The sequence below is a fragment of the Nitrosomonas sp. GH22 genome, assembly GCF_009833115.1.
Taxonomy (GTDB): Bacteria; Pseudomonadota; Gammaproteobacteria; order Burkholderiales; family Nitrosomonadaceae; genus Nitrosomonas; species Nitrosomonas eutropha.
Window position 1 is genome coordinate 1 of sequence record NZ_QRCA01000009.1, and the last position, 230,686, is coordinate 230,686.

Genomic DNA, 230,686 nt, shown 5'->3' on the forward strand with positions numbered 1-230,686 from the left:
TTAGTGAACGTTTGGCTGCGGAAGGCATTCAGATCAAGGTGCCGGCGCTATGGCATCAACTGAACAAATGGGGTTGAGTTTTAAAAAAAACCCTGCACGCCAGCGAGCAATCGCGCACAGACGTACGTCAGGCACGAACTGAGTGGGCCCGCGAGCAGCAGCATTGGGATTGCCGTCACCTAGTCTTTCTGGATGAGACGGCAACGGCCACCAACATGACGCGATAGCGGGGTCGCGCGTCGCGCGGCCAGCGCTGTGTGGCTTCGGTGCCCCACGGCCACTGGAAGAGCACCACCTTCATTGCGGGACTGCGTCACGATGCGATCACCGCTCCGTTAGTGCTCGACGGCCCAATGAACGGGGCCGCGTTTCTCGCCTATATTCAAACCTGCCTGTGCCCCACGCTGCAGCCAGGTGACATTGTGGTGGCCGACAACCTGTCTTGTCACAAGGTTCCAGGCGTCCGCGCAGCCATTGAAGCGGCAGGTGCCACGCTGCTCTACTTACCACCGTATTCACCTGATCTGAATCCAATCGAGAAAATGTTCTCCAAACTCAAGGCCCTATTACGCAAAGCCGCCAAACGAACCATGGATGCCTTATGGGCGCAGATCGGCAAAGTGTTGGATCTGTTCACTCCGGAGGAGTGTGCCAACTACTTCGCTTCATGTGGATATGTAAACAAATAAGTCAAAAATGCTCTAGCATACTGCGACCCACGATCCGAATGCACGATCAGGCCAGGCGGTGGCCGGCGTAGCCAGATCGCCATTCGTAATGCATCACAAACCAGTGTTGCTTTCATTCTTGAACTCATGCTCCAACCCACCACCTTCCTGGAAAACAAATCAATGACCACCGCCAGATACAACCAGCCTTCCCGGGTCCAAATGCAGGTAATGTCACCAACGTAGATTTGATTGGGGGCTGCAACATCAAATTGCCGATTCAGCCTATTCTCAAATATCGGTTGTTTGTGATTACTGTTAGTTGTGACCTTGTACTTTTTCCGGTGCCTCACTTGCACATCTGCTTCTTGCATCAGGCTTCGAGCCTTCCTGCGACCAACCGGATAACCCCGTGCATTCAGCGCTTTTCCGATTCTGCGACTGCCGTAGCTATGATGACTGGATTTTGCTATCTCCCGTACTGCTCCAAGTATTTCTATATGGCACGGGTCGGTAGAACAATTGTCAGCACAACGAACGTAATCATAGTAGGCACTGCGGCTTACACCCATGAGTCGGCACATCAAGCCGACCGGATAGGTCTTTTTCCTTTGGGTGATAAACGAATATTTCACTTCGTTTCTTTCGCGAAAAAGACCGCCGCTTCCTTTAAGATGCGTTTCTCCATTTCCAGCCGCTTGATCTGGATCTTGAGCTTTCTAATTTCCTCCTGCTCCGGTGTTAGCTTCCCATTGCCTCGGAATGCCTGACCCGTATTATCTGCCTGATATTCTCTGATCCATCTCCTCAGCATATTGGCATTGATTCCCAGGCTTCGGGATACTTCCGATGGTGTGTGGTCCTGATCCAATACCAGACTGATGGCATCTAGTTTGAACTCTTTTGTGTACTGCTTTCTCGTTTCCATTGCTTCCTCCAGTTAAGGTTATTTTCTCTTAACTGGACTGTCCGGTTTATTAAACCATGTCATTGAAATTGAACTCAAAATGCTCACATACTTCAAGTATGCTTCGCTTTCTTGTTCAATTTTGCCTTGCCTTGCATTGCATCCCTTGATCGGGATCTTGATCAGGTTCTAAGACTACAGTATGTTGATCGTCTCAATTCCGATTCTGATTCCGGCTAATCTGAATTTTTTCCTGTGTAATTTCCTGGATGCTGGCGGTGCCGGTCAGTGCCATGGTCAGTTCCAGTTCATCTCGCAGCAGTCGAATGATGTGCGCCACGCCAAGGGCACCTGCTGTGGCCAGTCCCCAGATGTAGGGGCGGCCAACCATGACTGCATCTGCGCCCAAGGCGAGTGCCTTGTAAATATCCCGTCCATTACGAATGCCGCTGTCAAACAGTACTTTCCCTCGGCCAGAAATGGCGCTGATGATTGGCGGCAGGCAGGCAAGGCTTGCTGGTGTGTCATCCAGGACACGTCCTCCGTGGTTGGAAACCACCAGCCCGTCACATCCCAGGTTGATCACTTTTTCGGCATCCTCCGAGTGCAGGATACCTTTGACTAGCAGTGGTAGCGAGGTTTGGTCCCGCAACCAGGCGAGATCCTCCCAACGTGGGGCTTGCGCCATCCAGCCGTTGAATACTTGGCTTTGTTGCGGTAGCAACCCAGGAAAGGGAGCGGGAAGATCCAGATTTATCGGTTGGATGGTCGTCGGCAGCTGGATGGTTGCCTGTTTAACCGGGGCATCTACCGTAAACATGATGGCGTTGTAACCTGCTGCAATGGTTCGTTGCAGTAATTTTAGTGTTCGTTCACGATTTTCCTGCCAGTACAGCTGAAACCATAAGGGTTGTCCGGCTGCGCTGATAATATCTTCCAGCGTTTGGCTCGCCAGGCTGCTGACACATAACTGCCCTTCCTGCGCACTGGCTGCCATGGCGCTAGCCGATTCCCCATGTGGGTGATAGAGTTGTTGATACGCTAATGGTGCCAGAATGACGGGATGGGCAAGCGTCTGCCCAAACAGGGTGATTTTCGTATGACCGCTACGTACATCGGACAGCGGCCGTGGAATGAGGTGAATGGAGTCAAATGCATGAGGGTTAGCTTGCAAGCTGACATTATTAGCGCTGCCTTCCTCCAGATAACGCCAGATTTCAGGTGGCAGGCGTTCTTTGGCATAAGGGAGGTAATCGGACGGGCTGTGTATGCCTTCCGGGACAGTTGAGAGTTTAGGTAACAGCTCATTCATTTTAAAAGTGCTGACTTATTTTGTCATCATGCGGTCATCAGGTTGCGGTGATTCGCCCATCGTTGCGAAAATCCACAGGATTGAAGCAATCCAGTTAGCGTATTATTTTTCAACTCTCCGCCCACTGCCGCAGCAGGTTATGGTAGGTGCCCGTCAGGCTGACAACAGCTTCAGTTTCGCCTATATTCTGGCGCAATTGCAGCAATGCCATATCCATTTCATATAGCAGGCGGCGTTGATTAGGATCGCGCACCATACTTTGGATGAACATGAAACAGGCGATCCGTTCTCCGTGTGTTACTGGCGTTACCTGATGAACAGAAGAAGAAGGGTATATCACTATACTTCCCGCCTGCAGTTTCACGCTTTGTTGACCAAAGGTATCGTTAATGACCAATTCACCACCATCGTAGGTTTGTGGGTTGGACAGGAACAGGGTGGCGGATACATCCGCGCGCACGTAGCCGACGCCATCTGGCAACATACGCATGGCATTGTCCACGTGAAAGCCATAATGATTGGTTTTTCCGCTGTAGCGGTTGAAAAATGGCGGCATGATTTTCTTTGGCAGAGTTGCCGTGAAGAACAGGGCATTACGGTTCAACGCCCCTAATACCAGTCCGCGCAGCGCTGCCATTTGCGGGGAATCTTCCGGCAGTTGCTGATTGTTTTTGACTTTGGCCGCCTGGGTGCCGGCGGTTACCAGGCCGCTCACCCAGGCAGATTCAGCTAACAGACTGCTTGCTGCTGCGAGCTCCTCTTCAGTTAGTACATTGTCGATCGTCAGCAGCACTTGATTATATTTTCGGTTAGGACTAAATCAGAATTTGTATTCGGCTGTCATGATAACTCTGCGACGCTGGCCAGGGATAGTAAATGGACCGTTGTCATAGATGGCATCATAATAGGTTGTGTTGAACACGTTCTGTACATTCAGCCGCATAGCCCATTTCGGTTGTTCATAGGCCACCATCGCATCCCAGCGCATGTAGGCAGGTGCAGTGTTCGGATGGAACTTGGTTTCACCTGGCAAGGTAGGGATTGGGCCGGCGCCACTTGGATTGTAACCGTAACGCTTGCCTTTGACCTCGACACCGCCGCCTATTTTCCAGCCATAAGGCAGCCTGTAAGTGGTCCACAGGTTAAATGTGTAGGGCGGGGTGTTGCGCGGACGTTTGCCTTTATATTCCGGGTTGGCTGAAGTCAGAACACCTGTTGTGGCGTTGACGTTTTCAGCAACTTCCAGAATCTCCGGATCCATCAGAGCAAGCCCGGAGAATACTTCCCAGTTGGGTGTAATACGGCCTGCCAGTTCCAGTTCAATGCCGTTTGTACGGCGCTTTTTGGTAAGAATTGCCGCAGTGGATTCCAGATCGGTATTACGCTCCCATTTTTTTTCTGCATGATAGAGTGCTGTACGCAATGCGAGGTCACCATCAAACAGTAGCCATTTGGCGCCAATTTCTTTGACATTACTGCGTTCCGGTGGCAGAGGTTGAACGGTGAGTTGATACAAATCGGCTGTCGGGCTGAATGAGCTGCTGGACGCCATATAAAGATGGGATTGATCGGAAAAGTGGTAGGACAGTGCTGCGCGTGTACTCCATTGACCATAATTCAGCTTGGGAGAGGTCGCGCTGGAATATGTTGCCCGCATTTCATCGCGTCTTCCTCCCAGTGTGAGTTTCCATTTGGGGATAAATTCAACCGTATCCTGTACATATACTGCGTAAGTATCGGAATTAAATTCGACTGGAATTCCTGCTGAGTTGGCTTTGTAAGGCCGGAACAGAGGCGGATTGGCTGACGTGGTTCCACTGAAGTTTTGTAGAGAATGACGGAAGCTGTCTTCATTGAGATATTCCCCGCCCAGCAGGAAATCGTGATTCATACCAAACAAATGGAATCGATGGTTATAGTCTGTCTGTACCGTTATGGTTTTGTAATTCATGGTGCGGGTTGGGCCGCCATTACACGATGTGGGTGTGTTACATACCTTGCCTTCGGCATTGGGGGCAATAGTCAGGCTGGGGGTACGTGCCCAGTAACTGCGTTCATAGTCCGCATAACGTACCTGCGTGCGCCATTCACTGGCAGGCGAGAAATGATGGGTAAAGGTGGCGGTTGAGATATTAACTGTACCTTTGTCAAAATTACTGTTGGTACCCCAGTAATATTTCACTGGAAATTTTTCTTGTGGTTTGCGTGTTGTGCTGTCGAAGTTCACACCGTAATCCGGCTTGTCATCTACTGTGGTGTAGATATGGCTCAGAATAAGTTCGTTGTCGGTGTTAAGCCCGATCCCCAAGCTGGCGGCGACCCCGTCCCGTTCCAGTGTCGGTCTGTCATTGGCTGCCGGGTTTTTACGCCAGCCGCCATCAAACCGTTTCATTCCATTGAAGCGGAAGGCGATGGTGTCAGTAATCTGTTTGTTGAAATCACCGGTCATCTCGTAGTAACCGTACATGCCCACACTACCGGTAATTTTCCCCCTGTCTCCCAGATGCGGCACTTTGCTGACCTAGTTGATAACACCACCGGCCTGACCACGCCCAAACATCATTGCTCCGGCACCACGCAGTACATCGATTTGTTCCAGATAGAAAGTTTCACGATTGTACTGCGCCGTATCGCGAATGCCATCCAGATAAATATCACCAAAGGTATAGAAGCCACGCAACATCATATTGTCGCCAGAACGTCCACCCTCGGCAGCGTTGAAAGTCAGGCCGGCAACATTGCGCAGCGCATCCTTGAGCGAGCTGACTTGTTGGTCTTCCATCAACTGGTTGGTGACGGTCGTCACCGCCTGAGGGATGTCGTGCGGATCCTGCAACGTTTTGCCGACACGGGTGGTGGTGGCACGGTACCCGTCTTTTTCAGCTTCGGCACCTGCTTCTACCTTGATGGTAGGGAGAACAGGCGTTTTTTTGGGGTAATCATCTCCTTCTGCTGCAAAAGCGCTGATTGACAGCCCGCCGGCCATCAGGGCAGCGCCGAGGGGGAGTAATGTTTTGGGTGGTTGTGGCATTTAATTTCCTTCTAACAAGATTATTGGCTGGCTTGCAGCTGGTAGTTGAAAAATACAAATAAGGATTGTTCGTGTTCAGGAGTTAACTCTTGACTACAGTAATTAGGTTGATCCCGGAGTGAGGATGATAGACATGCGCGCGTTATCAACTGCTTGAATGCGCATTCTTCAAAGCAGTTGGCCTATGTGTGCGTAATGTGTAAATCAAATATTCTTTATTATTTAATTTTTAATGAGAATAATTATAATTAATGTTAACGTTAGTATCAATATTTTTATGCTTTATGGGAACTATTTGAAATTGATACCTTGCCAGATGGGGAAAAATACGTGATTAAGGCGGGTAGAGAGTGGCAGATAAGAAGTGAATCCCAGATATTTCACTAGGAAAGGCAGATGATAGAGATCTGAATGTGAGTCGAGCGGAAAGCACCATACTACTTTTCCGCATTTGTAAACATCAGCAAACCTTGACTGCAAACCACGAACAAAGTGTGGCAAGCAGTGGAATAAAGCAATTCGGAATAATATTGATGGAATGTGCGAGACTACTTATACGCCTGTTGCGGTCAGGTACTTTCACAGCGGTTATTCCTTAATTGTTTCGCTCTAGAATATTGGCAACATCTATTCCAGACGAAAATTCAGGTATAAGAAGATAGTGGTTGAATCATTGAAATAGAGATAGTCTGATAAAAACGGATATTCTTTCTGGGTACAATGATTAAAACCGGGATGTTGCCAGGTTCGTTTTGATGCAGAAAAATCGATTTATTTAAGGCTGATTAATGTTACTGAAGATAGCTTTGCTTTTTCCTGGCATGATTTTGACTTTCTGGGTTAGTGCTATATGTGGAGGGGGGGCCAGCCTGATTCTGATCCCGCTGCTTAGCTTGTTTCTTCCTGCTTCGCTGGTCCCTTTTTCGCTGACGCTGGGTACATTTGCCAGTGCAGCATCACGTATCGTTGTTTTCAGAAAACACGTCAATACCCGGATATTTCTCTGGTTTATTCCATTTGCCATTCCAGCGGTGCTTCTGGGGGCGTGGTTGATCAAGTTTATTAATCCCCTATATCTTCAATTTGGGGTGGCTTTTTTTCTCTTGTTTAATATTCCACAGCTATTTCAGTCAGGGCAAGAACTGCAAAAAGGTGAAAAACCTTACCCCAATTATATACTGGCTCTGGTTGGCTTCCTTTGTGGCTTTGTTTCAGGAGTGATTGGGGCGGTAGGGTTACTTTTTAATCGCTTTTATTTGAGATATGGATTAAGCAAGGAAGAAATTATCGCAACCCGGGCTGCCAATGAGGTATACCTGCATGTGATAAAACTGGTTGTTTATACTTCACTTGATCTGTATTCGGAAGCAGCCTTGAGTTTGGGGCTGCTGATAGCGCTGGCAGCTATCGTATCTTCTTTTTCCATAAAGTTTATCTTGCCTCTAATCAGCAATTTTGTTTTTAGAAAAGTTGGATATGGAGTAATGGTGGCCTCGGGTTTTGTCATGTTGTTCAGTACATCGTCACATGTTATCGAGCAAGATAATCTGCACTTTCTTTCACAAAGTAGAGGGTATGAAAACGAGATTGCGATTTCATGGCGTAGCAGTCATTTTGTACTCGAATATGACGCCAAGGATGGTGAGTTTGGAATTGAATGGCCAGTTGGTTATGAGGATTTGCCTCAGGATCTGAAGCGATATTTTGATGAATTGAAGGATCAATATGACAAAATACTGCTTGAAAAAGTTTTCAAGTTCAAAGGAGTATCAAGCTATGAATTTTACTGCTATAAGAACGGTGCACTTACCAGGATGGATTTTAAATCTGTTCTGACAGCGAGCTGAAATACGGTTAGCAAGTGATGTGGCAATATGGCATCAAAATTTTTATTACGGTTGTTCTGGTTGTTGCTGTTTCCGAGATCAGTCGGCGCAGCTCGTTTTGGGGTGCAATTGTTGCGTCCTTGCCGATCACTTCTCTGCTTGCGTTTATATGGCTCTACACTGGCACTGGCGATATTGAAGTCGTGGTGAAGCTCTCATACAGCATTTTCTGGCTTGTCCTGGCATCATTACCGTTGTTCCTCGTGTTGCCCGCCCTGCTCAGACACGACATCATGTTCTGGCCTGCGCTTGCAATTGCGTGTGGTGTTACGGTCGTCGTATACCTCAGTTTGATCTGGGTACTGGGGCGTTTTAATGTGCGGCTGTAATATTTGCTATACGCCACTTCACTCAAGATACTGTCCGGCCAGGTAGATGCTGGCCGGATTTTATTTGACTCGATTATTTTTGTTCGCCACTGGGTTTTTGGGAAGCTTTCTGTGAAGCGCGGACCGCTTCCAGATTTTTGATGGCTTCTTCATTTCCTTGTTCGGCAGCTTTTTCAAACCATTCGACTGCTTTATTGGTGTTTTGCTCGACGCCTTCCCCCAACAGGTAAATAACACCAAGATTATTTTGTGCGTCAATATTTCCTTGTTCGGCAGCTTTAGTGAATAGCTCTACGGCCTTGGTTTTGTCCTGAGGAACGCCTTCACCAGTGAAATACAGCAACCCGAGGTTAAATTGTGCGTCAGCATGACCTTGCTCTGCTGCCCGGTAGAACCACCCTGCCGCAGCTTCTGGATCTTTACTCAAGGGGTTTCCCTGGGCGTCGTGTGAAACGGCTTCTCCTGAAAAATACATGGAACCCAGGCCATTTTGTGCTTCTGCATCACCAGCTTCTGCTTTCTTACGCAGATTCAGAAAGCGCTGCTCAGGAGTCAGTCCGTCATCCAGTGTTGGCATGATTTTTTTCTTCAGTTCGTCTTGCTCTTTTTCTGACAAACCTTCTTTCAGGAATGATGGAAGTTCGCCGGCGGTGGTGGATTCACCCATTAATGTAACTTCCGCTTCATTGGCTGCTGTTTTTTCGGTGGAGCTCTTGTTCCCACAGCCGGCGGCCAACAAGAGTACTGCCAAAAGAACTGCGATAGTTTTCATGCTGTTTTCCTTTTTTCTGATTTATTGGATAAAGATCAACCGGATAGCTCCGGTGTTGTTGCATTGGCTGGTTTCATGTATTTCGTTGATTGGTAATAAATCAGTTCAATCTTCAATGATGGCAAACATGCGCCGGTATTCCTTGATTGCATAGCGATCGGTCATGCCGGCAATATAGTCGGCGATTATCTGATGCCCATGGTCGCGAAATTTGTGCTGGTATTTGGGAGGCAATAATGCAGGTTCAGCCGCAAATGCTGAAAACAGCTTTTCAACGATATGGTGTGCTTTATTGCTCATGCGCATCACCTGATAATGTTTATAGAGATTTTTATGCAGAAAACGTTTCAGCTCCTGTTGCTGTTGCCTGATCGTATCACTGAAACCGACCAGGGTCGGCATTTCTCGCACGTTGTCCGGGCTGTTCGGGTTGGCCGCTTCAATGTGGACTTTGCTTTGTGTCGTCAGGTCAGTTGCTAAAGTATTGATCATGCCACGTACAGTTTCATGAACCAGACGTCGTCCGGCAATATCCGGGTAGTGTTGCTTTACCTGATGCAAATGCCGAGCGAATATTTCGATTTCTTCCAGTTGTGCCTGTGTAATGAGGCCGGAACGCACCCCGTCATCTACGTCATGATTGTTGTAGGCGATTTCGTCTGCCAGGTTAGCCAGCTGTGCTTCCAGTGATGCACTACGGCCATGCAGGAAACGTTCACCCAATTCTCCCAGTGCTTGGGCCTTGGATTTCGTGGCTCTTTTCAGAATTCCTTCGCGGGTCTCAAAACATAAATTTAATCCATCAAATCGGGCATAACGTTCTTCCAGTACATCTACTACCCGGAGTGACTGCAGGTTGTGTTCGAATCCACCATGGGCTTTCATGCAGTTATCCAGGGCATCCTGCCCGGCATGGCCAAACGGAGTGTGGCCCAGATCATGTGCCAGTGAGATGGCTTCCACCAGCTCTTCGTTGAGTTGTAAGTTGCGTGCGATGGAGCGGCCGATCTGGGCAACTTCTAAACTGTGCGTCAGGCGCGTGCGGAACAGGTCGCCTTCATGGTTGACGAATACTTGGGTCTTGTATTCCAGCCGCCGGAATGCGGTGGAATGAATGACACGATCCCGATCGCGCTGAAACTGGCTGCGCCCGGTCGGCGGATCTTCATGGATGCGGCGACCACGCGAGTTGGTATCGGATACGGCGTAGGGGGGCAGATTATTACGCATTGGCAACACAGGCTGACAATGTTTCAAGCAGCAGCAGAGTGGGAACAGTGTTGTCCAGTGAAGCCTTGCCGATCCGATCCAGCAGGATGAAACGGATTGCGCCGTCCTTCACTTTTTTATCAAGTTGCATTGATTCCAGGTAGCGTTCAGGTGCGATACGTGGGCCTTTTACTGGCAACCCGGCACTTTCAAACAAGCATTGGATACGATCGGTATCCTGTGAGGTGATACGTTGCAGGCGCTTGGAGAGATCGGCCGCCATGAGGGTGCCGGCAGCAACGGCTTCACCATGCAGCCATGCGCCATAGCCCATAGCGTTTTCGATAGCATGGCCAAATGTATGCCCAAGATTGAGCAGTGCACGCACACCGCTTTCACGTTCATCCAGCGAAACAATTTCTGCCTTGATTTCGCAGCTGCGGCGGATGGCATAATTCATCGTTTCAGGATCACGCGCCAGCAGCTGCTGCATGTGACGCTCCAGCCAATCGAAGAAATCTGCATCATGGATCAGTCCGTATTTGATGACTTCTGCAATCCCGGCACGTAATTCTCTGTCTGGCAGGGTGGTGAGCGTGGTGGAGTCGGCTAAAACCAGGCGTGGCTGGTAAAAAGCGCCGATCATGTTTTTACCCAGGGGATGATTAATGCCGGTTTTTCCACCTACGGATGAATCCACCTGGGCGAGCAGCGTGGTGGGAATCTGGATAAAGGGTACGCCACGCAAATAGCTGGCAGCTGCAAAACCGGTCAGATCACCGACTACCCCGCCTCCGAGTGCGATCAGCGGTGTCTTGCGTTCACAGCGATGTTCCAGCAGCGCATCGAAAATCAGATTCAGGGTTTCCCAGTTTTTATATTGCTCACCGTCCGGCAGGATGACCGCAAAGGTTTCTACCTGGTGTTCAGCCAGCGCGCTGCGCAGTTTTTCCAGATAAAGCGGCGCGATGGTGGTGTTGGTAACAATTGCAGCTTTCTTGCCGGGCAGATGAGGGAGCAACAGGTCAATCCTGGTGAGCAGCTCCTGTCCGATATGGATGGTGTAACTGCGATTTTCCGGGAGAGTATCAAGTGCGACTTCAACTGATTCCATGGCATTCATCTGGTGCTCTTCAAAGGTTGGTTTGCCTGGTATAAAATTAATCTGCTGTTATTTCGGCTGTTTAACGGAGGGATGATTTTTCAGCTCAGCGCCGGTTGATTCCTGATTGAGCTGATGCAATCTCTGCAGCAGTTTCTGTACGAAGGCGCGGGCGCTTTGTTTGCCGCTGTCCATGATGATGTGTGCTGTTTCACGATACAGCGGGTCGCGTTGTGTAAACAGCCCGGCCAGCTTGGCATGTGCATTTCCTGTTTGCAGCAGTGGACGGTTTTTATCCTGATGCGTACGGCGACGTAACTCGGAGACAGGTGCGCATAGATAAATCACAGTGCCGTGTTGCCGCAATAAAGTGCGATTATCTGGATATAATATTGCACCACCTCCTGTCGCCAGGACGATATTCTGCTGCTGGACGACTTCCCGCAGCACTTCGCTTTCACGTTTGCGAAACCCGGCCTCTCCCTCTATTTCGAAGATCACGGGGATCCCCACTCCTGTACGTTGCTGGATTTCATGATCGACATCGATGAAAGTTTTGCCGACAAGATTGGCCAGCAATTTTCCAACCGTTGTTTTACCAGCGCCCATCATCCCGATCAGAATGATGTTGCCCGGTATCAACTCGGCATCAGAATTTTTTGTGGTTGGGGTTTTACTGCGTTGCATAATGCAATTGTACTGTAAATCCACAGCCATCCTGCGAGTTCCCCTAGTGTGGATCCTGATTTAATGGAATAAAAATACAGCAAAAATAGAATTAACCGCCAGTTTATAAAAACCTGGCAACAAATGCTTTCTCGACATTTCCGGTGAGTGGGATTTTAACGCGATAGCCGCTGCCGGGAGCAACGCTGACAGTGTTGCCGTCAAGATCCTGCATGTATTCGAGCTGGATGATACGATTACCGGAGGGATGAATGATTTCCAGGCGATCGCCGATTTGAAAGCGATTTTTGACCAGGATTTCGGCCATACCGGAAGCAGCATCGACCTGTTCGATATCTCCGACATACTGGCTGCGGGAGGATTCGGAGTGGCCACGCAGGTAGTTCTGGGTTTCCTCGCTGTGATGACGCTGATAGAAGCCATCGGTATAGCCGCGATTGGCCAGCCCTTCCAGCTGACCCAGCAAGGCGGGATCAAAGGGGCGCTGGTGGGTGGCGTCGTCAATTGCCTGACGATAAACCTGTGCAGTGCGCGCAACGTAATAGGTTGATTTGGTACGCCCTTCAATTTTGAGCGAATCAATGCCAATCTCGGCTAGGCGTGCGACATGCTCAACTGCGCGCAAATCTTTTGAATTCATGATGTAGGTACCATGTTCGTCTTCCATGACGGGCATCAGTTGTCCCGGCCGTTTGCCTTCTTCAATCAGGTAAACCTGATCGGCGTTAGGGTGGCGTTGCGTGGGAACATTGTCAAAGGGAGAAGATTGCGATGACAACAGCGCTTCATTGAAGTCGAAGTCAATTTTTTGCAGTGGCTCGATGTCTCCACTGGCATTTTCTGTGGCAGGCTTTACCTTGTAGTCCCAGCGACAAGAGTTGGTGCAGGTACCCTGGTTGGGATCGCGATGATTGAAATAACCGGACAGCAGGCATCTACCAGAATAGGCAATGCATAAGGCGCCATGCACAAATACTTCCAGTTCCATATCCGGACAGAGTTCGCGAATTTCGGTAATTTCCTCCAGCGACAGTTCACGCGATAGGATCACGCGCGGCAGACCAAGCGATTGCCAGAATTTGACGGCGGCGTAATTGACGGTATTGGCTTGGACAGACAGATGAATCGGGACATCCGGCCATTTTTCCCGGACCAGCATGATCAGACCCGGGTCGGCCATGATCAGCGCATCGGGTTGCAACTCAATGACCGATTCCATATCGCGCAGATAGGTTTTGACCTTGGCGTTATGCGGCATCAGATTACTGGCCACAAAAAACTTTTTGCCAAGCTGACGCGCTTCGGTAATCCCGGCACGCAGTTGTGGCAGTGTGAATTCGTTATTGCGGGCACGCAGTGAATAGCGTGGCTGGCCGGCGTAGACTGCATCTGCGCCGAAGGCATAGGCAGCACGCATTTTTTCCAGGGAGCCGGCGGGCAGGAGTAATTCGGGGGCTTTCAGCATGATGTAAAATGAGGTGATGTGTCAGCAATAATTTCCGCCGCACTGATTATCCGGTTTTTCAAAATTTCACTTGGTTTTTATTGTATCACCATGCTGATTAACCCTGTTTTTGTTCATTTGCGGTTGCACAGTGAATATTCCGTTGTAGACGGTATTGTGCGGATTGAAGAAGCGGTTGCCAAAGCGCGCGATACTGGTATGCCGGCGCTGGCGCTGACTGATCTGTCTAACCTTTTCGGATTGGTCAAGTTTTATCAGCATGCCTGCAAGGCTGGAATCAAGCCGATTGCCGGATGTGATGTCTGGATCAGTAATGAGAATGATGCGGACCGGCCGTTTCGCTTGCTGCTGTTGTGCCAGTCATTTTCCGGTTATTTGCTGCTGAGCCGTCTGTTGTCGCGCGCCTATCGGGAGAACATGCAGCGTGGTCGTGCGGAACTGAAGAAAGACTGGTTTCGGGAGGGAGCCGGGACAGAAGGATTGATTGCCCTGTCCGGAGGGGAGCAGGGCGAAGTGGAGCGATTGTTGCTGGCGGATCCAGACGCCGCAACAACAGCTGCTCAGGAATGGGCAGCGTTATTCCCTGAAAGGTTTTATCTGGAAATTCAGCGCTGTGGCCGGCCTGATGAGGAAGTAACAAATCATGCCATGCTGGAGCTGGTTTCTGGTCTAAAACTACCTGTGGTAGCAACGCATCCGGTGCAGTTTATGCAGCCGGAAGATTTCAGAGCGCATGAGGCACGGGTGTGTATCGCACAGGGTTATGTGCTGGGAGATCGCCGACGCCCCCGGGAGTTTACCGAGCAGCAGTATTTCAAGACAGCGGCAGAAATGAGTGAGCTGTTTGGTGATGTGCCGGAAGCACTGGCCAATAGCGTGGAAATTGCCCGTCGCTGTTCACTGATGCTGGAATTGGGAGTCAACCGGCTGCCGGATTTTCCAACCCCGGCGGGAATTAGTGTTGAGCAGTATTTGCGTGATCGGGCGCAAGCAGGGCTGGTTGTACGGATGACACAGCTGTTTCCGGAAGCAGCGCAGCGTGATGAAAAATATCCGGCTTATCAGGCACGGCTGGATTTTGAAGTGGAAACTATCATTCAGATGGGGTTTGCCGGTTACTTCCTGATTGTGTCTGACTTTATCAGCTGGGCGAAGCAGCACGATGTACCGGTCGGACCGGGGCGTGGTTCCGGAGCGGGCTCGCTGGTGGCCTATTCGCTGGATATTACTGATCTGGATCCGCTGCGTTACGACTTGCTGTTTGAGCGTTTCCTCAATCCAGAGCGGGTTTCCATGCCGGATTTTGATATTGATTTCTGTCAGGATCGGCGTGAGCAGGTTATTGAATATGTGCGTGATCGTTACGGTGCAGAGAGCGTGGCGCAGATCGCAACGTTCGGCACAATGGCGGCCAAGGCAGTGGTGCGTGATGTCGGTCGCGTGCTCGATCTGCCTTACAATTTTGTCGATCAACTAGCCAAGCTGGTGCCATTCGAGTTGGGTATGACCCTGCACAAGGCGCGTGAAATTGAGCCATTACTTAATCAACGTGCAGAAGCGGAAGAAGATGTGCGCAATCTGCTGGAACTGGCCGAGCGTCTGGAGGGATTGACGCGCAACGTGGGAATGCATGCCGGGGGGGTATTGATTGCTCCAGGGAAAATAACCGATTTTTGCCCGGTTTACTGTGCTGATTCGGGGGATGCGGTCGTCAGCCAGTATGATAAGGATGATGTCGAGAAAATTGGGCTGGTAAAATTCGACTTCCTCGGGCTGCGGACATTAACCATTCTCGATCGGGCGGTTGCTGATATCCGACAGTACCAGTTGGCTTCATTGGGTGGGAAAGATGCTGGTGAGCAATCTGTGGAAGAAAATCGCTTTTCACTGGGCGATATTTCCCTTGAGGATGCAGCAACTTTTGCATTAATGGCAAAAGGCAACACCGTCGGAATTTTTCAGTTTGAATCACGCGGCATGAAAGATCTGCTGCAGAAGGCGAAACCGGACCGCTTTGAAGATCTGATTGCGCTGGTGGCGCTTTATCGGCCGGGACCGATGGATCTAATTCCCGATTTCATCGAGCGTAAACATGGCAAACGGGTGGAGTATCTGGATCCTCGCTTGCAGCCAATTCTCGGGCCGACTTACGGCATCATGATTTATCAGGAACAGGTGATGCAGATTGCCCAGGTGATTGGCGGTTACAGTCTGGGCGGAGCTGATTTACTGCGGCGCGCCATGGGTAAAAAGAAAGTGGAGGAAATGGCGCAGCAGCGCGCGGTTTTTGTTGAAGGCGCTATCAGAAATGGCATGATGGAAGCAGATGCCGTAACGTTGTTCAGTCTGATGGAAAAATTCGCCGGCTACGGCTTTAATAAATCCCACGCGGCAGCGTATGCGCTGATTGCTTACCAGACTGCCTATCTCAAGGCACATTATCCTGCAGAATTCATGGCAGCCTGTATGTCATCGGATATGGATGACACTGACAAGGTGAATGTGTTTTATGAGGATTGTAAGCTGAACGGTATTGCCATTCTGCCGCCGGATATTAATCAGTCTGCCTATTATTTTGTTCCGGTTGATCGCAAAACTATCCGCTATGGGTTGGGTGCTATCAAGGGAACGGGGGAGGCGGCTATTTCGGCAATCGTGCGGGCACGGGAGCAGGGAATAGCATTTACCGGCCTGTTCGATTTCTGTCAACGAGTTGATCGGCGTATTGTTAATCGCCGTACCATTGAGGCGCTGATCCGCGCAGGGGCATTTGATACGGTTGAAGCTAATCGTGCTGCACTTATGGCATCTGTCGGGATGGCACTCGAATACGCAGAACATTGCAGCCTGACTGCCAGCCAGGTCAGTCTGTTTGATGACAATGCTGATCTATTGCAGCAGCCGGTTATAACGGAGATCGCACAATGGCCGGAGAAAGAAAAGCTGCAGTATGAAAAAATGTCATTGGGGTTTTATCTGAGTGGTCATCCGTATGACAGTTATGCCAAAGAACTAAGCCGTTTTATCCCGGCGCGCCTTGGACGGATTGCTCCCGGGCGTGAGCCGCAGCTGATTGCCGGTGTGATCTACGCGATCCGGACACAAATGTCCCGGCGTGGGAAGATGGCGATTGTTACACTGGATGATGGTATGGCGAGAGTTGAACTCGTGGTTTACAGTGATTTGCTAAGTACGAATTCGCAGTTTTTGAAGGCGGATCAGCTGCTGGTGGTAAGCGCTGTGGTCAGCCATGGTAATGGAGAAAATGCTGAAAAACGTATTGTGGCAAAAGAGGTTTTTGATTACGCGACTGCTCGCTCAATGCATGCCAGAAAACTGAGAATCGTGATTGATAGCCCGGTGCTTCTCACTCCCGCGCAACTCAAGGAATTATTGACTGCATATCTTCCAGGAAGTAGTGTGCATAATGTGCTGCCTTCAGCAGTTTGTCCGGTGTCAATTGATTTTCGCAATGAGGGGGCCGGATGTGAAATTGACTTGAGCAGTCGCTGGCGTGTTCATTTGCATGAAAGGCTGATCGAGGCGCTTATGGATAGTCTTGGTCATGACAAGGTGGAGGTGATTTACTGATAACCGGTCTGCCTCAGGTTCCGTGAATGTACTCCACATAAACCCATAACATCATGATTGCAAACAATGTCAGAGATAGTATGACGCGTGCGGTGAGCGCCTTGACCATCCGCGTGCTGTTACCCTTGTCTTTGATCATGTAATACACTGCAGAGCCGAGGGTATACAGAATGGATAGTAAAAGCAGGATGGCGAGTATTTTCAAGGATTCTCCCGGTGGATAATGATGGTATTAGTAAACCATTTTAATATTCCTTGTTGTCATTTGAAAACTTCAGCTGACAACATTAAAAATCATGATTCGAATAACCGATCGGTTGTTCACACTTTTTATTGTAACTGATAACAGTTGGCCGTGAATCTTCCTGATACAGAATCTCCAGCAGCCATTTTTCTGATGGGGCCTACTGCCAGCGGTAAGTCTGGCTTGGCAATAGAAATCGCACGTCACTTCCCGGTAGAAGTTGTTAGTGTTGATTCAGCGCAGGTTTACCGGTATATGGATATCGGCAGCGCCAAGCCGGACAAATCGATTCAGATAGAAATCCCGCATCATTTGATTAATTTGATTAACCCTGATGAAAGTTATTCTGCTGCGCAATTCAGGGAGGATGCCTTGTCTGTCATGCATGGGATTACAGCACGCGGCAGAATACCGCTGTTAGTTGGCGGTACCATGCTTTATTTCAAGGTGTTGCAACAAGGATTGGCCACACTGCCTGCAGCTGATGAGGCTGTGCGCAAGGAGCTGGAACAATCAGCCCGCGAACAAGGATGGCCTGCTATGCATACTGTTCTGAGTCGGCTTGATCCTGTCATAGCAGAACGCATCAAACCGAATGACAGTCAGCGTATTCAGCGCGCACTGGAAGTCTGTTATCTGACTGGCAGACCTATGTCAGCAGTGCTGAAACAACAGCAGAGCCGTGATTTTCCATATCGTGTTTTTAATATCGCTCTACTTCCGGGTGATCGCAGCGTTTTACATGCTCGCATCAGTCAGCGGTTTGACAAAATGCTGGAAATAGGGTTGGTGGATGAAGTACGTATGATCCGTGATCAATTCCAGGTGACCGCTGATATGCCTGCAATGCGTTGCGTCGGATATCGTCAGGTATATATGTATCTGGAGAATGAAATCAGCTTGGCTGAAATGCGGGAGAGGGGTGTTTTTGCAACCAGACAGCTGGCCAAGCGCCAATTAACCTGGCTGAGAGCAATGAATGAACTGCATGGCTTTGACTGCCTGGCTAATCAGTTAGCCCAACAGATTATCGGCTTTATACAGAAGCAGCGTATCTTTGCCTGAGCAGTGTTTCAGCAGTGGTGGTTGTCTGTTTTGTGCCTGCAACTGGAATGATGTTTGCATCCCGCAGCTACAACGCTACACCCACGTCGGAATTGTATAGTCTGATTTATCAATCACACAACGATATCAAGGAAGAATACGCAGGGATTGCGCAATAGAACAAGATTGATCTTCCACCCGGCATGCTGGACAGATTATATGAATATTGATGACGCCAGGATTTGTTGATGGCGTCCCCAAGGGGATTCGAACCCCTGTACCCACCGTGAAAGGGTGGTGTCCTAGGCCTCTAGACGATGGGGACCAGTATTGCGGATAAAGTAAAAAGCTGGTGGAGATAAGCGGGATCGAACCGCTGACCTCTTGCATGCCATGCAAGCGCTCTCCCAGCTGAGCTATACCCCCGGTTAAGACAAGTCGGCAATTATACTGATCGCCCTATTTATTGTAAAGCTGCCTGTTGGAATTGCTAATTTTCATATGGTCCTGTATTCAGTTAGGATTGAAGATTGCTCCCCAGTTCCGTGTTCTTTTAATAATTTTGGCTGCGCGGCTTGATGCCCAATGTTTTAATTTTCCGGTAAAGATGAGTACGTTCCAAGCCTGCGCGCTCAGCAACACGGGTCATGTTGCCGTTTTCCTGTTCGATCAGTTTCTCAAAATAATTCTTTTCGAAAATATCCCGTGCTTCGCGCAGCGATATGTTGAGCGGAATATCTGAAACAACAGACACGGCTTCGCGTGAGGAGAATGCCAGGGCCTGTTGTACAGCATCGACAGAGATCTCATCATCCGCACAGGTTAGCGCCAGTGAATGCACGATACTTGTCAGTTGTGCAAGATTGCCTGGCCAGTCATAATTACGCAGTGCATTAAGTGTAGCTGTACTGAAATGCATGAGAGGTACTTCTCCTGATTCAATCCAGCTTGAAAGCAATTGGTTGGCTATTTCCGGCACATCTTCGCGGTGAGCACGCAAGGGAGGGATGGTGATACAGAGATTGCTCAGTATTTCAAACAGTTTTGGGTGATAGGCTCCCTGCGCCGTCAACTCTGCCAGAGAGCGTGTTGTTGCACAAACCAGTCGTACCCCATATTGCTCCAGCTTGCCGAGCAGCAGTAACAAGCCTTTCTGTTCCAGTTTGCTGAGATCTCCAACTTCTCCGAGGAAAAGTAATCCGCCTTTTGCCTGTTCCAATTGTGCCAAAGGGCTTTCTGCAAGGAATGAACAGGATTCCGGAGCAACCCAGGCCGTGTTAGGACGATGCAGGAATCGTGCGCAGTGTTCCACGCCAACCCCCGGCTCGCCGGTTAACAAGACGGGAATTTTAAGGTTTTCCACTTGCTCTAGTTTTTTTCGCAGCTCCGTGATTAGTCCGCTGTGTCCCAAATGTGACAGGGAAAGAGCCGGCGAAGATTTATGTTGTCTGCCGCCGCGCATGACCTGCCCGACCGTATTGAGTAATTTCTGCAGTGGAATTGGTTTTTCCAGATAACCAACTGCACCGACACGGGTTGCTTCTACTGCTGTATCAATTGTGCCGTGGCCAGACATCATGACGACCGGCATGGTCAGGAGGCCGTTATTCGCCCAATCTTTCAGCAGTGTGATGCCGTCTGTATCCGGCATCCAGATATCCAGCAATACCAGATCGGGGCGTGTCTGGTTGCGATAGTTTCTCGCCTGTTCTGCATTTTCCGCGAGTGCAACGCTGTAACCTTCATCCCCCAGTATCTCGGATAATAATTCGCGTATCCCCAGCTCATCATCCACAACGAGAATAGTGTTATTGGCCATGTGATCCTTATCCTTTCATGTGACTGGGGTACGAGAATTTGTTTCTGCGGGCGGTATCCATCCCTGTTTACGCTTGTTATGGTGCAGATTCAGATTCAGATTCAGATTTGATTCCAGCCTTCTGGTCGGGTGTTGTCCCGGAGCTCTGTTGTTAAGAGTTTTCGATTTTGTAAATGGCGATGGACTGCTTTGGGCAGAGCAGTTATCTCTATATTGTGCCTTGCATGTTTTGCCTGTGCAAAATTTTGTGAAAATGCCAACTGATTTACTTTGCAATCTGCAATTGGATCACTGAGCATCTCAGGCATGAGCTGCCTCAGATGAAACATGCGAACTGTTGTGGAGGAATGCAGGCAGAATGATTGAAACCTGTGCACCATGCGGCTGAATATTTTGTATTTTGACAGTGCCACCGTGCTCATCCACAATTTTTTTGACAATCGGCAACCCGAGCCCGGTACCTCTTGGTTTGGTGGTGACATAGGGCTCAAATACATGTGTTTTGACCTGCTCCGGGAATCCTTTGCCATTATCAGTCACACTCAGCTCGATTCCGTTATTAACGGATCTGGTCCGCACAGTAATAGCAGCTTCTTTTATATTGGCCAGTGCATCTTGCGCGTTCTGCAGCAAGTTGTGAATGACTTGACGCAACCTCGCCGGATCTCCTCTGACAGGGGCAAGCTCTCCTGCTAGTTCTATCGTGATTGGCGGCAGTGGTGATTCGTTTTCTGTGTTGTCAGTCGTCTGATAAAGCGCCAGAATCTCCCGTACCAGCCGGTTGATATCTACCTGGTATAACTCGGGTTCAGGTACTCGTGCGTATTCCCGGAATTCGTTCACCATTTTTTTCAGGGCTTCAACCTGATTCACGATTGTTTCTGTAGAACGCTTCAGAATTCTGGCATCTGGCTCGTCGAGTTTGCTGATCAGCTTATGCTGCAAACGCTCAGCGGATAACTGGATCGGCGTAAGTGGATTTTTAATCTCATGCGCCAGGCGTCGTGCTACTTCTCCCCATGCTACGGTACGCTGGACTTGTAACAGGCTGGTGATGTCGTCGAATACCACAACACCGCCACCGGATGCCTGGGGTAGGCGAGAGCCTCGCAGAAGCAGCACCTGCTCCTTATCTGCATTGAAGTGCAATACTTGTCTTTGCCATTCACCAACCTCTTCAGAATCAAAGCCGCTTCTTATTTCCCCGGCCAATAACCGCAATCCCGCTTCCTGTTTGGCGCATTCTTCTATGGTTAATCCCTCGAAATTGGTCAGCGGAATTTGCAGTATTTGCTCTGCACTCTGATTGACTGCACGTATTCTCAATACTTTATCAAAGACGATAACACCTGATGACAGATTGGCCAGAATATTTTCGAGATAGGCACGTGCATTTTCAATTTCCTGTTGATGCTGCTGTGCGATGGTGCGTGCGGCCTCCAGTTGTTCAGTCATGAGATTGAATGATTCAGTCAAGATACCGAATTCATCGGTACTGTGAATCTGGTGTCGCCGGCTGAAATCACCCTGAGCTACGGCGCGTGTTCCTTCTGCCAATGACCCCAGTGGCGCGCTTAATTTTTCGCTGATCAGAAATGCACCGGCCAGTGCGGAAAACAGAGCAAGCAACAAGGCCAGGGTCAATGTTACGCTGTACAGCCGAGTCAATCCCTGACGAGACAGCATTAATTCCTGATAATCACTAAAGCCAGCCTGAACGATTTCCGCGTTGTGTGCGATGGATTGCGGCACCCGTTGCAGTACCTGTAGTACTCGGATATCTTCGTTGGCGCTTAGTATGTTGACTGGAACAAGTACTCGCAGATACAGCGTGTTATTCGCGAGTGTTTCGACCGCACTGTAATCCCTCTGCATCCGGATGCGCCGCATCGCTTCTGTATTGGGGATTTCGGGAAACAATACGGTATCATCCAAACCGGTAAAGGCGATGACCTTTCCATCCTGGTTGAACAGGGTAGCTTCCTGTATTTGTGATTGAATTAGAAGCTGATTCAAAACGGTCAAAGGAAATGATGACGGTTCAGCCAGATCAATTGCGGCGGCCCGCGCCTTTTTCTGCAATTCCTCCAGCAGGTTATCCAGTATCGTTTGCCCCAGCGTTAGTCCACCTTCCAGTGCGCGATCCACTTTGACATCAAACCAGGATTCAATACTTTTTCCCAGAAACTGTACTGAAATACCATACACCAGCGCGCCGGGCAGAATGGCCATCAGGGAAAAAACCATCAGAAGCCGCAGTGCCAACTTTGAACCGAATACACCAGTCTTGAGTCTGCGCCGTAATCGTCCGAGTAGAAATCCAACGATTCCAATCAAGAGCAGCAGAAAAATTACGATGCTGACAATCAGCCAGCGGTAATGGCGTTCAAAAAATTCGGTATTGGCTCCGGCTGAGGCCAGCAGGAATAGCATAATGGTACTTAATCCTGCGACAACGAAAATAACGTATTTCATAAACGGGCTCTAACGATAATCAGATTCGTTGTCAGCTTCAGGGGTAGGCGGAAATGTAACCTGCCAGATTTTTTTTTCAGAAATGAGATTCCAGTCCTGAGTATCAAGCCATTCCAGTTGAAACGGTTTAGATAGCCGTGAGACATCCAGCCATACCTGCAGAACTGCGGTGTAAGTGGTGTCCGGGAGGAGTGGGGTGTGTTCCCTGATCAAAAGATCTGGCTGATGTCCCAAAGCCTGTAATGCAGCTTTTAGTGTTGGAAAATTTTGTGACTGGCCGCGTTGAACCAGGCGATATTGCCTGGTTAGTGCCTGATAGCTGAGCGTGGTTCTTTCTTTATAGCGAGCGACTTCTTCATTCAGCCAATACCAGCGTGGTTTCATAATCAAAAGCCGGGTGACGAAATAAAGATCGACCCCCTTTTTCAGGGCTTGCTTCATCGTTTTGCTCAAACCAATGTCAGCCTGGACATCGATATAAAAGCGTTTGCCTGATTCTTTAAGCTGGAAAGACTCTATTTCTATATGTCCTTTGGCGGCAAGTGTGGTTGATGAAAACAGCACGATTAACAATAAAACGATACTGAGCCAGGGACTCCTTATGTCAGCGTGCATGTCAGTTTTTTTGGAGCAAGGCATAAAAAAAGCCATCATGGTGCGGTCCCGGCAGCAGCTGGCCGTTGTTAATTTCTTCGTGGGAGCAGGGTAATCTGCTGGCATCCTGATGGATTGACAGGAATTTTTCAGTAATCAGGTTATTTTCTTCATTGAATACGGAGCAGGTGGCATACAGCAGTTTTCCTCCATGCCGCAGTAATGGCCACAGTTCATTCAATATGGTTGTCTGAATTTGTGCGAAGTTATCTGTGTCACCTGGTCTTCTGAGCCATTTGATATCCGGGTGGCGGTTGACCACGCCTGAAGCAGAACACGGGACATCAGCCAGGATTCGATCATACAATTGGCCATTCCACCATTGCGACGGATTCATTGCATCGCCACAAATCAACTGATAATCAGTTATTTGCAGGCGAGAGAAATTTTCTGTCAACCTGGTAAGCCGATCTTCATATTTATCCAGCACCGTCAATTTGATATTTTCAGTTAACTCAGCCAGATGGGTGCTTTTTCCGCCTGGTGCGGCACAGGCATCCAGCACACGCATCCCTGCTTTGACATCCAGCAGGGGGGCGGCAAATTGTGCGCCCGCGTCCTGTACAGTCACCAGTCCTTCGGAAAACCCGGGTAATTTCTCCACAGAGACCGGCCTGATAAGTTGCAGGGCACTGCCCCCCAACCATTCGGAGCCAATCCCCTGAGCATCCAGCATTGCCTGATAATGATTAACCGAGGTGCGTAACGAATTAATGCGTAAAATCATAGCAGGGTGCTCATTGCCTGCGAGCAGAATGGCTTTATAGTCCTGCGGATATTGCTGACGCAGTTTGTCAATCCACCATTGCGGATAGGAATAGCGGGCGACTTCATTGCTCTTGATTTGATCAAGCAATAAAGTGCGCTGCCGCATGAAATTACGTAACACAGCGTTGATCAATCCCGATGCGGCAGGATTGCGTGTGATTTTGCGGGAAGATGACACGGCGTGATCGACAATGGCATGTGCCGGGGCTTTGCTGTAACAAAGCTGGTAGAGTGCGATTGCCAACAGGTAATGAAGTGATTTGTCTTGTGCCGGTTTATTTAATAATTGATGAAGGATGGTGTCAAGCTGACCATAATGGCGGAGCGTGCCATAGGCAATGTCCTGAATGGCGCCGCGTTGTTGGGGCGTAAGCCGGGAATTGATCTGCCAGATGTTACGCAATACTTCGTTCAGATTGGCGCCTGCAAAAACCTCCCCGATTGCCTGTATGGCCAGTAATTGAATTTCAATCATTTTCAAGAAAAATCACAGGTGACCCTGTGTGGTTTTTTGGAAATGTTCTCCAGGTTGTAGAGGGTGTCCGGCAAGGAATTGCGCAGCAGTCAGTTTTTTTCCACCTGCTTTTTGCAGAATGTTGATGGATAAAGCATCTCGTCCGCATGCCACGATTATCCCGTTATGGTCAGCAGCAATAATCTCACCGGCCTGACGGGTGTCGCTGCGATTGATGATATTGGCCTGCCATAGTTTGATCATGCTGCCATGCAGGCTGGTAAATGCGCCGGGATACGGGTTAAATGTCCGGATCATCCGGTCAATATGGGTGGAATCACGTGTCCAATCGATCTCGGCCTCGGATTTTCTGATTTTTGCTGCATAACAGGCGCTTGCATTATCCTGTAACGTGGGAGTTAGTTTGTCCTGATCCAGCAATGTCAGGGTTTCCACAATACATTTACCACCCAGATCAGCCAGCTTGTCGTGCAAGGTGGCGGCAGTGTCATGTGGTTCTATGAGAAATGCGCGTTTTAGCAGAACTGCTCCGGTATCCAGCCCTTGATCCATTTGCATGATGGAAATACCGGTTTCTGCATCACCCTCCAAAAGAGCGCGTTGAATAGGGGCGGCGCCACGCCAGCGTGGCAGCAGGGAGGCGTGGATGTTGATGCAACCGTGACGCGGGATACGCAATACCGCTTCCGGTAATATTAGTCCGTAGGCTGCGACAATCATTACGTCAGGCTTGAGTGTTTCAAGTTGTGTTTGTATATCCGGTGACTTTAATGTTTCTGGTTGTAATAGTGGAATGTTGTATTGCTGCGCCAGTATCTTAACCGGACTTGCCTGTAGTTTCATGCCGCGTCCAGCCGGTCGATCCGGTTGGGTCAGGACCAGGAGGATATCGAATCCTGATTTTTGTACTGCCTCCAGGGCTTTCGCCGCAAAAACGGGAGTGCCTGCGAAGATGATTTTCATGCGTGACCGTGCTCGCTGGATCAATGTGAGTTACCGGAATATGAGCGCTGGTTGGTATCTGGTCAGGCAATTTGTTTACGCGCCTGTTTTTTTAGCTTGCTCAGAATACGGGATTGCTTGAAAGGTGATAGATATTCGACAAATACCTTCCCGATAAGATGATCCATTTCATGCTGAATACAAACCGCCAGCAATCCGGTTGCATCCATTTCAAATGATTTTCCATCAATATCAGTTGCCCGGACAGTAATCTGTTCGGCGCGAGAAACTTTGTCAAAAATACCGGGTACGGAAAGACAGCCTTCCTGTGTTTCCGATTTTCCTGTGCTGGCGATAATTTCCGGATTGATTAAAACCAGCAGTTCGTCACGAGTTTCGGAGGTATCAATTACGACGACTCGCTTATGAACATCCACTTGGGTGGCTGCCAGGCCAACACCGGCAGCGGCATACATGGTTTCGGCCATATTGCTGGCCAGGATGCGTATTTCCCGAGTGACTGATGGTACGACGGCTGCAATTTTATGCAATCGTTCATCGGGATATCGAAGTATGTTCAGAATTGCCATAACAAATTTGCATAGTTCAAATACTGGAGTTTTGGGGAAGGTTCTATCATTGTGCACTGGTCAATTTTTATGATCAATCCGGTGCTCTGTCCAGTCTGGTGATTTTGTGGTTCGTCCGGAACAAACAAAATAACTTTACTTTTCCGGGTACCTTGATGGAGATGAAGAACCCTTATGCGTACTTTGACAATTATATCTGCGATTTTGTTTATCAACCTGTTTTCCGGGTTGTCTTCTGCGGCTGGTGAAACCAGATTGCGAGAGAATGCACCTGAGCATTACCAGGTTGTTCCCGGTGATACGCTCTGGGGCATTGCTTCCCGGTTTCTCAGAGAGCCGTGGCGCTGGCCTGAAATCTGGCGGATGAACCGTGAGCAGATCAGGAATCCGCATCGGATTTATCCAGGAGATGTCATCATTGTGGAAAATACTTTGTATGGCAGCCGCCTGAGAATGGCAAGTGAAAAAGGTACCGTCCGGCTTTCTCCCGGGATTCGCGTTGAGAAGTCAGCGGTGCGGGCCATTCCTGGTATTCCTGCTGAGAAAATAGAACCTTTTCTAAGTCAACCACTGGTAATCGAAAAGGGTAGATTGGATGGAGCCCCTGTTATTTTAGGAGCAAGTGATGATCGGGTGATTCTGAGCACCGGTGACAAAATTTATATACGTGATCTGCCCGTTGATCAGGGTGTAATCTGGCAGGTATTTCGTGACGGGAAGGCATTAACTGATCCTGATCGCGATAATCGCATCCTGGGTTATGAAGCAGTTTATCTGGGGACTGTTGAAATTACTGATTTTGCAGCTATCAGTACCGCAATAATTTCCCGTTCGGTACAGGAAATTCTGAAAGGCGATCGTCTGCTTCCGCTTTCATCGGCAAAAATAGATAATTACTTGCCGCATGCCCCTGATTTTTCCGTGGTCGGTCGAATCATTTCAGTTTATGGTGGAGTGAATGAAATTGGCGAGAATATGATTGTTACGCTTAATCTGGGGAGCAACAGTGGAATTGAACCGGGGCATGTATTGGCTGTTTATCACGAGAACAATATTCGGTCGCATGAGGGAAAGCAGATTGGTTTGCCTGATGAGCGGGTGGGTTTAGCGATGGTTTTCCGTGTATTTGATACAGTTTCCTATGCGCTGATTATGCAGAGTACCCGGTCAATCAAGGTGGTGGATGTTGTAAAAACACCCTGACAAGGTGGTGCAAAGTTACTATACTCGCCCGCGTGTTAATTTTTGTAGTACAGCTTTTCAGTTGTTTAAAGTTGTTATCGGGATGAGTTCTTTTTTCTATGCAGATTGACCGGGATATTGAATCTTGGCTGCGCCTTGGCCTGACAGAGGGTGTAGGGAGTGGAAGCTTGCGCCGATTGCTGGTCGCTTTTGGCGATCCAGCTGAGGTGCTTGCTGCAAATCAGCGTGCGCTTGAAGGTGTCGTAAAAAAAACAGTTGCCACCAGTATTTTTCAGCGCAAAGTGGATGAGGATAAGTTTGCCAAAACGATTGAATGGCTGCAAGACCCGCTTAATTCACTGATTACGTTAGCAGATCCGGATTATCCAGGACTTCTGCTCAATATTCCTGATCCCCCTCCAATCCTGTATTTTAAAGGCCAGCGGAAATTTCTGGCGCGACCGGCCCTGGCAATAGTCGGCAGTCGCAATGCAACGCCACAGGGATTTGCAAATGCCGATGCTTTTGCCGAGGCTGCCAGTAACGCAGGATTCTGTGTGATCAGTGGTCTGGCGCAAGGTATTGATACAGCGGCCCATCAGGGCGGGCTGCGCGGTGCGTCTTCCAGCATGGCTATTATTGGCACCGGACTTGATCTGGTCTATCCCTCCAAGAATCGTGAACTTGCTCATAAACTGGCAGATGAGGGTGCTCTGATTTCCGAGTTTCCCTTGGGGGTGCCCGCCATGAGCAAAAATTTTCCGCGCAGAAATCGTATCATCAGCGGTATGTGTCATGCATGTTTAGTTGTGGAAGCTACGTTGTATAGTGGGTCACTCATTACTGCCAGGCTGGCGCTGGAGCAAGGGCGTGATGTGATGGCCATACCCGGTTCTATCCATTCTCCTTTGTCAAAAGGCTGCCATGCGTTGATTAAACAGGGCGCGAAACTGGTTGAGAATATCCAGGATATTCTGGATGAATTGAATCATCAGCCGATACAACAAATTGAAGCTGCTCCGGCTAATCATAATGAAACGGGTGGATTGGTAAATGCAAGTGGTGATTGTATTGATGATACCGGGCTACTAATATATTTTGACTATGATTCCATCGATATTGATACGCTTTGCACACGCAGTGGCTTGACGGTTGAGGCGGTATCCGCCATGCTACTGATCTTGGAATTGGAAGGTAAGATTGGTAGTCTTCCTGGAGGAAGATACCAACGTGTTCGTTGATTCATTGAGTGTTTGGTAGTAATTCGTTACCCTGTTTAAGGTGTCTTGTAGTAATTTTAATTTGAGGTTGCAGGGTGGGCTATGTTCGATATTCTTGTTTACTTGTTTGAAAATTACTTCGATACCGGAAACTATCCGGATTCTGCTACGTTGACCCGGAAATTAACCATGGCGGGCTTTGATGACGAAGAAATTACGCTGGCACTTGACTGGTTGTCCGAATTTTCTCATCACGATACGGAGGGTTATCTGGCTGGGCTGGCTGAAAGCAATTCAATGCGCCATTTTACAAAAGAAGAGATGGAGATTATTGATACGGAAGGACGCGGATTCATTTTCTTTCTTGAACAGGCTGGTGTCATTAATCCGCTGCAACGTGAATTGTTAATCGATCGGGTCATCCGCATGGATGGTGATACTTCCAGCGTGGAAAAGATAAAACTGGTGGTGCTGTTTGATCTTTGGATCCAGAATCAGCTGGCCGACAGCAATACCATCGAAAAATTATTTGTAGTCAGTGATTCCCACCAGCGGCACTAATGCCTTGCAGATACTCTTTCCATCCAACCCGTTCATGACCGGCAGCCAGGAGACCGGATGATTTGATCGGCTGACGTAGCCCGTGTGTCAGTTGTTCATTGTGTCTATAGCAGTTTATAAGTACCTTATGAGTAAAAAACTAATCATCGCCGAGAAACCTTCTGTTGCTAATGATATAGCGCGTGTCCTGGGCGGATTTACCAAGCAGGGTGACTATTTCGAGAGTGATGAATATGTCTTGTCCTCCGCAATCGGGCATTTGCTGGAATTAATTGTCCCGGAGGAATATGAGGTTAAGCGAGGGAAATGGAGTTTTGATCATTTACCCGTTATTCCTCCACGCTTTGATCTTGCTCCGATCGAGAAAACCATGGATCGCCTCAAGCTGTTGAGCAAGCTGATCAAGCGCAAAGATGTTGATGTGTTAATTAATGCATGCGATGCAGGACGTGAAGGTGAACTGATTTTTCGTTATATCGTGCGTCATACTGGCAGCAAAAAACCGATTAAACGTTTGTGGTTGCAATCTATGACACCCGTGGCCATACGGGAAGCTTTTACAAATCTGCTGGAAGATAGCGAAGTGCAGCCTTTGGCAGATGCGGCCGTTAGCCGTTCTGAAGCGGATTGGCTAGTAGGTATTAATGGCACGCGTGTCATGACTGCATTCAACTCGCAGGAAGGCGGATTTCATAAAACGACAGTCGGGCGTGTGCAAACGCCTACACTGGCCATACTGGTTGAACGAGAAGAGGCGATCAAGAAGTTTGTGGCCAGGGACTATTGGGAGATTCATGCTGTTTTTCAGGCAGAAAATGGTTCCTATAAAGCAAAATGGTTTGATGAAAGCTTTAGCAAGCGTAAGGATGAATCTGAATCCAGGGCGGATCGGATTTGGGATCATGCCAGAGCTGAAGCGATTCGGGATAAATGCGATGGGCGAACCGGGATTGTTTCCGAAGAAAGCAAACCGACCAGGGAGAACTGTCCTTTACTATACGATCTGACCAGTCTGCAACGGGAGGCCAATAGCCGTTTTGGTTTTTCTGCCAAAACGACGTTAGGACTTGCTCAGGCTTTGTATGAGAAACATAAGGTGCTAACTTATCCTCGTACTGATTCGCGTGCACTTCCTGAAGATTATTCGGAAACAGTCAAGGATACGCTGCAGGCGCTGAAAGAATCACATTATGATCAGTTTGCCAGTCAGATTTTAAAATCTGACTGGGTAAAACCGAACAAACGGATTTTCAATAATGCAAAGGTTTCAGACCACTTCGCAATTATCCCTACAGCGCTGGTTCCAAAAAAACTCAATGAGGCGGAAGAGAAGCTCTACGACCTGGTGACCAAACGGTTTCTGGCAATTTTCTACCCGGCAGCCGAGTTTTTGGTTACAACCCGCATTACTAGGGTGGAAGATGAGCCTTTTAAAACGGAAGGTAAGGTTTTGGTGCATGCTGGCTGGCAGACTGTTTATGGCAAGGTGGAATCTGTCCGGGGGCAGGAAGAAGAGTCAGTGCTGGTGGCAGTGACACCGGGCGAAACGGTTCTAGCCCAGGAAGTAACTGCAGTTGCCAATCAAACGCATCCCCCTGCCAGATATAACGAATCCACGTTGTTATCCGCGATGGAGGGTGCCGGAAAACTGGTGGAAGATGAAGAGTTGCGTGCAGCCATGAGTACTAAAGGGTTAGGTACACCCGCTACACGTGCTGCCATCATAGAAGGCCTGATTCATGAAAATTATGTTGAGCGTTCAGGGAGGGAGTTGCAACCGACAGCCAAAGCATTCTCGTTAGTGACTTTGTTGCGGGGAATCAAGGTTTCCGAGCTGATTTCACCCGAGTTGACCGGAGACTGGGAATTCAAGTTGCGTCAAATTGAGCAGGGCCAGCTTAAGCGTGATGTCTTCATGGAGAAGATTGCTACGATGACTCGTCATATCGTCGAGCAAGCTAAAAATCATCGAGGTAAGACTATCAGCGGAGATTTTGCAACCCTCCAGGTACCTTGTCCTAAATGCAGTGGCGTAATAAAGGAAACCTATAAAAAATTTCAATGTCAGCAATGTGATTTTGCATTGTGGAAGATTCTGGCAGGGCGGCAGTTCGAGGTGAATGAAATGGAAACGCTGATTTCCACCCGCGAGGTTGGTCCTTTGTCAGGCTTTCGCAGCAAGATGGGACGTGCATTCAACGCCCTTGTCAGGTTGACAGATGATCATGAAATGAAGTTTGATTTTGGCAACGAAGCCACCCAAACAGAAGAGGAAGTTGATTTTTCGGCACAGCAAGTGCTTGGAAAATGTCCTCAGTGTGGACATTCTGTATATGAACACAAATTATTTTATGTTTGTGAAAAGGCGGTAGGGCCAAGCCCTTCCTGCAGTTTCAGAACTGGAAAAATTATTCTGAATCGCGCTATCGATACGGAACAGGTGATCAAACTGCTTCAGACGGGCAGAACCGATTTGCTGACAGGATTTATTTCCAAGAAAGGGCGGCCTTTTTCTGCTTACCTAGTTGTAGGGCCGGAAGGCAAGATCGGATTTGAGTTTGAGCAGAAAAAAGTGAAGAGCAAGCGTGCTGACGCTGTTCCGGAAACCGGTAAAGCAGCTTCTTGATCTGACCGGTAGATACCTTTCGTTTTTTTGTGTTCCCGGAACAGACGTCAGATCAGCCATATATATAAATAATATAGCGAACGATGCCTGAAACAGCGGTGATAAGGATGGACAGGCTGCCTACCAGCGCAAGTCCTTCGACTACGAAGAAAGATAGCGCGTGTCCCAGGCTCCTGTATTCTATTTCTCCCGATTCATTGCGGTGCCGGTCTTTGCGAATTTTAACCCAATAGAGAACCATAAAGGCAATCGGAAGGGCCAGTATCGAATAAAGCAAGTTGGCTATCGGTGCAGTATCTTCCATCAGTTAACCTCGTTGAATATGAATAAAGTTATTATAAGAATAAGGGTTGTATTGTATTTGATCTGAGGTGGCTTTAGTAGAGTCGGTTGCGTTAATGTTTCGGTGACAGATGTAAATTGTTAATTTACAGATAGGTTCATTCAGTAAGGATTATCGGTACAAAAAATATCCGGGGCTTAAAGTGGGTATAAATTCGGCTGGATAATCTAAAAACAGAATTACCACTTTAATGTACATTTGCCTAATTTGAAGATGATTCACGAAGCTGGATCAATTATTGTTGAACAAATGAAAAGAAATCATTATGTTTTGATTGATTCCTGCCTTTTACTGGCAGAAGGTCGCTAGCTTATGGAATGGCTTGATCTTCCTCTGGTTCGTTGTGCAGCAGGTAAGGTACGTTTGCCGGGTTCGAAAAGTATTTCTAACCGTGTTCTTCTGTTGTCTGCACTTGCTGAAGGCACTACAACGATCAGTAATCTGCTCGAATCCGATGATACCGGGCGGATGTTGGATGCTCTGAAGATGCTTGGGGTAGCTGTTACTCGCACTGATGAAGGTCAATATCTGATAACGGGGTGCAGTGGGAGATTTTCTGTAAAGGAAGCTGATCTGTTTCTGGGCAATGCCGGAACAGCCTTTCGCCCGTTAACTGCGGTACTGTCATTGATGCATGGTCATTATCATCTTTCAGGTGTGCCACGCATGCATGAGCGGCCGATTGGCGATTTAGTGGATGCGTTACGTCAAGTTGGGGCTGTAATTACCTATCTTGAGCGAGAGCATTTTCCCCCATTGGAGATCCATCCGGCTGCAATCCACCCAGCTGATATTCTTATCAATGGAAATATTTCCAGTCAGTTTCTCAGTGGATTGCTGATGGCGTTGCCTCTGGCTGGTGAACCAGCAACCATCATTGTCAACGGTACACTTATCTCACAACCCTACGTAACACTCACCATTGCGCAAATGGCCTATTTTGGCGTGCAGGTTGAACGGGAATCCTGGCTGCGTTTTATCGTGCCAGGGAATCAGATTTATCACAGCCCGGGAAAGATCGTTGTTGAAGGGGATGCGTCGTCTGCTTCCTATTTTCTTGCTGCCGGAGCTATAGCAGGTGGCCCGGTGCGTGTTGATGGCGTAGGACGCGATAGCTGTCAGGGAGATATCCGCTTTGTTGAAGCGCTGGAAGCGATGGGAGCTTGCATCAAAATGGGGAGTGACTGGATAGAATCCAGTGCCCCAGGCTACAGATCTGACGGCAAGGTTTTAAAGGCGATTGATTTTGATTGTAATCATATCCCTGATGCTGCTATGACACTGGCTACGACCGCATTGTTTGCGCAAGGGACGACTACGCTCAGGAATATAGCGAGTTGGCGGGTCAAGGAAACAGACCGGATCACTGCGATGTCAACAGAACTTCGCAAGCTGGGTGCTCAAGTGGAATCTGGCGATGATTTTCTGCGGATCACGCCGCCGGACGGCCCTTTGGTGGCCAATACTGTGATTGATACCTACGATGATCACCGGATGGCGATGTGCTTTTCCCTGATATCCTTGGGTACACCGGTGCGCATCAATGACCCACATTGTGTAGCTAAAACTTTCCCGGATTATTTTGAAAAATTCACAGCCATTACACACCAATAATTTCCAGAAGTGTATTGAACCCAAATTTCACAAGCAACAATTTAAATACCGGAAGTATCTTGCTTGGATCGAGTGAACCATGAAAAATCAATATGTTCCGGTAATTACACTGGATGGCCCTTCCGCATCAGGGAAAGGTACAATCGCCCGTCTTGTATCACAGGCGCTCGGGTTTCATTACCTTGATAGCGGTGCACTTTATCGTCTGGTGGCGCTGGCTGCCATGAAGCGCGGTGTAGATGCCGGTGATGAGCAAGGAGTGGTTGGTATTGCCCGAAGTCTGGATGTGTCTTTTGCAGATTCATCAATCCGGCTGGACGGGATAGATGTAAGTGATGAGATCCGTGCAGAAGCATGCGGAGAGTATGCTTCTAAAATCGCACAATATTCTGCGCTCAGAGTGGAACTGCTGGAGCGTCAGCGGGATTTCCGTAAACTACCGGGCTTGGTGGCTGACGGACGCGACATGGGATCAGTCATTTTTCCTGACGCCACTTTGAAAATTTATCTTACTGCCAATGAAGAAGAGCGCGCGCGTCGGCGTCATAAGCAGTTGATGGAGAAGGGAATAAATGCTAGTATCGCGCATCTTGTCCTGGCTCTTCGCGAGCGTGATGAGCGTGACAGCAAGCGTGTTGCGTCGCCACTGCAACAGTGTGAAGATACATGTTTGCTGGATACAACTGGCCTCAATATAGATCAGGTTGTCGGCAAGGTATTGGGTATGTATGCTGACTCCGGTAGTATTGAGTGACTTTGGAATTTAAGTTTTTCAGTTGTTATTTTTATTAACCAACCAACCTGTCCCCTTTTGTTTTTTAGAGGGGAATTGTTTACGATCGGGTATTTTTTAAATGACTATTGCAACCAGTGTAGCGGATTCTACAGAAAGCTTTGCCGAACTTTTCAATGAGAGCCTTTCGCATAAGGAAATGCGTGTGGGTGAAGTAATTACTGCTGAAATTATTCGTGTTGATTACAACTTTGTTGTGGTTAATGCAGGGCTTAAATCCGAGAGCTATATCCCGATTGAAGAATTCAAGAATGACAGGGGCGAGGTTGAGGCTCATGAGGGCGACTTTGTCAGTGTTGCTATTGAAGCGCTTGAAAATGGTTACGGTGAAAGCCGATTGTCGAGAGATAAGGCAAAGCGCCTGAATGCTTGGTATGAGCTGGAAGATGCCATGGAAAAAGGCACAATTGTTACCGGCATGGTTAACGGAAAAGTAAAAGGCGGGTTAACAGCCACAATCAATGGTATTCGTGCTTTTCTGCCAGGTTCCCTGGTGGATATCCGTCCGGTTAAAGACATGACACCTTATGAAAACAAGGAAATGGAATTCAAGGTGATCAAGCTTGATCGCAAGCGTAATAACGTGGTTGTATCCAGGCGTGCGGTGCTGGAAGAGACTCAAGGAGCAGACCGGGATGAGTTGCTGGCCAGTTTGCAGGAGGGGGCGGTTGTCCAAGGGATTGTCAAGAACATTACGGACTACGGTGCATTTGTCGATCTGGGTGGTATTGATGGATTGTTGCACATTACCGATCTTGCCTGGCGCCGTGTCAAACATCCAACTGAAGTTATCAATGTTGGCGATGAAGTTTCTGCCAAAATCCTGAAATTTGATCAGGAAAAAAATCGTGTGTCCCTGGGACTGAAACAGCTCACGGAGGATCCGTGGATTGGCCTTTCCAGGCGTTATCCTCAAGGTACGCGCATGTTCGGCAAAGTTACCAATATGACTGATTATGGTGCCTTTGTTGAAATTGAACAGGGTATCGAAGGCTTGGTGCATGTCTCGGAAATGGACTGGACCAACAAGAATGTTTATCCGTCCAAAATTGTGCAGCTGGGTGACGAAGTCGAAGTCATGATTCTTGAGATTGATGAAGATCGTCGGCGTATTTCACTGGGCATGAAACAGTGTAAACCTAATCCTTGGGAAGAATTTTCACTGAGTCATGAAAAAGGCAACAAAGTTACTGGTCAAATTAAATCTATTACAGATTTCGGTTTATTCATCGGGTTGCCAGGGAATATTGATGGTTTGGTACATCTGTCCGATCTTTCCTGGATTCAGACAGGTGAAAAAGCAATCAGTGAATTTAGAAAAGGTGATGAGGTGGAAGCTGTAGTGTTGTCCATCGATGTAGAAAAAGAGCGTATTTCTTTGGGTATCAAACAGTTGGAAGGTGATCCCTTTAATATTTATGTCGCTTCGCATGATAAAGGCAGCCTTGTCAAGGGTACCGTGAAATCTGTGGATGCCAAGGGTGCCGTTATTGCACTGACGGATGATGTAGAGGGTTATTTGCGCGCTTCTGAATTTTCTCGTGACAAGATCGAAGATATTCGTACTCGTGTTAACGAAGGGGATGAGCTTGAGGCCGCGATTATTAATATTGATCGTAAGAGCCGAAGTATCAGTTTGTCAGTTAAAGCCAGGATCCAGGAGGAAGAAGATAAAGCGATCAGATCGCTGGCTCCATCTCCAGCCAGTGCGGGTACTACTAATCTGGGTGCATTACTTAAAGCCAAGATTGATAGTAAATCTTCAGAAGAATAAAAGCTGGCCATGACGAAATCCGAACTGATTTCCAAGCTGGCGGAACGCTTTCCTCAGCTGCTGGCAAAGGATGCAGAATTAGTCGTCAAGATTATTCTGGATGCAATGGCGAAAAGCCTTGCCAGAGGGGAACGTATCGAGATTCGTGGATTTGGCAGTTTCGATCTAAATTACAGGCCTTCACGTGTCGGGCGCAACCCTAAATCAGGTGAAAAGGTTCATGTGCCGGAGAAATATGTTCCTCACTTCAAGGCAGGTAAAAAAATGCGAGAACTGATTGATTCCAGCCATAAACAGCATAACCTGCTTGATCAGGCTACAGGCTAGAAATCCGTGTCTCTTGAAAATAACGTTGCACCAGAAGAAAGCGTGTCTCATTTCTTTCCGATTTTTGTTGCGTAAATCTACAATATGCTCGGAAATCAGTGAATTACTGATCACGCTTTCCTGCGTGATTACTTGGAATAGGCAGGTGTTCCGAGTATGTTGCAATCAGATAAATAAGTGAGAGAGCGGCTTTAGGTTGATTTTATGGGTATTTCCGGGAACACTAATCGGAGTTGCTACAGGGTCTTTATGACCTCGTGTCTTCCTTTGTTTTACTTTTCTGAGTTGAATCAGAAGAAATGCACATATTTATGACCCTTGTACGCCTGATTGTTTTTTTGTTTCTACTCAGTGTTGCTGTCAAGAATTCCGAGAGGGTGACAATACACTATTATCTTGGAATGGAATGGGAAGTCCCTGTAGTAGTCGTGCTTTTCCTCTGTTTCGCAGCAGGTGCCCTATTCGGGTATTTATCCTGTCTCATTAAAAAAATCCGTAGGAAACCCTGATATTACTGGCTGTATGAATGATTCGCGTATTATCGTCGCACTGGATTTTTCTGACCAAGGCACGGCGTTGAATTTTGCAGCCACGCTGGATAGCAGACTTTGTCGGATTAAGGTTGGGAAAGAACTTTTTACCTTGGCAGGTCCACAGCTGATCGAGAAATTGATGCGACTGGGCTTTGATGTTTTTCTTGATTTGAAATTTCACGATATTCCGAACACTGTTGCGGCGGCCTGTAGTGTTGCGTCTAGTTTGGGTGTATGGATGATCAATGTACATGCGCTGGGAGGAAGCAAAATGTTGCTTGCTGCCCGGCAGGCGTTGGATGGAAAGAGAACCAGACTCATCGCTGTAACCTTGCTTACCAGTATGAATCATGATGACTTAAGTGAGCTAGGCATATCTGGCTCGCCGGAAATTATCGTGCAGCGACTGGCTCTGCTTGCACAGCGCTGTGGTTTGGATGGTGTGGTTTGCTCGGCGCTGGAAGCAGCCAGTCTGAGAGAGAAGGCAGGTAAGGATTTCTGGCTGATAACTCCCGGTATTCGATCATCAAATGATAATAGGGATGATCAGGCAAGGATTGCGACGCCGACTATGGCAATACGGAACGGGGCTAGCTACCTTGTTATAGGCAGGCCGATTACCCGGTCACCAGATCCGCTTAAAGCGCTTCAGCGATTTAATGACGAGATTGTTTCGGCTTTATAATTCAGTAATTTGTACTTCCGGCAGCTTTCTGGAAGATATTGAAAAAACCTTTCTAAGTGCCCAATCCTGACTGGCCAGAAGGCTGGTGATTAAAACGGTTGCTTTGACGCTCCTGCGAGAAATTTTTACCTGTACCCCAGCAGTAAAATTACGCTTGTTATTAATTTTATTTAAAGTAAGTACAGCCATACCTATTGCCCACAGACAGAAGCGGCGTATCCCTGTTTCATGCGATGGGATCAGGCGGGTGTAGATCATCGCGTTGTGCAGATGTGATTTTGCAATACCAATCAGGGTACCCAGTCCATCATGAAAACCTTGCGCGCAACGGCCTGGTTGTAAATTATCGAGATCAAACCCTTCTTCCAGAAAAATATCTCTTGGTAACCAGCATGCCCCTCGTTTTCTGTCTTCCCAGATATCTTTCAGAATATTGGTCATCTGTAATCCCTGACCAAAAGATACAGCCAGTTTCATCAGGGTCGATTTATGTTGATTGATTTCTGGGGAGTAATCACAGAATAATTCAGTCAGCATTTCACCAACCACACCGGCAACGTGGTAGCAATAAAGATCCATCTCGGCCAGGTTTTCAAGGCCTGCCAAAGATTCTTTTTCCTGATATGCGGCCATTCCTTGCCCCATGATACGAATACAGCGTTCCAGCGCCTGGCGCTGCACAGAATTGAAGCTGTGTGTCATTCGTATGACGGCAGGGGTATTCTTGATGAGATCATGCTCTGCTGGAATAGTGTGTTCTGAAAGTAGAGGGTACAGGGCTTGTGCAAAAATTTCAGCTTCGATGCTACCGCTGACGACCTCGGTGAACATTCCAGCCAGTTCGCGTGTTTGCTCCAATGTGAGGGCGCTATCATCCTCAACTGTATCGACAATGCGACATAACAGATAGGCATTTCCTATCACTGCACGCAATGCTGGCGGCAATTGAGGAATAGTGAGCGCGAAAGTGCGTGATACGCCTTGTAGAATGAATTCCTGGTAGCGCGCATCGTCGAGTGTGGTGATATCCGACATAATTGGAGTTATGTGCGGGTTTCAGGTTGGTATCTTTTCCAGAGCATATAGATCTTCTATTGTTTCACGTGCACGAATGAGATGTACTGAGCTGCCGTCCACCATGACTTCAACTGCACGTGGGCGGGTATTGTAATTTGAGCTCATACTCATACCATACGCGCCTGCAGACATAACGGCCAATAAATCATTACTTTCCAGAGTCAGGTTACGGTCATGGCCGAGAAAATCGCCTGTCTCGCAAACAGGTCCGACGATCTGGTAAATTTTTGTCTCTCCTGTACGCTTGGCGATTGGTAATATTGAATGATAGGCCTGATACAGAGCTGGCCTCAACATGTCGTTCATTGCAGCATCAACAATTGCGAAATTGCGGTGTGGTGCGTGTTTGAGATAATGCACTCGGGTCAGCAGTAGTCCGGCGTTCCCTACCATTGAACGTCCGGGCTCGATAAGCAATTGCTGCGGATAATTTTCTGTAGCCGCGCATAATGCCTTGACATACTCCTCTATCGTGGGAGGGATTTCCAGATCATAACGAACTCCTAGTCCTCCACCAAGATCCAGGTGCTCAATGGAAATACCTGTTGCTTGTAATCGTGCCAGCAAATCCAGCATTTTATGGGCTGCTTCAATGAATGGCGCAATTTCAGTCAATTGCGAGCCAATATGACAATCTAGCCCTGAGACACGGATGTAGGGGAGCTGTTGCGCTATTGCGTATATCCGTTCAGCCTCTGCAGCCGGGATACCAAACTTGTTTTCCTTCATTCCTGTGGAAATGTAAGGGTGAGTGTTAGCATCCACATCCGGGTTGACGCGCAGACTGACTGGCGCGATCTTTCCCATTTGTCCGGCAATTTCATTCAATGCGATCAGTTCCATTTCTGATTCAACATTGAAACAGAAAATATTGGCCGCCAGTGCTATACGAATTTCCTCAAATGTTTTGCCTACTCCAGAGAAAACCGTTTTTTGCAGATCGCCTCCTGCTTTCAATACTCGCTGCAATTCCCCGCCAGAGACGATATCAAAGCCGCTGCCCAAGCGGGCAAGCAGGTTCAATACAGCAAGATTTGAATTGGCTTTTACTGCGTAGCAGATCAGATGGTTTCTCTGACCGAAGGCGCGATCAAAGCTTTGGTAAGCCGTGCGGATTGCCGCACTTGAGTAAACATAGCAAGGGGTGCCAAACTCAGCTGCAATTGCTGTCAGTGGAATTTCTTCTGCAAAAAGCTGGTGGTTTCGATAATTAAATGAGCTGAAATGGCTCATGACTTTTCCTGCTTATTGTTTTTAACGGGTTGATCCTGTGGGAGATAAAGTGAACTTTTATAGCCACAGGCAGACAGGAGCAACTGTAATAAAAGAATCAGACCAAGTATGCGCATCATTGATTAGCCAAAGATACTGTATTCATTATTGACGAATGTCGGATAACCACTGTACCAGCTCATTCAACAAGTTGTCACTTACCTGAATAAAGGCTGTAACTGCACCCGCTGCATCCGCTGTTTGAGTTTCTTGCCTTCCCAGAAAGTGCTGGTGTGCAATTGGCAAGCGTGAGGTTGGTTCATACAGAGAAGCACGTAGTTGAACAACAACCTGGCTATTACCCGGTGTATTAAAAATCTGGGTGAACTCACCCAGATCAATTTTTAACAGATAGTTTACAGGCGTATCGTCTTTATGGTGTCTATCAATGTTTCCAGTCGCAAAATACTGCCTGAAGCGCTCGGTCAACAGTTCTGCTGGTGGTGCATTCCAGCGACTGTCAGCATAGGTATAGATGCGGGCAGGATCATGGTAGGCAAGCCGGTAATGGATTGATTGAGTATCCAGCCAGACGGGTGCGGCGATATCTATAATCTGAATAGTCGCTTGAGAGGACAGGGAAGATCCGAGTGTGATAGCAGATGGCGGGCCAAGATCGTAAACTGAGACGGAGGATGGTGCTTTGGGTGTCAAGGTACACCCTGTCAACAAAATAGCCAGAAGGGCAATAGAAACTTTCGTCATCATTTTATCGGCTGTGGTGGCGTGAATCCTGGTTCGCCAGGGCCAGGCAAGGCGGGTGGTTTGCCAAATACCAGGCTTTGTGGATGTGCTTCCAGCAAATTTAGTAATTGATTCAGTTTGCGCGTACTTTGCGTGACAGCCTGGCCAGTTTCATTCAGGCTATCCAGGGTGTGAGCCATCTCCAGCGATCCTTGGGTCAGGTTGTCTATTAATCCTTGCTGCTGATTCAGTTTTTGTAGTACCTGGCTGGTATTTTCCATGACCTGACGAGTTTGCCTGAATGTCGACGTGAATTCGCCAGTCAACTGCGGCAAAGCTTGCAAACCATTCTGGAGCTCTTCTGTCAATTTGTCATAATGCTGAACTGTCTGTTCCAAGTGGCTTAAAATCTTGCCAATATGCGCCTGATTTTTTTTATTAAGCAGATTGTTTATCTGCTTAATTACTGTGTTTGAATTCTTGAGGATTTCTTCCAGAGAGTCGGAAAGGGTTTTGATAAGTGAAGATCTCAGGAAAATATGTGCCTCGTTTTCCAGATAACCGGCTCCTGCTTCAGAGACATCATCATTCAGTTCGACGTAAGTCAATCCGGTGATACCCTGGCTGGCCAGCTGTGCGTAGATATTTTTGGGAAGCGTAACGTGACTGCTGACAGCGATACGGACGATGATGTTGCGTATATTTTCCTTATCAAAGTAAATTTCTTCGACTTTCCCAATATTTACTCCACGGTAACGAACGGATGCTTCCGGATTCAATCCGGATACAGAGCCACCAGCAGAAATCAGAAAATAATGATTGTGATTAATATTGTCACGACTAAGCCATTTGACCGCCATGACCGCCGCTACTCCCAGGAGGAGTACGAACAGACCGGCAGCAAATGCGTGTGCTCGGTTCTCCATCAGGTTCTCCTGTGATTAACTCAAATTACTTGGGCAACTCGCGGTTCTCGGCAAGAAGCTGTTCGGTCAGATGGGGGGTGATAATTTGCAGAAGCTGGGAGAAGATTTTGGGATTGCCTGCAACGATCTGCCCACTTTGCATGTAATGTCCGTTCCCTTCCAAATCACCAACCATACCTCCTGCTTCGAGAATAAGCAGACATCCGGCTGCAATGTCCCACGGCGCCAACCCGGTTTCCCAGAAGCCATCGTAACGTCCGGCGGCAACGTAAGCGAGATCCAGTGCCGCAGAGCCCGGGCGGCGAATGCCGGCTGTTTTGGGAATCATGTCTCTGAACATGGCCAGATAGGCATCCATATGTGTGAAATCTCTAAACGGGAATCCAGTGCCGATCAGGCATTCGCCTAACTGTGCTCGTTTGCCAACACGAATACGATGATCATTGAGAAAGGCACCGCTGCCGCGCGTGGCAGTAAATAATTCATCGCTTACCGGATCGTAGATGACAGCTTGTGACAAAATTCCACGGTGTAACAACGCGATCGAGACGCAGTATTTTGGAAATCCGTGCAGGAAATTGGTGGTGCCGTCCAATGGATCAATTATCCACTGATATTCCGATTTGTTTGCATTCCCGCTGGCACCGCTTTCTTCTGCTAGAATCGAATGATCAGGGTATGCATCCAGCAATATTTTGATAATGGCATCTTCAGCAGCTTTGTCCACTTCGCTGACAAAATCGCTGTGAGCTTTGCGCGAAACAGTCAGCCGATCCAAATCCATTGAGGCACGATTGATGATGTTGCCGGCCCGGCGAGCTGCCTTAACTGCGATGGTAAGCGTGGGATGCATGGTAAAAAATTTACTTTAGAAACAAATGACTGGAAAACCGCTATTCTAATATGAATCCTGCCTCGCCGCTCGATAATGTCCGGATTGTGTTGAGCCATACCAGCCATCCGGGCAATATCGGTGCAACGGCCCGTGCCATGAAAACCATGGGGCTGAACAAGCTTTACCTGATCAACCCGAAATCCTTTCCGGATAGTGAGGCGGATGCCCGCGCCTCCAATGCACGCGACATACTTGACACGGCGCACGTCTGCAGTAACCTGGAGGAGGCGCTGGGGGATACTTTTCTGGCTGCTGCCCTGACTGCTCGCCGGCGTGATTTGCCGCACCCGACCTGTAATGCCAGGCAGGCAGCCATTGAGCTGATCCGGCATGCACAGCATCATCCGGTAGCGTTGCTGTTTGGCCGGGAAAGTGCCGGATTGACCGCAGCGGAAATCAGTCATTGCCAGGTAACGGTGCAGATTCCGGCTAACCCTGATTGTTCTTCGCTTAACCTGGCAGCTGCGGTACAAGTTATGGCTTATGAGCTGCGCATGGTACTTGAAGAAGATGCTGCTGCGCATTATTTTGCATCCCGATTGCCGGATGCCGCCAGCCTGCATGAAATTGAAGGATTACACTATCACCTGGAACGGGTCATGATCCACAGTGGATTTATGGATCCTGACCAACCCAAACACCTCATGCGCCGGATACGTCGTTTGTTTGCACGTACCCGGCTGGAAAAGGAAGAGGTGAATCTTTTGCGTGGTCTGCTGACTGCGGTCGATCCGCATAATTCATCCAAAAGCTGATTTTCTCCGGGCGCTCAGCCTATTCTGGCTGATGTTCCTAAAGCCACGCTGTTTCCTGGCTCTGTTTTTGGTGATTCGGTTGATTAATTCGGAGCAACGGTTGTTTTAAATGATTGACGTTCTGCCAGTTTATTAGCCAACCGAACGAGATTGGGGTAAGTATCACGCCATTTGATCTCGGCGAAACGAGCATCCAGATAACCGAATGCACAGCCGAGTGCGATGTCAGCCAAGGTCATGGATGCTCCTTCGCACCATGCTTGATCACCCAGATCCGATGAAGCTGCCTGCAGCCCCTGGTCAATTTTCTTTTGCTGACGTTCTATCCATTCCTGGCTTTGCTGTGATTCAGGGCGTTTCCGTTCAAGATAAATTGCCACGCAGGCGTCGATGATCCCGTCAGCAAGCACTTCCCAGCGCTTGACGCGCAGTCGTTCAGGTCCGGAAGCCGGAATCAGCCGGGTGGAACTGGCGCTGTCCTGGTCATCCAGATATTCAACAATCACACGTGAATCAAACAGGATAAAGCCGTCATCCATAATCAGAGCCGGTACCTTACCCAGCGGATTAACCTGGGCAACCTTGGTGTCAGGGCTGAACGGAGGATCATTGGTAAATTCATAGTCGATGCTTTTTTCAACAAGCATGATGCGTACCTTGCGTACATACGGGCTGGTCAGTGATCCAATAAGCTGCATTTCATTGTCCTTTTTGTTTTTGGAATATTGATTATGTCATTTTATCCCAGCCGGAGAGATGATGGCGAGCTGTGATAAAATGCGCGCTCCCGCACCGTGAATGACCGAATTCAAACAATCATTTAAGTATTAATTGATGGATATCCCGACACTTCTCTCACTTTCTCCATTAGATGGCCGATACCAGCAGAAGGTGGCAGCCTTGCGTCCCTTCTTCAGCGAATATGCATTAATCCGCCACCGGATTCATGTGGAAATTGAGTGGTTTAAAGCAGTAGCGAATATCCCGGTCTTGACCGGTGTTTCATCGCTGTCAGCTAGCGTAATTGCACAGTTGAATCAGCTTTCGGAGAATTTTTCCATTGCCGATGCAGAAGCTGTCAAAGCTATCGAAGCGCGCACCAATCATGATGTAAAGGCGGTAGAGTACTGGCTGAAGGAAAAACTGGCTGGAGATCAGGAAATTGTGGCGCTCTCCGAGTTTATTCATTTTGCCTGCACTTCAGAAGATATCAACAACCTGTCACACGGTCTGATGCTCAAACATAGTCGGGATCAGGTCATGCTCCCCGCGCTTGATGACATCATTAAACAACTCACAACGCTTGCCAGGGAATTGGCTGATGTTCCCATGCTTGCCCGTACGCATGGACAGGCAGCCACGCCGACTACCATGGGTAAGGAAATGGCCAATTTTGTCTACCGGTTGCGTCAGGGGCGTGAGTGTCTTGCCGCTATCACCATTTCCGGTAAAATCAATGGAGCGGTGGGTAATTACAATGCCCACATGATTGCCCTTCCAGAATTCGACTGGGAAACGTTTGCTCGTTCCTTTGTCGAGAAGCTCGGCATCACCTTTAATCCCTATACGATCCAAATCGAACCGCATGACACCATGGCCGAGCTGTTCGATGCCTACGCTCGCATCAATACGATCCTGCTTGATCTGAACCGTGACATCTGGGGCTACGTTTCACTGGGTTACTTTCGGCAGAAAACCAAAGCAGATGAGGTTGGCTCTTCCACCATGCCGCATAAGGTCAACCCAATTGATTTTGAAAATTCGGAAGGCAATCTGGGTATCGCCAATGCCTTGCTCAGGCATTTGAGTGAAAAATTACCGATCTCACGCTGGCAGCGTGATCTTACCGACTCGACCGTGCTGCGCAATATGGGGGTGGCGCTTGGTCATACGTTACTGGCCTATGACTCATGTCTTAAGGGGCTTGGAAAGCTGCAAGCAGATCCAATGCGTTTATCGGAGGATTTGCAGCATGCCTGGGAAGTTCTGGCCGAACCGATTCAAACCGTGATGCGTCGTTATGGAATAGTCAACCCGTATGAACAGCTCAAGGCTTTAACGCGCGGGAAAACGGGAATCGACCGCAGCACACTTCAACAGTTTATCGAACAACTTGATATTCCCGTGGCTGAAAGAGAACGCCTACTGCAGCTTACTCCTGCAAGTTACATTGGTCTGGCAGCGCACCTGGCAAAAAATATTAGCAACTGATCCCAGGAAGCTGATCTTCCCCGCCGCCAATCTTTACCCATTGAAACCGAGTACAGCTCCAATGATTTTTTTGTGATTTGGGGTTGAAAAGGGAAATATTGACCCCAATATCACCGGCACCGTTATAGGAGGAATCTATGCAAGAGCCACATAACCAGGAACCTATCGAAGAACAGAAACTGTCGGAAATGGAGGATACTCTGGAAAAACAGCATTCCGGTGCATCAACGGAAAATACAGAAAGAGCCGAGGAGGGTGTTGTTATTCCAGATCTTGAGCAACAGCTGAAAGAAGCAGAGATAAGAGCAGCCGAGCATCATGATGCCTGGTTGCGTGCCAAGGCAGAAACCGAGAATATCCGCAAACGCGCGCAAACAGATATTGCCAATGCACATAAGTATGCTATTGATAATTTTGCCACCCAGTTGCTGGCCGTGATGGATAGTCTGGATGCTGCGCTGGCTGTGGAAAATTCCACCATTGAGAGTTTGAAAGATGGTGTGGAGCTTACGCGCAAGCAGCTTGCAGCAGTCTTTGAAAAATTCAACATTCATACCATCAATCCACAAGGAGAAAAGTTCGACCCACACCAGCATGAAGCCATGTGCACAGTGGAATCGGATATACCTCCCAACACAGTTACACAAGTCATGCAAAAGGGGTATGTATTACATGAGCGGGTAATCCGGCCTGCCATGGTTGCTGTTTCCAAGGCAAAGAGCACTTGAGATTTTCAGGAAGACCCTTATTTCATGTTGGTAGGATAAATTTCAACTTTTAAAGGACATACTATGGCAAAAATAATTGGCATTGATCTTGGAACGACCAACTCATGCGTTGCCGTCATGGAAAACAACAAACCTAAGGTCATCGAGAATGCTGAAGGTACAAGAACGACTCCGTCGATTGTGGCTTATGCAGAAGACAATGAAGTTCTGGTGGGCGCATCGGCCAAACGTCAGGCGGTTACTAATCCGGAAAATACTCTGTTTGCCATCAAGCGACTGATTGGCCGCAAGTTCGATGAAGAAGTAGTGCAAAAGGATATCAGTGTTACACCATACAAGATTGTGCGCGCTGATAACAACGATGCGTGGATAGAAGTGCGCGGCAGGAAAATTGCTCCACCAGAGGTTTCTGCACAAGTGTTGATGAAGATGAAAAAAACAGCCGAGGATTATCTGGGTGAATCGGTTACGGAGGCGGTTATCACTGTTCCGGCATATTTCAATGATTCTCAGCGGCAGGCCACCAAGGATGCAGGGCGTATTGCGGGACTGGAAGTCAAGCGAATCATTAATGAGCCAACTGCAGCAGCGCTTGCATTCGGGATGGACAAGAAGGAAGGTGATCGCAAAATTGCGGTATATGATCTGGGAGGGGGTACGTTTGATATTTCAATCATTGAAATCGCAGAAATAGAAGGTGAACATCAGTTTGAAGTACTGGCGACCAATGGCGATACTTTTTTGGGAGGAGAGGACTTTGACTCCAGTGTGATCAGTTATCTGGTAGAAGAGTTCAGGAAAGAGAGTGGAATTGATCTGAAAAAAGACATGCTGGCACTGCAGCGGCTCAAGGATGCGGCAGAAAAAGCTAAGATCGAGTTGTCTTCCAGTCAGCAGACGGAAGTAAATCTGCCATACATTACAGCAGATGCTTCGGGTCCCAAACATCTGGCAGTCAAGATTACACGAGCCAAACTGGAAAGTCTGGTTGAAGAGCTGATCGAACGCACCGCAGGTCCTTGCCGGACTGCGCTTAAAGATGCGGGGTTGTCTGTGTCTGACATTGATGACGTGATTCTGGTTGGCGGTCAGACTCGCATGCCGAAAGTTCAGGATAAGGTTAAGGAAATTTTTGGAAAAGAGCCGCGTAAGGACGTCAATCCTGACGAGGCGGTTGCAATTGGCGCCGCGATTCAAGGCGGAGTATTGCAGGGAGACGTCAAGGATGTGCTGCTGTTGGATGTTACGCCGCTATCATTAGGAATCGAGACACTGGGTGGTGTCATGACCAAGCTGATCCAGAAAAACACCACTATTCCGACCAAGGCCCAGCAAATATTTTCAACAGCGGAGGATAGCCAGACAGCGGTTACCATCCATGTGCTTCAGGGTGAACGGGAAATGGCATCTGGCAATAAAAGTCTGGGTCAGTTTAACCTGACTGATATTCCGCCGGCACAGCGCGGAATGCCGCAGATTGAGGTGACTTTTGATATTGATGCCAATGGAATCTTGCATGTCTCGGCCAAAGATAAGGCAACTGGCAAAGAGAACAAGATCAAGATCCAGGCAAGCTCCGGGTTATCCGAGGATGAAATCCAGAAAATGGTAAAAGACGCCGAGACACATGCGGAAGAGGACAAGAAGGCGTTGGAGCTGGTTAACAGCCGTAATCAGTGTGACGCCATGATTCATTCAGTTAAAAAATCATTGACTGAATATGGCGACAAGCTGGAGGCGGATGAAAAATCCAAAATTGAGGCAGCCTTGAAAGATGCCGAGGAAGCGCTCAAGTCTGGGGACAAAGAGGCAATTGATGCGAAAACACAGGTATTGACCGAAGCCTCACACAAGCTGGCCGAAAAAATGTATGCCCAGGAACAGGCACAAGCCGGTCAGCAGGCAGGTCCGGGTGCCGGATCAGCCTCTGCTGGTCAATCCGGAGAAAAGCCGGTTGAAGGCGAGGTTGTTGATGCTGAGTTCGAGGAAGTCAAGGATAAAAAATGATTTTCCGCAGGGCTGATGCAAAGTTCACATAGCAGTAACTCGTACTGAAAATATACGCAGAGAAAAGAGGAAATGACTATTTTCTCTGACCTCTGCGTTTTATATCCCTTATTACAATGGACCTTTTATCAAATTGCTGGAGTAATCGGCACAACGATGTCTGGATGATTTCTACCAGCAGGAATTTTTTATGAGTCAACGTGATTATTATGAAGTACTCGGTGTCGGCCGGGATGCGGATGAGAGCGAGCTGAAGAAGGTATATCGGAAGCTGGCAATGAAATACCATCCTGACCGGAATGCGGGTGATGCGAAGGCGGAAGAACGATTCAAGGAAATCAAGGAAGCCTATGAGGTGCTGTCTGATTCCAACAAACGTGCTGCTTACGATCAGTTTGGTCATGCCGGCCTGAATGGCGGAGTGGGCGGAGCGGGAGCGCAGGGATTCAGTGACGCTTTCAGTGATATTTTCAGTGATCTGTTTGGCATGCGCGGAGGTGGACGCTCTAGTGTCCATCGTGGCGCTGATCTGCGCTATAACCTGGAGATTACACTGGAACAGGCGGCGCGTGGTACAGAAACCAAAATACGTATTCCCAGGCAGGAAGCCTGTGATACCTGCCATGGCAGCGGTGCAAAACCGGGGACATCTCCCAAAACCTGCCCAACTTGTAACGGACATGGCCAGGTTCGTATGCAACAGGGTTTTTTTTCGATTCAGCAAACCTGCTCACATTGTCATGGCAGCGGCAAGATTGTTTCCGATCCTTGCACGGATTGCCAGGGAGCAGGGCGAGTCAAGCGTCATAAAACCCTGTCTGTCAGAATTCCGGCTGGTGTAGATGAGGGCGACAGTATACGCTTGACTGGGGAAGGAGAGGCTGGTGCAAGCGGCGGGTTGGCAGGTGATCTGTATGTGGTCATTCATCTGGCCAGCCACCCTGTTTTTCAGAGAGAGGGAAACCACTTGCATTGCGAGATACCAATCAGTTTTACCGTGGCGGCATTGGGGGGGGAAATCGAAGTGCCCACGCTTGATGGTCATGCTCGCATCAAGGTACCAACTGGAACCCAGACCGGTAAGATTTTCCGTTTGCGCAGCAAGGGAATTACCGGTGTACGTAATCAGTCAACAGGCGATCTGCTGTGCCATGTTGCAGTGGAAACACCAGTTAATCTGACTCCGCGCCAGAAGGAATTGCTCGAAGAATTCGAGTCTATCAGCCAGAAAGATGGCTCATTGCATCATCCACGTGCAAAATCCTGGATGGAGAAAGCACGCGAGTTCTTCACTGAGTGAAGCCAACTTAACGATAATCAGCGGTGGATATTTCCGTAAACCTTAATCTGCCGCTGATTACCAAGTTACCTGAAGGGCGTCTCTGAAAATCCAGTAGCTATTCTGTCTTTTTCGCTTGATCGATGGCTGCCTTTTCTGTGCTTTCTGGTTGCAAATGTACATCCATCTGCGGGAATGCAATTTCGATTCCTTCTTCTGAGAAATGTTGGTTGATTAACACATGCAGCTCATGCATCAATTTCATTCTGTCTGACAATTGTCCGGCAAATACCCACAATTCAAAGTTCAGAGAACTAGCACCAAATCCCAAGAGTAATGCGGCCGGTTCTGGATCGCGTAATACCAACGGATGATCATGTGCAATTTTCAGTAACAGTGCACGCGCCTTATCACAATCCGAGCGGTAGGCAATCCCTACCGGAATTATTATGCGCGTAGTCGGATCACTCAACGTCCAGTTAGTGAACTGTTGCGTGATGAATATCTTGTTGGGCACGATGACTTCTTTGCGATCACCGTCGATCAAGGTTGTTGCACGAATGTGAATCTTGCTGACAGTACCGCTGATATTGTTTAATGTAATCACATCTCCGATTCTGATGGGGCGTTCAAACAACAGAATCAGACCGGAAACAAAATTGGCAAATACTTCCTGCAGGCCGAAGCCCAATCCGACGCTCAGTGCAGCGACCAGCCACTGAATGTTTGACCACTGCATCCCCAGTTTCTGAAGAGTTACCATCAACCCAATGATCACGATTGTGTATCGGAGCAAGGTGGTCATGGCATATCCCGTACCACGGTCGAGCGATAAATGTCGCAACACCAACAGTTCAAGTGTGCCGGGCAGGTTATGCGCAGCAATCATGACAAGGCTCAGAATAACGATTGCAGCCAGTAATGTTTTTAATGTAATGGGTTGTAGAATAACTTCACTATCGATTTCCACCGATGTACGCCAGATCGTGATCTTCTCCAAAAAACTGAGTGCGGGCAGTACATCGATCCAGATAAAGCCAAGTCCGGTAATCAGCAATGCCCAAATGCTGATTTTCAGCACAGTGGCGGACTGCTTGCTGATCGTTTTGACATCAATGTAGTTGTCATCGAGTATATCCGCTTCACTTTTGCCTGATGCTGAACGTTGGGCCTGTATCTCCTCCCGTTTCTCGATTGCACGTTCGAATGCGATTCTGCGCTGGATGATTAACAGGCTGCGAAAACTTACAAAAAAGGTCAACGTGCAGAATATGATCCAGCTGATCGACTGGAATATGAGCAGGTATTGATAAATGGCAGCAAAATAGTAACCAATGGCTGCCATGATGATCATGCCGATTTGTAACACGAACAGGAGCGTCATCCAGAATCTGGGGTTGAGCATCAGATAGAATGATTCACCCTGATAAAGCGCCTTGCCGGAACGTGTGATGGCTATCCATCCCGAAGCGAACACTGCGAGTACCAGGCACAGCAGGATGAAAGTCAGCCGGCCAAAGCCATTGCGGACGAGATCATCGTCTAGCGCGTCAGTGAAGGCGATGATGATGCACAATAACGCTATGACAGGTGCAAAGCGTCTGGTATCCCGGTGCATTTTATCGACCAATTTTTCGGAACATCTGAATTGACCGATCAGTAAGCCTTCCGGGTGAAACAGCAACAATATGAACGACCAGATAAAAGCGGCAATTGCAGCTACATGTAGGCTTACCGAGAATGCATGGCCGATTTCTGTATTGGTACCATGATGCAGAATCACCGATGACAACTGAAAAGGCAGGTAAACCAACCCCGATATCAGCAGTGTAGCCAATAGCATCCCTACGGGATATAACAGCCTGTCTTGATTGACCTTTCCCCGCAAACTGTTTCCGATACGTGCCCAGGAAAGGTAAACAGGCCAGTATGTGTACCGGAAGATGGTAATTATCAGCGCAAATATCGCATAAACGATCAGGATATTTTTCCATGTTGCATTGATTACTTTCTCGGTTGCTGCCTGTGTTTTACTTGAGGTTAACCAAGTGATGGCATCCTGAATATCCTGTACGACATCTAGAGAAATGGGTTCTGCGCTGCGTGTCACCAGCAGATTCTCTTTCAGTAACAGCTTGTGCTGACCAATTTTCTCGATAAGCTGTTGTTGAATGGTAAGAAGGAGTTGCAGTTCCTTGATATAACCGTGCAGTACCTGGGAAAACTGGTCGATTATCTGCTCGCGGGATTGTTTCAGTTCATGAAACGCATCAGTGAGCTGCTGGTAAGCAGGGGTGTTGTCTGCCGGTATTTCTTCCCCGTTCATAATCTGCTTGAAATAGCCATGCTCGTTCAGCATTTGCAATTTTTCCTGCTCGAGCTGGAATAGCTCCAACCTGGCACTGTTCAAGTCTTTTTCGGTTTGTGTGATAGCCGGCTCGACCATGATTTCCTTGAATTGCTTTCTGACTTCCGTTCCCAGAGCAGTATCCTCCACCTTGAGTTCGAGCCGTTGTTGTAGCGCCGCATAACTTCGTGTGATGAGAGTAAGACGCTTTTCACTACCAGTTTTCTGGTTGATTAACCGGGTTGAAAGTTCGGCATAGCTGCTGAGCTTTTTGGCCAGTGACTGATTATCCAAGGCATATTTCTCTAGTCCCGGATACTGCCACGTTTTTTCGACCAGCAATTGCTGGGATTTTTCGACCACTTGTTCAGTTTCGGCACGCTTTTTCCGATTGATTTCTTCAGCGAGTAACTCGGTTTTCTGCTCTAACGCCTGAATTTTGGGCTGCAGGGAGAGTTTTTCCTGAAGCGTGGTGATTTCTATGGCATTGGGCAATACCAGCGCTTCCAATTCCAGCATGCGCGTTTTGTCAGTCAGCGCTTGTAATTGTGCTTCACGATAGTTTTCCAGCGCAGTAAGTATCTTTTTGTCTGTCGTTTTGTGGGTTTCAGAAGAATCTTCTGTCAGTTCTGCCCGTAAAGTGTTGATGGATGCCAGCTCTTCCCGTACGGTGACTGCACGTTGCCGCAGCTTGGAGATCTCAGCCATCAGCTTCTGTTGCTGGTTTTGCAGATCGGATAAGTCAGCCTGTGCTGCAATATGGCGTTGCTCTAGTTCTTCCGGCGGCAATTTGGCCAGCTTGTCCGGCGTAGTGATAGCGATTCCTGGCGGTACCTGGCTCTTTTTTAGATTCTCCAGCTGTTTTGGATACTGTTCCAGTTGCCGGGAATAATTGGCAGTCTTTTTCAGATATTCCTGATGATCAAGCAATACCTGTTGATGGTTATTATAAATTTCGCGCAACCGCTTCTTTTGTGGCGTTTCCTCACCATTGTCCGATATGCTGAGTTTTGTTTGAATCGCCTGGAGTTCTTCATCCAGCTCGCTGGCATAGACGTATCCAATACCTGTCATGATCAGTAATAAGAAAACCGTAATGTGAAGCAATCTGTTCATGTATTAATCGTAATGAAGGAAATCTGTCGAACCGATTTTTATCGGCTGCTGAGGTCTGTGCTGGTTCTTTATCAGCCAGATGAATGACTTATGCTACCAGTTTTTTCTGGTGTGGAATTCCGGGTATCTCATAACGATAGTTATCAGGCCCGGAAAATATCAAGCTGGCCCAGAGAGTTGCAGGATAATTTTCCAGGCTCCTGAATACGCGCTTCCTGCGAAATGATGCCTGATAGATAGCTTTCAGCAGGAATTAATTGATAAGCCTTTTGGGTAGGTTTCCGCCGCTTCCCCATGTATTGACATGAAGCTGCATGCCGATCAGTACAACACTTGTTACCACGACAGGAGCAATGAAGAGGCGTTTAATGTTGATAGATAAGTTTTCCCAGATTGTGATCATTCTTTCCCTCCTTATCCTCGGATTTACGTGGTTGCCAAGAAATCAAAAAAACATGAATTTATTTGGAGCTGCGTAAAATATCGGCAGCGGCCAGCTTGCCGACATGTGCAATCTCGCTATTACCGGTCACCATGGCCGCTACAATTGTCCCATCGATCAACAGATTCAGTTTTTCCGTGACCATTTCAGGATCACGTGCACCGTTTTCTGCCACCATTGCTACGAGTCTGGCAGTAATTTTTTCTCTGTGATCATTGGCGATTTCCTGTATCCAGCTGTTACATTTTTCATGCTCGGCGACGGCGTTGATAAATACACAGCCGTAAAAAATTTCGCTATCGAACCAGTCCTGCATTAAATCGAACAAGGCCAGAACGCGCTCATCTGGTGGACAGGTCATTTGCGGGAGATCGCAGTCGAACCAGTGGAACCATATACTGGCCTCCGCCTCAAATACGGCCTTGAGCAGATTCTCCTTCGATCCATAGTGGGTATAGAGGCTACGCCGGGATACACCGGATTCTTCGATAATCCTGGCAATCCCCGTTGCGTGAATACCCACCTGGCAGAACAGACGTCGTGCTGTCTGCAGGATTCTTTCCTCGACAGAGATTTTTTTGGGCATTGTTTTTAGATTAACCAGTGCTTTATCAGGTAGTAGGGAAAGGCGGGAAGATTCCTGTTAATTTTCCTGCCTTGTACCGAGTTGTTGACTGAGTTTTCGGGCAATTTTGTCGGCCTCCAGCCGGATTTCATTTAACTGGCCGCTGAGTGGATTGACCTGCCCAATAAAATACAGGCGTGGTGCATCCGGAAACTCCTGATCACCTGCAATTTTGGCTCGGCCTTTTTCATCAGTAATGCCAGATATTTGAATGAGCTCAGGGAAGCCGGTGCGGAATCCGGTCCCTGCAACGATGATATCCGGTTGCAGAGTCGTAGTACCCGGATTGGTATTTTGTGCTGTTGGAATGGCGCTTAGAACTTCTACTGTTCCACCCGATATTTTCTGAATCGGCCCGACAATTTTGATGCGACCGGCACGGATATCGTCCACGAAAGGCCGATAAAGAATTGGTACGACATTATTGATGGCGTACTGCTTTAACGTTGACATGGTGGGAGAGGGAAGCCCGTAAGCGGACAGATCACCAATCATGGTGTGCCGCAAGAAACTCAGCACACTATCCGCCAGTGAATTCGGCAGTTGCCTTAACACTATTCCAAGCCCGACAAAAGGAATACCCAAAATACTCTTGGGCAGAAGTTGTGGCGGTGTTCTGACGGACATAATGACTGAACTGGCGTATTCCGCCAACCGACTGGCAATTTCGGCGGATGAATTGCCGCTACCAACCACCAACACATGCTTGTCTGCATATTCCTGTGCATTTTTGAATTGCGAGGAATGAATGATTTTTCCGGCAAAAGTATTCTTGCCTTCCCATTCAGGAATAACCGGAATGCGATTGGTACCTGTTGCAATAACTACGGCGCGAGATTCAAATTGCTGGTTATCGATACTGGTAATCTGCCAGATATCGCGTTCATGGTCGTAGCGTATTTTTTCAATCTCGATGCTGGTCTGTACCGTAAAACCGCCACGTTCAGGCATGTTCTCAAGCAGTGCTACCACTTCATCACGTGAAGGCCAGCCACCGGCTGACAAGGGAAATTTGTTACCCGGCAATGCAGAACAGAAACGGCCCGTATTCAGGCGTAGCCCGTCGTAATGATTCCGCCAGACATCACCGACAGCAGGCGTGCGTTCCAGCACCAGCGGGGTGAAGCCTGCTTTGGTCAGTTCATGTGCGGCTGACAGACCGGCCGGACCGGCGCCCACTATGGCTACATCATGGATATCACTGGTATTCATCTGTTTTCTCCTTTCGGTTTCAATCAGAACTGCCTCATAGATACATGGTTCGTGGCATGCTTTACTTCGGCTGGTGATGAATTTCGATATTGACCGGTACCGGACGCATGATGGTATCGGGTATCGGCGCAGTTTGCTTCAGCTTCTCTAGTAGTGCGAGTACTTTTTCTTGTGGTGCATCGGTTTGAATTTCCACGACTACGTTGATGTCCTCAAATCCCGGGTTGCCTGCCTCAACTGCATAAGCCACGCCAAAATTGACGCGCCCCGAAACATGTAATCGCAATGACTCCACGTTGATACGGGCAGCAGATAATCCACCGATATAAGAGGCAGCCAGGCAGTGACCGACAGCAGTCAGCAACAGATCCTGCGGAGAGATGCCCGTGCCTTCGCCACCGTAACGCAGAGGTTCATCGCCGATAATCGTCTGGCCATCGGTAACATTTGCAGTGGTATGGTAGCCGCTATCCCAGACAACCGTTGCCTGGTATTTGGGTTTGGCCATATCACCGCTGCGATCTTCACTGATCTGTTTTTGTATGACAAAAGATTGTTCAATATTGATTCCATTGATAATATTTTTAGTATCCGGGGCACTCATTGTTAACCTCCTGATATGAGCTATTGCTATAAGTAGACCATTCGTTCTCTTTCGAGCCGATAATATACCGGGAAGAATGAAATGGCAAGGTTGGGGTGATCTACTTACTCTGTCATTGTGAAAATCCATGGGATTGAAGCAATCCAGTAATGAGCAAGTTGCGAACCCTAACAGGGGAAGCTTATGAAGAAAGAGAGATCAAGCAATGTCCACTACCAAAGTCAGACAATCTTTGAACGGCATAGATGTTACGCGGCTGGCACCATTACAAAATCCAGAACCGACCTCCTGCTGCTTTCGTGCAACCAGTATAGTACCCGGCTCGGCGGAGGGCGTTCACGGACAGCGATTTAAGGTTTCTGGGGAGCCGGGCGAGAAGATACTTCCCGTATCCAGCCTTTCTATTGGGATGGTGATGAACCATCGGCATTATTGGGTACCAATCACGGGCCTAATGCGGTAGAAGCAGTGTTACACAGTTTGGCCTCGGGTCTGGGCTGCACGCGTTGCTTATAATGCTGCAGCGCGTGGTATATCAATCCAAAACCTTAAAGTTTGATCCGGAGAGCTTGATAGACACATTTCTCGGTTTTTCTGATGAAATCAGGCCTGGTTATAGCTAAATTCAGGTGACTTATCGGATAAGAACCTGTTCCAAGTTGTTTTACGGATGTTCCAACTCTGATGAGAGAGACGTTGACATGTACTGAAGACACGCAAAAATACCCTTTAGTTCATCAGGCTCTTGCTCACCACCTCGTAAACATCCTTGCTTAATTCACGTTGCGACAATGATTCCAGCGCTTTTCGCATTAATATGGCGTGCTCGTCAATAAACTGATGCCAATGTGTTAATGGTGTCAACAAGCGAGCAGCCATTTGCGGGTTGCGTTGATCAATGTCGGCGATCTGGTCAGCCAGGAATTGGTAGGCTTTACCGGAGCGATCATGAAAACTGGCAAAGTTTTGATTGGCAAAAGCAGCGATCACGGCACGCAATTTATTCGGGTTGCGGGCATCAAACGCTGTGTGGTTTAAGAGCTCGTGTACTACCTGTAATACATTACCCCAAGGCCGTGTGACCTGTACCTGGAACCACATATTGACGACCAGTGTTTCGTGCTGCCATTGCTGGTAAAAAGCCTGCAGCGCTTCCTGTGCGATTGATCCGGCGTGTTCAGCATGCACCAGTGCTCGCAAGGCAGCAAATTGATCGGTCATGTTGTTTACCTGGGTAAATTGCTGCTGCGCCAGATTGCGGTAGCGCGCATCATTAATATGCAGCAAATAAGCCAGTGCACGGTTACATAAACTGCGTGCTGCCATCGCTGGTGCGAATAATCCTTGTATCTTGTCCTGCAAAGTCTGATAACAACCCAGCAGTTCTGGCTGTAACTGTATGGCAAGCTGTTGCTGTAATTGCGTTCTGGCCTGGCTGATCGCTGTCGGGTTGGCTTTATCGTACAGGCTGGCCAGATACTGCTCGCTGGGTAAGTCCAGCATGCAGGCCAATAAAGCCACATCCATGGATACATGGTCAGCCAGCAATTGTTTGAGTGTATCCACCAGCATAATTTGTTCTGCATGGTTATCCTTGCCGTCGATAGCGTTGCACAACGCTATGCGCATCAGGCTTTGCATGGCATCCCAGCGACAAAAGCCATCGCTATCCAGCAGAATCAATTGCTGCAATTGTGCTAACTGATAAGCATAGAAAATCTTCACTGGTGCTGAAAAGCCACGTAATAAAGATGGTACCGGGTTCTCAGCTACCTGTTCAAAGATGATGGTTTGCTGATCCTGATAAATATCCAGTACAGTTTCTGTGCCTTTGTTCTGTCCATCAATCACCAAAGCAAGCGCACCCTTGCTACCATAAAGCGCGATTTTGAGGGGAATGTGCAGCGCTTGCTTTTCTGTTTGTCCGGGTGTTGCGGGCGTATGCTGGCGGACGGTCAGGCTGTATTGCTGGCGAGCAGCATCGTAGCTGTCGCTGATATGCAGTTGCGGGGTGCCGGCTTGTGAATACCACAGACAAAACTGGCGCAAATCCTTGCCGGATACTGCTTCCATACACTGGACAAAATCATCGCAGGTGACTGCCTGGCCATCGAAGCGGCTGAAATACAAATCAGTAGCACGACGATACTGTTCCGGCCCCAGGATATTGGCCAGCATGCGCACTACTTCAGCACCTTTTTCATAAATTGTTACGGTATAGAAATTGGATATTTCTATATAGGAATCCGGCCGTACCGGGTGTGCCATCGGGCCGGCATCTTCAACAAACTGCACGCTGCGTATCACATTGGCATCTTCGATGCGCTTGACTGCACGGCTGTTCATGTCCGCTGAAAATTCAGAATCACGATAAACGGTTAAGCCTTCTTTCAGGCTTAACTGAAACCAGTCGCGGCAAGTGATCCGGTTGCCGGACCAGTTATGAAAATATTCGTGACCAATTACTCTTTCCACACGCTGGAATGCCGCATCGGTGGTGCTGGCCGGGTGAGCCAATACGCAGGAAGTGTTGAATATATTCAGCCCCTTATTTTCCATTGCCCCCATATTAAAATCATCTACGGCGACAATCATAAAACGATCCAGATCATATTCCCGGCCATAGGTTTGCTCATCCCAGCGCATGGCTTTTTTTAATGACCGCATGGCAAAGTAGCATTTATCGCTGTCTTTTGCTTCAGTATAGATTTGCAGCAAAACCTGACGGCCTGACTGGGTAGAAAAGTGATCTTCCAGGCAGACTAAATTACCTGCAACCAGCGCAAACAGATAGCTGGGTTTCTTGAAAGGATCGTGCCAGTGTACGATGCGCTTGCCAGCGTGCACTGTATCAGACAGGCAGTTGCCGTTGGAAAGCATAGTCGAAAAAGTACCTTCCTCAGCAATGATGACTGTTTCAAATTCGCTCATAACATCCGGGCGATCCAGATAGTAGGTAATCTTGCGGAAACCCTCGGCTTCGCATTGTGTGCAATACATGCCGCTAGAGCGATACAGCCCTTCCAATGCAGTGTTTTTCTCGGGATAGATACGTGTTTTGCACTGTAGGACAAAGCGTTCAGGCACGTTGTGAACGGTCATGTTTTGCGGGGTGATCTGGTAATCCCCGACACCAAGTGGGCGTTCATCAATTGCCAGAGAAAGTAATTCCAGTTGCTCGCCGTGTAGAACCAGGTGATCGGCGTGAGTGCTGTGCGGGTTGCGGACAATGGTCAGCTGACTATTGACATCGGTATAGCCTTCATGCAACTTGAAGGTCAGATGGGTTTTTTCAATTAGAAATTCAGGTGCGCGGTAATCAGCAAGGTAGGTAACAGTGGTGGTAGACATGATCAGCCATGAGAAAAATAGTTCTAAACAGGTATTAACCCACTTCAGCCTTCTGATTTCAAGTTACGCAGATCAATCCGGCACAAACTTCAGGACATTGCCGTTGATGCAGTAGCGTTTATGACTGGGGGGAGGGCCGTCATTGAATACATGGCCGAGATGAATGCCAGAGCTGGCACTGCGCACTTCAATCCGCTGCATATAGCCGGAGTTGTCTTTGTGATAGGTGACAGATCCTTCAGCCGGTTCAAAGAAACTGGGCCAGCCGGTTCCGCTGTTAAATTTGGTCTGGCTACGAAACAGCGTGACACCAGTGATCGGGTCAACAAACCTGCCCGGACGTTTCTCGTCCAGATTGGAGCCGGTGAAAGCGCGCTCGGTCCCCTGCTCGAAAGCAATTTTCTGTTGTTCCGGTGTCAATAATTGAAACCCAAGCCACTGCCAGAATTTTTCCTTTTCTCCGTTGTAACCAGTATAACGCGCCACCTCCTTGCCTTTGCTGAACAACACCATTGTGGGAGACGCAAATAAGGGTTTGTCCAGTACCCAATCGGTAGGCGGGTTGGCATTCATTGTCACGATCATGGGAACGTCTGCCTGCCAGTGGTCGAGGATATCCTGTTTGAATTGTACGCAAAATTCGCAGTTTTCTGATTCAAACACCACCAGTTGCCGATCAAAGTTTAAATCCTTGCTGTCAAGCAGCTGTACGGAAGGGGCGGCTGAAGTTGTGGTTGTATCTTTTGTATGATCTGCAGCAGGGTATTTCACACCTATGCCGCCCAAGCCACAGTAGCCATCCGGATTTTTCTTCAAATAATTTTGATGGTATTCTTCCGCGGTGATGTAGTTTTTGAGAGGCAGGATTTCAGTCGTAATCTGGCCATATCCAGCTGCTGTCAGCGCTTGCTGGTAGGTATCACGTGTGGCCAGCGCGAGGGTTTTTTGATCCTCATCGTGATAGTAGATAGCGCTACGATAATTACTGCCGATGTCATTCCCTTGGCGATCACCCTGAGTGGGATTATGACTTTCCCAGAATTTTGCCAGCACGCTTTCCAATGATACTTGTTCAGGAGCAAACGTCACTTTAACTACTTCGGCATGATTGCGTCCGGCAGCTCTGCCGATACGCAACGCGCGTTCAAAATTCAGAATATCCTCATAACCTACACCGGCGTGGTCACCACCTGCATAGCCGCTTTCCACATCAACCACCCCGGGCAGCTCTCCCATGCGCTTCTCGGCACCCCAGAAACAACCCATGCCCAGAACAATATAATTTGATTTTGAATCAGTAGTTTGATTTGAGTTTACAGAGCTGGGTGTCACGATTTTCTCCATTGCAAAGACAGTTATAACCATTGTTATTATCAAGATAATTAATGCAGCAATAATTGTTTTCATTTTTAGTGTGCTTTAACAAATATATTTTTCAGACATCCTGGAGTATCGCAAGTTCTCGTTTTATCAGGTTGTCATGATAAGTTCATACTTGCCGAAGCGTTATTCCTGTTGCCGTGAAGCGACAGAAATATTTGATATGCCTGTGATTCCAGAGCCATTTCTTATATTATCGAGCCGGTCAATTTTGATAGTTCTATGGATGTGGCATAACAAGTGACGATTTGCCAGGGTAATTTGCTCAATTGAGTAATCAACAATAATGCGTGTTCTTTATATCTCATGCAGTCAAAGTGATGTTGATAGCGTACAACGTGCATTAGTGCAGGAGGCAGCCGGGATTAAGTTGGCTACGGTGACGAATGTGCAGGATGCGCTGGCGCTCTTGCCCGCTGGTCCGGAACGAACTGCTGATTTCGATGTACTGCTGGTCGATTATTGTTTGCCGGGGATGGATGGTCTTGAATTTATCAGGTTGTTGCGCAAAGAGCGCAAACTGGACATTCCTGTTGTGCTGATGACCGGCCAGGACACCGATGCGGCAACTGCACTGGCACAATGTCCGGAGGTGGAAGGTTATCTGATCAAGCATAAAAACTATCTCTCCGGGATTCTTGCAACATTAGAGAAGGCGCAGTGGCTGGCCGAGTTGACGCGTGAGCGAGTCAATACAAAACGGGCAAATTTGCGCCTCTCCCATTTGCTGGCAGCTAGCCCGGTGATTCTGTACAACCTGCATTTTACAGAGGATTTGCCGCGACTTGTCTGGGTTAGTGAGAACGTTGAACAGGTACTTGGCTATACCCCGGAAGAAGCATGTATTCCTGACTGGTGGATTTCACATTTATACCCGGATGACCGGGATCAGGCAGTGGCGCGCCAGTCAATTCTGATATCCGAGGGGCAACTGGTGCATGATTACCGTTTTTATCATCGAGACGGGCGGATCGTCTGGTTGCTGGATCAATTGCAGCTAATTCGGGATGCCGGTGACCGACCATATGAAGTTGTCGGTACCTGTCTGGATATCAGTGAACGAAAACGAACTGAACTGATCCGGCAAGCGCAGCAGTCAGCATTGGATCTGATTGTTACCAACCAGTCGCTTCCAGTAATTTTGAGTGATATCGCGAAGCATCTCGAAGCGATCAATCCCGACATGCTGGTTTCCATTTTGTTGCTGGATAAGCAAACAAAGCGCCTGAAGCTGGGAGCCGCACCCAGTTTGCCGGATGATTACAATGCGGCAGTCAACGGCCAGGAGATTGGTGAAGGGGTAGGCTCCTGTGGTACGGCTGCCTTCCGGGGTGAAACGGTCATCGTGTCTGATATTGATCATCATCCGTACTGGCAGCATTTTCTGGATTTGACACGCAAGGCCAATCTTCATGCTTGCTGGTCCCTGCCGTTCAAGGATGAGCACAATGATGTGCTGGGTATTTTTGCCATCTATCATCATATCGCGTGTGAACCATCGCCAAAGGATCTGGAACTGATCCGGGAATTTGCGTCCTTTACGGCGCTGGCCGTGCAAAAGGTTCGGGCAACAGAAGCTTTGCGACTTTCTGCCACGGTATTTGCATCCATCCGTGAAGGGGTCGTGATTACAGATCTGGAGCCACGTATCGTTGCAGTCAATCGGGCATACATGAGGATAACTGGCTACAGTGAGGAACAGGTGCTGGGCAAGAATCCCAAGATTATCAAATCAGGTCTCCACGACAAGACGTTTTACCAGGCAATGTGGGCTACCTTGAAGGCAACAGGGCACTGGAGTGGAGAGGTCTGGAATCGTCGCAAAAATGGTGAGATCTATCCACAATGGCTGACGATCAATGCGGTATGTATCGATTCATCCTGTTGTGATGAAAGCAATTCCTGTAATTATGTTGGTGTATTTACCGATATTTCTCAAATAAAACAATCTGAAGCACAACTGGCACAACTGGCGCATTACGATCCGTTGACTGGTTTGCCCAACCGGCTGTTGGCACAGTCACAGCTGCATCAAGCCATAGAGCGGGCGCAACGACATGGCCGGCTGGTTGGTGTGCTCTATATCGATCTTGATCGTTTCAAAAATGTTAACGATAGTCTGGGCCATCCAGTCGGAGATGAGCTGCTGATCAAACTGGCCGAGCGCATGAAGAAGCGGGTACGTGAAGAAGATACACTGGCACGCCTGGGCGGGGATGAATTTTTGCTGGTGCTGGAAGATGTCCGTGATCTGGGTGATCCAGCATTTGTTGCGCAAAGCCTGATCAATCTGCTTACTTCTCCGTTTGTGCTGCCTAGCGGGCATGAGATCTTTATTAATGCCAGTATCGGCATCAGTCTGTTCCCAGAGGATGCGAGCAATGCGACTGAGTTGATTCAGCATTCTGATATGGCTATGTATCAGGCAAAAAAAGAGGGCCGCAATACCTATCGTTATCATACGGAAGCTTTGAGCGTTGCGGCGAATGAGCGGCTGATTATGGAAAATCGTTTGCGTTATGCCCTCTCGGCCGAGGAACTTATCTTGCATTATCAGCCGTTAGTAGATGCACGTACCGGTTATGTGGTTGGGGTAGAAGCATTGGTGCGCTGGCAGCCGCCAGGAAAAGCCATGGTGCCACCAGGAAAATTTATACCCATTGCAGAAGAAACGGGCCTGATCGTGCCGCTGGGAGAATGGGTGTTACGCACCGCCTGCAAGCAGGCTCGTGCCTGGATTGATGCTGGTTTGTCCCCACTTGTTATGGCGGTTAACTTGTCGGTACGGCAATTCCAGTCAGAAAATCTGGTCGGCATGGTGCAGCGGATACTGGAAGAAACGCAGCTTCCGGCTGATTACCTGGAACTTGAATTGACCGAGAGCATGTTCATGGAGCATGTGGAACAGTCGATTGAAACGTTGAATAAGTTGAAGACGCTTGGAGTTCACCTGGCGATTGATGATTTTGGTACGGGTTATTCATCATTGATTTATCTGAAGCGCTTTCCCATCGACAAGCTGAAAATTGATCAACGTTTTGTGCGCGATCTGGCGGATGATCACAATGATCGTGAAATTGCTGCAACGATTATCGCCATGGCGCGCGGGCTAAAGCTGGGTGTCCTGGCAGAAGGTATTGAATCAGAGCAGCAACTGGCTTTCCTGCGCCAGCAGGACTGTGATTATTATCAAGGATATCTGTTTCACCGGCCGGTACCGGCAATAGAACTAGAAGCCTGGTTGCGTGAGCATTCAGTGCCCAATAGATAGGCGTTACCGTAAATCTGGTTTTTCCGATATCCTCCGTACTTTCTGCAATGAAAGCAGATGAAGGATACGGAATCCTGATTCCTCAATGGAATGGAGGTGCGCCACAAGTGCCGCTGCACATCAAGTTCACCAGAGGGTATTTCTTGTCATTGGCCACCAGCCGGTTAACCCAGTCTTTCAAGTAAATGTCGCCAGCACTTTTTTCAGTGTAGAAAACACCCGGGGCAAATGCATCCAGTAATCCAACGTGATAGGTTCCTGCGCTGATATAGTACTTCGAGTTGTTGTTGATCAGCGCATTGGCATTCAACGTGGCCAGCATTCTTAAATGCCACTCAACAGTGGTTACAGGTCCCACATCCGGCCACTGATTGGGATCATTAATTCCCTGATCTGTTTTTCTCATGATATTGAGAAATAACGTTTGAACGCCATCCCAGGCAGTCGTGATGTATGCAAACTTGCTTTTTGTGAAATGGCGCTCAATGCCAGTTGCCAGATTGGTGAAAAAATTAAGGGAATTATAGTTGCTAATCTGGCTGATGCCTGGTACCCAGGTTGCGAGCGTGTGTTCAGTGCCCCATGGGCCATCAGGTTTGAAAACTGTGCCTAGAAAATTATTGGTAAGGACTCCTGTCCCTGCGTCGGAGAGGAGTGATATTTTCGTGCTGCCCGGATAAATGCTATGTATCCGGGGAAAATTCATTAAGGCAGCGTAAGCGCCTGCACTGGACCCTGATACCAGCACTTGCTTGGTATTCGATCGATCCGGTCTTTGTTTTAACCATTCACGCACGGCCATGAAGTTGTCAAAACCGCGGTGATGCACTATCACGGGACTTCCTCCACCAATAATCCCTAAAGGATCGATGTAAAATTCATCTTTGGAGCCGATATGTATATCGCCTGTACAATAAGGAATAAAAACCATGTTCCAATCTTTTAATGGATTATCTGCGCGCGTGTAATCCATTATTCCGCCCGCTCCTTCAGGGCTGTTTTCAGCCGCAAGTGAAGGATTATAGGCAGGCCGGGTTGTTGGGGTGACCGGGGTAGTCAGCGAAGTCAGACAGGTTGCACCATTCCAGCAGGCACCCCCACCATTAAAATAAATGAGCGTTTGCGGTTTGGTGCCTTTCCGGTAGTAAAAATGAAACTGCTCCTGTGGATCAGTTGGATCACTGAATGCACAACCAGGTTGAATATCTTTATAGTTACCGTCATCATCCAGAATGGTTTGTGCGGACACTTTCACTTCTTCCCACCCTGCCGCATACACTCCCGGAAAAAAGAAAAGCAGTAATACAGAAATTAAGGTAATTCGATTGTATTTCAACATCTTACCCTCCCTACTTTATTTAAGGTGAACTTGTTATTTATATTCTTCTTCACGACCATCACCTGTATGGCTGCTAGTATTCATAGTAATACAAAGTCATAAATTCCGGAAAGATATGATAGATCATGAGCCTATTATTCTTCATCCCTGATTGGTATACAGAGAGAGTTCCAATCACGGATCATTCTCACAAGCATATGGAAAATTGTGCAAGGCTAGCGTATCCGCAATAACGAATATGGATTTATTCTGGAGTTCCTTTAAGATTGCCTGCATGTTATCCGGCCAACAGCCGACACTCCAGTTTATTTTGAAAGAGGAAAATGTAATGAAGCGAGAAACACTTGCTATTCATGGTGGTTTTGCCGGTGATCCACAGACGCATTCGGTCGCTGTTCCTATTTATCAGACTACCAGCTACTATTTTGACGATACCCAGCATGGGGCAGATCTGTTTGATCTCAAGGTGCAAGGGAATATCTACACGCGCATCATGAACCCGACTACTGCTGTGCTGGAAGAAAGAGTGGCATTACTGGAAGGGGGAGTGGGGGCGCTGGCGCTGGCTTCCGGCATGGCTGCTATTACGGCCTGTGTACAGACGCTGGCCAGGGCGGGCGATAACATCATCTCCACTAGTCAGGTTTATGGTGGAACCTATAATTTCTTTTGTCATACACTGCCCAATCAGGGAATTGAAGTGCGCATGGTGGATGGTCGTAATCCGGCTGCTTTTGCGGATGCGATCGATGACAAGACCAGGATGGTTTTTTGTGAATCGATTGGCAACCCGGCCGGTAATGTGGTGGACATTGCTGCATTGGCTGAAGCGGCACACACGGCGGGTGTGCCGCTGGTCGTGGATAACACTGTGGCTTCCCCGGTATTGTGCCGTCCTTTTGAGCATGGCGCCGATATTGTTGTCCATGCGCTGACTAAATACATGGGTGGCCACGGTACCAGCATTGGCGGAATCATTGTGGATTCCGGCAAATTTCCCTGGAAAGACAGTCCGCGTTTTCCACAATTCAACAAGCCTGATCCCAGCTATCACGGCGTGGTATATGTGGATGCATTTGGCCCGGCTGCGTTTATTGGTCGTGCGCGCGTTGTTCCGTTGCGCAACATGGGTGCGGCTATTTCTCCCTTTAATTCCTTCCTGATTCTGCAAGGAATTGAAACGCTACCACTGAGAATGGAGCGCCACTGTTTCAATGCTTTGGAGATTGCACGCTACTTGAAAGCACACCCAAAAGTTGGCTGGGTTAATTTTGCCGGTCTTGAAGACAGCCGTGACTATGTTTTGGCACAAAAATACATGGATGGCGGTATTCCATCATCAATTCTAAGCTTTGGTATTAAAGGTGGGCGTGATGCCTGTGCTCGCTTTATGGACAAGCTCGGGTTGATTAAACGACTGGTAAATATCGGAGACGCCAAAACGCTGGCCTGCCACCCGGCTACCACGACTCACCGCCAACTTAATGATGAAGAGCTGGCCAAAGCTGGTGTCAGTATCGATTTGGTACGTTTGTGCGTCGGCATTGAGCATATTGATGATCTGATTGCCGATATAGACCAGGCCTTTCAGGAAGTGTGAGTATTTGTTTTTGTTGTATTACGTTGCTCGTCTGAAAGTGCGCTACGCAAGGTTTTGCTGGTGTCATCGGCTGGTGGGGTTCTGGCCGGTTTTATACGTGGGGCAGTAAACCCCGCTAATACAATGTAGAGCGCAAACAGGAAGGCAATACTCCAGGTTGATGCAGCTACTGTCAGTAATATTTCCCGGTAGCTGCTAAAATCTGCCACCATACGTGTGATCGCGGCGATTGACATGAATCCGGTCATGACCACGATAAACGTGATGCGTGAAGGATATTGTTTGATGTGCAGCAGCGTGACACGCACGATAACGTTTGTTGCCAGCGTACCCAGTGCGCCGACGGTAATGGCGTGCACGGCGGTGCTGAAATGGCTGCCGCCATTCAGTTTTGTCCACCCCAGCAGGATCAGGCCCAGTGCCAACCAGCCGTAGCCCAGCCCGAGACAGAGCAGATCCGGGCGTGCCCGACAGTGCCATAATTGCCAGCGGAACAGGCGGATGCCTGCCAGCATTCCGCTGCTGATCAGCAGAACACCGGAAAGTGACGCTGCAATAGGGGCCAGAATGTATGCAGCGGCAATGGTAAGAATCAACCCGGCTTCGATATTGGGCTGCACTCTCGCAGTCAGCTCCATGCCTTGGCGATAGAATTCCCCCGCAGCAGCGGGTGCCAGCATACGGCCGCCGATAAATAACATCAGCAACGCGAACAATTGTAGGCTTTCATTGATTAAATAACGATGCAGCAGATATGCATCAAGCCGCCCGGCCAGCAGGATTACGGTTGTGAGGGCGCAGATTAAACCGAGCAAAGGAACAAGTGAGCGGTTACGCCATTTTTTAGCAGCCCACAGGCGGGGAAGCAACTGTCGAGCGAGCAGGATAGCAAACAGCGCGTTGAATGCCAAAGTTGGCCAGGCGAAGGGAGCAATCAGGTCAGCAACTCTTGCCAGCAGCCAGAAGCCCAGAAACCAGACCAGCCGCCGGGCGGGCATGGGACCCAATAAGTAGCCGGCAATCAGTGCCGGAGCCAGGCCGAACAACATTTCAAACGCATGCCCTGCTGGCGTGACTAGTATGACCGGTCCGTAACCATACCTGGCCAGTATGGTTAGCGGGATGATTAATATCGCATGCAGGCACGCTGCCGTAAAAAACCACTGATGAGCGTATGCCTTGGTTTCTCCTGGGAAAAACCGTGAGAATAGATTTCCTGATTGTGCACTATTCATTTTTATATTGGCTGGCTGCTGCAAGCCGGTTTGCAGAAAATAGAATACGGCAAAAGGAAGAGGTGCCTGTGTTGTGGAGAGGTGATGGATTGGCTGTGTTTCAGTCGTTATGTGTTCGCGCTTGAGTGATTCGGCTGCCGGGAGGCACACTGCGTGTCAGCCAGACATTGCCACCAATGGTGGAGCCTTTGCCGATAGTAATACGCCCCAGAATAGTCGCTCCCGCATAAATGACAACATCATCTTCAACAATAGGGTGGCGGTCGATTCCCTTTACCAGCGAACCGTGTTCATCTACCTGAAAACTTTTTGCACCGAGAGTCACCGCCTGGTACAAGCGCACGTTGTTGCCAATGACCGTGGTTTCACCAATAACGACGCCGGTGCCATGGTCAATAAAGAAGCTTCCGCCGATTTGTGCACCCGGATGGATTTCTATGCCAGTTTGTGAATGAGCGATTTCAGAAATCATACGTGCGATCAGTGGGGTTCCCAACTGATATAGTTCATGCGCCAGCCGATGCCAGGTAATGGCGGCAACGCCGGGATAGCATACCAGCACTTCATCGATCCCGCGGGCAGCCGGATCACCTTCATAGGCAGCGAGCACATCATCATCGAGCAGTCGACGGATTACGGGCAGCCGTTTGGCGAACGTTTGGGTGATTTCCGTTGCTTGTGCGTAAGTTTCCTGATCGAGTTCTTCGGTTCCTGAATTGAAGTGCAGTTCGTGCTGAATCTGGATCAGCAAGGCGCGTAACGTTGAATTCAGGATATGGCCAACATAATGATCAACGCCTTCCACCGCCAGATCGGATGGGCCGAGGCGGTTAGGGAATAATGCTGTTCGCAGACCTTCAATAATTCCGGCCAACACTTTGCGGGAAGGCAGCCGGGGCGGTCTGAGATGTCCTTGTCGGTTGATCAGTGCAGTGGTGCGTACATCCCGTAATTCAGCTACCACGTCGTTGATCTGCAAGTGTGTGCTTTTCAACAGTAAATCACCTGCCCCATTGATATCTGTCACAATACCTCTCCGTTTCTTATTGTGGACACTTCTAAAAATTGGCTCTTCAGGCGATCGTGGCGTTGTATGCCTTGCCGCCTTGCCTGTTTATTGGGTATGTTTCGTTGTTGCGCTCTGTGTGCTTTTATCTTGTACTACCGGATTTTTAGGGGTGTCCTTATGATCAAAGGACATCCCTGAATTAATAGCCGAGAATTGATACCCGGAATAAACCTGCTAGTAATATCTGGATGAACCTGACCCGTTGGCAGCAGAGCTGGAGAAACAGGAGGTCTATTGTACCTGCCCGCATTACTTTTTCTACCATGAGATTTCTGGCTTTTTTATGAGCCTGTGTTTCAATGGGGTTACATGTTTTAATGATCTTGTCATCATTATGTGTCAGGAGGAAAGCAACTGATGGATCAATATCTATTATATGGCGACATTGGTGGAACCAAGACCTTGTTGCGCTCTGTTGTGATCAAGAATGAGGAAGTTGAGCTTCATTATGAGCATCGTTACGATAGTCGTCAGTACGGTGATTTTGACAGTATTCTGGAAGATTTCTTAAAGCAATCTGACTGTCAGCCGGTTGCTGTCTGTTTGGCAGTCGCCGGGCCGATTGTTGATCAACAGGTGCACCTGACCAATTTGCCCTGGACAATCAATGCCTCCGCCCTTGCGGAAAAATTTTCAATTTCTGCTGTGAAAATTGTCAATGATTTTGAGGGGATGGCAGCTTCTATCGAAGTACTGCCGCAGGATGATCTGGTTATGCTGCAAGCCGGGGAACCTTCTTCTTCTGCGATGCGTGTTGTACTGGGGGCGGGTACCGGGATGGGAGTTGCTTGGTTGATCAAGCGTGGACGATACTACGAACCGCTTGCCACCGAAGCAGGTCATGTTGATTTTGCACCGACCAGCGCCATTCAGATTGAATTGCTCAGATATCTGATGACAAAGTATCAGAGGGTTTCAATTGAACGATTGCTTTCTGGTCAGGGATTGACTCACATTTTTAATTTTTTGCAAGCTGATGCGGCGGCTGGCGCTCACTTGAAAAGTATTGAACTGGATGCTGATGATGGCGCAACCGTTACTCGGCTGGCTTTCGAGCACCAATACCCGATTGCTCTAAAAGCGCTTGATCTGTTTGCCGAGATTTATGGTGCTTATGCAGGCAATCTGGCGCTGACAGGGTTATGCCGGGGTGGCGTCTATATTGCAGGCGGCATCGCGCCGCGCATTATCCAAATTTTGCAACAACCCGGTTTTATCCAGGCATTCTGCAACAAAGGGCGATACAGTGAACTGGTGCGCGAGATTCCGGTTTATGTGGTGATGAATCCGAAAGCTGGTTTGCTGGGTGCCGGGTTGCTCGCACAGCGCATGCTGCATCAGTCAACGATATCTCTTGCGGAATAACTGGGATCGGCTGAATGAGTAGTTATGAAAGCCTGATCGCAACACTGGCCTTGACCATGGGGAGTTCCTGGGCAAGCGGGATAAATCTGTATGCTGCGTTGCTGATACTCGGCCTGGGCGGCGTCACTGGCAATATTGCTTTGCCGCATGAACTGGCAGTACTGGAAAATCCCTTTATTATCGGGGCGGCAGGTACCATGTATCTTGTTCAATTTTTTGCTGACAAGATACCGGGTGTGGATAGCATTTCAGATGCTCTGCATACCTTCGTGCGTATCCCGGCGGGTGCCATGCTGGCAGCAGGGGCAGTGGGGGATGTTTCTCCCGCCTTGGAAATTGCAGCGGGCATACTCGGTGGCGGTGCAGCGACAACCAGCCATGCTGCCAAAACCGGCACACGTCTGATGATCAACACCTCGCCCGAACCCGTATCTAACTGGACTGCCTCGATCAGTGAAGATTTAATAGTGATTGGTGGGCTGTGGACAGCCCTAAATCATCCGATATTGTTTCTGATCTTGTTTATTATATTTGTTGGCTTGGCAATCTGGTTGTTGCCAAAACTATGGAAGCTGATCAGGGCATTGCTGATAAAAACAGCCCGATTTCTGAGGATCATATCTCCTCCTGTAGTGGCTGATGATGATACTCCGGGGGGATAAAAAGTCTTTTTAGGCTTTTGGAGATTGATTGATCAGTTGATCAGTTACCTATATCTACTATCTCACTGCGGAAAATGAAGTACACCGCACCAAGGATGCACAGCCCCGCCCAGAGATAATCAAGCTTTAGCGGTTCTTCCATATAGAGCAAGCTGAAAGGCACGAATACAGACAGGGTGATGACTTCCTGCAGGATTTTGAGCTGCCCGAGGGATAAAACACTGAACCCGATGCGGTTTGCCGGTACCTGTAACATATATTCGAAGAAGGCGATTCCCCAGCTGATAAGGGCTGCCACCAGCCATGGTTTACTGCTTAAATCCTTTAGATGCGCATACCAGGCAAATGTCATGAAGACGTTGCTGATAGAGAGCAATACGACTGTAAGCCAAATTTCGCGCATGATGAAATTCGGTGTCTAACTAATCCGTTTCGAACAATTCTACCGGTCTGGATTGCATTAGCTGTACAAACGGTATGGCTGGATCAGGGGATGCAATGAGCTGATCAACCAGTTGTCTTTTTTCTTTCCCTGTAATGACCAGTATGATGCGGCTACTGTTGATAAGTGCCTGCAAGCTCAGGCTGATACGCGGGGAAGGTGCAGCAGGAGGTGTAGCAGCCTGGCACAGATTAGCTGAATTCATATCTAGCGTCATGCCAGGAAACAGAGAGGCAATATGGCCGTCTGCCCCCAGGCCAAGGATGATCAGACTGAATGGCAAGGGTAACCCGGCCAGGCGCATATCGAGGTCAGCAATTGCCTCATCAGGGTGAGCGTGTTTGGTTTTGAGGGAGATAAAATGAGGCTGTTGCTGCATGTGTTGCAGGAAATGCTCACGCACTAGCCGTTCGTTGGATTGCTCGCTGGTTGGTTCTACCCAGCGTTCATCGCTTAGCGTTACAAAGACGTGTTGCCAGGGGAGGTTTATTTGTGCCAGCCGAGGAAGGTAAACAGTGGGTGTTCTTCCACCAGGTACCACCAGACTGGCTTGGCCGTGCTGTGTGATTGCATTACGTAATGTGACGGCAACTGATTCTGCCAATGCTTCAGATAACGAGGGAAGATCATTGAAAACGTGACGTTCGATCAAGTGGTTAGTGGCCATAGGTCAGGAATAATTTCAACTGATTTAGGAAAAGGATTGTCATCGCCTGGGCGGACGCGACCAAGAAATATAACGCCGTTCTGCTGGGCACTTTCATAATCCACCAGTGCATCGCCGACCATCAGCACGCGCTCAGGATCAAGCGGGTGGGCTGACAAAATATCTGCCACCAGCGCTTCCTTGAGTCGGGGAGAGCCGTGTACCCTGGTGAAGTAGCGTGACAGGTTGCGCCGTTCAACAATTGTGCGCAGTTCATTTTCCGGCGTACCGGAAGCAACGAATAATGGAATCTGGTTTACCATTTTATCCAGTAGTGTTTCCGCTCCGGCTACCGCTTGACAGGCAATGACTGCATTCATGACCAGTTCGGAAAATCGCCGATCCAGTTCCTGCTCTTCTTCCTTGGTAAGGGGAGGGTTATTTAGCAGATTTTGCTGGAAATAATGAAATTTGAGATAGCGTGACATACCGCCGTTGGTGCGGTGATAATCTACTGCGGCCTGTGCGATCGTTTCACCATGATGGCGATACAGTTCAGCAAAGGCCTGTGCCTTGATATCCCCGGATTCCACGATGACACCATCGAAATCAAAGATAATGGCTTGCCAGTAGTCAGTCGGGCGGCTTGTTATGTTCATGCCTGATTATACTGCGGAAGAAGGGGTTGCATCTTCTTCCTGGCCATGATTGATCTGCTGGTGAATTTCCTGGATACAGTCGAGCAATCCCTGCCCAAGATCAACATGCTCATTGAGTACCAGTTTGCGGCCAACACGGGGCTGAAATGCATACGGCGTAATCTGGTAATGATGCCCTGGTTTGTCCTGATCCAAATGCAGAGCGACATCCCACGGCATCATTTCCGAGATCATGGTCATAACGTCGCGGATGCGCATTTTTTCCTGGCCGGTCAGAATCAGGTGGCGGTTGGCAAATTCCGAAGCAAGTACTTGTACGCTCATGCGGGCGGCGTCTTCGACATGAATGTATTCCCGGATGGATTCCCCACTGCCGTGATAGGTGATGGAATGTTGTTGTACGGCCTCGTGCAGCATGCGATAGATACCGTTGCGTTTGTCCGAACGTCGGCCATAGAGCGATCCATAGCGCAGAATGGTGTATTCCAGTCCGTAGCGTTCATGATAGGTTTCAGTGAAACGTTCGGCTGCCTGTTTGCTGGCGCGATAGAACGAGCCGGATTCAGAGTAAACGTAAATGCTGCTGGCAAAGATAAAACGGCGTACACCCGCCAGTCGGGCTGATTCGAGTGCATGCATGTTACCGATGACATTGATGCTGGCTGTGGCCAGAGGCTTATCATTGGCCTCATCAATATCAGCGATGGCGGCAAAATTATAGACAACCGCAGCACCCTGAACGGCGTTGGATACCTGGTTGATATCCATCAGATCACCAATGATCATTTCCTGATCAGGCCGCCGGAACGGGGAAAGATGGCGATCGAACAGACGCACCTGATAGCCTGCATTGGACAGGGCATCGGCAACGTGGCTGCCCAGAAAGCCGCCTGCACCCAGTACAACTGCAATTTGCCCCGGCTGTATTGCTTCACTCATTGATCAAACCTGCCTCGACCATTCCCCACCACAAATTTTCAGCCGCTTCGATTTCCATGCGCTGCCGTGTTTCTCGCGCAAGTGATCCGATATGAGAAGTCAGTATCGCCCGTTTGCATTCGCGCAGAGGTCCCTGGTAGGGCTCCTGTTCGAAGCTGTCTAGTGCAGCCGCTTCAATGTGCCCTGAATTGAGCGCTGTGCATAAAGCGGTTTCATCGACCAATCCGCCACGGGCGGCGTTGATAAAGATTGTTCCGGGTTGCATATGCGCAATGGCTTCGGCATTAATTAAATGGCGAACATCCGGAGAGTAGGGCAAGTGGAGTGTCACAATATCAGCCTGTTCGAGCAAAGTATTCAATGAAACGAGTTCGATGCCGCCGGGTGCTTGCTGCAGATGAGGGTCATGTGCGATGACCTTTGCCTCGAATGCCTGACATAGTTTAGCAACCCGTCGGCCAATATGTCCCAGGCCAACAATGCCCACTGTGCGTGCAGCCAGCAGCCGTCCCTGTGTGCGTGGCCATTCACCTTTGCGTACGGAACGATCAGTGTGATTGATCTGGCGCAGGCAATCAAGCATCAGCCCTAGTGTCAGTTCTGCAACAGCCTGAGCGGGCGCTTCAGGGGTATTGGAAACCTTGATGTTTCTTTGTTGAGCAGCTTTCAGATCAACACTATCCATGCCAGTGCCGCAACGTGCAATGACACGCAAAGCACTGGCGCTTGTCAACACATGTTCTGTCAGCGGCTCAACTCCCGCCAGCAGGGCGACGGTATCCGTGCTGAGTAAATCAATAATTTCATCTTCGGCGAGCTTGCGCCGGTAAGGATTGCCGGTGACGGTGAAGCCTTGTGCCTGCAGTCGCTGTATGGCGGGGTTGTGATCAAAATCGAAAGAGGAAGTGGAAACGACGATCTTGCTCATGAAGATGTTCTGATCATGTTCAGATGGGTGCGGCAAAGGGAATCAAGCATGCGGATATCAAGGCTGTATCCCAGAAATGAAAATCCCTGTTTGATCCGTTGTTGCAGCGCAGCTGTGTCGGGTTCAACGACATGGATGCCACCTGCTTTGTGATGGTGGATACCAGCTTGCAATACTTGCTGAATGGCTGCCTGTACATCAGGATGATCCAGCTCACCCGGTTGCCCCATTGATCCAGATAGATCATAAGGGCCGATGATGTAAGCATCAATGCCGGGAGTGGACAGAATGGCATCGATGTTTTCAATAGCGCGGATATGCTCAATCATCACGATGACAACCGCATTGTCACGCAACCATTGCCGGTATGCCTGAAAACTTGTGCCATAGCCCTGAGCACGCGCTAACCCTACACCACGGGTTCCTTCAGGCGGATAATAAACAGCATCGATTGCAGCGCGAGCATCTTCTGCAGATTTGATCATCGGCACCATGATTCCGGTTGCACCGGCATCCATGACGCGTTTGATCTGATCGGGATGGTTGGAGGTCAATCGTACGATTGCCGGACATTGTTGGCTATCTAGCACTTGAATAAGTGCTTGTACTTCGCTCAGCTCCAGTACGCTGTGTTCGGTATCCAGTACCAGCCAGTCAAAACCGGCTTTGGCCATGATCTCAGCAATTGAGGGGTGTCCGAGCGTGATCCATGAGCCAATGGTCAGTTCATGATGGGTGAGACGGGCTTTCAGTGACATAAGCGCTCCAGTTAGATTCTTTGATATTTGCCCAGTAGCGGATCATTAGCCATCAGCTGCGCAACACGGGCCAGATCTGCCTCGGTATCAACTGCCTGCGTATCGTATTCAGTTTCCACCATCCTGACGCGGCGGCCGTGTTCCAGCAGGCGCAGCATATCAATTGATTCGAGGCATTCCAGTGGGGTGGGCGATAACTGGCTGTATTCGAGCAGACAGGTGCGTGTAAAAGGAATGATACAGACCTGCTTGTAAGTGGCAGTTGCTCCAAAGCCACCTGGAGCCAATGTCGGAATCGGCTGACGGGTCATATATAACGCATTTCCCTGCTGATCCGTAACCACTTTGATGGTGTTGGGGCTGCGAAAATCGGCTTCATCGTCGATTCGCTTCGTCAGATTGACGCATTCCAGTTTGGGATCATTGTGGAAAGGTGCGATGGCGGTGTCGATCATGGAAGGATGTGTCATCGGTTCATCTCCCTGCACCATGACGATCAGATCAGCATCGGTGTGTGCGGTTGCTTCCGCGATGCGGTCACTGGCCCGTTCGTGGCTGTCTGCAGTCATGATGACGGGTGCTCCGAAAGCGGTTGCTGCCTGCCGGATGGCTTCGTCACAGGTGGCGATATAAGTTGCGCTCAGCGATTTGCTCATGGCAACACGCTGGTAAACATGCTCCAGCATGGTGCAGTCCAGCAGCTGCGCTAACGGTTTTCCGGGAAAACGCGAAGAATCCATGCGTGCCGGAATGATGGCGATTGTTTTCATAGTTATGGGAAAAGTGACTGGTTAAATATGCAGATATGATGGGGCGAATAAAATATTTTTTGCAGTGCGTGCTGCGGCTGGTTTGCTGGATTCATAGGTATTATGCGCTGTGTATAATGCCACTTTGCAGTCAACCTTAATCCTTCCTTGTCAATATTTTGCATAATAACACAGGTTTATTTGGCAGCTCTTTCGGCTATTGCTTGGCTGAATAGGCTGTTGAACAATGCAACCATTATGGCAAAAGGTCATCTGGGTTCTGTTGTCCTGTGACTGCTGCTGATACATACCGGAGACAGAGGATGATAGATATCAGGAAATTTGCAATACCTGCTGACAAAACAATAGATGTCGTTATTCCGGTATATAACGCTCCCGATTGGACACGGCGCTGTATTGATTCCATTGTCGCGCATCTTAATCAATCCATTAGACGCATTATCGTTCAGGATGATGCGTCTGGCCACGAAACGAGGGAGATGCTGGATAACCTGTCGTATGATTGTGTTGACGTTCACCATGCGGAGAAAAACCAGGGCTTTGGTATTTCAGTAAATGCAGCCGTCAATCGATCTGACGCTTCCTATGTATTTATTCTTAACTCAGACACCGAAGTCAGCCAGGATTTCCTGCCGTTGTTATGCACAGCCTTTACTGCTGATCCTGAATTAGCGGCTATTGTTCCTGCCGGTAACAGTTACGCCCAATATGATCTTGGGCGCTATATGCTGCGGGAAGCAGGCTATATACCCAATTACTATCTTCGTGGACACGCCATACTAATCCGCCGTGATGTTTTTCAGGAAATCGGAGGCTTCGACCCAGCATTTGGGCGAGGTTATTATGAAGATATTGATCTTGGCCGCCGGCTTGATCTTCACGGATGGCGTTTCGGCATACATCCTGGTGTTTGTATTTATCATAAGAGAAGGGGTTCGTTTGGTAATGGACGATCACAGAAGCAACTTTCACGACGTAACCGTGCCTTTTATCTTTCACGTTACCCTGATGCACGACAAAATATCCTGCTGTTTTCGACTAACGGATCACTTGTAAATTTTCCTTCGTCTGTTCTGGTTACAATTGAAAATGTATTTCGTAAAGGAGGTTATGTACATTGGTTTACCTCGGCGCGATCACCCACGTTGCTATGTCTGCAAATGTATAGTCAGCCGCTGCGCTTAACCGCGGTAATCTGGACAACATTTAGAAACTGGTGGCGTGCGGACAGACGTATCTCGACTATCTGGATGATGGATGATATCCCGTTTTTATTACGCACCTTGCTAATCGTCTGGGGTCGTGTGTTCAGGCTGGAAGTCAAAAAGCTATCATTTGATGAATCTCCTCTTTCTTTTGAGGGAGCAATATTAAAGAAGTAACTGTAATATCGTTAGAATAGGGAAGCATTGTAAATGCTCGTCAACCGGTTGACTTGAAAGGATTTATTTTGAGTAGTGGGATTGTATTGAGTTGGCGTGAGTTGCTGGTGCGGTTTGTATTGGTGTTTTTTTGTCTTGCACTTTGGCCCAGTGGGTTGGTGTATTGGGGAATAGGTTTGCTGGTTGTTGCCTGGCTGGTGGATGGAGGATTATCCAGATTTCCTGATCTGTTAAAAGAGCCTTTAATACAAGGCGTTCTTGTTTTTTGTGGGGTATGGGGAGTTGGCTTGCTCTGGAGTGATTTTTCTGTATCCCTTACAGGGAGATGGGAAAAATATTTTATTCTGCTGATAATTATCCCATTCTTTTCATTGTTAAATAAAGAGCGTTTACCTTGGGTGACGGGGGCGCTGATTAGTGGTTATCTGGGAGTGGTTGTGTTGGGTGGCTATCAGTATGCAGTACTTGGTGAGCAAGGAATTTCTTTGTTTGGTATGTCTTATTTGAATTTCTCATCCGCACTAGGAATCGGCGTTATTTTGGCTGTTTATGGTGGATGGGTTACTTTGTCCAGAATGCGCTGGTTTTTATCGGCTTTGTTATGGATAACCGCTTTGTTGTTGCTATTTCTTCAGTTTCGTGAGAATGCAAGAGGTATATTGCTCTCAACCGTAATGATACTCTTGTTAATGTTTTGTCTGCGTTATCAAGTAAAAGGTAAAGTGTTAGCGAGTTACCTAGCTTCAATTATTGCAGTAACTGTATTGTTCGCTGCGAGCAGTGATGTTTTTCATAAAAGACTGGAAGCAATCGGCTCAGATCTTCAATTATTTCAGCAAGGGCATTACCAAACCAGCGTAGGTTATCGGCTGGCAATCTGGGATATTGGTTTGCACGGTCTTGTTGACGCTCCTGTCATAGGGCATGGTTCTGGCATGGCGAAGCATTATCTCCAAAATAGTTTTATGTCCTATAAAGAAGGGATTTACCAGGATTTGCCTGAGTTTCATGAAGCAAAACATTTCCATAATGAACTAATTGAAATTGGCGTACATCTGGGATTGCTTGGTATATTGGCTTTTATATTCTTATTATGGTGCTGGTTCAAAACATTCAAGCAACATCAGATGGCTTTATTGGGTGGTGCAATTGTGTGTTTCACTTTTCTGTCCGGTTTGACTGATACTTTCTTACTATACAGCAGAATTCCACCATTTTTGCTCGCAGTGACGGCCATAGCTGTTTGCTGGCAGAGGTATGAAGGAAGCCTTGATCTAATCGATCGAAAGAGTCCGCAAATCAAGGGTGGAATTCGTAAACGTTCCAGTATGGCTCGATAATGCCAATCCTGCAGCCACCGGTCGTTGATAATCCAGATGGATTGATCCCTGTTAATCCGATGATTGAACATTATATGTACACTCTGACAGAGCAGTTTGATCATCCCATCCTCGATGAGATGGAAGCATTTGCCCGGGTGAGAAATTTCCCGATTGTAGGCAGGCTCGTTGGGATCTCGCTGGAAATCCTCGCAAAAATGATAGGTGCACATAGAGTTTTTGAGTTTGGCAGCGGGTACGGGTATTCCGCCTATTGGTTTGGCAAGGCAGTTGGACCTGATGGCCAAATTGTCTGTACAGACAGCAATCCGGTTAATCAGGAAAGGGCAGAGCAATATCTCGCTGCCGTTGGAATATGGGAGCGGGTGAAATTTTGCACGGGCTATGCTCAGGATATATTTGCACAGACTGATGGGATGTTCGATATCTGCTACAACGATGCGGATAAAGGAGGATATCCGGATATCTGGCGCATGGCCAAAGAACGTATCCGCCCTGGTGGGTTATATATTGCCGACAACGTATTATGGCGTGGGCGAGTGGCCGTGGATGGCTCTGCAGATATTAAACCAGGCTGGACTGAAGCAATCAGAGAGCATAATCAGCTAATTTGTAAGGATCCGGAGTTTGATGCCTTTATCAATCCAACGCGTGATGGCGTTATCGTGGCGCGCAGAAAAATGGCATAATACAGCTTTGAATTATTTGTCTTTCTATTATTAATCAGTAAGGAGAACTTTTATGCAGATCCATGTGTACGATACCTATGTCAAATCCAAGCGCGGACACACTATGCATTTTGATGTGTTTACTGATGTAAGGGATGATAAGAAAGCGATTGAATTTGCCAAGGAATGGCTTGCTTCGATTGGAGAAGAGGATGCGACGGTAACCAGTGAGGAATGTCGTTTTTGCCACAGCCAGAAAGCACCTGATGAGGTGATTGAAGCGATCAAGCAGAAAGGATATTACATTTATAAAATGGAAGGGTGTGATTAGCAGATTATCGGCGAGTCGAAGTATTGCGATAATTATGGAGCTTTATACGATGAGATGGATATTCGCAAAAATACTGATACTGTCAGCTTCAGCTGTTTTTTTTATGACGAGTATTGCAGCGCATGCGGCTGAACCAAAATCAATCGGAGAATTTGGTGATTGGATCGCCTATGTGTACATGGAGGAAAGTAACAAGGTTTGTTATATGGTCAGCACACCCAGTAAGGAGGAAGGTAACTATACCAAGCGCGGGAGTGTTTATGCGCTGATCACCCATCGTCCCGCTGAGAAGAGCAAAAATGTGTTCAGTTTCGTTGCGGGTTACTCATTTAAACCAAACAGCGAGGTGACAGTCAGTATCGGCGGCCAGCGTTTCAAATTGTTTACTCAGAATGAAACTGCCTGGGCACCCGATTCAGCAACAGATAACAAACTGATGTCAGCGATACGCGGGGGCAATCAGATGGTGGTTAACGGGGTTTCTGCGCAGGGGACGGCAACAACTGATACTTTCGGTTTAAAAGGATCAAGTGCGGCTTATGCTGCCATTTCCAGGGAATGCGGAATTAAATGAGGCGGTTATGGGCGATAGAATAACTATTTATCAAAAACCCACCTGCAGTAAATGCCATGAAGCATTAACTATTCTTAAGGAGAGTGGTAATGAATTCGACAGTATTAATTACTACGATACCCGACTGACCATCGACATGTTGCGCGAGATTGTTCGTAAGTTGGGTATTCCAGCAAGAGGTTTGCTGCGTGCGGATGAGCCACTTGCTAAGGGTTCGGAATCAGCGAATGATGAGGAATTATTACAACTGATGGCGGCCAATCCTGATCTGATTCAGCGCCCAATTGTGATTCGCGGGGATAGTGCGGTACTGGGGCGACCCCCTGAGAAGATAAAAAAGTTACTAGGTGGTTGAAGGTTCAATTTTCGGAGCACAGGCAATTAGAATTGCCTGCGCTCCGAAGTCTGGTGGTTAATCTGCAGCAACACTTCTTTGTTGAATTCTGCGTGCAGGTAACTTTTCCCGGATTCTTGCAGCTTTGCCGGTTCTATCTCTCAGGTAATAGAGTTTTGCTCGACGTACTGCACCGCGCCGTTTGACTTCCATGCTTGCAATGAGAGGGGAGTAAGTCTGAAATGTGCGTTCTACTGCCTCTCCACTGGATATTTTTCTCACAATAAATGAAGAATTGAGTCCACGGTTGCGTTTGGCGATAACGACCCCTTCAAAGGCCTGGGTACGTTTACGATCACCTTCTACGACATTTACGTTGACCACGAGTGTATCGCCCGGCGAAAAATCGGGAATTATTTTCCCCAGCCTTTCTATTTCTTCACGTTCCAGTTGTTCGATCAAGTTCATTTCGTTGCTCCTGTTCTTTTATTGTATCTGTCGCCTGGTTGGTAATCGTCAAACATTGTAATTGCTTAAACTCCTCCAGTAATTCCTTTTCCTTGCCAGGGAGGCCTTCTGGATATTTTTCTGCTAACAAATCAGGCCTTTTTAGCCAAGTTCTACCAATTGCCTGTTGCAGGCGCCAGCGCTCTATTTTTGCGTGGTCACCGGACAACAGCACTTCGGGTACTGGTTTTTCTTTATAGATATCGGGCCGGGTATAGTGTGGATATTCCAGCAAATGATCAACGTGGGAATCTTGGCTGGCTGATTGCGTATCACCCAATGCGCCAGGTAATTGCCTGATCACCGCATCAATTAAGACCATGGCCGCCAGCTCCCCACCAGAAATTACGTAATCCCCGATTGAAATTTCTTCGTCTACCTGATCTTCTATTAATCTTTCATCAATTCCTTCGTAACGACCACAGAGCAATATGACTCCATCTAGTTTGGAAATCTGCAGAATTTTTTTATGATCCAATCGCTTGCCCTGAGGGGAAAGGTAAATGACGCTGGTTCTGCTGGTTCCATTCCTGGTCTGCCGAATTTTTGCATCTGTGATGGCCAGATCCAGCGGTTCAGCCATCATGATCATGCCAGGACCTCCACCATAAGGTGCATCATCTACCGTCCGATAACGGTTTGTGGCATAGTCGCGAGGGTTCCAGGTATGCAGACGATATAAGTTATTTTTTTTTGCTCTACCTGTTACTCCGTGTTGTGTGACAGCATCAAACATGTCGGGCAACAACGTAATGACGTCAAATTCAAACGGCATCATACAAAATTCAATAATCCAGCTCCCAATCCACCATGATTTGTCGTGATCTCATATCTACTTGCCTGACAACCTGATCTACAAAAGGAATCAATTCTTCTTTGCCGCCGGGGAGCTGAATGCGCAATACGTCATTTGCCCCTGTTTCAAATAAGCCGGCCACAGTTCCGATAAATTCACCTTGCGTGTTAACAACACTGATTCCAATCAAATCTGACCAATAGTATCCCTCTTTGCCATCTTCTGATAGTTGAGGCAGTTGACTGCGTGGTACGGCAATCAGCCACCCCTTCAGCCCAGAGGCATTCGTCCGGTCGCTATATTCTTCCAACGTAATAATCAGCAAGCTGTCGTGAACAGAGAAAGAGGTTGGATGTACTATTTGCCAGCTTTTCTCATCATTGCTGAGCCACCACACAGGATATTCCATCAATCCATCAATGTGTTCGGTGAAGGGAGTAACCTTGATCTGGCCTCTAATCCCGTGTGGGCCAATAACTCTACCCAACACAACCATTAACTCCTCGTTTATGAGAAGCCCGGCTTCACTCTGATGGCTAGGCGGGTTTTTGCTGTCTACCAAACTGTTTAACGAGCCTGGAGACGGTACTGGATAGCTGTGCTCCTTGGGATTGCCAGTGGTTCAGGCGATCCATCTGAATACGCAAACTTTCTTCGCCACCCGTAGCCCGAGGGTTGTAGAATCCCACGCGTTCTATAAATTTTCCGTCCCGATGGCGACGGGAATCGGCCACTACCATATTGTAAAAAGGACGCTTCTTAGCACCACCTCGTGCCAGTCTTACTACTACCATGTTGCCCCTTGTATAAAGTGGTTATTTGTTAACTAAAACCTGTAATTCTATGGCAATTTTCATATACTTAGCAAGCAATAAATTAAATTGCAATCCGGTGGCTATGTACTATGTATTTAAAAAGGGATCGGCCAAATTAAGGTAATCGGTGATATTAATATAATCATTCAAGTAAAAGTGTATCGTGAACAATACAATGGTTTGATTCTAATAAGGTAGCTGTAAAAGTCATGAAAAATTCAGATCATAGTTATTACTTGATTAAAGAGCTACTTGCAGAGGCCAATCGTTGCGTGGCATGTGGATTGTGTTTGCCGCATTGTCCTACTTATCACCTGACGCATTCCGAGGCGGATTCTCCGCGAGGACGTATTGCACTGATGAGTGGGGTTGCTAATAAGCACATTCCATTGAATGAGAGATTTGTTCAGCATATGGATCGCTGTCTTACTTGTCGTGCCTGCGAGAGTGTGTGTCCAAGTAACGTCGCCTATGGCCGCTTGATTAATAATGCGCGTGCCATGATTCATGAAAACTCATCCTTTGTTCAAAAAGAAAATCGAAGTGGAAAGAGTTGGTTGAGGGATTTGCTGGAACGAGAGCTGGTTGCGAAATCTGCTCGATTTGACATATTGCGGCCAGCGTTGCGTCTATTGGTCAGGAGTGGTTTGCTGTCGTTGTTGTTACGGTTGAATGTACTGAAAAGAAATGCCCTGGCTCAGTCTCTGCTATTTCTGGCAACACGCAATCTACCGGGGCAAATATGGCGTGGCTCATACCCGGCTAAGGGTTTTCTGCGCGGTGAGGTGGCGTTGTTTCTGGGTTGTGTTGCAAGGCTGGTTGATACCGAAACACTGCTTTCAACCATATCTATATTGAACCAGCTGGGTTATACAGTGCATGTGCCAAGTGCACAAACGTGTTGTGGAGCGCTTTATCAACATAGTGGTCAGGTTGATGCAGCAATGTCGCTGGCTCAACAAAATCTCCGTGCTTTTGAGGGGTTGAATATTCAGGCAATTATCAGTACTGCTTCCGGTTGTGGTGTTCAATTGGCAGAATATTCGTCACGATTAGAAGATGCCGGGTTTTCTGTGCCGGTAATGGATATTGGTCAGTTTCTCGATGCACGGGTATGGGATGAAATCAGTTTTGTGCCCTTGTCGCGAAAAATAGCGGTGCATGAGCCTTGTACGTTGCGTAATACACTGCGTGCTTCAGGCTATCTGTATTCTGTGCTGCAACATATTCCGGGAATTGAAGTAGTGGAACTACCTGGTAACGATCGGTGTTGCGGCGCGGCCGGTACCTATTTTCTTGATCAGCCAGAATTTGCAGGAGCTTTGCTTGATGAAAAATTACAAACTTTCGAACAGACCAGGGCTGATTGCCTGGTGACGGCGAATATCGGTTGTGCCTTGCATATTGCTAACGGGTTGGTGAGAAAAGGGAAAAATATAGAGGTTTTGCATCCGGTAACGTTGCTTGCTCGGCAAATGCGTATAAAATGAAAAGTAGATTGTTCTGGCTCAAGACGGGAAAAAGAGATTAGTGGAGGAATTTTATGTTGAATGTTGATAAATTGATTATTGGTTTTGATAACGCTCTGCGTACATTACTGGCTCCTGCAGCTACTTTGCGTCCTATTCCGGGGAAGGATCTGCCTGAGAATGAGTTGAGTAAGATTGAGAAACGTGAATCTGCAGCACTGATGCGTATCAATCATGTCGGTGAGGTCTGTGCCCAGGCGCTTTATCAGGGACAGGCACTGACGGCACGCAATGAACAGGTGCGTCAAGCGCTGGATCAGGCTGCACGTGAGGAAACGGAACATCTTGCCTGGACAGAGCGCCGAATTGCGGAGCTGGGCGGGCATAAAAGTTTTCTGAATCCGTTGTGGTATGGAGGATCCTTTGCGCTGGGATTGGTGGCAGGTGTGCTTGGAGATAAATGGAATCTCGGTTTTCTGGCTGAGACAGAGCGTCAGGTTGAAGCGCATCTGGCAGACCATTTACAGCGATTGCCTCATCAGGATGTTCGCAGCCGGGCCATCGTGTCACAGATGAAAGTCGATGAAGCATGCCATGCTACCATGGCGGTTTCGTATGGAGGCGGCCCATTGCCTGTGCCGATTAAAGCTGTCATGAAATTCAGCTCTGGAATCATGACACGTACTGCATACTGGGTATAGGTACGGTAAATTTTTATAGATGTCACAATCGTAATGCAAGCCATCAACCTGACCGATCATTTTCTGATTGCTATGCCGAGATTGGAGGATTCATTCTTTGCCAAAACGTTAACCTATATTTGCGAGCATAATGAACAAGGTGCTTTGGGCCTGGTTGTGAATCGATCGACTGATTTATCGGTAGAAAAACTGCTGACGCAATTAGGTATGTCCCCTCAGGATCCCGCTCTTTCCAATCTGCCGGTATTGTTGGGGGGTCCGGTGCAAGTCGATAACGGATTTGTATTGCACGAACCGGTTGGAGCATGGAGGTTTACGTTGTCTTCCAATGTGGTGACTGGTCTGACTGCTTCTATTGATATTTTGCAAGCAGTTGCTGATTGTCAGGGGCCAGAGAAAATCCTGGTTGCACTTGGTTATTCAGGTTGGGCGGCTGGGCAACTCGAACAGGAGCTAGCGCAGAATGCCTGGCTGACTGTACCCGCTCAATCCCGGATATTGTTTGAACTCTCTTTTGAAGAGCGACTACCTGCTGCCATGAAATTGCTGGGGATTGATTTTTTCAATTTGTCCAATGAAGTTGGTCATGCCTGATTCTGCCGAAGAAACTATATCTGACATGGCAAGCGTTATTTTATCCGGCACTGTGCTTGCTTTCGATTTTGGTGTGCGACGTATAGGGGTGGCTATTGGCGAATATGAATTGCGATTAGCTCATCCTTTGATGACAATTGATCAGGCGATGACTAAGCCCCGTTTTGAAAAGATTGCCGAATTAATCGAGACATGGCAACCGGTTTTGCTGGTGGTGGGGTTATCGGTTCATGCTGATGGTGCTGAACATGAGATAACCCGATTATGCCAACGTTTTGCGAGGCGACTGGAAGGACGATTCGGAATTCCAGTGGTGATGGAAGACGAGCGTTATACGACAGCGATTGCTCGTTTAACGTTGGAAGAAGTAGGCATTACAGGCAGAAAACAGCGGCCAATGCTTGATCAGATTGCAGCACAACATATCCTTCAAACTTTCTTTGATTCATCTCATGCAGCTTCCTGATGCCGAACAGCTACTGACACTGCTTATCGAAAAAATCCGATTGGATGTCACTGATAAAACGACTATTGTGGGTATTCATACCGGGGGGGCCTGGCTGGCTAGGCGTATTCATCAGGCATTGAAGATCACGCAGCCGGTAGGGGTGCTGGATATTTCTTTTTACCGTGATGATTACAGTAAAATCGGCCTTCATCCACAGGTCAGACCTTCTCAGCTCCCTTTTGAAGCTGAAAATAGTCGCATCATTCTGGTGGATGATGTGCTCTATACAGGTAGAACCATCCGTGCTGCGATAAATGAATTGTTTGATTACGGTCGGCCAGCCAGTATCCATCTGGCTGTTCTGGTGGATCGTGGCGGACGGGAGTTGCCGATTGCTGCACGGTATACAGGAGCCGTACTGACTTTGCCGGAAAGCAGCATGCTTGAACTGAGACAGGCGGATGATGGAAAACTGAGCCTGGATTTGCGTAGCATAGTAACTGAGTAATGCATATTCTGGGAGCCCACCAGCAGATTACCTCCCTTGTACTTTCATCAATATTGCCGGTCTGCTTTAAATCGCGGATTATGCTGTTGTTATCCAGATGACTCGGACTGTTTTGTGCGAAAAGATTTTATTTGTTGATATTTAAAACAAATATGTATTGTTGTAATTCTTTCGGAATTCCTGCGTAATGAGTATACATCCGCAGTTGAATAAAAATGGGGAGCTGCAGCATCTGCTTACGACAGAGGGGTTACCTGTTGCGATTTTGCGCCATATCCTTGATACAGCGGAATCATTCACTGGTGTGACAGAGCGGGATGTCAAGAAAATTCCTCTGCTGCGAGGCAAATCGGTATTCAACCTGTTTTTTGAGCCGAGTACCCGCACTCGCACAACTTTCGAAATTGCGGCAAAACGCCTTTCAGCGGATGTAATCAATCTTAGTATGGCAGTTTCATCCCAGACCAAAGGGGAAACTTTACTGGATACGGTGAACAACCTGTCTGCCATGCATGCAGATATGTTTGTGGTACGCCACAACCAGAGTGGTGCAGCGCATCTGATCGCTCGTCATGTCGGCCCGGAAATTCATGTTATTAATGCCGGTGACGGATGGCATGCGCACCCTACGCAGGCATTGCTTGATATGTTTACCATCCGTCGTTACAAACAGGATTTTCATACACTGCGTGTGGCAATTATTGGAGATATTCTGCATTCCCGAGTGGCGCGTTCACAGATTCACGCACTGACAACACTGGGAGTACCGGAAATCCGTGTTATTGCACCCAAGACGTTGTTGCCGGCCCGGGTTGAGCGGCTTGGTGTGCATGTTTACCACAACATGACACAAGGCTTGAAAGATGTAGATGTGCTGATGATGCTGCGATTGCAGCATGAACGTATGGAATCTGCGCATTTACCCAGCACCGAAGAATATTTCAAGTATTACGGACTAACACCGGGAAAACTTTTGTTAGCCAGATCTGATGCGATTGTGATGCACCCTGGTCCGATGAATCGCGGTGTGGAAATTGATTCGGAGGTGGCTGACGGTTCTCAATCGGTCATTCTACCCCAGGTAGGTTTTGGTATTGCTGTTCGCATGGCAGTCATGTCGATTCTCGCTGGAAATTAACGCTCGTATCCTCTATGCATATTTGTATCCGAAATGGCCGTCTGATTGACCCTGACAGCGGTATGGATCGTATTGGCGATCTTTATCTGGCTGAAGGCAGGATTATATCAATCGATTCCCGGCCTGAACATTTTCATGACGATCGGGAGATTGATGCAAGCGGATTGGTTGTATGCCCCGGTTTGGTTGATTTATCCGCACGTTTGCGCGAACCTGGGCTTGAGTATATGGCCACCCTGGAGTCGGAGCTGGAAGCCGCAGTAGCGGGAGGAGTAACCAGCCTCGCGTGCCCCCCGGATACAGATCCACCATTGGATGAACCGGGTCTGGTGGAGATGCTGAAGCATCGTGCGCGTAATCTTGATCGGGCACGAGTCTACCCGGTAGGAGCGCTGACTCAAGGACTTAAAGGTGAACGATTAACGGAAATGGTTGAGTTGCATGATGCCGGGTGTGTTGCTTTCAGCCAGGCAGATGCACCGATTGCCAATCTGCATGTATTGATGCGAGCCATGCAGTATGCTGCCACTTTCGGTTTCAAAGTCTGGCTGCGCCCTCAGGATATGTATCTGGCCAATCATGGTGTTGCCCATGATGGGGAGGTTGCCACTCGTTTAGGATTGCCAGCAATACCTGTGTGTGCGGAGACAATTGCGCTCACGGATATTTTGTCTCTGATGAAAGAAACTGGTGCCAGCGCACATCTATGCCGTATTTCCAGTGCCGAGGGCGTAGCGCTGGTACGTGCAGCCAAGCAGCAAGGTTTGCCGCTAACTTGTGATGTTTCCATTCACCATGTACATCTAGTTGATATGGATATTGGCTTTTTTGATGCGAACTGTCATCTTATGCCGCCACTCAGAGGTCTGGCGGACAGGGATGCATTACGCGCAGGGCTGATGGATGGGGCGATTGATGCGATCTGCTCGGATCATGCACCCGTGGATGATGATGCTAAGCTGCTACCCTTTGCCCAAGCCGAAACTGGCGCAACCGGATTGGAGCTGTTGCTGCCGCTTACGCTGAAATGGGCAATGGAAAACAGATTATCATTACCAGAAGCACTGGCAAGAATTACATCGTATCCGGCTCGGATACTGGGAATTGATGCCGGGCGATTGGTGGCAGGCGCTCCAGCTGATTTATGTATTTTTGATCCCGATGTGTACTGGGTTGTCAGTAATGCTGAGTTGAGAAGTCAGGGCAAGAATACACCTTTTCTTGGAATGGAACTATGTGGTCGCACCCGGTTTACGTTGATTAACGGGCATGTTGTGTATGGCTAGTAGCACGTATGCCTGAAGCCTATAGATTTCATCCAGATCATATTGAAATCAGGATGGTTCGATAACTAACAAAATATCCTGAGACTGCACATTAATAATAAATCCTTTGAATATATAACTGATATGAAGAACCCGTTACTTGATTTTTCCACGTTGCCACATTATGAGGAAATCCGAAATGAACATATTGCGCCAGCCATAGATGAGCTATTGCGTGATTGCCGCGCAGTGATGAATGCAGTCAAAAATACATCGGAAGTCCCGAATTGGCAGGATTTTGTGCAACCAATGGTGGATGTGAATGAGCGTCTGTCGCGTGCATGGGGGCAGGTGACACATTTGAATGCAGTCATGAATAATCCAGAGTTGCGTGAAATCTATAATACCAATCTGCCGCGTGTTACGCAGTACTATGCTGAGTTATCACAAGACCCAGTATTGTTTGAGAAATTTAAGCAATTGCGAACAGATTCGGCGTTCAATAATTTGAGTCAGGCACGCAGGAAAATTGTAGAAAACCAATTGCGGGATTTTCGGTTGGGAGGGGCTGAATTATCACCTGACGATAAAGTGCGGTTTATGCAAATTCAAGAAGAGCTGTCAGCATTGAGTGCAAAATTCAGTGATAACCTGCTTGATGCAACCAATGCATTTTCCTTGTTGATAGAAAACCGGAGTGAGCTGGCCGGGATCCCGGAAGATATATTGCAGGCAGCCAGTGAAGCAGCAGCTAAAGATACCTTAATTACTGTGCCGGGCTGGAAATTTACGCTACATGCTCCATCCTATCTGCCGGTTATGCAGTACGCAGATAACCGCAGTTTGCGTGAACAGATGTACCGGGCATATACAACGCGAGCCAGTGAGCTTGAAGTCAGTCCAGATCAGACTGTGAAGCGTGACAACATGCCTTTGATCGAACAGATCCTGCGTTTGCGTCAGGAAGAAGCCAAATTGCTAGGTTATGATTGCTATGCTCAGGTATCTCTTGCCCCCAAGATGGCAGAAACGCCGCAGCAGGTGCTGGATTTTTTGAATGAACTGGCTGCTAAAGCGAGACCCTATGCGGAAAGAGATCTGGCGGAACTACGTCAGTTTGCAGCTGATAAACTAAAGCTGACCCAACTTGAGGCGTGGGATATTGCCTATGTTAGTGAAAAGCTGCGGATCGAGCGTTATGCTTTTTCTGATCAGGAAGTCAAGCAATATTTTCCAGAAAACAAGGTGTTGTCCGGTATGTTCGGGTTGGTGGAAACGCTGTACGGGATACATATCAGTGAAGTGGAGCAGGCGCGTAATGTTCAGCGTTGGCACCAGGATGTAAGGTTTTTCGATATTACTGACGGTGAAGGCGATGTGTCGGGGCAATTCTATCTGGATCTTTATGCTCGTCCTGGCAAGCGTGGAGGAGCGTGGATGGATGATGCCGTAACGCGGCGGCGAATTGAGGTGCCAGAAATCGGCCGTTCTGAAATCCAGGTGCCAGTTGCTTACCTCACCTGTAATTTTTCTGCGCCAGTGACGATCAATGGCCATTTGCGCCCTGCGTTGTTTACGCATGATGAGGTCATTACACTGTTTCATGAGTTTGGTCATGGATTGCACCACTTGCTGACGCAGATGGATGAACTGGGGGTTTCCGGTATTAACGGCGTCGAGTGGGATGCGGTCGAACTGCCAAGCCAGTTCATGGAGAACTTTTGCTGGGAATGGGAGGTGTTGCGCGATATGGCTGCGCATGTGGAAACTGGTGATCCGTTACCACGCACATTATTCGACAAGATGCTCGCAGCCAAGAATTTTCAGAGCGGTCTTCAAACTTTACGTCAGATCGAATTTGCCTTGTTTGACATGCATCTGCACACTGATTTTGATCCACTGGGCAGCGAGACCGTGTTGCAGCGTCTGGATAAAATCCGTCAGCAGGTAGCGGTTATTATTCCGCCAGCTTTCCACCGGTTTCCGAGCAGCTTTGGACATATATTTGCTGGGGGTTATGCAGCTGGTTATTACAGCTATAAATGGGCAGAAGTATTGTCCGCCGATGCTTATAGCCTATTTGAGGAAAATGGTGTTGGCCAAGTGGTTAATGCGAAGACTGGCGAGCGTTTCTGGCATGAAATTCTTGCTGTAGGCGGTAGCCGTCCTGCGCTTGAGTCATTTGTTGCGTTTCGCGGACGCGAGCCAAAAATTGATGCACTATTGCGCCATCATGGGATGGTGGTTTGAGTAATTTTTGTATTTTGGGCGTGTTCAATATTGTTGTCAAATAATCTAGTGAGAAGCTTTGCCGAAAACAGTGGTGCTATTTCTCTGACAGGTAGCGCGATGCTCAGTGTAAAGGGCGAGCAGTTTCTGGAAAAGCTCCCGTACTCATGTATAATTAACTTTAGCGGTGTGGAATCAATTCGAACCGCTTTTTTTCTGTCTGTCTGCGTTTTGCTACAAATCATTGGGGAGTCCTGTGTCTAACCGTCCGCGCGCTGTACTCGTTTTGGCTGATGGTACTGTTTTTCATGGGGACTCAATTGGTGCCGAAGGTGTAGCTACCGGGGAAGTAGCCTTCAATACGGCTATGACCGGCTACCAGGAAATTCTTACCGATCCGTCTTACTGCCGTCAGATTGTTACACTGACTTATCCGCATATTGGCAATACCGGTGTTAATGACGAAGATATTGAATCTACGATAGATTCCAAAGTCATTCATGCGGCAGGGTTGGTGATTCGAGATTTGCCGCTCATTGCCAGCAGTTGGCGCAGCCGCCAATTATTGCCAGATTTTCTCAAGCAGCATAATGTTCCAGCAATTGCCGAGATCGATACTCGTAAGCTCACACGTATTTTAAGAATCAAAGGTGCTCAGGCGGGTTGCATCATGGCTGGTCATATCGATGAAATCGAGGCTTTACAACAAGCACGGGCTTTTCCCGGTCTGACTGGAATGGATCTGGCGCGCGTGGTTAGCTGTAACCAATCATGGGAATTCAGTGAAGGAGAATGGGATCCGGAAACAGGTTATCAGACTATAAGTGAGCGTCAATACCGGGTTGTTGTGTTGGATTTTGGTGTCAAGCGTACGATTTTGCGTAAACTGGTTGAGCGAGGTTGTCACGTTATTGTCTATCCTGCTCAAACTCGGATTGAGGAGATTCTTGCTGCCAAACCTGATGGAGTAGTACTTTCCAATGGCCCAGGTGATCCGGAAGCCTGTGGTTATGCGATTGCTACTACACGTGCATTGCTGGAAAGTGGAATTCCTGTATTTGGAATTTGTCTGGGCCATCAGCTGGTTGCTTTAGCGATTGGTGCCAAAACGATCAAGATGCGATTTGGTCAGCATGGTGCCAATCACCCGGTGTTGGATGTTGATAGCAATCGGGTGATGATTACCAGCCAGAATCACGGGTTTGCAGTCGCTACCGACACCTTGCCTGCTAATGCACGCGTTACTCATCATTCATTGTTCGACGGGAGTCTTCAGGGTTTCGAACTGACAGATCATCCTGTTTTCTGTTTCCAAGGACATCCTGAAGCAAGTCCAGGCCCTCAGGATGTTGATTATTTATTCAGTCGTTTCGTCAGTCGGATGGCGGAAAACAAGCAACCAGCCTGAGTCATCAGAACAATCTTCTACTTAAATGCCTAAGCGTACCGATCTGAAATCCATCCTCATTATTGGTGCCGGGCCGATTGTTATCGGCCAGGCATGTGAATTTGACTATTCTGGTGTGCAGGCCTGCCGGGCATTACGAGAAGAAGGTTATCGTGTCATTCTGATCAATTCCAATCCGGCGACGATCATGACTGATCCGGAGTTGACCGATGCTACCTATATAGAACCGATTACTTGGCAGGTAGTAGAAAAGGTAATCGAGATAGAACGACCGGATGCATTACTGCCGACTATGGGTGGGCAAACTGCACTTAATTGTGCTTTGGACCTGGTTCGACATGGTGTACTGGAAAAATACGGTGTGGTGCTTATTGGCGCTTCTCGTGAAGCCATTGATATGGCGGAGGATCGTGAGAAATTTAAGCAGGCGATGACGCGGATAGGGTTGCAATCGGCACGTTCTGCTATGGCGCACAGTATGGAAGAAGCCATGCGGGCGCAAGCAGTAATTGGTTACCCGGTAATTATCCGACCTTCTTTTACGTTAGGGGGGAGTGGTGGCGGTATTGCCTATAATCGGGAAGAATTTGTAGAGATCTGTGAGCGTGGCCTGGAGGCTTCACCCACACGGGAATTGTTGATCGAAGAATCTGTTATCGGCTGGAAAGAATTTGAAATGGAAGTTATCCGTGATAAACAGGATAACTGCATCATTGTCTGTGCCATCGAGAATGTTGATCCTATGGGTGTTCATACGGGCGATTCGATCACTGTTGCACCTGCCCAGACACTGACAGACAAAGAATATCAGCGCATGCGTGATGCTTCCATTGCAGTGCTTAGGGAGATCGGAGTGGAAACGGGTGGTTCCAACGTCCAGTTTGCCATTAATCCCGAAAATGGAAACATGCTTGTGATCGAAATGAATCCACGGGTATCACGTTCATCTGCGCTGGCTTCGAAAGCGACGGGTTTTCCTATTGCCAAGGTTGCAGCCAAGTTGGCGGTTGGTTATACACTTAATGAGCTGGGTAACGATATAGCAGATGGTGTTATTCCGGCCTCGTTTGAGCCGACTATTGATTATGTGGTAACCAAGGTGCCGCGTTTTGCGTTCGAGAAGTTTCCACAGGCGAATGATCGTCTGACGACACAAATGAAATCAGTAGGTGAGGTCATGGCGATTGGCCGCACTTTTCAGGAGTCACTACAGAAGGCATTGCGCGGATTAGAAACCGGTGTGGATGGACTGGATGAAAAAACTGCAGATACCGAGATCATTAAGGCTGAATTGGGCCACCCAGGGCCAGAACGGTTATGGTATGTTGCTGATGCCTTCCGTTGCAATGTTCCTTTTGATGAGGTTCATGCGCTTACCCGAATTGACCCCTGGTTTCTGGTGCAGATTGAGGATCTGGTAAGGCAAGAGCAAGCACTTACGGGCAGGCAGCTGGCTACGCTAGACCGAAGCGAGCTGCGCCAATTGAAGCGCAGTGGCTTCTCGGATCGGCGTTTGGCGGTGCTGCTTGATACAAGCCAAAGCAAGGTGCGTGCCAGACGACATCAGCTGGGCTTGCGCCCGGTCTACAAGCGAGTAGATACTTGTGCAGCCGAATTTGATACGCAGACGGCCTACATGTACTCAACCTATGAGGAAGAGTGCGAATCTCGCCCATCTGATAAAAAGAAAATTATGGTACTGGGCGGTGGACCCAATCGTATCGGTCAGGGTATTGAATTTGATTATTGTTGTGTGCACGCAGCCTTGGCATTGCGTGAAGACCAGTATGAAACAATCATGATTAACTGTAATCCGGAAACCGTTTCAACGGATTATGATGTTTCGGATCGGCTGTATTTTGAGCCTCTTACGCTTGAAGATGTGCTGGAAATTGTCGCAGTAGAAAAACCGGTTGGCGTCATTGTGCAATATGGCGGTCAGACTCCACTGAAGCTGGCGCGTGAGCTGGAAGAAAATGAAGTGCCTATTATTGGTACAAGCCCGGATATGATTGACTGTGCCGAGGATCGTGAGCGATTCCAGGCGATGCTGCAGGGTTTGGGGCTTAAGCAACCTCCTAATTTTACCGCGCGTACTCCAGAAGCAGCTTTGGCAGCAGCGGATAATATCGGTTATCCACTTGTCGTCAGACCAAGCTATGTATTGGGCGGACGCGCTATGGAAATTGTGCATGAGGCGCGTGATCTGGAGCGTTATATGCAGGAAGCCGTGAAGGTATCTAATGATTCGCCCGTGCTGTTGGATCATTATCTTAACAATGCGATTGAGGTGGATGTTGATGCGATTTTTGACGGAGAAACTGTTCTGGTAGGCGGGATTATGGAACATATTGAGCAGGCTGGCGTTCATTCTGGCGACTCTGCCTGTTCGTTACCTCCTTTTAGTCTTTCCACTTCTCTGCAAGATGAGTTGCGTAGGCAAACCGGGGCCATGGCACGTGCGCTGAATGTCAGAGGATTGATGAACATACAGTTCGCCATACAGGATAATGTTGTATATGTACTGGAAGTTAACCCCAGAGCATCGCGCACAGTTCCCTTTGTTTCTAAAGCGACTGGTTTGCAGCTGGCTAAAATTGCGGCCCGTTGTATGGCGGGAAGAACATTGGCTGATCAGGGTATTACCAGAGAAGTCCACCCAGCCCACTTTTCAGTAAAAGAGGCTGTTTTTCCATTTGTTAAGTTTTCAGGAGTCGATACCATACTTGGGCCGGAGATGAAATCGACTGGTGAGGTAATGGGAATCGGTAAAACCTTTGCAGAAGCATTTTTCAAATCACAACTTGCAGCAGGTGTTCAATTACCTGTTTCAGGCAATGTGTTTATCAGTGTCAGGGATGGTGACAAGCCGGAGGTTGTTTCGATCGCTGCGAGATTGATCAAACTGGGATTTTCGCTTTATGCTACGAAAGGTACGGCATACAGCCTATCTCAGGCTGGATTGCCAGTTGTGACTGTCAATAAAGTGGCTGAGGGCCGGCCGCATATTGTAGATATGATCAAGAATGGTGAAATCTCTCTGATCCTCAATACAGTCTCCAATAAGAGGAGTGCTGTGCGTGACTCATATTCGATTCGGCGTGCCGCTTTGCAGGCCAGAACGACTTATTATACAACGGTAGCTGGTGCGCGTGCCGCCTGTACAGGCATGGCAAATTGCCAGGAGTTGCGGGTTTATCGTTTGCAAAATCTTGTCTCCTAGGCAACAATACTCTTCAAGTTTTATGAATTCCTGCTTAAAGCTATTTCTGGTAATTAATCCCTTGCTTCTTCAATCAGATGTGGCTATGAATTCATAATTTGTAACATTAAAATGATTCGTTATTATTTAACAGATTCAACAGATTCTGTTTTTTATTGTTTTTCATAGAAAGAGAAATTAAGTTATGAATGCTATTCCAATTACGCAATCTGGTGCAGAGAAGTTGCGTGCTGAGTTGCATGAAATGAAGACTGTTCATCGTCCTGCAATAATTGCTGCTATTGCAGAAGCTCGTTCCCATGGAGATTTGTCCGAGAATGCTGAATATGATGCTGCAAAAGAAAAGCAGGGATTCATAGAAGGACGTATTGCGGAGTTGGAAAGTAAGCTATCTAATGCTCAAATTATTAATCCTGCAGCATTGAATGCGGATGGTGCATGTGTATTTGGCGCAACTGTTGATCTCGTGGATCTGGATACTAATACGGCAGTTACCTATCAGGTTGTGGGAGATGATGAAGCTGATATTAAGGAAGGTAAAATCTCTATCAGCTCTCCTATTGCGCGGGCATTAATTGGTAAATATGCGGGAGATGTGGCTGAAGTTCAAGCTCCTGGTGGTATCCGGGAATATGAAATATTGGATGTTAAATATATTTGAGTATCAGTCTTTTGTTAATCTTCAGAAATTAAAGTGGGTATACCATCTCTGGCTTGAATTGCTGACTCCAGAGCTTGTTGGTCGATTTTGATATTCCGTGTTATTCTACCGTCAGTATCCTTCGATGTTCTTTCGAAGAATTCCAAAATTGTGCGATGGATTTCCTGTTCAAAGTCGAGAGGTGTAATATTTTCTTCCTCCAGTGGTGGGTGAAGCTCGATGTATAAGAGATCACCCTGCCATCCCAGTTTGATAGGCTGATTGACTATTTGTACCGGCGTGCCTGTAGGAATAAGATTAAACAGTTCCTCGATATCTTCCGGATATAGGCGCATGCAGCCATGTGTGACACGCATCCCTACACCAAGCGGCTTGTTGGTGCCGTGGATGAGGTATCCAGGCAAGCCCAGATAGAGTGCATATTTCCCGAGAGGGTTGTCCGGTCCGGCTGGAACGACATCCAATAACGGAGGTCTGCCTTCCTCTATTGCTTCTTTCCGGAGTGATTGGGGGGGGGTCCATGTAGGGTCTTTTTGTTTTCTGACGATAGTGGTTTTGCCCAGCGGTGTGTTCCAATCCATCCTGCCAATACTGACAGGATGAGTAATAATCTCTGGTTTTTGCCCTTTTATTGGTTTGGGGAAATAATAAAGCCGCATTTCTGGTAGATTTATTACAAGTCCGGTACGTTCAGCCTGAGGAATGATAAAGCGCAGTGGCAAAATAACTTTTGCCCCTTCTTCAGGCAGCCAGCGATTTACATTGGGGTTGGCCAGCATCATTTCATCCTGGCCAATGTCATAACGGCGCGCCACATCGAGTAGAGTTTCAGAGCGACTGGCTGTGACTGTCTGAATTTGCCCGAAAATGTCTATGTCATCGGGTGGGCGTACCCAGCTGCCAGCATAAACACAAGGCATGAGTGACAACATCATGAACAGTAGCAATAAGCTGATTCTAAGTGTCTGTATATTTTGTTGTTTCATTCTATATCGTGTTGTTTGCCTGAGGGTGATAGCATCATTAAATTTATTTCCGTTTGAATAACAGGTTGGTTATTTTACCTATACTATGGCCGAATATTTAGAAGCATCAGATTAGTTATAAGAATTTATGACATCGTCTATATGATATTCGCGAGAATACTACAAATGAGTATGTGCAGATGTATCTGTTTAACGTCGATGAATCGCGGTAAATCTAACTACTGAAGAAGGAGTTTTTAATCAAGCCCTTTGCAAGACACTACAGAAAAATTCGTGAGAATGGGCTCCATGGATGGATCCGTGATATTGCGCTTGTTATGAATATGAATTTATTGCCTTCGTTGCAGCAGTCATCTCGTTTCGCAGAACACAGTGTGTGACTATATAGATGAACCAAGTAAGCATGCTGCGTAAACGTTTATTTTGGAAGTGACTGTTGCTATAATACAACACTAAATTCGGTGTTGTCTTGACAGTTAAACAGCGCTTCTATAAGCTCGCAGCCCATACATATCATGAAGTGAATACGGTGCGTGGAGCAAGATAGGCTTTTGATTATCTTGGCTAAATTGATTAATTCTTTAGTGCGCGCATTCGATCTATTCAGCAAATTGGCCATAAAATATTTCTAGGGGAAGATTTTGAGTTCGATAATAGCCAAATTGGATGTTCTGCCGGCGCAAGAAGGTAATTCCCTATCTTCCGAAGCAGGTGTTGTTTCGGCAACGCCCACAATTAATTTGTTGAACCAGAGAAGAGCTGATTTTACAACATTGGTGGAGTCGCTTGAGTACGCAGCACAAGGAGAAACTGGACATAACTTCTATGACGCGAAAGGTAATCTCAAGTCTGTACTTACATATAAAAATTTATGCGCTAATGCAAAAATAATTGCAAGACGGCTGTCTGGCCTTGGGCTGGCACGCAACAGCCGCGTTGCTCTGATTGCTGATACTACTCCGGAGTTTGTTGAGCTGTTTTTTGCCTGCCGGTTTGCGGGCCTTGTTCCATTTGCCATGCCGGTGCCCGTTAATCTTGGTAGCCGTGCGATTTATGTACAGCAGTTAAAAGGGATGCTTGGGGGCAGTGGGGCAAGCGTTGCAATAGCTAATCTTGATTTTATTGAGTTTCTCAATGAGGTAGTTGAGAGTCTGGGAAGCAGTGAACTCAAATGGAGTGGCACACCTGAGCAATTGAATCTATTACCTGAAGCTGATGTGGCGCTTTCTCCAAATACCCCGGATGAAACGGCTTATCTGCAATTTACTTCCGGCAGTACTCGTTTGCCGAGAGGAGTAGTTATTACTGAGCGGGCTTTAATGACTAATCTGCGTGGCATCGTTTGCAATGGTCTTGATGTGAGACCCGGTGATCGATGCGCTTCGTGGCTACCTTTTTACCATGATATGGGTTTGGTTGGCTTGGTGTTGGCTCCTTTGGCTGCCCAGTTATCCGTTGATTATTTGGCAACCCGGGATTTCGCTGTTCGTCCTTTGCAATGGCTTAAATTGATCAGTCGTAATCGCTGTACTATTGCCTTTAGTCAGCCTTTTGGTCTCAAGTTATGCACTTTGCGCGCACGCGATTCTGATTTAATGGATCTGGACTTAAGTTGCTGGCGTGCCGCTGGTGTTGGGGCTGAGATGATCCGGCTCGATACATTGAAAAGTTTTTCAGCCAAGTTTTCAGCAGCGGGATTTAATGAAGATGCTTTCTTGCCTTGTTATGGTCTGGCTGAATCTACTTTGGCTGTGTCTTTCCCTGATATCAATCAAGGAGTGAAAAGTTTACGTGTAGATGCCAAGACTTTGATCGAAAAAAAGATAGCAGTAAGAGTTCAGGCAGATGGCAGGAAATTTAATGAGTTTGTGAATTGCGGACGTCCGTTGCCAGGCCATGAAATCAGAGTTGTCGATGACGCTGATCAGGAAGTTCCCCATTTGATGGTGGGTAGTATTCTAGTCAAAGGGGAAAGTGTGATGAATGGCTACTTTAACAACGCGGAAGAGACTGCCAGAGCGATCAGATCAGATGGATGGTTAGATACTGGAGATATTGGTTTTCTGTTTGAAGGTGATTTATATATCACAGGGAGACGAACAGATGTCATTATTGTTAATGGTAGAAATATTCGAGCGCAGGATGTGGAAGAACTGGCTGAACAGCAGCCAGAAGTCAGAACCCGTGAAGCTTCTGCTTTTGGAATCAGCGATGAAAATGGCTCGACGTCAGTCGTTTTGGTTGTGGAATGCAGGTTGGCTTCAGCAGTAGATCGACAAGCACTCATTAACAGGCTTCAGCAGATGGTATATATGGCATTTGGGGTAAGTTGTTTGGTTGAGCTGGTGCCCCCACATACTTTGCCACGGACATCTTCAGGAAAATTATCGCGCTTTGCGGCACGACAGGGGTTTTTGCGGCGTACAAATATGGAACAACCTGCTGCTACCAGTTATACAGTCGGCTAATAGCTGATCCTTCATCAGTAAAATCTGCTTATTTCTTTAGGGGAAGGAGTCAAAATATTTCTTCTCGCATCCGGTAGTACTTTATGGTTAGAACTGTTGCAGTAACAGGTGCTACAGGATTTATTGGCCGCATACTTATTGCTAAGTTGGCTGAATCTGGATGGAAAATCCGTGCATTGGCAAGATGTATATCTTCACAAAAAGATAATCCATTCATAGAGTGGATTTCTGGAGATCTTGGTTGTAATAATGCGTTGCGCGACCTTGTTTCTGGCGCTGAAGCTGTTATACATTGTGCCGGTGTGGTCAAAGGAAAATCTTGGGATGATTTCTACCAGACCAATGTAATTGGAACGAGAAATATATTACGGGTAGCTTCTGACTCAACTTCTTGCTCAAGATTTTTATACATTTCTTCTCTGGCAGCGCGTGAACCACTTCTTTCCTGGTATGCACGAAGCAAATTTGAGGCCGAAGAACAAATCCCGAGATTTTCTGGACGGTTAGCATCTGTTATATACAGGCCGGCTGCAGTTTACGGCCCTGGTGACAAAGCGATGCTACCTTTTTTTCGATCTATGCGATACGGTATACTCCCTGTTCCTGGAAATCCGGATAATCGTTTCGGCTTGATACATGTTGATGATTTGGTTGCTGCTATTTATTGCTGGCTTGAGACAACCCGTCCCGTGGGCGGTATTTATGCAATTGATGACGGCACATCAGATGGGTACAACTATACATCGATAGCCATGATTGCACAGCAAGTTCTAGGGAAGCCGGTACGTTGTTTCCAGATACCGGCAAGCAGTATATGTATGTTGGCTCGTTTTAATTTGTGGTTGGCTCATCTTTTGAATTACGCTCCAATGCTGACACCAGGAAAGGTGATGGAACTTCAGCATTCTGACTGGACCTGTGATATTTCTTTCCTGAGGAAAGAGCTAGTTGGTTGGCATCCGACAATCAAGTTACAAACAGCCTTGCCATCACTTGTCAAAATGTAACAATATTTATTCCTGAAGCATTCGAAAATACTTCATGCGACAATACGCGACTTTCATGTTTCTCGATCCGGAAATAAATTTGTTGATATACACTGTTCCGAGATTGATCTCATGTCTAAAATAACCCAAACACAAATTACTGGACTGCTTTGTCAGCGTCTGGCTTGTTTTACAGATGTTGAAGCAGAGATATCTCCAGAAACTAATCTCATTACACATCTTGCGATTGATTCAGTCAAACTGTTGAATCTCATAATGGAAATTGAAGATCAGTTCGATATCTCAGTTCCGTTGAATGCACTTGTGGATGTCCTGACGGTTCAGGATCTTGCCAATCTGATTTATAAAATTAAATCATCATCATCATAATGAATCTGCTGGAAAAACTTGATGCAGCTGCAGCAGCAAGGAAAGCACAATTACCCGAGGGGCTCGCTGCTTTTGGTATCCCCATAGATGAATCCTACTCTGCGACGGAAGCCAGAATCGGGGAGCGTCGAGTATTAATGCTGGGTACGAACAACTATCTTGGGCTCAGCTTTTCTTCTGAATGCAGAGAGGCTGCTCATAAGGCTATTGATCGGGAAGGTACTGGTACCACCGGTTCACGTATGGCCAATGGTAATTATTACGGGCATCGGGCGCTGGAACGCGAGTTGGCAGAGTTTTATCACTGCCGCGAATGTATTGTTTTTACAACAGGCTATCAAGCTAATCTGGGAACTATTTCTGGATTGGCGGGGGCTGGTGATGTTGTGCTGATTGATGGGGATGCACATGCCAGTATCTATGATGGATGTATTCTAAGTGGAGCGGATGTTATCCGTTTTCGCCATAATGATGTAGTCGATCTTGAGAAACGTCTTCGCAGGCTGGGTGATCGCAGCCGTAATACACTGATCGTTATTGAAGGTATTTACAGCATGCTGGGTGATCAGGCTCCTCTGGCTGAGATCGTGAAATTGAAAAATGTCTACCAGAGCACTCTGCTACTTGATGAGGCGCATTCACTCGGTGTTCTTGGAGAAACCGGGCAGGGGTTGGTAGAAAAAGCCAGGATGATTGACGAAGTTGATTTTATAACTGGAACTTTTAGTAAAAGTCTGTGTGGTATCGGCGGCTTTTGCGTCAGTAATCATCCCCAGCTTAATCAGCTTCGGTATATAAGCCATCCGTACATATTTACAGCTTCCCCTTCCCCAGCAACAATTGCTTCCACACGTGCTGCTTTGAAGTTGTTGCGTGATGGGTATGCATTACGTGAACAGCTATGGAGAAATGCTCACCAGCTTTATTCCTGCCTTAAAGAAACTGGGTATTGTCTGGGCCCAGAGCCCGGACCTATAGTAGCCGTTTTACTTGACAGCCCTAAACAGGCGCTGACCCTGTGGAACGGATTGATGGCGCACGATATCTATGTAAATTTGGTGTTGCCTCCTGCTGCTCCGGAAGGAAAATCATTGGTACGTTGCAGCATTAATGCGGCGCATACTGCTGAACAAATTGGCCGGGTTTGTGAGACCTTCTCTAAACTGTATCCAGCTGTGACGCAGTGAGTGGATGCGATTACTAAATTTAGATCCTGTAATGACAAGAATTCTTGGTTAATGATTGATAGGATTGTACCGGACTGGCCTTCTCCCGCAAATGTTCGCGCCATGTTTACCACCCGTAATGTTGGGAGGGTTACGGCTGAAAAAAGAGCTTACACTGGCTTGAATCTGGCGGTTCATGTTGATGATAATCCACACGTTGTTCAACTAAATCGAAACCAGTTGCGTCAATATTTACCCGATCATCCCCGCTGGTTGACCCAGGTTCATGGTTCCAGGGCAATTTGGGTAGATTCTGATAGTGAAGCGCTGGAGGGGGATGCTGCAATGAGCCGATATCCCGGAGTGGTATGTGCAGTTCTGGTGGCGGATTGTCTCCCGGTATTATTGTGTGACATGGCAGGTAGTGTAGTGGGCGTTGCCCATGCCGGGTGGCGTGGGTTGGCCAAGGGAATTATCGAAAACACAGTTCAGGCATTACGCGAATTCAGCCATAGTGATCAAATAATCGCATGGCTTGGTCCGGCAATCAGTTCACAGCACTTTGAAGTCGGTGACGAGGTGCGAACGACATTTACCGAGTATGATTGTCAGGCAGCGCGGGCATTTTTTCCAGGAAAAGAAAAAGGAAAATGGTATGCAGATCTTTTTGAACTGGCACGCCAAAGGCTGTCTCATGCCGGGGTCTCCCAAATCTATGGTGGTAATTTGTGTACGTACAGCCATCCTGAAAAGTTTTATTCGTACCGTCGTGATGGTAAAACGGGAAGGATGGCTGGTTTATTGTGGATGACGCAGTTTCCTGATAAGTAATTCTTGTTTAATACCCGCCAAGATGGGAGCATGTGAAGTAACACGCCTGTTTTACAGTTCCTGAGCATGGATTTACCTAAAAGATCTTGACGAATTTTCTTCCTTACTAATGCTCGATTGCACATAATCCGTGAGCGATATAGTGTGCCTGTTCTGCATATTTCTGACCCATCTGGAAACATAATTTATGTCGGTGTTAGCCTGGATTGTGCTTGCCAGCGTAGCAAGTGGTTTGCTGAGCATTGGACTTGCAGCATTATTTGCTTTAAATGTTCGTAGTGATAAATGGATCAATATACTGATTTCATATGCTATCGGCGCGCTTCTTGGAGCGGCATTTCTGAATGCGTTACCTGAAGCATTGGAGCTCACTGATACACCGAAACAACTGACGTTTATTTTGTTACTTGGTATTCTTGTTTTTTTTATTCTGGAAAAACTTCTGTTATGGCGCCATTGCCACTTATCAGAATGTGAAGCACATGAGCCCACATCGCAGGTGGTTTCTACAGCTGGCAGAGGTGTAGTAGGTGTTCACGATCACGGCCGCAGTGGCATGATGATTATACTGGGTGACACTTTTCATAATTTTGTAGATGGTATCCTGATTGCAACAGCCTTTATGGCTGATATTCAATTGGGAATGGTTACGGCTATTGCGATTACTGCACATGAGATTCCACAAGAAGCAGGGGATTTTATTATTTTACTCAATTCAGGGTTTACACGAGCGGGAGCACTCTGGTCCAACCTGCTATCCAGCACAGCAACTGTGTTTGGAGGGTTGCTGGGGTATTTTATGCTGAATCAATTGGATCATCTGATTGCCCCAATACTTGCTATTGCTGCAGCAAGCATGATTTATGTAGCAATGTCGGATCTGATTCCCAGCTTGCATAAGCGTCCCGAGATCGGTGCAACTGTTCAACAGGTCACGCTTATTGTTCTGGGGATCAGTACGATATGGTTGATAGGACTATTTTTTGGCCATAATCACTAAGCACGGCTACCTGTTTTCTACAGAAGCAGATGTTGATGATGGAGTGAGATTATTGCCGCGATATCCTTCTGCAGTACGATAATAGAGAGTACGCAATAAAACACCATCATGCCGATAGATTTCACGAGTATTCGTACTTCCAGGTTTTATCAGCATTCTTTCAAAATTTCCTTCGGCCGAGCCTGATTCTAAGGCCTGCCGTTTCATCCCAATCAGCAGAATGGGCCGGTTAGTAGGGGATTCGGACGGATACCAAAAACTGTACATGGCCGCGTGTTCGCCAAACAGATTGCGGGATCGGATATCAAGGGCAGGGTGATTATTGTTGTAAAACGCAAGCGCACTGGCTATTGACCATTTGCTCATGCCGACCACAATTGGTGCTTCTCCTGTTGTTTGCCTGATTTCATCAGCAATTTTTTCGACTTCTGCTGTGGTTTCCCTCCAGAAATAATGCTCGCTCAGAAATTGATAAGGGAGTCCAGGTATTCCCAGCGTGACATAATGCAAAATGAAGGCGTAGGTCAATAATGACACGGTGATCATTGGCTGCCAGGCAGCGCTCAGCCATCCCGAGATATTCTTGAATATATTCTTTTGTCCGATCATCCAGGCCATGGTGGGTATCAACGCTAACCAGAGTGGACCGGTCCAGTGGAAGCGCAAAGAACCGAAGGTACTGGCTATCAGAAAGATCATTAGTGGAACCCCAGTGAATACGCCAATGAAAAGAGATTTACGGGTTGTCTGGGGGTAGCTCAGAAAAACTGAACGCAATGCAAGTACCGCTGCGGCCAGTCCAACTGGCGTAAGCATAATTGCAATTTGAAGTATTAACTTAGGCGTTGCAAATTCGTGGTGTGTTTTGCCAACTCTATTGGTCTGAAACAGGAAGGAAGCCCAGTTATTTTCCATATTCCAGATGATCACGGGGCTGAATAATATCAGCGCAATTAATACAGCTACATAGGGATGTGGGCGCAAGAGCCAGCGGCGCGCAACTGGATCCAGGATAGCGAAAACCAGTGCAGCGATACCAAGCAGTCCAAGTGTGTATTTGGACAGAATCCCAAGACCGAAAGCAATACCTACCCCGAGCCATGCTCGATTCTGATTTGCGAGCAAGGCTCGCTCCATGTAGTAAAGTGTGGCTGCCCAAGCAGCAACCAGTGGTGCATCTGGTGTCATTGCCAGTCCTGCTGCAAAGCCAAAAGGTACGATGGCAAGCAGCAATACTGAGCGCATAGCGGTAGATTTATCGTAGAGGTTGCGTGCAAGGGCGTATAAATAAGCCATTGCGATCAATCCGCACAAGAAGGCGCCGATTCTCACTCCAAATTCATTCTGGCCAGCCAGCGTGGTTCCCAGCCAGATCAACCAGGCTACCATCGGCGGATGATCAAAAAAGCTCAAATCCATATGTTGTGCGTATTGCCAGTAATAAGCTTCATCGGGGATTAGCTGCGCCACACTCATATAAACCAGGCGCAACAGGATGACGAAACAGACAATACCTACGGCAGCAATGCGCCATCGCGTATCGGTAGAAACAGCGGGCTTGGTTCGTGGGAATACGTAAAAAGCGGATCCAAGGTAATTTACAATAGCTGTCGCGATAATCGCAGGGAAAATAGCCCATTCAGTTGATATGTTCCAGGTATAGACCAGCCAGGCCAGAACGGCTCCTCTCAGGAGCATTGCAAATATTCCAACGATCAGAAAGCGAGAGAACTGGCTCCAATGTAGATGTCCTGAATGATGCAGCCGGAATGACCATTTGGTATTCAAAGCATAGTTGAAGCTGGCTGCTGCGATGAAACTGGAAATATGTGCGGTTGCCAGACTGATACCCTGCCCGGTCATCCATTGAAAAATCAATACATCGACAAAGACACCTAAAAATCCAACCATGGCAAAGCGGCTTGCTGTGTAGAAAGAGACGGTGCCACCAGCCAGTGTAATGAGTTGCTGCAGATAAGTAAGATGATGTGAAAGGGAGAGTTTGGAGCTTCCGTGCAGTCGATTGTGAAAGTGGATCGGGATTTCTTTTACACGCAGCTGTTCACGCCCTGTCATCAGCAGTTCCAGTAGGATTTTATAGCCGCGAGCATTTTCTGTAATATTTTTGATCAGCTCCTTTCGGAAAGCAAAGAAGCCCGAAGTTGCGTCATTTACATCACAAATGGTGCGTGCAAGCCAGCCCCCTGCCCGGGACAGCCAGAGGCGATAGAAAGGCCAGCCGATAGTATCGCCACCAGCTATGTAACGACTGCCGATCGTTATGTCGTGAGTGCCATCCAGAATCGGCTGGATCAGTGAGGCCAATCGTTCTGGCGGGTGGCTCAAATCAGCATCCATGACTGCAATGACTTCATACTTGGCGGCTGCTGTTCCGTCGAGAATAGAAGCAGTTAGATCGGGCCGTGCATGCCTTTCAATCAAACGTACGTTATGAGTGTTTTGCCATTTTCTGACTTTGTCAGGAGTGCCATCCGTGGAACTGTCATCCACGATAATGACTTCAAACTGATCTCCCAAGTTATCAAGAGAAAAAATACTCGTTAGTAAGAGGTCGATATTTCCAGCTTCGTTCAGGGTAGGAATAATGAGTGAAAATTGCATGTTAAGCTCAAGTTATTCCCGGGGCCTGTTGACATGGGTTTAGAGTTGGCTTCCCGGGGGTGACAGCGTATTAGAGAAAGATCATCCTGATTCAGGATCAGGATATTTCTATGGACGATTTTTCTGGTATTTCAGAACAGCACGGTTATGTTCTTCAAGCGTAGATGAGAAGTGCGAAGTTCCGTCACCTTTGGCAACAAAGTAGAGCTTATCAGTAATAGCAGGGTTAAAAGCTGCCCGGATGGAAGCCAGTCCCGGCATGGCAATGGGGGTGGGGGGCAGGCCGGGCCGGGTATAGGTATTGTATGCATGATCGGTCTGCAGATCGATCTTGCGCAGATTCCCACCGAACTTATCTCCCATGCCATAAATTACTGTTGGATCAGTCTGGAGTTTCATGTTGTGGCGTAAACGATTGACAAACACACCTGCAATCCAGGCGCGCTCATTGTCTCTTCCCGTTTCTTTCTCTATGATCGAAGCAAGAATCAGGCCTTCATACTGGTTCTTCAACGGGAGTGATTTTTGTCTTGAAATCCATTCTGTTTCAAGGTGTCGCTGCATGGCATGGTAGGCACGTTTCAGAATTGTCAGATCGCTGCTGTTTTTGGTAAAAAAATAAGTATCCGGAAAAAAAATGCCCTCGACTCCTGGTTCTTTTGCCCCGATTAGCTCCAGTAGTTTTAAATTGCTGAATTCGCTTGATACATGATGGATAGCCGGGTGTTCATCCAGTACTTTTCTAAATTGCGAGAAAGTCCATCCCTCAAGAAAAGTAATCGTATGTTGCTTGACTCTTCCCTGAGTCAGGTATTCCAGCAGATCCAGTGGTGACAAATTTTGGGTAAGCTCATATTCACCCGCTTTGAGCGATGCGTTATATCCTGTCATGTGTGCAAGAAGTATGAAAGACCATGCATTAGGGAGAATATCCGCATCGGTTAATTGTTGAGCGATATTACGCAGACTACCTCGGGGTTCAATTGAAAACTCGCAGGGTATGACTGGAAGTTCTACTGGTGTTGTGACCAGGCGGTAGAACCATATGGAAAATAGCGTGCTGACAACCAGAATGACTAAAAGAACGAAACTCAGAAGTCGTAGTGAACGTGTCGATTCAGGCATGTCAGTACACTCAGGTATTCGGTTAACTGATCATGCCAGATATTTCCCCGGAAAGCATAATCAGTTATTCTCATATGTATTTCGATTATTCCCAAATACCACATCCCAGAAACACGGGAAATGATATTCAGGTTTTTCGAAAGACTAATGTACCGTTAGTTCCACCAAATCCGAATGAGTTTGACAGCGCGGTGTCAATTTTCATTTCTCTGGCAGTGTTGGGTACATAATCCAGATCACATTCGGGATCAGGCTCATCAAGATTAATGGTGGGTGGAGCAATCTGATGGAAAATGGCCAGAGTAGAGAAAATTGCTTCCACACCTCCTGCCGCACCCAGCAAATGCCCGGTCATCGATTTGGTGGAACTGATTGCCAGGCTTCCGGCGTGTGCTCCAAAGCAACGTTTGACTGCAACTGTTTCTGCAATGTCGCCCAAAGGCGTTGATGTTCCGTGTGCATTGATATAGTGGATATCTTCCAGATTCAACTGCGCGTCAGATAATGCGTTCTTCATGCAGCGAGCGGCACCTTCACCATCTTCACAGGGGGCTGTCATATGATAAGCATCCGCACTCATGCCGAATCCGGCCAGCTCCGCATAAATCTTTGCGCCACGTTTTTTGGCGTGTTCCATCTCTTCCAGAACCAGGATGCCTGCACCTTCTCCCAGGACAAATCCGTCTCTTTTGAGATCCCATGGCCGGCTTGCTGTCGCCGGATCGTCATTGTTTGATGACAGGGCGCGGGCGGAGGCAAATCCCCCAACAGCCAGCGGAGTTATGCATGATTCTGCACCACCACAGATCATAATATCCGCGTCACCGTGCTCAATCATTCTGGCAGAGCTGCCAATGCAGTGTGTAGCGGTGGTGCAGGCAGTAACAATGGCAAGATTGGGTCCTTTATACCCAAACATGATGGATAAATTACCGGCCACCATGTTGATAATGGTGCCGGGGATAAAGAAGGGGGAGATTTTTCGGGGGCCACCCGCATGATAGGCTGCGTTGGTATTTTCAATCATGGGCAGGCCACCGATTCCGGAGCCAATATTAACACCGATACGCTCAGCATCGAATCGAGTTACATCACTGATTCCGGCATCCTTGACAGCTTGAATAGCCGCTGCCATCCCGTACTGGATAAAAATATCCATACGGCGTGCTTCCTTGGCAGAGAGATACTCTGTTATCTCGAATTCTTTGACCTCCCCAGCAATTTTTGAGGAAAAATCTGATATATCAAAACGTGTGATTTGTGTAATACCGGATTTCCCGGCAATTACGTTTTCCCATGCTTCGGGAACCGTATTGCCGATAGGTGAGACAATGCCTAACCCGGTAATGGCTATTTTACGCTTGGACAAAACGACTCCGCTGAATCATTGAAAAAATTATTCTTACTGAGTTGAATTAGCAGCTACGAAATCGATAGCCTCTTGAACTGTATTGATTTTTTCGGCTTGTTCATCAGGAATTTCGCATTCAAATTCTTCTTCCAGTGCCATGACGAGTTCAACTGTATCAAGTGAATCCGCTCCCAGATCGTTGACGAAAGAGGATTCGTTCTTAACTTCTGACTCGTTAACACCTAGCTGCTCGGCTACAATTTTCTTGATACGCTGTTCTATTTCAGTAATTTCCATTGAATACCCATCCTTATCAGGTAAAAAAACTCTCGCAAGTTTAACAAATTTCAAACAACCGGCAAAATCTACCCGGCCATATAGGCCAGATGTCATTTACTGCTACAAAAAAAATAATGAATGTTCCATAATCTTGAAAGGGTTTGCTAAAAATATCAGAAATCAGGTCATTCCATATACATTCCGCCGTTTACATGTAATGTGGCTCCAGTAATATAGTCTGCAGCTGGGGAGGCTAGGAAAACGACAGCCGCAGCAACATCTTCCGGACGACCCAATCTCCCAAGAGGGATATGCTGGATGAGTGACTGCTGCAGATCTGATGAGAGCGAACGGGTCATGTCGGTATCTATAAACCCCGGAGCTACACAGTTTACGGTAATGTTTCTGCTACCAATTTCTTTTGCAAGCGATTTGCTGAAGCCCATCATTCCCGCCTTGGCCGCTGCATAATTGGTCTGCCCGGGATTCCCGGTAGTACCGACTACTGACGAGATATTAATAATGCGGCCACTGCGTGCTTTCATCATGGCGCGCAGGACAGCGCGGCTTAAACAAAACACGGATTTCAAGTTGGTCTGCAAGACACTATCCCATTCGTCATCCTTCATGCGGGCAAGCAGGTTGTCACGCGTAATACCGGCGTTGTTGACCAGTATTGCAACATCACCCAACGATTTTTGTATGGTTTCAATACCATTATTAATATGCTCGATATTGCTAACATCCATAACCAGACCCATGCCTGATACATGAGCCTCACCCAGATACTGATTGATATGGTCAGCTCCGCTCTCGGAAGTTGCAGTGCCAATAACAGTTGCACCGTACTTTCCCAGCTCCAGAGCGATAGCTTTACCGATGCCGCGACTCGCTCCTGTTACCAGTGTAATTTTATGTTCCAGCATCATTCCGAGAGTTTATGAATTGATGGAAGAGTTATTTCTAATAATGCATTACTGACGTACTATTTCAACGTTCCTACCGTTTTGAGAAAGGAGTTGGAATCAGTTAGCGCGATATTCTCCAGATTCTTATCAATGCGTCGCGTCAGTCCGGATAACACTTTGCCTGGACCACACTCCACAACATGTCTTACACCCAGTCCCGCAAGGGCTTGAATTGTCTCTGTCCAGCGAACCGGATTATCGAGCTGGCGCGCAAGTATCTCACGAATAGAAGCTATTTCTGGGTGCTGCTGGACATCGACGTTGTGCAAAACAGGAATTCGGGGAGGTTGGAATGTGGTTTTTTCCAGTAGAAGTGCAAATTTCTCGGCTGCTGGTTGCATGAGTGAGCAGTGTGAAGGAATACTCATTGGCAGTATAACTGCCAGTTTTGCTCCTTTTGATTTTGCGAGTGTTACTGCTTGTGCAATTGCCTGAGAATGGCCAGCGATGACGACTTGGCCTGGGGCATTGAAGTTCGCAGGCTCCAGTGAAGTATCTGGCAGCATATTTATTACTTCAGCGCATACTGAAGAAATAGTGTCATTATCCAGCCCGACAATGGCTGCCATGCCTCCTGTTCCTTCGGGAACAGTTTCTTGCATGACTTCTGCGCGATGACGAATCAATTTCAGGGCATCACCCAAACTAAGTGATTCGGCAGCTACCAGCGCAGCATATTCGCCAAGACTATGACCGGCCAGATAATGTGGTTGGGTACCTCCTGCCTGCTGCCATGCACGGTAGATGGCCACGTCAGCGGTTAACATGACAGGCTGGGTATTGGTTGTGAGATTCAAAGTGTCTGCTGGTCCGTTACTGGCTAACGACCACAGATCCTGTTGCAGAATATCTGATGCTTCATTGAACGTCTCACGTATTGATGGAAGTTCAGAATAACCATCCATCATACCGACTGACTGAGATCCCTGCCCGGGAAAAATAAAAGCAATCTTCATGTTTTACCAGCGTACCAGAACTGATCCCCAGGTGAATCCACCTCCCACACCTTCCAGCACAACATGCTGGCCTGACTGGACACGCCCGTCTCGAACTGCCTGATCCAGTGCCAGCGGTACAGAAGCAGCTGAAGTATTGCCATGTTGTGTAACAGTCACTACTACCTTCTCTTCAGGTATACCCAGCTTTTTCGCTGTTGAGGTGATAATACGGATATTGGCCTGATGAGGGATCAGCCAGTCGATATCGGAAGATTGTAGATCATTTGCATGCAATGCTTCTAGTACCGCTTCTTCCAGGACTTTAACGGCAAATTTGAATACCGTGCTGCCTTCCATTGTGATGAAGGGTGTGCCTTGTATCTTTCCGGAATGAATAGAGGCAGGGGCTGAAAGAACCTGACTATAGCTTCCATCTGCGTGTAAATGGGATGAGAGAATTCCCGGTTTTTGATCCCGGGTAAGAACTACCGCACCTGCGCCATCTCCAAACAGAACACAAGTGCTGCGGTCGTTCCAATCCATAATCCGGGAATATACTTCGCTGCCAACTATCAGTGCGTTACGGGATTTTCCGGAGCTGACGAACATATCCGCTGTAGCCAAGGCATAAATAAACCCACTACAGACGGCCTGAACATCAAATGCAGGGCTACCAGATATGCCGAGTTTATTTTGCAGAATACAAGCTGTGCTTGGGAAAATCATATCCGGCGTTGTGGTTGCAACAATTACCAGATCAATATCACTTGCCTGAATACCTGCAGCCTCGATGGCATTTCGACTGGCCTCCAAAGCAAGGTCGCTGGCCATCTGGCCCGGCGCAGCAATATGACGTTGTTTGATGCCAGTCCGTGCCTGTATCCATTCATCACTGGTATCAACCATGGATTCAAGCTCCAGGTTGGTCAGGATTTTTTCCGGCAGATAGCTTCCGGTACCAATTATGCGTGAATACATAGCCATGTTCAGTTGCTCACTCTACTGATGCCGGTTGTGTAATGTTTTGCTCAATGTTGTATCGCAGTGTTTCAATATGTTCGACAATGCGTCGCAAGGTGCCACCGCGTATTTCATCTACAGCACGTTTGATGGCGCAGCGAAATGCAAAGCTATCGGCAGATCCGTGACTTTTTATGACAGTACCACGCAATCCCAGCAGACTGGCGCCATTGTACTGTCGATGATCAACGCGCCGCCTGAAGGCATTGATTACCGGCAGAGCTACCAACCCTGCTAGCTTGCTGAATAAAGAGCGTCTGAATTCCTCACGCAGGTAGCTGGCCAGCATCTGAGCCAATCCTTCCGAAGTCTTGAGCGCGACATTGCCAACGAAACCATCGCATACTACGACGTTGGTCGTCCCGCGATAAATATCATCCCCCTCAATGTTGCCGTAAAAATTCAGGCCGCTGCTACGGAATAATCCCGCTGCCTGTTTGACGACATCATTACCCTTGATATCTTCCTCGCCAATATTTAAGAGTCCAATACTTGGATTGGGCTTGTTCTCGACAGATGAAACCAGTGTTGCACCCATTACACCAAACTGGAACAGGTGTTCAGCCGTGCAGTTGACATTAGCCCCCAGATCCAGCACATAGGTATGTCCTGAAATAGTAGGCAGAACGACTGCCAATGCGGGGCGATCTATTCCCGGGATGGTTTTGAGTACAAAGCGTGAGGTTGCCAGCAATGCTCCCGTATTTCCTGCACTGATGCATGCTTGCGCCTCACCGTTTTTGACCAGGTTAAGCGCTACACGCATGGAAGAGTCTTTTTTGTTGCGTAGAGCGATAGCCGGATGTTCATCCATACCAACGATCTCGCTTGCCGGATACAGCCTGAGTCGCGAGTCAGGCGATATGTTAAGCGCATTCAATTCCTTCGTGAGGATCTCTGGCCTGCCAACCAGGATAATGTTGGTGTCGCGGTCATGACGCAGATATTCAACAGCCGACGGAACCGTGACATGCGGGCCGTGATCACCACCCATGCAATCAATTGCTACTGTTATGCTCACGTGTCAAAAAGGGGTGGATGGCAGATATGATGAAGAACCAGCTGGGGTCATCAATCGTCGTTTTTAGTTTTAATTACTTTTTTCCCACGGTAAAAACCGTTCGGGCTGATGTGATGCCGTAAATGTGTTTCCCCGGTAGTCGGTTCGATCGCGAGTGGCGGGTTGGTTAATGCATCATGGGAACGATGCATCCCGCGCTTGGAAGGAGATTTCTTATTTTGTTGTACAGCCATAATTTAACTCCCAAAAATATCAATTTAGTGTGTTCGTTTCAACGATGCCAATATGGTAAAAGGATGCTCTTTTGCGGCGGTTGCATATATTCCGGTTTCGGTTGACAGGCAGCACCCGGTATCCTGATGACGAGGAGATATCGGCAGGCCAAGAATGACTTCGTCCTCTACCAGAGTTAGAACACTCAGTTCGTTCGAAGCATAAATCGCATCCACGAAAATATCTTCGTCATAACGTGACAGCTCATCCGCACTTCTGGCCAGAAGCAGTCCTGTTTCCAGATCAAGTTCATATTCCATTTTCCCCAGGCAGCGCTGGCAATTTAAAGCAACGCTTCCGCTGACTGATATTTTCAGCATGGGCCTGTTGTGCTCATCAAACAGCCCGGAGATCAGATAGACTAGCTCTCCTGATGTATTTGCCAGATAACTGTGCAGTCGTTCAAGGTTAACTAAAGGGATGCTTCCTTGAAGGAATTTGTTGCTGCGGACAAAATCCAGCGTATTTATAACAAGTTGGTCGGACATAAGGCGCGCATGTTATATTTTTTATGGAAAAGTGTCAAAATTACAAATCAGTATACTACTATAATATTTTGAAAAGTCGCACTATTTACCCCCGGCTTGTGCTAGGTTCCAGCTCGGTTTATCGGCGTGAACTGCTTCAGCATTTACAAATCCCTTTTGAAACCGCAAATCCGGCCATTGATGAGTCTGCCTTGCCTGAAGAGACGCCGGATGTGACAGCACTGCGCCTGGCAAAAGAAAAGGCGTATGCATTGGTAAAGCAGTTTCCTGATGCACTCATTATCACGGCGGATCAGGTTGCTATGTTGGATAAAATACAATTAGGCAAACCACTGAATCATGAAAATGCTGTTCGGCAGCTGCGCTTGATGCGTGGCAGGGAGGTTGTTTTTCATACGGCGCTATGTTTATTTAACAGTCGTACAGCTTTTCTGCAAGCGCGTATTGTTCCTTGCTCGGTGAAGTATCGTGAGTTAAATGATGATCAGATTGAACGTTATCTCGCGAGAGAACAGCCTTACCATTGTGCGGGCAGTGCAAAATCGGAAGGATTGGGTATTGCCCTGATCGAACGTATAACCGGGGAAGATCCCAATGCGTTGATCGGGTTACCGTTAATAGCGCTGGTAGAGATGTTAATGATGGAAGGCGTGGAGATACTGTAACCACTTGGGCTTTTACTTGAGAAAGCCGAATGGTTTTTCTGGTTTTCTCCTGTTAATCCTGAGATGACGGATACTCGAATTTACGTGTTAGTGTTATATTACCAGCTGTTAAATTGATGTATGCCAATGTTTTTCAAATGAATAAACCTCTTGCTGCCAGATTCATCGTTCTGACATTTCTTGTCAGCATGCTGGCAAATACATTTGGATGGTCATTCAACAGTAAGATATTCGCACACGAACTGGCTCATCTGCATCACGGGGAGTTGTTTCTGATGTACCCCGATAAACATCTTGAATTACATCAAACACTTGATAGCACCATAGATTGGGATGCTGCTACCCATTTGTGCCTGCATGCTGCCGGCCAGTTTCAACCTTTCTATTTGCACCCGGCTTTGCAGATAGTCACTGTTGCAACCAGGGAGGTGATGGTCGAAAGTGTAGTTAAAGCTTTCCCGGAATCGGTTCCTGATCCTTTTTTTCGTCCTCCCCGCTTTTTCTCCTGAGTCAATTTTTTACCGGTATGACGGTTTCGGCATGCCGGATGATTATCTGGCATGCCGTCCGACACTGTTGCAGAAACAGTCTTGAATTCTGAATATTAAGGTTGTTTTCGCAATATCCGGTGTGTAACTTACGGCATGACTGTTCATGGGGAATCATCGTGATTGAGTATCAGACAGCGAAGACAATATTGCAACAACTTCGCACAAGGCAGATGGTGCTTGTCTTTGCATTATTCTTTGCAGGAATTATACCTATCTTGGGGCATGGCATGGCTTATGCCGATACCCATCCAGTCATCAATATACTGGCGGAGAGAGGTGAGGATCTGACCTTGCGTCAGGCGCTGCAACAGGTTTTGCAAAATAATCCTGAACTGGCAGCTTATTCCAGAGAAGTAGCTGCTTATGAAGGGACAAAATTACAGGCCGGTTTGCTGAAAAATCCTGAATTCAGTGTCGGGGCAGAAAGTATTGATTCCTCCAACCCGAAAATAGAAAGATTTACAACTTTCCGTATCAGTCAGTTGATTGAGCTTGGTGGTAAGCGATCTGCCCGGGTGAGTGTGGCAACACTGGGGCAGGAGCTGGCCAATCAGGCTTATGCTGCCAAACGGTTGGAAGTTATTGCCCGTACTGCCAATGCTTTTATTGATGTGCTGGAAAATCAGGTGCATGTAAGCGTGATGGACGACACTTTGCGTCTGATGCAAAAGGCAATGAAAACAGTTGTTAAACGGGTCGAAGCGGGGAAAGCGCCGCCTATTGAAGCTACTCGTTCAAAGGTAGCATTATCCGCTGCGAGTATTGAACTGGAACAGGGTAGGCGCAATTTGTCAGCGGCGCGGGCAAAGTTGGCGCTTCTCTGGGGGGAGGCGGAGCCGCGCTTCGGCCAGGCCTTGGGAGAACTGGAATCATTTGTTGAGATACCGGAATTTGATCAGCTGGTAAAACGCCTTGAAGAAAACCCGATTATGCTGCAAAGCCTTAAAAATATCGCGCAGCGTGAGGCGATGGTCGAGTTGCAAAAAGCGAATAAAATTCCTGATGTAACAGTTGGTGCAGGTATTCAGCGCTATTTCAGTCTAAACAAGACTACTGCTGTGCTGGATATATCTATTCCTATTCCAATTTTCGATCGTAATCAGGGAAATGAATTGGAAGCCCGCCAGCGCCTGAATAAAGCAATGGATGAACGCGCGTCCGTTGAATTGCAACTTAGAACAGAATTTGCACGTAACTACGAGAATCTGCTGGCTGCCCGGAATGAGATTCGGGTATTGCATGATGAGGTGTTGCCGGGTGCGCAGAATGCCTTTGAGATTACCAATCGGGGTTACCAGCTGGGTAAATTCAGTTTTCTGGAAATGCTGGATACCCAGCGCGCTTTTTTCCAGAATCGTATTCTTTATGTGCGGGCACTGGCCAATTATCAACGTCTGGTCAATATCATCGAGCAGTTGATTGCAGCACCGCTTGCTGATTCAGCTGCAGATTACACAAAGCTCAATACTCAAGGGAAGGAGCGTAATCAATGAACGTTAGCGGACGATTACCCATTGTGGCAGTTATTCTGGTTGGCATTTTGCTAGGGGCGTTGCTTTTGATCCAGGATAAATTCAGGCTGCCGGATGCTGAAGAGTCATCTCATTCTTTTGCAGGGACAACTGAACATCAATCAACAATCGGACCGAAGGGCGGGGAGCTGTTCTCGGAAGATGATTTAAGCCTTGAGTTGACTATTCATGAGAGTGGCACGTTTCCACAATTCAGGCTCTATCCATATCGACAGAAACAACCACTGGCACCGACTGAAGTAAAGGTAACGATTGTATTGTCCCGTCTTGGCAGGCCGGCGCAACTGTTTCACTTCAGGCCGGAAAGTGACTATCTGGTTAGCGATCAGGAAGTGGGAGAACCTCATTCTTTCGAGCTGGTCATTGTCGCTGAATATCAGGGCAAGACCTATCGCTGGCATCACAGCGAGGTTGAGGCGCGTGTAGAAATGTCCGATACGGCGATGCAAAGCAACGGTATTGAACTGGCCACAGCTGGTCCTGCCGCCATTCACTCTAAAATTACGCTGCCGGGCGAAATTATTTTCAATGAACATCATATCGTGCATGTCGTGCCGCGTTTGCCCGGCATGGTGGTGTCGATTAAACGCCATCACGGACAAAGAGTGAAAAAGGGAGAGGTACTTGCGATCATGGAAAGTGCCATGCTGGCCGATTTGCGCAGTCAATACCTGCTTGCCCGCAAGCGCTTGGTGCTGGCACAAACAATTTATGATCGGGAAGAGCAGTTGTGGCGGGAAAAAATCACAGCAAAACAGGATTACCTTGTGGCACAACAGCAACGGGAAGAAGCCAGCATAGCAACCCAGCTGGCAGCCGAGCGCTTGCGAGCGCTGGGCGTACAACCAGAATCCGGGTTGTCTTGGGAAAATATTGCGCATTATAAAATCCGTTCTCCTATTTCCGGGATTGTCATTGATGAAGCAATTGTTACAGGAGAGGTCGTCAAGGAGGATAAGACTGCGTATATCGTTGCTGACATTTCCACAGTCTGGGCGGCTGTCAGGGTATTCCCCCGGAATCTGCATCAGGTTCACATAGGTCAGCAGGCTGTCATCCGGGCAAATGCCTATGATTTGACGCGGGAAGGTAAGGTAATTTACGTGACGACACTGCTTGACGAGCAAACACGCACAGCTATTGCCCGGGTGCAGCTCGATAATCGGGATGAACAATGGCGCCCTGGCATGTTCGTCAAGGCCGATTTGCAGACCGAAGCAGTCGAAGTCCCGGTGGCGGTGTCGCTGGAAGCGATACAGACACTGAATGACCAGTCGGTAGTGTTTGGTCGCTACGGAGAGTATTTCGAAATGCGTCCGCTCAAACTAGGTCGCAGCGATAGCCAGATGGCTGAGGTAGTCGAAGGCTTGTTTGCAGGCGAAGACTATGCAACGAGTAACAGCTTCATCATTAAATCAGAGCTGGGGAAGGCTGGAGCAGTACATGACCATTGAGGAAACATGGGTTAATCGTTTGCATAATCGGGCCATATCGCCTGTTTTCTGTTTTATCTTGTTTTTGGCGGCAACAATCGGTTGAGCGGAGATACTACTCATGTTTGAACATATTCTGCATGTCGTGATTCGCCATCGTGGATTGGTGTTGTTGGCCGTTCTGGCTATGGCCGTGCTGGGTTTGCATAGCTACCAGCGATTGCCGATTGATGCCGTACCTGACATTACCAATGTGCAGGTGCAGATCAATACGGCCACACCCGGCTATTCACCCATGGAAGTCGAGCAACGCATTACTTTCCCGGTAGAAACCATTATGGCAGGGTTGCCCGGGTTGGATTACACACGCTCATTGTCTCGCTACGGGTTATCCCAGGTAACGGTGATATTTCAGGATGGAACCGACATTCATTTTGCCCGTCAATTGGTCGGTCAGCGTATCCAGGAGGCGAAAGGGCAATTGCCGGTTGGTGTCGAGCCGGTAATGGGGCCTGTTTCCACTGGCTTAGGGGAAATATTCATGTGGACGGTCGAAAGTATTGCGGGCGCGCGTAAACCGGATGGCGCACTCTATACATCCACTGATCTGCGTGAAATTCAGGACTGGATCATCCGACCACAATTACGCATGGTGAAAGGGGTGACAGAGATCAACACCATCGGCGGATTCGTCAAGCAATATCACGTCACACCCTATCCGGAAAAACTCATCGCCTATGGCCTGACCCTGCAGGAAATTGTTACTGCACTGGAGCGCAACAACCTCAATCTGGGGGCGGGTTACATCGAGAAGCGTGGCGAGCAGTACCTGGTACGTTTACCGGGGCAGGTTACTAATCTGGATGAGATTGGCGAGATTACGCTGGGCAGTAGGCAAGGCACGCCGCTGCACATCAAGGATGTGGCCGATATCCTGATTGGCAAGGAGTTGCGTACAGGTGCTGCTACCCGTAATAGTGAAGAGGTGGTGCTGGGAACTGCCCATATGCTGATCGGAGAGAATAGCCGTACCGTAGCGCATGCAGTTGCCAATAAGCTGATGGAAATTAACCGTTCGCTGCCAGCTGGAGTGGTGGCTGTTCCGGTGTACGATCGAACCACGTTGATTGATGGCACGATTCATACCGTGGCCAGTAATCTGGTTGAAGGGGCCTTTCTTGTGATCGTCGTCTTGTTCCTGTTTCTGGGCAATATCCGTGCGGCGATAATTGCCGCACTCGTTATCCCGTTGTCGATGCTGTTTACGTTTAGCGGCATGGCGGCTAATCACGTCAGCGCTAATCTGATGAGTCTGGGCGCACTGGATTTCGGCATCATCGTGGATGGCGTTATCGTCATCATTGAGAACTGTATCCGCTGTTTTTCCCAGGAACAAGCCAGGTTGGGACGGACGTTAAGCCGGGAAGAACGACTGAAACTGGTTTTCACAGCAACTCAGCAGGTAAGGCGTGCGCTGATTTACGGACAGGTGATCATCATGATCGTCTATCTGCCGATTTTTGCCTTGTCTGGCGTCGAAGGTAAGATGTTTCATCCCATGGCGTTTACTGTGGTGGCAGCATTGCTGGGTGCGTTGATTCTATCGGTGACTTTTGTACCGGCAGCGATAGCCCTGTTTCTGACTGGCAAGGTGACAGAAAAGGAAAGCTGGATCGTTGTGTGGTGTAAACGCTTCTATCGGCCGATGCTCGCGACAGTTATGCGCAATCAGGGCCTAACCATTACCGTTGCTGCAGTCATCATGGTTTTATCGATATTATTGGCAACCCGCCTGGGCAGCGAATTTGTACCTAACCTGAATGAAGGGGATATTGCGTTGCACGCGATCCGGATTCCCGGGACGAGCCTTTCTACTGCTATCACCATGCAAAGCGAGTTGGAAAAAGTAATCCAATCGTTTCCTGAAGTGGAGCGGGTATTTAGCAAGATTGGAACGGCAGAGGTTGCAACGGATCCGATGCCTCCCAGTGTGGCTGATATTTTTGTCATGCTAAAACCGCGATCGGAATGGTCTGGCCGCTACCGGACCAAGGATGAGCTGATTGCTGCAATGGAAAAGGCAGTATTGCAGGTACCAGGGAACAATTATGAATTTACCCAGCCGGTTGAAATGCGTTTCAATGAGTTGATCGCCGGTGTGAGAGCCGATGTGGCGATCAAGGTATTCGGTGACGATCTGGATAAGTTGTTCGCTGTGGGGAAACGTATTGAAGCGTTGGTGGCGACCGTGCCAGGTGCTGCGGATGTGAAAGTGGAACAAGTAACCGGATTGCCGGTATTGTCTATTCAAGCCAATCGCACAAATATCTCACGTTATGGTTTGAATGTTGCAGATGTGCAAGATGCTGTGGCCATTGCGGTTGGTGGCAAGAGTGCAGGCTTGATTTTTGAAGGAGATCGCCGCTTTGAGCTGCAGGTGCGGCTACCCGAATCATTGCGTACGGATATTGAAGCATTACGCTACCTGCCGATTGGTCTGCCGGTTCAGTCTGGGGTGCAGGAGGGGATGCTGGCTGGCCAGATGCCATCAGCTGGATCGGCTGCCTTTGTGACGTTGGGCGAGGTGGCCGATTTTGAAATTGTGCAGGGGCCGAACCAGATTAGCCGTGAGAACGGGAAGCGGCGGGTGGTGGTGTCTGCCAATGTGCGCGGGCGTGATCTTGGTTCCTTCGTCAAGGAAGCACAGACGTTGGTGAATGAAGAAATACAGATTCCCCCAGGGTATTGGCTGGCGTGGGGGGGGCAGTTTGAACAAATGATTTCAGCTGCGGAACGTCTGCAAATTGTGGTGCCGGTCGCGCTAACGCTGATTTTTGTTGTGCTCTACATTGTGTTCGGTAATTTTCGGGATGGCATGCTGGTATTTACCGGCGTGCCATTCGCACTGACAGGTGGAATACTGGCTTTATGGTTGCGTGATATTCCGCTGTCTATTTCTGCTGGAATCGGATTTATCGCCCTGTCAGGAATTGCAGTGATGAACGGGCTGGTCATGCTGACATTTATCCGGGAATTGCGTCAGAATGGGCATGCGCTGATGGATGCTGTCCAAACTGGTGCACTGACACGGCTGCGGCCAGTATTGATGACTGCGCTCACCGATGCAGTTGGCTTCATTCCCATGGCGCTGGCAACCGGTCTGGGTGCAGAAGTGCAGCGTCCATTGGCTACAGTGGTGATCGGTGGCATCCTTTCCTCGACTATCCTGACATTACTGGTGTTGCCAGTGCTGTACCATATGCTTTACAAACACTGGGAAACGGATCATCAGCTAAAAACAGAAATGCTGCTGGCTGCAAAAGCCGGATGAGGTTATTTCCGACGGATCTATTGTTGAGACAAGTTGCCATTTTTTGAAACATTTAGGTGTCGAGTTTTTTTACATCTCGGTGAGCCAGGAATTTTTTAGATAGATAAATAAATTTATCTTTTTGTTTTTTATGATATAAAAAATACTGTTTGGATATGGCATGAAATATGCTTGTTTATAGAATTAAAGACATATTAAGAACTTATTTTTTGCCGGCTATTGTTATACTGGCAACTGATTTTTCCTGAAACTTTGCATGAGAGGTGACTGAACATGTCGGAAAAAAATATACCGGAACAATTGAAACAGGATGCAGCTGGTGAACAGACGACAGCTGCTCTTCCTTCCCAGCCGGCTCGCAGACAATTACTCAAAAGTACCGTTGCCATTCCAGTCATCATGACCTTACATAGTGGGGCGGCACTGGCACGGACGAGTAATCTGGTAGGAGCGGTTACAGATCTGGATTCGGCGGCGAAGAAGATGAATGATCTGGAACAAGCACGAATCGTGTGCGTCAATCCCGGAGATGGTCCTATTGAAGAAAGTAGCTCCACTTATGATTTAGGCATGAATCCGACAGCAGCCTTGGGTGATGCATCGCAAGATTTGGCAACACAGGCAGAGAATTGCCAAACAGGCGGAGGCATTCTGATTTCAGTGACTGCGTTTCAATCTCTTCAAGGCAGAGGTTTTTTCAGCGATCTATAATAATTGGCAGTAGTGGTAAATTGAATGAATAGCTGGTATTCATCTCATTTTTCGTCACTGTATATAGAAAACTGGGATGGTGAATTTACCGTGTTCCAGCCTGAATCCGGGAAAACCCATTTTTTGAATGAAATGGGGTTGCATATTCTGACGATACTTGATGGCTCTCCCCTCGGACTCAATACAATCTGTCAGGAGTTATCAGTACATTTTTCATTACAGCCTGATACTCAATTTTTCGGGAAAATTGCCCAGACCTTACAGCGTTATGAGGCGTTAGGGCTGATCGAGAGGGTAAAAGAAAACGAGTGAAGGTCGAACAGCTTTCACTGGATGAATTGCGTGTATTGCTTGCTGGCCAAGGTCTGCGGGTAAAGATGGGTCCGTTCAATCTATCTGTTCAAACCCGGTTACCATCACTTATTCATCAGCTTCGCCAGATGTATGCTCACTATTCACTGGTGGATGAGGACGAGATTGTTGAATTTCATGTCCGAGTCATTCCCAAGCGCTCGATCAGACAGCCATTTGCGCGATTGATCCGATTCGAAGTTGATGGCCGCTCCCCGTTTCCGCCTGTTCCCGTAGAGCAGGCACTGGCGGCCCTGGAATGGGGAGTGAATCTTGTCATTGCCATGCGCATCAATCATCTGTTGCTGTTTCATTCTGCCGCAGTGGAACGTAACGGCCATGTATTGCTGCTGCCGGCCTGGCCGGGCAGCGGCAAGACAACTTTGAGCGCTATGCTCATGCACCGTGGTTATCGTCTGTTTTCTGATGAATTCGGACTGATGGCTCCTGAAATCGGTGATTTTTTTCCACTTCCCCGGCTGATGCCGCTCAAAAATCAATCCATTAAAGTCATTCGTGATTATCTGCCAGAAGCCGTACTGGGGCCAGAAATACCTGGCACATTGAAGGGCACGGTTGCGCATATACGTCCACCGCAAGAAAGTATTGAGCGGGTAGATGAGGCTGCCCAACCCCGCTGGATTGTTTTCCCGAAATGGGTAGCTGGTGCTGCTTTGCGGCTGGAGTCTTTGCCACAATCCGAGGCGTTTCTGTTGCTTGCAACAAACGCATTTAACTACGAAGTGCTGGGGGAAATTGCATTTGATGCGGTGACGCGACTGGTTCGGGGCTGCGAGTGTCGCAAACTGGTGTATTCCGATTTTGACAGTGCATTGGCTGCATTGGATGAACTGACTGATGGCTGAGTTTAAGGTTGATACCAGGCTGGATCATCACCAGTTACTGCTGGAAGCGATTATCCGGCCTGCTGTCCTGATCGATTACAGTAATTCGCAATGGGAGTTGCTGTTGCGAGTGGCAAGGCGCGCAAAGTTGCTTGGTTACCTTGCTGCCTGGCTGGAAAAAGATGGATTGCTGGATAAAATTCCGCAGCGAGCTGTCAATCTGTTGCGCTCCAGTTTGATTCAGGTAAAAAAACAGCAGCAATCGGTAAATTGGGAGTTGAGTCGGATATTATGGGCGCTCGATGGCCGAGAGATCCTGATCATCGTACTTAAAGGCATGGCGTATCAGCTACAAGACTTGCCGAATGCTGCCGGGCGCATCTTTGCTGATCTGGATTTACTGGTTTCGAAGGAAGCTCTTGGTCAGATTGAATCCGTGCTATCGGAAAAAGGCTGGCAGCACCACGCGCTCACCAATTATGACGAGCGCTATTACCGTGAATGGAGCCACGAAATTCCTGCGTTGGTGCATCCTGAGCGCGGGGTTGAGGTAGATGTGCATCACACGCTTTCCTCACCGCTGGGCAATCTGAAAATTGATCCGCTACCGTTCCAGGAAGCAGCGATCAAAGTGGAGGATGAAGGTGTTTATGTGCTGAGTCCGGAAGACATGCTGTTACACTGCGCAGTCAATCTGTTTCAGAACAATGAATTGGCCGATGATCTACGTCATTTGCTGGATTTTCATGAAATTTTGCAATTTTTCAGCCAGCAACAGTTGTCTTTCCAGGAGAAGCTGATCAATCGCGCCAACCGGCTTGGGCTGGGTAGACCGCTTTTTTACAGCCTCTATTTTAGTCGTTTATTACTGCACTCATCGGTTCCGGATCAACTGAAAAAACGGTTAAATCATCAACCTGGCTGGCTGGCATTACGCATCATGCATAATTGCGTGCCGCTGGCGTTGCTGCCGCAACATCCTGATCAGCCATCAAAACGGGCGGAACTCGCGCGTTTGTTGCTCTACTTGCGCAGCCACTGGCTGCGCATGCCGTTGTATCGCCTGTTGCCACATCTGATCTACAAGTTTTATTTGTCAGTATTTCCTGGTAAGAGCGCTCGTGCCAGGCGGAACGGGTGATTCTGGAAAATTACAGCAAAAAAAGTGTTGCCAGCCCCAGAAAAATGAAAAATCCTCCACTATCAGTGACGGCAGTAATCATGACACTGGAGCCAAGTGCTGGATCACGCCCCAGTTTTTTGCGTGTCAGCGGGATGAGTACCCCGACAAATGCAGCGAGAAGGAGGTTTAACAGCATGGCAAGCGACATTACCAGGCCGAGCTGTATATTCTGATAGATGGCATAAGTAAATACCCCTACGAGCCCTCCCCAGACGATACCATTAACGATACTGACACTGATTTCCTTGGTGATCAGTTTGAGGGTGCTGCCTTGACTGACCTGCCCCAGTGCAAGGGCGCGCACGATCATGGTGATCGTTTGATTGCCGGAGTTACCGCCAACACCGGCTACGATAGGCATCAGGGCAGCCAGTGCAACCAGTTTTTCAATTGAATTTTCAAAAAGTCCGATCACGCGGGAAGCAAAGAATGCTGTAACCAGATTGATCGCTAGCCAGGCCCACCGGTTGCGGACACTTTTCCAGACGGGAGCGAATAAATCTTCTTCTTCGCTTAACCCGACCTGATTGCGTGCTTCAAGATCAGCCTTTTCACGCATGAAATCAATGACCGCATTAACAGTTACTCTGCCTAGCAGCTTTCCTTCCGGGGAAACAACTGCAGCTGTTATCAGATCGTAACGTTCAAATGCATCTGTTGCCTGTTCAGCCTTATCATCTGGAAGGAATTTGACTGTTTTAGGCGTCATGACTTCAGTTACGGTGGTGTTTGGATCGCTAACCAGCAATCGGTTCAACAACAGAGTTCCTTGCAGGTGTTCGTTACGATCAACTACAAACAGCTGATCGGTGTGATCCGGCAATTCACCAAGTCGGCGTAAATAGCGAAGAACAACCTCGATACGCACATTTCCACGTACGATAATGACATCAAAATCCATCAGCGCGCCCACTGCATCTTCAGAGAAGGACATGGCTGCACGCAGTTGCTCACGTTCTTCCATGGGCAATGCCCGGAAAACATCTTCCATGACGTCGCTGGGCAAATCCGGTGCCAGATCGGCAATTTCGTCTGCATCCAGCTGCTCTGCCGCGGCAACCAGCTCCTCGCTGTCCATATCCTCGATCAGCGTCTGGCGAACGGCATCGGAGACTTCGAGCAGTACCTCACCATCATGCTCAGCCTTGACAAATCTCCAGACGATCAAGCGATCTTCGAGTGGGATCATCTCCAGAATACGGGCAATATCTGCCGGATGAAGTTTATCCAGCGCTCCACGTAGATTGGCGAGATTCTGTTTTTGTATGATTGATTCAATCAATTCTGGCTCTGGGGTATCCTGCAGACGAACGAAACCTTCTACCAGTTTGTATCTTTGCAGTAGAGAGATAATTTTCTGCAGTTTGCTTTCCAGGTTTTCGTCCTGATTTTCGTGATGTTCTTCAGTCATGGCTGAACCGGTAATCGTGTTTGTTGGCTGGAAGCCGTTATAAGAATCAATGAAGTGCGCGTATCAGCTGCATGATTATTTGATATCAGAAATATCAGTTGAGAAATGGGCAAGGAAAAATGACTCCGTGAAGTTTCTCGGGATGTCCGGAATGCTATCGGCAGTAAAGATAAACAATCCCTGTTTCTGCCTTCATTATTGGTTGCAGTCAGGTACCAGTGGCAAAAATACCGGGTTTTCTCGCGAACGCAATAATTATTGCAGCGCAAAACACATCAGCTGCGAGGTACAGAGAAGACAGGGAAGCTGACATTGTTTGGGCTCGATAGCACGCCCGTAACTGCTTTTTATTTTAGCATGGAATTTTTACGGGACAGTTACACAACAGGCAGTGTGGTTTGTTACTGCTGTGTTTTTTTCTTGATTGCTATGGCCCTGTTCCCATTTCACATTGGTAACCACAGGAAGGTACAAACCATAGCCACGAGGCTTTCGTGGTTTTGTTTGAATTTATCAAAGCACAGGACCACCGCCCGGCACTGTTTCAACCGTGTGAAAATATTTTTTACCAGGTGTCGGTACCGGTATAGTCCTCGCTCCGGATCTGCATTATCTGTTTTGGAGTTACCCCTTCCCTGGAATGACTGCCTTGGCACCTTGTTGTTCGCTTTGATCGTGAATGGCCTAACTGTCATAGTCCTTTGTCTGCGATAATGGATTGAGCCGCGCCCAGCATGAATCAAAGCCAATGCGTGTGTGCAATCATTGATCTGACTACCGGTAATATCGAATGCGATGGGGGAAGTCCGTGGGTATCTACCGCCATGTGAATTTTGCACCGCCCCGGCTTTTCCCGATTGCCTTATCCTTACCGCTCGCACTGTGCTGGTGAGCCTTGATAGCTACCATCGATAAAAACCCGCTCCATGTCCGGCTCAACCACCAGAGCCTGAAATACCTTGAGCCATTTTCCGCTGGCAGATCAGGCGGTGAATCGTTTATAAACCTTGCTCCAGCTCCCGAATGAACCGGTACCATGCGGTACAGTATGCCTTCGACAGTCATACAGCAAATCTTGCTTGTTGTAGAGGTGGTTGTGAAGCAAAATGGCCAGTAGCTTCGGCCAGAGCTCAGCATTAAGCAATAATCGGAGCATTGCAAGCTCGTATTGCTGGTGAGAGCTACAACGATACGAACTTGCTTCTTTAAATCAATATTGAGATCAAATAGGAACAGACCCTAGAGCTCTGGCGAGGATAAAATTATCATCAGTATTCACAAGAAGAGACTACTCATTTAGCAAGTGAGAGGAAGCGAATATCTACACAATTACCGGAAAACGGAATGCGGTATTGAAAAAGTAAATTAATCACAATCGATCCATTACCTATCAAGGAGAAATGCATGCTCGTGACATTCAAAACCGATAGCTATGCTGATATCACCATGTTTGGAGAAGACGCGCTAACCATGTTGAAAATGATGGGGCACAGTGAAACCGTACCGGGCGCTATTCTGGCAGCAGATGTTCCTCAAGCACTGCATCAGTTAACAACTGCTTTAAATATACAAAAAGAAATCTCGCCACCAGTCGAGAATAAGGATGAAGATACAAATGAGCCGGTGGTAAGCATGATTAATCGAGGACTGCCTCTAATTGAGTTACTGACTGCCGCAGCAAAGGCAGGTTGTAACGTAATGTGGGAATGAATCGATACCAGGAAAAATTAGGCCTGGTGGGAAGCTCTATCTGGAAAAACCATACTGCTAGGGAGCTGCATACCAGAGGACTGCAAAGTAGTGGCAGACAGTACCCACCATTACAAACAAATGCCAGATGAAGTGACCGTATCGAAAACGTGAGTCGGTCGCAAAAAAGAATACGCCGATCGTATAAGTCACCCCTCCTGCAATCAACCATAGTAAGCCGGATACAGGTATGCGGGTGTACAACGGGTAAATTGCGATGAGAATGAGCCACCCCATAAGCAGATAAAGACTGGTGGTGATAATGGGGTTGTGCATCTTATCGAATGCTTTCAATGTTACTCCGATTGCGGCGAGCCCCCAGACGATCCCAAAGAGTGTCCATCCCCATGGACCACGAAGCACACCCAGCGTGAACGGCGTGTAGGTACCAGCGATGAGGAGATAGATCGCAGAATGTTCGATAATCTTAAATACACGCTTAGCCTTGCCTTGCGGCAAAGCATGATAGAGGGTAGAAGCGAGATACAGCAGGATCATCGTTGCTGCAAAAAAACTCGCACCAATGATAAAGCCTGTATCTGCGTACTGCACCGCACGCATAATAAGAAATGGGGTTGCTATCAGTGCTGCGACCAGTCCTATACCGTGGCTGATGCTGTTCGCGATCTCTTCTCCCAGAGATTGCTCACGTTCGGGTACTGCGAGCAATATGCTCACGATGTTTCAACCTACGTAGTTTATATAGGTGAAGAAAACGACTTGATGGACGAACGACACTGCTTCCAGGAAGTACTCAAGCCTGATTTTCGTCGGCTGGAGGTAGGCCTTTTGGTATATTTCATGGATGGAGGTTGTTAGACATTTGCGATACCCACGCTAATTGATGCGCATATTAGCGTGGGACGGTTTTTACAAGGCTAATAACATCTAACCTTTAAACTTGTCTTTTAACTTTGCGGCTGCATCTCGGACAGCACTACTTAGCGAATCCCAAGCATCCTCTGCGCTATCCTTAAGATCCTCCCACGCATCCTCGCTGGCCTCAGCCAGTTCCCCCATCTTAGCCTTCGCAGTATCAACCTTTTGCTCAAGTTCTCCTATCTGCTTATCATATTTTATGCGGGTATCAGCTGCAGAACTCTTCGCTTCAGCCCTCAGTTCTGCCAATTTGGCCTGTGCCAACTCAATTTCGGCTTCTATCTTTTGTTTGTATGCTTCTTTCGTGCTCATAATGTCTCTCCTATGTTAATCAATTCAGGATGGATTCTTAGACTTCGTGATAACCCAGGCTAGAAATAATAATACTGCGGATCCGACTATAGCGGTCACTATTGAACCGATGAGCCCCAATAGACCGAACAAGAGGCCACCTGCAATGGCACCAACAATGCCAATAATGATATTGCCCATGAGACCAAAGCCCCTTCCTTTCATCAATATCCCAGCTAGCCAGCCCGCGATTGCACCGATTGCGATAAAAATTATTAATCCTGTATAGTCCACGAGTTTCTCCTCTGGTTTTATCAACAACTGGAATAATCTGCTTAAAATAGCTTAGTATCTGCAATACTGAAGATCAGGAAAATGTTGGATAATTAAGATGCATACTGATCAGTATGCATCTTTAACGTTTTCCTTAATTTCTTTGCCGGCATCTTCAAGCTTATCACCTGCATCTTCGGCGGCATCAAGAGCTTTCTCCCCAGGTCTTTGATCAAGCGCATCGTTAACGTTATCTTTGAGCGTATCCCCCGCATCTTTAGCCGCATCACCCGCATCTTCAGCAGCATCAAGTACTTTCTCCCCGGGTCTTCGGTCAAGCGCATCGTTAACATTATCTACTACCTTTTCAGTACCTGTTTTAGTTTGGTCACAGGCGGGTAATGCCAGAATTGTTGCAGTCATCATAAGTATTAAAAGGTAGGTATGTTTCATCATTATGTCTCCAATTTTGTTTTAGTTGTATTCACTGGGTTAGTCCCATTGAATATGGGATTAATACCCCATATTTGTCATTTTAATGACGATACTAAACGTCGTCTGTACGATACCGTACATAATGAAAATCATTATTTTTCCTATACCCCTTTATCACGCTAGTGGATAAAATATCGATGAGTGTGACCCAATCTCCATAATTCAGTGGCAAGTTGCATCACGAGGCACCCATGCGAATCATTCAGAAAATTTCCTCAATAAATTGGTGATTATCTCGTGTCTTGCCACCTCAAACTTCCCTCTCAACCAGACAAATACGACTTCAATAATTTTCAAATTTTGTCCAGAATATCGTGCCCAAAATATGCTTATCTCATATAATATTTTCTCCGCAAACAAGTGTCTCATAACGTTTGTCTCGTGATCACACTACATAATCGGAGATTGATATGTCTGTATTGCCTACACCGCAACAAAACCATCTGTTAGCTGCGTTGCCGGCCGGAGTTCAGAGCCGTATATTTCCTCATCTTGAATTGGTGCCATTACCACTGGGTAAAGTCTTGTACGAATCAGGGGATACTTTGTGTCATGCTTATTTTCCGACCGACGCCATCATATCGCTGCTTTATGTGATGGAAAGTGGCGCATCGGCGGAAATATCGGTGGTGGGTAACGATGGTCTCATCGGTATCTCGTTATTTATGGGTGGTGAAAGTACTCTGAGCCAAGGTATCGTGCAATGCACTGGTTACGCTTACCGGCTACTAGGGCAGCGGCTCAAGGATGAGTTCGATCGCCACGGTGAATTGTTACATCTGATGCTGCGTTATACGCAGACCTTAATTACGCAAACGGCCCAGACAGCGGTCTGCAATCGTCACCATTCGATAGACCAACAACTTTGTCGCTTGCTTCTGCTTTTGATGGATCGTTTGCCAGATAACCAGTTGACGATGACTCAGGAGTTGATCGCCAATATGCTTGGGGTGCGCCGTGAAGGCGTTACCGAAGCCGCCGGAAAACTACAGAAACTGGGGATAATTGAATACAGCCGTGGACATATCAAGGTATTGGATCGACCCAAACTTGAGGAATTGAGCTGCGAGTGCTATGCCGTCGTCAAGAAAGAAACAGATCGCCTATTACCCGATATTTATTTTTCTACACCTGGCTACAGTTCAGAATGAGCGCTGGTTAACCAGCGCAGTGATCTGTCGTTACTTGATACTTGATACTCATAGCATTCTTGACAGATTTCACACCCCCAACACTGCGTGCAACTTCGACCGCTCTGTTGGCATGAACTTGCGAACTAACGAAGCCACTCAATTGAACAACACCTTTAAAGGTTTCAACATTGATTTAGCAGATTTTAGGATAGATCCATTGAAAATTGCTGCTTTGACCTTTGTGGTGATGACAGTATCATCAAGATATTCTCCGGTTCCCGATTGCTTTGCTGTCGATGCGCAACCGAGCAAAGAAACCATTAGGAGAGTTAAGGAAATGTGAAGAAATGGTCATTAAGTTGCGTCATGGCAAGGCTCTCCTGAGTAATTAATAAAGAAAGCTGAACACGCTCTCGATTTTTTAGATTAAGGAGTACCTGGTTTACTACCTTCGGTACGACATTCAATCTGAATGTCTGAGAACCTGTCGAGCAAGAAGCACCTCATGCTACTTTTTCTAATGTAATCTTTATTTTTAAATTAGATTATCAGAAAGAATATACTTAATATGTACGCTAGCACACAAAGCTTACTACCCCTGTTGTAAATAATAGCCGGGATAACCTGATAAAAATGGATACTCACTCTTGCTATGACGATCCGAAACGGGGAAGGTATCTTCCCCCAGCGATTAACTGGTTTCTCATGAAATAAATTGAGCTGTTTTTCGTACCAATCCAGCATGGTCTGAAATGGTGTCTTTGGCTTCAATACCGATTGCGGCGGCTGATCTGATGGCACAATGACCAAGCCTATAATTGTTTATGGGTTTTCATGCATTCTGCAAAGAATGAATCGGTAAACCTCTTACTATTAGTGAGGGTCTTCTGGATCTTGATGGCGTAAACCATGTGCAAAACATCGAGAAAATCTTTGGCATCAACAGCGGCTTTGCTACCATTGATTTAGTTATACATTAGTAGTCGGAACCGATTTTCTTATTCGAGAGCGTTCCGTATCCAGCGATAGATGAGTTGTATTTGCCCCGGTGTTCCCGCCGCTTTCGGCCATCTCAATAGTTTTTCAGATACCTTGTTGCAACGCTGTGAAATCAAATCTCTTCACTCACTGCTTGAAGCTGCTATCTCATAAGCATTAACGTTCTGGGTATGGTAGACACCAGCGATAACCCGAATCCCAGCTGTAAGACTGACGGATAGAGATATTGAATATCTTTGATTATTTGGCAATAGTGATACCGGGGACGTTGGTATGCGGTAGACCTGTTACGGTCATTTGGAACAGCAGATACAGCATCTGAAAAGCATTACGGTTCCACCGAGTATGCGATTCCTGGTTATTCACTGCGTAGTATTTGCCGTGTGACCGGATTGACAGATCAGTATTTGGTAGTGAGTTGTCTGTCACAAGAAGAGCCATCGTGGCATCAGGATTTTCGTCACGGAGGATGGGGGGAGTGCGTGGATCCTTTTCCACTTGGTATTCTGGTTCATCGTCCAGTGAACTACCGAGAAAATTAATGATTGCATGAAAGCTCCGCAACCGGAAGGCGCCTTTCATGGGCCATTCTCCCCCCGCTCCGCCAGGACGAATGTCAAATGCAACATCAGTGGGATCCCACTGCTTTGCTTCTTCATTCAATTGCACACGCTCTGTTTCGGATAGCATTTCTGGATCATAGTTAGTAATGAGGATCGGCCCCTGCTTTTTCTGACGAAGAGTAAACAGTCCCTTTTGCTGATCATGATAGATGGAAAACTCCTTTTCCAGTGTTTGAAAGCCTTCGGCAGATACCGATGCTGCAGGCAGGGTCCAGTTGTATTCTATGTTTAGAGGTTCGGCATGGAGCTGGTTCTGATCCTGGATTGCCGATAGATGCAATACTACTTTGCGGAACATCTCGTAGTCTGCTGGAAAGGGAGATCTGTTGCGATATGTTTTCTGAGACAAACCCTCCTGGATACGCACTTCCTGAGCCATCAGCCGTAATAACAGATCGACATCGAAACGTTGGCGAAAAAGCAGCATGAACTTGTTCTGCCGGAAAGGTGTTAGCAGCCGCCAGGTAAATTCTTCACCTTCGATTGGAACGATGCTGATCGTTGGGTTCTCTGCAATACTGCCGCCGAATATCGGCATCAGCGTATTTCCAGCCAATCCACCCAGTGCAGGTGTGGCACCAGCATTGAAACGAAAGTCGAAGGTGGCTGCCACGTTTGAGATGCCAGTAAAATGAATTGGTTGATGGTGTTGGGCACGGGCGATGTTTGTCAACAGCTGTCTGGAAATAGCATCTGTGATGGTGTCGTCGTAGGCACTGACTGCATGCTGCAGCGTAATCGGTGACAGACAACCTTGAAGTACGGGGAGCAAGCATGGAAGCAGCAACCATAGCAGGTATCGGTATGTATGTTTCATATCAGACGAGGTTATTCGTTCAGCCTTGTTCATGTTTGTTTCTGTTTTTTTACGGGATTTTTGCTGTCGGCAGGCGTGACAGAATGATCCGGGCTTTTTTGAGCAATCTGGGTGATTGGCGATGCGTATCATAAAAACGCGGGTTGGAGATGATTGACGCCAGCCAGGCGGATTGTTCAGGCGCAAGAGATGACGCAGGTATTCCAAAATAGTGGCGCGCTGCGGCTTCAATGCCGAATACACCTTCTCCCCATTCAATGACATTCAGGTAAATCTCCAGAATACGCCGTTTGCTCAGAAATTCTTCCAGTATCAGTGTGATGAGGGTTTCCTGTAATTTACGCCATACGGTTTTTTCGCTCGATAAAAACAGATTTTTAGCAAGCTGCTGGCTGATGGTTGAGCCGCCAGCAGCCAGTTTGCGTTGTTTCAGGTTTTTTTTCCAGGCTACTTCAATTGCCTTGTAGTCAAATCCCTGGTGTTGCATAAAACGGGCATCTTCAGTGGCGATGACTGCCCGTTTGAGATGATTGGAAATCTGTTCGTAATCTACCCAGCGATACTGTAATTTTGCAGCCGGATTCTGCCGGTGCATGGTTTCCAGGCGATCTTGCATGAATGCGCTGGTGGTTGGGTGGTAAGTACGCCAGTAGATGATGTGTAGTAGAAACCAGGATTGATACAGTAATGCAATTGTCAGGAGCAGCAGTAATGGGCGTAACAGCCAGGTGCTGATCAATCCTGGTTGGGGCGTGGTTGGCCGGGATGTTTTGGTCAGTTTCACGAGGCATGGAGGTGCAATTCATCTCTGAGTTGTCGGATGACGTTCTGTGTTTCAGGACGGATACCGTGCCAAAGCAGAAAGGATTCGGCAGCTTGTTCGACCAGCATACCGGTGCCATCAACCAGATTAGTAACCCCCTGCGTGCTGGCAAATTGCAGAAATGGTGTCAACTTGCTGCTGTACAGCATGTCGTAGACAAGCGCAGTGCCATGGAACAAATCTGCGGGAATGGGAGGGAGTGCATTGTGCAGACTGGCTGAAGTGGCATTGATAATAAGATCGAATTGTTGCCCGATAAAATCCTGATAATGTCCGCCAGTAATATTTCCATGGTTCACAAATTGCTGCTGCAAGGCGATTGCTTTGTCAGGCGTGCGGTTGGCGATAGCCAGCAGGCCAGGTTTTTGTTGCAGCAGCGGCAGAATGACACCACTGGCAGCGCCACCGGCGCCCATTAGCAGAACATGTTTGCCTGGCAAAGCAAAATCCAGGTTGATGGTAATATCGCGCACCAGACCCACACCATCGGTATTGTCGCCGAGTATTTCATTCTCCTGCTCGAATCTGAAAGTATTAACTGCATGCGCGGCACGGGCGCGATCCGTCAGCCGGGTAGCCAGTGCGTAGGCCTCAAATTTAAAGGGAACAGTGATGTTTAAGCCTATGCCACCATTTTCGTGAAAAGTGGTGACGGTGCGTTCAAATCCATCCAGTGGTGCCAGCAGGGTGGTATAGCGCATGCTGCGACCGGTCTGCTGCGCAAACTGGGTATGAATAAACGGTGATTTGCTGTGTGTGATCGGGTTGCCAATGACTGCGTAAGTATCCATCGTGACTGATTTTAAGTATTTCTGAGAATTTTGCTATTCACTCAGCAGCTTATCCGAGCGAGAGAATACCCAGGTGCGGGTGATATGCAGGATATCGGTATCCCGGCTGATATCGGGCGGGAAGGGGGAAAATCCGTTGCGTGCAGCCAGTCGGACAATCCGGATGGCGGCATCATCCAGTATCTGGGTGCCGGAAGAGCGATCAATCCCGATTGATTCCAGGCTGCCATCAGAACGTACACCTACGGTCAACTGCAGGCTGCCGTACAGTTTTTTTCTTCTGGCTTCTTCCGGGTAATTCAGGTTGCCGATGCGCTCTACCTTGAGCCGCCAGTCTTCCAGATAGCGGGCAAAGCGATATTCGCGTGTACGTGCGCCGATAAACCTGCGTTTCGGGCGTTTCTGATAGGCCTCGTGGTCTTTTGCGATCTGTGCTTCCAAGCGAGCGATCTCGAGGCTGCGCTGCAGTAAGTCGCTATAGCTGTCCGGATTGATGGCGGCAGGTTGATTTTGCTTGGGTTTATCCTGTTCCGGTTTTGCCTGCGGAAGCGGTTGTGTGACATGAGCTTTGCTTTCGGCAACGGTCAGCAGTTTTTTGATTTTGCTTTCCAGTTGTTTTGTTTTCTGAGTGGCCACGGTGAGATCTGTCATCGGCTTTACTCCAGGCAGCACTGGCAGAGGGGTTTTGGCCTGGCGATCTTCCGCCACATTGCCGCCACCATCCAGATTGGTCTGGGCGAATACCCTGGTATCTACGGGTTTGGTTTGGGATTTGCTGTTGACCAGCACCACATCTATGGATTTGGTGATTTTGGTATGCTTTTGCGCAGGCGGATTGAGCGATATGCCAGCAACAATCGCCATATGCAGCAGCAGCGAAATCAGTAGTGCCAGGGAAATTTTGCGATGGGGTTGCATGGAGAAACCGGGAACTACCGTGTGCTGCATTGATTTATCAGTCTTCACGCTTACCAAGAAAGCTGGCATGGAGCGTGCGATCCAGCAGATCGATCTGCGAAATGCCGATGGTAACGAATGTGCCCGGGGAGAGATCGGGTAATGAAGGCACCCGAGCTATCAGTGGCAAACGATCCAGTTTAACCAGATTTTCCTTTACAACAACCGCACCGGTTGTATTGATGTTTTCCTGCAATAACCAGCGCAGACACCAGTAGCGTTCCATTCCACGCTGAAATTCCGCGTAGGTTGCATAGGCCATTTCAAAATCCCGCATGGCAATCAGCAGCGCATCATCTTCCCGGGTATAGGCGGGTGGATTACCCGATACCAATGCAATCAACTGACGCTGATTGATAAGATCCACATAACGTCGCATAGGGGAGCTGCTCCAGGTGTATTGTGATACCCCCAGTCCCTGATGCGGCGCGGGAGAAAGGCTCATCTTCACCTTGCCATTTCCCTGGCTACGATAAATCCCGGCGAAACCGGCATCTGCAAGTTGCTTGCCCCATTCGGCGTTGGCAAAAATCATCAGTTCTGATACGACTTTATCGATGGGTGCGCCCCGGCGCCGTTCGGAAATAGAAACACGATCTTGTTCAATAGTAAAACTGTAATCCACTTTCTCACTATTGATATCTTGATCCTTACCACGCAATTTCTCCATTTTGTTGGAAAAATCCCAGAGCACTCTTAACTCATGAGCGAAAGGATAATTTGCCTGATTTTCACGCAAGGTAATTTCGTTAAACTGTTGTTCCAGCACATCGAGGCGTAAGTTGGTAGAAACTTCGATGGTTTCTATCCGGCTGAGTGTATTGGTGACAGTAAAATCATCCGCCACATCCAGATATAACGAGAGCACCGGACGGCGGCGTGTTTCGCTCAGTGTGAAATGCTGAATTACGCTTTCCGGAAGCATGGTGATTTTGCGGCCAGGCAGATAAACTGTTGACAGGCGTTTTGCTGCAAATTTATCAAGAAGCGAATCTGGTGCAACACCCAGTGCGGGCGTAGCAATATGTATTCCAATGCGGAAACTGCCAAATGTTAGCGGCGTTACAGAAAAGGCATCATCGATTTCTGTTGTGGCAGCATCATCAATACTGAACGCCGTGACTTTAGCCAGCAGAAAATCTTCCGGGTCCGTGCGGTGGAAATCAGATGAAAGGGAATCCGTGCTGGTTCCTTCCGGGAAGTGTTCATATAAAAACTGGTTGAAATGGTAGTCATGTGTTGAAGGAATGGCGCCGCATTGCTCCAGCAATCTGGGGACACTCAGTCTGGTGGCTGCACAGGCTGCTTCCAGTGCTTTCCATTCAATTGTATTTTTATCTGGCTTATACAGTAGATCATCCAGTAATGGCCTGAATGTATCAGGTAACTCGAATGCCACCAGCTGCTGCACATAACCAGCCTGTTTTTCCTCGGCCAATCGCTTTTTTTCGCGGCTGGCCAGTGCGGCCCGCAAAATTTCCGGGGGGGCGGCTTTGTAGCGGCCGGTTCCTTTTTTATGGAAATAGATCGGATTCTGGTTCAGCAAAATCGTGATGGCAGCGATTTCAACAGGGTTGGGCGTATGGCCAAAATAATCGTTCGCCAGTTCCTGCCCAGTGAATTCATTGTTCTCTTCGCAACATTCCCATAAAAAATCCACATCAATCTCAGCAGCCATTTCCTGTGCCTGCTGCATGAATTCGTGCATGGGCGGATTTTCAAAGCGCAGCAGAACCGCTCCAGCCTTGATCTTGGAGCGTTTTCCATGGACGGATTCAATTTGCAGCGAGGTGGTGTTGTCAGCCAGGATATTGCCGACTTTGAGAGCCCCTGCTTCCTCGTAAAAAACGTTTACCAAATCAATCCTCAGCTCAACCCAGAAAGCATGCGAAAAAAAACATTTTCTAATGTTATCCGATTCAACGGGTGACGAATAATGAAGCACATAAGCGGATTACGCCTGCAGGATTGATGGTCGAAATCAGCAGATACCAAGATAATCGAACCATCCAGAGAGGCAGGGAAATGCGCCGTTCATGGTAACATAATGGCATCGTTATCAAAAAAACAAAGGCTGTGGGAAAGAGTATTTTGTGACCAGTTTTCTTGTGTTTCAGCTCAAAAAATATTTCCTCCAGAGGAATCAGCAAGGATTTCCGGGTATGGAAACAACCGTATAAACGGTTGTGTATACAACTTCTAATATTTAGTCAGATGGTAAAAACACGTTTTGCTCCCAGCCCAACCGGTTACCTGCATATTGGCGGTGCGCGCACTGCGCTTTTTTCCTGGGCGTTTGCCCGGAAACAAGGTGGAAAATTTATTCTGAGAATCGAGGATACTGATCTTGAACGTTCTACCCAGCAATCTGTGCAGGCGATTCTCGATGGGATGGCCTGGCTGGGGCTTGATTATGATGAAGGGCCGTATTACCAGATGCAGCGGTTGAGTCGCTACCAGGAAGTTGCGGAGCTATTGCTCAAGCAGGGACTTGCTTATCGTTGTTATGCCAGTAAGGAAGAGCTGGATGCGCTGCGTGAGCAGCAGCGTTTGGCCGGGGTGAAGCCGCGTTATGACGGCCGCTGGCGCGATAGCAAACAGACTCCACCAGCTGGTGTCACGCCGGTAGTGCGCTTTAAAACGCCACGTGAAGGGTATGCGGTATTTGATGATCTGGTTAAGGGGCGGATTGCGGTAGCCAATCATGAGCTGGATGATCTGGTATTAATGCGAAGTGACGGCACGCCCACCTACAATTTTGGAGTGGTGCTGGATGATCTTGATATGGGTGTTACACACGTTATCCGTGGGGATGATCATGTCAACAATACTCCTCGTCAAATCAATATCCTCAAGGCACTGGGGGCGATCATTCCACAATACGCACATGTACCGATGATTCTTGGTGCAGATGGTGAGCGTTTATCCAAACGGCATGGCGCGGTATCCGTGATGCATTACCGGGATCAGGGATACCTGCCGGAAGCCTTGATCAACTATCTGGCACGACTCGGGTGGTCACACGGAGATGAGGAAATTTTCAGCCAGGAACAATTAGTTGAATGGTTTGATCTGGCGGCAATCAATCGTTCGCCGGCGAAATTTAATCCGGAAAAATTGACCTGGCTGAACCAGCATTATCTGAAAATTGCCGAGGATGCCCGGTTGATGGAACTGGTTACACCCATTCTGCTGGGAAGAAAATACAGCCTGCCGGGAGAGGAAAACATGTTTAAAATCATCAATCTGCTTAAAGAGCGTGTCAGCACGATAGAAGAGCTGGCCGACGCATCTGCTTATTTTTTTCAAGCCGTCGAGCCTGCCGAAGCGCTCAGAACGCAGTATTTCACCGTTGAAATTCGTCCGGTTCTGGAATACCTGATTGATCGTCTGGCGCAGATTGAATGGAAGCGAGAAGCGATTCACCAAGAAATTAAACAGACCGTTTCCTCGCATAAGCTGAAGTTTCCCAACCTGGCGATGCCGCTGCGTGTCATGGTCACGGGTGAAGCACAAACTCCGGCGATTGACGCAGTGCTGGAGCTGATTGGTAAAGAAGAAACTCTGCACCGTTTGCGTGACCAGCTGGATGCGTTTCCGCAGTAAGCATACAGCTGCCGTATTTATTTTGACTAAAAATTCCCGTTTGAAGAGCTGTTATGACAATGTCTGATCGTGCTGATTTGCTGAAACAATTACTTGCCGAACGTATCCTGATACTGGATGGTGCCATGGGTACGATGATCCAGAGTTATAAGCTGAGTGAGTCGGACTACCGGGGTGAGCGTTTTGCTGATTTTCCGCACGACCTCAAAGGCAATAATGATCTGCTTTGCCTGACCAAACCAGAGGTGATCCGTGCTATTCATCGCGCTTATCTTGAAGCCGGATCCGATATTATCGAAACCAACACATTCAACTCAAATGCACCGTCGATGGCGGATTACCACATGCAGGATCTGGTGTATGAGCTGAATGTGGCAGGTGCACGTCTGGCGTGTGAGGAAGCACGCGCCATGGAAGTAAAACAGCCTGATAAACCCCGCTTTGTTGCCGGCGTAATCGGGCCTACTACCAAAACAGCTTCGCTTTCACCGGATGTCAATGATCCCGGTTTTCGTGCCATTACATTTGATGATCTGGTTGAGAGTTACACCGAATCGGTGAGCGGGTTGGTTGACGGCGGGGCCGATATCCTGCTGGTCGAAACCATCTTCGATACCCTGAACGCTAAGGCTGCACTGTTTGCCATTGAACAGTATTTTGAGACACACGGATTGCGTCTGCCGGTAATGATATCGGTCACAATTACCGATGCGTCGGGACGTAATCTTTCCGGACAGACTCCGGAAGCTTTCTGGAATTCGGTGCGACATGCGCGCCCGCTGTCGGTGGGAATCAACTGCGCACTGGGAGCAGAGCTGATGCGCCCTTATGTGCAAGAGTTGTCAAATGTCTCCGAGGTTTATACCAGCGCCCATCCCAATGCTGGTCTGCCCAATCCACTGGCTGAAACCGGTTATGACGAAACTCCGGAATATACTGCCCGGTTGATCAAGGATTTTGCACAATCAGGGTTCGTCAATATTGTTGGCGGGTGTTGCGGTACGACACCGGAACATATTGCCGCTATCGTGGAAGCAGTGCAGGACATCCCGCCACGTAAGCTGCCTGATCTTCCTAAGAAGTTGAGGCTCTCTGGCCTTGAGCCACTCAGCATTGATGAGAGCTCTTTGTTTGTAAACGTGGGAGAACGCACCAATGTTACCGGTTCCAAGGCATTTTCCCGACTGGTGCTTAGTGGCAATTATGCGGAAGGACTGGTGATTGCGCGCAACCAGGTGGAGAGCGGTGCGCAGATCATCGATATCAACATGGATGAAGGTATGCTGGATTCGCAAAAGGCGATGGTGACTTTTCTGAATCTGGTCGCGTCCGAACCGGATATCAGTCGCTTGCCAATTATGGTTGATTCCAGCAGGTGGTCAGTGATTGAAGCCGGCCTGAAATGCATCCAAGGTAAGGCAATCATTAATTCCATCAGTCTTAAGGAAGGTGAAGAGGAATTTCTGCTGCATGCCAAACTGGCGCGCCGTTATGGGGCGGCGGTGATTGTCATGGCGTTTGATGAAAGTGGCCAGGCAGATACCTTGCAGCGCAAGGTGGATATTTGTACACGTAGCTACCATACCCTGATTGAACGGGCTGATTTTCCACCCGAGGATATCATTTTCGATCCGAATATTTTTGCCATTGCCACGGGTATCGAGGAACACAGCAACTACGCAGTTGATTTTATTGAAGCCACCCGCCTCATTCGGCAAACGCTGCCCTACGCCAAGATCAGCGGGGGTGTGTCCAATGTTTCGTTCTCGTTCCGTGGTAACGAACCCATCCGCGAGGCAATTCATACTGCGTTCTTGTATCATGCGGTCAAGGCCGGCATGACCATGGGGATCGTCAATGCTGGCCAGTTAGGGGTTTATTCGGATATACCTCCCGATCTGCTGGAGCGTGTTGAAGATGTGCTGCTCAACCGGCGACCCGATGCGACCGAACGTCTGGTGGAGTTTGCAGAAAATTTCAAGGGCCAGAAAAAAGAGCAGGCTGAAGATCTTGCCTGGCGGGATGAACCGGTGCGGCAACGCCTGATTCATGCACTGGTCAGAGGTATCAATACCTATATTGTTGAGGATACGGAGCTGATCCGGCAGGAAATTGATAGTCAGGGAGGCAAGCCGATCGAGGTGATCGAAGGCCCGCTGATGGACGGTATGAATGTAGTGGGTGACCTGTTTGGTGCAGGCAAAATGTTTTTGCCGCAGGTAGTCAAGTCAGCGCGGGTGATGAAGCAGGCGGTTGCCTATCTGTTGCCGTACATCGAGGCAGAAAAAAAGATTTCCGGCGACAATAAACCCAAGGGTAAATTGGTTATTGCCACTGTCAAGGGTGATGTGCATGACATCGGCAAAAATATTGTTTCGGTCGTGCTGCAGTGTAATAACTTTGAGGTTGTCAATCTGGGTGTAATGATTCCCAGTGCGCAAATTCTGGAAACTGCCCGTCGCGAAAATGCCGATATGATCGGTGTGTCCGGTTTGATTACGCCTTCGCTGGAGGAAATGGCACATGTCGCCAGAGAAATGGAGCGCGAACAGTTCACCATTCCCTTGCTGATAGGGGGTGCCACCACTTCGCGTGTACATACAGCAGTCAAGATAGCACCCCATTACAGCGGGGTGACCATATGGGTACCCGATGCCAGCCGGGCGGTCGGTGTATGCAGCAATCTGATGTCACAGGATATGCGCGATGGCTATATCCAGCAGGTCAAAGCCGAGCAGGAAAAGAACCGGGAGCAGCACAAAAACAAGAAAGGGCCTTCCAAACTGCTGACCTTTGAAGAAGCCCGGGCCAATGCATTCAAAACCGACTGGAACCATTATACGCCACCTGCTCCAAGTTTTCTCGGATTACGCACTCTTAACAACTATCCGCTGGAAACACTGGTTCCGTACATTGACTGGACGCCTTTCTTCCAGGCATGGGAGTTGCATGGGCGCTATCCAGCAATCCTGCAGGATAAGGTCGTCGGAGAAGCGGCCAGCAATCTGTTTCATGATGCGCAGGTGATGCTCAGAAAGATTATTGAGCAGAAATGGCTTGCGGCCAACGCTGTTATCGGCCTGTTTCCAGCCAATACTGTCAACGGGGATGATATCGAGATTTATGCCGACCGCAGTCGCAGCAAGGTGATCATGACCTGGCATTCCTTGCGGCAACAGACGACAAAACCTTCGGGGCATCCCAATCTGGCACTGGCCGATTTTATTGCACCGCGAGAAACCGGGATAAATGACACCATCGGTTTGTTTGCTGTCAGCTCTGGCTTCGGTATTGATGAGCGTGTACGTGCTTTTGAAGCTGAAAATGATGATTACAGCGCGATCATATTGAAAGCACTGGCTGATCGTCTGGCTGAAGCGTTTGCAGAACATATGCACGCACGGGTACGACGGGAATTCTGGGGATATATGAAAGATGAAAGTCTCAACAATGAACAGTTGATCGACGAGCAGTATCTGGGAATCCGCCCGGCACCGGGTTATCCTGCCTGCCCTGATCATACCGAGAAGGGGCCATTGTTTGCGGTGCTTGAAGCGGAAAAACGGAGTGGAATTATCGTGACGGAATCCTTTGCCATGGTGCCGACTGCTGCTGTATCCGGTTTTTATATTTCCCACCCTGAATCAAAGTATTTTGCGGTTGGCAAAATCGGCAAGGACCAGGTTGAAGATTACGCAAGGCGTAAAGGGTGGACGCTGGAGAAAGCAGAACGATGGTTGGCGCCTGCTCTGGCGTATGAGCGCTGATTACTGCCTGTAGCAACATATTTTTACCCTTCCAGGATTATTTCAGAAATGGCGTGTAATCTTTCCCTAAATCTGTGAAATTTTGCGATGATTATCGGCGTAATGTAGGGATGTGGTGGCCGATTTTTTTGTGCGTTTGTCTGGAATATTATTTACTGAGGGGAATGGAAAATGAAATACAGCAGTATCGAGGAATTCAAGAATTATGTTTCTGAAAGGAATCCGGGGCAACCGGAATTCCTGCAGGCTGTTTCAGAAGTCATTGAAAGTTTGTGGCCTTTTATCGTTGATCATTCCCGTTACGCTGAGCAGGGGTTGCTGGACCGGCTGATTGAACCGGAACGCATGATTGTATTTCGTGTGGCGTGGGTGGATGATCGTAGCGAAGTCAGGGTTAACCGAGGATACCGCATTCAATATAACTCCGCGATCGGGCCATACAAGGGAGGGACGCGGTTCCATCCCTCCGTCAATCTTTCCATTCTCAAGTTTCTTGCTTTTGAGCAAACCTTTAAAAACGCATTGACAACTTTACCCATGGGTGGAGGTAAAGGTGGATCAGATTTTGATCCCAAGGGTAAAAGTCCCGGAGAAGTCATGCGCTTTTGTCAGGCGTATGCGACTGAGTTGTTCCGGCATGTCGGAGTGGATACAGATGTACCCGCCGGGGATATTGGCGTGGGTGGCAGGGAAGTCGGTTATATGGCTGGCATGGTGAAGAAACTGACTAACCGGTCGGATTGCGTGTTTACCGGCAAAGGATTGAGTTTTGGCGGGTCATTGCTGCGGCCGGAGGCGACCGGGTATGGGCTGGTCTATTTTGCCGAAGAGATGCTGAATCATGTTGACCGATCGTTGAAGGACATGCGTGTATCTGTGTCCGGCTCGGGAAATGTGGCACAGTTTGCCATTGACAAAGCCATGTCACTGGGAGCCAGAGTGATCACCGTTTCCGATTCGAGTGGAACAGTGGTGGATGAAGCCGGATTTACACCAGAGAAATTGGCGATTCTGGCTGAAGTCAAGAATCATTCCTACGGACGTGTAAACGAGTATGCTGAAAAGGTAGGCGCACAATTCCTTTCATGTGAAAAACCATGGAATGTACCGGTGGATGTCGCTTTGCCTTGTGCGACGCAGAACGAGTTGAATGATAATGATGCCGCAATACTGGTCAAGAATGGGGTGAGTTGTGTGGCTGAGGGTGCCAATATGCCTTGTACTGCGGGGGCAATCGAACGGTTCCAGTATGCAAAAATACTGTTTGCGCCTGGTAAGGCGAGCAATGCCGGAGGGGTAGCTACCTCAGGTTTGGAGATGAGCCAACAGGCCATGCGGCTTTCCTGGACAAGTGGCGAGGTGGATATGCGCTTGCATGAGATTATGCGTGCTATTCACCGTTCCTGTATCGGGTACGGCCAGAAAAATAATGGCATAGTCAATTATGTGGATGGCGCGAATATAGCCGGTTTTGTGAAAGTAGCGGAAGCAATGCTGGCACAAGGCGTTATTTGATCACGAAAAGCGCTATACATCTTTGTGAATTGATGGCTCTGGCAGCAATAGATGAACGATGCTCCCTCTTATTGCAACATGAATGTGTTGTTTCCCCTGTAGGCTGGGTTGGTTGTAATCAGTTTGTAAATAGATCGGCTGATTGCACTATCGGATTCAATCTTGATCATGGTTTTGAATGGATGGGTAGGTCATGAGTAAAGTATTTGCCGGGTTATTGCTGGCGTTCTGGGCGCAGCTGCTTGTTGCAGGAGGAGATGAGGATTATCTGAAAATAAGGGAAGCATTCCGGATGGGTAATGCGGCACGGGTTGCCGAATATGCCGAGCGTATGAAGCGCCATGTATTGTCACCTTATGCTGAATATTTTCAGCTGCGACTGTCGCTGACAACAGCGGATACGGGCACAATCAGGGCTTTTCTTGCTCGGTACGACAACAGTCTCGTGGCAGATAGATTGCGGGGAGACTGGCTGCAGATTCTCGGCAAGCGTCAGCAGTGGGCGACGTTTGCCGAGGAATACCCAAAGCTGGTCAGCCGGGAAGACAGTTTGCAATGCTATGCATTGCAACACCGGCTCGCGGCGGGAGATAAAACAGCGGGTACAGAAGTTCGCTCACTCTGGTTTACCGGGCGCGATATGCCAGCCAGTTGTGTGGCTGTATTCGATTCATTGATTAGAGCCGGCGCTATCTCGGCGGAGGATGTCTGGACCCGGATCAGGCTAGCTTTTGAAGCCGGCAATACCGGCGTGGCCAAAAGTATAAACAAATACCTGCCGCGTCAGCAGGCACTTGATTTACAGAAACTGGGTGCTGCTGCCAAAGATGCCAGACGTTTCCTTGATCGACAGGCAACGTTTAAATCCCGTGCGGACCGGGAAGTTGTATTGTTCGCATTGTTGCGCCTGCTGCGCAGCGAGACCAATCAGGCATTTGCCCGCTGGCATAAAATGCGCGGACAGTTTTCTGAAGTAGATCAATCTTACTTCATGGGAAATCTTGCCTACTGGGCTGCGATCAGACAGGATACGCGCGCCATGAACTGGTTCATGGAAGCCACTCGGGGCAAGCATGCCTATCCACTGTCTGAAACCAAACATGCATGGAAAGCACGGGTAGCACTACGTGAAGGAAACTGGAAATTCTTGCTGGACAGCATCAGCCAAATGCCTGCCGCCATGCAGCAGGAAGATGTCTGGCGTTACTGGCGTGCACGCGCACTGAAAATCAGCAAGAAGAATGTAGAAGCCAATGCTTTGCTGATTCCCTTGAGTCATGAACACAGTTTCTATGGACAGATGGCCAGGGAAGAGTTGGGTGAGATGCTCAGCGTCCCGGCCACCGAATATCAGGTCAAGCCCCAGGAAATTCATCGTATGGAACAAAATCCGGGGATCCGTCGAGCCCTGGCACTGTATCGGATGAACCAGCGAGTGGAGGCGAATCGCGAGTGGATCTGGACAGTACAGCATTTCAGTGATGCGCAGCTGCTGGCAGCAGCCAAAGTGGCCCAGCGCTATGGTATTTATGACCGTGTAATCAATACTGCAATCAGAACGGTTAACCATCATGATTTCAACTTGCGCTATCTGGCGCCCTATCGTGAGCAGATGCGCCCTGTTCTGCAACAGCAGCAGCTGGATGAAGCGTTTGTATACGGGCTGATACGGCAGGAGAGCCGCTTTATCGCGGATATCAAATCCGGCGCTGGTGCAATCGGCCTGATGCAACTGATGCCGGCCACAGCCAAGTGGGTAGCCGGCAAACTGGGAGTGCGTGATTTTCATACCAGTCTGGTTAGCGATATCAATACCAATCTCCAGTTAGGCACCTATTACCTGAAGCATGTACTGGATCAACTGGATGATCAACCACTGCTGGCTGCAGCTGCCTATAACGCCGGACCTGGCCGGGCAAGGCAATGGAAGGATACGCGTCCTTTAGAGGGGGCGATTTATGCGGAGACTATCCCGTTCAATGAAACGCGCGACTATGTCAAAGTGGTGCTGAGTAATTCGATGTACTACGCTAATAATTTTGAACAACTTGACCGTCCAACTCTGAAACAACGGCTCGGGATCGTTGCGCCGAAGCGCTGATGTGTCGAACATGAAGATTTATCGGGTAGGAGGCTCAGTACGTGATGAACTGCTGGGCTTACCTGTCAAGGATCAGGATTATGTGGTGGTGGGTGCTACGCCGGAAGATATGATCCGCCAGAGCTATCGTCCGGTAGGCAAGGATTTTCCGGTATTCCTGCATCCTGAGACACACGAACAGTACGCGCTGGCGCGGACTGAACGAAAAATCGCTCGAGGGTACAAGGGTTTTGCGATTTACGCCACGCCCGAAGTGACGCTGCAGGAAGACCTGGCCCGGCGCGATTTGACAATTAACGCCATCGCGAGAGATGAAGCCGGCAATATTATTGATCCGTTTGGTGGAATTGCCGATTTGCAGGCAGGTATCCTGCGTCATATCGGCCCGGCATTTGTTGAAGATCCCGTGAGAGTGCTGCGGGTTGCACGGTTTGCTGCCCGCTTTGGTTTCCAGGTCGCACCGGAAACGTTTGAACTGATGAAAGAGATTGTTCATACTGGTGAGACGGAGGCGCTGGTCGCGGAGCGGGTCTGGCAGGAAATAGCCTATGGCCTGATGGAACAGCATCCTTCGCGTATGTTCCACGTTTTGCGGGAATGTCGTGCGCTCGCCCGTATTTTGCCTGAAGTGGATGCATTATTCGGCGTGCCGCAGCCCGCACATGCGCACCCTGAAATCGATACCGGCATTCACGTCATGATGGTTATTGATTATGCTGCATCGCAGCAGTACCCCCTTGAAGTGCGTTTTGCCGGATTGACCCACGATCTGGGGAAGGGCACGACACCTCCTGATGAATGGCCGCGTCATATCGGTCACGAAGCGCGCGGTGTGGAACTGGTCATGGATTTGTGTGAGCGTATCCGGGTGCCGCGAGAATCCAGGGATCTGGCGCTGCTGGTGGCGCGTTTTCATGGCGATGTTCACCGGGCACTGGAATTGCGCCCTGGTACCATTGCCGATATGTTGCAGGCAACAGATGCCTATCGCAAAAAAGTGCGTTTCCAGGCTTTTTTGCAGGCATGTGCCAGCGATTTTCACGGGCGGCCAGGTTTTGCTGATCAACCCTACCCGCAGGCGGAGCATTTAAGCAAGGCACTACAGGCCGCAAATAGCGTCGATGCGGGCGCGATTGCCATGCAACTCGGTCAATCACATGCTGGAGACACGGATTTACCGATGCGGATCAAGCGTCAGGTCTACGCTGCGCGAGTTGACCGGATTAAATCTCTTCTTTCAAATCCGTAACAGCGGGCAGGCCGGTATCCGACAATAATTCTGCTTTGCCATTTGAGACAATGAATACCCGGTTGGCCGCGTTAATCACTGCGGGTTGATGGGAGACAACAATGATCGTGAATTCCTTTGATAGATTCTGCAGCGTTGTGCAGATAATGCGTTCACTTTCCGGATCCAGTGCACTGGTGGGCTCATCCAGCAATAACAGTTTCGGCTGATGAGCCAGTGCTCTGGCAATGGCGATGCGTTGTCGTTGTCCACCGGACAGCATGCCGCCGCGTTCTCCGACAATAGTATGAATCCCATCGGGAAGTGAATTGACGAAATCCCATGCACCAGCCTGTCTGAGCGCGCGTTCCGCATCCTCGACGCTGATGGTGGAATCACCCACGAGAATATTGCTCAAGATAGTATCATGCAGCAATACCGTATCCTGGGAAACATAGCCAATCATATGCCGCCAGTGACGCAGATCAATGTTGTGCAAGGATACGCCATCAATCAGGATTTCACCGGATTCTGGTTCGGCCAGTCCGCAGAGCAGATCAAGCAATGTGCTTTTGCCAGCACCTGAAGAACCAATGAGAGCGGTGAACGAATGAACTGGTATTTCTATATTCAAATCACTGAATATGGTTTTTCGTTCATAGCTGAAGACAATATGTCGCAGGTTCAGACCCTGTTCCAGGGTCGGTATCAATGTACCAGTTGATCTTTCTGCCTCCATACGCGCTTCCTCAGCAGCACTGCGCAAGGCCCAATAGGCACTTTCCTGTGCCACAAGCTGCTGATAGCGGCGCTGGGTTTTATTCAGTAATCCCAGCACCCGGGTCAGTAGAAATACCATGACCATGACTTCAGGCAGGGACAATTTCCAGATAACCAGTGCGAGATAGAGGCCGCTTGCGGTCAGAGCGGCCAGAATGGGTTCCTGCAAGGCCAGCAGAGCCGCCCGGTTGGTTACCTCTTTACGCGTGGCTTTTTCCAGCAGCCGGGTTTGTTCGCGGAGAATAACATCGGCCACATTATCACGCGCCATTGCTTTCAGAGATTTCACCGAACCAAGCACATCAGATAGATAGGTCAGCAAATGACGCAACAAATGAGTCTGCTTATTACCGGCGCGTTTGGTTGCCCTGACCAGCCGGTGCAATACCATAAACAGGATCGCTCCGATGATCAGCGATCCCAACGTCGCCTCCCAGGAAATGAATAAGGCCACGATGCTGTATACCAGTGCCTCAATTGCCAGCGCCAGTACATTGACACTGTGTTCAAAACCGTTGGCGGCACGATAGGCTTCGGTGGCAATTGAATTTGCCAGCGCACCGGCGGGCTGACGCAGATAGTATTGCCAGCGACTGGCAAGCAGCGCCTTGATCAGATCCAGCCGCAGCGCGGTAGCAACATGGGCGACGGTATGACCGACTTGCTGGTTGGTCAGCAGCAGAATAGCGCCCTTGAGGAACATGCCGCCAACGATAACCAGCAGAATGGTTTCCAGTGTGGGCTCCAGTCCGATCTCATGCAGCATATTAACGATCAGCTGGCCCATTTTGGAATCAACCGATTCGCCTACTGCAATGGACAACAGGGGAAGCAACGCAGTCAGACTAAGTGCCTCGGCGACGCCTGCCAGCAGCAGAGCAATCAGTACGAATGCGCTGCGCTTCGGGAAGACCATGATGTAAGTAATCAGCGTGCGCATGATGGGATGAGTGGGTGTTTACAGATCAATTGTGCCTTCAAATACAGTAATAGCCGGCCCGGTCATCCAGATAGGCTTGTCTTTTCCGTCCCAGCGAATCTGGAGATTGCCACCGTGCATGGCTACCTGTACTGTTGTATCCAGAAGGCCGCGCAGAATGCCGCAGACAACGGCAGCACAGGCGCCGGTACCGCAGGCCAATGTTTCGCCGGTTCCACGTTCAAAAACACGTAGCCGGATATGCGCGCGGTCAATAATCTGCATAAAGCCGGCGTTAACTCTTTCAGGAAAAAGTGGGTGGGCTTCAATTTTGGGGCCTTCAGTTGTGACCGGTGCCAGATCAATATCTGGAACGATTTGCACGGCATGAGGGTTCCCTATCGAGACAGCAGAGATTTCAATGGTTTTGTCGCCGATTTGCAATGGGTAAACAGGCATACGCTGTGCGGCCTGAAAAGGAATTTCAGCCGGTTCAAACTGGGGAACTCCCATATTGACGGAAATTTCACCATTGTTTTCGATCGTCGGCGTGATGATGCCGCGAGCGGTTTCCACGCGGATCGTATTTTTGTCAGTCAGATTGTAGTCACGCACAAAGCGGGCAAAGCAGCGGGCGCCATTGCCGCATTGTTCAACTTCTCCACCATCGGCGTTGAAGATACGATAGCGAAAATCGCCGCCTTCCCTGGCCTGTTCCACAACCAGTAGTTGATCGAACCCAATGCCGAAATGACGATCTGCCAGCCGGCGGATCGTGGCAGGATCCAGGAAAGTGAGGGAGGCTGGCTGGCTGATTGCATTGATGACAATGAAATCATTTCCCAGCCCGTGCATTTTCGTAAATTGTAATTTCATCTTTAGAGTCCTTCAGGTTTATCAGAAGGTGTGTAGATGTTCTGAGTTAGCTGATGGATGTAATTCAATCCCGGGAACAAATGTCATATTTTCCTGCTTGACCATGATGGAACGCAACTCTACTATATTGAGCACAAAAATATCAGAGCCTGGCTGTGGTAATGGGGGATACACTTCCATTCCCGATCGTCGTTAAATGCAGGGATGAGAAAGGGTGCAAGGGTAGTATTATGCTACGTGTCATTGCTTTGCATTATGCAACTTCCGGTTTTGTGTTGGTAATCCGTCAAATTTGTCGGTATCTCCAATTTCCAGATCATGTTCCTTTTGCTTATCTGCGTACTTGTTTACGCTCTTTCGGAGAGTTTTCCGGAAAAATCCAAATTCAGGGGTCATCGAAATATGAAGCATGTATCAAACATCCGGTTGCGTGTGGTTTATGAACGCGGATTCACTTTGCTCGAATTGCTGGTTGTCATGGTGATTATTGGCCTGCTGGCGGCTTATGTTGGCCCCAAGTATTTTTCACAGGTAGGTAAATCTGAAATCAAAATGGCCCAGGCGCAAATAGATTCTCTGGAAAAGGCGCTGCATCAGTATCGGCTGGATGTCGGAACATATCCCACCACTGAGCAGGGGTTAAACGCACTGCTTACTGCGCCCACCAACGAACCGAAATGGCAAGGGCCTTATTTGAGTAAACGTTTACCAGCTGATCCATGGGGCAAGCCTTATCAGTATAAATATCCGGGGACACAGAGTGATTTTGATTTGTTCTCATTTGGTAAGGACGGTCAGCCAGGTGGTAGCGGTGAGGATGCGGATATCACCAACTGGTAGCCGTATTCAATCCCATTGATGCGCTACACAGTAAAAGCTTTACTGACCGGAAAAGGCGCTGTGCTGCTTGAACTTGAGGCGGCCAGCGAAGCCGATGTTCGCAATCAGATTAGCGCCCGGGGTGGCGTGGTACTGAGTATCCGGCGGAATTTCTCAAGCTTGTTTTCCAGGCCGCGTTCGCGGTTTCCGTTATCTAATTTCTCCCAGGAACTGCTTGCCTTGCTGACAGCCGGCCTGAATCTGGTGGAGGGGATTGAAACCCTGGTTGAGAAAGAAGAAGACAGTGCGGTGCGCGAATTGCTGCAGCAGATATTGGTGCGATTGCATGAGGGGATGACACTCTCGCGTGCTCTGGAATCTCATCCGCAAACATTTCCGCCGCTGTACGTCGCCACGATTCGCGCCAGCGAGCAAACGGGAGATCTGGCAGAAGCGCTGACACGTTATCTGACTTACCAGTCACAAATGGATCTGGTTCGCAAGAAACTGGTGGGTGCATCCATCTATCCGGTTTTGCTGCTGGTGCTGGGGGGGCTGGTGGCCATTTTTCTGTTGGTGTTTGTCGTGCCAAAATTCAGTGCCATCTATGAAGATATGAGTACGGATCTGCCCTGGATGTCCATGCTGTTAATCGAATGGGGGCATCTGGTGCAAAAAAACGGCTGGATGCTGGCAGGCCTTGTAACGGTTATGCTGGCCGCAGTGTTTTACACACTTTCACAACCGCAGGTTCGGGCACACCTGTTGCAAGCGCTATGGCGTATTCCGGCAATTGGCGAGCGGATGCGGGTTTACCAGCTTGCCCGTTTCTATAAAACGCTGGGAATGTTGCTGCGTGGCGGGATTCCCGTGACACAGGCGCTGGAAATGGTCAGTGATCTGTTGCAACCACATTTTCGTCCCCGCGTAAAAATTGCGGCAACACTGATTCGTGAAGGTAGCACTATTTCCAGTGCAATGCAGCGTGCAGAACTGACTACTGCAGTGGGCAGCCGCATGTTGCGGGTGGGTGAGCGTACCGGCATGATGGGCGACATGATGGAGCGTATCGGCAATTTTCACGATGAAGAAATCGGGCGCTGGGTTGAGTGGACCACCAAACTGATCGAGCCGCTGTTGATGGCAGTAATCGGAACTGTCATCGGCGGTATCATCATTCTCATGTATCTGCCAATTTTTGAGCTGGCCGGGAGTATCAATTGACGCAGACGCAGGTCGCCCTGCTGGACCAACCGGTAATTGATGCAGCCCAACTTCGCCAGGCACGGGAGCAGGCTGTCATCCATGGTACGTCGCTGATCAAGGTGCTGGAAGAAACCTGGCAAGGTACTCCGGATGAACTGATAGTCGCACTAAGTAGAGCACTGCGTGTGCCGATGCTCTCCATGAGCGATTTGCATGCGTTATATCCGGCTTTTGACAAGTTGCCTTTTGCTCAGGCGGTCAAGCATGAGTGCGTGTTGTTGCAAAAACCGGATCAGTCGTATCTGCTTGCCGTCAGTGATCCGTTCCGGCCGAGCCTGCGTGACTGGGTGGAAGAATATGTGCCGGTCAATGCGCTGTGGCATCTGGTACATCCAGCAGATCTGGCTGCCTTTTTTGCGCAGCAGGAACAGAGTATGCGCGCGATGGATAATGTTCTGACTTCTGCCCGGGAAAACCTGATTCAAACTGGTATTGAGGAGTTGTCGCTCAAAACGATACATGAAGGTACCAGCCAAGTGGTGCGCCTGGTGCATTCAACACTGTACGATGCACATAAATCTCAGGCAAGCGATATCCATCTGGAAACCACGCCAGGTGCGCTGTCCATCAGATACCGGATCGACGGCGTACTCACCAGCATTGGTACGATGCAGGGGACGGATCTGGCTGAACAGGTGATTTCCCGCATCAAGGTAATGTCAGATCTGGATATTGCCGAACGCCGCATTCCGCAGGATGGTCGCTTCAAGGTATCCATCCAGGGCAGGGAAATTGATTTTCGCGTGTCGGTCATGCCCAGCATTTTTGGGGAAGATGCGGTGCTGCGAATTCTGGACCGTCAGGCGCTGACCGATCATATTGAAGGGTTGACACTGAATCAGTTGGGATTCAATGTCGCTGCTATTGCCAGCATACGTCGTCTCAGCGCAGAACCATATGGCATGCTGCTGGTAACCGGGCCGACCGGCAGCGGCAAAACAACTTCGCTCTATGCTGCTATTTCTGAAGTTAACCACGGCCAGGACAAAATCATCACTATCGAAGATCCGATCGAATACCAATTGCCGGGTGTGCTGCAGATACCCGTTAACGAAAAAAAAGGATTGACATTTGCCCGAGGGCTGCGTTCAATTTTGCGGCATGACCCCGACAAGATCATGGTGGGAGAAATCCGTGATGCTGAAACCGCACAAATCGCTATTCAGGCTGCATTGACGGGGCACTTGGTGTTTACCACAGTGCATGCCAACAATGTATTTGATGTAATCGGCCGGTTTGCGCACATGGGAGTGGATCCCTACAGCTTTGTTTCGGCACTGAACGGTATCGTGGCACAGCGGCTGGTGCGTTTGTTATGCCCAAATTGCATGGTTTCTGAGCAGCCGGATCATCAGATGATCGAGGAATCGGGGATTCCTTTGGAACAGGCGGAACAGTTTGATTTCAACTCTGCAAAAGGTTGCGGGCACTGCCGAGGCAGTGGTTATCGCGGGCGCAGCGCCATTGCTGAGATCTTGCTGTTGAACGATGAAATCCGTGAGCTGATTATCGCGCAGGCACCCATTCGTCGGATCAAGGAAGCTGCCCGGCTGAATGGCACCCATTTTTTGCGTGAAGCAGCGCTGGATATGGTGAAATCCGGGCAAACCAGCTTACAGGAGGCTAATCGTGTCACGGTTGTGGCGTAACTGTATGCAGGTTTTTTTGGCACCCGACCGGGTCAATCTGGTGGGTTTTGCCCGTGGCATCAAGCCCATGCAGCGCTTCAGGCAGTCGGGTACTTGTGGTCAGGCGAATGCTGCAAGCCAGTGGCAGGCTCCCTTGCAAGTGCTGGAGCAGATGATCGGGCAGGTGGATGACAGTTTCAGACGAGGTGCTGAACTACACATCACGCTATCCAATTACTTTGTTCGTTATGGTGTTATTGCACCACAGTCTTCGCCGGCGAATCCGGATGAACTGATGGCTTATGCTGGTTTCCAGATGCGTGAAATCTATGGTGAACATGTTGATAACTGGGAGCTCAGTCTTGGCATATGGGATCCCCACGGCGGGACATTATGCGCGGCCATTGCCCGCGATTTGCAATCAGAACTGGAAGCACTGGCACAGCGTCATGAAATGCTACTTGTGCACATAGAGCCCTATCTCGCTGCGGCACTGGATCACTGGTCAAAGCAGTTGAATGACAAGCAGATATGGTTTGTTCTGGTGGAATCGGGGCGTTTCTGCCTGGTTTCATTGCTTGATGGCGTGTGGTGCGGTGTGCGCAATCAGAAAGTAGTAGAGAATTTGCAGGAAGAACTGTTATCGGCACTGGTGCAGGAGTCGATCATGTCCAGTTCAGGTCAACTGAGAGAGCGGGTTTATGTGTTTGCTCCCGAATTGGCCAGGCCACTTCCTGATGTATATGATTCTTGCTGGCAATTTGTGCACTGGCCGGATGAAAGCTATCCTGTGCCTGCACATTTCCCGTGGATAAAAAAGGTGGATGACAGGCAGAATCATGCGTAGTCTAAAGCTAAATTTCCCCTATCGCGGACAGCGGCTCCCGGTGGCCGATTATATGTTGCTGCTGCTAGGCGTTGCATTGCTGCTGAGTGCGGTTTACCAGCTCAAGCAAACCATGTCGAAGATCACTTACTGGGAATCGCGCGAAGTACGTATGACCCAGCAGCAGAAGCATACCAGGCAACCCAGAACACCAATGGCACGTATTAACAAAGCAACACAGCAGGAACTCGAACAGGTAAATGATATTTTACGCCAGCTCAATTTTCCCTGGGAAGCGTTGTTTGATTCGCTGGAGCTGGCCGCCAGTAAGGAAGTTGCACTGCTGTCGCTGCAGCCCAGTGTATCCGGGCGTACTGTCCGTATTTCAGGTGAGGCAAGAAATCTTGCCGGCCTGGTGGAATATGTTCAGGCACTGGAACAGGAACCTGTATTTAGGAATGTGCATCTGGCCAGTTATAAAACCCGGCAGGATGATTCGCATCACCCTATTGTTTTTTCAATCATGGCAACGTGGCACGAATTATTTTAGAAAACTGGCTGGTCAGGATACGCTGGCATGCTACCTGTCTGGGTACTATTGGCAAGACGGGAGCGGGATTGCTTGTGCTGACACTGGTATTTTTTATGGCGGCCGTATTGCCCCAACAGCAGACCCTGAAGGAATTAAAAAACAGGGTGCAAACGGTACAGCAACAGGAGCAACCTGATTCTGTGAGACAGGCAGGGCTGAGTGACAGCCAGGCCCTGCAGGTTTTTTATGATTTTCTTCCGCGCAGTGATTCCTCCCCATACTGGATCAGTGAACTTGACAGGATTGCGCGAGACAGTAGCGTGGAATTGAACAGCAGTGATTACCGGCTGACGATGGAAAAAGAATCCAAGCTGATCCGTTATGAGATTCAGTTGCCATTGCGCGGAACTTACCCCCAGATTCGTGCGTTTCTTGCAGAAGCGCTGCAGGCGATGCCAACACTGGCGCTGGCGGATATCGCGATTAAACGTGAAACCGTACAGACTGGCCGTGTGGAGGCACGCTTGAATATGTACCTTTATCTGAATGACTATTAGGGAGACGCTGATTAAATGGCTGCTCGGATGAGCTGCAGCACTACGCGGTGCTCACAGCCTCGCTTATCTACTGGATGTATCTCGTCAATTGCTGAATCTGGTTGCGGGATCTGATATGGCCAGCGCGGTTTATCGGAAATGGATGCTCTGGGGTGCTCTGGCGGCTACTGTACTAGCAGCATTGCTGGTTGATGATGAGAGTGAACAGGCTGTGGATGATGTAGTACAGGCAGTACAACCGGTATCTGGTTTTTCAGGCGACAAACGCACTGTTGGACAAACCCGTGAAACGTTGCCGGTCGATCAATTGGGAAAACGAAAATTTAGTGCCAGGGCAGATGATATATTCGCTGTGACTTCCTGGGTGCCGAAACGCACTGCTGTAGATAGCAGTTTTAACCCGCAAATTCTTCAATCCAGGCAGGAAGAAATCAGGCGACAGCCGCCGACACCCTCTGCGCCACCATTACAGTTTGAATATCTGGGTCGAGTGGTTGCGGAAGGAAAAACCCGGATATTTCTGGCCCAGGCAGATCAAAATTATGTTGCTGGTGTGGGGGAAAGGATCAATGCGGAATACCGGATTGATCGGATTCGGGAGGATGCAGTTGAACTGATTTATCTTCCCTTAGGTGTCAGGCAAACACTGCTTATCAATTAGAGCTGTCCATAAAGGGTGTCATGAATAGAGGGAGAAATTTTTTTGTGCTGCTGCTATTGTGTGTATTGATCACCGGTTGTGCAACACAAATGACACGAAACCCCTCCTTCCTGGAAGGAAAACAGCTGATCGCGGAAGGTCGGCTGGAAGAAGGATTGAGCAAGCTGGAGCAAGCTGCGCGCGAGGAACCAGATAACAGGGAAGTGAGTGCGACTCTGGCCAGAGAACGTGATTCCATCATTGGCCAGATTTTATTCGAGGCGGATGGCTTCCGGATGGCAGGCAATCTGGAGCAGGCGGAGCTGGATTATCAACGAGTCCTGGGTGTCAGTGTCAATAATGAACGTGCCCGGGAAGGATTAGAAGCAGTTGAGCTGGAGCGCCGTCATATTGTGCTGGTGAATCAGGCAAAAGAAGCGCTTGCGCATCATGACGTGGAAGGTGCGGAAAAAATCGTAAGAGGGGTACTGGCAAATAATCCCATGCAATCCGAAGCCAGGCAGCTGATCAAGGCGCTTAGTGAACGGATTGCACGGGCCGAGACATCCGAATTATCCCTGATCTCCGAGTTCAGCAAGCCAATTACCATGGAGTTTCGTGATACATCACTAAAAGCCATATTTGAACTTATTTCCCGCACGGCTGGTATCAATTTTGTGTTTGATCGCAATGTTCAGCAGGAAGCAACGGCTTCGATGTTTGTACGGGACAATTCCATTGAAGATGTGCTGAAATTGTTGCTTCTGACCAACCAGCTCGCTTATAAGGTGTTAAACAGCAACACGCTGTTGATTTATCCGGATACGCCGGCCAAGCAAAAAGATTATCAGGAGCTGGTAGTGCGCAGCTTCCATGTCGCTAATACCGATGTCAAACAGATGGTGGCTATGATCCGTGGGCTGGTCAAGGCGCGTGATATCTACGTTAACGAAAAACTCAACCTGTTTGTGATCAGAGATACGCTGGAGATGATCCGGTTAGTGGAACGCCTGGTTGCAATCAATGATTTTCCTGATCCCGAGGTGATGCTGGATGTGGTTGTATTGGAAGTGAAGCGTGATAACACACTGGAGCTGGGGCCGAATATGCCTACTTCGGTGACATTCAGCGCCATCCCTGGAGTGGGTGCACCTGCCCAGGCGGCAGCTGATTCCGTGGTGAAAATGAGCATGATCAAGAATGCGGGATTTGAAGGTCTGCGGAGTTTTACCATTAGTAATCAGGCAAAAATTGATTTTGGCAGAACGCTGACTAACGCGGATGTGCTGGCCAATCCCCGTATTCGCGTTAAAAGTCGGGAAAAGGCAAAAATCCATATCGGCAACAAGGAGCCGGTGTTCACCGTGACCAATACCGCCAATGTCGGGTCGGCTGCTTCAGCGACTTATATTGATGTCGGATTGAAATTCGAGGTTGAACCAGTCGTTAGAACCAACAATGAGGTAACACTGAAAGCATTGCTGGAGGTCAGTAGTAATCTGGGCGAGAAGAGATCCGGAGGGGGAGATAATGCGGCCACAGCCATTGTCATCGGTACACGCACTGCGGAAACAGTGTTGGAATTGCGCGATGGGGAAACACAGGTACTTGCCGGATTGATTCAGGACGATCTGAGCCGGGTAAAATCGGGTATCGCTGGACTGACCGAGATTCCGATACTGGGGGATATTTTTTCCAAGCAGGTCAGGAAACATAATAAAACCGAAATAATTTTGCTGATCACACCGCATATTATTCGTAATGTCGTTCAGCCCAACCATTTTGAGAGTGAATTTTATTCCGGTACAGCCAGCGCTGCCGGAAAACTTCCTGTTACTATCCGGAAAACGGCTCCGCAATCACTAGCCATGGAATCCTCAGGCAGCGCTTCAGTCGGTGGTGGCTATGCCGCATTTGGCCAGGCGGCACGATCTGCCGGATTGCTCGGCACGGAATCTGATCCGTTTGAAGAAGCTATCACCCAGGCAGGAAGTGTTGCGTCACCTTCGCTGACATTGCGGGCACCGGAAAGCGTGACAATGGGACGGGAATTTACCACTACTGTCAGGCTGGTGACACAGAATTCCATGCTGTCCGGTGAGTTGAACCTGATCTATGATCCGGAGGCGCTGGAGTTGATAGATGGCGGAGAAAAATCCGGCATGCGCAGCCTAAAATTTGGACGGGATCAACCTACTGGAATGACGGCAGTATTACGTTTCAAGGTGATTAGTACAAATCCGGGTTCAACCGAAATCGCGTTACAGAATCTGCAGGTGCGAGATGAAACCGGACAGGCGATTGAAGTGGACGTGCCACCGACAGCAACTATCCGGATTCAATAAAGGTATCTCTGAAAACGATCGTGCAAAAAGTGTTTCCAGAAAACTGTCATTTTCAGGCTTGTCGAGGTTTTACGCTGGTTGAACTAATGGTTGTGGTGGTGATTATGGGAATCCTGGCTTCTGCTGCAATGCCGTTAGGTGAAATGGTCGCCAAGCGAGAAAAGGAGCAGGCGTTGCGTACTGCACTGCGTCAGATTCGTACAGCGATTGATGCTTACAAGCAGGCGGCGGATGAAGGACGGGTGGAGAAGAAAGCTGATGAAACCGGCTATCCCCGCAAACTGGAAGATCTGGAGATGGGGGTAGACGATACCAAGGATCCGGACAAGAAAAAAATCTTTTTTATGCGCCGGCTGCCGCGTGATCCCATGTTTCCCGATTCTGATGTAATGGCTGCCGAAACCTGGGGTAAGCGCAGTTACGCCAGCTCACCCGATCATCCTGAAGAAGGGGACGATGTTTATGATGTTTATTCATTGTCGGAAAAGGTGGGGTTGAACGGGATTCCTTATAACCAATGGTAAAATTTGCTGATGGGTTTGTCATCAATCGTTCAAAGCCGTTTTTTTAGTGGCCATCATCTAGTTGATGCAGATCAGCCTGATGGACATTTTATACGGTTGCGTGAGCGTGGGTTTACACTGATCGAGCTGCTGGTTGTCATGACAATTATTGCTATTTTGCTCACCATTGTGTCGCCACGTTACTTTACATCCGTTGATCGGGCGAAGGAAACGGTGCTCAGGCAGAACCTTGGTATTTTGCGCGATGCTATCGATAAATATTATGCCGATACTGGCAAATATCCGGCTGATTTGAATCAGCTGGTTGAGGATCGCTATATTCGTGCAGTACCGGTTGACCCGATTACTGGGGAAAATATCTGGGTGGAAATACCACCTCCTGATCCTGAAATGGAAGGCGTATTTGATGTACATACCATTTCCAACAAGCAGGCGCTGGACGGGACGTTTTATGAAAAATGGTGATGAAACGGATCAGAGAAGAACAGGGATATATTTATATCTGGATGTTGTTTGCTGTTATGCTGGCGGGCGTGATGCTGGCTGCCGCCGGATTGGTATGGCAAACAGAAGCCAGGCGGGAGAAGGAGCAGGAATTACTGTTTGTGGGAGATCAGTTTAGGCGGGCGATTGAATCTTATTACAATGATTCCCAAACCGCCGGGGGAGGCGCTGGGCGCTACCCGGAATCGTTGGAACAATTACTTAAAGATGAGCGTTCCCCGGTTGTTAAACGGCATCTCAGAAAAATTTACTATGATCCGATGACCGGCAGCCACAACTGGGGGCTGATCAGGCAGGAGGATGGAGGGATCATCGGTATTTACAGTCTTTCGACAAATGTGCCGATCAAGCGAACCAGCTTCCCGGCGGATTATGCGGCGTTTGAAAATGCCGAGAGTTATCAGAGCTGGAAATTCACTCTGGCTGCCAGTGGTACCGGAGGACAGGGGACGCAACAGATCGATGATCAGAAAAATGTGCCGGGCAGCATGCCTTGATGCCTGATTCCCGAGTGTTTCACTTAATCCATTTGCGCAGGATCAGTCTGCTCCGGATGTAAACGCCTACCCATCCCCGCAAAATTCTGTGGATCAACCAGTTGATCAGTGATTGTCTTTTTAAATAAAGAATATTGAAACCAACCGAATATACCGTAATTACAAGAACCAGGCTTGTTGTTTGAAAGTCTTAGTACAGATAAATAGTTGCCGAAGGCCGATACGAAATGAATGTTATTTTGACGATATTATTAGCAACGCTGCTGGGCGTGGCGGGATGTACCCAGCTTCCCAAGACAGGAAATAAAGTTATGGGTGATTCGGAGGCACCCGAGAATGCAGCGCCCGTTACTGAACTCACTGCTGATCTTCTTTTTGATTTCCTGCAGGGAGAAATTGCTTTGCAGCGGAATCAGCCAGGCGTTGCTGTGGAAAGCTTTATCCGGATGGCAAAGGAAACACGTGACCCGGGAATCGCAGAGCATGCGACTGATATCGCACTGCGGGCGCGTCGTTTCGATGATGCCCGGGAAGCCATTGATTTATGGGCAACGCTGGAACCGAATTCCATACAGGCACATCAGGCAGCTGTAGCGCTGTTTGTTGCGACCGGCCAATTGAATAAAGTGCGTCCTCATATTGAACGGTTGCTTGTGCTTGAGCCGGAAACCGTCGATAAGGCTTTTATGCAGCTTAACAAGCTTCTGTCTCATCATCCAGACAAGGAGGCAGTACTAAAGCTCATTCGGCAGCTTGCAGCGCCCTATCCTGATCTGCCGGAAGCCCATTTCGCTGTTTCACAGGCCGCATGGGTTGCCCGTCAGTTCAAATCGGCATCAGAAGCCATGAGCCAGGCGCTCAAGCTGCGACCGGAATGGGAAATGGCTGCTGTACACCAGGGACAGATTCTGCAGAAAATTGATACAGACAAAGCACAGGCCTTTTACAGTCAGTATCTTGACCGGTTTCCCAGAGCCAATGATATGCGAATTGCCTATATCCGCATGTTGATGGAGGAAAAAGAATTTGATCGGGGGCGTGAACAATTTCAGAAACTAGAACAGGCCAATCCATCCAATCCGGATATCGCGCTGGCAATCGGTCTATTATCCGCCGAGCTGGATGATCTGGAAAATGCCGAAAAATATTTCAAACGTGCCTTGCAACTGGGGTTTGAGGATGCCGATACGATTCATTTCAATCTGGGACGTATCTATGAGATCTCGCAGCGTGATGCGCAGGCAATGGATGCCTATCAAAAGGTGGCAAGTGGAGATCGTTATATTCCAGCACATGTGCGCTATGCTTATTTGCTGGCAAAACGGGATAGCGTGGTAGCTGCCAGACACTATCTGAAGACGATCCAGGTTTCGGATGAGCGGCAACGTACGCAGTTGCTGATCTCCGAAGCACAGTTGCTACGAGATAATAATGATTTCCGGGGAGCGTATGATTTGCTGGATGCCTATCTCCGGAAATATCCGGAACAGGTCGAGCTGCTTTATGATCGCGCCTTGATGGCAGACAAGATTGGCAAACTGGATGTGCTGGAACGGGATCTGCGTAGATTAATCCAGCTGAAACCGGATAATGCTCATGCCTACAATGCACTGGGTTACAGCCTGGCCGAGCGTGGAGAGCAGTTACCGGAGGCATTGGCGCTGGTCCAGAAGGCGATTGAGCTCTCTCCTGATGATCCTTACATTCTGGATAGCCTGGGCTGGGTGTATTACCGGATGGGTGATCCGAGAAAAGGGATCAAGTATATAAAACTTGCTTTTGATACGCGCTCTGATCCAGAAATTGCCGCGCATTATGGAGAATTGTTGTGGGTATCCGGTGCCAGACAAGATGCTGAAAAAATTTGGCAAACAGCACTGGAAGATCATCCTGAAAACGAGCTGCTGCTGGATACCATCAGGCGGTTCATGAAATAGACAGCAGCCAAGGAACTTCTGAAGAACATCAGTGAAGCAGTCAGTGCAAAGTTGCTTCATGTGTTCATAAAGAGGTAAATAACATTCCGTAAGGTGTGCTTGTGTGCATCATCAAACTGATAATCCGACAAAAATAGACGATCTGATGTGATTTCTGTCGGATTTTTATACACCTCCTCTTTTTTGTCCATTGGCCTTTGAAATCCCACATCATTTTTCTCGTTCTTGTGAAAAAGAACAGAAAAGTTCGTTGAAAATCCCGTAAAAAATTAAAAAAAGTTTGCAGAGCACCAAAAGTGTGTCGATAATTTTTACATGTCATTGCCATTATCTCGTCTTTTATTGTTGTTATTAAATTAGTTATTGTTATGGCATGAAATTTGCTTATTAATGAATGACAATTTTGTCAATAATTCAGAGGGGAAGAAGTTATGAAAAATAGGAGTTGGGTGGCCATTGGTTTGACGGGTGCTATAGCAGTGTTGTCACTAGGTGGTAATGCAGTAGCAGCTCCACTGCCGGACAGCTGGACATGTGTTGGTAATTGCGGAACGAATACCGCGGTTGATGGTGTGGTAACGCTGGCGCCAGGTTTTAATTCTTATCAGTGGATTTCAACAAATAATGGCCCTAGTGGTGCTGGCGCATTACCAGTCGGTCCGACTGGACAAGAAACCAACGGTTCTGCAGCACACACGGGGACGTTTTCTGTAAATGCAGGTGATACGTTAAATTTTTATTTCAATTACATTACTTCTGATGGAGCTCAGTATACAGAATATGCATGGGCCGGTTTATATCAGGACTCAAGCGCATTTGATTCCTATCTGTTTACCGCGCGAACGACTCCTTCTGGCGATACCGTACCGGGATTCAGCCTGCCGGGCTTGGGTAATGGCGTAACGCTTTCACCTAACACGACTGAAATTATTTCCGGTGGCCCAGCATTCTCACCGCTCGGCAGCTCCTCGGGTACCTGCTATTCAACGGGGTGTGGCTACACTGACTGGGTCCAGATGAGCTATACATTTACCACAGCCGGAATCTACTCACTTGGATTTGGTGTTACTAATGCGCTGGATACTGCTTATGATTCTGCCTTTGCGATCGCTGGCGTGTCGATTAACGATGTGCCCATTGACGATAATACCGTACCTGAACCAGTGACACTGGCACTGTTTGGCATTGGCCTCATTGGATTGAGTGCATCACGACGTAGACGCGCATGAGTTGATAAATAAGCTCTTGTTCTGACAAAGGGTGAAGCAGCCAAATGAATTGGTGCAGGCTGCTGCACCCTGTCTCATACTGTTTGTTTATTCCCTATAAATTGCCTTACCAGATTACTTTACCCTTCAAGGGTTTGCAAAGACGGTATTCTTACCATCAGTGTTGCGTACACCCTGCTGATTATGTCAGATGATTCGTGAAATAACAGGCAGTCAGCCAGTCAGTTGCCGATAGAGTGCCGGAATAATTTTGATGAGTCGTTCCGGCCGATTGATGATGGCGTAGCCACCACGGCCGAACAGATAAGGAAAATAAGCTTGTGCTTCATGGTCGATGGTGATGCCAAACAATTGCAATCCTTGCCGCCGGGCTTCGATAACCGCTTGGCGAGTATCTTCAACGCCGTAGCGACCTTCATAATGATCCAGATCGTTGGGTTTGCCATCAGTCAGCAACAGAATCAGGCGGTGACGTTCTGGTCGTTGCGCCAGTAACTGGCTGACATGGCGCAATGCTGTGCCCATCCGGGTGTAGTATCCTGGCCGTAATGCTGCAATACATCGCAATGTCCGGCTGCTGAAAGGTTCGTTAAAATCTTTCACAGTCGTCATTTGCACAAAATGGCGCTGGCGTGAGGTAAAGGTGTGAATTGAAAAACAATCCTGACAAGCGGCAATGCCAGTGGCCAGTGCAACCAGTGCTTCTTTCTCGATATCCAGCACCCGCCGCCCGCCAATCCAGCTGTCTGTGGAGAGAGAAACATCTACCAGCACCGCGACCGCCAGATCTCGTGCTTGTTCGCGTGCAGCAAGATAGAGCCGATCTGTACCCATGCCATGAGCGGCCTGATCCGCCTGGGCGCGTACGAGTGCATCCAAATCCAGTTCCGCGCCATCCGGCTGGCCGCGTAAAATTTCCCTACGAGGGCGTAATGCCTCGAACTGACGGCGAATCCGGCGAAACTGCCGCCGGGCACCGTCACTGGGTTCCCATTGCTCTCCGGTTTCACTGGCGATTCGGCACAGCACCTGACAATGGGCAGCGTGATATTGTTTGCGGCGATAATCCCATTCAGGGTAAGTTAGTTTCGCAAGCAGGCTGGCTGGATCGGTATCTTCCGGTGCCAGATCAAGATCAAATTTCAATACTGTGGAGGCGCGCCGTCGATGGGTAGTAACGGCCAGCTCTTCCATTGAATCAGCTACTTCTCGAGCGCCTGCTTCATTATCATCTTCTACTGGTCGGTTGACATTCACCATTTCCGACCAGGTGATCAGTTTCTCAAAACGGTTTAGTAATAGGGGATCATTACGTTCGCTCTGGTCAAATTTTCTCCGTCGGGCTTTTCTACTGCACCGATCTTCCTGATTGACAGAATGATCAACCCGATCTTCATCAGCGGACAATGTTCGGGTAGTACCCGACGGTGAATCTATTTCTATCGTGCCCCATAACGGCACTGGCAGAAACGGGTGGTAACCTTTATCTGCGCGCAGATCACTGAAATCCGGTTCAGGTTGTTGGATGCGTGCGAGTAAATTGATTGCTGCCGGATCAGTACACGGTTGTCCAAGCAGGGCAAGTACAATGGATTCTACAATATGCTCTTGTGTCGGTAGTGAACGGGGTGGACGTGTTTGAAGTAAATGAGAGCACATTGTCTGATATGTTTTTTTTAAGCCTAGATAGCGTTGACAAATAGCAAGACTGGTTTGCCAGGCACAATGAAGAAAATAAAGATCAGTCTGGAATGGATCATCCTTTGAAAAAGCGGATTGATGACAATGCTGGCTTATTTCGTCGAAATGTCCGGATTGCTTACCGCTACTTGCTGACGCCTGCTGCACTTCATTCTCGGTAGCGTGCGCAGTCGCAATGACATTGGTTGATCTAATCAGGGTTTTCTTGCCTGTCATAGCAAAAAAAGCGGCTAACCAGAAGTAGAGTTGCCGATTGAGCGATGCTTCTGGGAACAAGCAAATCTCGGCGGGCAGTAATAATCGTTCCGGGCCAAGTACCGCCAACGGCAGTTTTTCTTGGTGATGACCCAGGCGCTGTTTCCAACTTGGACGATTTCGTACTGTTTGTAGCATTGTGGCCGTCAGTAACAGACCGTGATCACCACCCATACCATGAAAAAATGTGCGCAACGCTGCATGAATGGATTCCAGCGAAACGGCGGCTGAAGGATAGTGTGGGTAACTACTTTCAGACTGGCCAACCAGTCGGTGCCAGAGACGGCCGATTTGTTCTTCCAGCTCCAGCCATTGCCACATGGTGTTTAACCGAAAGTAGCGTGGATCAGTTCAAATAAACCTTGTTGCACTTCCGGCTCATCGCTTAATGGTTCGATCAATGCGGCTTGTGCTGCCTGCAGGGGATCAAGCCCAGCCGCCATCAGTGTAGCGCAGTACACCAGCAACCGGGTGGAAACACTTTCTTCCAGATCAACTTCTTTCAGCAGTCGCAGTTGGGTAGCTAGATTGACCAGCGCAGTGCAATGTTCTCTTGCGAGGCCGCTTTCATTGGCGATAATTTCCAGCTCAATTTCCGGTGGAGGGAAGTCAAAGGACAGGGCGATAAACCGCTGCCGTGTACTGGGTTTGAGTGATTTAAGAATGTTCTGATAGCCGGGATTATAGGAGATGACCAGCATGAAGCTATCTGGTGCCTGCAATACTTCATTAGTACGTTCCAACGGCAACATGCGCCGATCATCTGTCAGGGGATGCAGTACGACTGTTACATCCTTGCGTGCTTCCACAACTTCATCCAGATAACAGATACCGCCTTCGCGGATGGCGCGGGTCAACGGTCCATCCACCCAAACTGTTTCCCCACCCTTGATCAGGAAACGGCCAGTCAGATCAGCTGCGGTCAGATCATCATGGCAAGAGATCGTAAAAAGCGGCCGCTGTAGTCGGGCAGCCATGTGAGTGACAAAGCGGGTTTTGCCACAGCCGGTTGGCCCTTTCAGTAACAGCGGCAAGCGTTGTCGGTAGGCAGTTTCAAACAACTCACATTCATTGCCGATCGGGACATAAAATGGCAAATCTGTTGCCGTAGCAGCTGTCACAGCTATATTCCCGGAGTGGCTAACAACTGTTTCATTTGTTGGCTGCCCGCAAGTTCAGGGAGGGTGACACCTGGTTTTTGACAGGCCCCAACGCAGCGTAAATGTATAGGATTACGCCGATAACGAAGACGATACCGGACAGCAATCGCATCCAGTAGAACAAATCCAGTTGCTGTTGAATTTCCATGAATCCCAGTCCCATAACCCGTTGTAAATGCGTTTGCAGTACCCCGGCAAACGTCAGGGTGAAGGTCATGAACGCCATGGAAGCAGTCATCACCCAGAAACTCCACATATTCAAAATCTGGTTATACGGTTGCACGCTGCGCAATTGTGGCAGGGCATAGGTGAAGAAAGCCAGATTGAGCATGACGTAGGCACCATAAAATGCCATGTGTCCGTGAGCAGCGGTGATTTGCGTACCATGACTGTAAAAATTTATGAATGAGAAACTGTGCATTAGCCCCCATACCCCGGCACCGAAAAAAGCCATCACCGGACAGCCTAAAGTCCAGAGCATGGCGGCCTTATTGGGATGATTACGTCCGCTGCGGTACACCATGTGGAAACACCACAGCACCATAGCGAAGAAGGGCAGCACTTCCAGAATCGAGAACAGACTGCCGATCCATTGCCAATAGCTTGGTGTGCCAATCCAGTAATAGTGGTGACCGGTGCCTAGCAATCCGCTGAACAACGCTAGACCAACAATTACATACAGCCATTTTTCGATGACTTCACGGTCCACGCCAGTCATCTTGATTAACAAAAAAGCAAGCATCGATGCCATGATTAACTCCCATATGCCTTCCACCCAGAGATGCACGACATACCACCAGTACATTTTGTCCAGCGCGAGGTTATCCGGATTATAGAAGGCAAATAGAAATAACAGTGCCGCCCCCCACATGCCAAGTAGCAGAACTGTGGAGACAACGGTCTTTCGTCCCTTGAGGACTGTCATAGAGACGTTGTACAGAAATAACAGGAACGCAACGACTAACAACACTTTGACCCATAAAGGCTGTTCCAGAAACTCCCGGCCTTCATGTATCCCCATCAGGTAACTCACCACGGCAGCCAGTGCAGCGAAGACGAAGATAAACAATTGCAACCAGGCAATTTTCGGGCTATGGATATCTCGCTCGCTTTCTTCAGGAATCAGAAAATAAGCTGCCCCGAAGTAACCTAGCAGCAGCCAGATCAGCAGGGCATTGGTGTGAATCATCCGAATAATGTGGAATGGCAAACTTTCTGCCAGTAAATTAGGCAAGGTATAGACGGAACCGGCAAGGACACCGGCCAATACCTGTACAAGGAACAGCGCTAATGCGGCGATGAAATAGGGGTAAGCAAGTTTCTGGGTCGAATATTTCATGGATATTTTCCTTCGTATGATAGTTGTTCAGGTGAGTTAGCCTGCGGTATTTGGAGGCCATGCTTGTGTATCAATACGACTGACCCACTCAAGAAAATCGATTAAGTTATCCAGCTCCTGTTCGCTTAAATTGAATTGTGGCATCTGGCGACGTCCCGGTACACCGGTTGGCTGGGCTCTCATCCAGGCCTTTAATCCCATTCTTGCACCCTCCGGATGCTCACGTCCGCCATAGCGGACCCAAACATTACCCAGTTCTGGAGCAAAATAAGCCCCTTCACCCAGTAGCGAATGGCAATTGATGCAGGCATTGTGCTCCCATACCTGTTTTCCTTGCGCAACAGAGGGCGTGAGTGTTGCCTGATCAGTCGAACTGTTGACAATATATAGATGGGTATGGATTGAAAGTGCAATGAAAAGTAGCAGGAAGAAAGCTGTCCCGCCGTAAAAAATATTACGGGCAGCCGATTTAGTAAACCTTTCACTCATCGCTATTCTCCTTGTTCAAATATTTTGGGTAATTATAGCTGTGACCGGGTTGCTGGTATTTTAGGGCCGCAGAGTATAGCCAACTTGTCGGCATTTGTCTGATGACTCAGAACCTGCATGGAGGCTCTTGTACATCGCCATATTTGCTTGCCTGGATCCATTCCCGCAACTACCTCAACTACCTGCTGCTTTATCGTCTGGAGCGGATGCATTGCGCTAAATAATACCGTGTTACAGCTCGACCTGTATGCCGAGCTCGATCACGTGCTCTGGCGGCAGATGGTAGAACGCCGTTGGCCAGGCGCTGTTGCGTGACATAAATGCAAACAGGCGATCTCGCCAGAGCGCCATTCCGGGGCGTTCGTCGGTAGGGATCAACGAGGCACGGCTGAGATAATAGGTCGTGGTGTCGAGATCAATCTTCAATCCCAATGTTTCACATGCTCGCAGCGCCACCGGAACATTCGGACTTTGCATGAATCCATAGTGCACAATGATGCGGTGAAAACCGGAAGACAGCTCCATGACTTCAAGGCGCTCTGCTGCCGGTACACGCGGCACCTCTTCGGTAATTACGGTAACCAGGACCACTTGTTCGTGCAAGGCCTTATTGTGAATCAGCTGGTAGAGTAATGCCGGCGGTGTATCGTGCTGGTGGATAGTAAGGAAAACTGCCGTACCAGACACACGCACAGGAGGATCAGTCACGATACGTTGGAGAAAATCTTGGAACGACTCGGTTTCCTTATGTATTCTCTGTATGAGAAGCTGGCGCCCCTGCTGCCAGGTAATCATTAAGGTAAATATGAACACGGCTATGGCCAGCGGGAACCAGCCACCATCCGTGATCTTGAGTAGATTTGAACTGAAGAAGGCCAGGTCAATTATCAGGAATCCCACCGTCACTGCTACTGCGGTCAGGATGTTCCAGTGCCAGCGTTCGCGCATCACAAAAAATGCCAGAATGGTAGTGATCACCATAGTACCTGATACCGCGATACCAAAGGCACCCGCGAGGTTATCCGAGGAGCGGAAGTGCAGTACCAGCCATACGGCAGCAATCATCATGAACCAGTTTGCCGCAGGCACGTAGACCTGGCCGATTTCCTCCGAGGAGGTTTGCACCAATGTCAGCCGTGGGCTCTGCCCAAGCTGAATCGCCTGCCGGGTCAGCGAGAATACACCTGAAATGATCGCCTGAGAGGCAATGATAGTGGCGAGCGTTGCCAGGCCTACCAGGGAATATAGGAATGATGGCGGCGCTAGGTGAAAAAACGGTTGTGCCTCATGTGGGTCGAGCAATAGTAGCGCCCCCTGCCCGAAATAATTAAGTAACAAGGCTGGCAGTACCAGGGCAAACCACATTAGCCGGATCGGCGCTCGCCCAACATGTCCCATATCTGCATAGAGAGCCTCGGCGCCGGTTAGGGCGAGAAACACGCCACCGAGAACTCGGAAAGCGCTCCAGCCGTTATCAGTGAAGAAATTGATCCCATAATAGGGGTTGACCGCGACCAACACCTGTGGATGGTGAATGATTCCATTCAATCCGAGCAAGGCGATTACTACAAACCACACTAGCATGATCGGGCCGAAGACTCTGCCGATGCGCGCGGTACCTCGCTTCTGTACCATAAACAGCAGCACCAGAATAACGGTGGTTGCCGGGATTATGTAAGATGTCAGTTGTGGTGCTGCCACTTCCAGCCCTTCCATGGCGCTCAGTACCGAAATCGCTGGTGTGATCATGCCGTCGCCATAGAGCAGCGCCGCACCAAACAATCCAAGGACAATCAGTATATTGCGCTGGTGTTGTGGCGATCCGCGCCAGGGGCGCAACAGTGCCAGCAGAGCCAGAATGCCGCCTTCGCCGTGGTTATCCGCACGCATAATAATTAGCAAATACTTGATCGAAACAAGGATGATCAGCGCCCAGAAAATCAACGACAGGATACCCAGGATACTTTCAGGCGTTCTTGAGTCGGGCGCCATATTGTGCAGCGCTTCGCGAAACGCATATAGAGGGCTGGTAGCGATATCACCGTAGACCACACCCAAGGCGGTTAGGCATAAAGCAGCAGTGAGGCGGGGGTTTGTGTCCTGTTCGTTACGTGATCCTTGCCTGTTACTGGCAGATGATTCCGAATCGAGTGCCATGTTTTATTTTCTTTTTTTTCGATGTAGGGAGATTACTGCTTAAACTACCCATTATGCAAACCTGCTGTAAACCGTAAACGGTAGTATATTTGACGAAGCATTGAATGACACGCACAAACGCGAGAGTGTAAGAATTTTTGTGTAAACGGTTATTTGGCAGGATACTGCCGTGCGACGCAGTACCAAGCCTACGACAGTGGATCTATATGAGGTGTTCTGCGCGGTGCTATACCTACTGCGCACCGGTTGCCAATGGAGATTCCTGCCCAGTGAGTTTCCCAAATGGTAGCGTGTGTATGCCTTATTGGCACAAATGGAGTGAGCCCGATCAGCACGGTGTGAGTGTGTTGGAGCAGGCATTAAAAAATCAGGTTGGCGCGGCCCGCGAGAAACGGGGGCGCAACGCTTGCCGCACGTTCTTGATCGTGGACGCGCAGAGTGTGAGAAACACGGACATGGCGGGCCAGAAGGGCTATGACGCAGGCAAGAAGGTATCGGGCATCAAGCGTCTATCGCTGTCGATACCCAGGGCTTGCCGCATACCATTGCGGTGACGACAGCAGAAGTGACTGATCGCAAAGGTGCGTTGCAAGAACCTTGGAACACTGCAAGCCAAGCTTGGAGCAGGTCCAAAGTATGCTGTGCGACAGTGGCTATGTGGGCCAGCCCTTTGCACAAGGTGTGCACGAAATCCTGGGCGAGCATGTGCAATACAAGTACAGATTGCCAAGCGCAGTGAATTGCATACCTCTACCGTTATCCCCAAGCGTTGGGTGGTGGAGTGCAGTTTTGCCTGGCTGGAGAAGAATCGACGGCTGTGGAAAAACCGCAAGCGTAAACTCCATACCATACCAGCTTGCAATTCATTCATCTGGCCTTCCTGGCACTACTACTCAAAAGATCGTAAACAGGTTCTAAACATCTAAGAGGCTGTTTGACTCAGCTTCATCATCAAACGATCCAATGCATTGGCAAATCCGCGCTGATCAGATTGACTAAACGCTGCAGGTCCGCCCGTTTCCACCCCCGCACTACGCAATTCTTCCATCATATCGCGTATCGATAATCGTTCACGTATGTTATCTACGCTGAAAAGCTCTCCTCGATGGCTGAGCACGAAGGCTTCTTTATCAATTAACTGTGCTGCCAGTGGAATATCGCCCGTAACCACCAAATCACCAACGCCCGCGTGTAGCACAATATAATCATCCGCCACATCAAAGCCACGGGGTACTTGAACCGCTCTAATCAAAAGTGAAGGTGGTGTATACAACATCTGATTCGCCACCAACGTTAAAGGCCGTTTCCAACGTTGTGCTGCCCGAAATAAAATATCTTTAATCACGACTGGACATGCATCCGCATCGACCCAAATATGCATCTTATCTCCTAAAACCCATGCTCTAGCGCATGGATAATTGTAGTTATTTCCGGCTCAAAATCGCGCTGAATGCTGGTTGAGTCAGCTTTAAATGTAGGTCATTACATGTATGCTGGTGTAGCAGTTCACTAAATTCGTCTGCTGTTACAGGCTTGCCCAGCAGGAATCCCTGTACTTCATCGCACATCATGCTTTTTAATTTCGTGAGCTGCGAATCGGTCTCGACGCCCTCAGCTACCACATCCATTCCGAGTGTATGGGCAAGTTTGATGATTGCAGAAACGATGGCGCTGCCTTCATGTCCGTACTCATCCATACCACTGGTGAAAAAACGATCTATCTTCAGTTGCTTGGCACGGAAGCGTTGCAAGTAGGCAAGGCTCGAATAACCTGTCCCGAAATCGTCAATGGCAATCTCGAAGTTGTTTTCCTGGAACTTACGGATCATATCAGTCGTTTTGGGTGCATCCTGCATCGCCACGGTTTCCGTGATTTCAAACATGATCTGTTCGCATGGGATTTGTTCAGATCGGACGATATCCAGCATCGTTGTGATCAGATCCGGTTGCTCCAGTTGCCTGGGAGACAGATTGATGGCCACCTTGATTGCTGGCAAGCCGTCTTCCTTCCAGCGGCGTAGTTGTTGGCAAGTTTCGCGCACCACCCAGTAACCTATTGGGATGATTTGCCCGGAACGTTCAGCGATCGGGATGAACTCTATCGGTGGTAAAAGTCCGAATTCTGGATGGCGCAGACGGAGTAGCGCCTCGGCACCGACTAGCTCACTATTGCTGCCACGGAATTTTGGCTGAAAATACAGAGAAAAGTAGCCAACTTTGAGTGCTTCGTGCAAGACACGCTGAATCTGCAGCGCGCGAGTGGCCGCTTCATTCATGCTCGTCTCAAAAAATCGATAGGTGCTGCGCCCACCCCGTTTTGCTTCGTACATCGCGGCATCCGCGTTCTTCAGCAGTTTTTCAACGGTATCGCCGTCTTGTGGAAATAATGTAATTCCGATACTTGGCATCACCTGTAGAGGCTGGTTATTGGCCCATAGACCTTGGCGCATGCGGCTGAGTATGCTATCTGCCATTTCTGAGGCATCGTCCGTAGTCGCGATATTTTCAAGCAGTGCCACAAATTCATCACCTCCCAGCCGGGCGACCGTGTCGCTGCCGCGCACGCAATGCAGCAACCTTAGCGCGAACGCCTTCAGGACTTCATCCCCAACTGAATGCCCAAGAGAATCATTGATGATCTTGAATCCATCGAGATCCATAAACAGGATGGCAAACATATTCCCATCGCGCCTGGAAATTTCAATCGCACGTTCCATCCGCTCTATAAGCGTCCAGCGGTTTGGCAAATCCGTCAAGGCATCAAATGTTGCCATGCGGACGATCTGGTCGTTGAGGCGGGATACTGAGCCAGTAAGAAAGTTTGCCCTCGCATCGTAGCGAGATAGTGTGAGTGTAATGATCAGGATCAGGAATGTGAGCAAAATGATGGTAGTGGCGAGCCATTGCGAATCGATATCGTTGGCTGTGCCGCTAGTTGATCCGGGTGGAAAATAGGCGGCGGCCATGCCGGTGTAGTGCATCCCGGTAATCGCGACACCCATCAGGAACGCTGCGCCGATACGCTTAGCAATCAGATGGGTTTGATCTGCATCGCTGAGAATGTAAGCAATCCACAGTGCAGCATTGGCTGCAATAATGGCAATAACAACCGAGATACCGAACAGCAGCGGATCGTAGTGAATCGCAGGTTGCATCTCCATAGCGGCCATGCCGGTGTAATGCATGCTGGAGATACCCAAACCCATCAGGGTGCCGCCGATGAGGAGGCGAGAAATCGTCAATTTTGTTTGCGTGACCACATACAGCACAGAATAGGAAAGCAGTATGGCGATCACCAGCGAATAGACGGTAGTTGCGAAATCGTAACCGAGTGGGGTAGGCAGCAAAAAAGAGAGCATTCCAATGAAATGCATAGACCAGATACCAATGCCCATTGCTGCTGCGCCGCCGGCAAGCCACACATAACGCAGCCTGGGACGCGTCAATGCAGAAATGTGGCTCGATAGGTCAAGAGCGGTATAAGAGGCAAGCATGGCCACCACAAGTGACAAGCCAACCAGCCAGGAATTGTATGTGGCTTGCATGACAGTTCCGGTACAGGATTAGTAACATAGAGGATAACGGCAACGAGAGCACTTCTTTTAAGCACTGCCACGGTACTTATAATCTATTTTCTGAGATCGTATCCCTGATACAGCAGCTACATTTCCTGATTGGAGTACTTGAGAGTTTTAGTTGGACAGACCAAATTTACCCCTGGAGTTCGTGAATGATCTGTTCGCCTGGTACAAGAGCATCGCGGCGAATATCCATCGCTGTGGGCGCCGGTTGAATCAATTGCCCCCAGTTTGTCTTGATCAATTGATACACTTTCTCAATTAATCATGGTTGTTTACAAACCAGGCCGTAGCCTTTGCCAATAAATATGTCACGCTCCATCTCCACACGCTTGAGCTTCGTTGGAATTCAAGGGAGTACCACTCGATACCGAAGCCGTGGTAGTTGCCTGATTAGGCTGATATTGAAACGGCGCCAGACTTAGATCAAAGTGTAGTGGCAGCCAAATTCCTTGGATAGCCTACGAACAGGTAGACACAAGTGGGCCTGGGCATTGATTTTTATCGCGATGAAGTAACTGGCATGCTTCATTTTCATTCCAAGTAAACGTTTGGCAGTACCAATCATTGTTCAATCACAACATAACTAACGTATAGAGGCGGAATAACCACATCGTATCAGGTGTTCTGTCGTTGTCCTGCCTGGATTTCTTTGACTATTCTTTCGATTGAATTTTTGTAGAATACCCGGTTTGTTTGGTTCTCTTTTTTACGGTTGATCCCCACCGATTTAACTATCATGGCTCATTCTTTTGATGTGATTATCATCGGTGCTGGCGCAGCCGGATTGATGTGTGCGATTGAGGCTGGCAAGCGAGGGCGCAAGGTGTGGTTGATTGATCATAGCGCCAAGATCGCCGAGAAGATTCGTATTTCTGGTGGTGGGCGCTGCAATTTTACCAATCTGCATACCCAGCCCCAAAGCTACCTTTCTCAGAATCCGCATTTCTGCAAATCGGCATTTAGGCGCTATACGCCGCAGGATTTCATTGCACTGGTGCGCAGGCACGGTATCGCTTTTCATGAAAAGAAGCTGGGGCAGTTGTTTTGCAATGATTCCGCCAAACAGATTATCGCTATGTTGTTGGCGGAAGCGCATGAGGCAGGTGTGAAGCTGGAAACCTCGGTGCAGGTGCGTGCCATTGAAGCAGTTGCGGGCGGTTATTGGCTTAAAACCAATCAGGGCGAGCAAACTTGTGCTTCGCTGGTGATCGCGACTGGTGGCCTTTCGATTCCCAAGATTGGAGCGACGCATTTTGGCTATGAGGTTGCCAAACAATTCGGATTGCGCGTGATTCAGCCGCACGCGGCGCTGGTGCCGTTGATTTTCGATGGAGCATTGTTGGCACGTTGTCAGGCATTGAGCGGGCTTTCGGTCGAGGCGGATGTGCGTTTCGGGAAACAGATTTTTGCTGAAGGATTGCTTTTCACCCACCGAGGGTTGAGCGGGCCTTCCATTTTGCAAATCTCATCGTATTGGGAGGAGGGAGAGCCGATTGTGATCAATCTTGCACCAAGTACGGATGTGTTGGCATTTTTAAAAGTGCAAAAACAACATCAGCCCAGACTGCATATCAACAATGTATTAGCGGAAATCTTGCCTAGGCGACTTGCCCAAAGTATTTGTGATGAACGGAATGATAGCGGGCCATTGGCCAACTTGTCCGATGTCCGGCTTGCGGCGCTGGCTAGTGCTGTCAATGATTGGCATATCAAACCGGTTAGTACTGAAGGTTATCGGACGGCTGAAGTGACTCGGGGCGGGGTAGATACACGTGAGTTGTCTTCGCAGACAATGGAGGCAAGCAAACAATCTGGCCTGTTCTTTATCGGCGAAGTGGTGGATGTTACCGGTCACCTGGGTGGTTTTAACTTCCAATGGGCCTGGTCCTCGGGTTACGTAGCCGGGCAGTATGTATAGACTTGTTTTGGTACCGGCATGGCAGCCAGTGCTGCCTGGTGAGTGCATGATGATCTGGGCATAGACTTTTATCGTGCTGAAGTAGCTGGCAAATCGCACCGCTCATCTTGCCTGTTCCATCACATCAATTTGAGTTGCCAGTTACGCTGCGTGGCCAAAGCGATAAAACGCAAGAATACCGAAGAGATTGGGAAAGAATGCGACCTTTTTATCATGATTCATTACTCGCCTTTCCAGGATGTTCACTTTGTGTTTCTGGCATAGTTGCTCGAAATCGTGCAAGGTACAAAGGTGAATATTCGGGGTGTCATACCATTGATAAGGCAGATTGGATGAAACTGGCATGTGTCCGGCAGCAACCTGCAAGCGGTTTTTCCAGTAACCGAAGTTGGGAAAAGAGACGATACCTTCCTTGCCAACGCGCAATATCTCCTGAATGATATTTTCTGTGTTTTTCATCGCCTGTAATGTCTGCGACAGGATGACATAATCAAACGATGCATTCTCAAACCCGGACAGGCCGGATTCAAGGTCGCTGTGTATGACATTGATTCCTTTTTGCATGCACGCCAGAATATTGTGAGCGCTGATTTCCACGCCGTAGCCGCGTACATCGAGCTTGTTACCGAGGTAGTGCAGTAACGTCCCGTCACCGCAACCCAAGTCAAGCACGCTGGATCCTGGTTTGATCCAGGCTGCGATAGTGGCGAAATCCGGCCGCAATGTCAGGACCGATCTGCTGATTTCAGTTGTTGTCATGTCCAAATAAGAAACCGTTAACCGGTTCTGCTAGATAGAGATGTTATCCATGTAGGCGCGCACCAGCTGGTGGTAGTAGTCATCCTGCATGAGAAAAGAGTCGTGCCCGTATGTGGAAGGTATTTCCGCATAGCTGACATTCAGTTTATTGTCGAGCAGTGCTTTGACGATCTCGCGTGAGCGTTCCGGAGAAAAACGCCAGTCAGAGGTGAACGAGAGTACCAGGAAATCTGCTTGTGCACGCGCAAACGCTGCACTCAGGTTGCCATCATAATCCTGTGCCGGATCAAAATAATCCAGCGCTTTTGTCATCAACAGATAAGTGTTGGCATCGAACAGATCGGCAAATTTATCTCCCTGATAATGCAGGTAGGATTCAATCTGAAACTCCACGTCATAATTGAATGCAAGCGAGCCATTACGCAGTTCACGGCCAAATTTGCTGGCCATGGAATCATCCGACAGATAGGTGATATGACCGAGCATACGGGCCAGGCGAAGCCCTCTGCGCGGGTGGGTGCCATGGGAATAATAGTCTCCGCCATGAAAATCCGGATCGGTCAGAATCGCTTGTCGTGCCACATCGTTGAAAGCAATATTCTGTGCCGTTAATCTGGCAGAAGCGGCGATCACCGCGACATGGCGCACTCTTTCCGGAGCATCAAGCGCCAGTTGCATGGCCGACATGCCCCCAAGACTGCCCCCAATGATGGCAGCAAAACAATCAATACCGAACTGGTCAGCAAAACGCACATAGGTTTTTGCCCAGTCACTTGTTGTGACCAGCGGAAAATCCGGGCCGTAGCGTTTTCCGGTTCTGTTATTAATGCTGATGGGGCCGGTAGAACCATGGCAGCCACCCAGATTATTAATGCCGATGACAAAAAATTTCCGGGTATCAATCGGTTTTCCTGGACCGATCATGTTGTTCCACCATCCGGTATTCTTGGGATTATCTGCGTAAACACCAGCCACATGGTGGTTGCCGGATAATGCGTGACAGACCAGAATTGCATTGGATCGCTCCGGGTTCAACTCCCCGTAGGTTTCATAGACCAGTTCATAGCTGTCCAGTACAGCCCTGCTTTTCAGGCTGAGTGGGGTGTCAAAATGTACGCGTCGCGCCGAGACGATACCGATAGAATCAGAATCTTGCATGAACATCTGAAAATAATAAAACTGACTGTAGATGTGAAAAATGAATGCTCATTGTATCTAATTGTATTACCGAAAATTCAGTATTCCTTAGGGAGGTGGATGTATCAGCTATTAAGTTTCTGCAGCAGATCATGAATTTTCTCCGGCTCGTCCGCCTTGAGTATCTTTTGTATCAGGCGCGAAATATCGGGCAAAGAACTATCCAGTACCTCCCGTTTCACAGTCAGTAGCTGTGTGGGATACATGGAAAACTGCCGTAGCCCCATCCCGAGTAACAGACGGGTATATTTTGCATCGCCTGCCATTTCTCCGCAGATAGAAACCGGTATGCCGGCTTTTGTCGCACTCTGGATGATCCGGGCCAATAATCGCAAAATGGCCGGATGCAGCGGATCAAACAGATGCGCAACGGTTTCGTCGGTCCGGTCAATTGCCAGTGTGTACTGAATGAGATCATTGGTGCCGATGGATAAAAAATCCAGTTTGCGCATGAATAGCTCAAGGCTCAGCGCAGTTGCCGGGATTTCCACCATGCAGCCGATTTTAATAGTTTCATTGAAAGGCTTGTTTTCATCTCGTAAACTTTGCTTGGCAAATTCGATCATTTGCAGTGTCTGATCAACTTCCCGGCTGCTGGAAAGCATCGGAATCAGGATCTGGGTATGGCCCAGGCTTGAAGCGCGCAAAATGGCGCGCAGTTGCGCCAGAAACATGCCTGGTTCGGCCAGGCTCATCCGGATCGCACGCAGGCCAAGCGCCGGATTGGGAGCCATGCGATAGGCGCTTCTGAGATTCTTGTCCGCACCCAGATCAAACGTACGAATGATGACAGGTGATCCATTCATGCCTTTGATCACCGTGGAATAGGCTTCAAACTGTTCTTCTTCATCCGGCAGATCATCCCGGTTCAAAAACAGAAATTCACTGCGAAACAGACCGATTCCGGTTGCGCCATGTTCTTTTGCCCGCTCGACTTCTTGCGGCAGTTCGATATTGGCAAGCAAATCCACCGGAGTACCATCCCGTGTCACTGCTGCTACAAAGCGGAGACGCCAGAGTTTGCGTTTCTCCAGCTCAAGCTGGTTTTGCTTCAGACGATATTCGGCGAGGATATATTTATCCGGGTTGATAATGACGATGCCCTGATTGCCATCTACAATCAGATTGTCATTCTCGCGGATAAGCTGCTGGGCGTGCTGCATAGCCACGATCGATGGAATATTGAGACTGCGTGCAACAATAGCGGTATGCGAGGTTGGCCCGCCCATGTCTGTCAGAAAGGCAGAAAATTGATACTGCTTGTATTGCATGACATCAGCCGGACTCAAATCATGTGCTACCAGAATACCGGAGCCATCTTGTTTCACCGGCGGGGGCGTATACCCCGGATGTCCGAGCAACACCTTCAGAACCCGTTCAGCTATCTGGGCAACATCGGTTTTGCGTTCACGCAAATAGGCATCTTCTATTTCCTCGAAGCGTGCAACCAGGACCTCCATTTGTTGTGTAATTGCCCATTCGGCGTTGCATTGCGCTTGCTTTACAATGTCCAGTGCAGCCTGGGAAAACATCGGATCATCCAGAATCATCTGGTGCAGTTCCAGAAATGCATTGAATTCAGCCGGTCCAGCTCCTTGTACAGTAGAACTCTTTAGTGTTTCCAGCTCCAGCCGCACGGTGGAAAATGCGTTGTGTAACCGTGCCAATTCAGCATCAATTTGATCTTTTGGCAGCTGGTAATGAAGGATGTTCAGCGCTGCTGACGAGGCCAGATGAGCACGTCCGATCGCAATTCCGTCGGACACACCGACACCATGGAGGATGAAACTCATTCACCTTCCCCGAAGCAATCATTGATCAACGCTTTTAATGCTTCCATGGCCTGAATTGCGTCGGGTCCGATTGTTTCCAGCTCGACCACTGTACCCTTGCTGGCGGCAAGCGTCATGACACCCATGATGCTTTTGGCATTTACCCGGCGACCGCTGCGTGTCAACCAGACTTCACTCTCGAACCTCTCTGCCAGTTGTGTCAGTTTGGCTGATGCACGCGCATGCAAACCCAGTTTATTGAGGATAGTTAACGTCTCAGTTGGCATTGCCGGTTTCCTGCGATATATGAAGGATACTTTCCCGTCCGCCTGTCAGGACTTTGTTAATCAGCTGTGGCAGGGGAATATGCCGGTGCTGTACCGCACGCAACAACATGGGCAGATTTAGCCCGGCCAGGCATTCAACGCGCCCATCCTGAATCAGCCCACAAGCAATATTAGCTGGCGTGGCGCCCAAAATATCCGTCAGAATCAGAACACCGTCACCCTGATCCAGCTGCTTGAGTACTGCCTGCAACTTTATCGCCTCAGTATCCGGATCTGCAGCCGGGGACACAATATGATTAAGCAACAGCGGGGGACGCTCGCCCAGAATATGGATGACGCAGTCAATCAGACTGGCCCCAAACTGCTCATGACTGATGATCAGGATTCCGATCATTTTGTGATTTACCTACCTGTTTACTAGAAATGAATTTCTGGATTTTATCATCAAGGTATTTCTAAACAATTCAATTGCTCGTGTAATTTGTATTCGTATTAAAAATGCATACGGCGATATCTTTTTCAATGGCGGCGGATTTAATTTAGATGACGGTACAGTGTGCTGTCAGATCTGGTAAGTAAATATTAAGCAGGTTGTAAGCTATTTCACGGCAGGTTTCCACAAAATGAATCATGATCACGCAATAATTGTAACGATTACGTATGTAGAGGCGTGTGGTTGCAGAGAGAAATAGAAATCGGAGTATATGCTGGAAAAATTTAATCCTACTGTCAATTTTCGGTGATGGAGCAATTCTTTGTAACTGTTCTGCTTTCAATTGAGCATTTTCATATGCTTGGCGGGGTAGCTTTTTTGGCAGCGTTGCTGGCCATATTGGCCGCCTGGATCATGCTGTGGCTTGTCCAATATTACCTGCTTCGCTATGGCAACAGGTTATGGCGGGCAACGGTATCGTTGGGCCATGTACTCAAGAGCAAGTTTATTTGCAATCCATACGTGCACCGGTGGATGCGCCGACATCCCGGCAGCATCCGGTTTCTGGCGGAGCGTGCTGATTACACCCATTTTTTCGGCCTTCCACTGACACTTCTTTTCTTGTCGCTTGCCGTTACGTTGGTTTTGCTTGTAGAAGTTGCTGAAGATGTCGCTACTTCCGATTCGATCGTTGTGGTTGACCATATTGCTGCCCGGTTGATTTCCACATTTCGTGCGCCAGAACTTATTCCTGTTGCCATCTGGATTACGAATTGGTGTGCACCGCCGATAATCGGCATATTGCTGGTGGTGGCATGTTTGTTGCTATGGCTGGTGAACCGCAGATTTGCTGCCATAGGCTTGATAACTTCGTTACTGGGAGCCTCCCTGTTCAGTGTGCTGAACAAATTGATTTTTCAGCGGCTCCGGCCGGATGGCGCTGTGCTGTTTGAACCATCCTATTCCTTCCCAAGCAGCCATGCCACCCTGTCAGTCGCTTTCTATGGATTTCTGGGGTATTTGCTGATCAGATCTGTGCAGAAGTGGGATACACGGATCAAATTATGCTTTGCCATGATGGGATTTATTTTTCTGATCGGACTCAGCCGCATTGTGCTCGGCGTACACTACCTGAGCGATGTCTGGGCGGGCTATTTGGTGGGGTTACTGTGGCTGATCTTGGGCATCAGCGTGAATGAATGGCTTGCTGCAACCGGGCGAATTGACTGGAATTTACCACTTGACCGGCGTCGGAGAATACTAGCGTGCTCCCTCATGCTTGTCGCAGTAATTGGTGTTGCCGGTTATTTATTTGCCCAGGCACTGGTTTTTCGCAGTCTGCAATAGAAGCATCGTCTAGTTTGACTAAGAAGGTTTAATGCCCAAAATCAGCGGTATGAGCTGCAGGCCGGTATTTGCATGGATAAATTATTATGCGTTACTACTACAATGGATTGTAGCGAATGAATCTTTGCGGCAACTTAGGTCAGCAGCTATTGCCGAATCGATAACACTGAGTGTGAGAATTATCAAAATGAACTCTTTGATATTTATAGCTATCACTTTTCTTCAGTTGGTTTGATCGATTTTGAGCACATAACGTGGGAATTAAGGCAGGACGCGAAGCGGCGTCGGTTTGAATGAATTGTTAGTCGGCATTTACATGGGAAATTCAGCTGAAGTGAGTTTCCAGGAAAATAACCCGTGGCACTCTCGTCATTTCTACCGCGCGGGGTGAATCAGTGCGAGCTTTTGTACCTAGCCCATTGCCGCGCTTTGCCGCCGAACATGCACGCCAGCAACTGAATACCAGTTTCTCGATAGCTACTGCTGCCGTATTCTGAAGCATTCCAGAGTTGTGCAAAGGTTTCCAGGGATTCAAAATGCATACAGTAGTATCTTTTTCAATCAATCTGCCATGAGGAGAAATTGTGAAAAAACTGATAATGGGTGTGCTTTTCCTGGCCTTCATGTTGTCCGGAGCTGTCTGGGCAACGCCGTTTACCAGCCTGTACGCGTTTGGCGATAGTCTCTCGGATGGCGGTAACAGCCCGACTGCGGTAACGAGTATTTACAAGCTGCTGGGAAATAATTGTGATCCCACCCATCCCTGTCCACCTTATGTGGGCGGGCATTACTCCAATGGACCGGTAGCGGTTGAATATCTGGCAAATTCAATCCTGCCTGGTGGCGCTAATTCAGGCAATTTTTTTAATTTCTCCGTCGCCGGAGCAACCAGCGGTATCGGTAACTATGGTGATAGAGGGTCTGCAACCTCATCCGGCATTTTCGGATTACCTGGCATTAGTCTGGAAATTGAAGGTTATCTGCTTGCTTCGGGAGGCGTGGCTGATCCGGATGCGTTGTATTTTGTCTGGGGTGGAGCAAATGATTTTCTGACATTAGATTCCCCCACTGCTGCAGCGCAGAATATCGCAGCCAATGTAGACAAACTCATGGCGGCTGGAGCCACTCATTTTTTTGTGCCCAACCTGCCTGATCTGGGCCTGACACCGCTGGCTGCAGAAGGAAATGTGCAAGGGCTGGCCACATTATTCTCCACCACGTTTAATACGGCGCTGTCTTCCGAGTTGGCAGCGCTGGGTACGCAGTTTCCTGTTGCTGAAATTCTCCAATTTGATACCTATTCCTTTTTCAATCGGATTGTTGGTGACCCGGCTGTGTATGGTTTTACCAATGCACAGGCAAGCTGCCTGGCTTTTCAGGCAGGAGGGGTGCAATGCAGCAACCCGGATCAATACATATACTGGGATGACCTGCACCCTACCACGCAAGCGCACGCTCTGTTTGGTTCTGTTTTTGCCCGGGCCATCCCTGTGCCGGGAACACTTTTTTTGCTGATGCTGGGCTGGCTGATACTTGTTTTTGCGCGCGGGAACTGGATTTGCAAGAACCTGGCCAGGCCAGTTAATTCCATGGAACTGGTTGGCTGATTGCCGGGCTCTGTTTGAATCTGGTGGTGATGCAGGGCGGGCAAGCATAGTGCATCACCTGCAAACTACCGGGTTATTTCGAGTGCTTCCCGATAGCTTTGCCAGTCAAAGCAGGGGCCTGGGTCAGTTTTCCTTTGTGGCGCAATATCGACGTGCCCGACAATGTCATGAATAGGGTAGGTTGCCTGTAGTGCTTGGGTGAGTTTAACCAAACGGGCGTACTGAATTGGTGCAAATGGTTGATTATCACTGCCTTCCAGCTCAATACCAATGGAAAAATCGTTGCACCGGGTGCGGCCTTGCCAGCAGGAGGCGCCGGCATGCCAGGCACGCAGCGTGCAGGGGACAAACTGGATGATTTCCCCATCACGGCGAATAAAAAAATGGCTGGAGACTTTTAATCCTGTCAGCTCTTGATAATACGGGTGTGCTTGAGGGTTGATCTGGTTGGTAAACAGTTCAATGACGCCTTCACCGCCAAATTCTTCCGGGGGCAGGCTGATGGCGTGGATGACCAGCAGGCTGATATCATTCCCGTCCGGCCGTTCATCGCAATTGGGAGAAGGAATGTATCTGGCGTGAACGAGGTAACCGTCCGTATCGATTAGCATGGATATGATTGAATTGCCGGCATGAGTTCTGAAATTTTAAGGGTGCCGCCATAAAAACGCCCGTTAACCATTTTAATTGAGTGATTATCTTGCAACGCGGAAAATTTATTACTTTTGAAGGGATAGACGGGGCGGGGAAAAGCACCCATCTGGCCTGGCTGGCGAGTTTCCTGCGTGATAAGGGGCTGGAGGTAATCGTGACGCGTGAACCAGGTAGCACCGCGCTGGGTGAACAATTACGGCAATTGTTGCTGGATCATCGCCAGGCGATGCACGCTGAAACCGAGACGTTGTTGATGTTTGCCGCGCGGAGAGAGCATCTGGACAAAGTGATATTGCCAGCATTGGAGCGTGGTGCCTGGGTAATTTCAGATCGTTTTACTGACGCCAGTTTTGCCTACCAGGGCGGCGGCAGGGGAGTGCCATCAGCCAGGCTGGAAATTCTGGAACAATGGGTGCAGAAAGGGTTTTCTCCTGATCTGACGGTGTACTTCGACGTACCGGTGACAATCAGCCGCCAGCGGGTACAATCCGCCAGAACGGCCGATCGCTTTGAGCTGGAACCAGATCTGTTTTTTGAGCGTGTGCGACAAGCCTATCTGCAACGCGCCAAACAATTTTCTGAACGGATCAGAGTAGTGGATGGCAGCTTGTCGCTGGAAGAAGTCAGAACAGCCATGGTGGAAGTTGTAGAGAAATTCTGGTCGGCTCAAGCGAGCTCCGGATACAGAATGTAAGTTTGGCATGAGTAAACAGCCAGATATCAGAGAGACGCCAGATGGGAAGAATATACTGAAAGACAGTGCTGTCGTTGTATTCCTTGCTATTAGATGATTACCCGGACTTCAGCCATAAATCATTCCAATCAGGTTTCATCCATATCCAGCCACACTCCATTCTGACGACAATGCCTCCGCCTGCTGCAATACGGTCTGCACCGCCGCATCCTGCAGGTCGGGTGGGTAGCCATATTTGCGCAGGATGCGCTTGACCAGCACGCGCAGCCGCGCCCGGGCCGATTCACGGTGGGCCCAGTCAACGGCAATGTTTTCTTTCAGGCTGACCAGCAGCTCGTGAGCGATAACCCGCAAATTGTCGTCACCCATCACCTGCACAGCAGATTCGTTCTCCGCCAGCGCGTCGTAAAAGGCGATCTCATCAAGGGATAAGCCCTGTTCCTCGCCGCGATTGCGCGCGGCGCGAATGTCCTGCGCCAAATTGATCAGTTCCTGCAGCACCTCGGCGGTGGTGATAGCATTGGCGTGATAACGGGCAATGGCGTCTTCCAACCGCTCGGTGAAAGCGCGAGTCTCAACCACGTTGGTGCGGGTGCGCGAGCGGATGCTGTCATTGAGCAGCTTGCGCAGCGCTTCCAGCCCCAGATTCTTTTTCTCCATCTGCTGCACTTCAAGCAGAAACTCGTCGGAGAGGATGGAGATATCCGGCGTCTGGATGCCAGCAGCAGCAAGGATATCGACGATCTCGGTGGAGACCACAGCACGGCTGACGATCTGCTGGATGGCTAGTTCCCGATCCTGCCGGATAGCCCCTGCACCGCCCGCCGTCTTGACTAGCGCAGCACGGATGGCCTGGAAGAAACCGACTTCCTCGCGGATGCCGCGCGCTTCATCCGAACTTGCCACCAGTGCAAAGGCCTTCGATAGACTCAGTACGCCATCGGCAAAGCGCCGTCGCGCCTGCCTCGAAGCCTCTGGCGTCTTTTCTGCCGCCGCCCATTGCTGCTGCTTGTCGAGTATCCATTCGATGGCGCTGGCCATCATCGCCAGCCGCTCGCTGGGCGTGCCGCCAAGGCCGGTTTGGTAGTCGAACCCAAAGAACATGTCGCGCACAATCTCGACCTTCTCCAACAACACCGCCACGGCCTCCCGCTCATCAATACCGGTTTTGTCTTGATCCGGTTTGGAATACTGGGCGAGGGCCGACTTCAGGTTCTGGGCAATGCCGATGTAATCCACGATCAAGCCCGCCGGCTTGTCACGGAACACCCGGTTAACGCGGGCAATGGCCTGCATCAGGCCGTGGCCACGCATCGGCTTGTCGATATACATGGTATGTATGCTGGGCGCATCGAAGCCAGTCAGCCACATGTCGCGCACGATCACCAGCCGCAGCGGGTCCTGCGGATCACGGGCACGCTTGGCCAGCAGATCACGGCGCGCCTTGTTTCCGATGTGCTGTTGCCACTCAACCGGGTCAGACGCCGTGCCGGTCATCACGATCTTGATGCTGCCGGCGTTGTCATCGTTGCTGTGCCAGTCGGGGCACAGCTTGATGATCTGGTCATACAGCGCCACACAGATGCGCCGGCTCATGCACACCATCATCGCGCGGCCTGAGAGTGCCGCCACCCGGTCCTCGAAGTGCTGCACCAGGTCGGCGGCCACCAGGGCGAGTCGCTTGTCGCTGCCAACCAGCGCTTCGACCGTGCTCCACTTCTGCTTGGTGCGTTCGGCGCTGGGTTCGTCTTCGTCCTCCAGCAGCGCCTCGATCTCGGCATCGATGCGCGGCTTTTCGTCCTCGTCCAGCTCGATGCGCGCAAGGCGCGATTCGTAGTAGATCGGCACCGTGGCGCCGTCTTCCACCGCGCGGCTGATGTCGTAGATGTCGATGTAGTGGCCGAACACCGCCGGGGTGTTCACATCGGTCGCCTCGATGGGCGTGCCGGTGAAACCGATGAAGGAGGCATTGGGCAGTGCATCGCGCAGGTACTTGGCAAAGCCGTAGGCGATCTCGCCGGTCTTGCTGGCCACCTTCGCTTTGAAGCCATACTGGCTGCGGTGCGCCTCGTCGGCGATGACCACGACGTTGGAGCGATCGGTCAGCGCCGGGAAATCGGTCTCGTCCACCGCCGGCGAGAACTTCTGCAGCGTGGTGAAGATCACGCCACCGGAAGCCCGGTTGAGCAGGGCGCGCAGATGCTCGCGGTCCTGCGCCTGCACCGGCGTCTGCCGGAGCAGGTCCTTGCACATGGCGAAGGTCGCAAAGAGCTGGTCGTCCAGGTCGTTGCGGTCGGTCAACACCACCAGCGTGGGATTGGCCATGCGGGGGTCGAACACCAGGAGGCCCGCATAGAACGCCATCAGCAAGCTTTTGCCGGAGCCCTGCGTATGCCAGATCACGCCCGCTTTGCGGTCGCCCTCGGGTTGCGTGTCCACGCTTGGCAGACCGTACGCCGCCGGGTCTTCTGCCTGCACGTTTTCCATGCTGGCCCGCAGTGTTGATGTGACAGCCTTCTTCACCGCGTGAAACTGGTGGTAACCGGCGATGATCTTGATCAGGCCGGACGTGCCTTCGCCAAACACGGTGAAGTGGCGCAGCAGGTCAAGAAACCGCCCCTGTTCAAACACGCCCTCGATCAGCGTGGCCATCTCCGGCATGCCTTTGGGTTCGATGCGTGTGCCGTCGGTGGTGCGCCATGGCATAAAACGCTCAAGGTCTGCCGATAGCGACCCCACTCGTGCCGTAATACCGTCGGAGGTCACCAGCAGTGCGTTGGTGTTAAAAAGTTGCGGAATCTGCTGTTTGTAGGTTTGCAATTGGTTAAATGCGCCCAGCAGATGTGCTCCAGCGTTACCCGGTGCTTTCAGCTCAATCACACCTAACGGTAACCCGTTGACGAATACCACCACATCGGGCCGCCGGTTATTTTGATCGTTGATTACCACAAACTGGCTCACAGCCAGCCAGTCGTTTTGTTCTGGATGTTCAAAGTTAATCAGCGCGACCTTGCCCGCCGTCAGGGTGCCATCGTTGGTGTAGTACTCCACATCTACACCTTCCGTCAGCAGCTTGTGCAAGCGGCGGTTCTCCTCCAGCAGTGAGGGCAGCTCTGACTGCATCACTTTGTGAACCGCATCCTGACGCGCTTCCAGCGGTAGGCCAGGGTTCAGACGCGCGACTGCATCCTCGAAGCGCTTCTTGAGCACAACCTCATCATGACTCTCGTGCTCAGACTGCTTACCGTCGGGGCCGATGATTTCCTCTTGCTCAATGCTGTAGCCTAAAGCACGTAACTGATCCAACAGTGCTTGCTCCACGGCAGCCTCCGACAGAAATGCCATTACAGTACTCCTTGTTCTTCGATGATGCGCGCGGCATCGAGTACGCGCAGTTCGCCTGAGAGCAGCTTGGAAAATCGTCGCACCGATGCGAGTGCATCCAGCCCGGCGCACTCGTGCACCCAGGTCAGCAGCTCGGGGTTGACGGGGATACAGGTCATTTGATTGGTTTCCTGCTTGCGGCCACAAACTTTTCCGGCTTGTTTTTTACCAACTCCAATTGGTAACGACGGCGGTCAAGAACTTGCAGAAACGCCATTTCATAGCCAGCAGCAATGATCACTTTGCCGTTCGATTCAGAGACGTCAACGCCCGTGCTCTTGCAGAGCTTTTTGAGTGAGGTCTTGTCGATGTCCTTTATTTCCTTTTGCGTGCGAATCGAGGCGAGATAGCGTGCGGCGCGGGGATGTTTGGCCGCGTACTGTTTGATACTGTCGAATTCGATGTAAGTCAGTTCTGCCTGGATCACGGCCACATTGCCGGGCACTGCATTGAGGATTGCCTGTTGCAGCTGGCCCGCAAACTCGAAGCCGCTCGGGCGAAGAATGTGAACATTCTGTTCGTCAATGAGCAGGTCGAAATCACTGTCTAGTTTGAAGATAGTATCTTCGACAATCTGCAAGGTGTCGTCAAACCAGCGAATCAGGCGTCCCTTGTTCTTGACGATACCCTTGAACTGGGTCGCTCGCCGCAAGGCGGTGAGCTTGTGCTGCTCGTCGTCCGTCAGCCGTACGAAGTAGCAAAATATATCAGCGGGCGAGGTAAGGGCAGCTGCATCCATGGGCAGGTTCACTACCTGATGCAAATCGCGCATGCCAGCGGCCATATCATCGGCTAACGGCAGATAGAGCCACTCCACACCGCCGTGCTTGTCCGAGGGTTCATATTTTGTGGGGCCGTCTTTATCCTGCTGCATGGCCTGCCAGGTCGCCTGCGTCATTTCGCACAAAGTCGTCTGTACCTTAGCATCCACCGGTACGGCCACAAACGTCTGCCCGTTTCCGTCGTCACGGCCGACACCGAATTCGATGAGCGTTACTTTGTTGAGATCAAACGCAAGATTCATTCAGCCTCCAGGTATACGGTGTCGCTCAGACGGTAGGTGGTGAGCTTCTCATTTGGCGAGAGGCTGACACGGCGGGTGATGACAGCGTATCGCGTTTTTCCGGTCAGTGGATTGCCATCAGCAGGCGGATAGACGGTAAATACGCGGTAGCCGAACACGGCAAACATCAGATTCATGTAGTGCAGATTCAAGTGCCAGAACAGGAATACGATGAGCGACAGCGCAGCGAACGTCGCGGCCAGATCGCGTAGCGTGCCGAGATCTTCCGAGTAGAAGGGTAGCAGCATCGCAAACAGGTAGACTAGAATATGGTCGCGATGATCGTCGGCTGTACCGACAGTCACCTCGCGCCGGTCGTTATTCCGCTTGGCCGTGCCGATACGCAGCCATAGGAAAGCGTTGGGCAGCAGGACCATCGACGTGCAGAAGCCGATGAAGTAATGATCCGGGATCAGGCTGTTGCCGCGAATGGCCCAGAGAATAAACAGCGGCGAGATACTGCTCAGCACCATCAGCAGTCGTGCTGTCTTGAGCCCTTCGCTGTAAGTCTTTCCGGGAGTCGTGCTCATATCCCGGTCCTCTCCATGAATTTCTCGGCATCTACGATACGCAGTTCGCCAGCGATCAGTTTCGGGAGCAGGGTGTCGTGGAGTTGGGTGAGCAAGTGCAACTCGTTTTGTGCTGTAAAAATTTTCTCTCTCAGTTTTCTTGCTAAGACAGAAAATTTTTCGAGCAATACTTCAGGTGGTGACACAACTTCAAGTCGATAAACATTCTTACGGTTCAAACCAGGGACGGCTGCATCAGTGTTCATATCACGCAGCGGGAGTGACTCAAGCAAGTGATAACAAAAAGGTAGCGAAACCAAAGGCTGTACATAAAAAACTGTATCTATTGGGTAGCTGGGGGATTGCTCCCAATACAAACTGCCGACAGTTCCCTTTCGCCCCACAATAACGGCTTCACTATCAATAAGAGCTATATTATGAACACCTGTGATACCACCAGAGCCATATACTGGAACGTTGCCAGGGCTTCGGGCTTTAGCTGGCAATGATTTACCATAAGCAAGACTCAGAAAATCAGATACTCGTCGAATTTCCCACCCCTCCGGAATCTCGCCCAGTTCTGATTCGACGAGCCGGTCGGGGAAGAGGTCGTAGAGGTGCGCGGGCAGGCCGGGGAGTGATTGGTTGCGTTGCCAGCGGCCTTCCAATTTGGCGCGGACGGGGCCGAAGTCGATGAACCAGTCCTTAAACAGGGCGCGGGCCATGGCCTCCAGGGTCTGGTTGCGGCGGCGGCTGAGTTCGATCTTGTCGTCCAGCGTGCCGAGGATGTGGGCGATGGCGCGTTGTTCAGGTACAGAGGGTGCAGCGATTACAAGTTTTTCGAGCATCCCTTTGGTGAGTGCGTTTCGAGTTGCGCCGGCGGATGCCAGAGCGAGTAAGTGCGCTTGCATCGATGGACTTACGAGCGAGTAACGCAGAAATCTTGCGTCAAGCGTTTCCGGCCGTGGACGGACGATTGCCACATGCTGGTTTACTCGTGCCGGCAACACAGCAGGGTCAACTTGGCAGCAACGCGCGACCGAATCACCGGTGATGTTGAGAAGAACATCATCGGCTTCCACAACGACGTTGCGGAGTTCGTCAGCTTGATCGTCGTCGATGAATGCGAGACCTTCGTGAACGAAGCGGTCGTTGTAGATGTTCTGGCTGCGAATCAATGACGTAGCTCCGCCGCGATACGCCTCCTTGCCGCCACGAGGAGTTGCGCCGCTGCCAATCTTGGAGCATACGGCCCCAAGCGTAAGTGGATGGAATTCACCCCCCATACCCAAGCTCCCTCAGGTTGGCCTCAATTTCGACATCCAGCCGCGCCGCTTCCTGCTGCTGCTCGCGCCACTGGGCGCTGAGCCGCTGCATCTTGTCGGCAAAGGCTTCACCGTCGTCCTCGGCGGCTTCGGCGCCGACGTAGCGGCCGGGGGTGAGCACATGGCCGTGCTTGCGGATTTCTTCCAGCGTGGCGGCCTTGCAGAAGCCGGGGATGTCCGCGTACTGGGTCGCTCCCGGCATCCTGCCTCCCGCGACACTAGCACTTCCCTGTGCGTCGCCCGCTACCTTCTCGCCGCGCCAGGCATGGTAGGTGTCGGCGATCTTCTGGATGTCCTCGTCGGTAAGTTCGCGCCGGGTGCGGTCCACCAGCGTGCCCATGTTTCGGGCGTCGATAAACAGCACCTCGCCGCGCCGGTCGCGCAGAGTCTCCCCGCCTTTTGATAGAGAGCCGCGCTTGCCGTTGGATTTGTCACGAGCCAGGAACCACAAGCAGGCGGGGATCTGCGTGGAGTAGAACAACTGCCCCGGCAGGGTAACCATGCAGTCCACGGCGTCGGCTTCCACCATGGCCTTGCGGATTTCGCCTTCGCCGCTCTGGTTGGAGCTCATGGAGCCGTTGGCCAGCACCACGCCGGCGGTGCCAAAGGGGGCCAGGTGCCAGTGGATGTGCTGCAGCCAGGCGTAGTTGGCGTTGCCCACGGGCGGCACGCCGAATTGCCAGCGCGGGTCTTCGCGCAGGCGGTCGCCGCCCCAGTCGGAGATGTTGAAGGGCGGGTTGGCGAGGATGTGGTCGAAGCGCAGGTCGCGCAGCTCGTCCTTGTGAAAGCTGCCTTCGTTGTTCCAGCGGATATCGGAGTCGATGCCGCGCACGGCAAGGTTCATCTTGGCCAGGCGCCAGGTGGTGTAGTTGCTCTCCTGGCCGTAGATGGCGATGTCGCCAATGCGGCCGCCGTGCTCCAGTACGAACTTCTCGCTCTGCACGAACATGCCACCGCTGCCGCAGCAGGGGTCGTAGACGCGACCGGCGTAGGGTTCGAGCATCTGCACCAGCACCTGTACCACCGAGCGCGGGGTGTAGAACTCGCCGCCGCGCTTGCCTTCGGCGCCGGCGAACTGGCTGAGGAAGTATTCGTAGACCCGGCCAAGCACGTCTTTCGATTTGTCGCCGCCCTCGTTCATGGCGATGCCCGAGATCAGGTCGATCAGCTCGCCCAGCATCACCTTGTTCAGCGCCGGGCGGGCGTAGTCCTTGGGTAGCACGCCCTTGAGGGATTCGTTGTCCTTCTCGATGGCGCGCATGGCGTCGTCGATCAGGGTGCCGATTTCAGGGCGTTTGGCGTTGGCCTTGAGGTGTGACCAGCGTCCCTCCTTGGGTACCCAGAAGATGTTGTCCGCGAGGTACTCGTCTTTATCTTCGGCGGCTGCTGCACTTTCGGCCGCTAGCTCCGCATGGCGAGCCTCGAAGGCGTCGGAAATGTATTTGAGGAAGATCAGCCCCAAAGCGACGTGCTTGTAGTCGCTGGGTTCCATGTTGCCGCGCAGCTTGTCGGCAGCCTTGAAAAGCTCAGCTTCAAAGCCGAGATGATCGGTGGTTTTGTTGTTATTGGATTTAACCATTGGGTATTTCCTTGTTCTTTTCTATTTGCTTGTGGCTTTAGCTGCTGGCGATCGCTGCCTCGGAGCGCGCCTGGCATTCTCTACTCCCGATAGTGCCAGCGGGTGGGTTAATCTATTATCAACAATTTTTATGTTGGTAAAATGCTGAATAAATAGAGATTTTACTTTTTCGGGAAGATTATGTCTGGCAGGAGTGGAATATCATATTAACTCTCCACAGGGTGCCTGGCACGCAGCAGGCCGATTCCCAGCATGGCCATGATGATTGAAACCAGGGGATTTAGCACGTTAAGCAGAGCATACGCGGCGTAGTCCAGTGTTGGTACACCCAGTGTTGCGGCGTAAAAAACACCTGCTGTTGTCCACGGGATCAGGCCGGCGGTCAGTGTGGAACCTTCTTCAGTGGAACGCGATAACACGGCCAGATCCAGCTGTTTTTCCCGATAAGGTTGCCTGAACAGCTGGCAGGTGAGGATGATGGAAATATACGTCTCTCCCATAACCAGGTTACCGGCCAGGCCGGAAGCAATAGTGGCGGCAATCAGGGCACTGGCTCGGTTGATTGGCGCAATCAGCCGCATCAATAGTACTTGCAAGAATCTGGCACGATACAGGATGCCGCCCAGTGCTAGCGCCATGATGGATAACAGCAAAGTCCAGGCCATGCTGTATAAACCGCCGCGTCCAAGTAATTCGTCAATATTGGCGATGCCGGTATGGCCGGGTGTGTTCAGCCACAGCGCGTTGATGACATTGACAGTATCTCTTCCTTGATAGGCCACGGCGATCAGCATTGCCAGCAGGATGCTGCATGTCATACTGGTTTCGGCACTGTAGCGTTTCATACTCATGCCCAGCATCACTAGCAGGGGTAACAGCGTTATCGCCCCGTTCATTCGATAGGAATGTGCCAGCGCGCTGCGGATTTCTGCCAGATGTGCTTGCGGAAGATGATAATCGCCGTACTGCAGTCCCCATACGAGAAAAATAGCCAGAACAATTATGAATGTGGGCAGCGTGGTGTACAGCATTGAGCCGATATGTCGGTATAGATTCGTACCAGCACTTATTGCCGCGAGATTGGTGGTGTCGGAAATCGGTGACAGCTTGTCACCAAATGTTGCGCCGGAGACGATCATGCCGGCCACCAGTGGCAGTGGAATGCCCATAGCATTGCCAATTCCGATCAGTACTACGCCGATGGTGCCGACGGTGCCCCAGGAGGTGCCGGTTGCAACCGACATCAAGCTGCACAATACAAAACCGGTTGCCAGAAACAGGGTGGGATTGAGCCAGTCAAGGCCAAAATACAGCAAACTTGCGATGGTGCCGCTTTGCATAAAGCTGGCGATTACCATGCCGATCAGCAGGAAAATGTAAATCGCCGGCAATGCCCTGACGATGCCTTCATCCATCATACTGCGAATGGCAGCAAACGAATAACCCAGGCTATGGGTATGCAGGCCTGCCCAGATCAACGCCAGAAAAATGAGTGCGTGTAGGCTGATTTGAAACACGAACAAACCCGATGCAATCAGCAGCAGTATTCCTGTAAAACAAATGAGTGCCTGCCAGAAGGAAGGGAGCGGGTGTATATTTGGCAGTTCCTCTACGGTGGTGTCGTTGTGTGTCATGGTTTTGGTGATTATTTATGGATCAGTTAATGTCAATAACATTGCGTGATTACCTGATTACCTTGCTTTCCTTGTTCTTTTTTTGGGGGGATGCAGACTTTATCACCAGGATATTCAAACAGCCAGATTGGGTGCCAGTGTTTCCGATCCGGGTCATGCTTGTTGGAAATCGCGCTAAACTGCAATGCCTTTATTAAAGGCAGTTTCTTTATTTAATGAAAAACTATTTTTTTAAGATAGGGTAACTTCAAAAATGACTGTGGCTGAAATTTTTCCATGGCAGCAGACAATCTGGCAGCAGATCCGGCAGCCGGACAGTTTGAGGCGGCATCATGCCCTATTGCTAAAAGGGCGCAAAGGAACTGGTAAGCTGGGTTTTGCTCTTGCTCTGGTGCGATCCATGCTGTGTGAACAGGTAGATGCAGCAGGGAGGGTATGCGGAAAATGTCAGGATTGTTACTGGTTTGAACAGGGGCTGCATCCGAATTTCCGTTTGCTGGAGCCGGAAGCGTTGTCAGTTCAGGATGGGACGGCAGACAGGAATAGCGAAGAAAAGCAGGAGGAGGCTGGTGGTACAAAGTCTGGCAAAAAGCCGAGTCAGCAGATCACGATTGCGCAGATCCGTACACTGGATGACTTTATCTATCTGAGCGCACACCAGAATCGCTACAAGGTGGTGTTGATTCATCCGGCCGAGGCAATGAATGCAGCTGCTGCCAATGCGTTGCTGAAAAAGCTGGAAGAACCGCCGCCAGAAGTGTTGTTTATTCTGATAGCGCACGGAACGTCAATGATTCCGGCAACTATTCTGAGCCGCTGTCGGCAGATTGCCATGCCGACGCCGGATCGTAAACTTGCAAAAGACTGGTTGATTCAACAGGGAATTGCACAACCTGATTTCCGTTTGGCCATGTCGAGTTTCTCACCATTGCTGGCATTGCACTATGACGAGCAACAATCTTCGCCTCATGCTGATTTTATTCAGAGTTTATGTGTGCCGGAGAAATTTGATCCAATCGGATTGGCAGAAAAACTGTACAAGCAGGATTTATCCAGTGTGACCAGCTGGATGCAGAAATGGTGCTATGACCTGATGAGCTGCCACCTTAGTGGAAGGGTGCGTTACCACCTGCAGCAGATGGATGCCATCAAGCGGCAGGCGGCAGTCATAGATCCGGTTGCGGTTGGATTTCTATGGCGTGATCTGGCTGCTTCACAGCAACTGGCACACCACCCGCTCAACCCCAGGCTATTTCTGGAAGAGATGTTTCTGATCTGTGCTGAAATAATACATCCGGCAAGCTCAGAAACAAGGTAATAACTACTGAATGCAGGATTCGCTGGTTGGGTCGATGGTGCAAGCCCAGAGCGTTCTGTGAATACCTGCTGCACGATTAAACAGGTGGTCGGCCTGTTGGGATTTTTGCTGCTCCAGCGTGAGGGAGGCTTTTTCAGGAATGAAGTATTTTTGTACCCAGAAACGTATTCTGCAGAACTCTTTCTCGTTTGCGCACAGCTTGTGAATGGCAGAGCTGTATATCGTTTTATCTGCTTGCCGCCCTTTTTCTATCAACACCATATTCACAAATTTTCCTGAATTACCCATTTCAACTTTGCGTATCAGTTGCCAGCCAATACCGCTGGGTAGTGCATTTTCATCTACCTTGATCACAGTTTCGGATTCGGCGGTGGCCGGGGCCGGGGCTGTTTCTTCCACAGGTGTAGAGGCTGCAGCATGTTCTCCATCCTGTACTGAAAAAGCCAGGCTTGACCAGGTGATTGCGAGAGAAATCAGCAATCCTTTTCCTATATTGTTCATGTGTTCCCCTTATGAAACAGCTTGTTATATTGAAAGGCACCTCAAGAAACTTACGACACCTGATCTGCTCGCGACAGTTTTTTAAGCTGACCCGAGATGTATTATTCTGTCTGCACGAAGTATTGCTCAGGCCGCTTGAGAAATATAAAAAATCCGGCCATAACAACTTGTTTTCGTAACACCCGACAGACTAACGTTTCTGATCTTATCCAAAGATTGGATCACTGTGCAACGATTGTGACTGGAAATCGGTAGCTTGCATGTTTGTTTCATCAGATTTAACCAAGAATTTTTATTTGGCAGAAGATTCTTTCGGAGCAGAAAGAGGAGTCTATGAAACATAAAATTACGACGAATTTGAGTCATCCACGCAAGCATCATGCTCGCGTGCGTAATTATCGTCCGGGTGCGTCCCCCGGTTCTTTGGAAGCTCTGCCGGCTGCAGGGTCAGGGACGACACCGATGCCATTGGCGTGTATTTCACTGCTGCGTTATGGAAAAAATGGGGTGATTGAAGAGCAACGTGGGCTTGCAGCACACGATTGCCGGGCGCCTGCTGCCAGCGCAGCAGACGTTATCTGGTTGCATTTACAAGGTCTACCTGCTCCAGAGCAGTTGCAGGCGTTGAGTGCGGTGTTTGGTTTGCATCCGCTTGCGCTAGAGGATGTATTCCATCGGGAGACCCGTTCCAAAATAGAAGCCTACGAGGCGCAGCAGTTTGTTGTGCTCAATTACCTGCATCAGGACCAAACGGGTAAATTCAATACCGGCCTGGTGAGTATTTTTCTGGGAAAGAACTATCTCATCAGTATTAACGATGGTCCAGGTGATCTTTTCGAGCCTGTTCGGCGGCGTATTCGCAATACGGGCAAGCCGTGCGAGCATGGTGCCGATTATTTACTATATGCACTGGCGGATGTCATTGTTGATAGTGGATTTTCGTTGCTTGAGGAACTCGGCGATCAGATTGAAGCGCTGGAAAATGAAATTCTCGACAACCCAGGTCACGAGGCGCGCAACAAAATTCATTGCATCAAGCGTGAATTGGTTCAGGTGCGTCGCATCTGGTGGCCGCAACGTGAGGTTATTGCCGCACTTATGCGCGATGATGGACATTTTCTGTCGGATATCACACGTCTTTACATGCGTGACTGTTACGATCACTGCGTGATTGTGATTGACTTTGTTGAAACCTATCGTGAGATGGCGTCTAATCTGCTTGATACTTATCTGTCCGCAGTGAGCCAGCGTATGAATGATGTCATGAAGGCACTTACCATTATCGCCACAATTTTTTTACCCCTTATGTTTCTCACGGGTCTGTACGGTATGAACTTTGATACTGAAAGCCCGTGGAATCTGCCTGAGCTGCACTGGCGTTTTGGCTATTTTTACGTGCTCAGTGTAATGGCCGTTGTGGTTATTGGCATGCTGATTTATTTCCGGCGCAAGCGTTGGTTGTAAGAACCTGTTTATGATCTTGTAAAACTGCTGATAATAATGTTGGGGCATGAGAAAAAATTATCCGAGCGACATCAGTCGCGAACAATTTGAAATTATCAAGCCGTTGTTGGAGTGTGCGCGCTGGAAGACCTACCCCAGACGCATAGACCTGTCCGAAGTATTCTGTGCGGTGCTCTGTATTTACTCAGGAGCGGCTGCCAATGGCGCATGCTGCCCGAGGAGTTTCCCAAATAGCGCACAGCACACTCGTACTTTTCCATCTGGAGTGAATTACGCGAAGGTGGCAGGCCGTAAGGGGGCTTTGCTGGTGGCTGCGTCGTTGCAAACATGGGCTGCAGCAAGGACAAAGTTTGCTGTACGACAGCGCCTACTATCTGGGCAAACCTTTTGCCCAAGGAGTGTGCGAAATCCTGGGAAAGTTTGTGACGGTACAAATCGCCAATCATAGCGAGCTGCTATACCTTTAAAGTCATGCCTGGGTAAATCATACCCAGGTGCTGGATTGTGGGACGTAGCTTCGCGTGGCGAGAAAAGAATCGGTGACTGTGAAAAAACTGTGAGCGATTACTCAATGCCAGCTTACAGTTCATTCACTTTTGGCATTTCTGGTGATCCTGCTAAAAAGAGTTGGAACAGGTTCTGAGAAGTGCCCTTGTGTGCGAGCAGAACGATTATAATCGTACCAATTGTGCCAAAGGGGGATAACAGTTTATGAGTGATTTGCAAATCAGCCTGGTTATTATTGGTGTTGTGATTATTGCCGGGGTTGTCATATTCAACAGAATTCAGTTGGCTCGCCATCATCGCCGAGTTCAGGATGCGTTCAGACATGAGCATGATGATGTTTTATTGAGTGATGAGCATAAACCAATATCTGTAGATGAACGGATTGAGCCACAATTTGGTGATGAAGTACCGTCAATTCAGGATGATGCGACGGATTTGGCCAATGTTCCGGCGAGTGCTTTGTCTGAACGGCATGTGGCGAACGATCAGCCGGTACAGAAAGAGCCCAGTGTGCAGAAGAAAGCTGCTAGCGTTGATAGCATGATCAATTATATTGCCGATATTCGCTCAAACTCACCTATCCCGCATGAGAGACTCATAGATCTGCTGCAACAGAAGTTCGATTACGGTAAGCCAGTGCGCTGGTACGGCCTGCAGTCAGAAGGACAGCTGTGGGAGGAGATTTCGCTAGATACGCTTAGCCCCAGAAATACGTATATCGAATTGAAAGGATGCTTGCAGCTTGTGGATCGCTCTGGACTGGTAACAGAAATTAATTTATCGAGATTTCGTGACATGGCCGAAGATTTTTCTGTGCAGATTCACGCGGAAGTTGATTGTCCTGATATTGCGGATGCGTATGCCAGGGCGGTTGATCTGGATAGATTTTGTGCTGATGTCGATGTGATTATGGGTGTCAATATTATCAGTAAAGATGGTGGTGCTTTTGTTGGAACCAAAATCCGTGCGTTGGCGGAGGCATCTGGTTTTAGGCTGGAATCCGAAGGAGTTTTCAGATACCGGGATAGCGAAACGAATGAGGTGATGTTTTCCCTTGGCAACTTTGAGTCTGCTCTGTTTTTGCCGGCAAATATGCGGACGTTGACTACTCGGGGCATTACTTTTCTGTTAGATGTGCCCAGGGTCGCAAATGGTGAGAAAGTATTTGATCAGATGGTCCATATTGCCAGACTTTTTTCATCGACATTGAACGGCCTTCTGGTGGATGACAACAGAGTACCGCTGAGTGAAAGTGGAGTAAAAAGAAGTAGGCAGCGGTTGGCTGATATTCAAACTACAATGGCGGCACATAGTATTGCTGCTGGTAGTGAAACAGCCCTGAAGCTATTTGATTAACAGTATCTCAAGTGTTCCGTGGGAGTAAGCCATGGATAAATCTGGTGCTGTGCAGAATCATCCGATTCAGGTTCAGCTGGAAATTGGGAAGCGATATTACTGGTGTCGATGTGGTCTCAGTCAATCACAACCATTCTGTGACGGTTCTCATAGAGGTGCCGGAATAAACCCTGTGCCATTTACGATTAGGGAAGCTGGCTCGGTTTGGCTTTGTGTCTGCAAAAAAACAGGTAATGCTCCTTTTTGCGACTGTTCTGGTAGTGAGCCATGATTTTTTATGCATTCTGATTGGATCTGGGGCTTGGGTGCACGAAAACCATGAACTACTGCGATATTGAAGCAGAGATAGTAGGGGTGTTCAGAGTGGGTTATTAATTTTTGACAGATGTGGTTTGACAATGCGCTGGATTCTAACCGGATTATTTTTGTTGTTGGTATTTCCACTGCCAAGCCGTGCAGCTCAGGACGTGTGGATTCTGATAGATACTTCAGAGCACCGGCTTAGTGTCATGCGCAAGGATAAAGTCTTGCTGACTTTTGATAATGTCGCTATTGGTCGGTATGGCGCTAGCCGCTCAAGGATGCGAGGAGATAATCAAACACCGCTAGGATCGTTCCAAATCAGTTGGGTTAAACAACATGACCGCTTCTATCGTTTTTATGGCATTAATTATCCTAATCGAGAGGTTGCGGACTTGGCTCTTTCAGAGGGGAGAATTTCGCGACAAGTCTGGGAAAATATAATGAATGCCATTGAATCCACGGGATTGTCACCACAGGATACATCGCTTGGTGGTTACATAGGTATTCATGGCATAGGTAAGGGTGATCAGGCAGTACACTCTCGTTTCAATTGGACAAATGGATGTGTGGCTCTTACTAATGTCCAAATTGATCAATTGAATCCGTGGGTAAAACTGGGTACGCGTGTGGTAATACGATGATAGTTCACTTCGTGAAAGGATTCTGAAAAATACGATTGAGTAAAAAGATGTCGATGTGCCTAATTTATTAAGGCCTGTTCCTGTTTGATCTCAATATTGATTTAAAGAAGCAAGTTCGTATCGTTGTAGCTCTCACCAGCAATAGGAGCTTGCAATGCCCCGGTTGTTGCTCAATGCAGAACTCTGGCTGAAGCTACTGGCCATTTTGCTTCACAATCACCTCTACAACAAGCAAGATTTGCGTATGACTGTCGAAGGCATGCTGTACCGCATGGTACCGGTTCATTCGGGAGCTGGAGCAAGGTTTATAAACGATGCACCGCCTGGTCTGTCAGCGGAAAATGGCTCAAGGTATTTCAGGCTCTGGTGGTTGAGCTGGACATGGAGCGGGTTTTTATCGATGGTAGCTATCAAGGCTCACCAGCACAGTGCGAGCGGTAAGGATAAAGCAATTGGAAAAAGCCAGGGCCGGTAATACCCGCAAGATTCACATGGCGGTGATACTCAGGGACTTCCCATCGCATTCAATATTATCGGTAGTCAGATCAATGATTGCACACACGCATTGGCTTTGCGATCCAGGCTGGGCGCGGCTCAATCCATTATCGCAGACAAAGGACTATGACAGTCAGGCCATTCGCGATCAAATCGAACAACAAGGTGCCAAGGCAGTCATTCCAGGGAAGGAGTAACTCCAAAACAGGTAATGCAGATCCGGACCGGGGACTATACCGATACTGACACCTGGTAAAAAATATTTTCACACGGTTGAAACAGTGCCGGGCGGTGGTCCCGTGCTTTGATAAATTCAAACATAACCACGAAAGCCTCGTGGCTATGGGTTTGTACCTTCCTGTGGTTACCAATGTGAAATGGGAGCAGACCTTTGGATAGTCAGTTGATTTAACTGCGGCAACAGAATACTTTAGCCTTGACTTGAAAATAATAACGCCGTAAAATTCGCAGTCTTTTTTAGCCGCTATATAAGGCGAGAGGGTTTTGTGTAAAACAAGGCTATAGGAAAGCAAAAGAAAAACATAGGTTGAAGGCGTAAAAAAGAGTCTGCGCTATTTTAATGAAAACAACCTGCATAATAGAATTAAAACTTGATGTATGAAAAGCTGGGAGCAAAATGCCGACAATTAGTCAATTGGTGCGCAAGCCACGTAAAGCAAAGCAAGTAAAAAGTAAGGTTCCTGCTCTTGAGAGCTGTCCCCAGAAAAGAGGGGTGTGCACTCGTGTTTATACGACAACGCCTAAAAAGCCAAACTCTGCGCTCAGGAAAGTGGCCAGGGTGCGATTAACCAATGGTTATGAAGTGAGTAGCTATATTGGAGGCGAGGGGCATAATTTGCAGGAGCACTCGGTTGTATTGATCCGTGGTGGAAGAGTTAGGGATTTGCCGGGTGTTCGGTATCACACTGTGCGCGGAAGTTTGGATACGGCTGGTGTGAAAGATAGAAAGAAAGCGCGTTCAAAATATGGTTCAAAAAGACCAAAAAGTGCATAAGATATATAGTTCAGTGTGCGTATAGCTGTGTGAGATTAATAATCAAAATATTGAGATAGTGCAAAATGCCTAGACGCAGAGAAGTGCCCAAAAGAGAGATTTTACCGGATCCAAAATACCATAATGTGGAATTGGCTAAATTTGTAAACGTATTGATGACGCGTGGAAAAAAATCAATTGCTGAGCAAATCATATATGGTGCTTTAAGTCACGTAGAGAAAAAATCGGGAAAGGATCCGGTGGAGGTATTTACACAGGCGCTGTCAAACATCAGGCCGGTCGTAGAAGTTAAAAGCAGGCGGGTAGGTGGTGCGAATTATCAGGTTCCGGTTGAGGTTAGGTCGGTGAGAAGGAGTGCTCTGGCTATGCGGTGGTTGCGAGACGCAGCTCGTAAGCGTAGTGAGAAGTCAATGGATTTAAGATTGGCTGGTGAATTGCTGGAGGCTTCTGAGAATCGTGGAACGGCAATTAAGAAGCGTGAGGAAGTGCATAGAATGGCAGAATCAAATAAAGCATTTTCTCATTTCAGGTTTTGAAGAGTTGGCTGCTTATATATAAAGTACAGCTGTAGCTATTTATCAGAAAAAACAATCTTAGGGTGTGGCAGTGTCAAAAAGAAATCCGTTAGAGCGATACCGTAATATAGGCATCATGGCTCATATTGATGCAGGAAAAACAACAACAAGTGAGCGTATATTATTTTATACAGGTGTTTCTCATAAGTTGGGAGAGGTGCATGACGGTGCTGCCACTATGGATTGGATGGAGCAAGAGCAGGAAAGGGGCATTACAATTACTTCTGCCGCCACAACATGTTTCTGGAAGGGGATGGCGGGCAATTACCCCGAGCACAGGATTAATGTAATTGATACACCAGGGCACGTAGATTTTACGATTGAAGTGGAGCGTTCATTGCGGGTTTTGGATGGAGCTTGTACGGTATTTTGTTCGGTTGGTGGTGTGCAGCCACAAACAGAGACGGTTTGGCGGCAAGCAAATAAGTATGGCGTTCCGAGGCTGGCTTTTGTAAATAAAATGGATCGATCGGGTGCAAATTTTATGCGTGTCCGTGAGCAAATGATAAGTAGGCTTAAGGCAAATCCTGTGCCAATTCAATTGCCTATCGGAGCGGAAGATAAATTTGCTGGCATCATTGATCTCGTGAAGATGAAAGCTATTTATTGGGATGATGCAAGTCAAGGCACGAAATTTGAGGAGCGTGAAATACCGGCTTCTCAACAAGCTGATGCGGCTACTTGGCGCGAAAAAATGATAGAGTCTGCGGCCGAAGCAAGTGAAGAGTTGATGAATAAGTATTTGGAAGCGGGTGATTTGGCAGTGGAGGACATCAAGCAAGGGCTACGTGCAAGAACAATAAATAATGAAATCGTGCCAATGCTTTGTGGGACAGCATTCAAAAATAAAGGTGTGCAGGCTATGTTGGATGCTGTTTTAGATTATTTGCCTTCACCATTAGATGTACCGGCAATTAAAGGTGTAGATGAAAATGGCTTGGAGGATGAGCGTGGACCAAGTGAAGATAGTCCATTTGCAGCTCTAGCATTTAAGATTGCGACAGATCCCTACGTTGGGCAGCTAATATTTTTTCGGGTATATTCTGGGACTGTTAAATCAGGTGATACTGTATTTAATCCTGTTAAAGGAAAGAGGGAAAGGATTGGTAGATTGTTGCAGATGCACGCTAATCAGCGTGAAGAAATTAAAGAGGTTGGAACTGGCGATATTGCTGCAGCAGTAGGTCTGAAGGAAGTTACAACGGGGGATACATTATGTGATCCTAATCATGTAATTACTCTGGAACGTATGGATTTCCCGGAGCCAGTTATTCATGTAGCGGTAGAGCCAAAAACTAAGATTGATCAGGAAAAGATGGGGATTGCGCTTAACCGTTTAGCTCAGGAAGATCCATCTTTTAGAGTTAGAACAGATGAGGAATCTGGCCAGACGATTATTTCTGGTATGGGTGAACTCCACCTGGAAATTATTGTTGATCGGATGAAGAGAGAATTTGGAGTGGAGGCAAACGTAGGTGCTCCACAAGTTGCATACCGAGAAGCGATAAGAAAGCAAGTTGAGATTGAGGGTAAATTCGTTAAGCAAAGTGGTGGTCGTGGTCAATATGGTCATGTATGGTTGCGAATGGAGCCTAATGAAGCAGGTAAGGGATTTGAATTTGTTGATGAAATTAAGGGTGGTGCTGTTCCGAGAGAATATATTCCTGCTGTTGAGAAAGGATTGCGGGATTCATTATCGAACGGAGTGCTTGCCGGATACCCGGTTGTTGATGTAAAAATCGCATTATTTGATGGTTCATACCACGATGTTGATTCCAATGAAAATGCTTTTAAGATGGCTGCATCAATAGCGTTTAAAGATGGTATGAAAAAAGCCAGCCCAGTTCTTTTGGAGCCAATGATGGCAGTAGAAGTGGAAACACCATCTGAGTTTATGGGTAATGTGGTTGGTGACTTATCTTCACGTCGTGGAATTATTCAGGGAATGGAAGATATTCCAGGGTTTAAGGTGATACGATCAGAAGTACCATTGGCGGAGATGTTTGGGTACTCCACTATACTTCGATCTGCTACTCAAGGTAGGGCAACATACTCTATGGAGTTCAAGCATTATTCTGAAGCTCCAAAAAATGTGGCTGAGGCAATCATCAGTAAGAAATAAAGCTATTCAAATAAAAAGAGGTTGACGTAATGGCGAAAAGTAAATTCGAGCGGGTGAAGCCGCATATAAATGTAGGGACGATAGGCCATGTGGATCATGGGAAAACGACGTTAACGGCGGCGATCACGACCATCCTGACCAGGAAATTTGGCGGGGAAGCCAAGTCATATGCTCAGATAGATTCGGCGCCCGAGGAGCGTGCACGTGGGATTACTATTAACACATCCCATGTTGAATACGAAACAGATAAACGCCATTACGCGCACGTTGATTGCCCGGGTCATGCCGACTATGTGAAGAATATGATCACAGGAGCGGCGCAGATGGATGGCGCTATTCTGGTGGTATCAGCAGCTGATGGGCCCATGCCGCAGACACGCGAACATATTCTGCTGGCGAGACAGGTGGGAGTGCCTTATATCATTGTCTTCATGAATAAAGCTGACATGGTAGACGATGCTGAGTTACTTGAGCTCGTCGAAATGGAAATACGTGAACTGTTATCCAAGTATGATTTTCCAGGGGATGATACACCTATTATTATTGGTTCAGCACTGAAAGCGCTGGAAGGGGATAAAGGTGACATCGGTGAGGCAGCTATTCTGAAGCTGGCGGAAGTGCTGGATTCATACATTCCAGAGCCACAAAGAGCGATTGATGGGGCTTTTATTATGCCTGTTGAAGATGTGTTCTCAATCTCCGGGCGTGGAACTGTTGTTACAGGGCGTGTGGAGCGCGGTATAGTCAAGGTTGGTGATGAGATAGAAATTGTGGGATTGCGACCTACAATCAAAACGACATGTACCGGTGTCGAGATGTTTCGGAAGTTGCTGGATCAAGGGCAGGCCGGAGACAACGTTGGTATATTATTAAGAGGTACCAAGCGAGAAGAGGTGGAGCGTGGTCAGGTTCTGGCTAAGCCGGGTAGTATACTGCCACACACCAAATTTTCTGCGGAAATATATGTGTTGAGCAAAGAAGAGGGTGGTCGGCATACACCATTTTTTGCAGGGTATCGCCCACAGTTTTATTTCAGAACAACTGATGTAACAGGCTCCATTGAACTGCCGGCAGGCGTCGAAATGGTGATGCCAGGTGATAATATATCGGTTAATGTCAATTTGATTGCACCAATAGCAATGAGCGAGGGATTACGTTTTGCTATTCGTGAAGGTGGACGTACCGTCGGCGCTGGTGTGGTCGCCAAAGTAATTGAATAAGTTTAGATACATCGATACTGCTAAGGATTGGTAGTCTCATATAAAACAAGCTCCGTAAAATATACAACTTAGAGTGCTTTATGCAAAATCAAAAAATACGTATACGTTTAAAAGCTTTCGACTATCGCCTAATAGATAAGTCAGCTGTTGAAATAGTAGAAACAGCAAAGCGGACAGGAGCTGTGGTTAAGGGGCCAGTGCCACTGCCGACGCGTATTGAACGATTTGATGTACTGCGATCACCGCACGTAAATAAAACTTCGCGCGATCAGTTTGAGATTAGAACGCATTTGAGGCTAATGGATATTATTGATCCTACAGATAAAACAGTAGATGCACTGATGAAGCTTGATTTGCCTGCTGGTGTTGATGTTGAAATCAAGCTGTAGTTTATTTTATTAGCTATAGAAGGCAAAAACTCAAAGTAGAGGAAGCAAATGAAATTAGGGCTTATCGGTAAAAAAGTAGGAATGACTAGAATCTTTACCGAGTCTGGAAGTAGCGTGCCTGTCACCGTTCTTGATGTTTCGAAAAATCGTGTGGTGCAGATTAAAACAGCTGAAAGGGATGGCTATTCAGCAATTCAGTTGACGCAAGGATATCGACGGAAAAATAGAATAACAAAGGCACTATCTGGTCATTTTGCACGGGCTGGTGTAGAGGCAGGAAAAGTAATAAAAGAATTTAGAATAGAGCAGCAAGCTATCAATAGCGACCTAAAATTAGGTTCTGAAATAAACGTCGAAATTTTCCTGACAGGGTCAAAAGTAGATGTAAGTGGGGTGTCTATAGGTAAGGGGTATGCCGGTACTATAAAGCGTCATAATTTTTCTTCGAGTAGAGCCAGTCATGGTAATTCAAGATCACATAATGTTCCGGGTTCGATTGGTATGGCGCAAGATCCAGGTCGGGTTTTCCCCGGGAAGAAAATGACAGGTCGGTTGGGGGGTGTAAATAGCACAATCCAGAATATTGAAGTTGTACGTGTTGATACTGTTCGTGGTCTGATTTTTTTGAAGGGATCGGTTCCGGGTTCAAAAGGCAACGGAGTTTTTATACGCCCAAGTGTGAAACACGCAAATAAACAATAACTGATAAGTATAAGCAAATGGTTAAAATTCCTTGTAGAAGCGAAAATGGACAAGTTGTTAATATTGAAGTATCAGATTCTGTTTTTGACAGGGTATATAACGAGGCATTGGTTCATCAAATAGTGACATCGTATTTGGCGAATGCCAGAAGCGGTACTCGAGCCCAAAAGGGGCGATCTGAAGTTGCTGGTTCTACGCGCAAACAATGGAGACAGAAAGGAACCGGAAGAGCAAGAGTTGGTGCAGCATCGAATCCATTGTGGAGGGGAGGTGGGAAAATATTTCCCAATAAGCCAACAGAAAACTTTACCAAAAAAATAAATCGCAAAATGTATCGTGCGGGGATGTGTACGATATTTTCCCAACTATTAAGAAATAGTAAATTAGTAGCGATAAGTGAATTTCGGGTCGCGACTACAAAAACAAAATTTTTTTTGCAGAAATTAAAAAATTATCAACTTGAAAATGTAATGATTATTACTGATGAAGTAGATGAGAATTTATATCTGGCTTCCAGAAATGTACCGAATGTAAAAGTAGTCGAGATTGACTTAATAGACCCTGTAAGCTTATTGTCTTATGATAACGTTGTTATTACTCGCGAAGCAGTAAATAAAATTGAAAGCGTATTGCAATGAAAATTATCAATATAGGCAGTGAAAGAGCACTGGAAGTAATAAAAGCTCCACAAATTTCCGAGAAGGCAACTTTTTTAGCTGAGAAAGTTAGGCAAATCATATTTTATGTTTCACGCGATGCTAATAAAGCTGAAATTAAATTAGCTATTGAGCAGATTTGGAAATCACAGAATATTAAAGTAAAGAGCGTACAAATAATAAATGTAAAGGGAAAGAAAAAAAGATTTGGCCGATATATAGGGCAAAAATCAGATTGGAAAAAAGCATTTGTTAGTCTAAGAGATGACCGCGAGATAGATTTTACTGATGTAAGGTTATTTGAGGATAAATAATGACACTTAAAAAATCAAAACCTACCTCTCCAGGTCAAAGAGCAGTGGTTAGATCTGTAAACAGTTTTTTATATAAGGGAAATTCATATTCCGCATTAACTGAGAAAAAGAAAAAAAATTCAGGCAGGAATAATTCTGGAAAGATAACAGTACGACATATTGGTGGGGGACATAAACATCATTATCGGATTGTCGATTTTTGCAGAAATAAAGATGATATTCCTGCAAAGGTTGAGCGCATTGAATATGATCCTAACAGAAGTGCGTATTTAGCATTACTTTGCTATGCGGATGGAGAAAGGAAATATATTATTGCAGCAAAGGATATAGAGGTGGGCTCGTACGTGGTCAATGGATCAGGTTCTCCAGTTAAAACTGGTAATGCATTGCCTATCCGTAACATTCCGGTTGGAAGTGTGATTCATTGTATCGAGCTAAAGCCTGGTAAGGGAGCGCAATTAGCACGTTCTGCTGGATCCTCTGCTCAGCTTATGGCGCGCGAAGGTGACTATTCTCAGATTAGATTGAGATCGGGTGAGATCAGGAAGATACATATAAATTGTAGAGCAACAATTGGAGAGGTTGGTAATTCCGAGCATAATTTGCAATCAATAGGTAAGGCTGGGGCTGTAAGATGGAGAGGAATTCGTCCAACAGTTCGAGGTGTGGCGATGAATCCTGTTGATCATCCTCATGGTGGTGGAGAAGGTAAAACTGCCGCTGGAAGGCACCCTGTAAGTCCTTGGGGCACGCCTTCAAAAGGATCCCGGACAAGAAGAAACAAGAGGACAGTCAATATGATTGTTCGAAGCAGATATTCTAAGAAAGGTTAAAAGTATGAGCCGATCTATTTCAAAAGGTCCTTTTGTTGATTTACATCTCATCAATAAAGTTATAGCTGTTCGTAAAAATAATGATAAAAGGCCTATAAAAACTTGGTCACGGAGATCAACCATTCTCCCGGATTTTATTGGATTAACTATTTCTGTCCACAATGGAAGGCAGCATATTCCCATTTTTATAACAGAAAACATGGTTGGTCATAAACTTGGTGAGTTTTCTCATACTAGAACGTTTAAAGGCCATGCTGGTGATAAGAAGGCAGCAGGTTCTAAGCGATAGGATTATATATGGAAACATCTGTAGTTTTACGTAGCGTAAGATTATCCGCTCAAAAAGGGCGGTTAGTGGTAAATCAAATTCGAGGATTGCAGGTTGATCAGGCTATTAAGCTCTTGACATTCAGTCCAAAGAAGGGGGCGGTAATTATTTTAAAGTTACTTGAGTCAGCAGTAGCAAATGCGGAGCACAATGAAGGTGCTGATATTGACGAATTAAAAGTAGCTCGAGTTTTTATAGGGCAAGGATCTTCACTAAAACGTGTTAGTCCGCGCGCAAAAGGGAGAGGAAATCGTATATCAAAACCAACATGTAATATTTTCTTGACCGTCTGCAATAGATAGAAATTTATTAAGTAAACATGAAAAAAGGTAAATAATTCATGGGTCAAAAAATTAATCCGACAGGATTTAGACTTTCAGTTCTGAAGAACTGGTCTTCTCGTTGGTATGCAAACACAAAGAAATTTTCAGTTTTTTTAAATGAAGATATTAATGTGCGGCAGTATCTTCAAAAAAGATTAGCGCATGCTTCTGTAGGAAGTATCATTATTGAAAGACCATCAAGAAATGCAAAAATCACAATACATACGTCAAGACCAGGTGTTGTAATTGGTAAAAAAGGCGAAGATATTGAGATTCTTCGTAAAAATGTTGAGAAACTTATGAATGTTCCCGTGCACATCAATATAGAGGAAATACGTAAGCCTGAGATTGATGCGCAACTTATTGCGGCTAGTATTACTCAACAGCTTGAAAAAAGAATAATGTTTAGAAGAGCTATGAAAAGGGCGATACAAAACGCTATGAGATTAGGAGCTCAGGGGATTAAGATAATGAGTTCTGGAAGGTTGAATGGTATAGAAATAGCACGAACTGAATGGTATCGAGAGGGAAGAGTGCCTCTTCATACATTAAGAGCCGAAGTTGATTACGGAACTTCAGAAGCTAAAACAACTTATGGTGTGATTGGCGTTAAAGTTTGGGTTTTTAAAGGGGAACAGCTTAGTGTGAGGGATCGTCAAAACTAAGCAAAAGCTTAATCTCTCTGAGAGACAGCTCAGATTAAGTTTGTGACTATATTTTAAAGTAGCTCGAAAGCAAGGGATTTAGTAATGTTACAACCAGCCAGAACCAAGTTTCGTAAGCAGCATAAAGGTCGCAATACTGGTATGGCAACCAGAGGCGCAAAGGTTAGTTTTGGGGAGTTTGGGCTTAAAGCTATAGGCCGTGGAAGATTAACCTCAAGACAAATTGAAGCGGCTCGACGTGCAATGACGAGACATATCAAGCGTGGTGGACGTATTTGGATAAGAATTTTTCCAGATAAGCCTGTTTCGCGAAAACCTGCTGAAGTTAGAATGGGAAAGGGCAAGGGGAATCCAGAGTACTATGTTGCAGAGATTCAGCCAGGAAAAGTGCTTTATGAAATGGATGGAGTTGATGAACTGCTTGCACGTGAGGCTTTTAGATTGGCTGCTGCAAAGCTACCAATGCAGACGGTATTTGTGATAAGGCATTTAGGGAGTTAATTTCTTAATGAAAGTAATAGAATTAAAGGGAAAAGGATTGCCAGATTTGGAAAAAGAGCTTTTATCGTTAAGAAGAATCCAATTTGGTTTGAGATTCCAGTTGAAGACGCAACAGCTTACAGATACGTCTCAAGTTAAAAAAGTGCGTAGAGATATAGCGCGTATTAAAACCATTATTCGAGAAAAAGAGGATGGCGATGAATTTAGACAATCAAAGTAAATATCTGATTGGACAAATTATAAGTGATAAGAGAGATAAAACAGTAACTGTAAGAATTGACAGAAAAGTAAAACACCCTCTTTATGGAAAAATTATCACTCGTTCAAAAAAATATCATGCTCACGATGAGCATAATCAATATAAAGTGGGCGATGTGGTGGCTATAAGTGAAGCACGCCCTATATCAAAAACCAAATCTTGGCGAGTAATCAAGGTAGTAAAGATTAATTGAATATAACCCTCGATTGAAAAGTGTTATTTATATCCTACCGTACAAAATTTAGAATCAATCTTAACAGGAAGTATAAATATGATTCAGATGCAGTCTTTACTAAAAGTAGCTGATAATACGGGGGCTCGCACTGTAATGTGTATCAAGGTTCTCGGAGGATCAAAGCGAAGATTTGCTGGAATCGGAGATGTTATTAAAGTTGCTGTAAAAGATGCCGCGCCTCGTGGTCGTATCAAAAAAGGAGAGGTTTATAACGCGGTTATTGTACGAACGGCAAAGGGAATTCGCAGATCTGATGGCTCTTTGGTGAAGTTCGATACGAATGCCGCGGTAATTTTGAATAATAAATTAGAGCCTATAGGTACTAGAATTTTTGGTCCGGTAACACGTGAGCTTCGTACAGCAAAGTTCATGAAAATAGTGTCTCTAGCTCCCGAAGTAATTTAAAGTAAAGAGCTTATGGCCATGAAAAAAATCAGGAAGGGTGACAACGTAATTATATTATCAGGTAAAGATAAGGGTAAGCAATCAACGGTAATTAAGTTTGAAGGTGTAGAAAAAGTAATAGTTAGAGATGTAAATAGAGTTAAATCGCATGTTAAGCCTAATCCAAGTAAAAATATTGTTGGTGGGATTATTGAAATAGAAAAACCAATTCATGTTTCTAATATTGCAATTTTTAATTCTGACAAAAATAAGGCGGATAGAGTCGGTTTTAGGTTTAATGAATCAGGTAATAAAGTACGCTACTTTAAATCTGATGGCACTCTAATAGATTTGTAAGGATAGAAGAATAAAATGGCTCGATTATTTGATTATTATAAAAATATAGTTATAAAGGAACTAATACAGCAGTTTAATTATAAAACTGTGATGCAGGTTCCTAAAATAACAAAGATAACTCTAAATATGGGTGTTGGTGAGGCGGCTGTTGATAAAAAAATAATGGAAAATGCCGTCAGTGATCTGGAAAAGATCTCGGCACAAAAACCCATAATTACGAAAGCGAAGAAATCTATTGCAACTTTTAAAATAAGGCAAGGTTATCCGGTTGGTTGCATGGTAACTTTGCGTGGAATAAAGATGTACGAATTTTTGGATCGTCTTGTAAGTATTGCTATCCCTCGTATACGTGATTTTAGAGGAATAGGAGGAAAAGGTTTTGATGGCCGTGGTAATTTTAATATGGGAATTAAAGAGCAGATTATATTTCCTGAAATAGATTACGATAAGATTGATAAATTGCGTGGTTTGAATATAACGATGACCACAACGGCCAAAACTGATATAGAAGCTAAGGCTTTGCTTTCTGCTTTTAAATTTCCATTTAAAAATTAAAGGAAGGAATAATGTGGCTAAGAAGTCAATAGTAAATCGTAATATAAAGAGGATGGAAATAGTAAATAAATATGCGACACGTCGTTCAGAATTAATTGCTGTCTTAAAAGATACCAAATCAGATATTGAACAAAAGTCAACAGCGCGTAATTTACTTCAAGGACTCCCTAGAAACTCTAGTCCCGTTAGGCTGCGTCAGAGGTGTATCTTGACTGGAAGGCCAAGAGGAGTATATAAAAAATTTGGTTTGGGAAGAATTAAGCTGCGTGAAATAGCGATGCGTGGTGAAATTCCAGGTGTTATTAAAGCAAGTTGGTAAAGTTAAGCTTTGACTTTGAAGAAAATTGTGATAAAAAAGTTATTTCTGGAACAAAATATAATTTGGTGTATATATGTGCATGACTGATCCAATAGCTGATATGCTTACGCGCATAAGAAATGCGCAGGCTGCAGAAAAAAAAGAAGTAAAGATCCCTTCATCAAAGTTAAAAAAAGCAATTCTAAAAATACTAAAAGATGAAGGATATATTGAGAGCTATCAAGAGATAGTCAGTGATGGAAAGTTATATGTAGATATATGTTTGAAATATTTTAACGGCGGACCAGTTATTACTTCACTTACCAGGATAAGTAAGCCAGGATTAAGAAGGTATTCATCACGAAATAATCTGCCGAAGGTGATGCATGGTTTGGGTATAGCTATTGTATCAACCTCTAAGGGTGTTATGACCGAGCGTTCGGCAAGAGCTGGAGGAGTTGGTGGTGAGTTATTGTGCATAGTTGCGTGAGGTAATTTAATAATGTCTTTCTACACAACAACAAAACCAATCGAGATACCAAAATTAGTGGAAGTCCAGTTGACAGAATTGGGTATAGCTATAAAAGGGCCTTTGGGAAGTTTATTTCAATTAATTGATGTTCATAATACTAAAATTGAAATGAGCTCAAATTATTTAACTATTCAAGCCTTAAACTCTTCAAAACAAGCAAGATCTATAGTGGGAACGATTAATGCCTTGATATCAAATATGATTAGAGGTGTGACAAATGGATTTGAGAAAAAACTTCTCATTGTAGGAGTTGGGTATAAGGCACAAGTTTCTGGCAATATTTTAAATTTGAATCTCGGCTTTTCTCATCCTATATCTTATTCCGTTCCAGAAGATATTAAGGTGGAAACGCCAAATCCAACTGAAATCCTAATCAAAGGTATCGACAAACAAAAAGTTGGTCAGGTTGCTGCGGATGTTAGATCTTATCGGCGTCCTGAACCATATAAGGGAAAGGGAATTCGATATTTTGATGAGAAAGTTATAATTAAAGAAACTAAGAAAAAGTAATAGTGATATAAGGATAAGATAATGTTGCTAAATACGATCAAACAGGCTCGCTTAAGGCGTGCTAAAGCAACTAGAATTAAAATTAGCAATTCAAAGCGTTTTAGGCTGTTGGTTCATAAGAGTAATAATCATATTTATGCGCAGATTTTGGATCCTTCATCAAATAATGTGGTTGTTAGCGCTTCGACAGTTGAGGCGGAGGTAAAAAAACAATATCCAAACGGTGGGACGGTGGAAGCTGCTAGGTATATTGGTCAATTAGTGGCTAAGAAATCTCTTGATTCACAGATTAGTGAAATAGCTTTTGATAGATCTGGATTTAAGTATCATGGCCGAATAAAGGCTCTTGCTGATGCAGCTAGATCAGCAGGGATGAAGTTTTAAAATAAAGGTAATTGCGGTGGCTAAAACAACGAGATCTACAGGTACAAAAACTCAAGACGAAATAAAGGCTGATGGATTGAAAGAAAAAATGATTTCTGTCAATCGTGTTACCAAAGTTGTAAAAGGTGGTAGAATTCTTGGTTTTGCTGCTTTAACAGTGGTTGGTGATGGGAAAGGTAGTATCGGCATGGGTAAGGGGAAATCTAGGGAGGTTCCTTTAGCCGTGCAGAAGGCTATGGATGAGGCTCGTCGTGGAATGATTAAGATTAACTTGATAAATGGTACGCTTCATCATCCCATAATTGGTCGACATGGTGCAGCCAGAGTGTATATGCAGCCAGCTTCAGAAGGGACAGGAATTATCGCTGGTGGTCCTATGCGTGCTATTTTTGAAGTGATGGGTGTACATAATATTTTAGCTAAGTGTTTGGGTTCTACAAATCCGTATAATATAGTGCGAGCTACTCTGAATGGCTTAGATAAAATCCAAACACCCGCAATGATTGCCGCTAAAAGAGGTAAAAGCATAGACGAAATTACTGGGGCCTGATTTAAATGGAAAAATTAAAATCTGTAAAAATAACCTTGGTAAAAAGTTTAATTGGTACAAAAAAGAGACATAGATTGATAATACAAGGTATGGGATTAAGGAAGATTAACCGTACAGTTTTTTTGCCGGATTTACCTTCGACTAGAGGTATGATTAATAAAACAGCATATCTATTGAAAGTAGAGGAATAAAGGTGAGACTTAATACTATAAAGCCTGGTATGGGTTCTACAAAACCCAGAAGAAGAGTGGGGCGTGGGATTGGTTCCGGGTTAGGTAAAACATGCGGCAGAGGGCACAAGGGACAGAAATCGCGGGCAGGTGGTTTTCATAAGATTGGCTTTGAAGGGGGGCAGATGCCATTGCAACGCAGATTGCCTAAGAGAGGTTTTGTGGTCTATGGGAAGAAACAAATACAAGAGATTAAACTATCTAGTTTGTTGTTAATTGATCGGAATGAGTTTGATACATCTGTATTGCATGAATTCAACCTTATAAAGTCTATTAATTACCCTGTAAAAATTATTGCAGATACTCAGGCTTGTACACGAGCTATAAGGCTAAAAGATTTAAGAGTAACTCGAGGTGTCAAAGATATAGTAGAGCACGCGGGTGGTCAGGTTGAGTTAACTATAGAAGATGTAAATGGTATCTAAATCAAAAGCTGCTTTGTCTGATAGATTCTATGATTTAAAAAAGCGATTGTGGTTTTTGCTGCTTGCTTTGATTGTGTATCGCATTGGTACACATGTTCCCGTTCCTGGAATTGATTCGGTTGTATTAAAAGATCTTTTTAACTCCCAGGAAGGTGGAATACTGGGAATGTTTAATATGTTTTCGGGGGGGGCTCTTTCAAGATTTTCCATATTTGCACTTGGAATTATGCCCTATATATCGGCATCCATTATTATGCAACTTGGAACAGTAGCTGTTCCGTATTTGGAATCTTTGAAAAAGGAAGGTGAATCAGGCAGGAAAAAGATAACGCAATACACTCGTTACGGTACGCTGCTACTTTCTACATTACAAAGCTATGGAATTTCCTTTGCCTTGCAATCACAGCCTGGCTTAGTGGTGGAACCAGGAATGCATTTTATATTTACAACAATCATTACGCTTGTAACTGGATCCATATTCCTCATGTGGCTTGGAGAGCAAATCACAGAGCGCGGAATTGGGAACGGAATTTCTTTGATAATTTTTGCTGGAATAGCAGCTGGATTTCCAAGTGCTGTTGGGGGGACTCTTGAGCTGGTAAATACGGGCGCAATGCATTTCTTTACTGCCTTATTTATTTTTATTGCAGCTATAGCTATTACAGCACTGGTTGTTTTTATAGAGCGTGGTCAACGGAAAATATTGGTAAACTACGCAAAAAGGCAGGTAGGTAAGCAGATGATGGGTGGCCAATCATCTCATTTGCCTCTAAAGTTAAATATGTCTGGAGTTATACCTCCAATATTTGCTTCCAGTATTATTTTATTTCCCGCAACTTTAGCTGGTTGGTTTTCTGATAGTCTGTCTCTAAATTGGTTAAAAGATTTTAGTAATACGTTGGCACCTGGACAGCCTATTTATGTTGCTTTATATGCTGCATTGATCATATTTTTTTGTTTTTTCTATACCGCACTTGTATTTAATCCGAAGGAAACGGCAGATAATCTGAAAAAAAGTGGGGCTTTTATACCTGGAATACGTCCAGGTGACCAAACTACGAAATACATAGAGCGTATTATGTTGAGGTTAACATTAATTGGTTCAATTTATGTCACGCTAGTTTGTCTGTTACCTGAGTTTATGATTTTAAAATGGAATGTTCCATTTTATTTTGGAGGAACTTCGCTGCTAATAATTGTCGTGGTTACCATGGATTTTATGGCTCAAGTTCAGTCTCATGTGATGTCAGGTCAATATGAGAGTCTGTTGAAGAAAGCTAACTTCAAAACCAGTGGTAACTTTTTACGATAGTTGGGTTGTGATGGCAAAAGAAGAAACTATACAAATGCAAGGAGAGGTTATTGAAACACTTCCAAATGCAACGTTCAGAATAAAATTAGAGAATGGCCATATTGTACTAGGCCACATTTCTGGAAAGATGAGAATGAATTATATTCGTATTTTGCCTGGTGACAAGGTTACAGTTGATCTAACACCCTACGATTTAACTAGGGCACGGATAACTTTTCGCACCAAGTAGTTACTGTAATTATTACATTACATAAATATTATCGTGAGTTTATTATGAAAGTTAGAGCATCAATTAAAAAGATATGTAGAAATTGTAAAATAATTAAACGTTATGGGGTTATTCGTGTTATTTGTGTCGATGCCAGGCATAAACAACGCCAAGGTTAATTATCGTTTTTAATATATAGGGTAAAAAATGGCTCGTATAGCAGGCGTCAACTTACCTAGCAATAAGCACGTTAACATAGCTTTGACGGCGATTTATGGTATAGGAAATTCGACAGCACGTAAAATTTGTACGGATTTGGATATTCCACCGTTTATTAAACTTAAAGAGTTAACGGATGGTAAGTTAGAAGAATTGAGAAATTCTATTGCTAAGCTGCTGGTTGAGGGAGATTTACGCAGAGAAGTCTCTATGAATATTAAAAGGTTGATTGATCTTGGTAGTTATCGTGGATTGCGACATCGTAGGGGTTTGCCAGTAAGGGGCCAACGAACGAAAACTAATGCGAGGACAAGAAAAGGTCCACGTAAAGCTATACGTGCTAGATAATTCTTTTACCAATTTAATTTAAAAGTAGATCAGGAATTAATGATAAAACCTCCATTAAAAAGCCGTAAGAAAATTAAGAAAAATATTATTGAAGGAGTTGCACATATACATGCATCTTTTAACAATACAATTGTGACGATATCTGATCGACAAGGAAATGCTTTGTCTTGGGCTACATCGGGAGGAGTCGGTTTCAAAGGATCGCGTAAAAGTACCCCTTTTGCGGCACAGGTTGCTGCAGAACATGCGGGCAGAGCTGCGTTGGAGTATGGCGTTAAAAATTTAGAGATTAGAGTTAAAGGACCCGGACCTGGCCGTGATTCGGCTGTAAGAGCGCTTAATGCTACAGGTTTTAAAATTACAAGTATTACTGATGTGACACCTGTGCCTCATAATGGGTGTAGGCCGCCCAAGAAGCGTCGTATCTAAGAAGGAGAAAATCTGTGGCCAGAAATATAAACCCAAAGTGTCGTCAATGTCGTCGGGAGGGAGAAAAATTATTCCTGAAAGGTGACAAGTGTTTTAGTGATAAATGTCCAATAGAGCGTAGAAATTATCCACCTGGACAACATGGACAGAGAAAAACAAGACTATCCGATTATGCTGTGCAGCTAAGAGAAAAGCAAAAAATTAGAAGAATCTACGGCTTGCTGGAAAATCAGTTTCGTAATGTATACAAACAAGCCGATAGACAAAAGGGTATTACAGGTGAGAATTTACTTAAGCTTTTAGAAAGCCGTTTGGATAATGTTGCATATAATATGGGATTTGGGGCATCAAGAGCTGAAGCACGACAAATAATTAGACACGATTGCATTCTTTTAAATGGTAAAAAAGCTAATATACCCTCACAATTAATAGGGCCAGGCGATCAAATAGAGGTGGCTGAGCATGCAAAGAGTTATTTGAGGATCAAATCTTCAATTGAATTAGCCAAGCGTCGTAGTATTCCATCCTGGCTGGAGGTTGATTTTGATAACCTTAAAGGCCTTTATAAGAATAAACCTGATCGCAGTGATTTATCTTCAACTATTAATGAATCTCTTGTAGTTGAGCTTTATTCAAAGTAATCGGCATTTTTTATATTGGCACCTATATGTCATCGAATAGTTTTCTTACACCTAGGATTATAGAGGTACATAATCTCTCGCCTTTACGCGCTAAAGTTGTAATGGAGCCTTTTGAACGAGGTTTTGGTTACACTTTAGGTAATGCATTACGTCGCGTTTTATTATCTTCCATTCCTGGTTGTGCTCCTACTAAAATTAGTATTAGCGGAGTGGTTCATGAATATTCAACGATAGATGGCTTACAGGAAGATATCGTTGATCTGATATTGAACTTGAAGGGAGTTGTACTAAAACTTCATAGCAAGAACTCTACTGTTCTTTCTTTAAAGAAAGATACGGAAGGTATTGTCACGGCTGGAGATATTGAATCTTCTCATGATGTTGAGATAGTCAACCCAGAACATGTGATTGCTCATATTACTAGCGGTGGCCGTATTGAGGCGCAAATAACTGTAGAAAAAGGAAGAGGATATTTACCTTCTGTTAATCGCAGTCGAGAAGATAAAAGTTTATCTTCTATCGGTGATATACTGCTGGATGCTTCATTTAGCCCGGTTAGACGTGTCAGTTACACGATAGAAAATGCACGTGTGGAGCAAAGAACAGATCTTGATAAGCTGATTATTGATATTGAAACAAATGGTTCTGTTGATCCGGAAGAAGCTATTCGTTATGCAGCAAGGGTATTGGTTGAACAGTTTTCTTTTTTTGCAGATCTAGAGAGTACTCCATTGCCTACTGAGCAACCGAGAGCTCCTGCAATTGATCCTATTTTGTTGCGGCCAGTTGATGATTTAGAGCTTACCGTCCGCTCCGCGAATTGTTTGAAAGTTGAGAATATATTTTATATTGGAGACTTAATACAACGAACAGAAGCTGAGCTTCTTCGTACACCTAATTTAGGTAGAAAATCATTAAACGAAATTAAAGAAGTGCTAGCTTCACGTGATTTATCGCTAGGTATGAAATTAGAGAATTGGCCGCCAGCTAACTTAGAAAATTATGTAAAGGAACCGGGACATGCGTCATCGTAATGGATTGCGAAAATTAAACCGAACCTCTAGTCATCGTTTGGCTATGTTCAGGAACTTAACTAATTCTTTGCTTGAACATGAAATTATAAAAACCACACTCCCTAAAGCTAAAGAGCTTCGTCGTGTAGTAGAACCGGTAATTACTTTAGGTAAAAATCCAACCTTAGCTAGCAAACGATTGGCATTTGATAGATTAAGAAATAGAGAAAATGTTGTTAAAATCTTTTCTGAATTGGGACCGCGATATCAGAATCGAAACGGAGGTTATTTAAGAATTCTTAAATGTGGGTTCAGGAAGGGAGATAATGCTCCAATGGCTATCGTGGAGCTATTGGATAGATCTGAAGCTAATAATGATATTGTGAATATTGCTGAGTAATTAATCGTTGATTTAATAGTTCTGTTTTTGAAGCTGTAGATTTTATCTATTTTTTCATATTTAAAACATAACTATTTAGCTACATCACTCCATTTCAATATTTCCAGGTAAATAATTGATTGGAGTGATTTTAATTTGTCCCTTCTAAATATATTTCGCATTAGCCTGACAATTTTATTATTTCACGAAGCCGCAGTAACTCAGTTGGTAGAGTAGCTGATTCGTAATCAGCAAGTCGGAGGTTCGACTCCTCTCTGCGGCACCATGATTCTGTTAGTTGATTTTTAACTGATTGAAATTAGCATAAAAAGCTATTGGGATCATGATCTCCTTATTTTATTATATTCTGACTTGATTTTCAGCTTGCGTTTTTCTTTGGGATCTGAGATTAAAGGTCTGTAAATTTCAATGCGATCGTTTTGCTGGAGCACAGTTTCTGAGCAGGCCACTTTTCCATAAATCCCTATTTTAAGAGTTGAGCAATCGATCTCAGGATAGAACTCTTTCATTTCTGCAAGTTTAATTGCTTGATTAATTAAAGTTCCTTTTGGAACTTGAAGTCGTTTGATAAAATGTCGTTCGGTCAGTGCAGCGACTATCTCTATGATAATAAAATCCTTCCTAAATACTGGGTCCATAAATCTCTTCCGCTCGTTCCACGAAAGCTTCTACAAAACTATTGGCTATTATGTAAAATACTGGACCGATCAGCTTTTCTAAAAGTTTGTGAGAAAATGTGTAATGTAATTTAAATTCAATTTTACAAGCAGTATCTGTTAAAGGAATGAAGCGCCAGTAGCCATTAAGCTTTTCAAAAGGCCCTTCAAGCAGTTCCATTTCTATCAAGTCGGGTGGGTGGCGTTTGTTTTTCGTAGTAAAGCTATGTTTTACAAGATGGTAGTCGATATTTATTGTTGCGTGTGCTGTTTCGTTGTCCTCCATGAGTTTCATTGATGCCCCCGAGCACCAGGGTAGAAAGTCGGGATAGTTCTCCACGGTATCTACTAAATGAAACATTTGGGCAGATGAATACCCCACCAATACAGTTTTTTCTATTTCAGTCATAATGTTGTATTCTCATAGTCTGGGTGTAAAGATACAGAAAACTGATACACTAATGCGCTAATCAAATATTTTTATATGCATATATTTTCTTCCAGCTGTTTTGAATGAGCATTGCACAAAACAAAAAGGCTTTCCACGATTATTTCATTGAAGAAAAATATGAAGCCGGCATTGTGCTGGAAGGATGGGAGGTTAAGGCAATTCGTGCCGGTCGGGTTCAGTTGAAAGAAGCTTACATAGTTATCCGCAGGGGTGAGTTATTTCTTATAGGATGTCATATTAGTCCGCTGCCGACAGCATCGACACATGTTAATCCTGACCCCGTAAAAACACGCAAACTGTTGTTGCATGCTTTCCAGATCAAAGAACTCATCGGCAAAGTAGAGCGTGCGGGCTATACTCTGGTTCCCTTAGATATGCATTATAAAGCAGGTAAAATCAAACTGGAAATTGGCCTTGCCAAGGGAAAAAAGCAATACGATAAACGTGAAAGTGAGAAACGTAAAGAATGGGAACGTGATAAGCAGCGCTTGTTGCGTATGCGCCATTCCTGATTAATATTTATGCAAACAAATTCATCTAACTCCGTTCCTTCGGCAATTTCTGATAAATATACTCAAAATCATATGCCTATTGCTATCTGGTTGCTGATTTGCTGTGCGTTGGTGTTTGCCATGATTGTTGTGGGTGGAGTAACGCGTCTGACAGGTTCCGGGCTATCGATCGTTGAATGGAAGCCAATAGTTGGAACGATTCCACCTATTGGCCAGGAAGATTGGGAAGTATTGCTGGAGAAGTACCGTCAGATACCTCAATACGAACAAGTTAATAAAGGTATGACGCTGGATGAATTCAAGGGAATATTCTGGTGGGAATATTTTCATCGTTTGCTTGGTCGCCTGATTGGTCTGGTTTATTTCATACCATTTGTCTATTTCATGGTGCGCAAACGGATTGATCGTTTACTTGGTTTAAAGCTGCTGGGTATATTCGCGCTTGGTGCTTTGCAAGGGTTAATGGGCTGGTATATGGTTATGAGTGGACTGGCAGATAATGTTTATGTCAGTCAGTATCGGCTGACTGCACACCTTGGTCTCGCTTTTGTTATTTATGCTGCTATGTTCTGGGTGGCTACCGGATTGATTTCTCCCTTAAATACTCATTTGTCAGACCCGGTATCCGTACATAAACTTAAAAAGTTTGCCTGGATGCTGACTGGACTGATATTCGTTATGGTATTGTCCGGAGGATTGGTAGCGGGTATTCATGCCGGGAGGGCGTATAACACATTTCCCTTGATGGACGGCTTTCTGATTCCTCCCGCTATGTTTGTGCTGGAACCTTGGTATCGAAACTTTTTTGATAACATCACTACAGTACAATTTGACCACCGCTTGATTGCCTGGTTGCTTATTTTTTCTATACCATGGTTCTGGTTCAAGGCAAAACAGTTATCATTGTCTTATTCTGGTCGCTTGGCTTGTCATCTCCTGCTGTTGATGTTGCTCATTCAAGCAGGGCTTGGGATTACGACGTTATTATTGTCGGTTCCCCTGATGTTTGCTGCAGCACACCAGGCTGGTGCTGTGCTGTTATTCACTGCTGCATTGTGGGTTTGTCGTAAGCTATCCTGACGGTAAATATGTGTTTTTTCTAATGGTGATACGCCTCTTTTTAGTAGATGAAACCTTGGGAAAGAATCAATAACCGGTACAAGAGAATATGCTGATGGAAGGATCAATACCGGGGTTTGGGCGTCGTATACTGGCGCTGGCTTACGAATTTTTGTTGCTGCTGGGTGTATGGTTTATCGCGGCCTTCCTGTTCCACCTCGTTTTTCGGGATACATCAGCTGAATACTTTAGGCCCTTGTTTCAGTTTTATCTATTGTGTATTGGTGGTATCTATTTCATCTGGTTCTGGACCCATGGTGGCCAAACGCTGGCCATGCAAACCTGGAAGTTACGACTTGTTTCTGAGAATGGTGGAAAAGTTACTATGCAACAGGCGATGGTGCGCTACCTCATGGCTGTAATAGGCATTAGTTTTCTGGGATTTGGATTGCTGTGGGCTTTATTTAATCGTGACCGGCAATTTCTGCATGATAAGCTGGCAGGTACGCGGATCATAAGACTCAGTTAAACCGGAAAAGCTACGGTGGATCTTAAGGGAGATTTTATAATCCGGCCACGGTATTCTTATTTCTGTAAGGTTTCTGATGGCAGTTGCTTGCTTTGCAGTTACGGCGTTGTTCTATTTTTTTATTATGTAGTCTGAAACATACTGTATTCAGGTGCTATCTTAAGGTAGAATGAGCGCATGGCGGGCCTCCCCGCATTGTAAGATAGTGAATCTGGTCAGATCCGGAAGGAAGCAGCCACAGCTATTTTTTACGAGTGCCGGGGGTTCGGCTCGCCACCTGTCTTTATACAGATTGCAGAGTCTGTTTCTTTGCAGCTTCATAATAAATCCGGGTTGTAATAATCTCTTCTCGATAAAAAACCTTGACGGATTCTCAGGCACTTGCCCGCAAATGGCGCCCCAAAGACTTCACGGGGCTGGTTGGACAAGAACACGTTGTAAGAGCACTGGTCAACTCAATGGAGCAGAACCGGTTGCACCACGCATACTTGTTTACGGGTACGCGCGGGGTTGGCAAGACAACGGTAGCCAGAATCTTGGCAAAGGCCCTGAATTGTGAACAGGGAGTTACTGCCACACCTTGCGGCAAGTGTGCGGCTTGCCTGGCAATTGATCAAGGAAATTTTGTTGATCTGATTGAGCTGGATGCAGCATCCAATACACAAGTGGATGCCATGCGTGAGCTACTGGATAACGCACAATATGCACCAGTTACGGCACGGTACAAAGTCTATCTGATCGATGAAGTGCATATGCTTTCCAAGTCAGCATTTAACGCAATGCTCAAAACCTTGGAAGAACCGCCAGAGCATGTCAAATTCATTCTTGCCACCACCGATCCTCAAAAAATACCTGTTACTGTATTATCTCGTTGTCTGCAGTTCAATTTGAAGCAGATACCTCCTTCTCTGATCGTGACGCGTCTGTCCGAGATTCTCTCCATGGAGAGAATTGTGGCGGATGCGACTGCCTTGAAGTTGCTGGCAAAAGCTGCGAAAGGAAGTTTGCGTGATGCTCTGAGCCTGCTAGATCAGGCCATTGCACTCGGTAACGCCACAGTGGATGAAAAAAATACTCGTGTGATGCTGGGAGCGCTGGATCAGGATCATTTGTTCGCATTACTGGAAGCACTGGCGGAGCAGGATGGAGCGGCATTGTTAGCTATTGCTGATCAGCTAGAAGCGGCGAGTGTATCATTTGATTCTGCCTTGCAGGATCTGGCAGCATTGCTACACCGGTTGGCAATAGTTCAGACCGTTCCACAGATGCTTGATGAAGAACAGCCGGAGAGTGACAGGTTGCTCGCCTTGGTAAAATGTTTCACGCCCGAGGATATTCAACTGTTTTATCAGATTGCATTGCACGGGCGTGCTGATCTTGGTCAGGCTCCGGATGAGTACAGTGGTTTTACCATGACATTAATGCGGATGCTGGCCTTTATGCCTCATTCTCAACAATCCAGTCATCCGGTGCACGCAAGTACCAATGCCAATATCACTCGGAAAATTAAATCTGAGCTGCCTGCAGATTCCAGGAAGCAGGAAAAATCAATAGAGAACGATTCTCCGAATGACGCCTGGCTTGCGCTGGTAAACCAATTGGAATTGAGTGGGATGACACGGATGCTGGCACAGTACAGTGAAGCAAAACACTTCTCTGCAAACAGAATAGAATTGTGTGTGGCAGAAATGCACAAACATCTGCTGGAAAAATCCTATCAGGACAAGTTGAAATTTCAACTGGAGTCTCATTTTGGGAAACCCGTTGAAGTGATTTTTTCGCTGGGGAGTATTACTGGTGTTACTCCAGCTATATTACAGGATCGCGATAAGCTCGCAAAGCAATCCCAGGCAGTTGAGGCGATTAAATCGGATCCTTATGTTCAGGAACTGATCGAACAATTTGACGCAAAATTGAATATTTATTCCATTAAACCAATTAATTAACGGAGATTGTAAATTGATGAAAGCCAATTTGGGCAATCTGATGAAGCAGGCCCAGCAAATGCAGGAAAACATGAAGGCTATGCAAGAAAAGCTGGCAACGATTGAGGTTGAGGGCCAGGCAGGAGCAGGTATGGTTAAAGTGATCATGACTTGTCGCCATGATGTAAAGCGGATCAATATCGATAGCAGCCTGATCGGAGATGATAAGGAAATGCTCGAAGATCTGGTGGCAGCTGCGATGAATGATGCCGTACGTCGGGTAGAAGCTGCAACACAGGAACATATGGCGAGTGTAACCAGTGGCCTGGGATTGCCGGCAGGAATGAAATTTCCTTTCTAAATTGTTTGGCTGCGTGTTTTTGACAGACCGACTACAACACAGGACTTATATTCATGTCGGTTAATCGGCTAAAGAATCAAAAGCCCAGGCGCACGCACAGATCACCTCCTGCCTCGAAGAACCTCAGCGCTGCACCTCCTGCCGAAACTGACAGGTTACAGAAGTTGCTGGCACGCAATGGCTTGGGTTCCCGACGGGAAATTGAAGCCATGATTGCAGCCGGTCGTGTGAGTATCAATAATACGACGGCAAAACTCGGCGATCGAGCTGGGCTCGGGGATAAGATACGGATTGATGGAAGAATTATCCGACTTAGCATGCCTGCACTTTTGCCACGGATTATCATTTACCACAAGCCGGAGGGGGAAATTGTCAGTGCGCGTGATCCACAGGGGCGGCCATCGGTATTCGATAAATTGCCGCACATTCAGTCTTCCAAATGGATAGCAATAGGCAGGCTGGATTTTAATACCAGCGGGTTGCTTATTTTTACAACCGACGGCGCCTTGGCCAATCGCCTAATGCATCCGCGTTACCAGATGGAACGGGAGTACGCAGTTCGCATTGTTGGGGAGCTGTCCCCGGAACAAATTACTCATTTGACTACTGGTATTGAACTGGAAGATGGTTCAGCAAAATTTGATCAGTTGCTTGATGAAGGTGGGCTGGGAACGAATCACTGGTATCGCATCGTACTGAAAGAAGGTAGAAACCGTGAGGTTCGCCGAATGTTCGAAGCGCTGGGGATAACAGTCAGCCGCCTGATGCGTGTCAGGTTTGGCCCCGTTAATCTCCCGCCCAGACTTAAGCGCGGTATGTGGCTGGAGCTGGTCGATACAGAAGTCGAACGATTACTGGCGCTGATCAGTTAGCTCGCTTCCAGACAAATTCCTTTCTACGCTTACAAGTCGCATCGTCTCACCATTAGAAGAAACTGATCTCCTGCACTGGCTTCCAACCAGGTACAGGACAGCTGGGGAAATGCTTGCTCGATTTCGGCTTGATTGTGGCCGATTTCCATGATCAGCAAGCCGTTTTCGGTCAGATGGTCGGCTGCTTCTCTGAGAATTCGGTGAACAATATCCAGCCCATCAAGTCCGCCTGCCAGGGCGATAGCGGGTTCGTGGCGATATTCTTCAGGGAGCATTGCCATGGATACAGCATTGACATAGGGAGGATTACTGATGATTAGATCGTATCTTTTACCTTGCAGCCTGGTGAAAAGATCCGCATGGATCAGGTTGATCCGGTTCATCAGATCATAATTTCTGATATTTATGGATGCCACGTCCAGTGCATCGGAAGAAATATCCACAGCATCGATTTGTGCCTGCTCAAAGGCGTGTGCCAGTAAAATGGCGAGACAGCCGGAGCCAGTGCATAAATCAAGTGCTGAATTGATGTCATGTGGATCTATTACCCAGGGAGACAGGCGATCATGTAGCAATTCAGCAATAAATGAACGCGGTATGATGACACGTTCATCAACATAGAAATTAAAATCACCCAGCCAGGCTTCGTGCGTCAGATAGGCAACCGGTATTTTTTCCCTGGCACGTCGTTCAATGATACGGAGAACCTGATCACGCTCATTGTATGTAAGCATGGCATCCATAAAAAGATCCAGCTGATCAGCGTTCAGATACAGTGCGTGCATAATCAGAAGCGCTGCTTCATCATAAGCAGTCGGCAGACCGTGTCCCAGGAAAAGATCGGATCGGTTGAAATAGCTTACTGCAAAACGCAACAAATCACGCAAGGTGCGCAATTCTTCCCCTGCCTGGAGGATGGTAGTGTTATTGGGCTGTCTGGTATAAGTCATGATTCAATCCGAGTTTCTCCGGAAAGCAATTTAGCATAAAAAAACTGATGAAAGTACAGGTTATCCGGGTGCCGGTTCAGGCAGAAGATGAGTATTTCATGCGTCAGGCGCTGGATCTTGCCCGTGTGGCGGGCGACTCAGGGGAGGTTCCGGTCGGTGCGGTTGTGGTCAGAAATAGCCAGATTGCAGGTTACGGATATAACTGTCCTGTTACGTTAATGGATCCGACGGCACATGCTGAAATCATGGCCTTGCGTGATGCTGCCAACAAACTGGGAAATTACCGGCTGCCAGATTGTACGCTGTATGTCACACTTGAGCCTTGTGTGATGTGTATCGGTTCAATGTTTCATGCCAGAATCAAACGGCTGGTTTATGCTGCGGAGGATCCAAAAACCGGTGTGTGTGGCAGTTTGCTTGATTTGCCTGCTGATACCCGGCTTAATCATCACTTGGTGGTTAGTCAGGGTGTTCTGGCGGATGAAGCGAGTACCTTGCTGAAACAGTTTTTCATTATCCGGCGCAGTACAAAAGAGCGCGATACACCATGAAAATTATCGTTGATATTTCGTTGCAACAAATGACTCTACAGGATGTAACAGGACATATTGTCAGATGTTACCCAATCTCTTCCGCAAAAAATGGTACTGGACAGCAACGTGGCAGTTTTCACACACCTTTGGGAAAGCATATTATTCGTGCCAAGATTGGACAGAATGTACCTGTTAATACAGTGTTTGTCCGGCGTCGCCCCACTGGAGAAATCTATACATCAGAGCTGGCGGCCAATCACCCGAATCGGGATTGGATTCTGACACGCATCCTCTGGCTTTCAGGGTGTGAGCCGGGATTTAATCGCCTGGGTTCGGTCGATACCATGCGGCGCTACATTTATATTCACGGCAGTCCAGACAGCGCGGAGATGGGTAAACCCGGATCGATCGGCTGTATCCGGATGCATAATCACGATCTATTAGATCTGTTTGAACGGGTGTCTGTTGGCACGCTAGTTGAAATCAATGCCTGACCGCTTTGGGACGTAATCAAGAGGATGGTGATATCCAACACATCCTGACCAGGAAAATATCATGAAATCATTATATGGCAAGACATTACTGAACGATCCGGTGCAGAACAAATCCACCGCTTTCACCCGAGAGGAGCGTGAACATTACGGCTTGCAAGGGCTACTGCCATACGGCGTGACGGATATTAAAAAACAGCAGCAACGGGTACTGGCCAATCTGCGCAACAAAAGCAGCAATATCGAAAAATACATTTATCTGAATGATCTGCTCGAACGCAACCAACAGCTGTTTTACCGCACTCTGGTCGATCATATTGGTGAAATTATGCCATTGGTCTATACGCCCACTGTGGGCGAGGCTTGTGTAAAGCTTTCACATATTTTCAGAAAGCCGCAAGGGTTTTACATTACGCCGGAAGATCGCGGGGAAATTATATCCCGGCTCAAAAACTGGCCAGAAACCGATGTGCAAATTATCGTTGTTACAGATGGTGAGCGAATTCTTGGCCTGGGTGACTTGGGAGCAAATGGTATGGGAATACCAATCGGAAAAATATCTCTGTATGTAGCTTGTGCCGGGATTTATCCCGATCGATGTATGCCGGTCATGCTGGATGTTGGAACCGGTAATCAGGCATTGCGAGAGGATCCGCTCTATCTGGGTTATCCCTATCCCCGGCTGGTCGGACAGGATTATCTATCGCTGGTGGATGAATTTGTGGAAGCGGTACAGCATCGGTATCCGGATGCGTTGATCCAGTTTGAGGATTTCAGCAGTCGGAATGCATTTACCTTGCTGGATCGCTATGCCGCGTCAGTTCGGTGTTTTAATGATGATATTCAAGGCACAGCTGCAGTGACACTGGCGGGTATCTATGCTTCCTGCCGGATTACACACAAATCGTTTGCTGATCTGAAAATCATGTTACTGGGAACAGGATCTGCTGCAACCGGTGTTGCCGAATTGCTGCTGCCGGCATTCAAGGTGGCCGGACTGGGTGAGGCCGAGGCTCACTCTAGAATTAGTTTTGTTGATAGACGGGGTTTGGTGACAGCTGCACATGAGCTGATTAAACCGCGTATTTGTCCGTTTGTGAGCGAACGTGAGGCAATAAGTTTCGTTGATGCGATTGCCGCTATCCAGCCGGATGTGCTGATTGGCGCAACAGGAACAGCAGGTGCGTTCAATGAAGCAGTTATTCGCGAGATGACCCGTTGCCAGGAGCGCCCCGTGATTATTGCGCTTTCCAACCCAACTTCGCATACGGAATGTACTGCTGAACAGGCTTATCGGTGGAGTGAAGGACGGGTTATTTTTGCCAGCGGCAGCCCGTTTGCGCCGGTAACATTTAATAAACGAACCCATTATCCGGCGCAGGGAAACAATGTATATATCTATCCTGGAATCGGGTTAGGTGTCATGGCCAGCCGTGCGCGTCTGGTGGTTGAGCGCATGTTTCTGGTTGCTGCTGAAGAATTGGCAAATCGTGTTTTGTCTGAGGAAATCGAGCGTGGATCA

At 47.9% G+C, this 230,686-nt stretch carries 220 protein-coding genes, 3 tRNA genes, 1 other RNA gene and 7 pseudogenes (1 of these 231 cut by a window edge); 132 read left to right on the forward strand and 99 right to left on the reverse strand.

Annotated elements, in window-relative coordinates; all coding sequences use genetic code 11:
• Positions 1-80: 80 nt before the first annotated feature.
• A pseudogene (locus ABF86_RS01905) lies at positions 81-689 on the forward strand (IS630 family transposase); the annotation flags it as partial.
• Between the two features lie 14 nt (positions 690-703).
• Here ABF86_RS01905 and ABF86_RS01910 read toward each other — a convergent pair.
• From ABF86_RS01910 to ABF86_RS12705, 5 genes and pseudogenes are all read right to left on the reverse strand, one after another.
• A pseudogene (locus ABF86_RS01910) lies at positions 704-1,596 on the reverse strand (IS3 family transposase); the annotation flags it as partial.
• Between the two features lie 193 nt (positions 1,597-1,789).
• Positions 1,790-2,887 carry an alpha-hydroxy acid oxidase gene (locus tag ABF86_RS01915; RefSeq protein ID WP_177162452.1) on the reverse strand — a complete coding sequence of 366 codons (1,098 nt, stop codon included), beginning with the start codon at positions 2,885-2,887 and terminating at the stop codon, positions 1,790-1,792.
• Between the two features lie 109 nt (positions 2,888-2,996).
• Positions 2,997-3,680: a Fe2+-dependent dioxygenase gene (locus ABF86_RS01920; protein WP_074456071.1), complete on the reverse strand. Its 684-nt coding sequence runs from the start codon at positions 3,678-3,680 to the stop codon at positions 2,997-2,999.
• A 27-nt stretch (positions 3,681-3,707) separates the two neighbouring features.
• Positions 3,708-5,399, reverse strand: a complete 1,692-nt coding sequence (locus ABF86_RS01925; RefSeq protein ID WP_345889555.1) for a TonB-dependent receptor — start codon at positions 5,397-5,399, stop codon at positions 3,708-3,710.
• A 9-nt stretch (positions 5,400-5,408) separates the two neighbouring features.
• On the reverse strand, positions 5,409-5,918 hold the full coding sequence (locus ABF86_RS12705; RefSeq protein ID WP_240142189.1) for a TonB-dependent receptor plug domain-containing protein: 510 nt from the start codon (positions 5,916-5,918) through the stop codon (positions 5,409-5,411).
• A 788-nt stretch (positions 5,919-6,706) separates the two neighbouring features.
• Here ABF86_RS12705 and ABF86_RS01930 point away from each other — a divergent pair.
• Together ABF86_RS01930 and ABF86_RS01935 are read left to right on the forward strand one after the other, a co-directional pair.
• Entirely contained in the window at positions 6,707-7,765 is a 1,059-nt protein-coding gene (locus ABF86_RS01930) for a sulfite exporter TauE/SafE family protein (RefSeq protein WP_011633498.1), read from the forward strand.
• A gap of 17 nt (positions 7,766-7,782) precedes the next feature.
• The gene (locus ABF86_RS01935; protein ID WP_074456072.1) at positions 7,783-8,133 is read left to right on the forward strand and encodes a DUF3147 family protein; all 351 of its coding nucleotides are present in this window, start codon (positions 7,783-7,785) and stop codon (positions 8,131-8,133) included.
• Positions 8,134-8,206: 73 nt separating this feature from the next.
• Here the strand turns inward: ABF86_RS01935 and ABF86_RS01940 are convergent, their stop codons facing one another.
• The 5 genes from ABF86_RS01940 to yegQ all read right to left on the reverse strand — a co-directional run bounded on the left by ABF86_RS01940 (position 8,207) and on the right by yegQ (position 13,368).
• Positions 8,207-8,905, reverse strand: a complete 699-nt coding sequence (locus ABF86_RS01940) for a tetratricopeptide repeat protein (RefSeq protein ID WP_074684671.1) — start codon at positions 8,903-8,905, stop codon at positions 8,207-8,209.
• 105 nt (positions 8,906-9,010) lie between these two features.
• On the reverse strand, positions 9,011-10,135 hold the full coding sequence (locus ABF86_RS01945; protein WP_074684672.1) for a deoxyguanosinetriphosphate triphosphohydrolase: 1,125 nt from the start codon (positions 10,133-10,135) through the stop codon (positions 9,011-9,013).
• Positions 10,128-11,237, reverse strand: a complete 1,110-nt coding sequence (gene aroB, locus ABF86_RS12710) for a 3-dehydroquinate synthase (RefSeq protein ID WP_074684673.1) — start codon at positions 11,235-11,237, stop codon at positions 10,128-10,130. The genes ABF86_RS01945 and aroB overlap by 8 nt, the downstream gene beginning before the upstream one ends.
• Before the next feature lie 48 nt (positions 11,238-11,285).
• On the reverse strand, positions 11,286-11,903 hold the full coding sequence (locus ABF86_RS12715; RefSeq protein WP_074456086.1) for a shikimate kinase: 618 nt from the start codon (positions 11,901-11,903) through the stop codon (positions 11,286-11,288).
• Positions 11,904-12,006: 103 nt separating this feature from the next.
• On the reverse strand, positions 12,007-13,368 hold the full coding sequence (yegQ, locus tag ABF86_RS01955) for a tRNA 5-hydroxyuridine modification protein YegQ (RefSeq protein ID WP_074684674.1): 1,362 nt from the start codon (positions 13,366-13,368) through the stop codon (positions 12,007-12,009).
• Positions 13,369-13,458: 90 nt separating this feature from the next.
• Here yegQ and dnaE point away from each other — a divergent pair, with 90 nt between their 5' ends.
• Positions 13,459-16,959, forward strand: a complete 3,501-nt coding sequence (gene dnaE, locus ABF86_RS01960) for a DNA polymerase III subunit alpha (protein ID WP_011633504.1) — start codon at positions 13,459-13,461, stop codon at positions 16,957-16,959.
• A 13-nt stretch (positions 16,960-16,972) separates the two neighbouring features.
• Here dnaE and ABF86_RS01965 read toward each other — a convergent pair whose 3' ends face one another.
• A complete protein-coding gene (locus ABF86_RS01965; RefSeq protein WP_011633505.1) occupies positions 16,973-17,164 on the reverse strand; it encodes a twin transmembrane helix small protein in 192 nt (63 codons plus the stop codon).
• Positions 17,165-17,314: 150 nt separating this feature from the next.
• Here ABF86_RS01965 and miaA point away from each other — a divergent pair, with 150 nt between their 5' ends.
• On the forward strand, positions 17,315-18,268 hold the full coding sequence (gene miaA / locus ABF86_RS01970; protein ID WP_011633506.1) for a tRNA (adenosine(37)-N6)-dimethylallyltransferase MiaA: 954 nt from the start codon (positions 17,315-17,317) through the stop codon (positions 18,266-18,268).
• Positions 18,269-18,496: 228 nt separating this feature from the next.
• Here the strand turns inward: miaA and ABF86_RS01975 are convergent.
• The 9 genes from ABF86_RS01975 to def all read right to left on the reverse strand — a co-directional run bounded on the left by ABF86_RS01975 (position 18,497) and on the right by def (position 25,970).
• A tRNA-Glu gene (locus tag ABF86_RS01975) sits at positions 18,497-18,572 on the reverse strand.
• 25 nt (positions 18,573-18,597) lie between these two features.
• A tRNA-Ala gene (locus ABF86_RS01980) sits at positions 18,598-18,673 on the reverse strand.
• A 127-nt stretch (positions 18,674-18,800) separates the two neighbouring features.
• Positions 18,801-20,066 (reverse strand): sigma-54 dependent transcriptional regulator, encoded by a 1,266-nt coding sequence (locus ABF86_RS01985; RefSeq protein ID WP_011633507.1) that lies wholly within the window; start codon positions 20,064-20,066, stop codon positions 18,801-18,803.
• 101 nt (positions 20,067-20,167) lie between these two features.
• Complete coding sequence (locus ABF86_RS01990; protein WP_041353415.1) at positions 20,168-20,374, reverse strand: hypothetical protein; 207 nt, start codon at positions 20,372-20,374, stop codon at positions 20,168-20,170.
• Positions 20,367-22,541 (reverse strand): ATP-binding protein, encoded by a 2,175-nt coding sequence (locus ABF86_RS01995; protein ID WP_011633508.1) that lies wholly within the window; start codon positions 22,539-22,541, stop codon positions 20,367-20,369. Before ABF86_RS01995 ends, ABF86_RS01990 begins: the two co-directional genes overlap by 8 nt.
• A gap of 9 nt (positions 22,542-22,550) precedes the next feature.
• A complete protein-coding gene (locus ABF86_RS02000; protein WP_011633509.1) occupies positions 22,551-23,156 on the reverse strand; it encodes a DUF4390 domain-containing protein in 606 nt (201 codons plus the stop codon).
• Position 23,157: 1 nt separating this feature from the next.
• Positions 23,158-24,438, reverse strand: a complete 1,281-nt coding sequence (rsmB, locus tag ABF86_RS02005; protein ID WP_074456075.1) for a 16S rRNA (cytosine(967)-C(5))-methyltransferase RsmB — start codon at positions 24,436-24,438, stop codon at positions 23,158-23,160.
• A 12-nt stretch (positions 24,439-24,450) separates the two neighbouring features.
• Positions 24,451-25,401 (reverse strand): methionyl-tRNA formyltransferase, encoded by a 951-nt coding sequence (fmt, locus tag ABF86_RS02010; RefSeq protein WP_011633511.1) that lies wholly within the window; start codon positions 25,399-25,401, stop codon positions 24,451-24,453.
• Between the two features lie 62 nt (positions 25,402-25,463).
• Positions 25,464-25,970 (reverse strand): peptide deformylase, encoded by a 507-nt coding sequence (def, locus tag ABF86_RS02015; RefSeq protein ID WP_011633512.1) that lies wholly within the window; start codon positions 25,968-25,970, stop codon positions 25,464-25,466.
• Between the two features lie 174 nt (positions 25,971-26,144).
• Here def and ABF86_RS02020 point away from each other — a divergent pair, with 174 nt between their 5' ends.
• From ABF86_RS02020 to ABF86_RS02035, 4 genes are all read left to right on the forward strand, one after another.
• Entirely contained in the window at positions 26,145-27,173 is a 1,029-nt protein-coding gene (locus tag ABF86_RS02020) for a LysM domain-containing protein (RefSeq protein ID WP_011633513.1), read from the forward strand.
• Between the two features lie 98 nt (positions 27,174-27,271).
• Complete coding sequence (gene dprA, locus ABF86_RS02025) at positions 27,272-28,393, forward strand: DNA-processing protein DprA (RefSeq protein ID WP_074684675.1); 1,122 nt, start codon at positions 27,272-27,274, stop codon at positions 28,391-28,393.
• Positions 28,394-28,474: 81 nt separating this feature from the next.
• Entirely contained in the window at positions 28,475-28,933 is a 459-nt protein-coding gene (locus ABF86_RS02030) for a DUF494 domain-containing protein (RefSeq protein WP_011633515.1), read from the forward strand.
• 127 nt (positions 28,934-29,060) lie between these two features.
• Positions 29,061-31,559, forward strand: coding sequence for a DNA topoisomerase III (locus ABF86_RS02035; RefSeq protein WP_011633516.1), 2,499 nt, complete (start codon positions 29,061-29,063; stop codon positions 31,557-31,559).
• Between the two features lie 52 nt (positions 31,560-31,611).
• On the opposite strand, the gene ABF86_RS02040 is transcribed toward ABF86_RS02035, so the two are convergent.
• Positions 31,612-31,863: a hypothetical protein gene (locus ABF86_RS02040; RefSeq protein WP_011633517.1), complete on the reverse strand. Its 252-nt coding sequence runs from the start codon at positions 31,861-31,863 to the stop codon at positions 31,612-31,614.
• Between the two features lie 351 nt (positions 31,864-32,214).
• Here ABF86_RS02040 and aroA point away from each other — a divergent pair, with 351 nt between their 5' ends.
• From aroA to pyrF, 5 genes are all read left to right on the forward strand, one after another.
• On the forward strand, positions 32,215-33,516 hold the full coding sequence (gene aroA / locus ABF86_RS02045; protein ID WP_074684676.1) for a 3-phosphoshikimate 1-carboxyvinyltransferase: 1,302 nt from the start codon (positions 32,215-32,217) through the stop codon (positions 33,514-33,516).
• A gap of 79 nt (positions 33,517-33,595) precedes the next feature.
• Complete coding sequence (gene cmk / locus ABF86_RS02050; RefSeq protein ID WP_074684677.1) at positions 33,596-34,270, forward strand: (d)CMP kinase; 675 nt, start codon at positions 33,596-33,598, stop codon at positions 34,268-34,270.
• A 100-nt stretch (positions 34,271-34,370) separates the two neighbouring features.
• Positions 34,371-36,083, forward strand: coding sequence for a 30S ribosomal protein S1 (gene rpsA, locus ABF86_RS02055; protein WP_011633520.1), 1,713 nt, complete (start codon positions 34,371-34,373; stop codon positions 36,081-36,083).
• 9 nt (positions 36,084-36,092) lie between these two features.
• The gene (locus ABF86_RS02060; protein WP_011633521.1) at positions 36,093-36,410 is read left to right on the forward strand and encodes an integration host factor subunit beta; all 318 of its coding nucleotides are present in this window, start codon (positions 36,093-36,095) and stop codon (positions 36,408-36,410) included.
• Positions 36,411-36,932: 522 nt separating this feature from the next.
• Positions 36,933-37,628 carry an orotidine-5'-phosphate decarboxylase gene (gene pyrF / locus ABF86_RS02070; RefSeq protein ID WP_011633522.1) on the forward strand — a complete coding sequence of 232 codons (696 nt, stop codon included), beginning with the start codon at positions 36,933-36,935 and terminating at the stop codon, positions 37,626-37,628.
• Here the strand turns inward: pyrF and ABF86_RS02075 are convergent.
• The 5 genes from ABF86_RS02075 to ABF86_RS02095 form a co-directional block, all read right to left on the reverse strand.
• Positions 37,623-38,663, reverse strand: coding sequence for a phytoene/squalene synthase family protein (locus tag ABF86_RS02075; RefSeq protein ID WP_011633523.1), 1,041 nt, complete (start codon positions 38,661-38,663; stop codon positions 37,623-37,625). The genes pyrF and ABF86_RS02075 overlap by 6 nt on opposite strands.
• A gap of 21 nt (positions 38,664-38,684) precedes the next feature.
• Positions 38,685-39,938, reverse strand: coding sequence for a diaminopimelate decarboxylase (gene lysA / locus ABF86_RS02080; RefSeq protein WP_011633524.1), 1,254 nt, complete (start codon positions 39,936-39,938; stop codon positions 38,685-38,687).
• A 144-nt stretch (positions 39,939-40,082) separates the two neighbouring features.
• Positions 40,083-40,682, reverse strand: coding sequence for an ABC-type transport auxiliary lipoprotein family protein (locus ABF86_RS02085; RefSeq protein WP_041353660.1), 600 nt, complete (start codon positions 40,680-40,682; stop codon positions 40,083-40,085).
• Positions 40,682-41,587: an MlaD family protein gene (locus ABF86_RS02090; protein WP_011633526.1), complete on the reverse strand. Its 906-nt coding sequence runs from the start codon at positions 41,585-41,587 to the stop codon at positions 40,682-40,684. Before ABF86_RS02090 ends, ABF86_RS02085 begins: the two co-directional genes overlap by 1 nt.
• Before the next feature lie 25 nt (positions 41,588-41,612).
• A complete protein-coding gene (locus ABF86_RS02095; protein WP_011633527.1) occupies positions 41,613-42,440 on the reverse strand; it encodes an inositol monophosphatase family protein in 828 nt (275 codons plus the stop codon).
• Between the two features lie 50 nt (positions 42,441-42,490).
• Here ABF86_RS02095 and ABF86_RS02100 point away from each other — a divergent pair, with 50 nt between their 5' ends.
• A complete protein-coding gene (locus ABF86_RS02100; RefSeq protein ID WP_074684679.1) occupies positions 42,491-43,237 on the forward strand; it encodes an RNA methyltransferase in 747 nt (248 codons plus the stop codon).
• Positions 43,238-43,320: 83 nt separating this feature from the next.
• On the opposite strand, the gene ABF86_RS02105 is transcribed toward ABF86_RS02100, so the two are convergent.
• Entirely contained in the window at positions 43,321-43,935 is a 615-nt protein-coding gene (locus ABF86_RS02105) for a glutathione S-transferase (RefSeq protein WP_011633529.1), read from the reverse strand.
• Positions 43,936-44,071: 136 nt separating this feature from the next.
• Between ABF86_RS02105 and purB the strand changes: the two genes are divergently transcribed.
• From purB to dnaJ, 4 genes are all read left to right on the forward strand, one after another.
• Complete coding sequence (gene purB / locus ABF86_RS02110) at positions 44,072-45,448, forward strand: adenylosuccinate lyase (RefSeq protein WP_011633530.1); 1,377 nt, start codon at positions 44,072-44,074, stop codon at positions 45,446-45,448.
• 137 nt (positions 45,449-45,585) lie between these two features.
• Positions 45,586-46,176, forward strand: a complete 591-nt coding sequence (gene grpE, locus ABF86_RS02115) for a nucleotide exchange factor GrpE (RefSeq protein ID WP_011633531.1) — start codon at positions 45,586-45,588, stop codon at positions 46,174-46,176.
• A gap of 63 nt (positions 46,177-46,239) precedes the next feature.
• The gene (gene dnaK / locus ABF86_RS02120) at positions 46,240-48,183 is read left to right on the forward strand and encodes a molecular chaperone DnaK (RefSeq protein WP_011633532.1); all 1,944 of its coding nucleotides are present in this window, start codon (positions 46,240-46,242) and stop codon (positions 48,181-48,183) included.
• Between the two features lie 190 nt (positions 48,184-48,373).
• The gene (gene dnaJ, locus ABF86_RS02125) at positions 48,374-49,483 is read left to right on the forward strand and encodes a molecular chaperone DnaJ (RefSeq protein ID WP_011633533.1); all 1,110 of its coding nucleotides are present in this window, start codon (positions 48,374-48,376) and stop codon (positions 49,481-49,483) included.
• A gap of 97 nt (positions 49,484-49,580) precedes the next feature.
• Here the strand turns inward: dnaJ and ABF86_RS02130 are convergent, their stop codons facing one another.
• From ABF86_RS02130 to msrA, 7 genes are all read right to left on the reverse strand, one after another.
• On the reverse strand, positions 49,581-52,925 hold the full coding sequence (locus ABF86_RS02130) for a mechanosensitive ion channel domain-containing protein (RefSeq protein ID WP_074684680.1): 3,345 nt from the start codon (positions 52,923-52,925) through the stop codon (positions 49,581-49,583).
• 253 nt (positions 52,926-53,178) lie between these two features.
• Positions 53,179-53,328: a hypothetical protein gene (locus ABF86_RS02135; RefSeq protein WP_160803439.1), complete on the reverse strand. Its 150-nt coding sequence runs from the start codon at positions 53,326-53,328 to the stop codon at positions 53,179-53,181.
• Between the two features lie 58 nt (positions 53,329-53,386).
• The gene (locus ABF86_RS02140) at positions 53,387-53,953 is read right to left on the reverse strand and encodes a TetR/AcrR family transcriptional regulator (protein WP_074684681.1); all 567 of its coding nucleotides are present in this window, start codon (positions 53,951-53,953) and stop codon (positions 53,387-53,389) included.
• Between the two features lie 57 nt (positions 53,954-54,010).
• Entirely contained in the window at positions 54,011-55,204 is a 1,194-nt protein-coding gene (locus ABF86_RS02145) for an NAD(P)/FAD-dependent oxidoreductase (RefSeq protein ID WP_074684682.1), read from the reverse strand.
• Positions 55,205-55,265: 61 nt separating this feature from the next.
• The gene (locus ABF86_RS02150) at positions 55,266-55,808 is read right to left on the reverse strand and encodes an OsmC family protein (protein WP_074684683.1); all 543 of its coding nucleotides are present in this window, start codon (positions 55,806-55,808) and stop codon (positions 55,266-55,268) included.
• Positions 55,809-56,537: 729 nt separating this feature from the next.
• The gene (pepN, locus tag ABF86_RS02155) at positions 56,538-59,159 is read right to left on the reverse strand and encodes an aminopeptidase N (protein WP_160803440.1); all 2,622 of its coding nucleotides are present in this window, start codon (positions 59,157-59,159) and stop codon (positions 56,538-56,540) included.
• 72 nt (positions 59,160-59,231) lie between these two features.
• Positions 59,232-60,491, reverse strand: a complete 1,260-nt coding sequence (gene msrA, locus ABF86_RS02160) for a peptide-methionine (S)-S-oxide reductase MsrA (RefSeq protein WP_143032832.1) — start codon at positions 60,489-60,491, stop codon at positions 59,232-59,234.
• Between the two features lie 334 nt (positions 60,492-60,825).
• On the opposite strand from msrA, the gene ABF86_RS02165 reads away from it, so the two are divergent.
• On the forward strand, positions 60,826-63,810 hold the full coding sequence (locus ABF86_RS02165) for an EAL domain-containing protein (RefSeq protein ID WP_083341412.1): 2,985 nt from the start codon (positions 60,826-60,828) through the stop codon (positions 63,808-63,810).
• Between the two features lie 82 nt (positions 63,811-63,892).
• Here ABF86_RS02165 and ABF86_RS02170 read toward each other — a convergent pair whose 3' ends face one another.
• Positions 63,893-65,149 (reverse strand): pectin acetylesterase-family hydrolase, encoded by a 1,257-nt coding sequence (locus ABF86_RS02170; protein WP_074684686.1) that lies wholly within the window; start codon positions 65,147-65,149, stop codon positions 63,893-63,895.
• A 328-nt stretch (positions 65,150-65,477) separates the two neighbouring features.
• On the opposite strand from ABF86_RS02170, the gene ABF86_RS02175 reads away from it, so the two are divergent.
• A complete protein-coding gene (locus ABF86_RS02175) occupies positions 65,478-66,749 on the forward strand; it encodes an O-acetylhomoserine aminocarboxypropyltransferase/cysteine synthase family protein (protein WP_074455435.1) in 1,272 nt (423 codons plus the stop codon).
• On the opposite strand, the gene ABF86_RS02180 is transcribed toward ABF86_RS02175, so the two are convergent.
• Both ABF86_RS02180 and epsC read right to left on the reverse strand, forming a co-directional pair.
• The gene (locus ABF86_RS02180) at positions 66,737-68,134 is read right to left on the reverse strand and encodes an NnrS family protein (protein WP_256201536.1); all 1,398 of its coding nucleotides are present in this window, start codon (positions 68,132-68,134) and stop codon (positions 66,737-66,739) included. The two genes, ABF86_RS02175 and ABF86_RS02180, sit on opposite strands and share 13 nt — an antisense overlap.
• Positions 68,085-69,011, reverse strand: a complete 927-nt coding sequence (epsC, locus tag ABF86_RS02185; RefSeq protein ID WP_074455357.1) for a serine O-acetyltransferase EpsC — start codon at positions 69,009-69,011, stop codon at positions 68,085-68,087. Before epsC ends, ABF86_RS02180 begins: the two co-directional genes overlap by 50 nt.
• Positions 69,012-69,410: 399 nt before the next feature.
• Here epsC and glk point away from each other — a divergent pair, with 399 nt between their 5' ends.
• Entirely contained in the window at positions 69,411-70,418 is a 1,008-nt protein-coding gene (gene glk, locus ABF86_RS02190; protein WP_074455358.1) for a glucokinase, read from the forward strand.
• Positions 70,419-70,432: 14 nt separating this feature from the next.
• Positions 70,433-71,080: a DUF4126 domain-containing protein gene (locus ABF86_RS02195; protein ID WP_074684687.1), complete on the forward strand. Its 648-nt coding sequence runs from the start codon at positions 70,433-70,435 to the stop codon at positions 71,078-71,080.
• 40 nt (positions 71,081-71,120) lie between these two features.
• Here ABF86_RS02195 and ABF86_RS02200 read toward each other — a convergent pair whose 3' ends face one another.
• The 7 genes from ABF86_RS02200 to ABF86_RS02230 are packed head-to-tail and all read right to left on the reverse strand — an operon-like array spanning position 71,121 to position 76,222.
• Positions 71,121-71,483 carry a DMT family protein gene (locus tag ABF86_RS02200; protein ID WP_011633548.1) on the reverse strand — a complete coding sequence of 121 codons (363 nt, stop codon included), beginning with the start codon at positions 71,481-71,483 and terminating at the stop codon, positions 71,121-71,123.
• A gap of 19 nt (positions 71,484-71,502) precedes the next feature.
• Complete coding sequence (gene pgl, locus ABF86_RS02205) at positions 71,503-72,189, reverse strand: 6-phosphogluconolactonase (protein ID WP_011633549.1); 687 nt, start codon at positions 72,187-72,189, stop codon at positions 71,503-71,505.
• A complete protein-coding gene (locus tag ABF86_RS02210; protein WP_011633550.1) occupies positions 72,171-72,827 on the reverse strand; it encodes an HAD hydrolase-like protein in 657 nt (218 codons plus the stop codon). The genes pgl and ABF86_RS02210 overlap by 19 nt, the downstream gene beginning before the upstream one ends.
• A 6-nt stretch (positions 72,828-72,833) precedes the next feature.
• Positions 72,834-73,766 carry an NAD(P)-dependent oxidoreductase gene (locus tag ABF86_RS02215; protein ID WP_011633551.1) on the reverse strand — a complete coding sequence of 311 codons (933 nt, stop codon included), beginning with the start codon at positions 73,764-73,766 and terminating at the stop codon, positions 72,834-72,836.
• Positions 73,759-74,694, reverse strand: coding sequence for a phosphoglycerate dehydrogenase (locus ABF86_RS02220; RefSeq protein WP_074684688.1), 936 nt, complete (start codon positions 74,692-74,694; stop codon positions 73,759-73,761). The genes ABF86_RS02215 and ABF86_RS02220 overlap by 8 nt, the downstream gene beginning before the upstream one ends.
• Positions 74,691-75,452 carry an aldolase/citrate lyase family protein gene (locus tag ABF86_RS02225; RefSeq protein WP_011633553.1) on the reverse strand — a complete coding sequence of 254 codons (762 nt, stop codon included), beginning with the start codon at positions 75,450-75,452 and terminating at the stop codon, positions 74,691-74,693. The genes ABF86_RS02220 and ABF86_RS02225 overlap by 4 nt, the downstream gene beginning before the upstream one ends.
• A gap of 11 nt (positions 75,453-75,463) precedes the next feature.
• Entirely contained in the window at positions 75,464-76,222 is a 759-nt protein-coding gene (locus ABF86_RS02230) for a 3-deoxy-manno-octulosonate cytidylyltransferase (protein ID WP_011633554.1), read from the reverse strand.
• Positions 76,223-76,524: 302 nt separating this feature from the next.
• Between ABF86_RS02230 and ABF86_RS02235 the strand changes: the two genes are divergently transcribed.
• From ABF86_RS02235 to ABF86_RS02260, 6 genes are all read left to right on the forward strand, one after another.
• A complete protein-coding gene (locus ABF86_RS02235; RefSeq protein ID WP_074684689.1) occupies positions 76,525-77,604 on the forward strand; it encodes a glycosyltransferase family 2 protein in 1,080 nt (359 codons plus the stop codon).
• A 68-nt stretch (positions 77,605-77,672) separates the two neighbouring features.
• A complete protein-coding gene (locus tag ABF86_RS02240; protein ID WP_240142190.1) occupies positions 77,673-78,944 on the forward strand; it encodes an O-antigen ligase family protein in 1,272 nt (423 codons plus the stop codon).
• Positions 78,945-79,018: 74 nt separating this feature from the next.
• Positions 79,019-79,633 (forward strand): O-methyltransferase, encoded by a 615-nt coding sequence (locus ABF86_RS02245; protein WP_240142191.1) that lies wholly within the window; start codon positions 79,019-79,021, stop codon positions 79,631-79,633.
• A gap of 52 nt (positions 79,634-79,685) precedes the next feature.
• A complete protein-coding gene (locus tag ABF86_RS02250; RefSeq protein WP_011633558.1) occupies positions 79,686-79,943 on the forward strand; it encodes a DUF2024 family protein in 258 nt (85 codons plus the stop codon).
• Positions 79,944-79,992: 49 nt separating this feature from the next.
• The gene (locus tag ABF86_RS02255; protein WP_011633559.1) at positions 79,993-80,517 is read left to right on the forward strand and encodes an invasion associated locus B family protein; all 525 of its coding nucleotides are present in this window, start codon (positions 79,993-79,995) and stop codon (positions 80,515-80,517) included.
• 7 nt (positions 80,518-80,524) lie between these two features.
• Positions 80,525-80,872 carry an arsenate reductase family protein gene (locus ABF86_RS02260; RefSeq protein ID WP_011633560.1) on the forward strand — a complete coding sequence of 116 codons (348 nt, stop codon included), beginning with the start codon at positions 80,525-80,527 and terminating at the stop codon, positions 80,870-80,872.
• 57 nt (positions 80,873-80,929) lie between these two features.
• On the opposite strand, the gene rplS is transcribed toward ABF86_RS02260, so the two are convergent.
• Genes rplS through rpsP form a run of 4 tightly spaced genes read right to left on the reverse strand, consistent with a single transcriptional unit; the run spans position 80,930 to position 82,948 of the window.
• Entirely contained in the window at positions 80,930-81,319 is a 390-nt protein-coding gene (gene rplS / locus ABF86_RS02265) for a 50S ribosomal protein L19 (RefSeq protein ID WP_011633561.1), read from the reverse strand.
• On the reverse strand, positions 81,291-82,133 hold the full coding sequence (gene trmD / locus ABF86_RS02270; protein WP_041353418.1) for a tRNA (guanosine(37)-N1)-methyltransferase TrmD: 843 nt from the start codon (positions 82,131-82,133) through the stop codon (positions 81,291-81,293). Before trmD ends, rplS begins: the two co-directional genes overlap by 29 nt.
• Positions 82,134-82,143: 10 nt before the next feature.
• On the reverse strand, positions 82,144-82,650 hold the full coding sequence (gene rimM / locus ABF86_RS02275) for a ribosome maturation factor RimM (RefSeq protein WP_011633563.1): 507 nt from the start codon (positions 82,648-82,650) through the stop codon (positions 82,144-82,146).
• A gap of 40 nt (positions 82,651-82,690) precedes the next feature.
• The gene (gene rpsP, locus ABF86_RS02280; RefSeq protein ID WP_011633564.1) at positions 82,691-82,948 is read right to left on the reverse strand and encodes a 30S ribosomal protein S16; all 258 of its coding nucleotides are present in this window, start codon (positions 82,946-82,948) and stop codon (positions 82,691-82,693) included.
• Positions 82,949-83,178: 230 nt separating this feature from the next.
• Between rpsP and ABF86_RS02285 the strand changes: the two genes are divergently transcribed.
• From ABF86_RS02285 to greA, 11 genes are all read left to right on the forward strand, one after another.
• On the forward strand, positions 83,179-84,459 hold the full coding sequence (locus ABF86_RS02285; RefSeq protein ID WP_011633565.1) for a (Fe-S)-binding protein: 1,281 nt from the start codon (positions 83,179-83,181) through the stop codon (positions 84,457-84,459).
• A 53-nt stretch (positions 84,460-84,512) separates the two neighbouring features.
• Positions 84,513-85,139: a 2-polyprenyl-3-methyl-6-methoxy-1,4-benzoquinone monooxygenase gene (gene coq7 / locus ABF86_RS02290; RefSeq protein WP_011633566.1), complete on the forward strand. Its 627-nt coding sequence runs from the start codon at positions 84,513-84,515 to the stop codon at positions 85,137-85,139.
• Positions 85,140-85,172: 33 nt separating this feature from the next.
• Positions 85,173-85,733: a YqgE/AlgH family protein gene (locus ABF86_RS02295; protein WP_011633567.1), complete on the forward strand. Its 561-nt coding sequence runs from the start codon at positions 85,173-85,175 to the stop codon at positions 85,731-85,733.
• Entirely contained in the window at positions 85,726-86,199 is a 474-nt protein-coding gene (gene ruvX, locus ABF86_RS02300; protein WP_011633568.1) for a Holliday junction resolvase RuvX, read from the forward strand. The genes ABF86_RS02295 and ruvX overlap by 8 nt, the downstream gene beginning before the upstream one ends.
• A complete protein-coding gene (gene pyrR / locus ABF86_RS02305; protein WP_011633569.1) occupies positions 86,186-86,689 on the forward strand; it encodes a bifunctional pyr operon transcriptional regulator/uracil phosphoribosyltransferase PyrR in 504 nt (167 codons plus the stop codon). The genes ruvX and pyrR overlap by 14 nt, the downstream gene beginning before the upstream one ends.
• 187 nt (positions 86,690-86,876) lie before the next feature.
• On the forward strand, positions 86,877-87,827 hold the full coding sequence (locus ABF86_RS02310) for an aspartate carbamoyltransferase catalytic subunit (RefSeq protein WP_074684690.1): 951 nt from the start codon (positions 86,877-86,879) through the stop codon (positions 87,825-87,827).
• A 14-nt stretch (positions 87,828-87,841) separates the two neighbouring features.
• The gene (locus ABF86_RS02315) at positions 87,842-89,113 is read left to right on the forward strand and encodes a dihydroorotase (protein ID WP_074684691.1); all 1,272 of its coding nucleotides are present in this window, start codon (positions 87,842-87,844) and stop codon (positions 89,111-89,113) included.
• Between the two features lie 123 nt (positions 89,114-89,236).
• Positions 89,237-91,342, forward strand: coding sequence for a M3 family metallopeptidase (locus ABF86_RS02320; protein WP_074684692.1), 2,106 nt, complete (start codon positions 89,237-89,239; stop codon positions 91,340-91,342).
• A 235-nt stretch (positions 91,343-91,577) separates the two neighbouring features.
• Positions 91,578-92,729 (forward strand): glutamine-hydrolyzing carbamoyl-phosphate synthase small subunit, encoded by a 1,152-nt coding sequence (gene carA / locus ABF86_RS02325; protein WP_074684747.1) that lies wholly within the window; start codon positions 91,578-91,580, stop codon positions 92,727-92,729.
• 25 nt (positions 92,730-92,754) lie between these two features.
• On the forward strand, positions 92,755-95,952 hold the full coding sequence (gene carB / locus ABF86_RS02330; RefSeq protein WP_074684693.1) for a carbamoyl-phosphate synthase large subunit: 3,198 nt from the start codon (positions 92,755-92,757) through the stop codon (positions 95,950-95,952).
• A 184-nt stretch (positions 95,953-96,136) separates the two neighbouring features.
• Entirely contained in the window at positions 96,137-96,613 is a 477-nt protein-coding gene (greA, locus tag ABF86_RS02335; RefSeq protein ID WP_011633575.1) for a transcription elongation factor GreA, read from the forward strand.
• 14 nt (positions 96,614-96,627) lie between these two features.
• On the opposite strand, the gene ABF86_RS02340 is transcribed toward greA, so the two are convergent.
• The gene (locus tag ABF86_RS02340; protein ID WP_074455379.1) at positions 96,628-97,599 is read right to left on the reverse strand and encodes a L,D-transpeptidase family protein; all 972 of its coding nucleotides are present in this window, start codon (positions 97,597-97,599) and stop codon (positions 96,628-96,630) included.
• A 641-nt stretch (positions 97,600-98,240) separates the two neighbouring features.
• Here ABF86_RS02340 and ABF86_RS02345 point away from each other — a divergent pair.
• The 6 genes from ABF86_RS02345 (at position 98,241) to ABF86_RS02370 (ending at position 104,440) form a co-directional block, all read left to right on the forward strand.
• Entirely contained in the window at positions 98,241-100,067 is a 1,827-nt protein-coding gene (locus tag ABF86_RS02345) for a fatty acyl-AMP ligase (RefSeq protein WP_074455380.1), read from the forward strand.
• An 83-nt stretch (positions 100,068-100,150) separates the two neighbouring features.
• The gene (locus ABF86_RS02350) at positions 100,151-101,074 is read left to right on the forward strand and encodes an NAD-dependent epimerase/dehydratase family protein (RefSeq protein ID WP_074684694.1); all 924 of its coding nucleotides are present in this window, start codon (positions 100,151-100,153) and stop codon (positions 101,072-101,074) included.
• Positions 101,075-101,185: 111 nt separating this feature from the next.
• Entirely contained in the window at positions 101,186-101,443 is a 258-nt protein-coding gene (locus ABF86_RS02355; RefSeq protein ID WP_074684695.1) for an acyl carrier protein, read from the forward strand.
• Positions 101,443-102,630 (forward strand): aminotransferase class I/II-fold pyridoxal phosphate-dependent enzyme, encoded by a 1,188-nt coding sequence (locus ABF86_RS02360; RefSeq protein ID WP_074684696.1) that lies wholly within the window; start codon positions 101,443-101,445, stop codon positions 102,628-102,630. Before ABF86_RS02355 ends, ABF86_RS02360 begins: the two co-directional genes overlap by 1 nt.
• A 51-nt stretch (positions 102,631-102,681) precedes the next feature.
• On the forward strand, positions 102,682-103,440 hold the full coding sequence (pgeF, locus tag ABF86_RS02365; RefSeq protein ID WP_074684697.1) for a peptidoglycan editing factor PgeF: 759 nt from the start codon (positions 102,682-102,684) through the stop codon (positions 103,438-103,440).
• Positions 103,441-103,627: 187 nt separating this feature from the next.
• Complete coding sequence (locus ABF86_RS02370) at positions 103,628-104,440, forward strand: ZIP family metal transporter (protein ID WP_011633582.1); 813 nt, start codon at positions 103,628-103,630, stop codon at positions 104,438-104,440.
• A 6-nt stretch (positions 104,441-104,446) separates the two neighbouring features.
• Here the strand turns inward: ABF86_RS02370 and ABF86_RS02375 are convergent, their stop codons facing one another.
• The 10 genes from ABF86_RS02375 to ABF86_RS02420 form a co-directional block, all read right to left on the reverse strand.
• Entirely contained in the window at positions 104,447-107,062 is a 2,616-nt protein-coding gene (locus ABF86_RS02375) for a glycosyltransferase family 39 protein (RefSeq protein ID WP_074684698.1), read from the reverse strand.
• Positions 107,063-107,170: 108 nt separating this feature from the next.
• A complete protein-coding gene (mltG, locus tag ABF86_RS02380) occupies positions 107,171-108,187 on the reverse strand; it encodes an endolytic transglycosylase MltG (RefSeq protein ID WP_011633584.1) in 1,017 nt (338 codons plus the stop codon).
• 127 nt (positions 108,188-108,314) lie between these two features.
• Positions 108,315-109,556 (reverse strand): beta-ketoacyl-ACP synthase II, encoded by a 1,242-nt coding sequence (fabF, locus tag ABF86_RS02385; RefSeq protein ID WP_074684700.1) that lies wholly within the window; start codon positions 109,554-109,556, stop codon positions 108,315-108,317.
• Positions 109,557-109,589: 33 nt separating this feature from the next.
• Positions 109,590-109,829 (reverse strand): acyl carrier protein, encoded by a 240-nt coding sequence (gene acpP, locus ABF86_RS02390; protein WP_143032835.1) that lies wholly within the window; start codon positions 109,827-109,829, stop codon positions 109,590-109,592.
• Positions 109,830-110,002: 173 nt separating this feature from the next.
• Positions 110,003-110,746 carry a 3-oxoacyl-ACP reductase FabG gene (fabG, locus tag ABF86_RS02395; RefSeq protein WP_074684701.1) on the reverse strand — a complete coding sequence of 248 codons (744 nt, stop codon included), beginning with the start codon at positions 110,744-110,746 and terminating at the stop codon, positions 110,003-110,005.
• Between the two features lie 56 nt (positions 110,747-110,802).
• A complete protein-coding gene (fabD, locus tag ABF86_RS02400) occupies positions 110,803-111,741 on the reverse strand; it encodes an ACP S-malonyltransferase (protein ID WP_074684702.1) in 939 nt (312 codons plus the stop codon).
• Positions 111,742-111,744: 3 nt separating this feature from the next.
• The gene (locus ABF86_RS02405; RefSeq protein ID WP_041353666.1) at positions 111,745-112,701 is read right to left on the reverse strand and encodes a beta-ketoacyl-ACP synthase III; all 957 of its coding nucleotides are present in this window, start codon (positions 112,699-112,701) and stop codon (positions 111,745-111,747) included.
• A 16-nt stretch (positions 112,702-112,717) separates the two neighbouring features.
• On the reverse strand, positions 112,718-113,764 hold the full coding sequence (plsX, locus tag ABF86_RS02410; RefSeq protein ID WP_074709557.1) for a phosphate acyltransferase PlsX: 1,047 nt from the start codon (positions 113,762-113,764) through the stop codon (positions 112,718-112,720).
• A gap of 50 nt (positions 113,765-113,814) precedes the next feature.
• On the reverse strand, positions 113,815-113,997 hold the full coding sequence (gene rpmF, locus ABF86_RS02415) for a 50S ribosomal protein L32 (protein ID WP_011633591.1): 183 nt from the start codon (positions 113,995-113,997) through the stop codon (positions 113,815-113,817).
• A gap of 24 nt (positions 113,998-114,021) precedes the next feature.
• On the reverse strand, positions 114,022-114,525 hold the full coding sequence (locus tag ABF86_RS02420; protein WP_160803441.1) for a YceD family protein: 504 nt from the start codon (positions 114,523-114,525) through the stop codon (positions 114,022-114,024).
• Between the two features lie 68 nt (positions 114,526-114,593).
• Here ABF86_RS02420 and ABF86_RS02425 point away from each other — a divergent pair, with 68 nt between their 5' ends.
• From ABF86_RS02425 to ABF86_RS02465, 9 genes are all read left to right on the forward strand, one after another.
• Complete coding sequence (locus tag ABF86_RS02425; protein ID WP_193565659.1) at positions 114,594-115,190, forward strand: Maf family nucleotide pyrophosphatase; 597 nt, start codon at positions 114,594-114,596, stop codon at positions 115,188-115,190.
• A 137-nt stretch (positions 115,191-115,327) separates the two neighbouring features.
• Positions 115,328-115,699 carry a hypothetical protein gene (locus ABF86_RS02430; protein WP_240142192.1) on the forward strand — a complete coding sequence of 124 codons (372 nt, stop codon included), beginning with the start codon at positions 115,328-115,330 and terminating at the stop codon, positions 115,697-115,699.
• Between the two features lie 158 nt (positions 115,700-115,857).
• Entirely contained in the window at positions 115,858-117,234 is a 1,377-nt protein-coding gene (locus tag ABF86_RS02435; protein ID WP_345889557.1) for a TolC family protein, read from the forward strand.
• On the forward strand, positions 117,231-118,727 hold the full coding sequence (locus ABF86_RS02440) for an efflux RND transporter periplasmic adaptor subunit (RefSeq protein WP_160803444.1): 1,497 nt from the start codon (positions 117,231-117,233) through the stop codon (positions 118,725-118,727). The genes ABF86_RS02435 and ABF86_RS02440 overlap by 4 nt, the downstream gene beginning before the upstream one ends.
• Positions 118,728-118,827: 100 nt before the next feature.
• Positions 118,828-122,037 (forward strand): CusA/CzcA family heavy metal efflux RND transporter, encoded by a 3,210-nt coding sequence (locus ABF86_RS02445; protein WP_160803445.1) that lies wholly within the window; start codon positions 118,828-118,830, stop codon positions 122,035-122,037.
• A 273-nt stretch (positions 122,038-122,310) separates the two neighbouring features.
• Entirely contained in the window at positions 122,311-122,748 is a 438-nt protein-coding gene (locus ABF86_RS02450) for a hypothetical protein (protein WP_074709548.1), read from the forward strand.
• Between the two features lie 24 nt (positions 122,749-122,772).
• Entirely contained in the window at positions 122,773-123,060 is a 288-nt protein-coding gene (locus ABF86_RS02455) for an HPr-rel-A system PqqD family peptide chaperone (protein ID WP_160803446.1), read from the forward strand.
• A complete protein-coding gene (locus ABF86_RS02460; RefSeq protein ID WP_160803447.1) occupies positions 123,057-123,965 on the forward strand; it encodes an HprK-related kinase A in 909 nt (302 codons plus the stop codon). The genes ABF86_RS02455 and ABF86_RS02460 overlap by 4 nt, the downstream gene beginning before the upstream one ends.
• Positions 123,958-125,085: a nucleotidyltransferase family protein gene (locus ABF86_RS02465; protein WP_011633601.1), complete on the forward strand. Its 1,128-nt coding sequence runs from the start codon at positions 123,958-123,960 to the stop codon at positions 125,083-125,085. Before ABF86_RS02460 ends, ABF86_RS02465 begins: the two co-directional genes overlap by 8 nt.
• A 10-nt stretch (positions 125,086-125,095) precedes the next feature.
• Here ABF86_RS02465 and mgtE read toward each other — a convergent pair whose 3' ends face one another.
• Positions 125,096-126,538, reverse strand: a complete 1,443-nt coding sequence (gene mgtE / locus ABF86_RS02470; protein WP_011633602.1) for a magnesium transporter — start codon at positions 126,536-126,538, stop codon at positions 125,096-125,098.
• A 446-nt stretch (positions 126,539-126,984) separates the two neighbouring features.
• A pseudogene (locus ABF86_RS02475) lies at positions 126,985-127,694 on the reverse strand (IS5 family transposase).
• 248 nt (positions 127,695-127,942) lie between these two features.
• Between ABF86_RS02475 and ABF86_RS02480 the strand changes: the two are divergent.
• Positions 127,943-128,248, forward strand: coding sequence for a DUF1840 domain-containing protein (locus tag ABF86_RS02480; protein ID WP_074684712.1), 306 nt, complete (start codon positions 127,943-127,945; stop codon positions 128,246-128,248).
• Positions 128,249-128,305: 57 nt separating this feature from the next.
• Here the strand turns inward: ABF86_RS02480 and ABF86_RS02485 are convergent, their stop codons facing one another.
• From ABF86_RS02485 to ABF86_RS02500, 4 genes are all read right to left on the reverse strand, one after another.
• On the reverse strand, positions 128,306-128,965 hold the full coding sequence (locus tag ABF86_RS02485) for a hemolysin III family protein (protein WP_011633605.1): 660 nt from the start codon (positions 128,963-128,965) through the stop codon (positions 128,306-128,308).
• A 210-nt stretch (positions 128,966-129,175) separates the two neighbouring features.
• Positions 129,176-129,478 carry a hypothetical protein gene (locus ABF86_RS02490; protein WP_011633606.1) on the reverse strand — a complete coding sequence of 101 codons (303 nt, stop codon included), beginning with the start codon at positions 129,476-129,478 and terminating at the stop codon, positions 129,176-129,178.
• A gap of 24 nt (positions 129,479-129,502) precedes the next feature.
• Positions 129,503-129,751, reverse strand: coding sequence for a GlsB/YeaQ/YmgE family stress response membrane protein (locus ABF86_RS02495; protein ID WP_011633607.1), 249 nt, complete (start codon positions 129,749-129,751; stop codon positions 129,503-129,505).
• A gap of 108 nt (positions 129,752-129,859) precedes the next feature.
• Complete coding sequence (locus ABF86_RS02500; protein WP_074684713.1) at positions 129,860-130,186, reverse strand: hypothetical protein; 327 nt, start codon at positions 130,184-130,186, stop codon at positions 129,860-129,862.
• Between the two features lie 449 nt (positions 130,187-130,635).
• On the opposite strand from ABF86_RS02500, the gene ABF86_RS02505 reads away from it, so the two are divergent.
• Complete coding sequence (locus ABF86_RS02505; RefSeq protein WP_074684714.1) at positions 130,636-131,376, forward strand: Crp/Fnr family transcriptional regulator; 741 nt, start codon at positions 130,636-130,638, stop codon at positions 131,374-131,376.
• Positions 131,377-131,383: 7 nt separating this feature from the next.
• Here the strand turns inward: ABF86_RS02505 and ABF86_RS13160 are convergent, their stop codons facing one another.
• Entirely contained in the window at positions 131,384-131,518 is a 135-nt protein-coding gene (locus ABF86_RS13160) for a BON domain-containing protein (RefSeq protein ID WP_345889558.1), read from the reverse strand.
• On the opposite strand from ABF86_RS13160, the gene ABF86_RS13165 reads away from it, so the two are divergent.
• Complete coding sequence (locus tag ABF86_RS13165; protein ID WP_345889559.1) at positions 131,519-131,701, forward strand: hypothetical protein; 183 nt, start codon at positions 131,519-131,521, stop codon at positions 131,699-131,701.
• Between the two features lie 896 nt (positions 131,702-132,597).
• On the opposite strand, the gene ABF86_RS02515 is transcribed toward ABF86_RS13165, so the two are convergent.
• From ABF86_RS02515 to ABF86_RS02535, 5 genes are read right to left on the reverse strand one after another with little or no spacing between them, the layout of a single operon-like run.
• Positions 132,598-133,797: a hypothetical protein gene (locus tag ABF86_RS02515; RefSeq protein WP_074684752.1), complete on the reverse strand. Its 1,200-nt coding sequence runs from the start codon at positions 133,795-133,797 to the stop codon at positions 132,598-132,600.
• A 49-nt stretch (positions 133,798-133,846) separates the two neighbouring features.
• Complete coding sequence (gene mtgA, locus ABF86_RS02520; protein ID WP_083341414.1) at positions 133,847-134,581, reverse strand: monofunctional biosynthetic peptidoglycan transglycosylase; 735 nt, start codon at positions 134,579-134,581, stop codon at positions 133,847-133,849.
• Positions 134,578-135,411 carry a shikimate dehydrogenase gene (aroE, locus tag ABF86_RS02525; protein WP_074684716.1) on the reverse strand — a complete coding sequence of 278 codons (834 nt, stop codon included), beginning with the start codon at positions 135,409-135,411 and terminating at the stop codon, positions 134,578-134,580. Before aroE ends, mtgA begins: the two co-directional genes overlap by 4 nt.
• Before the next feature lie 33 nt (positions 135,412-135,444).
• Positions 135,445-136,359, reverse strand: coding sequence for a TonB family protein (locus tag ABF86_RS02530; RefSeq protein WP_240142193.1), 915 nt, complete (start codon positions 136,357-136,359; stop codon positions 135,445-135,447).
• A 7-nt stretch (positions 136,360-136,366) separates the two neighbouring features.
• Positions 136,367-138,226, reverse strand: coding sequence for an RNB domain-containing ribonuclease (locus tag ABF86_RS02535; protein WP_074684755.1), 1,860 nt, complete (start codon positions 138,224-138,226; stop codon positions 136,367-136,369).
• Between the two features lie 356 nt (positions 138,227-138,582).
• Between ABF86_RS02535 and gltX the strand changes: the two genes are divergently transcribed.
• The 5 genes from gltX (at position 138,583) to ABF86_RS02560 (ending at position 148,606) form a co-directional block, all read left to right on the forward strand.
• Complete coding sequence (gene gltX, locus ABF86_RS02540; protein WP_074684718.1) at positions 138,583-139,974, forward strand: glutamate--tRNA ligase; 1,392 nt, start codon at positions 138,583-138,585, stop codon at positions 139,972-139,974.
• Between the two features lie 53 nt (positions 139,975-140,027).
• Complete coding sequence (gene metH / locus ABF86_RS02545; RefSeq protein ID WP_074684719.1) at positions 140,028-143,741, forward strand: methionine synthase; 3,714 nt, start codon at positions 140,028-140,030, stop codon at positions 143,739-143,741.
• Between the two features lie 171 nt (positions 143,742-143,912).
• Positions 143,913-145,256 (forward strand): NADP-specific glutamate dehydrogenase, encoded by a 1,344-nt coding sequence (gene gdhA / locus ABF86_RS02550; protein ID WP_074684720.1) that lies wholly within the window; start codon positions 143,913-143,915, stop codon positions 145,254-145,256.
• Between the two features lie 193 nt (positions 145,257-145,449).
• On the forward strand, positions 145,450-147,357 hold the full coding sequence (locus ABF86_RS02555; RefSeq protein WP_011633620.1) for a lytic transglycosylase domain-containing protein: 1,908 nt from the start codon (positions 145,450-145,452) through the stop codon (positions 147,355-147,357).
• Between the two features lie 10 nt (positions 147,358-147,367).
• Entirely contained in the window at positions 147,368-148,606 is a 1,239-nt protein-coding gene (locus ABF86_RS02560; protein WP_074684721.1) for a multifunctional CCA addition/repair protein, read from the forward strand.
• Here the strand turns inward: ABF86_RS02560 and ABF86_RS02565 are convergent.
• Genes ABF86_RS02565 through ABF86_RS02575 form a run of 3 tightly spaced genes read right to left on the reverse strand, consistent with a single transcriptional unit; the run spans position 148,581 to position 151,340 of the window.
• Complete coding sequence (locus tag ABF86_RS02565) at positions 148,581-150,305, reverse strand: ABC transporter ATP-binding protein (RefSeq protein ID WP_011633622.1); 1,725 nt, start codon at positions 150,303-150,305, stop codon at positions 148,581-148,583. The two genes, ABF86_RS02560 and ABF86_RS02565, sit on opposite strands and share 26 nt — an antisense overlap.
• A gap of 18 nt (positions 150,306-150,323) precedes the next feature.
• Positions 150,324-151,160 carry a diaminopimelate epimerase gene (dapF, locus tag ABF86_RS02570; RefSeq protein ID WP_074684722.1) on the reverse strand — a complete coding sequence of 279 codons (837 nt, stop codon included), beginning with the start codon at positions 151,158-151,160 and terminating at the stop codon, positions 150,324-150,326.
• A gap of 21 nt (positions 151,161-151,181) precedes the next feature.
• On the reverse strand, positions 151,182-151,340 hold the full coding sequence (locus tag ABF86_RS02575; RefSeq protein ID WP_160803448.1) for a hypothetical protein: 159 nt from the start codon (positions 151,338-151,340) through the stop codon (positions 151,182-151,184).
• Between the two features lie 222 nt (positions 151,341-151,562).
• Between ABF86_RS02575 and gspG the strand changes: the two genes are divergently transcribed.
• The 13 genes from gspG to ABF86_RS02640 all read left to right on the forward strand — a co-directional run bounded on the left by gspG (position 151,563) and on the right by ABF86_RS02640 (position 164,464).
• Entirely contained in the window at positions 151,563-152,000 is a 438-nt protein-coding gene (gene gspG / locus ABF86_RS02580; protein ID WP_074684723.1) for a type II secretion system major pseudopilin GspG, read from the forward strand.
• 18 nt (positions 152,001-152,018) lie between these two features.
• Complete coding sequence (locus ABF86_RS02585) at positions 152,019-153,203, forward strand: type II secretion system F family protein (protein WP_074684724.1); 1,185 nt, start codon at positions 152,019-152,021, stop codon at positions 153,201-153,203.
• The gene (locus ABF86_RS02590) at positions 153,200-154,894 is read left to right on the forward strand and encodes a GspE/PulE family protein (RefSeq protein ID WP_011633626.1); all 1,695 of its coding nucleotides are present in this window, start codon (positions 153,200-153,202) and stop codon (positions 154,892-154,894) included. The genes ABF86_RS02585 and ABF86_RS02590 overlap by 4 nt, the downstream gene beginning before the upstream one ends.
• Positions 154,875-155,720, forward strand: a complete 846-nt coding sequence (locus ABF86_RS02595) for a hypothetical protein (RefSeq protein ID WP_074684725.1) — start codon at positions 154,875-154,877, stop codon at positions 155,718-155,720. The genes ABF86_RS02590 and ABF86_RS02595 overlap by 20 nt, the downstream gene beginning before the upstream one ends.
• Entirely contained in the window at positions 155,713-156,249 is a 537-nt protein-coding gene (locus ABF86_RS02600) for a PilN domain-containing protein (RefSeq protein WP_011633628.1), read from the forward strand. The genes ABF86_RS02595 and ABF86_RS02600 overlap by 8 nt, the downstream gene beginning before the upstream one ends.
• Complete coding sequence (gene pilO / locus ABF86_RS02605; RefSeq protein ID WP_011633629.1) at positions 156,231-156,788, forward strand: type 4a pilus biogenesis protein PilO; 558 nt, start codon at positions 156,231-156,233, stop codon at positions 156,786-156,788. The genes ABF86_RS02600 and pilO overlap by 19 nt, the downstream gene beginning before the upstream one ends.
• A 115-nt stretch (positions 156,789-156,903) precedes the next feature.
• A complete protein-coding gene (locus ABF86_RS02610) occupies positions 156,904-157,449 on the forward strand; it encodes a hypothetical protein (RefSeq protein WP_074455444.1) in 546 nt (181 codons plus the stop codon).
• 89 nt (positions 157,450-157,538) lie between these two features.
• Positions 157,539-159,773, forward strand: a complete 2,235-nt coding sequence (locus tag ABF86_RS02615; RefSeq protein WP_240142194.1) for a FecR domain-containing protein — start codon at positions 157,539-157,541, stop codon at positions 159,771-159,773.
• Between the two features lie 20 nt (positions 159,774-159,793).
• Positions 159,794-160,297 carry a prepilin-type N-terminal cleavage/methylation domain-containing protein gene (locus ABF86_RS02620; protein ID WP_011633632.1) on the forward strand — a complete coding sequence of 168 codons (504 nt, stop codon included), beginning with the start codon at positions 159,794-159,796 and terminating at the stop codon, positions 160,295-160,297.
• Positions 160,298-160,306: 9 nt separating this feature from the next.
• Complete coding sequence (locus ABF86_RS02625; protein WP_083341415.1) at positions 160,307-160,762, forward strand: type II secretion system protein; 456 nt, start codon at positions 160,307-160,309, stop codon at positions 160,760-160,762.
• Positions 160,762-161,298, forward strand: a complete 537-nt coding sequence (locus tag ABF86_RS02630; RefSeq protein WP_074455411.1) for a type II secretion system protein — start codon at positions 160,762-160,764, stop codon at positions 161,296-161,298. Before ABF86_RS02625 ends, ABF86_RS02630 begins: the two co-directional genes overlap by 1 nt.
• A gap of 227 nt (positions 161,299-161,525) precedes the next feature.
• Positions 161,526-163,235 carry a tetratricopeptide repeat protein gene (locus tag ABF86_RS02635; protein ID WP_074684727.1) on the forward strand — a complete coding sequence of 570 codons (1,710 nt, stop codon included), beginning with the start codon at positions 161,526-161,528 and terminating at the stop codon, positions 163,233-163,235.
• A 431-nt stretch (positions 163,236-163,666) separates the two neighbouring features.
• On the forward strand, positions 163,667-164,464 hold the full coding sequence (locus ABF86_RS02640; RefSeq protein ID WP_074455413.1) for an NF038132 family protein: 798 nt from the start codon (positions 163,667-163,669) through the stop codon (positions 164,462-164,464).
• A 213-nt stretch (positions 164,465-164,677) separates the two neighbouring features.
• Here ABF86_RS02640 and ABF86_RS02645 read toward each other — a convergent pair whose 3' ends face one another.
• The 5 genes from ABF86_RS02645 to ABF86_RS02665 form a co-directional block, all read right to left on the reverse strand.
• A complete protein-coding gene (locus tag ABF86_RS02645; protein WP_160803449.1) occupies positions 164,678-166,741 on the reverse strand; it encodes a VWA domain-containing protein in 2,064 nt (687 codons plus the stop codon).
• 5 nt (positions 166,742-166,746) lie between these two features.
• Positions 166,747-167,541: a CbbQ/NirQ/NorQ/GpvN family protein gene (locus tag ABF86_RS02650; protein WP_218138411.1), complete on the reverse strand. Its 795-nt coding sequence runs from the start codon at positions 167,539-167,541 to the stop codon at positions 166,747-166,749.
• A 31-nt stretch (positions 167,542-167,572) separates the two neighbouring features.
• A complete protein-coding gene (locus ABF86_RS02655; RefSeq protein WP_074684730.1) occupies positions 167,573-168,919 on the reverse strand; it encodes a cbb3-type cytochrome c oxidase subunit I in 1,347 nt (448 codons plus the stop codon).
• Positions 168,920-168,955: 36 nt separating this feature from the next.
• Positions 168,956-169,408, reverse strand: coding sequence for a cytochrome c (locus tag ABF86_RS02660; RefSeq protein WP_074684731.1), 453 nt, complete (start codon positions 169,406-169,408; stop codon positions 168,956-168,958).
• Positions 169,409-169,639: 231 nt separating this feature from the next.
• Positions 169,640-171,565: a potassium transporter Kup gene (locus tag ABF86_RS02665; protein WP_074684732.1), complete on the reverse strand. Its 1,926-nt coding sequence runs from the start codon at positions 171,563-171,565 to the stop codon at positions 169,640-169,642.
• Between the two features lie 166 nt (positions 171,566-171,731).
• Between ABF86_RS02665 and ABF86_RS02670 the strand changes: the two are divergent.
• Positions 171,732-172,472 (forward strand): annotated as a pseudogene (locus ABF86_RS02670) (IS5 family transposase); the annotation flags it as partial.
• Positions 172,473-172,487: 15 nt separating this feature from the next.
• Here the strand turns inward: ABF86_RS02670 and ABF86_RS02675 are convergent.
• Both ABF86_RS02675 and ABF86_RS02680 read right to left on the reverse strand, forming a co-directional pair.
• Positions 172,488-172,946, reverse strand: a complete 459-nt coding sequence (locus ABF86_RS02675; RefSeq protein WP_074455417.1) for a YaiI/YqxD family protein — start codon at positions 172,944-172,946, stop codon at positions 172,488-172,490.
• A 43-nt stretch (positions 172,947-172,989) separates the two neighbouring features.
• Positions 172,990-175,110, reverse strand: a complete 2,121-nt coding sequence (locus tag ABF86_RS02680; protein WP_074455418.1) for an EAL domain-containing protein — start codon at positions 175,108-175,110, stop codon at positions 172,990-172,992.
• Positions 175,111-175,882: 772 nt separating this feature from the next.
• Here ABF86_RS02680 and ABF86_RS02685 point away from each other — a divergent pair.
• Positions 175,883-177,064, forward strand: coding sequence for an NAD(P)/FAD-dependent oxidoreductase (locus tag ABF86_RS02685; RefSeq protein WP_160803450.1), 1,182 nt, complete (start codon positions 175,883-175,885; stop codon positions 177,062-177,064).
• Positions 177,065-177,205: 141 nt separating this feature from the next.
• On the opposite strand, the gene metW is transcribed toward ABF86_RS02685, so the two are convergent.
• From metW to ABF86_RS02710, 5 genes are all read right to left on the reverse strand, one after another.
• A complete protein-coding gene (gene metW / locus ABF86_RS02690) occupies positions 177,206-177,823 on the reverse strand; it encodes a methionine biosynthesis protein MetW (RefSeq protein ID WP_011633644.1) in 618 nt (205 codons plus the stop codon).
• Positions 177,824-177,853: 30 nt separating this feature from the next.
• Positions 177,854-178,987 carry a homoserine O-acetyltransferase gene (locus ABF86_RS02695; protein WP_011633645.1) on the reverse strand — a complete coding sequence of 378 codons (1,134 nt, stop codon included), beginning with the start codon at positions 178,985-178,987 and terminating at the stop codon, positions 177,854-177,856.
• A 98-nt stretch (positions 178,988-179,085) separates the two neighbouring features.
• The gene (gene ptsP, locus ABF86_RS02700; RefSeq protein ID WP_011633646.1) at positions 179,086-180,813 is read right to left on the reverse strand and encodes a phosphoenolpyruvate--protein phosphotransferase; all 1,728 of its coding nucleotides are present in this window, start codon (positions 180,811-180,813) and stop codon (positions 179,086-179,088) included.
• Positions 180,810-181,079, reverse strand: coding sequence for an HPr family phosphocarrier protein (locus ABF86_RS02705; RefSeq protein ID WP_074684734.1), 270 nt, complete (start codon positions 181,077-181,079; stop codon positions 180,810-180,812). Before ABF86_RS02705 ends, ptsP begins: the two co-directional genes overlap by 4 nt.
• A complete protein-coding gene (locus tag ABF86_RS02710; protein ID WP_074684735.1) occupies positions 181,069-181,473 on the reverse strand; it encodes a PTS sugar transporter subunit IIA in 405 nt (134 codons plus the stop codon). The genes ABF86_RS02705 and ABF86_RS02710 overlap by 11 nt, the downstream gene beginning before the upstream one ends.
• Before the next feature lie 348 nt (positions 181,474-181,821).
• Between ABF86_RS02710 and ABF86_RS02715 the strand changes: the two genes are divergently transcribed.
• A complete protein-coding gene (locus ABF86_RS02715; RefSeq protein ID WP_011633649.1) occupies positions 181,822-182,859 on the forward strand; it encodes a phosphatase PAP2 family protein in 1,038 nt (345 codons plus the stop codon).
• A 392-nt stretch (positions 182,860-183,251) separates the two neighbouring features.
• On the opposite strand, the gene ABF86_RS02720 is transcribed toward ABF86_RS02715, so the two are convergent.
• Positions 183,252-183,401 carry a hypothetical protein gene (locus ABF86_RS02720; RefSeq protein ID WP_160803451.1) on the reverse strand — a complete coding sequence of 50 codons (150 nt, stop codon included), beginning with the start codon at positions 183,399-183,401 and terminating at the stop codon, positions 183,252-183,254.
• A gap of 42 nt (positions 183,402-183,443) precedes the next feature.
• Between ABF86_RS02720 and ABF86_RS02725 the strand changes: the two genes are divergently transcribed.
• Positions 183,444-184,466: an SGNH/GDSL hydrolase family protein gene (locus tag ABF86_RS02725; protein ID WP_082211240.1), complete on the forward strand. Its 1,023-nt coding sequence runs from the start codon at positions 183,444-183,446 to the stop codon at positions 184,464-184,466.
• 65 nt (positions 184,467-184,531) lie between these two features.
• Here the strand turns inward: ABF86_RS02725 and ampD are convergent, their stop codons facing one another.
• Entirely contained in the window at positions 184,532-185,077 is a 546-nt protein-coding gene (gene ampD, locus ABF86_RS02730) for a 1,6-anhydro-N-acetylmuramyl-L-alanine amidase AmpD (RefSeq protein WP_011633652.1), read from the reverse strand.
• Between the two features lie 89 nt (positions 185,078-185,166).
• Here ampD and tmk point away from each other — a divergent pair, with 89 nt between their 5' ends.
• A complete protein-coding gene (gene tmk, locus ABF86_RS02735) occupies positions 185,167-185,814 on the forward strand; it encodes a dTMP kinase (RefSeq protein ID WP_011633653.1) in 648 nt (215 codons plus the stop codon).
• A gap of 135 nt (positions 185,815-185,949) precedes the next feature.
• On the opposite strand, the gene ABF86_RS02740 is transcribed toward tmk, so the two are convergent.
• The 7 genes from ABF86_RS02740 to nhaC all read right to left on the reverse strand — a co-directional run bounded on the left by ABF86_RS02740 (position 185,950) and on the right by nhaC (position 195,308).
• On the reverse strand, positions 185,950-189,159 hold the full coding sequence (locus ABF86_RS02740; RefSeq protein WP_160803452.1) for a type I restriction endonuclease subunit R: 3,210 nt from the start codon (positions 189,157-189,159) through the stop codon (positions 185,950-185,952).
• A complete protein-coding gene (locus ABF86_RS02745; protein WP_160803453.1) occupies positions 189,159-189,317 on the reverse strand; it encodes a hypothetical protein in 159 nt (52 codons plus the stop codon). Before ABF86_RS02745 ends, ABF86_RS02740 begins: the two co-directional genes overlap by 1 nt.
• Entirely contained in the window at positions 189,314-190,222 is a 909-nt protein-coding gene (locus ABF86_RS02750) for a Kiwa anti-phage protein KwaB-like domain-containing protein (protein ID WP_011633655.1), read from the reverse strand. The genes ABF86_RS02745 and ABF86_RS02750 overlap by 4 nt, the downstream gene beginning before the upstream one ends.
• A complete protein-coding gene (locus tag ABF86_RS02755) occupies positions 190,219-190,791 on the reverse strand; it encodes a hypothetical protein (protein ID WP_011633656.1) in 573 nt (190 codons plus the stop codon). Before ABF86_RS02755 ends, ABF86_RS02750 begins: the two co-directional genes overlap by 4 nt.
• Entirely contained in the window at positions 190,788-192,056 is a 1,269-nt protein-coding gene (locus ABF86_RS02760; RefSeq protein WP_160803454.1) for a restriction endonuclease subunit S, read from the reverse strand. Before ABF86_RS02760 ends, ABF86_RS02755 begins: the two co-directional genes overlap by 4 nt.
• Positions 192,046-193,674: a class I SAM-dependent DNA methyltransferase gene (locus ABF86_RS02765; protein WP_011633658.1), complete on the reverse strand. Its 1,629-nt coding sequence runs from the start codon at positions 193,672-193,674 to the stop codon at positions 192,046-192,048. Before ABF86_RS02765 ends, ABF86_RS02760 begins: the two co-directional genes overlap by 11 nt.
• 206 nt (positions 193,675-193,880) lie before the next feature.
• Positions 193,881-195,308, reverse strand: coding sequence for a Na+/H+ antiporter NhaC (gene nhaC / locus ABF86_RS02770; protein WP_160803455.1), 1,428 nt, complete (start codon positions 195,306-195,308; stop codon positions 193,881-193,883).
• A gap of 253 nt (positions 195,309-195,561) precedes the next feature.
• Here nhaC and holB point away from each other — a divergent pair, with 253 nt between their 5' ends.
• Positions 195,562-196,626, forward strand: coding sequence for a DNA polymerase III subunit delta' (gene holB / locus ABF86_RS02775; RefSeq protein WP_011633660.1), 1,065 nt, complete (start codon positions 195,562-195,564; stop codon positions 196,624-196,626).
• Between the two features lie 3 nt (positions 196,627-196,629).
• Here the strand turns inward: holB and ABF86_RS02780 are convergent, their stop codons facing one another.
• Positions 196,630-197,127 carry a hypothetical protein gene (locus ABF86_RS02780; RefSeq protein WP_074684744.1) on the reverse strand — a complete coding sequence of 166 codons (498 nt, stop codon included), beginning with the start codon at positions 197,125-197,127 and terminating at the stop codon, positions 196,630-196,632.
• A gap of 333 nt (positions 197,128-197,460) precedes the next feature.
• Here ABF86_RS02780 and corA point away from each other — a divergent pair, with 333 nt between their 5' ends.
• The 40 genes and pseudogenes from corA to ABF86_RS02980 all read left to right on the forward strand — a co-directional run bounded on the left by corA (position 197,461) and on the right by ABF86_RS02980 (position 221,090).
• Positions 197,461-198,591 (forward strand): magnesium/cobalt transporter CorA, encoded by a 1,131-nt coding sequence (corA, locus tag ABF86_RS02785; RefSeq protein WP_049753083.1) that lies wholly within the window; start codon positions 197,461-197,463, stop codon positions 198,589-198,591.
• 46 nt (positions 198,592-198,637) lie between these two features.
• Positions 198,638-199,268: pseudogene (locus ABF86_RS02790) on the forward strand (transposase).
• Between the two features lie 34 nt (positions 199,269-199,302).
• Positions 199,303-200,454 carry a cell division protein ZipA C-terminal FtsZ-binding domain-containing protein gene (locus ABF86_RS02795; protein WP_074684745.1) on the forward strand — a complete coding sequence of 384 codons (1,152 nt, stop codon included), beginning with the start codon at positions 199,303-199,305 and terminating at the stop codon, positions 200,452-200,454.
• A 31-nt stretch (positions 200,455-200,485) separates the two neighbouring features.
• On the forward strand, positions 200,486-200,725 hold the full coding sequence (locus tag ABF86_RS02800; RefSeq protein ID WP_011633665.1) for a CDGSH iron-sulfur domain-containing protein: 240 nt from the start codon (positions 200,486-200,488) through the stop codon (positions 200,723-200,725).
• A 127-nt stretch (positions 200,726-200,852) separates the two neighbouring features.
• Complete coding sequence (locus tag ABF86_RS02805) at positions 200,853-201,398, forward strand: L,D-transpeptidase (RefSeq protein WP_011633666.1); 546 nt, start codon at positions 200,853-200,855, stop codon at positions 201,396-201,398.
• A 154-nt stretch (positions 201,399-201,552) separates the two neighbouring features.
• Positions 201,553-202,269, forward strand: a pseudogene (locus ABF86_RS02810) (IS5 family transposase).
• A gap of 261 nt (positions 202,270-202,530) precedes the next feature.
• Complete coding sequence (rpsL, locus tag ABF86_RS02815; RefSeq protein WP_011633668.1) at positions 202,531-202,908, forward strand: 30S ribosomal protein S12; 378 nt, start codon at positions 202,531-202,533, stop codon at positions 202,906-202,908.
• Positions 202,909-202,973: 65 nt separating this feature from the next.
• On the forward strand, positions 202,974-203,444 hold the full coding sequence (gene rpsG / locus ABF86_RS02820) for a 30S ribosomal protein S7 (protein ID WP_011633669.1): 471 nt from the start codon (positions 202,974-202,976) through the stop codon (positions 203,442-203,444).
• A 70-nt stretch (positions 203,445-203,514) separates the two neighbouring features.
• The gene (fusA, locus tag ABF86_RS02825; RefSeq protein ID WP_074684757.1) at positions 203,515-205,605 is read left to right on the forward strand and encodes an elongation factor G; all 2,091 of its coding nucleotides are present in this window, start codon (positions 203,515-203,517) and stop codon (positions 205,603-205,605) included.
• Between the two features lie 29 nt (positions 205,606-205,634).
• A complete protein-coding gene (tuf, locus tag ABF86_RS02830) occupies positions 205,635-206,825 on the forward strand; it encodes an elongation factor Tu (RefSeq protein ID WP_011633671.1) in 1,191 nt (396 codons plus the stop codon).
• An 80-nt stretch (positions 206,826-206,905) separates the two neighbouring features.
• Positions 206,906-207,214 carry a 30S ribosomal protein S10 gene (gene rpsJ, locus ABF86_RS02835; protein ID WP_011633672.1) on the forward strand — a complete coding sequence of 103 codons (309 nt, stop codon included), beginning with the start codon at positions 206,906-206,908 and terminating at the stop codon, positions 207,212-207,214.
• Positions 207,215-207,262: 48 nt separating this feature from the next.
• Positions 207,263-207,916, forward strand: a complete 654-nt coding sequence (gene rplC, locus ABF86_RS02840) for a 50S ribosomal protein L3 (protein WP_011633673.1) — start codon at positions 207,263-207,265, stop codon at positions 207,914-207,916.
• Positions 207,917-207,933: 17 nt separating this feature from the next.
• Positions 207,934-208,554 carry a 50S ribosomal protein L4 gene (rplD, locus tag ABF86_RS02845; protein WP_074684870.1) on the forward strand — a complete coding sequence of 207 codons (621 nt, stop codon included), beginning with the start codon at positions 207,934-207,936 and terminating at the stop codon, positions 208,552-208,554.
• Complete coding sequence (gene rplW / locus ABF86_RS02850; RefSeq protein WP_074455451.1) at positions 208,551-208,886, forward strand: 50S ribosomal protein L23; 336 nt, start codon at positions 208,551-208,553, stop codon at positions 208,884-208,886. The genes rplD and rplW overlap by 4 nt, the downstream gene beginning before the upstream one ends.
• Complete coding sequence (gene rplB / locus ABF86_RS02855; RefSeq protein ID WP_011633676.1) at positions 208,886-209,719, forward strand: 50S ribosomal protein L2; 834 nt, start codon at positions 208,886-208,888, stop codon at positions 209,717-209,719. The genes rplW and rplB overlap by 1 nt, the downstream gene beginning before the upstream one ends.
• Positions 209,720-209,723: 4 nt before the next feature.
• Positions 209,724-210,008, forward strand: coding sequence for a 30S ribosomal protein S19 (gene rpsS / locus ABF86_RS02860; RefSeq protein WP_074455452.1), 285 nt, complete (start codon positions 209,724-209,726; stop codon positions 210,006-210,008).
• Positions 210,009-210,016: 8 nt separating this feature from the next.
• Positions 210,017-210,349 (forward strand): 50S ribosomal protein L22, encoded by a 333-nt coding sequence (rplV, locus tag ABF86_RS02865; protein WP_011633678.1) that lies wholly within the window; start codon positions 210,017-210,019, stop codon positions 210,347-210,349.
• A gap of 38 nt (positions 210,350-210,387) precedes the next feature.
• A pseudogene (gene rpsC, locus ABF86_RS02870) lies at positions 210,388-211,005 on the forward strand (30S ribosomal protein S3); the annotation flags it as partial.
• A gap of 114 nt (positions 211,006-211,119) precedes the next feature.
• Complete coding sequence (gene rplP, locus ABF86_RS02875) at positions 211,120-211,536, forward strand: 50S ribosomal protein L16 (RefSeq protein WP_011633680.1); 417 nt, start codon at positions 211,120-211,122, stop codon at positions 211,534-211,536.
• A 7-nt stretch (positions 211,537-211,543) separates the two neighbouring features.
• Positions 211,544-211,756: a 50S ribosomal protein L29 gene (gene rpmC, locus ABF86_RS02880; protein WP_041353422.1), complete on the forward strand. Its 213-nt coding sequence runs from the start codon at positions 211,544-211,546 to the stop codon at positions 211,754-211,756.
• Positions 211,734-211,988 carry a 30S ribosomal protein S17 gene (gene rpsQ / locus ABF86_RS02885; RefSeq protein ID WP_011633681.1) on the forward strand — a complete coding sequence of 85 codons (255 nt, stop codon included), beginning with the start codon at positions 211,734-211,736 and terminating at the stop codon, positions 211,986-211,988. Before rpmC ends, rpsQ begins: the two co-directional genes overlap by 23 nt.
• A gap of 78 nt (positions 211,989-212,066) precedes the next feature.
• Entirely contained in the window at positions 212,067-212,435 is a 369-nt protein-coding gene (rplN, locus tag ABF86_RS02890) for a 50S ribosomal protein L14 (RefSeq protein ID WP_011633682.1), read from the forward strand.
• 18 nt (positions 212,436-212,453) lie between these two features.
• Positions 212,454-212,771 carry a 50S ribosomal protein L24 gene (gene rplX, locus ABF86_RS02895; protein ID WP_074455512.1) on the forward strand — a complete coding sequence of 106 codons (318 nt, stop codon included), beginning with the start codon at positions 212,454-212,456 and terminating at the stop codon, positions 212,769-212,771.
• A 15-nt stretch (positions 212,772-212,786) separates the two neighbouring features.
• Entirely contained in the window at positions 212,787-213,326 is a 540-nt protein-coding gene (gene rplE / locus ABF86_RS02900; protein WP_074455453.1) for a 50S ribosomal protein L5, read from the forward strand.
• A 13-nt stretch (positions 213,327-213,339) separates the two neighbouring features.
• Entirely contained in the window at positions 213,340-213,645 is a 306-nt protein-coding gene (gene rpsN, locus ABF86_RS02905; protein ID WP_011633685.1) for a 30S ribosomal protein S14, read from the forward strand.
• A gap of 73 nt (positions 213,646-213,718) precedes the next feature.
• The gene (gene rpsH, locus ABF86_RS02910; RefSeq protein ID WP_074455454.1) at positions 213,719-214,114 is read left to right on the forward strand and encodes a 30S ribosomal protein S8; all 396 of its coding nucleotides are present in this window, start codon (positions 213,719-213,721) and stop codon (positions 214,112-214,114) included.
• Between the two features lie 12 nt (positions 214,115-214,126).
• Entirely contained in the window at positions 214,127-214,666 is a 540-nt protein-coding gene (gene rplF, locus ABF86_RS02915; protein ID WP_011633687.1) for a 50S ribosomal protein L6, read from the forward strand.
• Between the two features lie 21 nt (positions 214,667-214,687).
• Complete coding sequence (rplR, locus tag ABF86_RS02920; protein ID WP_011633688.1) at positions 214,688-215,050, forward strand: 50S ribosomal protein L18; 363 nt, start codon at positions 214,688-214,690, stop codon at positions 215,048-215,050.
• 16 nt (positions 215,051-215,066) lie between these two features.
• Entirely contained in the window at positions 215,067-215,600 is a 534-nt protein-coding gene (gene rpsE, locus ABF86_RS02925) for a 30S ribosomal protein S5 (RefSeq protein ID WP_176752563.1), read from the forward strand.
• Positions 215,601-215,605: 5 nt separating this feature from the next.
• Positions 215,606-215,791: a 50S ribosomal protein L30 gene (gene rpmD, locus ABF86_RS02930; RefSeq protein ID WP_074684871.1), complete on the forward strand. Its 186-nt coding sequence runs from the start codon at positions 215,606-215,608 to the stop codon at positions 215,789-215,791.
• 2 nt (positions 215,792-215,793) lie between these two features.
• Positions 215,794-216,255: a 50S ribosomal protein L15 gene (gene rplO, locus ABF86_RS02935; protein WP_074455456.1), complete on the forward strand. Its 462-nt coding sequence runs from the start codon at positions 215,794-215,796 to the stop codon at positions 216,253-216,255.
• On the forward strand, positions 216,245-217,567 hold the full coding sequence (gene secY / locus ABF86_RS02940) for a preprotein translocase subunit SecY (RefSeq protein ID WP_011633692.1): 1,323 nt from the start codon (positions 216,245-216,247) through the stop codon (positions 217,565-217,567). The genes rplO and secY overlap by 11 nt, the downstream gene beginning before the upstream one ends.
• A 10-nt stretch (positions 217,568-217,577) precedes the next feature.
• Entirely contained in the window at positions 217,578-217,796 is a 219-nt protein-coding gene (infA, locus tag ABF86_RS02945) for a translation initiation factor IF-1 (RefSeq protein ID WP_011111057.1), read from the forward strand.
• Between the two features lie 44 nt (positions 217,797-217,840).
• On the forward strand, positions 217,841-217,954 hold the full coding sequence (rpmJ, locus tag ABF86_RS02950; protein ID WP_074455458.1) for a 50S ribosomal protein L36: 114 nt from the start codon (positions 217,841-217,843) through the stop codon (positions 217,952-217,954).
• A 28-nt stretch (positions 217,955-217,982) separates the two neighbouring features.
• Entirely contained in the window at positions 217,983-218,342 is a 360-nt protein-coding gene (rpsM, locus tag ABF86_RS02955; protein ID WP_011633693.1) for a 30S ribosomal protein S13, read from the forward strand.
• Positions 218,343-218,381: 39 nt separating this feature from the next.
• Positions 218,382-218,771 carry a 30S ribosomal protein S11 gene (gene rpsK / locus ABF86_RS02960; protein WP_011633694.1) on the forward strand — a complete coding sequence of 130 codons (390 nt, stop codon included), beginning with the start codon at positions 218,382-218,384 and terminating at the stop codon, positions 218,769-218,771.
• 14 nt (positions 218,772-218,785) lie between these two features.
• Positions 218,786-219,412, forward strand: coding sequence for a 30S ribosomal protein S4 (gene rpsD / locus ABF86_RS02965; RefSeq protein ID WP_074455459.1), 627 nt, complete (start codon positions 218,786-218,788; stop codon positions 219,410-219,412).
• A 26-nt stretch (positions 219,413-219,438) separates the two neighbouring features.
• Complete coding sequence (gene rpoA, locus ABF86_RS02970) at positions 219,439-220,446, forward strand: DNA-directed RNA polymerase subunit alpha (RefSeq protein WP_074455460.1); 1,008 nt, start codon at positions 219,439-219,441, stop codon at positions 220,444-220,446.
• Complete coding sequence (gene rplQ, locus ABF86_RS02975) at positions 220,433-220,825, forward strand: 50S ribosomal protein L17 (protein WP_011633697.1); 393 nt, start codon at positions 220,433-220,435, stop codon at positions 220,823-220,825. Before rpoA ends, rplQ begins: the two co-directional genes overlap by 14 nt.
• A 189-nt stretch (positions 220,826-221,014) precedes the next feature.
• Positions 221,015-221,090: transfer RNA gene (locus ABF86_RS02980), tRNA-Thr, on the forward strand.
• Between the two features lie 55 nt (positions 221,091-221,145).
• Here ABF86_RS02980 and ABF86_RS02985 read toward each other — a convergent pair.
• On the reverse strand, positions 221,146-221,463 hold the full coding sequence (locus ABF86_RS02985) for an RnfH family protein (RefSeq protein WP_011633698.1): 318 nt from the start codon (positions 221,461-221,463) through the stop codon (positions 221,146-221,148).
• Entirely contained in the window at positions 221,447-221,890 is a 444-nt protein-coding gene (locus ABF86_RS02990; protein WP_011633699.1) for a type II toxin-antitoxin system RatA family toxin, read from the reverse strand. The genes ABF86_RS02985 and ABF86_RS02990 overlap by 17 nt, the downstream gene beginning before the upstream one ends.
• A gap of 104 nt (positions 221,891-221,994) precedes the next feature.
• Here ABF86_RS02990 and smpB point away from each other — a divergent pair, with 104 nt between their 5' ends.
• From smpB to rluB, 7 genes are all read left to right on the forward strand, one after another.
• Entirely contained in the window at positions 221,995-222,444 is a 450-nt protein-coding gene (smpB, locus tag ABF86_RS02995) for an SsrA-binding protein SmpB (protein WP_011633700.1), read from the forward strand.
• A 9-nt stretch (positions 222,445-222,453) separates the two neighbouring features.
• Positions 222,454-223,524, forward strand: coding sequence for a COX15/CtaA family protein (locus tag ABF86_RS03000; protein WP_074684872.1), 1,071 nt, complete (start codon positions 222,454-222,456; stop codon positions 223,522-223,524).
• A gap of 94 nt (positions 223,525-223,618) precedes the next feature.
• Positions 223,619-224,032, forward strand: coding sequence for an RDD family protein (locus tag ABF86_RS03005; protein ID WP_041353681.1), 414 nt, complete (start codon positions 223,619-223,621; stop codon positions 224,030-224,032).
• A gap of 179 nt (positions 224,033-224,211) precedes the next feature.
• Positions 224,212-224,310, forward strand: an RNA gene (ffs, locus tag ABF86_RS03010) — signal recognition particle sRNA small type.
• Positions 224,311-224,394: 84 nt separating this feature from the next.
• On the forward strand, positions 224,395-225,978 hold the full coding sequence (gene dnaX / locus ABF86_RS03015) for a DNA polymerase III subunit gamma/tau (RefSeq protein ID WP_011633703.1): 1,584 nt from the start codon (positions 224,395-224,397) through the stop codon (positions 225,976-225,978).
• 16 nt (positions 225,979-225,994) lie between these two features.
• Positions 225,995-226,318, forward strand: a complete 324-nt coding sequence (locus tag ABF86_RS03020) for a YbaB/EbfC family nucleoid-associated protein (protein ID WP_011633704.1) — start codon at positions 225,995-225,997, stop codon at positions 226,316-226,318.
• Between the two features lie 53 nt (positions 226,319-226,371).
• Complete coding sequence (gene rluB / locus ABF86_RS03025) at positions 226,372-227,190, forward strand: 23S rRNA pseudouridine(2605) synthase RluB (protein WP_074684873.1); 819 nt, start codon at positions 226,372-226,374, stop codon at positions 227,188-227,190.
• A 29-nt stretch (positions 227,191-227,219) separates the two neighbouring features.
• Here the strand turns inward: rluB and prmB are convergent, their stop codons facing one another.
• Complete coding sequence (gene prmB / locus ABF86_RS03030) at positions 227,220-228,140, reverse strand: 50S ribosomal protein L3 N(5)-glutamine methyltransferase (protein ID WP_011633706.1); 921 nt, start codon at positions 228,138-228,140, stop codon at positions 227,220-227,222.
• 47 nt (positions 228,141-228,187) lie between these two features.
• Here prmB and tadA point away from each other — a divergent pair, with 47 nt between their 5' ends.
• The 3 genes in view from tadA to ABF86_RS03045 are tightly spaced (at most 58 nt apart) and all read left to right on the forward strand, a layout consistent with a single transcriptional unit that may run on beyond the window.
• A complete protein-coding gene (tadA, locus tag ABF86_RS03035) occupies positions 228,188-228,691 on the forward strand; it encodes a tRNA adenosine(34) deaminase TadA (protein ID WP_074684874.1) in 504 nt (167 codons plus the stop codon).
• Complete coding sequence (locus ABF86_RS03040) at positions 228,688-229,167, forward strand: L,D-transpeptidase (protein ID WP_011633708.1); 480 nt, start codon at positions 228,688-228,690, stop codon at positions 229,165-229,167. The genes tadA and ABF86_RS03040 overlap by 4 nt, the downstream gene beginning before the upstream one ends.
• A gap of 58 nt (positions 229,168-229,225) precedes the next feature.
• Positions 229,226-230,686: the 5' portion of an NAD-dependent malic enzyme gene (locus tag ABF86_RS03045; protein ID WP_256201557.1), read on the forward strand. The gene runs 153 nt beyond the window's last position; only the first 1,461 of its 1,614 coding nucleotides appear in the window; it begins with the start codon at positions 229,226-229,228; the stop codon falls past the right edge of the window.

Bases quoted from the DNA above. Each gene is read 5' to 3' on its own strand.
- ABF86_RS02040 (WP_011633517.1), bottom strand. From the start codon at position 31,863: ATGGAAGATACTGCACCGATAGCCAACTTGCTTTATTCGATACTGGCC.
- ABF86_RS02760 (WP_160803454.1), bottom strand. From the start codon at position 192,056: ATGGGGGGTGAATTCCATCCACTTACGCTTGGGGCCGTATGCTCCAAG.
- corA (WP_049753083.1), top strand. From the start codon at position 197,461: ATGAAACATAAAATTACGACGAATTTGAGTCATCCACGCAAGCATCAT.
- ABF86_RS02800 (WP_011633665.1), top strand. From the start codon at position 200,486: ATGGATAAATCTGGTGCTGTGCAGAATCATCCGATTCAGGTTCAGCTG.
- rplD (WP_074684870.1), top strand. From the start codon at position 207,934: ATGGTTAAAATTCCTTGTAGAAGCGAAAATGGACAAGTTGTTAATATT.
- ABF86_RS02585 (WP_074684724.1), top strand. From the start codon at position 152,019: ATGCGCTACACAGTAAAAGCTTTACTGACCGGAAAAGGCGCTGTGCTG.
- ABF86_RS02610 (WP_074455444.1), top strand. From the start codon at position 156,904: ATGGCCAGCGCGGTTTATCGGAAATGGATGCTCTGGGGTGCTCTGGCG.
- ABF86_RS02350 (WP_074684694.1), top strand. From the start codon at position 100,151: ATGGTTAGAACTGTTGCAGTAACAGGTGCTACAGGATTTATTGGCCGC.
- ABF86_RS02075 (WP_011633523.1), bottom strand. From the start codon at position 38,663: ATGTCGGATATCACCACACTCGACGATGCGCGCTACCAGGAATTCATT.
- ABF86_RS02215 (WP_011633551.1), bottom strand. From the start codon at position 73,766: ATGAGTGAAGCAATACAGCCGGGGCAAATTGCAGTTGTACTGGGTGCA.
- ABF86_RS02150 (WP_074684683.1), bottom strand. From the start codon at position 55,808: ATGAGTGCCCCGGATACTAAAAATATTATCAATGGAATCAATATTGAA.
- fmt (WP_011633511.1), bottom strand. From the start codon at position 25,401: ATGAAAATCATCTTCGCAGGCACTCCCGTTTTTGCGGCGAAAGCCCTG.
- dnaK (WP_011633532.1), top strand. From the start codon at position 46,240: ATGGCAAAAATAATTGGCATTGATCTTGGAACGACCAACTCATGCGTT.
- ABF86_RS02705 (WP_074684734.1), bottom strand. From the start codon at position 181,079: ATGCCAACTGAGACGTTAACTATCCTCAATAAACTGGGTTTGCATGCG.
- ABF86_RS02625 (WP_083341415.1), top strand. From the start codon at position 160,307: ATGGGTTTGTCATCAATCGTTCAAAGCCGTTTTTTTAGTGGCCATCAT.
- ABF86_RS02505 (WP_074684714.1), top strand. From the start codon at position 130,636: ATGTCTGTATTGCCTACACCGCAACAAAACCATCTGTTAGCTGCGTTG.
- ABF86_RS02445 (WP_160803445.1), top strand. From the start codon at position 118,828: ATGTTTGAACATATTCTGCATGTCGTGATTCGCCATCGTGGATTGGTG.
- ABF86_RS02615 (WP_240142194.1), top strand. From the start codon at position 157,539: ATGACACGAAACCCCTCCTTCCTGGAAGGAAAACAGCTGATCGCGGAA.
- dnaJ (WP_011633533.1), top strand. From the start codon at position 48,374: ATGAGTCAACGTGATTATTATGAAGTACTCGGTGTCGGCCGGGATGCG.
- rpmC (WP_041353422.1), top strand. From the start codon at position 211,544: ATGAAAGTAATAGAATTAAAGGGAAAAGGATTGCCAGATTTGGAAAAA.
- dprA (WP_074684675.1), top strand. From the start codon at position 27,272: ATGCAGATTGACCGGGATATTGAATCTTGGCTGCGCCTTGGCCTGACA.
- rpmF (WP_011633591.1), bottom strand. From the start codon at position 113,997: ATGGCTGTACAACAAAATAAGAAATCTCCTTCCAAGCGCGGGATGCAT.
- aroA (WP_074684676.1), top strand. From the start codon at position 32,215: ATGGAATGGCTTGATCTTCCTCTGGTTCGTTGTGCAGCAGGTAAGGTA.
- ABF86_RS02255 (WP_011633559.1), top strand. From the start codon at position 79,993: ATGAGATGGATATTCGCAAAAATACTGATACTGTCAGCTTCAGCTGTT.
- ABF86_RS02370 (WP_011633582.1), top strand. From the start codon at position 103,628: ATGTCGGTGTTAGCCTGGATTGTGCTTGCCAGCGTAGCAAGTGGTTTG.
- ABF86_RS02715 (WP_011633649.1), top strand. From the start codon at position 181,822: ATGGAGCAATTCTTTGTAACTGTTCTGCTTTCAATTGAGCATTTTCAT.
- ABF86_RS02795 (WP_074684745.1), top strand. From the start codon at position 199,303: ATGAGTGATTTGCAAATCAGCCTGGTTATTATTGGTGTTGTGATTATT.
- ABF86_RS02095 (WP_011633527.1), bottom strand. From the start codon at position 42,440: ATGCATCCCACGCTTACCATCGCAGTTAAGGCAGCTCGCCGGGCCGGC.
- ABF86_RS01940 (WP_074684671.1), bottom strand. From the start codon at position 8,905: ATGAAAACTATCGCAGTTCTTTTGGCAGTACTCTTGTTGGCCGCCGGC.
- mgtE (WP_011633602.1), bottom strand. From the start codon at position 126,538: ATGACTGAAGAACATCACGAAAATCAGGACGAAAACCTGGAAAGCAAA.
- ABF86_RS03020 (WP_011633704.1), top strand. From the start codon at position 225,995: ATGAAAGCCAATTTGGGCAATCTGATGAAGCAGGCCCAGCAAATGCAG.
- rplR (WP_011633688.1), top strand. From the start codon at position 214,688: ATGTTGCTAAATACGATCAAACAGGCTCGCTTAAGGCGTGCTAAAGCA.
- ABF86_RS02340 (WP_074455379.1), bottom strand. From the start codon at position 97,599: ATGAAACAACAAAATATACAGACACTTAGAATCAGCTTATTGCTACTG.
- rplN (WP_011633682.1), top strand. From the start codon at position 212,067: ATGATTCAGATGCAGTCTTTACTAAAAGTAGCTGATAATACGGGGGCT.
- ABF86_RS02515 (WP_074684752.1), bottom strand. From the start codon at position 133,797: ATGAAACATACATACCGATACCTGCTATGGTTGCTGCTTCCATGCTTG.
- ABF86_RS02685 (WP_160803450.1), top strand. From the start codon at position 175,883: ATGGCTCATTCTTTTGATGTGATTATCATCGGTGCTGGCGCAGCCGGA.
- ABF86_RS02680 (WP_074455418.1), bottom strand. From the start codon at position 175,110: ATGCAAGCCACATACAATTCCTGGCTGGTTGGCTTGTCACTTGTGGTG.
- grpE (WP_011633531.1), top strand. From the start codon at position 45,586: ATGCAAGAGCCACATAACCAGGAACCTATCGAAGAACAGAAACTGTCG.
- dnaE (WP_011633504.1), top strand. From the start codon at position 13,459: ATGCTGATTAACCCTGTTTTTGTTCATTTGCGGTTGCACAGTGAATAT.
- ABF86_RS02985 (WP_011633698.1), bottom strand. From the start codon at position 221,463: ATGGACCCAGTATTTAGGAAGGATTTTATTATCATAGAGATAGTCGCT.
- ABF86_RS02675 (WP_074455417.1), bottom strand. From the start codon at position 172,946: ATGCATATTTGGGTCGATGCGGATGCATGTCCAGTCGTGATTAAAGAT.
- ABF86_RS02000 (WP_011633509.1), bottom strand. From the start codon at position 23,156: ATGCACGCTGACATAAGGAGTCCCTGGCTCAGTATCGTTTTATTGTTA.
- ABF86_RS02780 (WP_074684744.1), bottom strand. From the start codon at position 197,127: ATGAACAATATAGGAAAAGGATTGCTGATTTCTCTCGCAATCACCTGG.
- ABF86_RS02210 (WP_011633550.1), bottom strand. From the start codon at position 72,827: ATGAACATAACAAGCCGCCCGACTGACTACTGGCAAGCCATTATCTTT.
- pyrF (WP_011633522.1), top strand. From the start codon at position 36,933: ATGAATGATTCGCGTATTATCGTCGCACTGGATTTTTCTGACCAAGGC.
- rpsS (WP_074455452.1), top strand. From the start codon at position 209,724: ATGAGCCGATCTATTTCAAAAGGTCCTTTTGTTGATTTACATCTCATC.
- ABF86_RS02990 (WP_011633699.1), bottom strand. From the start codon at position 221,890: ATGACTGAAATAGAAAAAACTGTATTGGTGGGGTATTCATCTGCCCAA.
- gltX (WP_074684718.1), top strand. From the start codon at position 138,583: ATGGTAAAAACACGTTTTGCTCCCAGCCCAACCGGTTACCTGCATATT.
- ABF86_RS02085 (WP_041353660.1), bottom strand. From the start codon at position 40,682: ATGACGAAAGTTTCTATTGCCCTTCTGGCTATTTTGTTGACAGGGTGT.
- ABF86_RS01915 (WP_177162452.1), bottom strand. From the start codon at position 2,887: ATGAATGAGCTGTTACCTAAACTCTCAACTGTCCCGGAAGGCATACAC.
- rpsK (WP_011633694.1), top strand. From the start codon at position 218,382: ATGATAAAACCTCCATTAAAAAGCCGTAAGAAAATTAAGAAAAATATT.
- ABF86_RS01935 (WP_074456072.1), top strand. From the start codon at position 7,783: ATGTGGCAATATGGCATCAAAATTTTTATTACGGTTGTTCTGGTTGTT.
- fabD (WP_074684702.1), bottom strand. From the start codon at position 111,741: ATGAAGATTGCTTTTATTTTTCCCGGGCAGGGATCTCAGTCAGTCGGT.
- carB (WP_074684693.1), top strand. From the start codon at position 92,755: ATGCCTAAGCGTACCGATCTGAAATCCATCCTCATTATTGGTGCCGGG.
- ABF86_RS02805 (WP_011633666.1), top strand. From the start codon at position 200,853: ATGCGCTGGATTCTAACCGGATTATTTTTGTTGTTGGTATTTCCACTG.
- ABF86_RS02575 (WP_160803448.1), bottom strand. From the start codon at position 151,340: ATGGAAGTGTATCCCCCATTACCACAGCCAGGCTCTGATATTTTTGTG.
- rplX (WP_074455512.1), top strand. From the start codon at position 212,454: ATGAAAAAAATCAGGAAGGGTGACAACGTAATTATATTATCAGGTAAA.
- ABF86_RS02500 (WP_074684713.1), bottom strand. From the start codon at position 130,186: ATGATGAAACATACCTACCTTTTAATACTTATGATGACTGCAACAATT.
- ABF86_RS02420 (WP_160803441.1), bottom strand. From the start codon at position 114,525: ATGTCCGACCAACTTGTTATAAATACGCTGGATTTTGTCCGCAGCAAC.
- aroB (WP_074684673.1), bottom strand. From the start codon at position 11,237: ATGAATGCCATGGAATCAGTTGAAGTCGCACTTGATACTCTCCCGGAA.
- ABF86_RS01930 (WP_011633498.1), top strand. From the start codon at position 6,707: ATGTTACTGAAGATAGCTTTGCTTTTTCCTGGCATGATTTTGACTTTC.
- ABF86_RS02175 (WP_074455435.1), top strand. From the start codon at position 65,478: ATGAAGCGAGAAACACTTGCTATTCATGGTGGTTTTGCCGGTGATCCA.
- ABF86_RS02450 (WP_074709548.1), top strand. From the start codon at position 122,311: ATGTCGGAAAAAAATATACCGGAACAATTGAAACAGGATGCAGCTGGT.
- ABF86_RS02285 (WP_011633565.1), top strand. From the start codon at position 83,179: ATGAAAAATTCAGATCATAGTTATTACTTGATTAAAGAGCTACTTGCA.
- tuf (WP_011633671.1), top strand. From the start codon at position 205,635: ATGGCGAAAAGTAAATTCGAGCGGGTGAAGCCGCATATAAATGTAGGG.
- rpsM (WP_011633693.1), top strand. From the start codon at position 217,983: ATGGCTCGTATAGCAGGCGTCAACTTACCTAGCAATAAGCACGTTAAC.
- secY (WP_011633692.1), top strand. From the start codon at position 216,245: ATGGTATCTAAATCAAAAGCTGCTTTGTCTGATAGATTCTATGATTTA.
- ruvX (WP_011633568.1), top strand. From the start codon at position 85,726: ATGCCTGATTCTGCCGAAGAAACTATATCTGACATGGCAAGCGTTATT.
- ABF86_RS02430 (WP_240142192.1), top strand. From the start codon at position 115,328: ATGAATAAACCTCTTGCTGCCAGATTCATCGTTCTGACATTTCTTGTC.
- ABF86_RS02135 (WP_160803439.1), bottom strand. From the start codon at position 53,328: ATGATCACAATCTGGGAAAACTTATCTATCAACATTAAACGCCTCTTC.
- ABF86_RS02660 (WP_074684731.1), bottom strand. From the start codon at position 169,408: ATGAGTGAAAGGTTTACTAAATCGGCTGCCCGTAATATTTTTTACGGC.
- dapF (WP_074684722.1), bottom strand. From the start codon at position 151,160: ATGAAATTACAATTTACGAAAATGCACGGGCTGGGAAATGATTTCATT.
- rpsP (WP_011633564.1), bottom strand. From the start codon at position 82,948: ATGGTAGTAGTAAGACTGGCACGAGGTGGTGCTAAGAAGCGTCCTTTT.
- rpsJ (WP_011633672.1), top strand. From the start codon at position 206,906: ATGCAAAATCAAAAAATACGTATACGTTTAAAAGCTTTCGACTATCGC.
- aroE (WP_074684716.1), bottom strand. From the start codon at position 135,411: ATGGATACTTACGCAGTCATTGGCAACCCGATCACACACAGCAAATCA.
- ABF86_RS02310 (WP_074684690.1), top strand. From the start codon at position 86,877: ATGAGTATACATCCGCAGTTGAATAAAAATGGGGAGCTGCAGCATCTG.
- ABF86_RS02765 (WP_011633658.1), bottom strand. From the start codon at position 193,674: ATGGTTAAATCCAATAACAACAAAACCACCGATCATCTCGGCTTTGAA.
- ABF86_RS02020 (WP_011633513.1), top strand. From the start codon at position 26,145: ATGCGTACTTTGACAATTATATCTGCGATTTTGTTTATCAACCTGTTT.
- rplS (WP_011633561.1), bottom strand. From the start codon at position 81,319: ATGAACTTGATCGAACAACTGGAACGTGAAGAAATAGAAAGGCTGGGG.
- smpB (WP_011633700.1), top strand. From the start codon at position 221,995: ATGAGCATTGCACAAAACAAAAAGGCTTTCCACGATTATTTCATTGAA.
- prmB (WP_011633706.1), bottom strand. From the start codon at position 228,140: ATGACTTATACCAGACAGCCCAATAACACTACCATCCTCCAGGCAGGG.
- ABF86_RS02235 (WP_074684689.1), top strand. From the start codon at position 76,525: ATGATAGATATCAGGAAATTTGCAATACCTGCTGACAAAACAATAGAT.
- ampD (WP_011633652.1), bottom strand. From the start codon at position 185,077: ATGCTAATCGATACGGACGGTTACCTCGTTCACGCCAGATACATTCCT.
- ABF86_RS02555 (WP_011633620.1), top strand. From the start codon at position 145,450: ATGAGTAAAGTATTTGCCGGGTTATTGCTGGCGTTCTGGGCGCAGCTG.
- ABF86_RS02260 (WP_011633560.1), top strand. From the start codon at position 80,525: ATGGGCGATAGAATAACTATTTATCAAAAACCCACCTGCAGTAAATGC.
- ABF86_RS02640 (WP_074455413.1), top strand. From the start codon at position 163,667: ATGAAAAATAGGAGTTGGGTGGCCATTGGTTTGACGGGTGCTATAGCA.
- rplV (WP_011633678.1), top strand. From the start codon at position 210,017: ATGGAAACATCTGTAGTTTTACGTAGCGTAAGATTATCCGCTCAAAAA.
- rpmJ (WP_074455458.1), top strand. From the start codon at position 217,841: ATGAAAGTTAGAGCATCAATTAAAAAGATATGTAGAAATTGTAAAATA.
- nhaC (WP_160803455.1), bottom strand. From the start codon at position 195,308: ATGACACACAACGACACCACCGTAGAGGAACTGCCAAATATACACCCG.
- rpsL (WP_011633668.1), top strand. From the start codon at position 202,531: ATGCCGACAATTAGTCAATTGGTGCGCAAGCCACGTAAAGCAAAGCAA.
- rpoA (WP_074455460.1), top strand. From the start codon at position 219,439: ATGTCATCGAATAGTTTTCTTACACCTAGGATTATAGAGGTACATAAT.
- ABF86_RS02355 (WP_074684695.1), top strand. From the start codon at position 101,186: ATGTCTAAAATAACCCAAACACAAATTACTGGACTGCTTTGTCAGCGT.
- ABF86_RS02170 (WP_074684686.1), bottom strand. From the start codon at position 65,149: ATGTTGAAATACAATCGAATTACCTTAATTTCTGTATTACTGCTTTTC.
- ABF86_RS02220 (WP_074684688.1), bottom strand. From the start codon at position 74,694: ATGAGCAAGATCGTCGTTTCCACTTCCTCTTTCGATTTTGATCACAAC.
- ABF86_RS02245 (WP_240142191.1), top strand. From the start codon at position 79,019: ATGTACACTCTGACAGAGCAGTTTGATCATCCCATCCTCGATGAGATG.
- rpsH (WP_074455454.1), top strand. From the start codon at position 213,719: ATGTGCATGACTGATCCAATAGCTGATATGCTTACGCGCATAAGAAAT.
- rimM (WP_011633563.1), bottom strand. From the start codon at position 82,650: ATGGTTGTGTTGGGTAGAGTTATTGGCCCACACGGGATTAGAGGCCAG.
- ABF86_RS12715 (WP_074456086.1), bottom strand. From the start codon at position 11,903: ATGCAACGCAGTAAAACCCCAACCACAAAAAATTCTGATGCCGAGTTG.
- ABF86_RS02320 (WP_074684692.1), top strand. From the start codon at position 89,237: ATGAAGAACCCGTTACTTGATTTTTCCACGTTGCCACATTATGAGGAA.
- pgl (WP_011633549.1), bottom strand. From the start codon at position 72,189: ATGGCCACTAACCACTTGATCGAACGTCACGTTTTCAATGATCTTCCC.
- ABF86_RS02060 (WP_011633521.1), top strand. From the start codon at position 36,093: ATGACGAAATCCGAACTGATTTCCAAGCTGGCGGAACGCTTTCCTCAG.
- ABF86_RS02440 (WP_160803444.1), top strand. From the start codon at position 117,231: ATGAACGTTAGCGGACGATTACCCATTGTGGCAGTTATTCTGGTTGGC.
- gspG (WP_074684723.1), top strand. From the start codon at position 151,563: ATGAAGCATGTATCAAACATCCGGTTGCGTGTGGTTTATGAACGCGGA.
- pyrR (WP_011633569.1), top strand. From the start codon at position 86,186: ATGCAGCTTCCTGATGCCGAACAGCTACTGACACTGCTTATCGAAAAA.
- rplE (WP_074455453.1), top strand. From the start codon at position 212,787: ATGGCTCGATTATTTGATTATTATAAAAATATAGTTATAAAGGAACTA.
- holB (WP_011633660.1), top strand. From the start codon at position 195,562: ATGACTGTGGCTGAAATTTTTCCATGGCAGCAGACAATCTGGCAGCAG.
- ABF86_RS02225 (WP_011633553.1), bottom strand. From the start codon at position 75,452: ATGTCACTGAAAGCCCGTCTCACCCATCATGAACTGACCATTGGCTCA.
- metW (WP_011633644.1), bottom strand. From the start codon at position 177,823: ATGACAACAACTGAAATCAGCAGATCGGTCCTGACATTGCGGCCGGAT.
- ptsP (WP_011633646.1), bottom strand. From the start codon at position 180,813: ATGAGTTTCATCCTCCATGGTGTCGGTGTGTCCGACGGAATTGCGATC.
- ABF86_RS02710 (WP_074684735.1), bottom strand. From the start codon at position 181,473: ATGATCGGAATCCTGATCATCAGTCATGAGCAGTTTGGGGCCAGTCTG.
- ABF86_RS02250 (WP_011633558.1), top strand. From the start codon at position 79,686: ATGCAGATCCATGTGTACGATACCTATGTCAAATCCAAGCGCGGACAC.
- ABF86_RS01995 (WP_011633508.1), bottom strand. From the start codon at position 22,541: ATGAAATACGTTATTTTCGTTGTCGCAGGATTAAGTACCATTATGCTA.
- ABF86_RS02200 (WP_011633548.1), bottom strand. From the start codon at position 71,483: ATGCGCGAAATTTGGCTTACAGTCGTATTGCTCTCTATCAGCAACGTC.
- ABF86_RS02635 (WP_074684727.1), top strand. From the start codon at position 161,526: ATGAATGTTATTTTGACGATATTATTAGCAACGCTGCTGGGCGTGGCG.
- infA (WP_011111057.1), top strand. From the start codon at position 217,578: ATGGCAAAAGAAGAAACTATACAAATGCAAGGAGAGGTTATTGAAACA.
- yegQ (WP_074684674.1), bottom strand. From the start codon at position 13,368: ATGCTGAAAGCCCCCGAATTACTCCTGCCCGCCGGCTCCCTGGAAAAA.
- greA (WP_011633575.1), top strand. From the start codon at position 96,137: ATGAATGCTATTCCAATTACGCAATCTGGTGCAGAGAAGTTGCGTGCT.
- ABF86_RS02745 (WP_160803453.1), bottom strand. From the start codon at position 189,317: ATGACCTGTATCCCCGTCAACCCCGAGCTGCTGACCTGGGTGCACGAG.
- coq7 (WP_011633566.1), top strand. From the start codon at position 84,513: ATGTTGAATGTTGATAAATTGATTATTGGTTTTGATAACGCTCTGCGT.
- ABF86_RS03040 (WP_011633708.1), top strand. From the start codon at position 228,688: ATGAAAATTATCGTTGATATTTCGTTGCAACAAATGACTCTACAGGAT.
- ABF86_RS02565 (WP_011633622.1), bottom strand. From the start codon at position 150,305: ATGCGCACGCTGATTACTTACATCATGGTCTTCCCGAAGCGCAGCGCA.
- ABF86_RS02090 (WP_011633526.1), bottom strand. From the start codon at position 41,587: ATGGAGAACCGAGCACACGCATTTGCTGCCGGTCTGTTCGTACTCCTC.
- ABF86_RS02490 (WP_011633606.1), bottom strand. From the start codon at position 129,478: ATGAGCACGAAAGAAGCATACAAACAAAAGATAGAAGCCGAAATTGAG.
- ABF86_RS02480 (WP_074684712.1), top strand. From the start codon at position 127,943: ATGCTCGTGACATTCAAAACCGATAGCTATGCTGATATCACCATGTTT.
- rplP (WP_011633680.1), top strand. From the start codon at position 211,120: ATGTTACAACCAGCCAGAACCAAGTTTCGTAAGCAGCATAAAGGTCGC.
- ABF86_RS02530 (WP_240142193.1), bottom strand. From the start codon at position 136,359: ATGCAGCACACGGTAGTTCCCGGTTTCTCCATGCAACCCCATCGCAAA.
- ABF86_RS02375 (WP_074684698.1), bottom strand. From the start codon at position 107,062: ATGCAATTTTCACTCATTATTCCTACCCTGAACGAAGCTGGAAATATC.
- mltG (WP_011633584.1), bottom strand. From the start codon at position 108,187: ATGCCTGAATCGACACGTTCACTACGACTTCTGAGTTTCGTTCTTTTA.
- ABF86_RS02165 (WP_083341412.1), top strand. From the start codon at position 60,826: ATGCGTGTTCTTTATATCTCATGCAGTCAAAGTGATGTTGATAGCGTA.
- purB (WP_011633530.1), top strand. From the start codon at position 44,072: ATGGATATCCCGACACTTCTCTCACTTTCTCCATTAGATGGCCGATAC.
- ABF86_RS02030 (WP_011633515.1), top strand. From the start codon at position 28,475: ATGTTCGATATTCTTGTTTACTTGTTTGAAAATTACTTCGATACCGGA.
- ABF86_RS02665 (WP_074684732.1), bottom strand. From the start codon at position 171,565: ATGGCACTCGATTCGGAATCATCTGCCAGTAACAGGCAAGGATCACGT.
- lysA (WP_011633524.1), bottom strand. From the start codon at position 39,938: ATGAGCCATTTCAGCTCATTTAATTATCGAAACCACCAGCTTTTTGCA.
- ABF86_RS02360 (WP_074684696.1), top strand. From the start codon at position 101,443: ATGAATCTGCTGGAAAAACTTGATGCAGCTGCAGCAGCAAGGAAAGCA.
- rplC (WP_011633673.1), top strand. From the start codon at position 207,263: ATGAAATTAGGGCTTATCGGTAAAAAAGTAGGAATGACTAGAATCTTT.
- ABF86_RS02465 (WP_011633601.1), top strand. From the start codon at position 123,958: ATGGCTGAGTTTAAGGTTGATACCAGGCTGGATCATCACCAGTTACTG.
- glk (WP_074455358.1), top strand. From the start codon at position 69,411: ATGGATCAATATCTATTATATGGCGACATTGGTGGAACCAAGACCTTG.
- ABF86_RS02130 (WP_074684680.1), bottom strand. From the start codon at position 52,925: ATGAACAGATTGCTTCACATTACGGTTTTCTTATTACTGATCATGACA.
- ABF86_RS03005 (WP_041353681.1), top strand. From the start codon at position 223,619: ATGGAAGGATCAATACCGGGGTTTGGGCGTCGTATACTGGCGCTGGCT.
- ABF86_RS02750 (WP_011633655.1), bottom strand. From the start codon at position 190,222: ATGAATCTTGCGTTTGATCTCAACAAAGTAACGCTCATCGAATTCGGT.
- ABF86_RS02405 (WP_041353666.1), bottom strand. From the start codon at position 112,701: ATGTATTCACGCATAATTGGTACCGGAAGCTATCTGCCGGAAAAAATC.
- fabG (WP_074684701.1), bottom strand. From the start codon at position 110,746: ATGATGCTGGAACATAAAATTACACTGGTAACAGGAGCGAGTCGCGGC.
- trmD (WP_041353418.1), bottom strand. From the start codon at position 82,133: ATGCCGTTTGAATTTGACGTCATTACGTTGTTGCCCGACATGTTTGAT.
- ABF86_RS02145 (WP_074684682.1), bottom strand. From the start codon at position 55,204: ATGAATACCAGTGATATCCATGATGTAGCCATAGTGGGCGCCGGTCCG.
- pgeF (WP_074684697.1), top strand. From the start codon at position 102,682: ATGATTGATAGGATTGTACCGGACTGGCCTTCTCCCGCAAATGTTCGC.
- ABF86_RS02695 (WP_011633645.1), bottom strand. From the start codon at position 178,987: ATGTTCATGCAAGATTCTGATTCTATCGGTATCGTCTCGGCGCGACGC.
- ABF86_RS02315 (WP_074684691.1), top strand. From the start codon at position 87,842: ATGCATATTTGTATCCGAAATGGCCGTCTGATTGACCCTGACAGCGGT.
- ABF86_RS02720 (WP_160803451.1), bottom strand. From the start codon at position 183,401: ATGCATTTTGAATCCCTGGAAACCTTTGCACAACTCTGGAATGCTTCA.
- ABF86_RS03000 (WP_074684872.1), top strand. From the start codon at position 222,454: ATGCAAACAAATTCATCTAACTCCGTTCCTTCGGCAATTTCTGATAAA.
- ABF86_RS01945 (WP_074684672.1), bottom strand. From the start codon at position 10,135: ATGCGTAATAATCTGCCCCCCTACGCCGTATCCGATACCAACTCGCGT.
- ABF86_RS02740 (WP_160803452.1), bottom strand. From the start codon at position 189,159: ATGGCATTTCTGTCGGAGGCTGCCGTGGAGCAAGCACTGTTGGATCAG.
- rplW (WP_074455451.1), top strand. From the start codon at position 208,551: ATGAAAATTATCAATATAGGCAGTGAAAGAGCACTGGAAGTAATAAAA.
- ABF86_RS02035 (WP_011633516.1), top strand. From the start codon at position 29,061: ATGAGTAAAAAACTAATCATCGCCGAGAAACCTTCTGTTGCTAATGAT.
- pepN (WP_160803440.1), bottom strand. From the start codon at position 59,159: ATGTCTACCACCACTGTTACCTACCTTGCTGATTACCGCGCACCTGAA.
- rplB (WP_011633676.1), top strand. From the start codon at position 208,886: ATGACACTTAAAAAATCAAAACCTACCTCTCCAGGTCAAAGAGCAGTG.
- def (WP_011633512.1), bottom strand. From the start codon at position 25,970: ATGGCAATTCTGAACATACTTCGATATCCCGATGAACGATTGCATAAA.
- rsmB (WP_074456075.1), bottom strand. From the start codon at position 24,438: ATGATTGAAATTCAATTACTGGCCATACAGGCAATCGGGGAGGTTTTT.
- ABF86_RS02195 (WP_074684687.1), top strand. From the start codon at position 70,433: ATGAGTAGTTATGAAAGCCTGATCGCAACACTGGCCTTGACCATGGGG.
- ABF86_RS02600 (WP_011633628.1), top strand. From the start codon at position 155,713: ATGCGTAGTCTAAAGCTAAATTTCCCCTATCGCGGACAGCGGCTCCCG.
- ABF86_RS01990 (WP_041353415.1), bottom strand. From the start codon at position 20,374: ATGCCTGAGATGCTCAGTGATCCAATTGCAGATTGCAAAGTAAATCAG.
- ABF86_RS02105 (WP_011633529.1), bottom strand. From the start codon at position 43,935: ATGCAGCTTATTGGATCACTGACCAGCCCGTATGTACGCAAGGTACGC.
- rluB (WP_074684873.1), top strand. From the start codon at position 226,372: ATGTCGGTTAATCGGCTAAAGAATCAAAAGCCCAGGCGCACGCACAGA.
- rpsG (WP_011633669.1), top strand. From the start codon at position 202,974: ATGCCTAGACGCAGAGAAGTGCCCAAAAGAGAGATTTTACCGGATCCA.
- rpmD (WP_074684871.1), top strand. From the start codon at position 215,606: ATGGAAAAATTAAAATCTGTAAAAATAACCTTGGTAAAAAGTTTAATT.
- ABF86_RS01985 (WP_011633507.1), bottom strand. From the start codon at position 20,066: ATGGCCAATAACACTATTCTCGTTGTGGATGATGAGCTGGGGATACGC.
- tadA (WP_074684874.1), top strand. From the start codon at position 228,188: ATGAAAGTACAGGTTATCCGGGTGCCGGTTCAGGCAGAAGATGAGTAT.
- ABF86_RS02755 (WP_011633656.1), bottom strand. From the start codon at position 190,791: ATGAGCACGACTCCCGGAAAGACTTACAGCGAAGGGCTCAAGACAGCA.
- ABF86_RS02230 (WP_011633554.1), bottom strand. From the start codon at position 76,222: ATGAAAACAATCGCCATCATTCCGGCACGCATGGATTCTTCGCGTTTT.
- rplF (WP_011633687.1), top strand. From the start codon at position 214,127: ATGTCTTTCTACACAACAACAAAACCAATCGAGATACCAAAATTAGTG.
- ABF86_RS02655 (WP_074684730.1), bottom strand. From the start codon at position 168,919: ATGAAATATTCGACCCAGAAACTTGCTTACCCCTATTTCATCGCCGCA.
- rplQ (WP_011633697.1), top strand. From the start codon at position 220,433: ATGCGTCATCGTAATGGATTGCGAAAATTAAACCGAACCTCTAGTCAT.
- cmk (WP_074684677.1), top strand. From the start codon at position 33,596: ATGAAAAATCAATATGTTCCGGTAATTACACTGGATGGCCCTTCCGCA.
- ABF86_RS02645 (WP_160803449.1), bottom strand. From the start codon at position 166,741: ATGTGGCAATGGCTGGAGCTGGAAGAACAAATCGGCCGTCTCTGGCAC.
- metH (WP_074684719.1), top strand. From the start codon at position 140,028: ATGACAATGTCTGATCGTGCTGATTTGCTGAAACAATTACTTGCCGAA.
- rpsA (WP_011633520.1), top strand. From the start codon at position 34,371: ATGACTATTGCAACCAGTGTAGCGGATTCTACAGAAAGCTTTGCCGAA.
- ABF86_RS02295 (WP_011633567.1), top strand. From the start codon at position 85,173: ATGCAAGCCATCAACCTGACCGATCATTTTCTGATTGCTATGCCGAGA.
- ABF86_RS02630 (WP_074455411.1), top strand. From the start codon at position 160,762: ATGAAACGGATCAGAGAAGAACAGGGATATATTTATATCTGGATGTTG.
- gdhA (WP_074684720.1), top strand. From the start codon at position 143,913: ATGAAATACAGCAGTATCGAGGAATTCAAGAATTATGTTTCTGAAAGG.
- ABF86_RS02455 (WP_160803446.1), top strand. From the start codon at position 122,773: ATGAATAGCTGGTATTCATCTCATTTTTCGTCACTGTATATAGAAAAC.
- ABF86_RS12705 (WP_240142189.1), bottom strand. From the start codon at position 5,918: ATGCCACAACCACCCAAAACATTACTCCCCCTCGGCGCTGCCCTGATG.
- rpsQ (WP_011633681.1), top strand. From the start codon at position 211,734: ATGAATTTAGACAATCAAAGTAAATATCTGATTGGACAAATTATAAGT.
- ABF86_RS02100 (WP_074684679.1), top strand. From the start codon at position 42,491: ATGAATCCTGCCTCGCCGCTCGATAATGTCCGGATTGTGTTGAGCCAT.
- ABF86_RS02140 (WP_074684681.1), bottom strand. From the start codon at position 53,953: ATGCCCAAAAAAATCTCTGTCGAGGAAAGAATCCTGCAGACAGCACGA.
- ABF86_RS02560 (WP_074684721.1), top strand. From the start codon at position 147,368: ATGAAGATTTATCGGGTAGGAGGCTCAGTACGTGATGAACTGCTGGGC.